The organism is Curtobacterium sp. SORGH_AS_0776, from assembly GCF_031453355.1.
Lineage (GTDB): Bacteria > Actinomycetota > Actinomycetes > Actinomycetales > Microbacteriaceae > Curtobacterium.
The window spans coordinates 796557-1020181 of record NZ_JAVIYU010000001.1 but is presented as its reverse complement, the minus strand read 5'-3'; the positions used below and the strand labels follow the sequence as shown (position 1 = coordinate 1020181).

Genomic DNA, 223625 nt, shown 5'->3' with positions numbered 1-223625 from the left:
CGGCGGCGAGCTCGTCGGTCTCCACCGCGGCGCCGATGACCTGTGCCGGGCTGCCGGACCCGCCCGGGAAGTGGTCCGCGAGCACGTCCTGACCGTCGCGCGCCTGCGAGCTCCCGATGACCAGGTCGCTCTGCGGGACGCCGTCGGCCTTGAGTCCGACGAGGCCGGTGCCCATCGCGAGGAGCCCGACGGTGCACACGATCCAGACGACCCGGGAGCGGCGCGCCACGAGCCGGCCCACCCGTGCCCAGAGCCCGCGGGCGTCGGGCCCGGTGAGGACGGGGTGCGCGCTGCCGTACTTCGGGCGGAGCGGCCAGAACGCCGCGCGCCGGAACGCCAGCAGGAGCGCGGGCAGCAGGGTGAGCGCGGCGAGGAGGCTGAACGCGATGCCGATGGCAGCGACGGGACCGAGTGCCTTGTTCGAGTTGAGGTCGGAGAGCAGCAGGCAGAGCACGCCGACGATCACGGTCCCGCCCGAGGCGAGGATCGGCTCGAGGCTTCCCCGCAGGGCGGCCTTCGTCGCGTCACACCCGGTGCGGTGGTCGCGCAGTGCCTCGCGGAAGCGTGCGGTGTAGAGGAGCGCGTAGTCGGTCGCGGCGCCGATGACGAGGATCGACAGGATCCCCTGCACTTGGCCGTTCACGGTCACGATGTCGGCCTTGGCAAGCCACCACACGACGAGGATCGACGCGCACAGGGCAAACGTCGCGGTACCGAGCACGAGGATCGGCAGGAGCGGCGAGCGGTAGACGATGATGAGGATCACGAAGACCGCGGCGAGCGCCACACCGAGCAGTAGCCCGTCGATGCCCGCGAAGGCCTCGGTGAGGTCGGCGGTGAAGCCCGCCGGACCCGTGACGTAGCCCTGCACCCCCGACGGCAGCGCGTCCTCGACGTCGGCGCGGACGGCCTCGACGGCGTCACCGGTGTCCGCGCTCTGGGTCAGCGTGGCGACGATCTCGACCGCGTCGCCGTCCTCGCTCGGGATCACCGGGCTGACGCCCTGCACGTCGTCGCGGTCCCCGAGCCGCTGGGCCAGGGTGGTCGCGGCGCGCTGGTCCGCAGCCGTCAGGCCGCCGTCGCGCTCGAGCACGATGATCGCCGGGGCGCCCGACGCCTGCCGGAACTCGGACGCGCGTTCCTGCACCTTGGTGGCGTCCGCCGATGCCGGCAGGAACGACGTCTGGTCGTTCGTGGACACCTCGGAGATCTTGCCGAAGAAGGGACCGCCGACGGAGGCGATCGCGAGCCAGACCACGATGACGAGCGCGGGGAGGACGATGCGGAGGAAGCGGGACACGTCGGTGAGCGTACTCCAATCGTCAGCATGCTGATTACTAGAGAGGTCGAAGGAACGGGATCCGTAGACTCGGGTCATGGACGACACCCCCGACGCATGGCCGCTGGGGCGCCTCCTCTCCGCCGCTGCCCGGGCGATCGAACGGGACTGGGACGAGCGTCTGCGTGCGATCGGCCTCCCGCACGCGGCGCTCATCGCGATCGACATCCTCGTGCGGACCGGCCCGACCGGCGCGGACACCCTGGCACGGACGGCACGCGTGCAGCCGCAGACGATGTCCCGCACGCTCGAGCGGATGGAGCGCGACGGGCTCGTCGAACGCTCGCCGCACCCGGACGACCGTCGACGTCGGATCGTCACGGTGACGGAGCACGGGCGCGAGGCGTGGGAGACCGCCCGGCACATCGAGCGTGACCTCCTGCCAGACGACCCGGCTCTGCGCGGGGCGCTCACGGTGTTGCTCGAGAAGCACCGTCCCCACTGATGACCTAGCGGTTGATATACCACATACGGTAGACTCGCGGAGTCGGTAGCACGACCGACCCGACCCGCAGGAGACCCGATGTCCGAGCGCCGAGCAGCCCGTCAGGCCGCCGAACGAGCCGAAGCAGCCGATGCGGCCGAACTGGCCGAGGCGGCAGCGCAGGCAGCATCGATCGCTGCCGCCGACGCCGGCACCGACGCCCCCGCACCGCGGGCACCCCGGAGCGGATCGAGCGCCCGCAGGCCCCCCAGCAGCGGCTCGAGCCGGAGCGGGAGCCGGGGCAGCAACGGCCGGAAGCGGCGCCGACGTCGCCGGAAGCGCCCGTTCCTCGTCGCCGTCCTCGGCACCGCCGGCTCGCTCGTCGCCGTCGCCACGGTGCTCGCCGTCGTCGCCGGCCTCTTCATCGCCGGCCTCGTCCGCAGCTACGACGCCGACGTCCTCGCCGACCCGTTCCCGACCGGCGCGCGCCCCGCTCCGGCCGCGGGCGCGCAGAACATCCTGCTCATCGGATCGGACTCCCGCCAGGGCGCCGACCCCGACGGCGACCGCGCTGCCGGTGGTCGGTCGGACACCCTGATGCTCGCCCACGTCCCGGCCGACAAGCGGGCCGTGTACCTCATGTCGATCATGCGCGACTCGTGGGTCGAGGTCCCCTGCCACGGCACCGCGAAGATCAACGCGGCGTACTCCTGGGGCGGGGTCCCGCTGACGGTGCAGACGGTCGAACGCCTGCTCGACGTGCGCATCGACCACGTCGCCGAGATCGACTTCGCCGGCTTCTCGGGCATGACCGACGCGCTCGGCGGGGTGACGGTGCAGTCACGGACGGCGTTTTCGGCCCGCGGGTACGAGTTCACCGCCGGCGCGAACCACCTCGACGGCGACGCGGCCCTGGCGTTCGTCCGCGAGCGGTACGCCTTCGCCGACGCCGACCACACCCGCGTCCGGAACCAGCAGGCGTTCATGCGCGGGATCGTCGACGGACTCCTCTCGCGCGACACCCTCACGAACCCCGGGCGCGTGCAGGACTTCCTCCGGGCGACGAGCGAGTACCTCTCGGTGGACGCCGGTCTGACCGTCCGCACGATGGTCGACCTCGGCTGGTCCCTGCGCGACGTCCGGCCGTCGGACCTGCGGACGTTCACGATGCCGACCGCGGGCGGCGGGACCTCGGCGGACGGACAGTCCTACGTCGCGGTGAACACCATCGCCGTGCAGTCGCTGTCCCAGGCGCTCCGGTCGAACGACGTCGCCGGGTGGCTGGCCGACAACCCGCAGTAGCCGGACACAGCAGGACGCCCGGTGACCACCTGGTCACCGGGCGTCCTGTCGATCGGAGGAACGATCAGGCGGGGAGCTGGAGCTCCTGGCCGGCGTAGATCAGGTTCGCGTCGTCGATGGTCGACGTGTTCGCGGCCCAGAGCTTGTTCCAGCCGCCGTTGATGTGCAGCTTCGTCGCGATGCTGTCGAGGGTCTCGCCCGACACGACCGTGTAGGTCTTGCCGCTCGTCTTGACGGCCGCGGGCTTGCTCGGGGCAGCCGGGGCCGCCTCGGTCGCGGGGGCCGGGGTCGACGGCGCGGCCTGCTGCGGGGCGGCCTGCTGCACCGGCGCCTGCTGCTGCGGGGCGGCCTGCTGGGTCGGGGCGGCGGGAGCCGGAGCGGCGGCCTGCGGGGCGGCGCCGGTCGTGCCGCTCAGCCCGAGCTGGGCGGAGCAGGCCGGCCATGCGCCCCAGCCCTGCGAGGCGAGGACGCGCTCGGCGACGGCGATCTGGGTCGCACGGCTCGCGGAGGCCGGGTTGCCCGTGCCGCCGTTCGCCTGCCAGGTGCCGAGGTTGAACTGGAGGCCGCCGTAGTAGCCGTTGCCGGTGTTGATCGCCCAGTTGCCGCCGGACTCGCACTGCGCGAGGGCGTCCCAGGTCGAGCCGGATGCTGCGTTCGCGGGCGCCGCCGCGAGGCCGACACCCGTCGCGGCGATGCCTGCGAAGGCGAGGCCACCGACGATGGTGCGGGTACGAGAAAGCTTCTTCATGGTTGATTGCTCCACCGGGACCACGGATCGAGAGCCGATCGCCACTGCCCGTCCCGACCGATCGCGGTCGTGTCGTGGGGTGCGCCGCCGGGGGCAGTGGTCTCGTGCCGGTGGCGCCTCGGTCGGCCACCATAGGAAACTCTTCACCGTTATCAAACCGAGACAAACGGTTCTACCCGTTGGTGCCATGCCTCCCGGGACGGAACCTGTACGCGTGGATCCCCATGGGCATGGTCATCGCGGCGGACCCGGGTACGTCACCTTGGCAATTCCCTGGCAATGACGGCCAGGAGGCACGTGGCGGCGCCGACCCGCGCCTCCCGTCCGCCGGTCGGTCACCCTCGGGACAGCAGCGTCACCGCTTCCAGGTGGCCCGTCTGCGGGAACATGTCGAGCACCCGCGCGCGCCGCAGGCGCAGCGACGGCATCCGCGCGAGGTCCTTCGCCAGGGTCACCGGGTTGCAGCTCGAGTAGACGACGTGCCGGACGTCCGACTCCTCGAGCCAGGTCGACAGCGTCTCGCCGATCCCGCGCCGCGGCGGGTTGACGACGACGAGCTCGGGGACCGTGTCGGGTCGGGCACGGAGTGCGTGCTCGGTCGCGTCGTCCGCGGCGAAGCGGACGCCCTCGAGGCCGGCCTCGCGCGCCGACTGCCCTGCCGACCGGACGGCCTCGCGGCTGGTCTCGATGCCCGTCACCGCGCGACCGGGGCGGGCCGCGTGCAGGGCGAAGCCGCCGACGCCACAGTAGAGGTCCCACATCGACGCCGGCGCCACCTCGTCGATCCACGCCGAGGCCTGGGCGTACAGCTCGGTGGCCACGTGCGTGTTCGTCTGGAAGAAGCTCTGCGGGCGGAGGTGCATCGTGACGTCACCGAGTCGCATCGAGAGCGTCTCCCGCTCGGTGAGCACGATCTCCCGCTCCCCCTCGGTGACGGCCTTGTGCTCCGGGAGCAGGTTCACGGTGACGACGACGGCGTTCGGCAGCACCCGGTGGAGCGCGTCGAGGTGCTGCCGGAGCCGCGCCAGCTGTCCCTCGGAGCGCAGGACGAACCGCACCATGAGCTCCCCGTCCGGCGACTCCGTCACGAGCACGAACTTCAGCTCGCCCCGGCGGGTGGCGACGTCGTAGGGGATGAGTCCGGCGTCCGCGATGAACCCGGCGAGGATCGGGAGCGCGTGCTGGATCCCGGGCGTGCAGATGCCGCAGTGCCGGAGGTCCACCCCGCGCTGCCGGTGGTCGAGGATGCCGACCGTCGGGTGCTGGACGGTCCCGCCGACGACCATCTTCGCCTTGTTGCGGTACGCGGACTCGGGGCTGGTGATCGCGGGCAGCCACTCGACCGAGCCCGGCCCCCCGGCTGCCTCGACCGCGTCGTGCAGGAGTTCGCGCGTCCGGAGTTCCTTGTCGAGGACCTGCTCGGCGTACGGCTGCCCCATGAGCGTGCACGAGCGGCACACCCCGCGGTCGAAGTAGTCGCACTGCATGGCCGAGTCAGGATACGGCAGCGGCCGCCGGTCGCGGTCAGCGCATCAGCCACTCCGCCCAGGCCGCACGGCAGACGCGGTCGGCTCGCGACGCCACGGCACGCGTCTCGTCGCGCTCCGCGGCGGAGGCCGACGAGATCGCGTCGCACCAGGACGACACCGAACCGTCGCCGAGGTAGCGGTCGTCCGGGTAGAGGTCGGCGATGCTCGAACCAGCGGGACCGACCGCGGGCGTCCCGACCTCGAGCGAGCGGATCGCGATGCCGGACTGGAAGAACCGCTTGTAGGGCACGACGACGGCGTCCGCGGTGGCCAGGAGCTCGTCGAGCCGGTCCTCGTCGACGAAGGCGTCCGTCACGGACCACCCGTCGACCTCGGGCCACCGTCGCCCGACGATCTCGAGGCGGTGCGAGTGTCCGATCTCCTGACCGATCCCGGCGAGCAACGCAAGGTCGCGGTCGGGCTTGAACTGCCCGAGGACCCGGACCACCGGACGGTCGCCAGGGGTGGACACCGTGACGGGGACCGGGCGCGGGGCGACAGGGTGCGGCAGCAGCTCGGGCTCGGTGCCCGGACAGTCGTCTCGCAGGGCGGTCGCGGCGGTCCTGCTGTGCACGATCAGGCGGACACCACGCGCGAGCGAACCGATCCGACGCGCGACGACGCCGTACCCGCGGGCTCGCACCAGCGGGTGGGGATCGTGCACGACGAGGGCCGCCTCGGCCCGTCGGCCGAGGACGACGCGCATGATCACGCGATCCAGGTGGCCGAGGACCGGCCACGTCACGATGACCCGGGCCCCACCACGACGGCCATCCCGGCGAGCGGCCCACAATGCGAGGAGGTACCGCCGTACCCAGTCGACACCCGAGCCTCCTGCGACGCTCGGCTCGTGCACGTCGGTGACCGACACCCGTGCTCCGGAGGCGCTGAGTGTCGCAGCCAGTCCGTGGGCGTAGTGGTGCAGCGCACCGCCGAGGGTGTTCACCACGATGACGTCGCGTGCACTCATGCGACGACTCCGATCGGACGGGTCGGCACGTCGGCGACGAGTCGTGCCTGCTGACCGTGCAACCAGGCGTCGGCAGCGAGTCGGCCGTCCCGCTCGGGCAGCGCAGCTCGCACCTGCTCTCGGTCCAGCGGGGCCCGCAGGGCGCTCGTGATCGCTCGCGCGAGTCGCCGGGTGAACGCCGGGGTCGTCGGCGGGACGACGCCGTGACCGTGGTCGCGCAGCCAGCCGGCGAGCCCGGTCTGGTCGGTGGTCACGATCGTCAGGCCAGCGGCGAGGGCTTCCTTGATCGGCAGACCGATCTGCTCCCGCCAGCGTCCGTCGGCGACCGAGGGAGCGACGAGGACCGCAGACGAGCGGACCACGGCGGCAGCGGCGGCGTGCGGGAGTCGTCCCGTCACTCGCCGCGTCGACGGGGACGAGGCGGCCCACTCGGCTGCCAGTGGCTCGAGTGGCCCTGGCCCGATCAGCACGATCGTCGCGCCGGGAACGGTGCGTTCGACGGCGGGCCAGGCATCCATCAGCTCCTGCACGCCCTTGCGCTGCTCCATCGCCCCGACGAACACGCATGTCAGCGGGGTCGGATCGACCGGGGCATCGTCGGGGCGGGGCAGTTCGAGTGTCGACGACTGTTCGATCGCCGCGGTGAACGGGAGGGACGCGTAGGTGGCACGTGCGTCGTCGCTCGCGAACGCGATGCGGTCGATGGTCAGTCGAGCAACGGCGCCGACGAGCAGACCCACGAGCCGGACGACGACGCCCGGCACCCGGCGACGCCCGCCCACGAGGGTCGCGAGGTCGTTGTTCTCCATCGCGTACGTGACCACCCGGTGCCGACGACGCCGGAGCACCCCCGCAGCGCGGAACCCGGCCGCGAGCAGCACGTGCTTCGGCCAGAACCGCATCCACAGCGGTTCCGGGACCTCGAGCGTGGTGGCCGTGGTGGTCAAGAACCGACGGAGCGCTCCCGTCATGGTCACTCGCTGGATGCCGGGAGCGAGGTCCGTCCCGGCGAGGTCGTAGTTCACGTCGAGGTAGAGGAGCTCTGCGGGTGTGCCGAGCAGGTGGCGCTCGATGTGGGCGGCCCGCAACTCGGGGACGATCCGCATGCTCCCCACCGATGCGCTCACGCCGCCACCGCCTGGCGGGTCGCGACGCCGGCCTGCTCGGCGAGGGCGTGCTCGTACGCGCCGCAGACCCCCGACCACGTGTACGCCGAGCGGGCCCGGTCACGCACGCCGCCCCGGAGCAGCTCCTGCTCGACGGGGTCGGCGAGCAGGTCGAGGACGGCATCGGCGATCGCGCCGGAGTCGGGCTGGACGAACCGGACGCCGGTGCCGGCGAGGACCTCGCGGTTGTAGACGGTGTCGCGGGCCACGGTGGGCGCCCCGCAGTGCATCGCCTGCACGAGGGCCGGGTTCGTCCCGCCGACGCTGTGCCCGTGGAAGTACGCACCGGCGTGCTGCCACAGCGCGAAGAGCCGGTCGTCGTCGGACACGTGGCCGAGCCAGGTCACACCCGGGTTCCGGTCGGCGAGGTCCTGCGCGGCCGTGTCGAGCTCCCCGCCGTAGCCCGTCGACCCGACGATGACGACCGGGTGGCGCTCGGCGATGCGCTCCGCGGCGACGAGGAACTCGGCCACCGTGTTCTCCGGCACGAACCGCGCCACCACGAGGGCGAACGGTCGCCCGGCGAGGTGCGCGTCGTCCGGGTGCAGCGGCAGGACGTCGGACTCCGTGCCGCCGTAGGGGATCATCACGCCGGAGCGGCCGAACTCGCGACGCCAGTAGTCCCCGATGGCGTCGGCGTCGAAGACGAGCCGGTCGGCGAACCGTGCGGTGGCCCGGGCGCCGGTCTTGAACACCGCCTTGGCGAGCCGCCCCCACTTCGCGCGCTCCCACTCGATGCCGTCGACGTTGACCACGGTGGGGATGCCGGCGAGCCGAAGGAGCGGGAGCCAGTACCCGTTCGCGCAGTTCATCACGAGCGCGACGTCCGGCCGTCGTCGGATCGTGTCGAGGACGGCGGTCAGGCCGTACGTGAGGGTCGAGAGCGACCGCGACTCGAGGCCACGGGTCGTGCGTCGGGTCACCCGGTGGTCGAGCGACGGATCGTCCACCCGTTCCTGTCCGGGACGGCCGTAGACCGTGACGTCCCAGCCGGCGTCGGCCAGGTGCGGTGCGATGTGCCGCACGGCCGTCTCGAACCCGCCGTAGTAGGACGGGTACCCGCGCGTCCCGATGATCGCCACACGCTTGGACATACCCGCTCCCTCGTTCACCTGGTGACTGCAATGATATTCTACATTGCAGTTCCGGGTGACGGAAGAGCAGGTTACTCGGCAGCGGCGTCCCGGGTCGTGGTCGCGATCCGGTAGATCGACGTCGTCGCGGCGAGGAACAGCGTCCTGCCGTCGTCGCCGCCGAAGCACAGGTTCGCGGTGACCTCGGGGACCGCGATCTCGCCGAGCCGGGTCCCGTCCGGGTCGAACACGACCACGCCCCGGTGCGACGAGGACCACACGTTGCCGTGCACGTCGACGCGGATGCCGTCCGGGGCGCCCTCGCCGGGCTCCAACCGTGCGAACACCCGACCGTTCTTGAGCAGGTCACCCCGGTCGCCCCGCCGGTCGTACGCGCGGATGACCGGGTCGTCGCCGGACGAGCTCGCGACGTAGAGCACCTGCTCGGTCGGGTCGAACGCCAACCCGTTCGGTTCGTCGAGGTCGGTGGCGACCGGCCGCAGGTCCGCACCGTCCGGGCCGCAGCGGAACACCCAGTGGTCGCCGTACTCCCGCTCGCCCGGGTGCCCCTCGCGCGGCTGGGTGATGCCGTACGCCGGGTCGGTGAACCACACGCTGCCGTCCCGCGCGACGACGACGTCGTTCGGGGGAGTTCAACCGGACGCCGTCCCACGCGTCCACGATCGGCGTGACGACCCCGTCCCGGTCGTGCTCGACCCGCCGGTTCCCGTGCGAGCACTGCACGACGCTGCCGTCGCGGTCGAGGGTGCGGCCGTTCGTGAACTCGACCCCCTCCGCGTACACCGACGTCTCGCCGGAGTCGGCGTGCCACTGCAGGATCCGGTCGCCCGGGATGTCCGACCACCGCAGGGTCCGGCTCGCGGGGATCCAGCACGGCCCCTCGGCCCAGGTGCTGCCCGTCGCGATGCGCTCGACGGCGCCGGGGTCGGGGACGAGATCGGTGAACGACATGTGCTCTCCTTCGAACACCTCGACCCTATTCGCCCGTGCGGTCGATGATCTCGGTCATCGCCCCGGCGGCTCCGTCCGCGTCTCCGTCGGCCACCGCGCGGGCGAGTCGGACGTGCAGGCCGACGTCGTGGAGACCCGGCCGGATCCCGGCCCGGTCGTCGAGTGCGCGCGCGACCACGCGGTGCAGTCGCCCGTACATCGCGTTCCCGGACAGCTCCAGCACCAGTCGGTGGACCTCGCGGTCTGCCTGGAGGAACGTGGCCGCGTCGTCCGGACCCGTGGCGGCGGCGAGGCGGTCGGCGGCGGCGAGCAGCGCCTCCAGGTCGGCACGGTGCGACGCGTCGGACGCGCGCCCGGCGGCTGCCGCGGCGGCTACCGGCTCGACCGCGCGGCGCAGCGCGCGCAACTCCCCGAGGACGACCCCACGCTCCGGACCGGCGAGCCGCCAGCCGATGACGCGCGGGTCGAGGACGTCCCACTCCGACGCGGGCAGGACCCGGAGCCCGACGCGACGACCGGCGCTGAGGAGGCCGAGGCCGACGAGGACGCGGACGGCCTCGCGGACGATGCTGCGGCTCGAGCCCGTGCGGGTGACGAACCCGTCGATGCTGTCGCGGTGCCCCGTCGGCAGCGATCCGTCGACGATCGCGGCGCCGAGCCCGTCGAGCACCCGGTCGAAGATCACCGCTGGGAGACCGGGCTGACCACGAGCTCGTCGACGCGCATGTGCGACGGGGCCTCGAGCACGAACGAGACCGAGCGGGCGATGTCCTCCGGCTGGAGCATGACCGCGCGTGCGGCCGCGTCCGGCACCGAGGGGCGCTGGTCGAGGAAGTCGGTGGCGACGTCGCCGGGGCACAGGTGGGTCGCTCGGACCCCGTGCTCGGCCTCCTGCTGGTTGAGCGTCCGGACGACGGAGCCGAGCGCGGTCTTCGACGCCGAGTAGGCGACCCCGGCCCCGGGTTGGAACGACCAGCCCGCGTACGAGGACACGACCACGACGATCCCGCCGGACTCGCGCAGCGCGGGCAGCGCAGCGTCGACGATCGTGACGACGGCGGTGAGGTTGGTGTCGACGATGGCGCGGAAGTCCGGCAGCGACTGATCGCCCCACCGACGCTTCGGGGTGTTGAGCCCGGCGGCGAGGACGAGTCCGTCGAGCCGCCCGTGCCGCGCGAGCAGGGTGTCGTGGGCGGCTGCGACGGCCTGCGGGTCGTTCGCGTCGAGGGGCAGCGTCTCCGCCGACCCGCCCTCGTCGCGGATCGCGGTCGCGACCGCAGCGAGCCGGTCCGCCCGGCGTCCGCTGAGCACCACCGTCCAGCCGTCGCGGGCGGCCGCACGAGCGCTCGCCGCTCCCATGCCGCTGCCGCCGCCGGTGATCCAGAGCACGCGTGCGTCGTTCATGGGGGAATAGTATGCCTATTGCTGCGACCGGACCACGGCCGCACCGACGACGGGAGCGACGATGCACCTCGACCTGACCGACCGCGTGGTCGTCGTGACCGGAGCCGCGCGCGGCATCGGTGCCACGATCGCCGCCCGGTTCCACGCGGAGGGGTGCCGGGTCGTCGCGCTCGACCTGGCGTTCGACGAGCCCGCTGCAGCGGACGCGCCCGCCGCCGGGGACGGGTCCGCCGCCGGGGACGGGTCCGCCGCCGGGTGGGAGGTCGCCGCCGGCGCCGCGCTGCCGTTCGACCGCGTGCGCTGCAACGTCGCCGACCCCGACTCCGTCCGCGCCGCCGTGGACGAGGTCGTCGCTCGGCACGGCACGATCGACGTGCTCGTGAACAACGCCGGGATCAACGTCGAGGGAGTCGTCGCCGACCTGCAGTGGGACGACTGGCGCCGCTGCATGGACGTGAACCTCGGCGGGACCTTCCTGATGAGCCAGGCCGTGGCGCCCGTGATGCAGGCCGCCGGGCGCGGCCGGATCATCAACGCGGCGTCGTTCGCGGCGATCGTGCCGAGTGTCGGGAGCGCTGCCTACGCGGCGTCGAAGTCGGCCGTCGTGGCGTTCACCCGCGTGCTCGCGTCGGAGCTCGGCCCGTGGGACATCACCGTGAACGCGTACGCCCCGGGGATGGTGCCGACGGCGATGAACGGCTTCGCGACGATGCCCGCCGAGGCCCAGGACCGTCTGCTCGACACCCTGTCGCTCCGTCGATGGGAGACGGCCGACGACGTGGCCGACCTGCTCGTGTTCGTGGCGAGCGACGCCGCCGGGTACGTCACGGGGACGCTGCTGGACGTCTCCGGCGGCAAGTTGGCGACCCAGATCCCGGCGCGGGCGCACGGGCGCTGAGTCCAGCGTCACCGGGATCGGTCAGCGCAGCATCCGCTCGAGCAACACCCGCAGCTCCCCCCGCTCCCCCACGGACAACCGGGTGGTCAGGGGCAGCAGCGACTCCCGGATCGCCGCCTCGAGCGATCGGGCGACGTCGAGCCCGGCATCGGTGATCACGACGTCCACCGCCCGGGCGTCCTCGGCGTTCGGCACCCGCCCGAGCAGCCCCTTGGCCGACGCGCGCGCCACCAGCCCGGTCATCGTCGACTTCTCGAGGCCGAGGTACTGCGCCAGGTCGCCGATCCGCATCCGCCGGTCCCGCAGGATCGCGAGCACCCGCAGCTGCGTCAGCGACAGCCCGGCGTCCGCCGCGATGCCGGTCAGGGCACCCATCGTCCGGAACGCGCTCTCGCCGAGGGCGTCGACGAGCCGCTCGTCCTCCGTCATCTCCTGCATGCCCTCAGCCTACTTGACTCACTTCGTGTTACGAACTACTTTGTTCGTAACACGAACCTTTTAGGAGGCAGTCATGCACGCAGCCGTCGTCACCGAGTTCGGCCGGACCCCGGTCTGGCAGGAGTTCACCGACCCCGTCCCCACCGCCGACGAGGTGGTCGTCGACGTCGTCGCCGCCGGACTCCACCCACGGGTGCGGTCCCAGGCCGACGGCTCGCACTACACCAGCGAGGGGGCGCTCCCCCTCGTCCCGGGTGTCGACGCGGTCGGGCGGTTCCCCGACGGGACGCTCCGCTACTTCGCCGTCGCGAGCGACACCCGCGGCACGATGGCCGAACGGGTCGCCGTGGACCCACGGGCGAGCGTCGTCCTGCCCGAGGGCGCCGACCCGGTGGCGGTCGCCGCCGGCGCGAACCCCGTGATGTCCTCGTGGGTCGCGCTCCGACGCCGCATCGACTTCGCGCCCGGCAGCCGTGTCCTCGTACTCGGCGCGACGGGCGCCTCCGGCTCCGCAGCGGTGCAGGTCGCGAAGCACCTCGGCGCCGAGCACGTCGTCGCGAGCGGACGGGACGCGACCCGACTCGGAGCGCTGCCGGCACTCGGCGCGGACGTCGTGGTCCCGCTCGACGACGTCGACGCGGTCGGTGCGGCAGCTGCGGACGTCGACGTCGTGATCGACTACGTGTGGGGCCACCCCACCGCGGACGTCATGCGCGCACTCGTCACGGCCCGGCAGGAGCGCGGACGCCGGCTCGACTGGGTGGCGATCGGCTCCACGGCGGGCCAGGAGGCGCGGATCCCCTCCGCAGCGCTCCGTGCGTCCGGCCTGACCATCGTCGGGAGCGGCCAGGGTTCCGTCGGTCGAGCGGCGTTCGTCGCGGAGCTCCCGGGGATCGTGGCGGCGATCGCCGACGGCACGATCCGGGTGGACGCGACGGCGGTGCGCATGGCGGAGGTCGAGGCGGCTTGGGCCGGACAGGTCGGTGCTTCGACGGGCAGAGTGGTGCTGGAAGCCTGATCCTCGATCGGCCTCCCTGTCCGCCCACTCAGGAACTCCACATCCCCCTCTCCGTAGGCTGTGAGGGCCCAGTGAGCCGGACTGCAGCCCGACCCCGAGGAGGTGCCCGATGGTCATCGTCCTCGTCGCGTTCGCGATCGTCGCCCTGATCGTCCCCGCCCTGACCCCCGTCCTCGGCCGCCGCGTCTTCTACGTGGCCGCCCTCGCACCGGCAGCAGCCGCGGTCCTGACCGTCGCGCAGACCGGTCCGGCGTTGCACGGCGCGGTCACGGAGCGGTTCGAGTGGGTGCCGCAGCTCGACCTCGCGATCGCCCTGCGGATGGACGCCCTCTCGTGGGTCCTCGCCCTCGTGGTGAGCGTGGTCGGCGCCCTCGTGCTCGTGTACTGCGCCACGTACTTCGGGCCGGACGAACCCGGACTCGGTCGGTTCGCCGGGGTCCTCACCGCCTTCGCCGGGTCGATGTACGGGCTCGTGGTCGCCGACGACGTCATCGTGCTGTTCGTCCTCTGGGAGGCGACGACGGTCTTCTCGTACCTGCTGATCGGCCACGATTCGGTGAAGCGTGCCAGTCGCGCGGCGGCGATGCAGGCGCTCGTGGTCACCACCGCCGGTGGTCTGGCGATGCTCGCCGGTCTCGTGGTGCTGTCGGTGACCGCCGGGACGACGTCGCTCTCCGGGATCGTCGCCGATCCCCCCTCGGGGACCGTCGTCTCGGTGTCGGTCGTGCTCGTCCTGCTCGGCGCGCTGACGAAGTCCGCCATCGTGCCGTTCCACTTCTGGCTCCCCGCCGCCATGGCTGCCCCGACCCCGGTCAGCGCGTACCTGCACGCCGCGGCGATGGTCAAGGCCGGCATCTACCTCGTCGCCCGGCTCGCCCCCGCGTTCGCGCTCCTCGGCGGGTGGCGCGAGACCATCACCGTGCTCGGGGTGCTCGGCATGCTCATCGGTGGGTACCGTGCGCTCCGGCAGACCGACATCAAGCTCCTGCTCGCCTACGGCACGGTCGCCCAGCTCGGGTTCCTCGTGCTCGCGGCCGGGTGGGGTGCGCCCGAGGTCGCCCTCGGCGGGGTGGCGCTGCTGGTGGCCCACGCGGCGTTCAAGTCGACCCTGTTCCTCGTCGTCGGGGCGATCGACCACGTCACGGGCACCCGCGACCTCGCCCGCCTGAGCGGCCTCGGACGCCGGATGCCCTGGCTGACGGTCGTGGCCGTCCTCGCACTGCTGTCGATGGCGGGCATCCCGCCGACGATCGGCTTCGTCGCGAAGGAGGCCGTGCTCACCGGCTTCATCGACTCCCTGCACGGCCCCGACGCCGGCTGGGCGTGGTTCGCGCTCATCGGAGTCACAATCGGCTCGGTGCTCACCGTGGCCTACTCGCTGCGCTTCCTGTGGGGCGCCTTCGCCCGGAAGCCCGGCGTGCCCGACACCGAACCGCACGGCCTGCACGGCCTCGGCGTCGTCCCGTCCGTCCTCGCGCTCACGGGTCTCGCGCTCGGCCTCGCGACGCCCCTCGTGGCGCACGGCATCGAGCCCGCCGCGCACGTCGCCGCCCTCCCCGGCGAGGTCCCGCACCTCGCGCTCTGGCACGGTCTCGAGCCGGCGCTCGGCCTCTCCGCGGTGACGCTCGTCGGCGGTCTCGCGCTGTTCGCCCTCCGCCGCCCGGTCGAGGCGCTCCAGCACCGCCTCGCGGGTTCCCCCAGCGCGTCGAGCATCTACCGCCACCTCATGCGCGGGCTCGACCGGGTGGCCACGGGCCTCACCGCCGGGGTCCAGCGCGGTTCGCTCCCCTACTACCTGACCGTCATCCTGTCGGTGTTCGTCGCCGGGGCGCTCGTCAACCTGGTCATCGGCGGACCGTGGGCGTTCCACGTCCGGTTCGCCGACTCGTGGGGACAGATCCCCGTCGTCCTCGTCATGTCGATCGCCGCGATCGCCGTCCTCACCGCCAAGACCCGGTTCGCCGCAGCGGTGCTGGTCGGTGTGACCGGGTACGGCATGTCCGTCCTGTTCGTGCTGCACGGGGCGGTCGACCTCGCCCTGACCCAGCTCGTGGTCGAGACGGTGACACTCATCGCGTTCGTGCTCGTGCTGCGCCGGCTCCCCCCGCGGATCGCCACCGCGAACCCATCACGCTTCCGGGTCGTGCGGGCGCTCTTCGCGGGCCTCGCCGGGCTGACCCTCGCGATCGTGGTCGTCGTCGCCGCATCGGCACGGACGGCCGAGCCGCTCTGGCCGGACCTGCCGGCGTTGACGAGCTCGTTCGGGCACGGCCTGAACGTCGTGAACGTGGCCCTCGTCGACCTCCGAGGCTGGGACACCCTCGGCGAGCTGACCGTCGTGGTCGCCGCCGCGACGGGCGTCGCGAGCCTGATCTTCGTGAACTCCCGCGAGGACACGCTCCCCCGCCTCCGCGACCTGCCGGCCCGGCTGACCGCCGACCGCGACGAGCGCACGGACGGCGAGCCCCGCGCCTGGCTGCCGACGAGCGCCGCGATCCCGACCGGCCGCTCGGCGCTGCTCGACGTCGTCGTCCGCCTGCTGTTCCACGGCCTGATCGTCCTGTCGGTCTACCTGCTCTTCGCCGGGCACAACGCGGCGGGCGGCGGGTTCGCCGGTGGTCTCGTCGCGGGCATCGCCCTGGCGGCCCGGTACCTCGCGGGTGGCCCGGCCGAGCTCGGCGCCGCGGCCCCGGTCCGGGCCGGTCGCCTGCTCGGGCTCGGCGTCGCCACGGCCGCGATCACCGCCCTCGTGCCGATGTTCTTCGGCAGGGAAGCCCTGTACTCCGAGTTCTTCGAGGCCACCGTCCCGGTGCTCGGCCACGTCGAGTTCGTCACCGCCACGTTCTTCGACATCGGCGTGTACCTCGTGGTCGTCGGCCTCGTGCTCGACGTCCTCCGCAGCCTCGGCGCCGAGGTCGACCGGCAGCGGCTCGAGGACGCCTCGACGCCCGTGCAGGACATGACCGAAGCCCCGACCCCGGAAGGGAGCGCCACGTGACCGTCACCCTCGTGCTCGTCATCGCGATGGCGGTGCTGTTCTCCTGCGGGGTCTACCTGCTCCTCGAACGCTCGCTGACCCGGATGCTGCTCGGCTTCCTCCTGCTCGGGAACGCCCTCAACCTGCTGCTCCTCGTGATGTCCGGTGCTGCCGGCAACCCGCCGATCGGCAAGACCTCCGAAGGCATCACGGACCCGCTCCCCCAGGCGTTCGCCCTGACCGCGATCGTCATCACCTTCGCCGTGAGCGCGTTCCTGTTGGCCCTCATCCACCGCTCGTGGAAGCTCTCCCGCGCCGACGAGGTCGAGGTCGACGAGGCCGACGTCGCGATCGGTCGGGAACGCGACGAACCCGCGGACGAAGACCCCGAGACCACCACCGACGCAGAACAGGAGGCGACCCGATGACCTGGCTCGTCCCGCTCCTCGTCCTCGTCCCGCTGCTCGGCGCCGCGGTCGCGCTCGGACTCCTCAACCACCAGAAGCTGCAGCGCGCGATCACCGTCGTGGTGCTCGTCGTCGCCCTGGCCGTCGCCGCGACCCTCATGGTGCTCGTCGACCAGCACGGCACGATCGTGGTGCAGGTCGGCGGGTGGGACGCGCCGTACGGCATCTCGCTCGTGGTCGACCGGCTGAGCGCGCTGCTCCTCACCGTGAGCGCGAGCGTGCTCCTCGTCGTCCTGCTCTTCTCGATCGGCCAGGGCCTCGCGGCCGACGACGGCGAGGCTCCGGTCACGATCTTCTACCCGACGTACCTCGTGCTCGCCGCCGGTGTGCTCGACTCTTTCATCGCCGGGGACCTCTTCAACCTGTACGTCGCGTTCGAGATGCTGCTGGTGGCGAGCTACGTGCTCATCACCCTCGGTGGCAGCGAACAGCGCGTGCGGGCGGGCACCACGTACATCGTGACGAGCCTCATCGCGTCGGCGATCTTCCTCGCGGCGATCGGCCTCGTGTACGGCGCCACCGGCACGGTCAACATCGCCCAGATCAGCGAGCGGATGGCCGCCCTGCCCGAGCACGTGCAGCTGCTCCTCCACACGATGCTGCTCATCGGGTTCGGCATCAAGGCCGCCGTCTTCCCGCTGGCGTTCTGGCTGCCGGACTCCTACCCGACCGCGCCGGCTCCGGTGACGGCGGTGTTCGCGGGCCTGCTGACGAAGGTCGGCATCTACGCGATCATCCGGCTCGAGACGATCATCTTCCCGAGGCCGCAACTCAACACCGTGCTCCTCGTCGTGGCGATCCTGACGATGGTGGTGGGTGTGCTCGGTGCGGTGTCGCAGACCGACGTGAAACGACTGCTGTCCTTCACGCTCATCAGCCACATCGGGTTCATGGTGATGGGCGTCGGCCTCGGTTCGGTCGCCGGGACGGCCGCCGCGGTGTTCTACACGGTCCACCACATCGTCGTGCAGACGACGCTCTTCCTGGTCTCCGGGCTGATGGAACGCGTCGGCGGGACGACCTCGACCCGATCGCTCGGCGGGCTGCTCAAGGCCGCCCCGCTGCTCGCCGCGCTCTACCTCGTGCCGGCGTTCAACCTCGGTGGCATCCCGCCGTTCTCCGGCTTCATCGGCAAGCTCGGCCTCTTCCGTGCCGCGGCGATCGACGGCTCGCCCCTCGCCTACGCGACGATCGCCGCCGGTGTCGTGACGAGCCTCCTGACCCTGTACGCGCTCATGCGCGTCTGGGACGCCGCGTTCTGGCGTCCGAAGCCCGCGGCCGAGGCGGCGGCCCCGCACGCGAGCACCGCAGAGCCGCACGCCCACCTGCGGTCGCCGGAACCGGCGCCGCTGACCGTGTCCGAGGACACGGGCAAGGCGTTCCACCCAGGAGGCTCGGTGACGGTCACCGACGCACCCCACGCGAGTCGCGCCTCCAGTCCGGAGACCGCACCCACGGCCACGCAGGACGGTGTCGGTGAGGCCCCCACGCGCGTGAAGCTGCCGCGCATGCTGGTCGGCGTGACGACCGTCGCCGTCCTCGGGTCGGTCGCCCTGACCGTCGTGGCCGGCCCGCTGTACGGCTACGCGACCCGCGCGGCGGAGTCGCTCGAGTCCCCGGACCGCTACGTCCAGGCCGTGCTCGGGGGGACGCGATGACCGCGGACAGCACCCGGCGGATCACCAACGCGCGGCGCATCGCCGTCGCGTGGCGCTACGACGTCCCGCTCGTCGCCGGGCTGACCGTGCTCTGGGCGCTGCTCTGGGGGTCGTGGACGCCGCTGACCCTGCTGTGCGGGATCGTCGTCGCGCTGCTCGTGACGCAGCTGCTCCCGCTGCCACCGGTGCCGCTCTCGGCCAGGTTCTCGATCCCGCACGCCGCCTGGTTCCTGCTGGTGTGGTCCGGGCTCGTGGTGCTCGCCTCGTTCCGGGTGGCCTGGGTCGCCCTCCGCCCACGCGGGGTCCGGCGGAGCTCGATCACGCTCGTCCAGCTCCACACGACATCCGAGATGACGTTCACCCTGGCGACGCTCGCGATCTCCCTCGTGCCGGGGTCCTACGTCGCCGACGTCGACCTGCGACGCCGCCGGCTGCTCCTGCACGTCCTCGACACCGAGCGGGTCGAACAGGTCGACGCGGCCCGACGCGAGGCCCTCGGCATCGAGACGCTCGTCATCCGGGCGCTCGGGTCGAAGCAGGACCTCTCCGAACTGTCCGAACCCCTGCCGGAGGTCACGCGATGAGCGCCGCAGTCGTCGTCATGGGGATCGCGATCGCCCTGGTGCTCGCGCTGCTCGGGGCCACCCTCGTGCTCGCCGTCCTCCGCATCGTGCGGGGCCCGACCATCCTCGACCGGATGATCGGCTCGGACATGGTGCTGACGACCGCGCTCGTGGTGATCGGTGCCGCGATGGTGATCCGGCGTGACCTGACCGCCGTGCCCGTCCTCGTGGTGATCGCCGCGACGAGCGTCTTCGCCACGATCGCCGTCGCCCGTGCGGTCACCCCGTCCTCCGATCCGTCCGACGAGGGGCTGACCGTGACCACGCCCGAGCACGCCGACGACCAGGAGCGTCCCCAGTGATCGACATCATCCAGGGGTTCATCGACGGCGCCGGGGTCCGCGCGTGGATCGCCGTCGGGCTGCTGCTCGTCGGGGCGGTGCTGTCGCTCGGCGCCGGCGTCGGGATCGTCCGGTTCCCCGACCCGCTCGTCCGGCTGCACGCGATGGCGAAGCCGCAGGTGCTCGGGCTGGCGTTCGCCCTCGCCGCGATCGTCGTCGCCGTGTGGACGTGGACGGCGCTGTGGGTCGTCCTGCCGATCATGGTGTTCCAGCTGTTCCTCGTGCCGGTGTCGACGCACATGATCGCCCGCGCGGGGCTGCGGGCGGACGACTACCGCCACGAGGACCTGCTGGTCGACGACACGGAGTCGTGACCAGGTGACGGACTGGAGGCGCGGTGCGGGCCCGCACCGTCCCTCCAGGCCGTCAGGCGGTCACGCGTGTGCGCGACGCGACAGCACGAGGTTCGCCGCCGCGGCGAGCACGACGACCGCCGCGGACGCGGCCGGCAGCAGCATCGCGGCGTCGGCCCCGTGCTGCTGGGCGACGTCGCCCGTGATCGCCGACGCGATGGACTGCCCCACGATCACGGCGGAACCGAGGATCGTCATGGTGGTGGCCGAGCGCCCGACGGGCGAGCGGTCGGAACCGAGGCTGTACTGCGCGACCAGGGTCGGACCGATCCCGATCCCCATCACCGCGAGCACGACCCCCACGGCGACGACGGAACCGGCCTGCGAGAACCAGACGGCACCGCCGAGCAGCACGACGCCGAACACGATCCACCGCCACCCGAGGGCGAACCCGCGCGGGAACGCCGCGGAGCCGAGGGCGAGCCCCGCGGAGCCGATGCCCATCAGGCCGTAGAGCAGCCCCGCCTGCGAGGGCTCGCCGTGGGTCTCCATGAAGGCGGTCAGCGCGGTGAGCGTCGAGCCGAAGAACAGGCCGACGCCGAGGATCCCGAGGACCACCACGACGAGCCGGGGCCGCAGGAGCTGACGGGCCGGGGCCTGCTCGAGCTCCTCGTGCCGGCCGACGACGAGCTTGCCGGTCGGGTGCAGCGCGAACGCCGTGACGAAGACGAACGTCAGCGCGGAGGCACCGGCGACGGCGACCCACGGGGCGATCGCACTCGCGAGGATCCCGACGAGGAACGGGCCGATGATGAACACGGTCTCGTCGGCCGCGGACTCGTACGCCATCGTGCCGCTGAGGACCTTGCCGCGACGTGCCGGGGCCATCCGCTGCCCGATGATCGCGACGAGTCGGGTCCGGGACATCGGGGCGACCTGGGGCGCCGAGGCCCCGATGCAGAACGCGAGCGCGAGCACGGCGACGTCCGGCGCGGTGCCGTCCACCACGAACGGGAACACCCCGAGCAGCGCGGCGTTCACCAGGCCGACGGGGACGAGCACGTTCCGCTGGCCGAAGCGATCCGCGGCGGCACCGACCAGCGGGCCGAAGACCGCGGCGCCGATGCCGACCGACGCGGAGTTGACGCCGCCGAGCGCCACGGACTCGCGCGCGGAGACGACGAGCGTCAGCACGCCGACGACCATCATCGCGAAGGGGAGCCGGGCGACGAACGCGACGGGGAAGTACCAGCGTCCGGCGTGGGCGACGAGCGAGCGGTCGTCGGTGGTCGCGGGCGCGGGCGCCGTGGAACTGGTGTGGAGCATGGAGGTGTGCCTTCTCGGTCCGGCCGGGGATCTCCTGGGGCGGACCCATCGGGTGCCGCCGTTGTCCGTCGGGGTGCCGACGGCCGGTAGATACACACTGCGTGTTGGTGGAGCGGCCCCAGGGTACCAGCGGTAACGGTTCGTCACCCGGGGCCCGGTGCCACGGGCGTCCTCCTATCGTGGCCGCCATGGAACAGCGACGCATGGGGCGGACGGGGGCTCCCGTCAGCGCGCTGACCCTGGGGAGCCGTGCCGTGTCGACGGTCGCCGAGCGGGACGTGGACGACGCCGTCCGACTCGTCCACGAGGCGCTCGGGCGCGGGGTCACCGCGGTGGACGTGTCCGACGCGGAGGGGGCGGGCCTCGCCGAGACCGTCCTCGGTGCCGCACTCGGCGACCGCCGCGACGACGTGTTCCTGGCGGTGCGGTTCGGGGACCCGGTCGACCGAGATCCGTCGCACCACGGCAACGGACGGCGGTGGATGTTCCGCGCGGTCGAACGGAGTCTCGAACGGCTCGGCACCGACGTCATCGACCTCTACCAGCCGGCGCACCCGGACCCGGCGACCTCGCTCGACGAGACCCTCGACGCGCTCGCCGACCTCGTCACGCAGGGCAAGATCCGCGCCTTCGGGATCCCGGGCTTCCCGGCCGAGGAGCTCGTCGAGGCGCAGTGGCTCCGGTCGGGCGGGAAGAGTGCCAGCGCGACGCACGCGCCGTACTCGATCCTCACCCGGACGGCGGAGCGGACGACCTTCCCGGTCGCCCGACGGTTCGGGCTCGGTGTGCTCGCGGCCGCGCCCCTCGCGGGTGGCTGGCTCGCGGGTGCGTACCGGAACGGCACCGTGCAGCCCCGGTCGCCGCGGGTGGTGGAGCAGCCGCACGCGTACGACATCGGCGCCCCGGCGAACCGGCGGAAGCTCGACGTCGCCGACCGCCTGGGGCACCTCGCGGACGAGTCCGGGCTCACCCTGCTCGAGCTCGCGGTGGGGTTCGCACTGACCCACCCGGACGTGTCGAGCGTGGTGATCGGTCCGCGGACGGTCTCGCACGTCGACGCGTACGCGCAGGCGGCCGAGGTGGTGCTCGACGACGAGGTGCTCGACGCGATCGACCAGGTCGTGCCGCCGGGGACGCACGTGCTGGAACGCGACACGGGGGTGGAGCTGCCCGGGCTCAGCCGGGAGCGGCTCCGCGGACGCGTCCTCACCCACTGACGCGAGGACCCCGTCAGCGGGAGGCGGTCAGCGGTACGCGACCGTGCTGACCGCGGCGTGCGCGATCATGACCGGCAGCGCCAGTGCGTGCGGGAGCCGAGCGGCGGCGCGCTCGAGCCGGCCGAGCACGCCGTCGAGGGCGAGCGGCTGGCGGGTGGCGCCGGTCGCGTCGGCGGTGCCGTTGGTCCGTGCGGGAGCGACCGGGCGGGCGGTCGTGGTGCGGGCGGTGCGGGGCTGCAGGATCGCGGTCATGGTCGGACCTCCGGGTCGGAGCCGCCCCTCGCGGCTCGTGGTACACAACATATTGGACAACAGTTCTCATGTCAACTGCTATGTCACGCGGTCTCGACGACTCCCGCGTCGTAGGATCTCGACCATGGTGGAGATCTCGCGTCCGAGCCCGACCGACCTCCTCACGATCGGCGAGGTCGTCGCCCGGACCGGGGTCGCGGCGTCGGCCCTGCACTTCTACGAGCGCAAGGGCCTCATCCACCCCGAGCGCACCGCCGGCGGCACCCGCCTCTACCCACGACACGTCGAGCGGCGCATCGCGATCATCCAGGTCGCCAAGCGGCTCGGGATCCCGCTCAGCGAGGTCGCGGAGCAGTTCGAGACGCTGCCGTCCGACCGCATGCCGTCGCTGCGGGACTGGAACCGCCTGAACGAGCGGTGGCGGGCACGACTCCGCGCCCGGCAGCTCGAACTGGAGCGCCTGCAGGAGGAGATGACGCAGTGCATCGGCTGCGGCTGCGTGTCGCTGAACGCCTGCCTCGTGATGAACCCGGGCGACGAGCTCGGTGCCGAGGGGCACGGAGCCCGGCGGTTGCTGCCGATCGAAGACGAGGTGCCGGACCGGACCGTCTGACGGCCAGGAGGGACGGTGCGGGCCCGACCCGCGCCTCCAGGCCGTCGACCGGTCGCGTCGCGGTCAGCGCGTCGCGTCGCGCAGGTGGCCGTCGATGCGCGTGAGCGTCGCGAACGTCGTCGCCACACCCTCGTCGTCGCCCCCGAGCGCCTGCCGGAGCATGCCGGCCCAGTGCGCGTGCAGCCGTTCGATGCTGCCCGCGGCGAGCTCGGTCGAGTACAGCTGCACGGTCCGGGCGTCGTCCGGGTCGGGCCGGCGCTCGACCATCCCCTTCGCCACGAGCGACCCGACCGCGACGCTGAGGTTGCTGCGCTTGAGGGCCGTCGCCTCGGCCACCGCGCTCGGCGTCGACCCGGGGTTCCGGTCGACCCAGCGCATCACGAGGGCCTCGGTGCCGGTGAGCGGCACGATGTCGAGCGACCTCGCACCGTGCGGGTCGATCTCGCGCGAGATCCGGAGCACGACGTCGGCGAGCTCGGCGAGGAGGTCGTCGGACGGCTCGGATCCCATGCCGTCACCCTACCGACGTCCCGCATCAGTTATGCTTTCATAATCATGACCACGGACACCGGCTCCATCCGCGCGCACGCCGCGACACCCACGACCCGACAGCAGGGCATCACCACCGGCCTGCTGCTCGTGCTCGGCCTGCTGAGCGCCGTCGCGCCCTTCGCGACCGACCTCTACCTGCCGGCCTTCCCGCAGATGACCACCGAACTGCAGGCGTCGGCGACGACCGTGCAGGTCACCCTCACCGCGTTCCTCGTCGGCGTGACCGCGGGACAGCTCGTCTTCGGGCCACTGTCCGACCGGTTCGGCCGGGTGCCGCCGCTCCTCGCCGGCGCCGCACTGTGCGTGCTCGCGAGCGCCGCGGCCGTGCTCGCGCCGAACGTCGGCGTGCTCGTCGTCGCCCGGCTGCTGCAGGGCCTCGGCGGTGCGGCCGGCATGGTGATCGGTCGCGCGGTGATCTCCGACCTCGCGACGGGCAAGCCGGCGGCGCGGGCGTTCTCGCTCATGATGATCGTCGGCGGGGTCGCCCCGGTGGTCGCGCCCCTGCTCGGTGGGCTCCTCACCGGGCCGATCGGCTGGCGCGGGCTCCTCACCATCGTGCTCGGCCTGTCGGTCCTCATGCTCGTGGCGGTGCTCGCCGTGGTCCGCGAGACGCACCTGCGTTCGCGCCGCGATGCCCTGCGCGCCGAGCGGCGGGCATCCGGCGCGACGGGCTCGCCGCTGCGGGCACTCCGCTCCCGGACGTTCGTCGGGTACACCGCGGTGTTCGGCTTCGCGTTCGCCGTGATGATGGCGTACATCTCCGCGTCGCCGTTCCTGTACCAGGACATGCTCGGGCTCGGCACGGTGGGCTACGGTCTCGCGTTCGGCTGCAACGCCCTCGCACTGATGGGCGTGAGCATCCTCTCGGCGAAGCTCACGGCGACGCGCTCGGTCACCGGGGTGCTCGCGCTCGGCATCGTCCTCGTGCTCGCCTCGACCGTCGCCTTCGCGCTGCTCGTCGTCACGTCCGCACCGGTGTTCTGGCTCGCCGTCCCGCTGTTCACCGCCGTGGGGTCGCTCGGCCTCGTGCTCGGCAACGCGACCGCACTCGCGCTCGGGGCGGTGCCGCAGGCTGCCGGGAGCGCCTCGGCGGTGCTGGGTGCCCTGCAGTTCGGGCTCGCGGCGCTCGTGTCGCCGCTCGTGAGCATCGGCGGCGAGGGCACGGCGGCGCCGCTCGCGGTCGTGATGCTCGCGGCCGCGGTGGTCGCCGTGGTGGCGCTGCTGGCCGCGCGCGGTCGGCGCGGCGTCAGCGCGTGATCTCGCGCTGCGCCGCAGGGCCCCGGGGTCGCAGGAACGGGATCTTCGGCATGAGCCAGTCGACCCAGACCACCCGCACGCCCGGCGCGACGGCGAGCGCCCACAGGATCGACGCGGCGGCGTCCGTCGGGTAGTGCACGGCGTCGATCGACACCGCGAAGAACACGACGACGATCGCCACGACCCCGAGCCCCAGCGCCAGGCGGTGCCACCTCGTGTCGCGGAGCAGCCAGATGAGCGCGATGACGAACGCGGTGATGTAGACCGTGTGCCCGCTCGGGTAGCCGGGGTCCGGCTGCACCGGGAACGGGTGCGGCAGCACGGCGACGTCCGGACGGGCCCGGTGCACGATCTCCTTGACGACGGCGGACGGCACCCACGTGATCGCGATCGTGCCCCCGAACGCCAGCGCCGGGCGGAGGTCGCGGGTCCGCCACCAGATCACCGCGACGACCACGACCGTGATCCCGATCGCCGGCGCGGGACTGATGACGTGGTAGACCGCCGTCGTGAACGCCCCGAGGGCGCCGGTGTGCAGCCCGTTGAGCGCCTTCGAGAGCCCGAGGTCGACCGTGCCGAGGGTGAACCCGACGATCGTGATGAGGACGACGGCGGCGACGGCGATCGCCACCGACGCGAGCGGGTAGCGGCTCCGGTCGAGGATCCCGTACTCGTCGGACGCTCGTCGGCGGGGGCGGAGATCGTGGTCGGACATCCGCCCATCGTCGCAGGTGCGGCGTCCGGGCGGCCCCGAGTTCGGTGTCGGACGATCAGAGGTCGCTCAGCGAACGGCGGGGATCAGCCGCCAGGACTAGACACGAATGCATGACAACCGTTGCCGAGAACATCGTCGCCACCCTCCGTCAGAACGACGTCGAACGGGTCTACGGTCTCCCCGGGGACTCCCTCAACGGCTTCACCGACGCGCTGCGCAAGGACGGCACGATCCGGTGGGAGCACGTCCGCCACGAGGAGGCGGCCGCGTTCGCCGCCTCCGCCGAGGCCGAGCTGACCGGGAACCTCGCCGTGTGTGCGGGCAGCTGCGGTCCCGGCAACCTGCACCTGATCAACGGCCTCTACGACGCGAACCGCTCCCGCGTGCCGGTCCTCGCGATCGCTGCGCACATCCCCACGGCGGAGATCGGTTCCGGCTACTTCCAGGAGACCCACCCGCAGGACCTCTTCCGCGAGTGCTCGGTCTACGTCGAGTACGTCGCCGACCCGTCCCAGATGCCGCGCCTGCTCGAGATCGCGATGCGCGCCGCGGTCGAGAAGCGCGGCGTCGCCGTGCTCGTCATCCCGGGCGACGTGCTCCTCGCCGAGGCCGTCGCGCCCCGCGTCACGACCATCGAGCGCGCCGAGCCGCGGATCATCCCCGCACAGGCCGAGCTGGAGCGCACCGCGCAGCTGCTCAACGGCGCCGACAAGGTCACCATCCTCGCCGGCGCCGGCGTCGCGGGCGCCCACGACGAGGTCATCGCCCTCGCCGAACGCCTGCAGGCCCCGATCGTGCACGCCCTGCGCGGCAAGGAGCACATCGAGTGGGACAACCCGTACGACGTCGGCATGACCGGGCTCCTCGGCTTCGCCTCCGGGTACCGCGCGATGGAGGACGCCGACGTGGTCCTCATGCTCGGCACCGACTTCCCGTACCAGCAGTTCTTCCCCGCGAAGGCGAAGCACGTGCAGGTCGACGTCCGCGGCGAACAACTCGGCAAGCGGCACCCGGTCGACATCGGCCTGGTGGGCACCGTCAAGGACACGGCGCTCGCCCTCATCCCGCTGCTCGACGGCTCCAAGCCCACGAAGCACCTGCAGGACGCACTGCAGCACTACCGGAAGAACCCGTGCGAAGCTCGACGACCTGGCCGTGCCGGCCGGCAAGCACAAGCCGCTGCACCCGCAGTACGTCGCGCGTGCGCTCGACCGGCTCGCCGACCAGGACGCCGTGTTCATCCCCGACGTCGGCTCCCCCGTCGTGTGGGCGTCGCGGTACCTCACCATGAACGGCGACCGGCGGCTGATCGGGTCGTTCGTGCACGGCACGATGGCGAACGCGGTGCCGCAGGCGATCGGTGCGCAGGCGGCGTTCCCCGACCGGCAGGTCATCGCCATGGCCGGCGACGGCGGCCTCGCGATGCTGCTCGGCGAGCTCATCACGATCGTGCAGAACAAGCTGCCCGTGAAGATCGTCGTGTTCGACAACTCGTCTCTGAACTTCGTCGAGCTCGAGATGAAGGCGGCCGGGTTCGTCACCTACGGCACCGAGCTGCAGAACCCCGACTTCGCGAAGGTCGCCGAGGCGATCGGCATCGCGGGCTTCCGGGTCGACGAGTCCGACCAGCTCGAGGACGCGCTCGCCGCCGCCCTCGCGCACGACGGCCCCGCGCTCGTGTCGGTGAAGGCCGACCGTCAGGAGCTCTCGATGCCGCCGGCGGTGACCCTCGAGCAGGCGAAGGGCTTCACGCTCTACGCGATCCGCACCGTGCTGTCCGGCCGCGGCGACGAGCTGCTCGACCTCGCGTCGACGAACTTCCGCCAGTTCATCTGATCGACGACGAGGGCGGCGCGGATCAGGACTCCGCGCCGCCCTCGGCGACGATGTCCGGCGCCGGGTCGAGCGAGGCGCGGACCACGGCGTCGAGCGCGGTGACGATCCGGTCGAGGTCGAGCGCGGGGCCGTCCCCGGCGATGTCCGGGGTGGCCGGGACGTGCACGAAGCCGGCGCGGAAGCCCTCGCGGTCGGCGAACGACATGAGCTCGTAGAACACCTGGTTGCAGGTGAACGTCCCCGCCGTGTTGGACACCGCAGCGGGGACCCCGGCCGCCCGGACGTCCCGGACGATCCGCTTGATCGGCAGTCCGCTGAACGCCGCCGGGGCGCCGAACGGGTCGATCGGCTCGTCCACCGGCTGCGCGCCCGCGTTGTCCGGGATCCGGGCGTCCATGACGTTGATCGCGACGCGCTCCGGTGTCACCGCGGCCCGTCCGGCAGCGAGCCCGGTCGCGATGACGACGGCGGGACGGTGCTTCGCGATCGCCGCCGCGAGCCGCGACCGTTCCTCGGCGAAGACCACCGGCAGCTGCTCGACGACGAGCGTCGCCGGTCCGTCCCACGTGGCCGCGAGCCGCTGCGCGGCTTCCCACGATGGGTTAACGGCGTCGCCGCCGAACGGTTCGAAAGCGGTCAGCAGGACGGTCGGTCCGGTCGCGTCAGCCACGTCCTCATCGTAGGGACCTGCGGGCCGGGAGGCGCGGTGCGGGCCCGACCCGTCCCTCCCGTCACGGCCGTCACCCCGCTGGCGCGGTGCGCCGGGACCGGCGGGTGGGGCCCACCTCCCGTTCGTCGGATGGTCACCATCCGAGCGGCGCACCGTCCTCCAGGAAGACACCCGTCGGACCGTCCGGGCCCGCGGCGGCCGCCGCGGCGACCGTCGCCGCACTGACCTCGACCGGACGGCCGTGCGGGTTTGGCACACCCCCGAACTCGGTCGCGGTGTACCCGGGCTCGACCGCGACGAAGTGGACCTCCGGCACGGCACGGGCGTACTGCACGGTGAGCATCGACACCGCCGCCTTGCTCGCGCCGTAGACGATCGCCTGGTACTGCGACGCCGGCTTCTCCGGGTCGTGGTTGGCCGCGAACGAACCGAGCGCGCTCGAGATGTTCACGACGATCGGGGCCGCCGAGGACCGCAGCAGCGGCAGCGCGGCCTCGGTGGTCCGGACGACGCTGACGGCGTTCGTGTCGAACACCTCGAGCGCCTCCGGTCCGTCCAGCCCGAGCTTGCCGATGCCGGCGTTGTTGACCAGCACGTCGAGCCCGCCGGCAGCGCCGATGGTCGCGAACGCCGCGGCGGCCGAGGCGTCGTCCGTGACGTCGAGCTGCACGGCACGGACCGCGTTCGGTCCCGTGCTGATCTCGTGGGCCACCGCGTGGCCGGTGTCGAGGTCGCGGGCGCCGATCCACACGGTGTGGCCGGCGGCGGCGAGCTGGCGGGCGGTCTCCTTGCCGAGGCCGCGTGTGGCCCCGGTGACGAATGTCGTTGTCATGGCCCCAGCGTCGCTCCGGCGAGCGCCCACGGGGAGCCGTCCCGCTGTCGTAGGACTGCTGGACCCAGGACAGCGGGCTCGACGCGTCGCAGACTGGAGCCGTGGAACACACCGAGTTCGGCCGCACCCTCCGTCGGCTGCGCGACCACGTCGCGCCGGACACCGTCGGCGTCGTCGCGGGGAGCCGCCGGCGCGCGGCCGGCCTCCGTCGCGAGGAGCTCGCCGCCCTCGCCGGGATCTCGGCCGACTACCTCACCCGGCTCGAACAGGGACGGGCGACCTCGCCGTCCGCCCAGGTGGTCGAGGCGCTGGCACGCTCGCTCCGGGTCGCGGACGCGGAGCGCGAGCTGCTGTTCCGGCTCGCCGGGCACGCCGCCCCGGGCGCCGACGTCGTGCCCTCGCGGATCCCGCCGAGCGTGCAGCGGCTGCTCGACCGGCTGTCGGACACCCCGGTCGCGGTGCTCGACGCCGCCGGCACCATCCTCACCGCGAACGGGCCGTACGACGCGCTGATGGGGCCGGTCGGTGCGCTCCGTGGGCACGAGCGGAACACCGCGTGGCGCCACCTCGTCGGTCCGGGCAGCCGGGCGGTGCACTCGGACGCCGAGCAGCGGGCGTTCGAGGCCTCGGTCGTCGCCGAGCTCCGGCTCACGGTCGCCCGGTACCCGCTCGACCGCGGGCTGCGGCAGCTCGTGCGGGACCTCCGTGCCGCGAGCGAGCGGTTCGTCGAGCTGTGGGACACCGGCGACACCGCACCGCCGCGGAGCTCCGGCCGGCGCAAGGTCGTGGAGCACCCGGCGGTGGGCCGGATCGCCCTCGACTGCGACACCCTGCGGATCGCGACCGATGACCTGACGGTGCTCGCGTACACCGCGGAGCCGGGCAGTGCCGATGCCGAGCGGCTGGCGCTGGCGGTCGTGCTCGGGACGCAGTCGCTCGTCGGGTGACCGACCCGTCCGGGAGTGCCGGCGATCGGTAGGGTGGCGCCATGAAGACGACCGTCCTGGTTGCCGTCCGCCTCGCGCTCGCGGCCGCGTCCGTCGCCGGGGTCGTCACCCAGGTCGTGCTGAGCGTGCGGGTGGACTTCAGCCTCGTGAGCGTCTTCAGCTACTTCACGATCCTCGGCAACCTCTACGCCAGCACCGTGTTCGTGATCGGCGCCGTCCGGCTCCTGCGGGGTGTCCCGTCGTCGCGCGGGTGGGAGGTCGCGCGCGGCGCCGCGGTCGTCTACCTGGCGTTCGTCGGCATCGTGTTCAACACGCTGCTGGCCGGTGCCGACCTCGGCGAGCTCCTGCCGTGGGTGAACATCGTGCACCACATGGTGATCCCGGCGGCCGTCGTGGTCGACTGGTTCGTGGACCGCCCGCGGCACCGGCAGCCGTTCACCATGGTCTGGGCGGCCGCGATCGTGCCCGCCGTCTACACCGCGTACACGCTGGTGCGCGGCGCGGTCGTCGGGTTCTACCCCTACCCGTTCTTCAACCCGGCCCGTGTCGGCGGGTACGGCGGCGTCGCGCTGTACTGCGCGGCGCTGCTCGTCGGCTTCCTGGTGATCGCCGTGCTCGTGCGCGCATCGGGCAACGCCATGGCCCGGCGGACGGCGGTCGTCGGGTCGCGCTGATCGGCACGCCCGACGACCACCCCGACGTCAGTCCTCGACGTCGAAGACCACGACGCGTTCGCTCGCGCCCTGGATGTACGCGGCGACGGGCTGGTGCTCCTCGTGCGGCAGGTACCCGGCGAGCGCCGCGCGGTCCCGGAACCGGACGACGAGCATCCAGTCGAAACCGCCCTCGAGCCCCTCGGTGCTGATGCTCTCGCCTGACCGCACGGACTCGACGCCGTCGATCCGCGGCAGGTGCTCGCGCGCGATGGCATCGGCCTGCGCCGACCGGTCGGCTGCCTCGCCGTCCCAGGCGACGAGGACCACGTGTGTCGTCCCGCTCATCGTGTCCTCCTAGAAGGCCGGGGTGCCACCGGCGATGGTGATCGTCGACCCGGACTGGTAGCTGGACTCGGGGCTGACGAGGTGCACGTACGCGGCAGCGAGTTCGGCGGGCTGACCGGGGCGGCCGAACGGCGACTGCTCGCCGAAGTGCGCCACGGTCTGGGCGTCGTCGGACCCCGGCTGGAGGGGCGTCCACACCGGTCCCGGAGCGACCGAGTTCACGCGGATGCCCTTCGGCGCGAGCTGCTGGGCGACGGCCTCGGTGAAGAGCTTGATCGCGCCCTTGGACACCGCGTAGTCGATCTTGTCCGGGGACGGCGTGCTCGCCTGGATCGACCCGGTGGTGACGATCGTGGATCCCGGCTCGAGGTGCGGAACGGCGGCCTTGGTCAGCCAGAAGAGCGAGTAGATGTTGGTCTTGAAGGTCGAGTCGAAGTGCTCGGTCGTGAGCGTGAGGATGTCGTCGTTGCTGTCCATCCGCCCGGCGACCATGACGAGGGTGTCGAGGCCACCGAACTCGTCGACGGCCTTCTGGACGAGTTCGGTGCAGTACTGCTCGTCGGAGATGTCGCCGGCGAAGAGCACCGCACGACGCCCTTCGCCCTCGAGCAGGTCGCGCACCTGTTCGGCGTCCTCCTGCTCGTCGGGCAGGTAGGAGAGGACGAGGTCGGCGCCCTCGCGGGAGAGTGCGATGGCGGCGGCGCGGCCGATGCCCGAGTCGGCGCCGGTGACGATGCCCCGGAAGCCCTTCAGGCGACCGAGCCCGACGTAGCTCTCCTCGCCGTGGTCGGGCTTCGGGTCCATCTTCCACGCGGCCCCCGGGAGCGACTGCTCCTGTTCCGGGTACGGCGGGGCGGGGTAGAGGGTCTTCGGATCGCGCTTGTCGTACTGGCTCATGCGCTCCACGATGCCCGGCGTCCCCTCCGCAACGGCTCAGGCCCCAGGCACGGCCAGCGCGCGGATGTGTGGGTCGCGAAGTACCTGCAAACCGACCGGGCACGTGCTCCGAATGCACTGTGGGCGTCATGAGCGCCCGGACCGGCGCACCGGCGTTCCGGCCCTCGTTGAGAGAGAGGTCGCATCATGACCAGCAACGCAGCAACGAACCGCACCGCCAATGGCTCCACCTGGACGCAGAAGGGCGCCCTGGTCTTCGGGATCGTCTTCCTCATCGTCGGCATCGCCGGGTTCATCCCCGGACTCACGATGGACATGGGCACGATGTCGGTGGCCGGCCACGGCTCGATGGCACTCCTGCTCGGCACGTTCCAGGTGTCCGTGCTCCACAACATCGTCCACCTGCTGTTCGGCGTCGTCGGGCTCCTCGCGGCCCGCAGCGCTCGCGGCGCCCGGCTCTACCTGCTCGTCGGCGGGATCGTCTACGCGGTCCTGTTCGTCTACGGACTGTTCACCGCCGGCATGGCCGACCCGGCGAACTTCGTGCCGCTCAACAGCGCCGACAACGTGCTGCACCTGGTGCTCGCCGTCGCGATGATCGTGCTCGGCCTGCTGCTCCCCCGCGTCGGCGCCCGTCGGGTCTGACCCGACCGTCGGCGGTCCTCCCGCCGACAGCACCCACGACCGGAGCCGGTCTGGGCCACGCGATCAGGTGGTCCAGGCCGGCTCCTCGTCGTTCCGGGAAGCGGTCGCCTCAGCGCGCGGGCGCGCTCCCGAGCACCAGGTCCCGCACCTGCGCAGCGGCACCGAGCGCCACGGCGTCGGACCCCAGCGACGACAGGGCCAACCGGATCGGCGCCCCGCTCACCGGGGGCTCCAGGGCGATGGCAGCGCTGATGGCCGGCTCGAGCAGGTCCCACGACCGCGCGATCCCGCCGCCGATGACGATGGTCGTCACGTCGAGGATCCCCGCCGTCAGCAGGGCAGCACGCGCCAGCCCCCAGCCGGCGGTCTCGAACACCGCGGCGGCGGCGGGGTCCCCGGCGCGTGCGGCGTCGGCGACCTCGCGGACGGTGACCCGGCGCCCGGTCCGTTCGGCGTAGCGGTCGGCGATGCCGCGCGCCCCGGCGATGGTCTCGAGGTGGCCGACCTGCCCGCAGGTGCACACCGCGTCGCCGAAGCCCGGGACGTGGCCGATCTCGCCCGCCGCACCTCGGGGCCCGGCGAACAGCGAGCCGCCGAGCACGAGCGCACCGCCGACCCCGGTCCCGAGCGTCATGCCGAGCACGTCCGGCTCCCCCGCCACGGCACCGGCGGCGACCTCGCCGAGCAGGAACGCGTTCACGTCGTTGTCGAGCGTCGCGGGGACGCCGAGGGCCGACGTGACCGCGTCCGTCACGCCGTAACCAGCCCAGCCGGTGAACGAGTTGCCCGTCACGAGCACCGTCCCCGTGCTCGCGTCGACGACGCCGGCAGCGCCCACCCCGACACCGGTCACGGAGGCGCCGTGCCGGTCGAGCAGGTCCGTCACGGCACCGAGGGCGGCCGTCACGATCGCGGCGCCACCCGCGTGGGCGGGCGTCGGCAGGTCGATGCGGTCGATCACCTCGAGCGCCGGGGTCGCGAGGACCACCTTCGTGTTCGTCCCGCCGACGTCGACGCCGGCGACGACCTCGCTCACGCGGTCACCGCCCCGAGGGTGGCGAGTCGCTCGACCCGGCGTTGCCGCTGCACCACCGGGTCGGGGACGGGCACGGCGGCGAGCAGCCGTCGGGTGTAGTCGGTGGTCGGGTGCATGAGGGTGGCACCCGTCGTGCCCTGCTCCTCGACGACGCCCTGGCGCATCACGACGACCCGCTCGGCGAACTGCTGCACGACGGCGAGGTCGTGCGAGACGAACAGGCACGCGAACCCGAGGTCGTCCTGCAGCTCGCGGAGGACCTCGAGCACCGTCTCCTGCACGCTGACGTCGAGCGCACTGGTCGGTTCGTCGGCCACGAGCAGCCGCGGGGAGAGCACGAGCGCCCGGGCGAGGGACACGCGCTGCCGCTGCCCACCGGAGAGCTCGCGGGGTGCGCGCGACGCCAGGGTCCGGGGCAGCCGGACGGCGTCGAGGACCTCGTCGATGCGCTTCCGACGGTCGGCGGAGGACATGCCGCGACGGTGCACGGCGAGCGGTTCGGCGATGCACTCGGCGACGGACATCCGGGCGTCGAGCGACGCCACCGGGTCCTGCAGCACGACGCCGATGCCCGACCGGAGCGCTCGGCGGTCGCGACCACGCGCCGTGCGCAGGTCGGAGCCGAACAGGTGCACACTGCCGGACGTCGGCTTGACGAGGCCGAGCGCGACCCGGGCCGCGGTGGACTTGCCGGAACCGGACTCGCCGACCAGGCCGACGGTCTCGCCGGCGTGCACGGCGATGTCGATGCCCTGCAGCGCGTGGACGGCGCGCGCCCCGCGCCCGAACGTCACCGAGACGTCCCGCAGGTCGACCACCGGGGCCGCGCCGCGCCTCCCGTCCGAACCGTCCGACACGTCTGCGACGGACGCGACGGACGCGACTGCCACGCCGGACGCACCGGACGCACCCGACGCGACGGCCGCACCGGCCTCGGCCACGGCCAGCCGCGGCACCGCCGCGAGCAACCGCTTCGTGTACTCGTGCTGCGGCCGGAGCAGGACGTCCTCGACGGAGCCCGTCTCGACGATCGACCCCTGCAACATGACCGCGACCCGGTCCGCGAAGTCCGCGACGACGCCCATGTTGTGGGTGACGAGCAGGACTCCCGTGCCGGTGTCCGCCGCCAGGCGACGCAGCAGCTCGAGGATCTCCGCCTGCACGGTGACGTCGAGGGCCGTCGTCGGCTCGTCGGCGATGAGGAGCTTCGGCGAGTTCGCGATCGCCATCGCGATGACCACGCGCTGCCGCTGGCCGCCGGACAGCTGGAACGGGAACGCCCTGGCGCGCTGCGCGGGCGAGGGGATGCCGACCCGGTCGAGCAGGTCGACGGCCCGTGCCGCGGCGTCCGCTGCCGAGACGTCGCCGTGGTTCCGGATGACCTCGGCGATCTGCGCCCCGACGCGGGTGAGGGGGTCGAGGGCGGTCGCGGGCTCCTGGAAGACCATCGAGACGGTGCTGCCGCGGAGCGACCGCAGGGCGGGCTCGGCGGCGCCGACGATCTCGTGGCCGTCGACGACCGCGCTGCCGGCGGCGGTGGCGTTGCCGGACAGCAGCCCCATCGCGGCGAGGGCGACGGTGGACTTGCCGGAACCGGACTCCCCGACGAGCGCGAGCGTCTCACCGGGTTCGACGTGCAGGGAGACCCCGCGGACGGCGTCGACCGTGCCGGACTCCGTGCTGAAGGAGACCCCGAGGTCGGTGGTGGTCAGGATGGACATCAACGGCCCCTCACGTCGAAGGCGTCCCGGAGCCCGTCGCCCACCGCGTTGAACGCGCAGACGACCAGGATCACGGCGAGACCCGGTGGCACGATGAGCCACCACCGCCCCGAGTAGGCGGCGGTGAGTCCTGCCGAGAGCATGCCACCCCAGTCCGTCGCGGGTGCCTGCACGCCCAGCCCGAGGTAGGAGACGTAGGCGACGAGGAGGATCGCGTCGGCGACCTGGAACGTGGCGGCGACGACGATCGTTGACACCGAGTTCGGCAGCAGGTGGCGGCCGATCGCGCGGGCGTGCGACCCGCCGATCGCGCGGAGGGTCAGCACGTAGTCGCGGTTCTTCAGCGTCAGCGTCTCGGCGCGGATGAGCCGGGAGGGCACGAGCCAGGACACGAAGCCGAGGATCACGATGAGTCCCCACACACCGGGCGTCGTGATCGCCGAGATGACGAGCAGGATGAAGAGCGCCGGGATCGCGATGCCGGCGTCGACCACGCGCATCATCACCGCGTCGACCCAGCCGCCGACGTACCCGGCGATCGAGCCCCAGAGGGTGCCGACGACCGTGGCGAGGACGCCGGCGGCGATGCCCACCATGAGCGACACCTTGCCGCCGAACATCAGCCGGCCGAGCACGTCGTGCCCGACGGCGTCGGTGCCGAGCAGGTGCGCGGTGCCGGGGGCGAGGTTCGCCTGGGAGAGCTGGGTGTGCGTCTGGTCGGTCGGGTACAGGAACGGGCCGACGAAGCAGAACAGCACGATGACGACGATGACGACGAGGCCGATCACCGCGAGGGTGTTGTGGCGGAAGCGGCGGACGGCGAGGCGCCAGCCGGTGGCGGCGACGACGACGGGCGCGCCGGGCGCTTCCGGTGCGATCTGGACGGCGCTCATGCTCGGCCTGCCTTCACTCGGGGGTCGATCAGGGACTGCGCGACGTCGGCGAGCAGTGTGCCCACCACGGTCGCGATCGAGATGACGAGGACGCACCCGAGCAGCGTCGGGTAGTCCGAGGTCTGCGCGGCGTTCCAGAAGAGGAGCCCCATGCCGGGGTAGTTGAACAGCTGCTCCGTGACGAGCGCCCCGCCGAACAGCACCGGCAGGTAGTACCCGAGCATCGCCACCACCGGGGTGAGCGAGTTCCGGAACACGTGCCGACGCAGGATCGCCGCGGTCGAGGCTCCGCCGGCGCGGGCGGTGCGGACGTAGTCCTCCTGCAGGTTCTCGAGCGTCGAGGCCCGCATGTACCGGCTGAAGACGGCGATCATGGCGAGGGCACCGGTGACGACGGGGAGCACGAGCCCGGCCGGGTCCTGGAAGACCTCGGCGAGGGTGTTCCCGCTCGGTGCCTGGGACGGCAGCCAGGGCAGCTGCTGGCTGAAGACGATGATGAGGACGAGCCCGAGGAAGAACGCCGGCGTCGAGTAGAAGACGAAGGCCAGGGCGGTGGCCGCGTAGTCGACCGCGCCGTTGCGCCGGACCGCCTGCCACATGCCGACCGGGATCGCGAGCACGATGCCGAGCACCGCGGACATCCCGGTGAGGACGAGGGTCTTCGGCAGCCGCTCCGTGATGAGCTGCGAGACCGGCTCGTTGAGCGTGTACGACGTGCCGAGGTCGCCGGCGAGGAGGCGGCCGAGGAACCGGAGGTACTGCACGGGCAGCGGCTGGTCGAGCCCCTGCGCCGTGTTGAACGCGGCGATCTGCGCGGGCGTCGCGGAGACGCCGAGCACGCCGCGGGCGGGGCCGCCCGGCAGGGCGTGCAGCAGGCAGAACACGACGATCGTGACGATGAGGATCACCGCGAGCGCCTGCAGGACGCGCCTGGTGAGGTAGATAGCTGTGGTCATGCGGCTTCCGTCGTCTGGATTGGTGCGGTGGGCCCCGGGAGGCGCGGTGCGGGTCGGACCCGCGCCGCGCCTCCAGGGGTGTCAGGTTGTTACTTCGACCACTTCCACTGGGCCGGGTGGAAGTTGGCGAGCGAGTCCTGGTCGAACCCGGTCAGCCCCTGCTTGACGACCGAGATCTGGTAGTCCGGGCTCGGCAGCCAGATCACCGGCAGGTCCTTCGCGACCGCGGCGCTGTAGTCCTGCACGGCGGTGGCGTCGGGCGACGTGGTCGTCGCGTCGATGAGCTTGTCCACGTCGGCGTTGGAGTACGAGCCGAAGTTCGCCGAACCACCGGTCTGGAAGAGCGACTCACCGGTCGGGTAGGCCGGGAAGTACCAGCTGCCCGCGGTGCCGAAGAAGGAGAGGTCCCAGTCGCAGCTGGCCTCGTCGCTCGTGCAGGTCGGGGTCTGCGACAGGACGCTCGACACCGGCGCGGTCTTGATCGTGAAGCCGATGCCGGTCTTCGCGAGCGAGGACTGGATCGCGCTCATCATGTTGTCGGTGACGGTCGAGCCGGACTGCGAGAGGACGTTCATGGTGAACTTCGTGCCCTGCTCCACGCCCTCGCCGCACTGGCTGTCGGACGTACCGGGGTCGGTGCAGACCATCGTGCCGCCCTGCTCCGCCCACCCGTGGGACTCGAGCAGCGCCTTGGCCTTCTTCGTGCTGAACGGGTACGGGTTGTCCTTCTGCGTGCTCGACACGTAGTCGGACTCCTGCGCCTGCGGGATCGGTCCGTAGGTCGAGGTGGCGGTGCCGTTGAAGACGACCTTGGAGAGCGAGGTCTGGTCGATCGACATCTGCACGGCCTGGCGGGCGTACAGCTGCTTGAAGACGGCGCCCATGTCCGGGTTGTTGAAGTTGTACGGCATGTACGTGATCGCCCAGCCGGTCCAGGGCTGCACGTCGTAGCCCTTCGACGTGAAGGACGACTTCTGGTCCATGTCGGTGGCGTTGATGTAGCCGTAGTCGACCTCGCCCGAGCGGACCGCGTTCACCTCGGCGTCCGTCGTGGTGAACGGCAGCAGGTTGACCGTCGTGATCGATGGCTTCTCGCCGCCGTCGTACTTCGTGTTCGCCGTCAGGGTGACCTTGCCCGCCGTGGTGAACGTCTTCACGCCGTAGGGCCCGGAGATGGTCTTCCACAGGTCGTCGCTGGCGTAGTCGGAGATCTTGCCGGCGGCGGCGTTGAGGTACTTCCACACCTGCTTCGCACCGGACGTGGTCTCGTCGGCGTCGGAGACCTTCGCGCTCGCACTCGTCTTGTCCCAGGCGTGCTGCGGCAGCGGGATGATGTGGCTCAGCTGGTTGGCGAGCATCCAGTCCGGGTTGTACGCCTTGTCGAACGTGATCGTGAAGTGCGTGTCGTCGTCGGCCGTGAAGGAGGTCCAGTTGTCCGGCGCCTTGCCCTTCGAGTAGGAGCCCCACTCGTCCTTGTTCGCCTTGATCAGGTTGAACCAGAACTCGACGTCCCGGCTCGTGATCGGCTTGCCGTCGGACCAGTGCCGGTCGCCGAGGGTGACCGTGACGCTCTTCGAGTCGCTCGCGAACGTCGCGTCCGTCGCGACCGAACCGGCCTTGTTCCACGCGATCTTGCCGGTGGAGCCGTCGTAGGCGACGAGCGGCTCGTACAGCGACTGCGCGATCGAGCCGTTGTTCGTGTTGAGGTGCGCTGCGGTGCCGATCGGGAGGATCCAGTTCGGCGTGAAGTTGGCCGGCAGTGCGTAGTTGATCGTGTCGGAGCTGCTGCTGGACGAGGCGTTGCCGCCCCCGGAGCAGCCGGCGAGCAACGCGCTCACGGCGATCGCGGCTCCGGTGAGGAGCGCCCAGCGACGGGGCTTGGTCATGTGTGTCTCCTGGTGCGTGGGAGGTTCGGGGTGTGGAGCACGCGTGCCGAGCGGCACGGGGACAGTCAATGTCCAAAGCCGTTGGAAAAACAAACATCTCCGTGTAAATAGTTCGTTTCTGCCGTTCGGGCGAAAGGGTGGACCGGTCGATCTGCCGGTTAGGCTCGCGGCAGTCGGTGGTCACCCGCCGTGTTCCGCCCGGATTGGAGAAAGTCGTGCCGGACCTCAGCGCCCGCGTCCTGGAGCTCGTCGCGTCCGGGCAGGCCTCCAGTCGGACGGAGATCGCCGCGCTGCTCGGCGCCGCCCCCTCGACCGTGTCCCACGTGGTCGCGCAACTCCTGTCGCACGGGCTGCTCGCCGAGGAGGGCACCGACGTCTCGACCGGCGGCCGCCCCCGCAAGGTGCTCCGCATCGGCGGCGTCGACGAGTACGCGGTCGCCGCGGACGTCGGCGGCGGGCACGCGCGCATCGGCATCGTCCTGCCAGGAGGCGCGCTCGAGTCGGTCGCGAACGTCCCGTTCGCGCTCTCCGACGGCCCGACCGCGGGACTCCAGCGGCTAGCCGCCCTGCTCGAGCGGCTCGCCGACGAGCGCGGTCGTGACGGGCTGCGGGGCGTCGGCCTCAGCCTCCCGGGCCCGGTCGACGTCGAGGCCGGCGTGGTCGACCTGCCGAGCCGGATGCCGGGGTGGAACGGCTTCCCGGTGGCGTCGTGGCTGACCGAGCGGTTCGGGTTGCCGGCGGTCGTCGACAACGACGCGAACTGCATGGCGGCGGGCGAGCAGACCGTGCAGGACCCGGGCCGGCGGCAGACCATCACGATCAAGGCCGGCTCGGCGATCGGGGCCGGGATCGTCATCGACGGTCGGCTGTACCGCGGGGCGACGGGCTCGGCCGGGGACATCACGCACGTCCGGATCGACGCCGCCGGGGACACCCCGTGCTCGTGCGGGAACACCGGGTGCCTCGAGACCGTCGCGTCCGGAGCCGCCCTGGTGCGGATCCTGTCGGACGCCGGGGTCGACGTCTCCTCGACCGCCGACGTGGTCCGCCTGGCCTCGGACGCCCACCCCGAGGCGACCCGGGCCGTGCGGCTCGCTGGCCGGTACCTCGGCGAGGTGCTCGCCGCGAACGTCAACTTCTTCAACCCGGACGCCGTGTACCTCGGCGGCATCCTCTCCACCCTCGACCCGTTCATCGCCGCCGTGCGGAGCCAGCTGTACGAGAGCTGCCACCCGCTCATGACGCAGCACCTCGTCATCGAGCCGGTCTCGCTCGGCGCGGACGCCGGGCTCGTCGGGGCGGGTCAGTTCGCCCTGCAGCGGGGGCTCGCCGCGTCGCTCGAGGAACTGTCCGCGCCCATCCCCCAGTCCACCACCAGGAACAGGAACGTCCGTGTCTGAGCCCGTGTCCACCGCACCCGCCACCCACCGTCCGGTCATCGCGATCGCCGGTCTCGCCATCGAGACCTCGACGTTCACGCCGACGCGCACCCACGCACCGGCGTTCCACCCGGACCGCGGGGACGAGGTCGTGGCCCGCTACGACTTCCTCGGGCCACTGTCGGCGCACGCCGACTTCCGCGGGGCGCTCATCGGGCACGCGCTGCCGGGCGGGATCGTGGACCGTGACTCGTACGAGTCGCTCGCGGCGGAGATCGTCTCGCGGCTGGCGGCGATCGTCGAGGCCGAGCACGTCGACGGGCTCTGGTACGACATCCACGGCGCGATGGTGGTCGAGGGCCTGGACGACGCCGAGTCCGACCTGCTCGGCCGCATCCGCACGGTGATCGGTCCCGACGTCATCGTGTCGGCGTCGATGGACCTGCACGGCAACGTCACGGCGGAGCTCGCGCACCAGGTGGACCTCGTCACCTGCTACCGGATGGCCCCGCACGAGGACGCCCTCGAGACGAAGGAGCGCGCCGTCCGGAACCTGGTCGACGTGCTGACCACCCGACCGGTCGGGCAGCAGCGCCCGCTGAAGGCCTGGGTGCCGATCCCCGTGCTCCTGCCCGGCGAGCAGACCTCGACGCGCCTCGAGCCCGCGGCGTCGCTGTACGCGCAGGTGCCGCTCGTCGAGCAGACCGAGGGCGTGCTCGACGCGGCGATCTGGGTCGGCTACGCCTGGGCGGACCAGCCCCGCGACCGCGCGGTCACCGTGGTCACGGGTTGGGACGCCGACGCCGTCGCCGCGGGTGCCGAACGACTCGCGCGGGCCTTCTGGGACGTGCGTGAGGACTTCGTGTTCGTCGCACCGACCGGCACGTTCGACGAGTGCCTCGCCGCTGCGCTCGCGCCGGGCGCCGCGAGGCCGTTCTTCGTGTCCGACTCCGGCGACAACCCGACCGCCGGCGGCTCGGGCGACATGACGTGGGGGCTCACGCAGGTGCTGGCGAACCCGGCCTTCGCGGAGCCCGACGGCCCGACGGTGATCTACGCGAGCGTCCCCGGCCCCGCGGCCGTCGCGGCGGCGGTGGAGGCCGGCGTCGGTGCGACGGTCACCGTGACGGCGGGGGCGTCGGTCGACGCCGTCCACGCCGGGCCGATCACGATGACCGGCCGCGTGCACGCGATCAAGCACGGCGACCGCGACGCCGAGACCGAGGTGGTGCTGCAGGTCGGCAGTGTGTTCGCGATCCTGACGACGCTCCGCAAGCCGTACCACCACGAACACGACTTCACCGACCTCGACCTCGCCCCGCGGGACGCCGACGTGGTGATCGTGAAGATCGGGTACCTCGAGCCGGAGCTCTTCGACATGGCTGCCGACTGGATGCTCGCGCTGACGCCGGGCGGGGTCGACCAGGACCTCGAGCGGCTCGGACACCACAGGATCGTCCGGCCGATGTTCCCCTACGATCGAGTGTTCCCGTCGGCGCCGGACCTCGGCGCCCGGATCATCCCGCCGTCGAACGAACCGCTCGGAGCCATCGCGTGACCACCGCCGCCCCCGTCGCCCTCGAGATCGCCGTCACCGCACCCGCCGGCGCGATCGTCGCACGGGACGGCGGCGCCGACCGTGTCGAGCTCTGCGTCGGGCTCGAGCTCGGTGGTCTCACGCCGTCCCAGGCACTCGTCGAGACGACCCACGAGACTGGCATCCCCGCGCACGCCCTCGTCCGCTGTCGTCCCGGCGGCTTCGTGCACACCCCCGACGAGGTCGAGCTCATGGTGCGGGAGGTCCGCACGGTCCTGCGCTCCGGGGCAGCGGGCGTCGTGGTCGGTGCCCTGCGTCCGGACGGCACGCTCGACGAGGACGCCCTCCGGCGCTTCGTCGACGCCGCACGCTCGGTCAGCGCGACCGCCGAGGTCACCCTGCACCGGGCGATCGACCACGCGGCCGACCCCGTCGCCGCCGCGGCCACCCTCGCCGACCTCGGGTTCACCCGGGTGCTGACCTCGGGGGCCGCGCCCACCGCGGTGGCCGGTGCCGCGACCATCACGCGCATGGTCGACGCCGCCGGGCCCGTGCAGGTCATGGCGGGCGCCGGTGTCACCCCGGCCGACGTCCCCGCCCTGGTCGCGACGGGGGCCGCCGCCGTGCACCTCTCGGCGAAGCGGCCCGCCGCCGACAGCGCCCACGCGGGCGTGCCGATGGGCGGCGCGGACGACGGTTCGGCGCACTTGGTCACCGACGCCGAGGTGGTCGCCGCCGCGCGCCGGGCCCTCGACGCCTGACCCGACCCGTCACGCGGGAATGGACCGCGCGGGCGCGTGCTTGACGCCCGCATGACCTCGTCAGCAACGCGCCATGGGTGGCTCAGCGTCGCATCCGTCGCACTCGGATCGTTCGTCCTCGTCCTGTCCGAGTTCCTCCCGATCGGCCTGCTGCCGGCCATCGCCGCCGACCTCGACGTCGGTGTCGGCACCGCGGGGCTCATGGTCGTCGCGACCGGCCTCGTCGGAGCGGTCGCCGCGCCGGTCGTCACCGTGTGGACATCGGCGCTCGATCGCCGGGTCGTCCTCGTCGGCCTGACGGTGCTGCTCGTCGCCGCGGACGCGCTCGCAGCGGTGGCGCCCTCGTTCTGGGTGCTGCTCGTGGCCCGGATGCTGCTCGGCGTCGGCATCGGCGGGTTCTGGGCGATCGGCGCCGGGATCGCCGGACGCCTCGTGCGCCCCGAGTCCGTGATCCGCGCCACGTCCCTCATCACCGCCGGCGTCTCGGTCGCGACCGTCGTCAGCCTGCCCCTCGGCGCACTCGTGTCGTCCCTCGCCACGTGGCGGCTGGCGTTCGTGATCGGCGGCGTGCTCGGGCTCGTCGCGCTCGGTCTGCAGCTCGCGATGCTCCCGCGGATCCCCGCCCAGCAGCGCGTCCGGTTCGGCACGCTCGGGTCGCTGCTCGGTGTGCGCAGGGCCCGGGTCGGCCTGATCGGTGCCGCGTTCCTCTTCACCGCGCAGTTCGCCGCCTACACCTACATCGCGCCGTACCTGCAGGACCTCGTCGGGGTCGGTGCGGACACCGTGACGATCGCGCTGCTGGTCTTCGGCATCGCGGGCATCGTCGGGAACTTCGTCGCCGGGTTCACGCTCGGCCGGAGCGTCCTCGGCACGATCGGCTCCGCGAAGTTCGTCCTCGCCGGCGCAGTCGTCCTGCTCCCGCTGCTCGCACACTCGGTCGTCGGGGTGTTCGTCCTGCTGGTCGTGTGGGGCCTCGTGTGGGGAGCACTGCCGCTCGGCATGCAGACCTGGATGTCCACGTCGTCGCCCGCGGGGTCGGAGACCGGGCTCGCACTGTTCGTGACGACGATCCAGCTGGCGATCGCGGCCGGGTCGGTGCTCGGCGGCGCCGCGGTGTCGTCGTTCGGGTTGGCCGTCGACTTCTGGCTCGCCGGCGGGGTCGCGGTCGTCGGGGCGATCGTGCTCGTGACGCTGGGTGCGCGCCGCTCGAGTGCTGCCCCGGCGCAGGTCGCCGCTCCCGCGGTCCCCGCTCCGGCAGGTGCCGCCGCTCCGGCGGAGACGACCGCGACCGGTTCCGTTGCCGTCGCCTGCCCCTGACGGTCCCGACGGACGGCGCCGCCACGGTCAGCCGAGCCGGACGACCCGGTCCGCTCCGGCGATGACCGTCGGGTCGTGCGTGGCGTGCACGACCACGACCCCGGACGCTGCCTCGTCGGCGAGCGCGCGGACCACGAGCCGACCCGACTCGGCGTCCACCCCGGCCGTGGGCTCGTCGACGAGGAGCACCCCCGCCCGCTGCGCGAGTCCGAGCGCGACGAGGGTCCGCTGACGCTGCCCACCGGACAGCTCGTCGAGCGGCCGGTCCGACAGGGACGCGATCCCCATCCGGTCGAGCTGCTCGTCGACCACGTCGCGGTCGGCACGCGCGAGCGGTCGCCACCACGGACGGCCGGACCACCGGCCCATGCGGACCGCGGCACGGACGGTGAGCGGGAGCGCGCTCGGCGGGACCGACTGGGTCACGTAGGCGACGCCGACGGAGGTGCGGCGCGTCACCGCCCCGGCATCCGGCGTCACGACCCCGGCGAGCGCGTCGAGCAGCGTCGACTTGCCGGAGCCGTTCGGCCCCGTCAGCGCGGTGACCGCACCGGCGGGGAAGGTCGCATCGACCCCGTCCAGGACGGTCCGGTCGCCGCGTCGCACGACGAGTCCGGCGACGTGGAGGGTGGAGGCGGCGGTCGTCGTGGGCACCTGAGGACACTATCAGTATCGATAGTCATTTTCATGTAGCGTCTCCGACCGTGACCTGGCTGACCGATCCCCTCTCCGTCGACTTCATGGTCCGCGCCCTCGTGGGCGGCGGACTGGCGGCGGTGCTCTGCGCGGTCGTCGGCACGTGGGTGCTCGTCCGCGGCATGGCCTTCCTCGGCGAAGCGCTGTCGCACGGCATGCTCCCCGGCGTCGCGATCGCCTCGCTGACCGGGTTCCCCGTCACGCTGGGCGCCGCCGCCAGCGCCACGGTGATGGTGCTCGGGGTCGGCGCACTCCGCCGTCGGGCCCGGCTCTCGTACGACACGTCGATCGGGCTCCTGTTCGTCGGCATGCTCGCTCTCGGGGTGATCATCGTCTCCTCCTCGAGGTCCTTCGCGACCGACGTCACCGCGATCCTGTTCGGTGACGTCCTCGCCGTCACCCGTGCGGACCTCACCGGCCTGACGATGGCCGTCGCGGTGGCGCTCGGGACCGCGGTGTTCTTCCACCGTCCGTTCACGGCAGCGGCGTTCGACGTCCGGAAGGCCGCGACCCTCGGCCTCCGCCCACGGGCCGCCGAGATCGTGCTGGTCGGGCTCGTCACGCTCGCGGTCGTCGCCTCGTACCGGGCGGTGGGCACGCTGCTCGTCGTCGGACTGCTCCTCGCCCCGGCAGCCGCCGCCCGTGCGTGGACCCGGCACGTCGGCTCGACGATGGTGCTCGCCGCCGGGATCGGCATCGCGGCCATCCTCGTCGGGCTGCTCGTCTCGTGGCACCTCGGCACCGCCGCGGGAGCGAGCATCGCCGCCGTCGCCGTCGCCGGGGTCGGCCTCTCGCGCACGGCCGCGTCGCTCAGCACCCGGGTCCGGGACCGGACCCCCGGGACGGAACCACCGACCGCACTACCAGCACCTCGAGAGGCAGCATGACCCACTCCACCCGGCGCGCTCCCACGCGCACCCTGCTCACGACGAGCCTCGTCGTCGGACTCACCGTCGCGACGGCGGGCTGCTCGTCGGGCACGGACCCCGGCGACCCCAGCGCGACCGCCCGGCCACACGGCTTCGTCGAGGGGGCGAGCGAATCCCGGGAACCGCAGCTGCGCCTCCTGGCCGTCTCCGGGACGGGCGAGACCGCACTGCACGACCTGCTCAGCAGCGAGTCGACCGCGCTCGACGACGTCGACGTGCCGACGCACTCCGCCACCGACGGCCGGTTCCTCGTGACGAGCTCCGACAGCCGCACCACGATCGTGGACGGTGGCGCCTGGACGGTCGACCACGGCGACCACACCCACTACTACGCGGCGGAGCCGCGGGTCGTCGGCACGCTGGCGGGGGGCGGTCCGGTCGAGGTGCACTCCTCCGAGACGACCACGACGATCACCTGGCCGGAGCGGGACGAGGCGGTCGTGCTCGACCGGGCCGCGCTCGGCCAGGGGACCGTCGAGGAACGGACCCGGATCGATGCACGGGTCCTGCTCCCCGGCGGAGACCGCCTCGTCGCCGCGACCGACGACGTCGTCCGGGTGCTCGACGCCGACGGCTCGCCGACCGGCACCGACGCGGCGTGCACCGACCCGGCCGGAGGCATCGTCACCCGGGCCGGCTCGGTCGTCGGCTGTTCCGACGGCGCGGTGGTCGTGGACGACGACGGCGCGACGGCGGTGCCGTTACCCGACGGCGCCGAACGGCCGACCTCGTTCGCCGCCCGCGCCGGACGACCGACGGTCGCGGGGCTGGCCGGTGACGCCGGCTTCTGGCTGCTCGACAGCCGCGAACACTCGTGGCGCCTGGTGCCGACCGAGCGCCCGCTCCGCGCCGTCGCCGCGGTCGACGACGCCGACGAGCACGTGGTCGGCGTCGACGACACCGGGCGGGTGGTGGTGCACACGCTCGCCACCGGAGCGATCGTCGCGACCGACCCACTCGTCGCCGGCGACGCCCCGCCCCTGCTGCAGCTCGACGCGAACCGCGCCTACCTGGCCGACCGCGGGACGGGGACCGTGCACGAGATCGACTTCGCCGACGGCGCGCGGGTCGCCCGGGCCATCGACCTCGGCGTGGCCCCGGTCGCGTTCGCGGAGGTCGGACTGTGACGCGGGCACGCACACGGGCCGTCGTCGTCACGGTCCTCGCCGTCGTGGGTGTCGCGTTCGGCGCGAGCGGGTGCACCGCTGCTCCCGGGCAGGACCGGCCACTCGTCGCCGTCACCACGAACATCCTCGGCGACGTCGTCTCGGAGGTCGTCGGCGACGCGGCCGAGGTGATGGTGCTCATGCCCGCCGGGGCGGACCCGCACTCGTTCGAGGTCTCCGCGCAGGAGGCCGCGCGACTCCGCACCGCCGACCTCGTGGTGGAGAACGGGCTGGGCCTCGAGGAGGGCGTGGCCCGGCACGTCCGGGCCGCGGCCGACGACGGCGTCCCGGTCTTCACAGCCGGCGACGCGATCGACGCCCTGGAGTGGACGACCGAGGACGACAGCGGCCCGGACCCGCACCTCTGGACCGACCCCGCACGGATGGTCGACGTCGTCGAGGCACTCGACGACGACCTCCGCGACGTGGGCGTCCGGGCGACGGGCACCGCGGACTACCTCGACGCCCTGCACGTGCTCGACGGGGAGATGGAGCAGGCCTTCGGCGCGCTCGAACCCGGGCAGCGCGCCCTGGTGACGAACCACCACGTGTTCGGGTACCTCGCCGACCGGTACGACTTCCGGGTGGTGGGAGCCGTCATCCCGAGCGGGACGACGCTCGCCTCGCCCAGCGCGGCTGACCTGCGGGACCTCGCCGAGGCGATCGAGGGCGCGGGCGTCCCGACCGTCTTCGCCGATGCGTCCCAGCCCGCACGCCTGGCGCAGGTGCTGGCCGACGAGGTCGACGTCCACGTCGAGATCCGCTCCCTCGCCACCGAGTCGCTCACGGCCGACGGACCCGCGTCCACCTACCTCGGGATGATGCGGTCGAACACCGAGGCGATCGTCGACGGACTGTCGGTTCGTAATTGAGAATGAGAATCAGTACAGTAACAATTATGACGACCAGATCACTCCGCAGCGCGGCCCTTCCCGTCGCCCTGCTCAGCGCGGCCGCCCTTGCCCTCACCGGCTGCGCCGCCGACACCTCCCCCTCCGAGCCGACGAGCACCGCGACCGCGCGCGCCGACGGCACCCGGATCACGCTCACGTACGACGGCGGCCTCCTCGTGCTCGACGACGACCTGCGCGTCCTGACCGACGACGCCGTCGACGGGTTCACCCGCGTCAACCCGGCAGGTGACGGACGGCACGTCCTCGTCACGGTGCCGAGCGGCTTCCGGGTGCTCGACACCGCGGCCGATCCGGCCCTCACCGACGCGGTCTTCCCCGCCGACACCGGGGGCCACGCGGTCGTCCACGGCGACCGGACGGCGCTCTTCGCGGACGGCACCGGCCAGGTGACGACGTTCGACAACACCGAACTCGACGGCGCCGAACTGCCCGACACCGAGACGACCGAGTCCGAGGCCGCGCACCACGGCGTCGCGATCGTGCTGGAGGACGGCACGCTGCTCACCACCATCGGTGACGAGGAGTCCCGCAGCGGGGTCCGTGCGCTGGATGCGGACGGGAAGGAGACCACCCGCTCCGAGGAGTGCCCGAACGTGCACGGCGAGGGCGCGGTCCAGGGCGACGTCGCGGTCTTCGGGTGCGCCGACGGGGCACTCGTGTACGACGACGGCGCGTTCACGAAGCTCGACGCCCCGACCGAGTACGGCCGGACCGGCAACCTGTTCACGACCGACACGTCCTCGATCGCGCTCGGCGACTACAACGACGACCCGGACAGCGAGGGGTACCTCCTCCACCAGATCGCCCTGATCGACGCGGCATCCGGTTCCTACCGGGTCGCCGACGTGCCGGAGGGCGTCGGCTACACGTTCCGGGACCTCGCTCGTGGCCCCGAGGACGAGGCCGTCGTCCTCGGGGACGACGGCGCGCTGCACACCTTCGACACGACGTCCGGTGAGCTGCTCGGCTCCTTCCCGGTGATCGACGCGTGGGAGGGACCGGCCGAGTGGCAGGACGCTCACCCGGCGCTGAAGGTCGCCGGCGACGTCGCGTACGTCACCGACCCTGCCGAGCGGCGGGTCCACGCGGTCGACCTCACGACCGGCGAGACCATCGCCTCGAGCGACGTGCTGCCCGGCGTGCCCAACGAGATGGCGATCGCGTAACGACACGGACCCGACGGACGGACAGGCGGACGGGAGGGACGGTGCCGGCTGGCACCGCGCCTCCCGTCCGTCGGCGTCTCAGCGACCGGCCGCCGCGTGGTTCGCGACCTGGGTCGCCGACAGGACGGAGCCGTAGACCGCCGCGTACCGCATCGACCCCGTGAAGGCGAAGTTCGACGGCTGCCCGGGCCACCCGGACACGGTGTCGTACCCGACCCGGAAGTACCCGGTGAAGTTCTCCGGCGTCGTGAAGGCCGCGTTCGACGCGACGAGGGCACCGTCCGCGTAGAGCCGCATGCCGGTGCCGGCGGACATCGTCGCCACCACGTGGTGCCACGCGCCGTCCGTGTACGCCTTCGGGGACGTCACCACCTGGGTCGTCCCGTTGTAGGTGCCGAAGACGAGCTGCCCGGCGGTGTTGAGGTAGACCTGGCGGTCGTGCTGCCCGGATGCGGCGACCTGGTTGCTGCCGAACCCGACGAGCATGCCGCCGGCGACCGTCGTGCGGAACCAGACCTCCTCGCTGAAGGTGGTCGGGTTCGCGTACGACCGGGGCGTCGAGACGAAGCTCGTCGAACCGTTCAGCGCGTACGAGCTCCCGGCGTCACGCGGGCAGGCGTTCGGGCTCGGCGTGGTCGCCGTCATCGAGCCCTGGTAGGTGCCGTTCAGGCCCTTGCCCGACCAGTCCGTGGCGGTCGTCGAACCGGAGGCCTCGCCGAGACGGTAGGCGAAGAGGGCGGTCGAGGTGTCGGCACCGACCGCTGCGGCGCAGGTGAAGTAGGGCGCGGTCGCGGCGCTGTTGCCGGTGTTCGCGACCACGGCGCTGAAGGCGGACCGCGTCGGTGCGAACGCGTTGGCGAGGCCGACGACGGCGACGGCGAGGACCAGGGCGAGGGCGACGACGCGACCGTCACGGAGGCGGCGGAGTCTCACGAGGGACGCACCGCCTCGACCCGACCGACAGCCAGGCAGAGCACGAGCGGGACGAGGCAGGCGACGACGAGGAGTCCCCACCCGACCGGCCCGAGGTCGATGTTCGAGGTGAGCTGGTAGTGCCCGTTCCTCGTGAGCTCGCGGATGACCATGTGCCCGACCTGCCCGTCGACGAGGTGGACGCTCTCGGCACCACGGGCCTCGACCCGGACCGGGAACATGCCGGAGGACACGATGGTGGCCTCGACGCCTCCGCGGGTGGCCGAGTTCGTGATGGTCGTGACGTTGACGAACGGCTTGAGGATGAAGGCCGCGTACGACAGCGTGAGTGCACCGCCGGCGATGCGGAGGCAGGTGCGGGTGACCCGGTCGGTGAACACGCTCGTGAGCGTCCAGATCACCAACGTGCCGATGAGCAGGAGCGGCGCCGCCCGGAACAGCCACCCGAGGTTCGGGACGAGGAGCACCGGGGAACCGATGACGTTCTCCTGCGTGAGCGTCCACGGGTCGGTCGCGCCGTTGATGTCACCGCGGGTGTGCAGTCCGGCGGCATCGACGTCGATGATGCGGTGGGTGTAGACGACGCCCGGGTTGGCCGCGGTCTCGAAGGAGACGATGTCGCCGACGCGCAGGGTGGCGACGTCCACGGGCAGGTCGAGGACGAGCGTGCCGACCGGCGCGGCCTCGCCCATCGACGGCGTCTCGACGACGAACCACCGCCCGCCGGCGGACAGGAACAGCAGGGCGGCGGTGAGGAGGACGGCGGCGACCGCGGCGACCGTCCAGGCGAGGACCGTCTCGAAGCGGGTGGCGGTGTGGCCGCCGAGGAGCGGACGGTCGAGCGTGCCGCTGAGCGGGATGGCGGCGGTCTGGCTCATCTGCGGCTCCGGTCGTGTGCGGCTGGGAGGGGCGGGGGCGGGACGGGGTGGGGTGATGGGTGGCGACGCTCGACCGGAGGGGGGTCGGTCGAGCGTCGCCGGTCGGGGTGGCTAGGCCGTGAAGGTCCAGGTCATCGGCACGGAGGCGGCGAGGCCCTGGTAGGTGTTGCCGGCCGAGGAGTCGAGCGTGACGGCGAAGCTGAACGGCACGGATGCACCGGCGGCGGGTGCGGCGGGCATCGTGAACGCCGACGCGGCCGCGCCCTTGAAGCTGGCGAGCGTGCCGCTGAACACCGTGGTCGAGCCGGAGGAGATGACGAGGTTCATCTTCGCGCAGAGGTCGGTCGCGGTGCCGTTCACCGACCCGTTGGCCGACTGGGTGCACGTGGCACCCGGGGTCAAGGTGAACGTCGAGGCGTTCGCGGTGCCGGTGTTCTTGATCGAGATCGCGGTCGTGACGGTGTTGCCGGGCGTCATCGTGGTGCTGCCGCCGAACTTGTTGATCGTCGAGCACGTGGCGGAGTTCGTCGAGACCGAGCCGCCGTCGGTGCTCGTGCACGTGACGGTGCCGCCCGCGTTCTGCTCCTGCATCGTGAGCGTGCCGCTGGCTGCGGTGTTGCTGCTGTTGGTGATGCTCGCGGCGAACCCGGAGAGGGTGCCGGTGAGCGAGAGGGAGAGCAGCACGGCGGCGAAGATGCCCGCGAGGAGTGCGACGGGGGCGAATCGGATCCGCTTCAGGGCGGAGCTGCGGAGCTTGTCGGACACGGGAACCTCTTCGGTCGGGCGTTCAGGGAAGTGGAGGAGCAATCGGCTCGGGCTCGTTTGCTTCGATCATCAAGATAGTCAGTCATTCATCAAATTGACCACTCGTATACTGACCCCAGTGCGAGGGACGCCAACGCACCCGACCCGAAGCGAGGAACCCGTGACCCCTGCGCCGCCGACCGACCCGACCGACGCGGCCGACCTCATCGCGGCGTTCGACGCGGTCGTGCGCGCGAACGCGAGCCTCGTCGGACAGCTCAGCGCGCGGGCCGGCGTGCACGAGAACGCCCTGCGCGCCCTGGTGCTCGTGAGCGACACCGGCTACTCCACCCCCACCGAGGTGGCCGGGTACCTCGGGCTGACCTCGGGCGCCGTGACGAACATGATCGACCGCATGACGGCCGCCGACCTGCTCGAGCGCGCTCCGAACCCCAACGACCGGCGCGGATCGCTGCTGCGGCTCCTGCCGGAGGGCGAGCGGGTCGTGCGGGAACACCGCCAGCGGTACGCCGAGGTGCTCGCCGAGGTCGACCGGACGCACGGCGGAGCACTGCTCGGCGTGCTCGCGGACCTGGCGACCGGGCTCTACCAGCGAGCCGGAGACGTGCTGGGCTGATCACCCGGCGAACCCCGGCACGCCCGGACACCCGCGGCGCTCAGCGCCAGGTCCGCGCCACGACCCACCCCGTGCCGTCCGGCGCGACGTCGACGACCACCACGTCGTCGCCGTCGTCGGCACTCACCTGGAACCGCCAGCCCACCGTGTGCTCCGGCGCGTGCGTCACCGCCGACGGCAGGTACTCCGCCGTCGCCGTCAGACGCGTCGGGGTGTCGGAGACCCGCCACCGCCGTTCGCGCCAGACCATCCGGACCGGCACACCGCGGTCCCACCACAGCGTGGCGACCTCCTGCGTGAGCATCATCTCGCCCTCCTCGTTCGAACGTGTGTTCGAATGGTAGACGACCCGACCGACGTCCGCGCGGCGTACTGTCCGGTGCATGCCCGCTCTCATCGACACGTTCACCATGTCCAACGGCCTGCACATCCCGAAGATCGGGTTCGGTACCTGGCAGATCCCGTCCGGCGCCGACGCCTACGACGCCACCAAGGCCGCGCTCGACGCCGGCTACCGCCACATCGACACCGCACTGGCGTACGGCAACGAGGCCAGCGTCGGCGAGGCGGTCCGCGACAGCGGCATCCCGCGCGACGAGCTCTTCATCACCACGAAGCTCCCGGCCGAGGTCAAGACCGCGTCCGGCGCGCGCGAGGCCTTCGACGAGTCCAGCCGCAACCTCGGCCTCGGTCACGTGGACCTGTACCTCGTGCACGCCCCGTGGCCCTGGAGCGACATGGGGTCGGACCACCGGGACGGCAACGTCGAGGTGTGGAAGGTCCTCGAGGAGGTCTACGACGCCGGCCGGACGAAGAGCATCGGCGTCTCGAACTTCGCCGTCGCCGACCTCGAGGACCTGCTCGGCCGCACCGACGTCGTCCCGCACGCCAACCAGATCCGCTGGTTCATCGGCAACACGCAGGACGAGACGACGACCTTCGACCGCGAGCACGACATCCTCACCGAGGGGTACTCCCCGCTCGCCACCGGTGGGCTCCTCGACAACGAGCAGATCGCCGAGATCGCGGCGAAGTACGACAAGAGCGTCGCCCAGGTCGCGATCCGCTACCTGCTCGAGAAGGACGTCCTGCCGCTGCCGAAGTCGACCACGCCGTCGCGCATCGCCGCGAACGCCGACGTGGACTTCGTGCTGTCGGCCGAGGACGTCGCGACGCTCGACGCGCTCGAGGACACCACCGCCTGAGGCATCAGCGAACCCAGGGCCCCCACCCCGGGTCGTGACCGGGCCAGACCTCGACGCCGGGCAGCCCGGTGAGGTCGGCCAGCCGGTCGACGGACCGCTGGGCGTCGGGTTCGTCACCGGCCACACCGACCCACCCGCACGGCGTCCGCTCGGTCAGGTTCCGCTCGAGGTCGGCCGCGTCGCACGCGAGCACCACCGAGCGGTCCGGCAGGTCGATCCGGACCGACTGGTGGCCCGGGGTGTGCCCGCGGGTGTCGAGCACGGTGAGCCCCGGGGCCAGGTCGGCATCCCCGTCGACCAGCAGCACGGCGACGTCGGCGGCGAGCACGTCGTCGACCACGACGGTCTCCCGCCGCCCGATCCCACTCCGCAGCCAGTCCCACTCGCGGCGCTGCAGTACGACGGGTGTCCCCGGTGCGACGAGCCGGAGACCACCGGTGTGGTCGAGGTGCACGTGCGAGATGACGCACGCCGCCAGCGTCTCCCACGCGAGTCCGGCGACGGCGACGCCCTCGGCCAGTGCGTCACCCGGTGGCACGACGGCGGTGTAGCTCTCGTGGTCGTAGTGGGCGGCGCGCTGCTCGGGATCCCGGACGCGGCCGAGGTCGAAGCCGCCGTCGACGAGCACCCAGCCCTCGTCGAACACCACCGCGACGGCCGTCACCGGCTCGAGGAGGAACCGGGCCGGGTCGCCCCCGCGCAACGAGATCGACTCGGGGATGGGCTCCCACCCGAGCACGAGGGGGACGAGCCGACGCGGACGCCCCGAGATCGCGATCTCGTCCGGCTCCAGGTCGCGGACCGATCGGACCATGCTTGCTCCTCGCCTCGCATTGGATACAATTCAGTAGAAACCGAATCCATTGTGCCGTAGTTCCGGGAGGAACCCATGACCGACGCGATCGACATCAACATCCCGATCCACACCGAGATGCTGCACTGGGGGCGTCGGCCGACCTTCGAGATGGTCGAGGAGATCGCGGACGGGTACCCCTCGGACGTCTCCCGGTGGCTGATCGGCGCCCACACCGGCACGCACGTCGATGCCCCGTCCCACTTCGTCCCGGGGGCGACCACGGTCGACGAGATCGCGATGGACAGTGTGGTCGGGCCGGTCCGCGTCCTCGATCTGCGCCACGTCGCCGAGGAGATCACGGCCGAGGACCTGGCCGCCGCCGGAGCCGCCGGAGCCGAACGCGTGCTCTTCCGCACACGGAACTCCACCGACGCGCTGACACGGAACGTGCGCTCCGAGACGTGGGTCGGCCTCGGACCCACCGGAGCCGCGTGGCTCGTCGAGCACGGGGTGCGGTTCGCGGGCATCGACTACATGACGATGGAAGCACCGGCCCACACGGAGGCGTGGCCGACGCACGTCGCACTGTGCGGGGCGGGCGTCGTGATCCTCGAGAACGCCGACCTGTCCGCCGTCGAGCCGGGCGACTACCTCATGGTCTGCCAGCCGGTGCCGTTCGCCGGACGCGAGGCAGCACCGGCCCCGACCGTCCTGCTCCCCCTCGTCGCGGCGGTCGGCTCGTGAGTGCCCCGGCGGTGCACGTCGTCCTGGTCCACGGTGCCGGCGGGTCGCCGTCGGCGTGGTCCTCCGTCGCACCGCTCCTGCGCGCCCGCGGGATCGCGTACACGCTCGCCGACAACGCCATGACGTCGCTCCGGGACGACGCGGCATCGGTGCGTGCACTGGTCGACGCGGTCGACGGTCCGGTGCTGCTCGTCGGGCACTCGTACGGCGGCGCGGTCATCACGAACGCCGGCACGCACGAGCGGGTCGTCGGTCTCGTCTACGTCGCGGCGTTCGCCCCCGACACCGGTGAGTCGGTCTCCGCGATCGTCGAACGGTACGAGCCCGCACTCGTGTCGCGCTACACGCACCGGGGCCCGGACGGCGAGTGGATCACCCGGGACGACGAGGAGTCCCGCGCGGCGCTCGCCTGGGACGTGCCCGACGACGTCCTGCGCGCCGCGCGGTACGAGCGCCGCGTGACCGCGGACGCCGCGTTCCAGCAGCCGACCGGCGAGCCCGCGTGGGCGACCCGGCCGAGCTGGTACCTGGTGGCGACGAGCGACCGGCACCTGTTGCCGGAGATCCAGCGCGACTTCGTCACGCGCATGGACGCCGACGCCGACGAGGTCGACACCAGCCACGCCGTGGCCCACGCGGCTCCGGAGCGGGTCGTCGCGGTCATCGAGCGCGCCGTCGCCGCGGTCGCCTGAACGGCGGGTGGTGACCACGGTCAGGAGGCCGTGGTCACCAGGCCGTCGAGGTCCTTCACCACGCGTCCGGACTGCAGGACCGCGCGCACGCTGGCAGCGTCGGCGAGCGCACCGACGTCGGTCAGCGGGTCGACGCGCGTGACGACCAGATCGCCCTCCTTGCCGGGCTCGACGGAGCCGAGCCGCGCCTCCAGTCCGAGGAGGCGCGCCCCCTGGAGGGTGCCGGCCGTGACGGCGGCGAGCGGGGAGAGTCCGACCTGCACGAGTCGTGCGAGCTCCGCGAGGTTCCGGCCGTGCGGGTGGACACCGGCGTCGGTACCGAGCGCGACGGGGACCCCGGCCGCGAGGGCGCGGCGGACACTGTCGAGCCCGCGCTCGTGGAGCGCGGCGCGGTGGCGGAGTCGCTCCTCGGAGGCGGTGGCCGGGTCGAGTTCGCGGAGCAGCGTGCTGAGGGTGGGGACCAGCACCGTCCCACGCTCGACCATGAGGGCGATGGTCTCGTCGCTGAGGGCGTACCCGTGCTCGATGCTCGACGCCCCACCGAGCACGGCCGCGCGGGCCGCGGCGTCGGTCAGGGCGTGCGCCGTGACCGGGCGTCCGCCGCGTTCGCGGACGAGCCGGACGACCAGACGGACCTGCTCCTCGGTGATGCCGACGTCGTCGGGGTCGTCGGTGGGTGACCCGACCCCGCCGGAGGTGGAGACCTTGATCGCGTCGGCACCCGTGCGGAGCAGCGCGCGGACGGTGCGGACGATGTCGTCGTCGGTGTCGACCACCCCGGGCTCGGGCATCCCCGACCGGACCGCCCACGCCGGGAGCGAGCCGTTCGGTCGGACGGGATCGGCGTGCCCACCGGTGGGCGAGAGCATCGCGATCGCGAGGTGCAGCCGCGGACCGGTCACGGTGCCGCGCGCGACGGCGTTCCGGTAGCCGGGGGTGAGGCCGTCGAGGTCGCGCGCCGTGGTGACGCCCGCGTCCAGCGTGGAGCGGAGCACCTCGGCGACCTCGAGCACGTCCTCCTCGGGGAACCGGCCCCGCTGCTCCTCCGGGGCGGTCGGCACCATGCTGAGGTGCACGTGCGTGTCGACGAAGCCGGGCAGCAGCCAGGTGCCCGTGAGGTCGGCGACGGGGATCCCGGCTGCCGGGGGACGTCGTGGGCCGGCGTACGTGACGACGCCGTCGCGCAGCTCGACCTCGGCGTCGGCGCGCGGCGGTGCGCCGGTGCCGTCGACGAGGGTCGCTCCGACCAGTCGGAGCACACCGGGGGCGTGCGGGGTCGTCGGGAGTCGTGCCGCCACTGACGGGCCCTTCCGTGTCGGTCAGCCGGTCAGGCTGAAGCGGGCGGAGCCGGGGTCCGCGTCGAGCAGCCGGCGCGTGTACCAGTGCTGCGGGTCGGCGTAGATCTGCTCCACGGGGCCGGACTCGACCACCTCGCCCTGGTAGAGGACCACGACCTCGTCGCTGACGCGCTGCACGACGGCGAGGTTGTGCGAGATGAACACCATCGTCAGGCCGAGCGACTCCTTGATGTCGGCGAGCAGTTCGAGGATCTGGACCTGCACCGACACGTCGAGCGCCGAGGTGATCTCGTCGGCGATGACGAGGTGCGGGTCGATGACGAGCCCACGGGCGATCGCGATCCGCTGCCGCTGCCCACCGGAGAACTCGTGCGGGTACCGGTGCATCATGTCCGGTGAGAGGCCGACGCGCTCGAGCCAGCCGCCGATGCGCTCCTCGTGGGTCGCCACGCGCGGGCGGATCGGGTCGATCGCTTCGGCGAGTGTCTGCGCCACGGTGCGTCGCGGGGACAGCGACGAGTACGGGTCCTGCGGGATCATCTGGATGCGGCGCCGGGCGGCGTGCAGGGCGGACCGGTGTGCCGAGCCGAGGTCGACGCCGTCGACCGTCACGCTCCCGGCCGCCGGCTTCACCGTGCCCACGAGCACCTTGGCGAGCGTGGACTTGCCGGAGCCGGACTCGCCGACGATGCCCACGGTGCGGCCGCGCTCGAGACGGAGGTCGACCCCGTGCAGGACGGTCGTCGAACCGAACGCCACGTCGAGCGCGCGGACGTCGATCATCGGGTCGGTGTCGGTCACGCGTGCGCCTCCGTCTGCTCCGAGGGGACCGTCACGACCGGCGTGGCCGCGAGCAGCTGCTTCGTGTAGGGGTGCTCGACCGTGTCCGGGGACAGGCCGGCCACGTCGTCGATGCGTTCGACGATCGTGCCGTTCCGCATCACGAGCACGCGGTCGCACAGCGCGCGGACGACGCCGAGGTCGTGCGAGATGAAGAGCACGGCGGTGCCGGACTCCTCGTTCATGCGCTTCAGCACGGTGAGCACCTCGCGCTGCACGGTCACGTCGAGTGCCGTGGTCGGCTCGTCGGCGATGAGCAGGTCCGGTTTCGTGCTCATCGCGGACGCGATCATCGCGCGCTGCTTCATCCCGCCGGACAGCTGGTGCGGGTACTGCCGCAGGCGGCCTTCGGGGTCGGTCAGCTTGACGGCCCGGAACCCCTGGGTGAGCAGGCGCATCGCGTCGCGGCGGCTGTGGCGCAGGCGCATCCGGAGCACGTCGGAGAGCTGGATGCCGAGGACCATCGCCGGGTTCAGGGCGGTTCCGGGGTCCTGGTAGACCAGGCCGATCCGCGCCGCGAGTTCGCGGTCCGGCACGCGGCCGAGCAGGTCGGTCCCGCCGAGCTCGAGCCGGCGGGCGGACGCCTCGAGCCCCTCGCCGAGGAGCTTGGCGACGACGGAGGCGGTGAGGGACTTGCCCGAACCGGACTCGCCGACGATCCCGAGCACCTCGCCGCGACGGATCGTGAACGAGACGTCGTCCACGAGGGGGCGTCCGCTCGCGCCGTGCAGCACGGTGATGCCGTCGGCGACCAGGACCGCGTCCTCCTCGACGGCGAGCGTCGGGGCCCCTGACGCACGGGTCGTCCGGGCGCGGGTCGTGTTCGAGCGGGGGTTCGCGGCCGCGGCGAGGCCGTCGCCGACGAGCAGGGCGGCGAGCGACGCGAAGGTCAGGGCGACCGCGGGGCCGACGATGACGACGGGGTTCACCACGATGCGGTCGAGGCCGTCGTTGAGCAGGGTGCCCCAGTCGAACGCGGGGGTCTGCGCGCCGAGGCCGATGAAGGACAGGCCGGAGATCTCGACGAGTGCACCGGAGAACGCGCCGGCGATGAGGATGAGCGTCGGTTCGGCCATGTTCGGCAGCACGTGCCGGACGGCGACCCGGTGCGCAGGGACGCCCATCAGCCGGGCCGTCGTGACGTACTCGCTGGTGGAGATCTTCGCGGCGAGGTTCGCGGTCAGTCGGGCGAACCCGGCGATGTTCGCGACGGCGATGGCGACCACCACCTGGACCATGCCCTGCCCGAGGATCGCGGCCACGATGATCGCGACGAGCATCGTCGGGTAGCTGACGGCGAACTCGATGGCACGGAGGCCGAACTCGCGGAGCCGACGCGGCGCGAGCCACACGCCGATGCCGAGCGCGATGCCGACGACGGCCGACAGCGCGGTGGCCGCGAGCGCCATGAGCACGGTCGCGCGGGTGGCGACGAGCGTGCGGGCGAGCATGTCGCGGCCGAGGGTGTCCGTGCCGAGCGGGTGCGCGGCGGTCGACCCGAGTCCCGCGGTGCCGCCGATCCCCGTCGCCTGCGCACCGAGCACGAACGGAGCGACGACGGCGACGACGAGGATCAGGGCGAACATCGCGAGTCCGACGACGAGGCCCGCGTTCCAGGCGAAGGCACGGGGTCGCGCGGGCCGATCGACGGTGGCGGCTCGGACTGCGGTGATGGTGTCAGCCACGCTTCTCTCCGAGGGTGCGCGGGTCGATGAGACCCAGGATGATGTCGATGACGAGGGTGATCACGAGGGAGATCAGGCCGATCACGAAGACCGCGGCGCGGATCACCGGGTAGTCCTTGTCGACCGCGATCGCCTGGACGATCACGCCGCCGAGCCCGGGCCAGGCGAACACCGCCTCGGTGATGAGTGCGGAGCCGAGCAGGGCGGTCAGGATGATGCCGGAGAGCGTCAGAGCCGTGGTGAGCAGGTTCGGCAGCATGTGCTTCGCGTAGATCGACAGCGCCGGGAGCCGCCAGCCGCGCGCGGTGCGCATGTAGTCCTGTTCGAGGATGACCGCGGTCTCCCGACGGACGATGCGGGCGACGGAGCAGGTGCCGCCGACGGTGAGCGAGGCGATGGGCAGCACGGCGGCGGCCCCGAAGTCGTACGCCGGCGAGTACGCCGGCGGGAGCACGTGCAGCAGGACCGCGAAGACGACGACGAACCCGGTGGCGAGCACGTAGGTCGGGATCGAGGAGATGAGTCCGGTGACCGCGGTGAACGTCACGTCGAGCCAGCGGTGGCGGTCGCCGCGGGTCAGCACGCCGACGGTCATCCCGAGCGCGAGCCCGAGGACGAGCAGGAGCAGGACGGCCACGATCGTGATGGTGAGCGTGTACGGCACCGCGGTCATGACGATGTCCATGGCGGGTGCGCGGTACTTGTACGAGTCCCCGAAGTCGCCCTGCACGACCCCGGCGACGTAGTGCCAGAGCTGGACCGGGAGCGGCTGGTCGAGGCCGAGCTGGTGCCGGACGAGCTCGACCTGCGCGAGGGACGCCGTGGGGCCGGCGATGGCCGTGGCCGGGTCGCCGGGGATGAGCTGCACGATGAGGAACGTCACGAGGACGAGCAGCGCGAGGTTGACGACGAGGCCGACCGCGCGGCGGAGCAGGAACCGGCGCCAGGCGCCCCCGAGGCCGGCGGCTCGGGGAGCCGTGGCGGCGGGGGCGCCCTGCGGGTCCGGGGTGCCCGGACCGGGCACGGGGGGATGGTCGACGGTGGTGGTGCTCATCGCGGGTCCTCCAGGTGCTCCGGTCCGGGCGGTGGTGGGGTGGTGCTGGGTGGTGTCGCGTCAGTCGGTCACGAGACGATCCGCATGGCGGACGGGTCCCAGTAGCCCGAGAAGACGTGCGTCTCGAAGCCCTTGCGGGCGACGTAGCGGTGCGTGTCGGTGATGAGCGGGGTCATGTCGACGCGCTCGAGGATCGACTTCTGCGCCGTGGCGAAGTCCGCGCACTGCTGGTCCTCGTCGGTCGTCGCCATCGCGGCCTCGTAGGCCTTGAGTCCCTCGGGGTTGTCGCTCGAGGACACGTTGGTGCCGCCCTCGGGGTAGGTCGGGCCGAGGTACCGGGCGATGGAGAGGTTGATCAGGCCGACCTGGGCGTCCTCGGCCGCGACCGCGACGTCCCAGGTGTCCGGCTTCGTGCGCATCTGCGTCGTCCAGTCGGCGGGGTCCGGCGCGGAGACCTTCACGGTCGCCCCGGCGTTCCGCAGCGACTCCGCGAGGAAGTCCGCCGCGGGGTCCCAGTTCGACATGATGAGCAGGCGGATGGTCTTGCCCGTGAGCTCCTTCGCCGCTGCCTTCGGGTCGTACGACTGCACCATGGAGGAGCCGTCGACGGCGCACCGGTAGCTCGCGGCGTTGACGGTGGTCTGGGCGACCCCGAGCCCGTCGAGACCGGCGTTGTTGAAGCCCTTGGTGTCGATCGCCTGGGCGACCGCCGCACGCAGTGCCTGGTCGCCGGCGAACACCGAGCCGGAGCCCTCGGCCTCGTTGAAGACGAGGTTGTACGCCGAGCTGGCGAACTTCACGGTCGAGTAGTCGCCGCCGGTGAAGCGCTCGGCGTTCGAGTCGTAGAAGCGCGCGACGTCGACGCCACCGGACTGCAGCAGGTTCGCGCTCGTGTTCGAGTCGCCCTGCACGGTCATGTTGATCGTCTTGGCGGGCTTGCCGGTGACGGTCTTCCAGTCCGGCCAGGCGTCGTAGTCCGAACGGAGGGAGTACTGCACGCTCTTGCCCGCGGAGGACTTGGTCAGGGTGTACGGCCCCGACCACGCGCCCTTCACGGTTCCGGCGGCGAGTCCCTTCGGGTCGGCGATGCCGGCCGGGCAGATGACGCCGGTCCCCGGACGGGTGAGCCCGCCGAGCAACTGCGAGTACGGCGAACTGAGGGAGATCGTGAGCGTGCCGGCGGAGTCGTCGGGCGTGAAGGTCGGTTCACCGGAGCCGAAGGCCTGGTTCTTCCACGTCTGCGCACCGGAGTCGTCGAGGCCCACGAGGTACTCGAAGGACTTCGCGACGACGCTCGGTGTGATCTCGGTGCCGTCGGAGCACGTCGCCCCGTCCCGGATGGTGAACTCGTACTTCGAGGCCGACTCGGCGTCCCACTTGGTCGCGAGGCCACCGATGTACCCGCCGTCGTCGCCCTCGCCCTGTCGGAGCAGGGTGTCGAAGCCGAGCCGGGCGACTTCGACGTCCGAGCTGGCCGAGGCCTTCGCCGGGTCGAACGTCGCCGGGGCGTACCAGAGCTCCGCGTTGATCGTGCTGGTCGTCGAGCCGCTGCTGCCGCCGTCGGCGGAGCCGGACGTGCTGCACGCGCTCAGGGAGAGCCCGACGGCGGTCGCCACCGCGACGCCGACGAGGATGCGCTTCCTCACCATGGTGCTGTCCTCCAATGGGATTCGGGGTGATGCCAGGGAGTCAGTCCCAGGGTCGGGTCCAACTTGGATCCAATCTAGGACAATCCGCATCCAACTATGTTTCGTGTGGATTACATCTGATCCGCGCTGAAGACGGTCCGCCCTCCCACGACCGTCCGTTGCACACGTGCTCGGGCGAACTCGTCGGCGGTGCAGTCGCCCGGGTCGACGTCGAGGAGCACCCAGTCGGCCAGGGCTCCGGCGCGCAGGACACCGCGCCGATCGTCCGCGAAGGCGGCGTGCGCCGCACCTCGGGTGTAGGCCGCGACGGCTTCGAGCACCGAGGTGGCCTGGTGCGGGCCGAGGGGCTCGTCGATCCCGCGCATCCGACGGGCAGCGGCCACCGGGACGACCTCGCGCGGGTCGAACGGGAAGTACGGTGCGTCCGAGCCCATCGCGACGACCGCCCCGGCGTCGAGCCACGTGCGCATCGGGTTCACCTCGTCCACCCGGTCACCGAGCCGTCGGCGGAGGCCGGCCGCGTTCTTCCAGGCGATCGAGGGCTGCAGCGACGCGACCACGCCCAGGCGAGCTGCCCGTGCCGCGCTCGCCGGGCTCGGTTCGAGGTAGGCGTGGATGAGCTGGCACCGCAGGGGTGCGACGGGTCGGCCGGTGCGCCCCTCGGCCGTCTCGAGGCCGTCGAGGACCTCGGCGACCGCTCGACTGCCGACCGCGTGGACGCCGAGCCCCCACCCCGCTTCGACGCACCAGGTGGCGAGCCGAGCGAATTCCTCGGCCGAGATGCGCTGCACGCCGTGGTCGCCCCCCGCCCACGGACGCTCGAGCAGGGCCTGACCCTTCATGCCCTCGCCGTCGTAGTAGACCTTGATCGGGCCGAGCCGCAGCATGTCGTCGCCGTCCCCGGTGACGCCGTCGATCGAGCCGAGGACGGCGAGCGCCGCGTCGACGTCGGGAACGGCGGGCGTTCCGAGTTCCGGGTAGGGCATCGCGACGACGCGCATGGTGAGCAGCCCACGACGGTGCGCCTCGCGGTACCCGGCGAGCTCGGGGAGCGTGACCGCGGGGTCGACGACCCCGGTGAACCCCATGGCATGGAGGAGCGGTTGGACCCGACGGATCGCGGCGAGCCGGTCCTCGATCGTGGGTGGAGCGTCACCGAGCCAGTCCGGGGCGTCCGGGTCCGCATCGCCGTCGGCGAGCATCACGGCCGAGAACGCCTCGGCGTCCGCCTCGTCGTCGAGCAGCTGCAGCGCCTTGAGACCGGCCCGTTGTGCGTGAGCGTGCGCGTCGGTGAACCCCGGCAGCACCGTGCCCTCGACGTGGTCCTCCGCGACGGCGCCGATCGCCGCCGCGGCAGCCGCCAACACCTCGGCCAGGGTCCCGACCGCACGGATCCGATCACCGTCGACGAGCATCGCCTCGGCCGTCGGCACGGCGGGGTCCATGGTCCGGATGTGCCCGACGACGACCCGGGCAGTGCCGGACGGTGTGCCGTGCCGATCAGGCACGCGCCGGCTCCCGCTCGTCGAGCCACGACCGCACGTCGTCCGCGGTCACGAGCGCGTCACGTTGCAGGTACGCGATCGCCTCGAGCGCCGCGTCGTGCGCACGCTCGCTCGACCCGGCGACGCAGTCGGTGAGCACCCGCACCGCGTAGTCGTGCTGGTGGGCGTCGGCCGCGGTGTAGTGGATGCACACGTCGGTGAGACCACCGACGAGCAGCACGGTGCCGGCGCGGTAGGCCTTGAGCACGATCTCGAGCTCCGTCCCGAAGAACGCCGAGTACCGACGCTTGCGGATGACGAACTCCTCCGGTCGGGGGTCGATCCACGAGGCGAGCTCCGTCTGCTCGTCACCCTCGATGCAGTGCGGGCCCTCGGCCCCGTCGAGTTCGCGGCCGATGTCGACGAGGTCCGGCTTGTGGACCTCCTGGATGAAGACGACCGGCACCCCGGCGGACCGGCAGTGCTCGATGAGGTCGCGGACGCGGGGCGCGCGTTCCGCGCGACCGCTCATGACGGGGATGCCTGGTGTGGGCATCGTCGAAGCGGCTCCGCCCTGGATGTCGACGACGATCAGGACGGGGTTGCCGGAGACGGCGAGCATGCGGTGGTTCCTTCCACGACGGATCGTGCACTCGGGTGGGGACCGGTGCGCGCCGTCGCCGCCAGTCTCCGACGGCTTCCGACACCGCACGGGTCGTGGGTGTTACAGCGGCGTTAAACCTCAGGTGTCGCGGAGTTCGACGTCGCTCGCGGAGTCCGACACGCTCCGTGCCGCTCGGCGCCGTCGGAACGGCAGCAGTTCCGCGACGCCGACCGGGCCGAACCCGTCGCCGACCGCGACCCACACCCGCGCGTCCGGGGCGTGGTCGCCGAGCAGCTCGGCGCAGACCCCGCACGGCTCGATGAGGTGCAGCGTCCCGCTCGGTCGACGCAGGACGCCGACGACGGACTCGACCGCAGCGCCGGCGACGACCGCTGCGCTCAGGGCCGCGGACTCCGCGCACACGGAGGCCCTGCCCGCCGACGCCTCGACGTGCAGACCCGTGACGACGGTGCCGTCCACCAGGCGGAGTGCCGCGGCGACCTCGTGGACGCCGGCGCGGTACCGGCGCTCGAGCACGTCGGTCGCGACGGCGAGCAGCGAACGGTCGGCCGCGTCCATGCCGGGAGGCGGCCCGTCCAGGACCGGACGGTCCGACGACGCCGGTGCGCGCCCGTCGCTCACGACCAGCCCAGGATCCGCGCCATGTTGCCGCCCTCGACGAGCGCCCGGTCGGCCTCGTCCGGGATCGCCTTCGCGATCTTCATGCGTTCGAGGTCGAAGTCGCTGCCCGGCCACTCGGACCCGAGCAGGATCTTCTCCGCGCCCAGCCGGGCGTAGGCGCGCTTGACGTCGGACATCAGCGTCGCCGAGGTCTCGAGGTAGACGTGCGGGTTCCGCTCGGCGACGATGATCGCCTCGGGCACGTTCCACACCGCGCCCATGTGGGCGATGATCGTCGGCACCGTCGGGAAGCCCTTTGCGATCTCCTCGATCGCGAACGGCGCACAGAACGCGTCGTCGAGGGCGTTGATGAGCACGGGCAGTCCCAGCTCAGCACACACCTCGAACAGCGGGTCGAGCAGGCCGTGGTCCGCCACGTGGTACCCGTGCAGACTCGGGTGCAGCTTCAGGCCGACCAGTCCGCCGTCGGCGAAGTGACGGATCTCGTCGGTCGCGTTCTCCCACTGCGGCATCACCTGCCCGAAGCCGAACAGCCGGTCCGGGTGCGCGGCGACGAGGTCCATCAGGAAGTCGTTCTCGATCCCCTGGGCGAGCGAGCACACCATCGCGCGGTCGACACCGGCTGCGTCCATGCGGTCGAGGATCCGGTTCGCGTCGAACGGCGTGTACGCGGGCGGCTCCTCGCCCGGTCGGACGCCACTGAGGTAGTCGCTGCGGCCACGGCGGTCCTGCGTGGTGTTGTAGGCGTCGATGATCATCGTGGGCGTCTCCTCGTCGGCTGCTCGCGGGGACGATCCGCCCCACATGTCATCCGATACTGCCAGAATTGGATCCAATTTGGTAGCGCCTGGTCGGTCCAGGAGGCGCGGCCCGCCTTGTCCGCGTCCGTCACGGGACCGGGTGGCTCAGTGGACGGCGGCCATCGCCCCCATCGCGAGCACCCCGACGAGCGACGCGATCCGGCGCACCGACTCCACGCGAGCGGCGCGGCGCCGTCCGACGCCCCACGCGACGGCGCCGACGTGCACCGCGACCGCGACCGCGATCGGCAGCAGCAGTGCCCCACCGTGGTGGTGGCCGCCGGCGTCATCGGCGTGCACGGTGCCCAGGAGCACGAACACCGCGCCGAGCAGCATGCCGAGCGCGTGCAGGTGGTCTCCCTGCGGGCGGCTCGGGCGGCGGACGCGGTCGACCAGCGCGGTCACCATCGCGCAGCCGCCGAGCACGACCGCCCAGAACGGCGCCGGCACGAGGCCCAGGGCCGGCAGGTGGACGTCCGCCATCGCGGCGAGCATCACGACCTCGCCGACGAGCGCCGACCACCCCACGCGCCGGTGCCCGGCGGCGCCCAGCACGAGGGCCACGAGCGACCCACTGAGGGTCACGGCGATCAGCACGGTCATGATTGGATCCAATCATGGGTGAGTCGGATCCGGCAACGGGATCCAACACCTGGCAGGATTGGATCCGCAGCGGGGGCTCGCTGCGATGACGCACCGAGGAGACCACTTCCGTGACCACCACCGACGGCAACGCACTCGTCGACGACCTCGCCGCCCGGATCCGCGCGAAGATCATGTCCGGCGAGATCCCGATCGGCGCCCCGCTGCGCCAGGCCGACCTCGCGGCACAGTTCGGGATCAGCCGCACCCCGGTACGCGAGGCCCTGCGGCAGCTGCAGACCGGCGGGCTCATCGAGGTCGTGCCGAACCGCGGCGCCATCGTGCGCGTGCCCGTGCCGTGGGAGGTCCGCGAGGCCTACGAGGTCCGCGCCGAGCTCGAGTCCCTCGCCGCCCGTCGCGCCGTCGACCGCCTCGACGACGCCACCATCACGCAGCTGCGGTCGGTGAACCAGGCGATGTACGAGCGCTCGCTCGCCGCGGCCGAGGGGGAGCAGCCGAAGCAGCGCGAGGGCGTCGACAACGACCAGTTCCACGGGCTCATCTACCAGGCGTCCGGCAACACCCGACTGACCCGCATGCTCGTCGAGATCAACGACGCGTTCCCGCGCAACGTCTCGGCACTCGTGCTGCGCGAGAACTCCCGGCACCGCGAGGAGAACTTCCGCGAGCACGAGGAACTCATCGAGGCCTTCGTCGCCGGTGACCACGAGCGTGCGGCCGGGCTCATGCGCGACCACGTGCTCCGGGCCGGCGAGCACCTCGCCCACTGGTACGAGCGCCGCTCGTCCACCGTCTTCACCGGCTGAGTCGAGCACCCGGCCGAGCCCGAGAGGCGGGGTCGACCCGCGCCTCCCGGCCTCCCGCCTCGTCTACCGGGTCGGAGCCCGCCGGATCCAGCCGGTGGCCTCCTCGATCGCGCGCGTCACCGCGAGCAGCTGCGCCTCGCGGCCGTACCGCCCGACGACCTGCACGCCCACCGGCAGCCCCTCCGGCGTGAACCCGGCGGAGGTCACCACGACGGGGTGCGCGGTCAGCGTGAGCCGGTTCGCGAGCATCTGCCACGTGAAGTAGCGCTCGAAGCGGTGCCCGTCGACCTCGTCGACCCACTCGACGTCGGCGGGCGGCGCGACGACCGGTGTCGCCGGCAGGACCAGCACGTCGTACCGGTCGAGGACCGCGGCCGTGTCCCGGTACAGGCGCGTCCGCCGCTCGTACGCGTCGGCCAGCTGCGTCGCGGTCGTGGCGCGCCCCTGTTCGACGTTGCGGACGTAGTCCGGTCGGAACCCCTTCGCTCCGGCGTAGACGGCGTGCCGACCGCCGAGGAAGAACTCGAACGTCTCGATGGTCTCCCAGGCCTCGTCGGCGCCGGCGAAGTCGGGCTCGGACGCCTCGACCACCGCCCCGAGGCCCGTGAGCTGCTCGGCGAACGCACGGTGCACGGCTCGGACCGACGGGTCGATCGGCAGGCCGCCGGCGTCGTCGCTCCACGCGACCCGGAGTCCGTCGACCTCGACCGGACGCACCGGGTGCCGGGTCATCGCGGACATCGGCCAGACCGACTGCTCGACCGCCAGGGCGTCCATGAATCGCGCTGCGTCCGCCGAGTCGCGCGCCATCGGCCCGGTGACCCCGTGCGGCGTCCAGGCGTTGCCGGTCCGGCCGCTCGGCACACGACCGGGGCTCGGCCGGACACCGACGACGTTGCAGAACGCGGCCGGGTAGCGCAGGCTCCCGCCGCTGTCGGAGCCGTCGGCGATCGGCAGCATCCGTCCGGCCAGGGCCGCCGCGGCCCCACCGCTCGATCCACCGGCGTGCCGCGAGGTGTCCCAGGGGTTCACGGTCGTGCCGAACACCGGGTTGAAGGTGAGGACGCCCTGCCCCATCTCCGGCGTGTTCGTCTTCCCGATGATGATCGCGCCGGCATCGCGCAGGAGCGTCGCGAGGACGCTGTCGTGCTCGGCCGGACGCGCGTCGGCGAAGGCCGCCGAACCGTTCGTGGTCGGCAGGCCGGCGACGTCCATCAGGTCCTTCACCGCGGTGGGCAGACCGTGCAGGAGCGGGAGGGGTTCGCCGGCGGCGCGGGCCTCGGCGGTGCGGCGGTCGGCGGCCTCCGCGGCGGCGAGCGAGACCGAGTCTGGCTGCTGGGAGACGACTGCCCGGAGGCGCGGGTTACGCTCCTCGATCCGGTCCAGGTGGGCGCGCATCACCTCCACCGCCGACACCTCGCGGGTGGCGACGGCGTCGGCCAGGCGGACGGCGGACCAGTCGGCGAGGTGCTCCGGGGTGTGCTCGGGCGCGGGCATCAGCGGCCGCCCTCGTGGTCGTGCTGCTGCTCGGCGTGGACGTGCCCGTCGTGTGCCGAGTGCACGTCGTGGTCGTGCCCGGCGTGGTCGTGGCCGGCCCCCGGCGCGCAGTGGTCGGTCGCCGACGGCGGGACGTCGAGCGAGGGGTTCCGGTCGAAGAAGCCGTCCGGTTCGAGCCGGAAGCCGATCCGGTCGACGGGCATGATCGGCCACTGCTCGGGCCGCGGGAAGTGGTGCACGCCGAGGACGGGCCACAGCACGAGCCGCTCGTTCTCGAGCGACCGGTCCGCCTGCTGCCAGACGTGCACCCCGTCGTCACCGAGCTCGCCCTGGTTCGGGTACTCGCCGGCGATGAAGCGCTCCTCGGGGTCGAACGCGCTCGCCCACAGGTGCTTCGCGACGAACGGCGCCTTGCGCTCCACGATGCTGCCGGGCCGGACGTGCAGCTGGGCCGTGTTCTGGACGGCCAGTCGGTAGGCCGTGCTCTCGCCGTACCGGTTCTGCGCCGACTCGCTCTCGATGCGCCAGTGCAGCGCGCGCGCCGGGTCGGTCATCCGGGCGCCGTCGGCCTCGGAACCGATCGGCGTCTCGACCGCGATGCAGGCGTTGCCGTAGGGGTTCAGGGCCTCGTCGGGCTCGGGCTCGGCGTGCACTTCGACCAACCGGTTCAACGGCCCGTCGACGGCGGTGTCGAGGCGGACGGCGAAGTAGTGCTGGTGGGTCGGTGCCTGGACGTTCGGCGCCACCATCCGGCCGTACCGCGGCGTCTCCCCGTCGGCGATGCCGGACACCGACATGATCCCGGTGAGCTTCACCTCGAGCTCGATCGAGCCGTCCTGGTAGAGCGACCAGTAGAAGCCGTAGTCGTAGTTCGCCACGGTCGCGAAGCTCGAGATCACGAGTCGACGGCTGCGCCGGACCTCGGCACTGCCGGTGCGGGTGTTGACGTGCTTCCAGAGGATCGAGTCGTCCTCCTCGTGCAGGCAGATGCCGTTGACGATGGTCTGCGGCTCGCCGTGGCCGTCCAGGAAGTCGACGTCGAAGTACCGGATCTCCCCGAGGCAGTCGCAGCCGAGCTCGAGGCTCGCCGTGAGCGGGCCGGCGCCGTACTCGCCCCAGTCGAAGAAGTTCTTCCGGTACGCGGTCGGGTCGCTGTCCAGGTACGGCACGTACATCTCGTTGACGGCCGCGCGGTGCAGCACCGGTCGCTCGACGTCGCCGTCGCGGTAGGACAGGTCGTGCAGCACGAGCCCCTCGCGGTGCGAGAAGCCGACTCGGAACGTCCAGTTCTGCCAGCGGACCTCGTGTCCGTCGATCGTGAAGCCGGGACCGTCCGGCTGGACGATGTCGAGCGCCGACACCTCGCGGTCCGGCCCCCAGGTGCCGGAGGTGTAGACGCCGGTCTCGCTCGCCATCGGGACGACGCCGTGGTCCTCGATGCGGATGACCTCGAGCGTGTCCAGGTCGAGGATCGGGACGAGCCCCGCGACCGGCCGGGCGTAGCCGTTGTCCTCGGGGAACTCGCGGTACCAGACGGTGCCCCAACTGAGACGGCGGTCGGCGAGGTCCTCCGGGACGAAGCCGGTGATCGACTCCGGGTCGACCCAGACGAGCGAGGTGTCGGTGATGCCGCGCTTGGCCAGCGCCTCGATGATGAGCGGCGACTTCCGAGCGGCCTGCGCGATGAGCCGGGCCTCGTCGCTCGAGACACCCGGGCGGCGGTGGTCGACGTCGGTCCACAGCTCGACGATCGCCGGCGAGTCCGGGCCCGCGGTCCAGCCGCGCACCTCCCAGGCGGCGTGGGCGTCCGGGTCCATCACGACCATGCGGACCGGCCGGGCACCGCCGGCCACGGTCCCCCGGGCCTTCTCCTCGTCGAGGGCGATCCCCCAGAAGCGCGGTCGTGCACCGATCCGACCGGAACCGCGGACCGCGGCGACGAAGGAGGCGATCTCGGCGGAGGTGAGCGGATCGAGGACGTGGGCGGTGCTGCTCATGGGCTTCCTTCTCGGGTGGATCGGGGATCAGTTGGCGTGCAGGACGACGGCGCGACCGTCCGCGCGGGGATCGCTCGCGGCGTCGAGGTGGCCGTCGGCGTGCAGTCGGACGGTCTGGACGTGCCCGGCCTCGTCGACCGGGCCGGCGGTCCGTGCGACGGGCAGGCCGAGCACTCCCGCGGCGGCGATCGCGTCGTCGGTCCCCGGTTCGGCGACGAGCGTCATCTCCTCGTGGCCGAGATCGCGCGCACCGACCACGAAGCGCGGGCGGCCGAGCACGGCCACGGGGTCGCTGTCGGCGTCGACGAGGTCGCTGGCGACCTGGGCGAGGATCCACGGCTGGGCGCTGCCGCCCTGGCACCCGAGGGCGACGACGAGACCGTCGGTCTCGGCGATGACCGGCAGCAGTGTGTGCGGCGGGCGCAGACCGGGACCGACGTGGCCCGGGTGCGCGGGGTCCGTGCTGAAGGCGGAGCCGCGGTTGTGCAGGACGACCCCGGTACCGGGGTCGAGGATGCCCGACCCGAACAGCTGGTAGACGCTCTGGATGAGGGTGACCACGGTGCCGTCGGTGTCCGCCGCGGTCACCGCGACCGTGTCGCCGAGTGCACGTCCGGCCCGGGGCAGGGTGCCCGCGCGGCCGGTGTCGCGCGGATCCGTCATCGCGGCGACGTCGATCGGACCGCCACGGGGGTCGCCCAGCTCGGCCTGCCGGACGAGCGCGGCGCGGTGCACGGCGTCGACGAGCTCGGCCGTGCGGTCAGCGGCTCCCGCCGCGTCGGCGAGCGCCTCCGGCAGGATGCCGAGCAGCACGACGCCCTGCGTGGGCGGCGGCGCCACCCACCATCGGACGCCGGCGACGTCGGCCTGCTCCGGCTCGGCGAGCTCGGCCTCGTGCGCGGCGAAGTCTGCCTCGGTGTGCGCGCCGCCCAGTTCCCGGAGCCGTGCCGTGATCGACGCGGCGATCCGACCGCGGTACATCGCGCCCGGGTCCGCAGCCAGTTCGGTGAGCGTCGCGGCGAGCGCGGGCTGCACGAGCCGGTCGCCCGTGCCGAGCAGCCCGCCGGCGCCGTCGCCGAAGACGTCGGTCATGCCGGCGTCGGCGCGGATCTCGTGCTCGCGGAGCGCGACGGCACGGGCGAGGCCGGCGGAGACCGGTGCCCCCTCGGCCGCGAGTCCGGCGGCTCGGAGCAGCGCCGGACGGAGGCCCAGCCGGCCGCCGAGCGCGTCGATCGCCTGCCAGCCGGCTACGACGCCGGGCACGGTGACGGTCTGCGCGCCCTGCCGCGGCATCCGCTCCTGCTGCGCGAGCGCGGCGACGTCGATCCCGCTCGGAGCGGCGCCGGCGGAGACCACGGCGGTCACGCCGTGTCCGGGCCGACGGACGAGGGCCACGAGGTCACCGCCGATGCTGCACTGGTGCGGGTACACGACGGTCAGCGCTGCGGCGGCTGCGAGCGCGGCGTCGATCGCGTCGCCGCCGGCCGCGACCGCTTCGGCCGCGGCGTCGAGCGCGGCGGGGTGCGGTGCGGCGACGGCGACCCGACGGGACCCGGGTGCGGTGGGCTCGGTCATGCGGTGGTCACCATCCGTGCGGGGCTGAGGAAGTCGAGATCAGGACGGTCGACGCCCTGGACCAGGTCGGCGACGGCCTCGCCGATCGCCGGCCCGAACTTGAACCCGTGCCCGGAGCAGGCGGCGGCCACGAGGACCTCGGGCTCGTTCGGCAGCGCCCCGACGACGAAGCGCTTGTCCGGCGTCATCGTGTACAGGCAGGCGATCGCCTCGCCGCCCGCGGTGTCGATCCCGGGGACGAACCGTTCGAAGAGCTCGGCCAGGTGGGCGGCCTGCGCCTCGGTCGGCGGTGCGACGGGCACGTCGGGGTCCCAGACCGGGCCGGCGTCGATCCCGATCTTGGCGCCCGACCCGGCGGCCTCGGGCAGGCCGAAGACGAGTCCCTCCGGCAGGTCGACGGAGAAGCACCCGAGTGCGGGCGGTTGCGCGATCGCCTGACCGGTCGGGACGGTGAGGGTGACGATGCGCCAGACCTCGAAGAACGCGGCAGCCTCCGGCACGAGCTGCGACGCCCAGGCGCCGCCGGCCAGGACGAGGCGGCGAGCGTGGATGCTGCCGCGGTCGGTGCGGACCGTGACGACGCCGTCGTCGACCCGCCGGTCGAGCACGGTCTCGCCGAAGCGCAGGTCGGCTCCGGCCGCAGCGGCCGCCGACTGCGCGAAGGCGAGCGCACGTGCGGCCTCGAGGACGCCGGCGTCGGGGTCGTGGACCGCCCCGTACGTCTCGGGGGGACGCAGTGAGGGCGCGAGCGTCCGCCACGCCTCGCGATCGACCGGGAGGCTCGCCCCGCCCTGCATCGTCGGCTCGCCCCGGTGGGCGTACAGTCCGCCGGTCGGGTGCAGGAAGGGCGCACCGGCTGCGGTCCCCCACCGTTCCCACCCGCGGTACGCACGGTCGACCAGGTCGTTCCAGACCGGGCTCGGGTAGGCGCGGCGGATCATCCGCGTCGCGCCGTGCGACGAGCCCCTGGTGTGCCCCGGGGCGAACCGCTCCACCGCGACGACGTCGAGGCCACGGCGGGCGAGTTCGTGTGTCGCCGCGGACCCGTGGATCCCGAGACCGAGGACGACGACGTCGTGCACCGCGGTCATGCCCGGGCCTCGGCCACGACGTCGGCGATGCCGTCGAGCAGGACCCGGACGTCCTCGTCGTCGTTGTACACGTGCGGCGACACCCGGACGACACTGGGCAGTCCGCGGGCTCCGAGGTCCCACTGCGCGTGGCTGGCTGGAACCGAGATCGAGTCGATCCGGCGGTGGCGCAGTCGCGCGGAGACCTCCTTCGAGGCGACCCCGTCGACCGTGAAGGTGACGATCGCGGAGGGTGACGCGACCGGGTCGGCGACGCGCACGCCGTCGAGACCGTCGAGGGCGTCCCGGATCCGGGAGCCGAGGCCGACGAGGTGCGCCTCGGTCGCCGCGGGTCCACGCTCGAGCGCCTCGCGCAGCGCCACCCCGAGGCCGAGCCGCGCGGCGACGGAGCACTCCCACGTCTCGAGCTGCCTGGCGGTCCCGTCCATCGTCCACTCATCTTCGCCCGTCCAGACCGCACCGCGGACATCCGGCGCCCACGCACCGACGCCCTCGAGCGTGCCGCGACGCAGGTACGCCATGCCCGTCCCGCGCGGACCACGGAGGAACTTCCGGCCGGTCGTGACGAGTGCGTCGCAGTCGACGGCCCGGACGTCGATGTCGATCTGGCCCACGGACTGCGTGGCGTCGACGACCGTGAGGGCCCCGTGCCGACGGGCGACGGCCGCGATCTCGGCGACCGGTTCGACGAGCCCGGACGATGTCGGGACGTGCACGGCGCTCACCACGACCCGACCGGTGGCCCCGGCGACGGCACCCTCGAGCGCCTCGAGGTCCATCGCACCGCTGGCGTCGCTCGGCACGACCACCAGCCGGACGTCGTCGTGCCGCTGCATGGCGAGCAGCCGGAGCGCCTGGCTCACGTAGCTCGACCGTGGCGCGACGACGGTGTCGCCGGCACCGAGCCGGAGCGCGTCGAAGACGCCGCGGAGGCCGCTCGTCGCGCTGTCGAACAGGGCGATCTCGTCCGCCTCGGCGCCGAGCAGCGCGGCGGCCGACGTGTACACCGCTGCGACGTCGTCGGCGACCTCGTTGGCTGCTTCGTACCCACCGACCCGCTGTTCGCGACGCAGGTGGGCGACCACGGCCTCCAGGACACCGTCGCTGACCAGGCCGGCGCCGGCCGCGTTGAAGTAGTGGCGTCCCGCGGTGCCGGCCGTGCGTGACCGCTCGGCGGCCACGTCGATCACCGCCGTTGCCGGGTCGGCGCGTGTGCCGTCCTCCAGACCGATCGTCATGTGGCGGGTCCTCCCTCGTGCGCGTCACCCCCGGACGCTGAATGGATCCCATCATAAACAGGTTGTATCCATTCACGCCACCGCCGGATACTGTTGCCGCATGGAGCACTCCGCTGAAGCCCGCGCCCAGGAACTCGGACTCGTCATCCCGGACTACGCGAACCCGCCCTACGGTGGCCGCTACGGCAGTTCGCTCCGCGCGTTCCACCGCACCGGTGACCTGCTGGAACTGAGCGGCATGACGCCGGAGTCGCGGGACGGCACGATGCTGCACCCGGGCGCCGTGGGCGTCGACATCACGCTCGAGCAGGCGCAGGAGGCCGCCCGGTACACGGCGGTGAACGCCCTCGGCATGATCCGGTACGCACTCGGCTCGCTGGACGAGGTCGCCGCACTCTCCCGAGGGCTGTGCTTCGTCCTCTGCCCGCCCGGCTTCGAACAGCTGAACCAGGTGTCGAACGCGGCGAGCGACCTGCTCTTCGACGTGTTCGGGCCGGACGTCGGTCGGATGGGCCGGGCGTCCATCGGCGCGACGGCCCTGTCGCGGAGCGCCTGCTTCGAGCTGTGGCTCAGCCTGGAGTGCCGCCCGCGCCGAGCCGGGGCGTGAGACCGCTCGCCGAGACCGGCGTCCGGGGAACGGCCTTCTGGCTCCTCGTCCTGGCCTCGACCGCCGGGTACGTCGTGAACGGCGCGAGCACCCCGGTCGTCCCGCGCCTGGCGACGGACCAGCTCGGCGCCGACCCGGCACTCGGCGGACTCCTCGTCTCGCTCGCGGGCTTCGTCGCGATCGGGGCCATGCCCGTGGCCGGCGTCCTGAGCGACCGGCTCGGAGCACGTCGTGTGCTGCTCGGCGCCGGGCTGCTGGCGGCGGTCGGGCTCGGGGTCGTGCTCGTCGCACTGAGCCTCCCGGCGCTCGCGGTCAGCCGCGTCGTGTTCGGTGCGGGCAACGCCGCGACCGCCACGGCCCTGACCGCCTGGGTCGTCGCCGAGATCCCCGTGACGCAGCGGAGCCGCGCACTCGGCCTGTTCGGGCTCGCCGTCTGGATCGGCCTCGCGCTGGGGCCGGTCGTCGGCGAGAACCTGTACCAGTCCGCGGGGCACCGCACCGTGTGGATCGTCGCGATCGGCGCACAGCTCGGCGGGCTCGCCGTGGCGCTGCTCGCCCGCGGCGGGTCGGCGCCGGTCCCCCCGCTGGCGCACCGCAGCTCGACCCGGCCGACGGGGAGCGGCCTCGCACCGGTGCTGCGCGCGGTGGTGCGCCCCGGCGTCGCCGGACTCGTCGCATGGGCCGCCGAGGGCTTCATGATCGCGTTCCTCATCCAGCACCTCGTCGGACAGGGCGTCGGCGCGCAGGGGCTGACCGGCGCCGCGAACGTCTTCACCGTCTTCGCGGCGAGCGTCGTCGGCGTGCGACTGCTCCTCGGCGGCCTGCCGGACCGGATTGGACCCGTCCGCACGGCGAGGGGCGCCCTGGTCGTCCTCGCCGCCGGACTCGTCGTCCTCGCCCTCGCGCGCGACTTCCCGACGGCCGCCGCGGGGGCCGTGCTGGTCGGCGCCGGCTACTCACCGCTGTTCCCGACGCTCACGATCCTGGCCACTCGAGCACTCGACGACCGGAGCCGTGCGACCGGTGTGGGCGTGTTCTCGGCCGTCACGAGCGCCGGCTACGCCCTGGGGTCGCTCGCGGGCGGGGTCCTGGTGTCCGCCGTGGGTTCCGGCTGGGCCCTGGTGGTGCTCGCCCTGTTGCAGCTCACCGCCGTGCCCGCGCTCGGCTGGCACGACGGTGGCCGCGGCCCGGGTCGCGACCCCGGGCGTGGGCTCAGAGCGCGATGACGACGCTCTTCGACTCGCAGAACGCCCGCAGCGCCTCCTCGCCGAGGTCCCGGCCGAGACCCGACTCCCCGACGCCGCCGAAGGACAGCGCCGGGTCGAACAGGTTGTAGGTGTTCACCCACACCGTCCCGGCGTGCAGGCGCTGGCCCATCCGGTGCGCTCGCGCGAGGTCGCGTGTCCAGACGCCGGCCGCGAGTCCGTACGTCTGGTCGTTCGCGATGGCGATCGCCTCGTCCTCGTCGTCGAACGGGATGACCCCGACGACGGGCCCGAAGATCTCCTCGCGCGCGATGGTCATCGTGTTCGAGACACCGGTGAAGAGCGTCGGTTCGACGTAGTACCCGGGGCGCTCGGGGACGCCGCCGCCGACCGCGACCGTCGCGCCCTCGGCCTTGCCCTGCTCGATGTACCCGAGGACCTGCTGCCGCTGTTCCTCGGACACGAGCGGTCCGACGGTGATCCCGCCGTCGAGGCCGTCGCCGACCGGGACCTTCCGGACGGCGGCGACGAGACGCTCGGTGACCGCGTCGAGCACCGATCGCTGGACGAGCAGCCGACTGCCGGCGGTGCACATCTGGCCGGAGTGACCGAACGACGCACGCATCGCGGTGACGACGACCGCGTCGAGGTCGGCGTCCTCGAAGACGATGTTCGGGCTCTTGCCGCCGAGCTCGAGCGTCAGTCGCTTGAAGTCCGCGCTCGCGGCGGTCATCACCTTGCGACCGACCTCGGTGCTGCCGGTGAACGAGACCTTGTCGACGCCCGGGTGCGCGGTGAGCGCCGCGCCGACGCGGCCGTCACCGGTCAGGACGTTGACGACACCGGCGGGGACACCGGCTTCCTCGCAGATCGCCGCGACGCGGAGCATCGTGAGCGGCGTCTGCTCGGCGGGCTTCACGACGACCGTGCACCCGGCGGCGAGCGCGGGTGCGAGCTTGAACGCCCCGGTCATGATCGGGAAGTTCCAGGGCAGGATGAGCGCCGCGACGCCGACTGGCTCGAGGGTCGTGTAGACGTGGTGCTGCCCACCGTCGACCGGGACGACGGTGCCGGTCAGGCGCGACGGCGCACCCGCGTAGTAGCGGAAGACCCGGGCCGAGGTCGCGGTGTCCGCACGGGACCGCTCGATCGGCTTGCCGTTGTCGCGGGTCTCGAGTACGGCGAGCTCCTCGAGCCGCTCCTCGATGAGGTCGGCGACGCGACCCAGGATCCGGCTGCGGTCGTGCGGGCTCATGCCGCTCCACCGGCGATCCTCGTGCGCCCGGCGGGCGGCGGCGACGGCGGCGTCGATCTCGACGGGGCCGGCCTGCGGCACCCGGGTGAGCAGGGCCTCCGTCGCCGGGTCGAGGACGTCGAGCAGCTCGGCGCCGTCCGGTGCGGTCCAGGTCCCGTCGACGAGGAACGGCTCGAGCGGGGCCAGGGGAGCGAGCGTGTCTCGCATGGTGGGTCCTAACGGTGGTGGGTTCAGGGGCGGTCGAGCAACCGGGCTGGCTCGTCCACCGTGATGCGGGTGAGGACGTCGTCCGGCACCCCGAGCGCGCGGAGCCCCGGGACGACGCGGGCGGTGAGGTGGTCGAGGCCGTGTCCCCCGTGACGGCGGAGCTGCCCCTTGGTCCAGGTCGCGTGCCCGAACACCCACCGGGTCTCCGGCGCCGATCCGCGCAGGGCCAGGAAGGCGTCCAGGCGCTGGGGGTCGCTGGCGTTCCGGATCCGGCCGACGTGCGATCCCTCGTTGCCGAAGCAGAGCTCGAGGACGGCGCCGGCCTGCCCGAGGTCCCGCAGGTACGGCAGGTCGAGGAACTCGTCGACCGTCGAGAAGACGACGCGGCTCGGGTCGACACCCTCGGCGACCACGTGTGCGAGCACCTCGAGCCCGTTCCGGGCGTCGGCCGCCAGCCGGACGACGACGGCTGCACCGGTGGTCACGGCGGCCCGGGCCGCTGCCGTCAGGCTCCGGCGTTCCTCGGTGCCCTCGGCGGTGGCGAACGCCGACGTGGTGCCCATCAGTCCGAGGATGCCGGCGCGGTAGTGGGTTCCCGGGACGGCGTCGGTGAGCGCACGCTCGAACAGCCCCTGTCGCCCGTCGGTGTCGAGTTCGGTGAACCAGTCCGGCACCAGGCGCGGCAGGTAGGCGCCGTAGCCCGCGACGACGTCGACGCCGCTCGCCAGCGCGAGTTCGGGTAGCCGGGCGTGGTCCGGCCCGAAGCCGAGCGAGCTGAGGTCGACCCCCAGTCCGAGCCCGCCGGCACCCGCGATCCGCAGCTCGTCGGCGAGCAGGTCGATGTCGTCGAGGCGCAGGTTGTCGGCCAGCGCCAGCTGACTCCACCGCAGGGCCGCGGCGAGGTCCGCCGTGACGGCGAGGCTCGGTTCGAGCTGCTCGACCCCCGGCCGCTGCAGCGCGCTCGCGTCGGTGAGCAGGTGCTCGTGCATCGACACCGGGCCCGTCCCGGACGACTCGACGGGACCGAGGACGGTCTGGATCACGACGTGCCTTTCACCGTGGCGGACTTGACGGATCCAATCTACATCGGTTTGGATCCCTCTTGTCCACAGGTGTCGCCCACGAGGCGCACCGACCTCGAACGTTTACACGCGGGCGACTTCCGACACGTGCCCGAAACAGCCGGGCAACGGCGATGACACAGCCCGGCACGACACTGGTCGCACTACCTGTCACCCGACAGGTACTCCGCGAAAGGCCTGCAGCCATGCGCTCTCCCGAAGCACCGCTCCACACGCCCCGCGCCACGTCCAGTGCCGACGCCCAGGGCCTCGCCCGGCTCGGCTACGAGCAGGAGCTCCACCGCGGGGTCGGCTCGTTCTCCTCCTTCGCCGCCGGCTTCTCGTTCGTCTCCATCCTCACCACGGTCTTCCAGCTCTTCGGGCTCGGGTTCGGTCTCGGCGGCGCCGCCTTCTTCTGGGCCTGGCCGCTGGTGTTCGGGGGCCAGCTGCTCGTCGCGCTGAACTTCGCCCAGCTCGCCGCCCGCTGGCCGATCTCCGGCGCGATCTTCCAGTGGTCGAGCAGGCTCGCCGGTCCCCGGTTCGGCTGGTTCACCGGCTGGACGATGATCATCGGCCAGATCCTCACCGTCGCCGTCGCGGCGATCGCCGTCCAGGCGGTCCTGCCGGCGATCTGGGACGGCTTCCAGGTCGTCGGCGGCCCCGGCGCCGATCCGTCCGTCGCCTCGGCGACGGGTGCGGCCAACGCGGTGGTCCTCGGGCTCGTGATGCTCACCGTGACCACGGTCGTCAACATCGTGAGCGTCCGGTTCATGGCCCGCGTGACGAGCTTCGGCGTGCTCGTGGAGATCGTCGGTGTCGTCGTCCTGATCGCGGCCCTGTTCCTCCTGCCGCACCGGAGCCCCGCGGTGGTGTTCTCGACCGAGGGGTCGACGAGCACCGAGCCGTACGTGTGGGCGTTCCTCGCCTCGTCGCTCATGGCCGCCTACGTGATGGTCGGCTTCGACTCGGCGGGCGAGCTCGCCGAGGAGACGCACAACCCGCGGCGGACGACCCCGAAGACGATCGTCCGCGCGCTCACCGTGTCCGGACTCGGCGGCGGGCTGCTCATCATCGGCGCGCTCATCGCCGCACCGAGCCTGACCGACGGCAAGCTCGCGACGCAGGGGCTCGCCTGGGTGATCACGTCCACCCTCGGCGACGTCTTCGGCCGGCTCCTCCTCTGCACGGTCGCGGTCGCGGTGTTCGCCTGCACGCTCGCGGTGCAGACGGCCGGTGCCCGCATGGTCTACTCGATGGCCCGCGAGAAGGCGCTGCCCTTCCACCGCACGCTCGCCCGCGTCTCGCCCCGCACGGGCACCCCGATCGCGGCCTCGGTCGTCGTCGGTGTCGGTGCGGGACTCGCCCTCGCCGTCAACATCGGCCAGTCCGCGATCTTCACCGCCCTCTCCAGCCTCTGCATCGCGATGCTCTACCTGGCGTACCTCGGGGTCACGGGCCCGCTGCTCGTCCAGCGCATCCGGCTCCGACGCACCGGGCTGCCCGGCGGCGTCGACGAGGCCGGGGCGCCGCTCTTCACGCTCGGTCGGTGGGGGATCCCGCTGAACACCCTCGCCGTCGCGTTCCAGATCGGCATGGCGGTCAACCTGATCTGGCCCCGCCCGGAGATCTACGACCTCACCGGTGACTCGTGGTGGCTGCAGTACAGCGCGCTGCTGTTCATCGGCGCCGTGCTGCTCGTCGGCTGGGCGTGGTCGTCGTGGCGGCACCGCGCACACGGGCCGATCACGTTGGCCGAGGTGCCGCACACCGCACCCACCCCCGTCGACGCCTGAGCGAGGGGGCGGGCCGGCCGGGACCGGCCCGCTCCCGCACACCAGCACCCGCACCGCCCGCACCACCGGAAGGAACCACCGTGCGTGACCTGCACCAGACCGACAGCGTGACCGCCTCACGCTCGGACGCCCGCGCCCAGGGCGGCACGACGTCCGACTGGATGCCGTACCTCCCCGCCTCGTCGGCCCCGTTCGCACCAGAGGGCGTGGACCCGGCCGACCTCGTCTGGGCCGAGACGGTCGCCCCGGGCGGGTACACCCACAAGGTCCTCGCCCGCGGGTCCCGGCTCCGGTTCGACGACCCGACCGGCGACGCGTGCGCGAACCTGCTGGTGTTCAACGCCCTGGAGCCGTGGGAGCGCCTGAACGTGGCCGACACCCAAAAGATCCCGTGGCAGGCGTACCTCGGCCAGGGCTCGCCCCTGCTCAGCGGCGACGGCCGTGTTCTGGCGACCGTGGTCGAGGACACCTCCGGCCACCACGACGCCTTCTGCGGCACCTCCACCGACGCGTGGAACGAGCGCAAGTACGGCGGAGCGGCACCCGAGGGACCGACGCCGAGCGGGCGGTCGCTCCTCGCGAAGGCTGCGGCGAAGCACGGGCTGTCGAAGCGGGACCTGCCCCCGAGCATCTCGTTCTTCCAGGGCGTCCACGTCGAGGCCGACGGCTCGCTGACGCCGACGGGCAGTGCCGGGCCCGGTCACCACGTCACGCTGGTCGCCGAGCTGCCCCTGCTCGTCCTCGTGGCGAACGTCGCCCACCCGGTCGACCCCCGACCCGAGTACACGGTCGGCCCCCTGCGCGTGCACGCCTGGCGCGGCACGCCGACCGCCCACACCGACCCCCGGGCGACCGCGGCCCCGGAGCTGTACCGGGCGCACCTGAACTCGATCGACTACGCGGAAGCGCGAGGCCTGTGATGACCGGAACCCTGACCACGACCGTGCCGATGGGCGCTGTCCACGGCCCCGACGTCCCGCTCGACTGGAGTGAGTCCCTCGTCCCCGGGACCGTGGTCCGCGACGACCGTGTCGCGCCGCTCGCGCCGTGGTCCGCCGTCGTGCGCGCCGGCGAGGTGCTCACGATCGTCGACGTCGGCGGCAACCAGAGCGCCGACTGCCTGGTCTACGACGCGCACGACCCCGACGAGCGCTACAGCGTGCCGGACACCCTGGCGGCACAGGGCAACGCCTACGTCCGGACCGGCACCGTGCTCATGTCGAACGAGGGCCGTCCCCTGATGACGGTCGTCGCGAACGAGATCGACCGGCAGGACACCATCGGCGGCGCGTGCTCGAAGGAGTCCAACACGCTCCGCTACGGCCACCACACGCAGTACCAGCACGGCTGCCGCGAGAACTTCCTCGCCGAGGCCGGCCGACACGGACTGGGGGCTCGGGACATCGTGTCGAACCTCAACTGGTTCATGAACGTCCCCGTCGAGGAGGACGGCGCGCTCGGCATCGTCGACGGCATGAGCGCCCCCGGCAAGCGCGTCGCGATCCGGGCCGAGCGGGACGTCCTCGTGATCGTCTCCAACTGCCCGCAGATGAACAACCCCTGCAACGACTTCTCCTGCACGCCTCTCCGGATGATCGTGGTCCAGCCGTGAACGCCGCGCTCTCCACCGACACCGTCCTCGTCGCCAACCGCGGTGAGATCGCCCGCCGCGTGATCCGCTCCGCGAAGGCGCTCGGGATGCGCACCGTCGCCGTGTACTCGGACGCCGACCGCGCCGCCCCGCACGTCCGCGAGGCCGACGTCGCCGTCCGGCTCGGCCCGGCACCGGCCCGCGAGTCCTACCTCGACATCGACGCCGTGGTGCGCGCGGCGATCGACTCCGGCGCCGGTCTCGTGCACCCCGGGTACGGCTTCCTGTCCGAGAACACCGCGTTCGCCGCGGCGTGCGAGGCCGCCGGGATCCGCTTCGTCGGCCCGACGGCCGAGCAGATCGTGCAGTTCGGCGCGAAGCACACCGCGCGCGAGCTCGCCGCTGCCGCCGGCGTGCCGATGCTCGCGGGCACCGGTCTCCTCGCGGACGTCGACGAGGCCGTCGCCGAGGCGGATCGCATCGGCCTGCCGGTCATGCTCAAGGCCACCGGCGGTGGCGGCGGGATCGGCATGCAGGCGTGCGCGACCCTGGACGAGGTCCGACAGGCGTACGCGAGCGTCGAGCGCACCGCTTCCGCCGCGTTCGGGTCCGCCGGCATCTTCCTCGAGCGGCTGGTCCGGCCGGCGCGGCACGTCGAGGTCCAGCTCTTCGGCGACGGCGAGGGCCGCGTCGCCGTGATCGGCGACCGCGACTGCTCGCTCCAGCGCCGCAACCAGAAGGTCATCGAGGAGGCTCCGGCCCCGGCGCTCCCCCAGCAGGTCCGGGAGGCGCTGCACGCGTCCGCCCGTCGGCTCGCCGAGAGCGTCGGGTACCGCAGCGCCGGCACGGTCGAGTTCGTCTACGACCCGGTCCGCGAGGAGGCGTCGTTCCTCGAGGTGAACACCCGGCTCCAGGTGGAGCACCCGGTGACCGAGGAGGTCTTCGGCGTCGACCTCGTCGAGCTCATGCTCCGCCTGGCCCGCGACGGCGCTGCCGGCATCGACCCCGAGGTGTTCACGCGCGCGTGGACCCCGATCGGCCACGCCGTCGAGGCCCGCGTCTACGCCGAGGACCCGGCCAAGGGGTCGCTCCCGTCGAGCGGCCTCGTCACCCAGGCGGTGTTCCCCGAGCGCGACGGCGTCCGCATCGACGGCTGGGTCGAGACCGGCTCCGAGGTCTCCGCGTTCTACGACCCCATGCTCGCGAAGGTCATCGCCACCGGGGAGACCCGTGACGACGCCCTCGACCTGCTCCGGGACGCCCTCGCCGACACCCGTGTCGACGGCATCGTCACGAACGCCGGGCTGCTCCGTTCCCTGACCGACGACCTCGAGCTCCGCACCGCCACGCACTCCACGTCGACGCTCGACGAGACCGACGACCCGGACCCGCGGATCGACGTCGTCGTGCCCGGCACGATGACGATGATCCAGGACCTGCCCGGTCGGGTCGGCTACTGGCAGGTCGGTGTGCCGCCGAGCGGTCCGTTCGACGGCGCCTCCTTCGCCGAGGCCAACCGTGCGGTGGGCAACCCGGACGGCGCCCCCGCCCTGGAGATCACCGCGACCGGTCCGACGCTGCGGTTCTCCACCGCGGCCGTCGTGGCCCTCACGGGCGCCCCGGTGCCGGTGACCCTGGACGGGGAGCCGGTGCAGCTCTGGGAGCCCGTCGAGGTCGGTGCCGGCCAGACCCTCGCGATCGGTGCTGCTCCCGGCCCAGGGCTCCGGAGCTACCTGGCCGTCCGCGGCGGCTTCGACGTCCCGACCTACCTCGGTTCCGCCGCGACGTTCACGCTCGGCGGGTTCGGCGGCCACGCCGGCCGGGCCCTGCTCGCCGGCGACGTGCTCCGTCCCGGGTCCCCGGACTCGGACGCCCCGCACCCGGCCTTCCCGGTCGGCACCCGGCTCGGCCTGGTCGGCGGCCCGACCCCGACCGAGCGACGCACCGCGCTCACCGACGCGTGGGAGATCGCCGTCACCGAGGGACCGCACGCGGCGCCGGACTTCTTCACGCGCGCCGACCTCGACGTCTTCTACGCCACCGACTACGCCGTGCACCACAACTCCGCACGCACCGGCGTCCGGCTCATCGGCCCCCGACCGGGCTGGGCGCGGACCGACGGCGGCGAGGCGGGCCTGCACCCGTCGAACATCCACGACACCCCGTACGCGGTCGGGGCGATCGACTTCACCGGCGACACCCCGATCATCCTCGGACCGGACGGCCCCTCCCTCGGCGGCTTCGTCTGCCCCGCGGTGGTCGCCAGCGGCGACCTGTGGAAGCTGGGCCAGCTCCGACCGGGCGACACGGTCCGGTTCGTGCCCGTCCGCGAAGCCGACGCCGCCGCGCTCGAGGCGAACCGCGCCTCCCGGACCGTCCCCCGCACCGGCGGCGACGGCGACGACGGGGTGATCGCGCGCCTGGACGCGACCGGCGCCCGACCGGGTGTCGCGTACCGACGCGACGGCGACGACAACGTCCTCGTCGAGTACGGCGACATGACCCTCGACATCGCGCTGCGGATGCGCGTGCACGCCCTCATGACGAAGCTGCAGGAGGAGGCGCCACGCGGCATCCTCGACATCACCCCCGGTATCCGCTCGCTGCAGGTGCACACCGACGCGAGCGTGCTGAAGGCGAGCACGATGGCGGGTCTCCTGCGCGAGCTCGAGGACGAGATCCCGCCGACGGACCAGCTCGTCGTGCCGTCGCGCACCGTCAAGCTGCCGCTGTCGTGGGACGACCCGGCCACCCGGCTCGCGATCGAGCGGTACATGGCCGGCGTGCGGAACGACGCCCCGTGGACGCCGTGGAACATCGAGTTCATCCGGCGGATCAACGGGCTCGACAGCGTGGACGACGTGTTCCGCACGGTCTTCGACGCGAGCTACCTCGTGCTCGGGCTGGGCGACGTGTACCTCGGTGCGCCGGTCGCCACGCCGCTCGACCCCCGGCACCGGCTCGTCACGACGAAGTACAACCCCGCCCGCACCTGGACGGCGGAGAACTCCGTCGGCATCGGCGGCGCGTACCTCTGCATCTACGGCATGGAGGGGCCCGGCGGCTACCAGTTCGTCGGCCGCACCGTGCAGATCTGGAACCGGTTCCGCCGCGGCGGCCTGTTCCAGGAGGACCCGTGGGCGCTGCGCTTCTTCGACCGCATCGAGTGGTACCCGGTCGGGGCGGAGGAGCTGCTCGAGCTGCGCGCCGAGACCGACGCCGGCCGCGGGGACTTCGAGACCGTGGACGGCGAGTTCTCGATCGCCTCGTACAAGCGGTTCCTCGGTGAGAACGCCACCTCGATCGCGGACTTCCGCGCGCAGCAGGCCCGGGCGTTCGACGAGGAGAAGGAACGGTGGCGGGCCTCGGGTGAGTTCGACGTCCGCGACGAACCCGCCGTGGTGCTGCCGGACGAGGTGGTCCTGCCCGCCGGTGCCACGGCGGTGACCGCACCGTTCACCTCGACCGTGTGGCAGGTGGACGTCCGACCGGGCGACCGTGTGGACGAGGGTCAGCGGCTGCTGGCCGTGGAGGCGATGAAGATGGAGTCGATGGTGCACGCACCCGTGGAAGGACACGTGTTGGAGGTCTACATCAAGCCGGGCGACCAGGTCGCCCCGGGGCAGGTCCTGGCAGCGATCGGAGCACCGGCGTGAGCGGGGGCAGCACCGCGGCGGACCGTGTGCACGCAGCCTTCGACCGGATCGACGCCGTCGACCGTCCCGAGGTCTGGATCACCCTGCGCGACCGAGCCGCCGTCGTGGCCGAAGCCCAGGCCGTCGACCCGGCCCTGCCGCTCGCCGGGATGCTCGTCGCCGTCAAGGACAACATCGACGTCGCCGGACTCCCGACCACGGCCGCGTCCCGCTCCTACGCGTACACGCCGACGGCCGACGCCACCGCGGTCGCTCGTCTCCGGGCCGCGGGCGCTGTCGTCGTCGGCAAGACGAACCTCGACCAGTTCGCCACCGGGCTGGTCGGCACCCGGTCACCCTTCGGTGCCGTCCGGAACGCCTGGGACCCCACCCGGATCTCCGGAGGCTCCTCGAGCGGCAGCGCGACCGCCGTCGCCCTCGGCATCGTCGACTTCGCGCTCGGTACCGACACCGCGGGCTCCGGCCGGGTGCCGGCAGCCCTGAACCACCTCGTCGGCGTGAAGCCCACGAAGGGTCTCGTCCCGAACACCGGCGTCGTCCCGGCCTGCCGGTCGCAGGACTGCGTCACCGTCTTCGCCCGGTCGCTCGACACCGCCCGGACCGCCACCGAGCTCATGGCCGGCCCGGACGGCACCGACCCGCTCGCCCGACCGGACGCAGCGCTCGTGGACGGGTCGCTCGTCGTCCTCCCCGCCGTGCCGCGGATCGCGGTCCCGCTGCCGTCGCAGCTCGAGGGGCTCGCGCCCGGCTGGGCGGATGCGTTCGGCCAGGCCGTCGACCGGTTCCGCGCCCTCGGGCACGAGGTCGTCGAGGTCGACATCGCACCGCTGCTCGACGCCGCTGCGCTGCTCTACGAGGGCGCGTTCGTGGCCGAGCGGTACGCAGCGGTCGGCGCCCACATCGAGGCGAACCGCGACCGGATCGGCGACGACCTCGACCCGACGGTCGCCAGGATCGTGCTCGGCGGCGCGGCCCCCACCGCCGCGGAGCTCTTCGCCGACCAGGAGCGACTCGACGCGTTCGGCGCTGCCGGTCGAGCCGCCCTCGACGGCACCACCGCGCTGCTCACCCCCACCACGACCTGGCACCCCACCCTCGACGAGGTCGCCGCGGACCCGATCGGCGCGAACAGCCGGATGGGGCGGTACACGAACTTCGCGAACCTGCTCGACATGGCGTCGCTCGCGGTCCCGGCCGGCTTCGTGGACGGGCTGCCGTTCGGCGTCATGCTGACCGGCCCCGCGTTCACCGACCGCCGCCTCGCGGCACTCGCTGCGGCCTTCGCCGCACCGACGGTCGACCTCGTGGTCGTCGGCGCACACCTGCGGGACCAGCCGCTGAACGGGCAGCTCGTCGCCGCGGGCGGGACGTTCGTCCGGGAGGCGCGCACCGCCTCCGACTACCGGCTGTACGCCCTCGACACCGTGCCGCCCAAGCCCGGACTGGTCCGGACGCGCTCGGTCGCCCCCTCCGCCGGAGCGGCGGCGCCGGACGGCGCCGGGATCGCCGGCGAGGTCTGGCGGCTCCCGGCGGCGGGCTTCGGGACCTTCGTCGCCGCGCTGCCCGCACCGATGGCGATCGGCACCGTGACGCTCGACGACGGCACGGACGTCACCGGGTTCACGGTCGAGGCCGTCGCCGTCGAGGGCGCCGAGGACATCACGCACCACGGCGGCTGGCGGACGTACCGGGAGCACGCGGCCCGGGAGCGCGTGTGACGGCCGGCTGCGAGGATGGGGCCATGTCCTCCGACGACCGGCCCGCCCGACTCGGCAGACCGCGGGTCGTCCCGGACACCGCGTCCGGGCTGAGCCCCCGCGACCAGATACTCGACGCCGCGGCGGCCCTGTTCGTCGAGAACGGCTTCAGCGCCACCTCGACCCGGGCGATCGCCGAACGGGTCGGCATCCGGCAGGCCTCGCTGTACTACCACTTCGCCGGCAAGGACGAGGTGCTCGTCGAGCTCCTCACGACCTCGGTCCGCCCGAGCCTCGACGTGGTGCGCGGCCTCGAGGAACGCGTGCCCGGATCCGTCTCCGCCGCGGGCGCACTCGCGGCCCTGGTCCTCATCGACATCGACACCCTCGCGCGGACGCCGCACAACATCGGCACGCTCTACCTCCTGCCGGAGGTGCAGGGCGAGCGGTACGAGGGCTTCCGGGCCGACCGGCAGGAGTTGCAGGACACCTACGGCCGACTCGGGGCCCTGGCCGCGACCGAGGACGTCCGGGGCACGGTCGCGCCGGAGCTCCTCGGCGGCATCCTCATCCAGCTCGCCGAGACCGTCATCCAGCTGCGCCGCACCGGCGAGGTGGACGACCACGACCGCGAGGCGATCACCGGCACCTGCCTCCGCGCGTGCGGGCTCGGCCCCGACGCCGTCGCCGCCGCCCGACGCGAAGCCGACGCCCTGCTCGCCGCAGCGGCCGTCTGACGCGACCCACACACGACGCGACCCACACACGACCCGACAGGACACCCCATGACCGACCACGCCCACGCGCCCGTCCGGACCACCGCCCTCCGCCCGCTCGCCGACGTCGTGCTCCCCCGCACCGCCCTGGTCAGCACCGCCCTCGTCGTCGGCGGCGCACTGCTGACCGCCGGTGCCGCCCAGGTGTCCGTCCCGCTCTGGCCGGTGCCGATCACGGGGCAGACGCTGGCCGTCCTGCTCGTCGGCAGCGCGCTCGGCGCTCGCCGCGGAGCACTGTCGATGCTCGTCTACGCGCTGCTCGGCGTCGTGGGGCTGCCGGTCTTCGCCGACGGGACCGGCGGAGCCGACGTCCTGGTCGGCCCGACGGGCGGCTACGTCGTCGGGTTCGTCGCCGCCGCGGCGCTCGTCGGGTGGGTCGCGGAGCGGTTCGGCGACCGCCGGTTCACCGCGGCGTTGCTCTCCTTCGTGCTCGGCACGGTCGTCACGTTTGCCGCCGGGATGGCCTGGCTCGCCGTGTCGCTCGGGCTCGACCTGCAGCGCACGCTCGAGTACGGGCTGTACCCGTTCGTCGTCGGCGGCCTCGCGAAGGCCCTGGTCGGAGCCGGGGTCACGTCCCTCGGCTGGACGGCCGCTCTCCGGCGTCGCGCGACCAGGGGCACGATGGGCTGAGCGCGGGAACAGTCGGCGGGTGTTGCCGGTTGCACCGGGTGATGCCGCAGCCAGCGGCAACGACGACCTCAGGAGGCCACCATGACCACCACCGAAACCGCCATCCTCGCCGGCGGGTGTTTCTGGGGAGCGCAGCAGCTCCTCCGTCGCCGTCCCGGTGTGATCAGCACGCGCGTCGGCTACTCCGGCGGCGACACCCCGAACGCCACCTACCGGAACCACGGCGACCACGCCGAGTCGGTCGAGATCGTCTTCGACCCGTCGCAGATCTCCTACCGTGACCTGCTCGAGTTCTTCTTCCAGATCCACGACCCGTCGACGAAGGACCGCCAGGGCAACGACGTCGGCCGCAGCTACCGCTCCGCGGTGTTCTACACGAACGACGAGCAGCGCGAGGTCGCCCTCGACACGATCGCCGACGTCGACGCGTCCGGCATCTGGCCGGGCAAGGTCGTCACCGAGGTCGAGCCCGCCGGCGACTTCTGGGAGGCCGAGGAGGAGCACCAGGACTACCTCGAGAAGCACCCGCACGGTTACACGTGCCACTTCGTGCGCCCGGGCTGGACGCTCCCGCGCCGCGACGAGGCCGTCAGCGCGAGCTAGCGCGTCCTGATCGGACCCGGCGGGTCAGCGCGACCCGCCGAGCAGTTCCAACCAGTCCCCGGGCAGGCGATCCGCCGGCCCGGGGACTGCCTGTTCCACGGGGTGACTCGTCGGCGCCGCGAGCTCCACGCCCTCGAACGTCGAGTGGTCGCGGTAGTCGTACGACCACGTCTCGCCGGGCTCGTAGCTCTGGATGACCGCGTGCCCGGTCTCCTCCCAGTGCCGGGTGGCGTGGGTGTCCAGCGAGTCGTCGCAGCAGCCGACGTGGCCGCACGCGGCGCACCGGCGCAGGTGCACCCACCAGGACCCGGTGGCGTCGCACTCGACGCACCCGGGTCCGCTCGGTGCGACGTCGGGGTGGATCATCTCGGCGTGGTCCGTCATGGGACCATCCTGGCCCGGACGCAGCCTCCCGGCCAGCGCGCCGCCCGGACGCAGCCTCCCGGCCAGCGCGCCGCCCGGACTCAGCCGCGCGGCACCAGCGCGTCGATGGCCGCGAGCTCCTCGCCGGTCAGAGGCGCACCCTCGAGGGCGTCGAGCGTCCCGTCGAGCTGCCGGACGCTCGACGCCCCGACGAGCGCGGACGTGACCGCCGGTTGCCGGAGCACCCACGTGATGGCGAGCTGCGCGAGCGTCTGCCCACGGGACACGGCGATGTCGTTCAGAGCCCGCGCGGTCGTCAGGTACTCGTCGTCGATCCGGTCCGCGCCGAACCAGCGTCCCTCCGCCGCCCGCGACCCGACCGGCACCGAGCCGTCGAGGTAGCGGTCCGTCAGCAGGCCACCGGCCAGCGGCGAGAACACGATCGCGCCGGTCCCCAGACGGAGCAGCTCGTCGAAGAGCCCGTCCTCGGGGACCCGGTCGAACATGTTGTAGCGCGGCTGGTGGATGAGCAGGTGGATGTCCTCGGCGGCGAGCGCCTCGGCCGCGGCGGCCGTCTGCGCCGGGTCGTAGTTCGAGATCCCGGCGTAGAGCGCCTTGCCCGAGCGGACCGCGGTCACGAGGGCGCTGACGGTCTCCTCGATCGGGGTCTCGGGGTCCGGCCGGTGCGAGTAGAAGACGTCGACGTACTCGAGCCCGAGGCGTCCGAGCGACTGGTCGAGCGAGGCGAGCATGGACTTGCGCGAGCCCCAGTTGCCGTACGGACCGGGCCACATGTCGTAGCCGGCCTTCGTCGACACCACGATCTCGTCGCGGAACGGCCCGAGGTCCGACTCGAGGATGCGACCGAACTGCTCCTCGGCGGCTCCGGGCGGCGGGCCGTAGTTGTTCGCGAGGTCGAAGTGGGTGATCCCGCGGTCGAACGCGTGCAGCACGATGTCGCGCTGCGTCGTGAGCGCTCGGTCGGCGCCGAAGTTGTTCCACAGCCCGAGGGAGATGCCGGGCAGGAGCAGGCCGCTCCTCCCGACGCGCTGGTACGGGAGTCGCTCGTAGCGGTCGTCGGCGGGGCGGTGGACGTCAGGCATCGTTGCTCGATCCGGTTCGTGAGGGGGTGGCGGTGGCGGGGTCCGGTGTCGACGCTAGCGGACCGCACCAGCCGGTTCCGGCGCACCGCGCCAGCGGGGTGACGGCCGTGCCTGGAGGGACGGTGCGGGCCCGACCCGCGCCTCCAGTCCGTCTCGTGGTGCGTCCACCGCCGGACGCGCGCGACGGGCGCGGTGCAGGACCGCTACGCCGTGCCGGCGTCGCGGGAGACCTCGTCGTGCGACTCGTCCTCGCGGCGCATCCGCAGCAGGCTCGCCCCGGTCGCCACACCCATCGCCACGACGATGACCAGCAACGACACCCCGGTGCCGATCTCCGGCGCCCACTCGACGTGCTCCCCACCGTTGATGAACGGCAGCTCGTTGCCGTGCAGTGCGTGCAGCACGAGCTTCACGCCGATGAACGCGAGGATCGCCGCGATCCCGTACTTGAGGTAGACCAACCGCTCGAGCAACCCGCCGAGCAGGAAGTACAGCTGCCGCAGGCCCATCAGGGCGAAGACGTTCGCGGTGAACACGATGAACGCGCTCTCGGTGATGCCGAAGATCGCCGGGATCGAGTCGAGCGCGAACAGCAGGTCGGTCGTCCCGATCGCGATGAGGACCACCAGCAGCGGCGTGAAGTGCCGTGCGCCGTCTTGCACGATGCGGAACTTCATGCCGTCGTAGGTGTCGGTGATGCGGATCCGACGCCGGAGCAGCCGCACGATGAGGCTGTCCTTGTCATCGTCGTCGTCCTCGCCACGGAGCTGCTGGATCGCCGTCCACACCAGCCACGCCCCGAAGAGGTAGAAGATCCACGAGAAGTCTTCGATCAGGCGGGCGCCGAGCAGGATGAAGACGCCGCGCAGGACCAGCGCGATGATGATGCCGAGCATGAGCACCTCCTGCTGGATCGCCTTCGGCACGGAGAACCGCGCCATGAGGATCACGAACACGAAGAGGTTGTCGATGCTCAGGCTGTACTCGGTCAGCCAGCCCGCGAGGAACTGCCCGGCCGGCTCCCCGCCTGCGAAGACGAACATCGCGACGGCGAACAGCAGCGCGAGGCCGACGTAGAGGCCCACCCACAGGCCGGACTCCTTGAGTGTCGGCACGTGCGGACGCCGCGCGACGACGAGGAGGTCGGCCAGCAGGATCGCGACGATGGCGATCAGGGAGCCGACTTCGAACACGGCCGGGAGCTCGAGCATCCGGGGCCTTCCTGGTTGGGGGCGTCGGGGACGTCCAAGCTTGCCACGCGCGCGGGCCGGCCCCGCACTCGACGGCGCGGTTCGTGACCGCCTCGACCCGGCGGGGTCAGCCCACGGGGTCCGTCTGCACGACCGGCGCACCGTCGACGAACGTCAGTTCCGTCGCCGCGATGCACCACGTGTGTCCGTCGTCCGGGTTGCCCTGGAAGAACAGGTACTCGCGCCCGTCCTCGTCGCGGAAGAAGCCCGGGTGGCCGGACTCGGAGCGGTTCCACGCCCCCTCCGGCCCCGCCGGCACGAGCGGCTCGTCGGAGCCGCGCGTCCACGTCCGGCCGTCCGGGCTCGTCGCCCACCCGATCTGCTGCGGCTCATTGTTGTACGCGCCCGCGTAGAACACCGTGAACGTCTCGCCGTCCCACCGCAGCGCCGGCGCCTCGATGCAGTCCTGCTCCCAGGGCAGCTCCGGGGCCAGCGCCGGCCCGTCGACGGACAGCTGCTCCCAGTCGGCGCGGCCGTACGCGCTCCCCAGCGGCGCTCGTGCCGTCCCGAGCAGCTGCGTCGTCATCGTCGGGTCACGCGTCACCCACCCGAGCAGCAGCCAGTCGCCCGCGACCACCAGGTCCGCGTCGATCGCTCGGCCGCAGGTCCACTCCCCCGTCGGGCGGAACACCGGGTTCTCCGGGTTCGGCGTGAAGGTCAGGCCGTCGTCGCTGACGGCGTGGCAGATCGAGTCCTCGCGGCCCCGGCCGTAGGTCTGGAAGAACAGGTGGACGCGTCCGTCGATCACCACAGCGCCGGGCGCTGCCGCACCGCTGCGGTCGTACTCCCCGAACGACGGCAGCTCGGCCACGGTCCGCCACGTGACGAGGTCGTCGCTCTCGGCGATGCCGACCGACCACCCCTCGGGCTCGTCGTCCCTCGCGGGCGGGAGGGAGCAGTACAGCAGGTACCGATCGCCGAACCGGATGACGGAGGGGTCCTTCGCGTAGGGGCGGCCGCGGCGGGACGTGTCGCCCCAGGGGGCGCCGAGGAGGCGCACGGTCTGCGGCGCTGCGACGGGGTCGGGTGCGGATGTCGGCATGGCTCCACTCTGCGCCCCGCCGGGGCGCGCGGACCAGCGTGACCGCTTGTCGGACTGGAGGCGCGGCTGGCGTCCGGTGCCGCGCCTCCAGTCCGGTGGTCCGACCGTCCCGTCGTGTCGCTCGCGCGCCTCGCACTGGGGCTCGTGGACGAGGCAGGCTGTCTGCCTGGATGGGTCCATGGGGACCGACCACACGACCGGCGCCGGCGCGTCCGCGCAGCGCGAGTACGACCGCCGCAGGGCGCGCGACGAGGCGACGATCCGCTCGACGTGGGGCGAGGGGCGGATCGGTACGATCGCCGTCGCACTCTCGAGCGAGCGGCAGAGCACCGCCGCGTGGAGGTCCGGCGCCGTCGGTGAGGCTGAGGTCGGACGGAGACTCGACGCCATCGCGTCCGACCACGTCGTGGTGCTCCACGACCGGCGCATCCCCGGCTCCCGCGCGAACATCGACCACATCGTCGTCACCCGGGCCGGCGTCTGGATCGTCGACGCCAAGCACTACCGAGGCAAGCGGCCGCGGCTGGTGGTCGAGGGCGGACTGTTCCGTCCGCGCGTCGAGAAGCTCGTCGTCGGCGGCGACCGGACGAAGCTCGTGGACGGTGTCCTCCGCCAGGCGACGCTCGTCAGGGAGCTCGTCGACCCGGTGCCCGTGCACGGCGCGCTTTGCTTCGTCGGGGCGGACTGGCCGCTCGTGGGCGGGTCGTTCACCGTCCGCGGTGTCGACGTCTGCTGGCCGGGGAAGCTCGCGAAGCGGCTCGCTGCGCTCGACGGGGAGGTGGACGTGGCTGCGGTCGCGGCAGCGGTGGGGCGGCGTTTCCGGCCGGCGTGAGGCCCGACGGCCGCGGGTCAGTGCTCGCGCAGGAACGGGTCGAGGACGCGCCACGTCGCGTCGGGGTTCTCCAGGTGGGGCAGGTGCCCCGCTTCCGGCACCTCGGCGAACGTCGCCCCCGGGACGGCCGCTGCGACTCGACGACCGTACGCAGGCGTGACGACCCGGTCGCTCTCCCCGAACACGATGAGTGTGGGCACCGCGACGGAGGCGAGCCGCTCCATGAGGGTCGGGTCACTCATCGTCCGCCCGGCGACCGCGATCATCGTCGCGCCGTTCGACTGCTGCACCGCCCGCTGCTGGTCCGTGAGCGCGGTCGGGTCGACGAAGCCGCGGTCCGGGTCGTGCCAGGCGACCTCGGCGAGACCCCGAGCATCGAGCGCGAAGAAGTCGGCGATCGGCTCGCCCTCGACGACGGCGCCGACACCGTCGACGTCGACCACCGCGCCGACCACACCCGCGTACCGGTCATCGGCGGCAGCCTGGACGGCCATCTCGAGGGCGATCCACCCACCGATCGACGAACCGATCAGCACGACGTCGCGTTCGCCGTCGACGAGGAGCCGTTCGAGGTACGCGGCGGCGAGTGCAGCCACCGAGTCGATGTCCGCGGGCCGGCTCGTCCCGTCCCAGCCGGGGTGCGTCGGTGCGAGGACGTGGTGCGTCGTGGCGAGGTGCTCGACGAGCGGCGCGACCGTCCGCGGGCCGCCGCCGCCGTGCAGCACCAGCGCCGTCCGTGAACCGGGCACGCCGGCCTCGGTCACCTGCAGGTCAGTGGGGAGTGTGGGGATCATGAGCACGCCTTTCTCAACATGTTTATTTACTGGTGTTGATACGGTAGCACTGTGACGACGGACCTGGAAGCCCTCGGGCAGGCGATCAAGCGGGCGCAGTACCGGAACCACCGGACGATGGACGTAGCGCTCCGGCCGGTCGGCGTGACCCTGGTGCAGTGGGACGCGCTGCGGGCGATCGACCGGATGCCCCACGCCTCCGGGCACGACCTCGCCGTTGCGACGTTCCAGAGCGACCAGGCGTTCGGGACCCTCGCGACCCGGCTCGTCGAGCGGGGGTTGATCGTGCGAACAGCCGGCCACGGGCGACGGATCGAGCACGCGCTGACCGACGAGGGCCGGGAGCGCCTGCAGTCCGGTCGACGCGTCGCCGAGGAGGTGCTGTCGGAGCTCTTCGCACCGCTCGACGAACCGGGTCGCGGCGCCTTGGCCGTGCTGCTCGGAACACTGCTGCGGGAGCAGTGAGGATCGCGGATCGACCCGCTTGTAGACGACTGGTCTAATAGCGTGTACGCTCGAGCCATGGCCACCACGGAGATCGACACCAGGCAGCACATCCTGGACACCGCCCAGACCCTCATGGCGCGCAAGGGGTACACCGCGGTGGGCCTGACGGAAGTCCTGTCCGAGGCCGATGTCCCGAAGGGGTCGTTCTACTACTACTTCTCCTCGAAGGAAGCCTTCGGCGAGGCGCTCATGAAGAGCTACTTCACCGACTACCTCGCGACGATGGACCGCATCGCGAGCGACACGTCCAAGACGGGTGCGGAACAGCTGGACGAGTACTGGCAGCGCTTCACCGACCTGCAGTCGTTCGACGACTTCCAGGGGAAGTGCCTGGTCGTGAAGCTCGCCGCCGAGGTGTCCGACCTGTCCGAGCCCATGCGACTCCAGCTGGTCGACGGCACCACCGGCATCATCGACCACCTCGAGCGGATGATCACCACCGGCGAGCGCGACGGCTCCGTCACCCTCGACGACGACGCGCGGTCGCTCGCGCAGGAGCTCTACGAGATCTGGCTCGGCGCCAGCATCATGGCGAAGGTCCAGCGCGCAGCCCAGCCACTCCAGCGGGCCCTCGACAGCACGAAGGTCCGACTGCACCTCTGACCCACCGGGCTCCGGCCCGGTCCTCTTTCCATCATCACTAGACGACTGGTCTACTAGCAAGGAGTACATCATGGCCGAAGACATCTTCTACCTCGACGCGACCGAACTGGCCGCTCGCATCAAGGCAGGTCAGCTGACCTCAGTGCAGGTCGTGCAGGCGTACCTGGACCGCATCGCGGCGGTCGACCCGAAGATCAACGCGATCGTCACCCTCAACGACGACGCTCTCGCCGAGGCCGCTGCCGCCGACGCGGCGCTCGCTGCCGGCGAGGAGGTCGGCCCGCTGCACGGTGTGTCGTTCACGGTGAAGGACTCGATCGACACCGACGGGATCCTCACCCAGCGCGGCTCCCCCATCTTCACGGGGCGGACCCCCGACGAGGACGCGGTGGCGGTCGCCCGGATGAAGGCAGCCGGCGGCATCGTGCTCGCCAAGACCAACCTGCCCGAGTTCTCGTACTCGACCGAGAGCGTCAACCTGCTCTCCGGCCGGACGAACAACCCGTACAACCTCGACCGCACCTCCGGCGGCTCAAGCGGTGGCGAGTCCGCAGCGATCGCCGCCGGTCTCAGCCCGATCGGCCTCGGCACCGACCTCGCGATCTCGGTCCGCGGCCCGGCGTCCCACACCGGCATCGCCGCCATCAAGCCCACCCACGGCCGCATCCCGATGACCGGTGTCTGGCCGCGCGTCCCCCGACGCGACTGGCACGTCGGCCCCATGGCCCGCACCGTCCGCGACCTCGAGCTCGGCTACCGGATCATGCGCGGCCCCGACGGTCAGGACGGCTTCGCCGTCACCCCGAACACGGTCGACACCGGCAAGCCGGACGCCGCCCCCTCGGACCTCCGCGTGGCGTGGTTCACCGACTCCGGCCTCGGGCCGGTCGACCCGCAGGTCGCCGACACCGTCCGCCAGGCAGCCGAAGCGCTCACCGCCGCCGGCGTCCTCGTCGAGGAGATCGACATCCCGACCCTGCACCACGACAACCCGCTCGCGCTGTTCAACAAGCAGCACGTCATGGAGCTCAAGCCCGCGATGGCCGAAGCCACCAAGGGTCACGAAGACCTCCGGTTCACGATGTCGAAGACCATGCTCGCCACCCCCGACACCTCCGTCGAGGACTACGTCGCGGCCGAGCAGGGCTTCGAGCGCATCCGTGACGCCTACGCCGAGGTCTTCACGCGGTTCGACGCCGTCCTGCTGCCGGTCCTGCCGATCCCGGCGCACGAGCACGACAAGACCGAGTTCGTCATCGACGGGCAGACAGTCGATGCCACCCACATCCAGACCTTCACGGTCCAGTTCAACATCACCGGGATGCCCGCCCTGTCGATGCGCTTCGGCACGAGCACGGACGGCCTGCCGATCGGCGTCCAGATCGCCGGCCCGTGGCACGCCGAGTCCACCGTGTTCAACGTCGCGGCGTTGCTCGAGTCAGTCAGCCCCGTCCGCGACCAGCACCCCGAGATCTGAGGAGCAGGAACGATGACCGTGACAACCGCCCCGGCGGCCCCGGCCGTCCCGGCCGTCCCAGCCGGGGAGTACGTCAACCGCTCCCTGGTCGTCTCCGGAGTCGGTACCTTCACCGGCGTCCCCGCCACCGCCCGAGGCACCTACGTCAGCGGCACGACCTCGCGCGCCCGGACCGGGCAGTACGTCCAGGCGTCGCCGCGTCGGGTGCATCGGCAGACCCTGATGCTCACCAACCATTAACGGGGAGCCGCGCCAGCCAGTCCAGGAGGCGGGCGCGGCGCTTCGTGATGCCGATGGCTACCAGGAAAGAAGAAAACCCCCGCGTCGACGGGGGTTTTCTGTGGCGGTACCGGTGGGATTTGAACCCATCGCCGCGCATCCGCACGGACGAGACCGATGGTCGAATCGCTGCGTCTGCGGGACTTCCGCTGGCTGATCGAGCCGAGCTGAGCCACCTTGAGACAGATGGCGATGCGCCAAATCGCACCACAGGCGGACCTCGACGACGCCCAGAGCGATCGCGACAGGCGTGGTGTCCAAACCGGCTCTTGGTTGGACCCGAAGAACTGCTCGTCCGACCGCGCCGAACCGAATGTCAAGCGCTAATTATGTACCTCGTGTCAGGATGCGGCCTGTCCCTGCTCAGAAACAACCAACTGCCTGTACGGCTCGACAAGATCGTCTTGCTTTCGACTAAGCCGCTCAGCCAGCGCGACCAAGAAGTTGAGATATCGGCTCACGTCGGCCGGCGTCGGCTTCCGGTCGACATCGCCATGCGCGATGTCATTCCTGCATTTAACAGCGTCCCGCAGGGAAAAACGAATGTTTGCCGTTTTTGTACGACCATTGTCGTCGTCGGAGTAATCAAGATCACCGTCGCAGACCGCACCGCGCTGGCCCATCAAATGAAACAGCCCATCTATTGTCTCCGCGTGGGCGTTGGTGACCTCGCGCTTCAACGTTGCCGGTTTCAACGTTCCCGGTGCCGGTTTGGCTTGAGGATTCCATAAAGCCGTTACATCGCTCAGCTTTTTAAGTAGGGCCCCGCGTTGCTCAGCATCGTTAGATTCGATGATTGCTTGGAGTCGCGGCAGAGTGTGCACCTCCCTCACGCCTACGGGGATTTGGTGCGCGAACAATTCGCCAGTACTCAATACATCGATGAAGTCTTCCGCCAAATTGCCTACGAAGGCTTCAAAATGGCTCACCAATAGCACGACGCTGGATCGACATAAGGCATTCACCGCCTCATCGTCAGTTCGACCGTCAGTAAGTGCGGCTAGTGTCCTAACTTCTGCGACTCCCGCAGCAAAGCTGCCGAGCGGCCCCGCATCCATGGCCATTCTTCAAGCCCGAGCAAGGTGACTCGGAAGACTGACCGTCACACCGAGAGCCACCAACCCATCAGAGACAGCGTTGACGCGACTAACCATCCGGGTCCTGTCAGCCGTGGCACGTCCAATCGATGCTCGGAAGTCGTCGTTGTCGCTCAGGCTCTCGACGAATTGGCGGACTTCTCCCGCCTTGGCCCGCACCTGATCGCGGTCTGCGAAAGCAATGGGGACCATTACGGCATCAAAAAACGCCTTGTTCACCGGCGTTTTGGATCCAGCCAGCCTGAATGGCGAATCTCCCAAAACCTCAGAGACCGTTCGACATACGTCTTCGAATCGATCCACTTCTGCCCGCGATAGCGTCGACGTTTGGTTGCTTCGCATATACTCGTTCAGAAACTGCCGGAGAGGCGGCTTGTAGCTCTCACCCGTGACGAGCGCGAGGTATCGGAGGATGATCTCTTCGTAATCCATCCGCTTGTTCCCGTGCACACCCATGAGCGGGGTGAAGTACGGCTCCTTGGCCAGGGTCTTCAGTGCGTCATTGAGGGAACCCCTATACACCGAGTTTCGCAACTCCTGGGCAGTGAGAGATGCCGCCCCCGTATTGAGGCGCTCAAACACATCAAACTTGATGTCAGGGTGACTATCCTCGGTGATGACAATACACCGAATTGTTCGTCCCTCGAGACGTCGCTGATCACGGGGCGCCAGTTCGGCAAAGACCTTCCCCTCGAGCTCCGTTAGGACCGAGAGCCCTGTGAGAGTCACGTCCCCATCAAGGAATTGCTTGATGGTGCTCAGGCGCTGCAACCCATCAATTACTTCGAATACGCCATTAGAGTCTTCTGCAAAATAGCAGACAGGAATTGGCACGTTGAGGAGTAAGGACTCAATCAGGCGGGACGCTTTCCCGAGGTCCCACACATACTTGCGCTGGTACTCAATCGTGAGACTGATACGGCCCGCTTTGATGTCATCGCTGATCGCCCGCACACCGAGGTCGTAGGGCTGCGTAACGAGGCGCCTCTCCTCTGTGCTCAAGTTCAGGGCTTCTGCCTGCTCGGCGGTGGAATTCAGATCAGGATCATCGTCAATCTCGTCCACTTCGTCGGGCTCCGCCGCGCGGGCTGTTGCTTCAGTCAAGGGATCTCCTTCGTTAGCTGCAACCTACGAGAGTTCCTCACCCATCCGCAACCGTAGGGTTGCCGACTCATACCGCCGTAGCCGTCTCAGGACACTGAGGTCGTGGAGATGTCCCAGCGCCACGGTCGCGGCCAGCTGCACACCTGTGGTTATATGGCCCCCCTCGCGCTGATCTAGAGCTTGAGTGGCGCATCGCAGTGGCGAGGCCGTTAGGGAAGACTGACGTGACAGCTTGCGCTTCGCTGCGCACACTCGAGGAACGGGCGAGTGAACCTCGGACACCGGGTCGGACGCACTCTGGCTGACCCCGCTGGTCAGGATGAGGCAGCCACGGTGCGGAGTCGTGCGCTCACGAGAGCCCACCAGAGATGCATCAAGGCGGCTCCTCAAAAAGAGAAAACCCCCGCGTGAACGGGGGTTTTCAGTGGCGGTACCGGTGGGATTTGAACCCACGGTGGAGTTGCCCCCACACATGTTTTCGAGACATGATCCTTCGGCCGCTCGGACACGGTACCGGGAAAGAGTTTACACGATCCAGGAGGCGCCACGCACCACCGCGCGTCGGCTCCCCCTCCACAAGTGTCCGGTCCCAAATGCCCGTCCACGGCCCAGTTGGGACGGATCGCGTCCCGAAGAAGTCCGCGTAACGTCCACCGCATGAGATCTCGCACGCTCATCGCACTGCTGTCGTCGGTCGTCGGCGGCCTCACCGTCCTCGGGGGCGCTGCCTTCGGCGCCCGGGCAGGCGTCCGTGGCCAGCGCGCCGCCGCCCGTCGGGTCGGCGAGCTGCTGCCCGTGCACGCCGACTGGTGGCGCGAGCGCCTGCAGCACGAGGGGCAGATCACGTACCTCGCGATCGGTGACTCGGCAGCGCAGGGCGTCGGTGCGAGCGAGCCCCACCGGGGTTACGTGGGACTGCTCGCCCGCCGGATCCGGCACCGCTCCCGGTCGTCGGTCCGCGTCGTGAACCTCAGCGTGTCCGGCTCGACGACGTGGGGCGCGCGGAAGGACCAGCTGCCGAAGCTCCGCAACTACACACCCGACATCTGCACCGTGTCGATCGGCGCGAACGACATCGCCGACTTCCACCCCGACAAGTTCGAGCGGAACATCCGCGACATCTACGGCGCAGTGCCGTCGCACGCAATCGTCGCCGAGCTGCCGTGCATGTTCGTCCCCGACCGTGAGCGCAAGGTCGCCGTGGCGAACGAGATCGTGCACCGGGTGGCGGAGGAGTTCGGTCTCACGGTCGCGCCGCTACACACGATCACGAAGCGGGTCGGTCTGCGCCGGACGTTCTTCAACAGCTACGGCGACCTGTTCCACCCGAACGACCGTGGGTACGAGATCTGGGCGAGCGCGTTCGAACCCGCGGTCGACGCCCGGGTCGACGTCGTCGCGGCGATCCGGCACTACCTGTCCGCCCGCGAAGCCGAGGACCTCGGCGCCGGCGCCGCTGCGGTGGCGACCGCGCGAGCCGAGCAGGACACCGAGGGTGCCGAGGCTCTCGACCACGCCGAACGTCCCGGTCGCATCGACCGCCTCCGGCAGCGCATGACCGGATCGGTCACCCTGCCCGACGCCGGACCCGACACGCACCCCGACGGTCCGGACGACCGCGCGGGTGATGTCGGCGGCACCGCCTAGCCTGGCGATCATGGCGCGCGCTCAGTCCCTCTACCGCTGCACCGAGTGCGGCTGGACCAGCATCAAGTGGGTCGGCCGCTGCGGTGAGTGCCAGTCCTGGGGCACGGTCGAGGACTCCACCGCGGCCACCGCCAGCGTCCGGGGCACCACCTCGGTGGCGGTCACGGGCAACCGAGTGGCCCGCCCCATCACCGAATCCCGCGGAACCACCGTCCAGCGCTGGCAGACCGGCATCGGCGAGTTCGACCGCGTCCTCGGCGGCGGAGTCGTCCCGGGTGCGGCGGTCCTGCTGTCCGGCGAGCCCGGCGTCGGCAAGTCCACGCTCCTGCTCGAGGTCGCTTCACGAGCGGCAGCGACGGGCAAGCGCGTCCTCTACGTCAGCGCCGAGGAATCCGTCGACCAGGTCCGGCTCCGCGCCGAACGCACCGGGGCGATGCACGACGACCTCTACCTGGCGAGCGAGGTCGACCTCGGCGTCATCCTCGGCCAGATCGACCAGGTCAAGCCGGACCTCCTCATCGCCGACTCGGTGCAGACCATCTCGTCGAGCTCGATCGACGGCATCGCCGGTGGTACGTCCCAGGTGCGTGAGGTCGCCTCCACGCTGATCCGCGTCGCGAAGGACCGGGCTCTCCCGGTCCTCATCGTCGGGCACGTGACGAAGGACGGCACGATCGCCGGACCCCGACTGCTCGAACACCTCGTCGACGTCGTGTGCCACTTCGAGGGCGATCGGCAGACCGCACTCCGGTTCGTCCGCGCGCTCAAGAACCGCTTCGGCCCCACGGACGAGGTCGGCTGCTTCGACATGGCCGGCGACGGCATCCACGAGGTCCCCGACCCCAGTGGCCTGTTCATGTCGAAGAACGGCGCGCCGGTGTCCGGCACGTGCGTGACCGTCGCGCTCGAGGGACGCCGAGCGCTCCCGGTCGAGGTGCAGGCGCTCGTCGTCCCGAGCTCGGCGCCGCAGCCGCGCCGGGTCGTGAACGGCGTCGACTCGTCCCGCGTGGCGATGCTGCTCGCCGTGCTCGAACGTCGCGCCGGCCTGAAGCTGTCGGATGCCGACGTCTACGTCTCCACGGTGGGCGGCATGAAGCTCACCGAGCCCGGCGCCGACCTCGCGATCGCGCTGGCCCTGGCGAGTGCCGCCCGCGACCGCCCGTACCCGCACACGTTGGCGGCCGTCGGCGAGATCAGCCTCGCGGGCGAGATCCGCCCGACCACCGGCACGAAACAGCGCGCGAGCGAAGCCGCACGCCTCGGGTTCACGACCGTGCTCGGCGCGGACGCCCAGCACCTCCGCGAAGCACTGCGGGTCGCGTTCTCCCTGGCCGCGAACGAGCGGGAGCGCGAACTCGATCGAGCGTTCTGACCGATCACGGCAGCACCGATCACGGCAGAGCCGGCGGTACGACACGCCGCGGAACGACGCACACGCAAGTGCGAGTCAGGCTCGGAGCGCCGCCAGCAGGTCCTCGGGCGTCGCCTGCATCGTGTGCGGGCCCGCGATGTCGAAGAAGACACCCTCGAGCGAGTCCAGATGCGCCGCGATGAACTCCTCGAGTCGCGGCCCGTCGTAGACCATCACCTGCCGGACCTTCTCGTCCGGCACCATCGCCGTGTACGCGTCTGCCGACGAGAACAGCAGCAGGATGCGCTTGTCCGAGCCCTCACGCCCGAACACCCGCACCTGCATGTCCTTCTTGCCGGTGACGAGCCGGGGGACGATCACGATGTCGTTGCGGAGCGCGAAGGCCACCGCCGCGACGTCCTGCTTCTCGAGCGCCGCCTCGAGCTGTTCGCTCCGGAAACGCTGTTCCTTGTCTGCCATCGGGACCCAGTCCACCAGATTCATGGACGTTCGGCGACTTCGGCTCTTCCCTTGTGGCCACAAGACTGTAGATTGGTACCAACCGCTTCGGCGGGAGTCCATCGTTCTTCCGGTGCACAGCACCTCGAGCGCCATCGGTCACTGGCCTTCCCCGGCCGCCTGGCCCCGAACCCGTTCTACCGGCCCCATGCCCGCAGGACGCATCGATCTGACGACATCCGTCGGTGGATCGGCGGTAGCGAATACCGCATCGCAAGGCAGTCGACTGCAGATGTCGACTGGCAAGAAAGTAAGGAACGCCATCATGGCATCGACCGGCACCGTCAAGTGGTTCAACAACGAAAAGGGCTTCGGCTTCATCGCCCCGGACGACGGCTCCGCTGACGTCTTCGCTCACTTCTCCGCGATCGCTGGCAACGGCTACAAGTCGCTCGAGGAGAACCAGAAGGTGGAGTTCGACATCACCGAGGGTCGCAAGGGCCCGCAGGCGGAGAACATCTCCGTCATCGGCTGATCTCCTCCAGCCCGAACGGGCCCGTCGTCCTCGTGACGACGGGCCCGTTCCCATTTCACGACACGGTTACAGCGCCGAGGACCGTGGCCTCAAAAGGCCTCCCCCTGACAAGCGAACACCCCCGCGACAAGCGAAAACCCCCGGAGATCCGGGGGTTGACGCCGATCGGGCATTCCCAATCCACTTGCCCTCATCGTAGCCGGTGAGCACCGCCGGATTACCCGAGGATGAACTGCACCGACGCCTTCGACTCGATGTTCCCCACCGCCACCTCCAGGTGGTAGCTCGCACCCCCACCGGTGACCGACGGCCGAGACGAGTCACACGTCGACGTCGACGAGCGCGTCCGGTCCCAGGCGATCGCCGGCGTGGTCAGGGTCTGCCCGGCCTTGATCGTGACGTCCTGGTTGGTCCCACCGGTCTGGCAGTCCTTCGACGACCAGTACTGCTCCTCGCCGGACGAGATCGTGAGGACCTGCTGGGACGACCCGAGGTCCATGTGGCACGAGTTCGACCCGGTGTTCTTGATCGACATCGCGATCTTCGGGTCCTCGGTGGGGCCGTACGAGGTCTTGTCGACGACGGGCGTGAGCTCGATCTGTTCCTTCACACACGTCGACCCGTCCTTGGCCGACGCCGAAGCCGACGCCGAAGCCGAGGCCGAGGCCGACCCCGAGGGCGAAGCGGCTGCAGAGGGAGTGGCACGCGGCGACGACGACGGCCCGGCAGACGATGCGGAGGCGGAAGCGGGAGAAGAACCCGGGTCAGCAGACGCCCCACCCCGCCCGACCACGATCAGCACGACGACGACCACGATGAGCAGCAGCACCCCGATGACCATCGCACGACGGCGCCAGTAGACGCCCGGCTTCTCGGGCCCGACGGGGTGACGGAACGACGACATGCGCACAGGGTAGACAACGGCGCGAGCCCGACGAGGGAACCCCGCCGGAGGGCAGGCGAAAGCGTCAGAGGATCTTCAGCATGCGGGTGTTGCCGAGCGTGTTCGGCTTCACCCGTGCGAGGTCGAGGAACTCCGCGACCCCTTCGTCCGACGACCGGACGAGTTCGGCGTACACCTCGGGCGAGACGACGCTCTCGCCGATCTCGAGGTACCCGTGCTTCGTGAAGAAGTCGACCTCGAACGTGAGGCAGAAGATGCGGGCGACGCCGAGTTCGCGGGCGTCGTGCTCCAGTGCCTCGAGCATGCGGTGGCCGACACGCTTGTGGATCCAGTCGGCGTCGAGGGCGAGCGTGCGCACCTCGGCGATGTCGTCCCAGAACACGGCGAGCGCGCCGCACCCGATCGGGACGCCGTCGGGGCCCTCGGCGATCCGGAACTGCTGGATCGAACCGTAGAGCGCGACGTTCTCCTTGCCGAGCAGGATCCGCCGGTCGACGTAGGGCGAGATGAGCCGCTGGATGTGCGGGACGTCCGACGCCAGGGCCGGGCGCACCAGGATGCCGTGCTCGTCCCGTTCGTGGAACGCGTGCTTCCCGTGCTCAGTCATCTCCCTCACACTAGTGCGCCCCGGGGGACACGCCCCTGTACGGCGCCCAGCCGTGGCCGCCTACCGTCCGGGTCATGCCTCAGATCATCGAAACCGTCGACGTCAACGTCCCCGTCGCAGCTGCCTACGGCCAGTGGACCCGCTTCGAGGAGTTCCCCGAGTTCCTCGACGAGGTCGAGAAGATCGTCCAGGTCGACGACAAGACCACCGACTGGACTGTGAAGGTCGCCGGCCAGGAGCGCGAGTTCCGTGCCCTCATCACCGAGCAGCACCCCGATGAGCGGGTCGCGTGGACGGTCAAGGACGGCGAGACCGACCACGCCGGCGTCGTCACCTTCCACAAGCTGTCCGACGACGAGACCCGCGTCACCGCGCAGATCGACTGGGAGCCCTCCGGCTTCCTCGAGAAGCTCGGTGCAGCGGTCGGCGTCGGCGGTCACGCGATCAAGAAGGACCTGCAGAACTACAAGGAGCGCGTCGAGTCGGCGCCCACCGACACCGGGTGGCGGGGCGACGTGCAGGCCTGATCAGGCCGACGCACGAGATCGCGACCACGGTCGGGACGGGAGGGACGGTGCCAGCTGGCACCGTCCCTCCCGTCCGTCGTCGGCTCGCGTCCACTGCACGGTGCGACCCGCCGCTTCGGCATCCCCCCACGAAATGCCGACCTGACGAACGGGCACGCGCCTGGCAGAGTGGGTGTCGCTGGCCGACGCGCTGGTTCAGTTTTACCATGTCTGAGACAGATGTACAGGGCGGGGAGACATGATCGAGTACACCGACGACGACGCACACCGACGCGAGCTCTCACGCAAGCTGCAGCTCCTGATGGACGTCGTCGAGGCCAACTCGGGGCAGCGCCCCTCCTACAAGGAGATCGTGGCGGAGATCGAGGCGCAGGGCGCCTCGATGAGCCGACCGCGGTGGGGCTACATGCTCGGGGGCAACGGACCGGCCGTCCGTGACCAGCGTCTGCTCGTCGCGCTTGCCGGCTACTTCGGTGTGCCGTCCGAGTACCTCACCGACGCCGCGGGCAACACGGACGTCCCGGAGCGGGTGCAGGCGCAGCTCGAACTCGTCCTCGAGCTCCGCAAGCGCGAGGTCGTTGCGTTCGCCACCCGGCGGCTCGGGGAGTTCGCCTCCGCGGCCGAGATCCGCGACTTCACCGAGCACGTCCGGCGGCTCGACGACTCCGGGGCGATGCCGTGAGCGCGTTCGCCGACCGGATCGGTGCCCGCCGCCAGCAGGCCGAGGCCCGGCGCAGCGTGCAGCGGCTCGGACTCCCCCGGCGACTGACCCTGCCGGAGCTGCTCGTCCGTGCCGAGTCCGCCCTCGGCAAGCCGATCCGGCTCCGCACGACCGCACTGCCCGGTGACCTCTCCGCCCGGCTCATCCAGCGCGCCGACCACGCCCTGCTCGAGACGCGCCCCGACCTGTCCGAACGCTCCCGGGTGGCCTGCGTGCTGCACGAGCTCGCGCACGTGTTCCTCGCCGACCCCGGTTGCGACCACGAGGCGTACACGGGGCTGCTCACCGGGCGGACGGCGTTCACCCGGTCGCTCGACACCCCGCACGAGCAGGCGGTCGAGCTCGTCGCCGACCAGCTCGCCCTGCGGATCGGGCTGCTCGACCCCGACACCGCGCCGCGCGGGATCTTCCGGTGACGCTGCACGTCTGGGGATCGCTCCCGGTCTGGCTGATCCTGGCCGTCCTCGTCGTCCGGCTCTGGCTCGTCCGGACCCAGTCGGCGAGCGTCACCTGGCTCATGGTCTGCTGCGCGTTCGTCGCCGTCGGGCTGAGCATCAACCAGCCCGACGTCGTGACATTCCTCGGCGGGCTGACCCGCACGCCGAACGTCGCCGACCTGCTCGGCCGCTGCCTGATGGTGTGCGGCCTGTTCGCCCTCGCGCAGTCGGTCGAGGCGGCCGCCCGGTCCGCGCGGCTGCTCCGACCGAGCCGGCTCGTCGGCGTCGCACTGGTGCTCGTCGCCCTCGTCGTGCTGTTCGTGCTGATCGACGCCCCCGTGCCCACCTCGCAGTTCATGGTCGAGTACGGCGCCCAGCTGCCCACGGCGCTCTACTCAGCGGTCGAGATGACGTACATCGCCGTCGTGATCGCCCGGTCCGCACTGGCGGTCCTCCGTGGCTTCCGCGAGGGCGACGGCCTCGGGCGCATGTACTGGCTGTTCGTCGTCGGCGCCGCGGCGATGGTCCTGCTCGCGGCCATCGCGGTGGCACTCGACGCCGTGCATGTGCTCGGCCTGGACGCTGCGGTCCGGGTGCTCGGGACCGTCTACGCGCCGGTCTTCCTCACCTCGATGGTCCTGCTCGCCGTGGGTGCCGCCGGCGGGGTGCTGCCCGACGCCGCCCGCGAGTTCCGCGACTGGCGGGCCTCACGGGTCCGCTTCCGGACACTGGAGCCCGAGCTGCGGCGACTCGAGGGCGCGTCCGGCAACCGAGGGCTGTACTTCACGATCGCCTGGCAGCGTCGCCAGTGGCGGAGCCGACTGCACCGGCTGTCCGTCGAGATCGAGGACCGCGCGCGCGAGGCCGGGCAGGACGTCCCGGCCGCCGCGCCACTCACCACCGCACGACTGGAGGAGACCACATGACCGGTGGACGCATCGCCGCACTCGGGACCGCAGCGGGTGCCGTCGGGACGCTCGGGCTGGGTGCGTTCGTCGCACGTCGGCTGCTCTTCCCCACGCCGTACTCGGCGACCGCGACCGTGCGGGGCGCCACCCCGACCGAGGCCGAGTTCGTGGCCACCCGCGACACCCGCCTGCCCGGGACGTACCGGCTCACCCGTGACGGCCAGGACGTCCGCGTGCAGGACGTGCTCGACGTCGACGGGGACACGGTCCGGCGGCGCACGGACGGTACGGCAGCCGTCGGCGAGTGGGGCTGGGACGCGCTGCTGTACGACGGCCTCGCGGACGTCCCCGGCGACGAACCGACCGACGTCCTCGGTGACGAGCCCACGCACGTCGTCCACGTGCACGGGCAGTCGCTCGGGCCGCGGCAGGTCCTCCGGGGCATCCCGGTCTGGCGTGCCCTCGGCGCGACGTCCGAGGTCGTCGACACGACCGACCTCCCGCTCCGCTCGCTCGACCCCGGCGCGGTCGACCGCATCGTGACGGCGGTCCGGGCAGCCCGGGGCCGCGGGGCCACCCGGGTCGTGCTGCAGGGCTGGTCGGCGGGGGCGCTCGCGTGCTCGGTCGCCGCCTCCCGGGTCGAGGTCGACGGCCTCGTCGGGATCTCGCCGCTGCTCAGCGTGCCCTCGGCGCTCCGCGGTGCGGTGTCCGGCGCCCACCTCCCCGCGTTCGTCGGCACGGTCGCGGCACGGATCGCGACCACCGCCGTGCTGTCACGGCTGGCCGGCGCCGCTGCTCCCGTCGGGACGACCGCGTGGCAGGCGTCGGCGACCCCGACCCTGCTCGTGCACTCGGCGGCCGACGCCCTCGTCGCCGAGGCCGACGTCGCCGCGCAGACCGCGCGTCCGGGGACCCGGGCGGTCGCGTTCCGGACCGCGCCGCACACGCTCGAGTGGAACGAGGACCCGGAACGCTGGGAGCGGGCCGTCCGGGACTTCGCGGCCACCCTCTGACGCGAGACGCGAGACGCGAGACGCGCGCCCCGGCGACGTGCAACGGCCCCGGTCTGCGAACAGACCGGGGCCGGCGCGTCTCGACCTGTTGGGGGGAACCGGTCGAGCGCTGCGTGCGAGGTGTTGGGGGGAACCCCTCGCGCGCAGTCCCCACCGTACCCCCGGACGGGGGCCCGTGGTACCGCGACGCGCGAACCGTCCCGGGTCTGGGTCGGGCGACATCGCGCCGCGCGGAGCGTCCGGCGCATGGACGATCAACCCGAACCCGAAGCCCACGAGCGTCACCGCTCAGTGGCAGACCGGGGCGACGAGTCACTCGGACGTCCCTTCGACCAGACCAACGGCCTGGCGGACGGACTGAGCGGCGACTCGGACGGCACGGCCGAGAGCGAGCAGCCCGGCGCGCACGAGCGACACGAGAAGCGCGAGAAGCACCGCGGGCGCGACCACCAGGGGTGACCGCACCCACGACGTGACGGGAGGCGCGGTGCCAGCTGGCACCGCGCCTCCCGTCATGTCCGTGACCGGGTCCTAGGACTCGATCTCGCCCTGCGGCGTGTCCGTCGCCTCGACGGCGGCCGCGCCGGCGAGGACTTCCTCGCGACCCGGCTGACGCCCGGTCTCGAACTGGAACTCGCCACCGGTGAAGTCGACCTTCACGTGGTCGCCGGCCGTGAGCTCACCCTGCAGGATGTGCTCGGACAGCTGGTCCTCGACCTCGTGCTGCATCGCGCGGCGGAGCGGGCGGGCACCGAGTGCCGGGTCGAACCCGACCTTGATGAGCTGCTCCTTGGCGGCGAGCGTGAGCTCCACCGTCATGTCGCGGTCGAGCAGACGGTCCGCCAGGCGCTTCACGAAGAGGTCCACGATCTGCAGCAGCTCGGGCTGCGAGAGCTGCGGGAACACGATCGTGTCGTCGACGCGGTTGAGGAACTCGGGCTTGAAGTGCTTCTTGAGCTCCTCGTTCACCTTCGAGCGCATGCGGTCGTAGCCGACACCGGAGTCACCCTCGACCTGGAAGCCCACCGGGCCACCCGCGATGCCCTGCGAACCGAGGTTCGTGGTCATGATGATGACGGTGTTCTTGAAGTCGACCACGCGGCCCTGACCATCGGTCAGACGACCCTCTTCGAGGACCTGCAGCAGCGAGTTGAAGATGTCCGGGTGGGCCTTCTCGATCTCGTCGAAGAGGACCACGGAGAACGGCTTGCGGCGCACCTTCTCGGTGAGCTGGCCACCTTCCTCGAACCCGACGAACCCGGGAGGGGCACCGAAGAGTCGCGAGACGGTGTGCTTCTCGCCGAACTCCGACATGTCGAGGGAGATCAGTGCACCCTCGTCGTCGAAGAGGAACTCGGCGAGCGCCTTGGCGAGCTCGGTCTTCCCGACGCCCGTGGGGCCGGCGAAGATGAACGAGCCGGAGGGACGGTTCGGGTCCTTCAGTCCGGCGCGGGTGCGGCGGATGGTCTTGGAGAGGGCCGAGATGGCCTCTTCCTGACCGATGACGCGCTCGTGCAGTGCCTTCTCCATGAAGACGAGCCGCGAGGTCTCCTCTTCGGTGAGCTTGAACACCGGGATGCCCGTGGCCTGCGCCAGGACCTCGGCGATGATGCCCTCGTCGACGGTGCCGGACGCGGCGACGTCACCCGCTCGCCACTGCTTCTCGAGGCGGAGACGCTCGCCGAGGAGCTTCTTCTCCTCGTCACGGAGCGAAGCGGCCTTCTCGAAGTCCTGCTCCTCGATCGCGGCTTCCTTCTGCCCGCGGACCGCCGAGATCTTCTCGTCGAACTCGCGGAGCTCCGGCGGCGCCGACAGGATCGACAGGCGGAGACGTGCACCGGCCTCGTCGATCAGGTCGATCGCCTTGTCCGGCAGGAAGCGGTCTTGCACGTAGCGGTCCGCGAGGTTCGCCGCGGCGACGATCGCGCCGTCGGTGATGGACACCTTGTGGAACGCTTCGTACTTGTCGCGGAGGCCCTTGAGGATGTTGATCGCGTGGGGCAGCGACGGCTCGTTGACCTGCACCGGCTGGAAGCGACGCTCGAGTGCGGCGTCCTTCTCGAAGTGCTTGCGGTACTCGTCGAGCGTGGTGGCACCGATGGTCTGGAGCTCACCGCGTGCGAGCAGCGGCTTGAGGATGGAAGCGGCGTCGATCGCGCCCTCGGCAGCCCCGGCACCCACGAGGGTGTGGATCTCGTCGATGAAGACGATGATGTCGCCGCGGGTGCGGATCTCCTTCGTGACCTTCTTGAGGCGCTCCTCGAAGTCACCGCGGTAACGGGACCCGGCGATGAGCGACCCGAGGTCGAGCGAGTAGAGCTGCTTGTCCTTCAGCGTCTCGGGCACGTCGCCCTTGACGATCGCCTGGGCGAGGCCCTCGACGACGGCGGTCTTGCCCACGCCGGGCTCACCGATCAGGACGGGGTTGTTCTTGGAGCGGCGGGAGAGGATCTGCATGACCCGCTCCATCTCCTTCTCGCGGCCGATGACCGGGTCGAGCTTGCCGTCGCGCGCCGCCTGGGTGAGGTTCCGACCGAACTGGTCGAGGACCTGCGAACCCTGCTGGGCGTTCTGCTGCTGCTCGCCGCCGACGGCGACCGCTTCCTTGCCCTGGTAGCCGGACAGGAGCTGGATGACCTGCTGACGGACGCGGTTGAGGTCCGCGCCGAGCTTGACGAGCACCTGGGCGGCGACGCCCTCGCCCTCGCGGATGAGGCCGAGGAGGATGTGCTCGGTGCCGATGTAGTTGTGGCCGAGCTGCAGCGCCTCGCGCAGGGACAGCTCGAGCACCTTCTTGGCGCGCGGCGTGAACGGGATGTGCCCGGTCGGCTGCTGCTGGCCCTGCCCGATGATGTCCTGGACCTGCTCGCGGACGGCATCGAGCGAGATGCCGAGCGACTCCAGCGCCTTGGCGGCGACGCCCTCGCCCTCGTGGATGAGGCCGAGGAGGATGTGCTCGGTGCCGATGTAGTTGTGGTTGAGCATCTTCGCTTCTTCTTGAGCGAGGACGACAACACGACGGGCTCGGTCGGTGAATCTCTCGAACATGTGCTCTCCCTTGCCGGGCTCGTGGAAGTCCGGTGACGTACATCGAGAGTAACCAGCGCACCCCGGGTGGTCTGCCCCTGTTCGCCGTGGGCGTGACCTCGTTGCGTCCGGTGAACAGGGGACGGTCGGGAGGCGCGGTGCGGGTCCGCCCAGGAGCCTGCGCCCGGTGGTGCTCACGGGGGTCGCGCGGCGGGTCGCGCCGGGTGTCGGGTCGGCGCGGGCCGCGGGCCGCGGGTCGGCGCGGGGCGGGTGCGGGGTGCGTCAGGCGCGTCGTGCGGCGCGACGCAGGGCGCGGCGGAAGCGGCGCGGGTCGACACCGAGACCGTCGAGGACGTCGTGCGCGGCCCCCGTGAACGGGTCGTCGATGCCGTCGAGCACTGCGAGCAGCACGTGGTGCGGTCGGACGCGTTCCGCCGGGCCGGCGAGCTGTGCGGCGCGTGCCAGCACCCGCGCCGCGGCCGGCGTGCACGTGACCCGGTCGGGCGAGACCGGCCCGGGTGCCCCGGCGCCGACGAAGGCACTGCTGGCGGTGCGGACGCGGTCCGGCGTGACGCCGTGCGCGTCGAGGACGTCGAGGAAGCGGGGCATCCCGCTGCAGAGCGTGACCGCGGCGACGAGGAGGTGTTCGGCGTCGAGGAAGCCGAACCCGGTCTCCAGTGACTCCTGTTCCGCGAGGAGCACGATCTCGCGTCCGTGCCGAAGTGTGGGCAGGGCGACGGAGAGCGTGGCGATCTGCATACATGCAGAATATCTCATGTGTGAGCGGTCCGCCAGAGGAGATCCCGGGCGCGATCGGTACGATCGCGACCATGGAGCAGCCCGTCGTCGGACTCGTCGTCCACCCGACCAAGAACGTGCAGGAGTCCGTCGCGACCCTGCAGCGCTGGAACGCCTCCGGCCGCGGACGCCTCGTCGCCCGCCGCGCCGACGTCCAGCGCATCGGCGGCGGGGTCGACGTGATCGGGGACGAGGACTTCACGGAGGAGGTCGACCTCGTCGTCGCACTCGGCGGGGACGGCACGATGCTCGGGGCCATGCGGCTCGTGGCGAAGCGTCCGGTGCCGGTGCTCGGGGTCAACTACGGCAACGTGGGCTTCCTCGTCGAGATCGAGCCGCCGGAGCTCGAGGTCGCGCTCGAGCGGCTGTCCGCCGGCGACTACCAGCTCGAACCGCACCACGCACTCGAGGCCCGGCTGTTCTGGAGCGGAGCCCGCACCGACTACCTCGCGTTCAACGACCTCACGATCGTGCGACGCCCCGGCGCCGGCCAGGTGTCCGCGGACCTCAGCGTCGGCGGGCTCGGGTACGGCTACTACCGGGCGGACGCCATCGTCGCCGCGACCCCGGCCGGGTCCACCGCGTACAACTACGCCGCCGGTGGCCCCGTCCTCTCCCCCGCACTGTCCGGCTCCGTCGTGACCCCGGTCGCGCCGATGGCCGGGATCGACCGTGCCGTGGTCCTCGCCGCTCGCGAGCGCTACCGGTTCGACATCGCCGAGGGCACCCGCAGCGCAGCGCTCGAGGTCGACGGACTCGTGGTCGGCGAGGTCGCCACCGGTGCGCAGATCGACGTGCGGCTGCGGAAGGACGCCGGCAGCGTGGTCCGCCTCGACGCCGAGCGCCACGGGCGGACCGGACGCGTGAAGCTCAGCCTGCTCGACCTGCCCGTGCGACCGGACCAGCTCATCGAGCTCATCCCCCAGGACCTCCGCCAGAAGCTCGGGCGCGAGGTCGAGGAGTAGCGGGCCGGGCCCTGCCCGACCCCGGGAACGTGAATGGCCCGCTCACGCCGAAGCGCGAGCGGGCCGTCCCATCACCCCACCGGATCGTCTTCCCACAGAACGACCCGGTTCCCCGTGCCGACACTCACGCGCCGGCCGAAGTCCGCTGACCTAGTCGGTCAGGTACAGCTGCATGTCCTGCGAGACCGCCTTGGCGAAGAGCCGCAGCTTGGCACGGGACTCCACACGGCTGACCGCCTGGCGGGTCGTGTGGACGACCTTCGAGATCTCGTCGAGCGTCATCGGCTTGTCGTCGTCGAGGCCGTAGCGCATGCGGATCACGTTCGCCTCGTCGCTCGGCAGTTCGGCGACGATCGAGCGGATGTCGCGGTGGAGCAGCGTCGTCTCGGTCAGCTCGTTCGGGGACGCGGCGTCCTCGTCCTCGATGAAGTCGCCGAGCTCGCTGTCGTCCGAGTCGCCGACGACCGTGTGGATCGACACCGGCTCGTGCGAGCGGCCCTTGAGGTCGACGAGCTCGTCGACGCTCATGCTCAGCTCGGCCGCGACCTCGTCCGGCATCGGCGCGCGGCCGAGGTCGACGGTGAGGTCGCGCTCGGTGCGGGAGATCTTGTTGATCAGCTCGACCGTGTGGACCGGGATGCGGATCGTGCGGGCCTTGTCGGCGAGACCGCGGGAGATCGCCTGACGGATCCACCAGGTGGCGTACGTCGAGAACTTGTAGCCCTGCGTGAAGTCGAACTTCTCGACCGCGCGGACCAGGCCGAGGTTGCCTTCCTGGATGACGTCCATGAAGGGCAGGCCGCGCTGCGAGTAGCGCTTGGCGATGCTCACGACGAGGCGGAGGTTCGAGGTGATCATGCGCTCCTTGGCGCGCTCACCGTCACGGACGAGCCAGCGCAGTTCACGCTGCAGGGTCTTCGCGAGGCCCTTCTCGGTGGCGAGCTTCTCCCCGGCGAAGAGGCCGACCTCGATGCGGCGGGCGATCTCGGCTTCTTCCTCGGCGGTGAGGAGCGAGAGGCGGCCGATGTGGCGGAGGTAGTCACCCACCTGGTCGACCGAGGCGCCGCGGACACCCGCGAGCTGCTCGTCGGCCTCGACCTCGGTGTCGAGCGTGGTGGTCTCGACCGCGGTGACCGGAGCCTTCGCTGCGGTCGTCTTCTTGGTGCGACGTGCGGTGGTGCCGGTGGTCGTCGTCTTGGGTGCTGCGGTTGCGATCGTCATGATGACTCCCTGCGTTCGACGGGTGATGACCTCGTTGGGGGTGTCACGAGTAAAGCGTTCCGGAGGTGTACCCCACAAACCGATCGGATCGATTCTCAGGCTTCTCCGTGCTTCACCATGGATACCGTCCCCCGAGGGGTACAGCCTGTCGTCAGTCTGGTCCCCCGCATGGTCGAGAATCAAGGGGATTTCGCCGTGTTTCCGGCGTTGCATCGATGTTTCTTGCTCGTTTCCGATCCTGTACCCCGGGCCGCCGCGTCCAGTGGACACAAAAAAGGGGTACGGCGGTCCGGATCGTGGCGATCCGGTCGTCGTACCCCGAAAACCGAACGGGCGGGGGTCACCAGGAGGGCTCGAGCCACCCCTCGCGACGCTTCGAGACCTCGAGGTCGGCGTCTCGGTCGAACTCGTCGTACTCGCTCTCGATGTCGCCGACGAGGCTGCGGCCGGTGAAGACGCCCCCGCGGTTCGCGAGGACACCACCGGAGATGATCTGCGTGATGGACATGCGGACGATGCTCACCCCGGCAGACGACGTCGGGGTGAACGGCCGGTGACGGTGTCCGGACGCTCAGACGTCGATGTCGTCGTCGTCGCCCTCACCGTCGGGCCACACGGTGTCGTCGCGAGCGGGATCCGCGACCGCCGGGTGCCCGAAGGCGTCATCGGGATCGAGGTCGGCGAGGTCGGGGTCGGGCTCGGGGTCCCTGCCGTCCGGGGTCGCGCGCATGCACGCCAGGGTCGCACCGCGCGGTGAACACCAGGTGACGTCGGCCGCGGGCGGCCTGTTGATCGGGAGCGGGTTACTCCGCAGAGGCAGGCGCCGGTGCCGGCACGCCGTGCTCACGCTCGAAGCGGGCACGCTCCTCGGCCTCGACCTTGGCGTACGCGGCACGCTCGGTGCGGTCGGCCCGCATGATGGCACGCATCACGAACCAGAAGATGAGGCCGACCACGACGGTCGGCGTCAGGGCGAAGATGATCCCGGTCACGACTCCATGCGGCACCCGAGCATCCTAACCCCCGGCACGGCGCCGCCAGCTGGGTCCTACTTCACCAACGGGAACAGGATCGTCTCGCGGATGCCCAGGCCCGTGATGGCCATGAGGAGCCGGTCGATGCCCATGCCCATGCCGCCCGACGGCGGCATCGCGTGCTCGAGTGCCCGCAGGAACTCCTCGTCGACGCGCATGGCCTCGAGGTCGCCGCCCGCAGCGAGCTTCGCCTGCTCGACGAACCGCTCCCGCTGCACGACCGGGTCGACGAGCTCGGAGTACGCCGTCGCCAGCTCGAAGCCACGGACGTAGAGGTCCCACTTCTCGACGATGCCCGGGCGGCTGCGGTGCTCGCGGGTCAGCGGCGAGGTGTCGACCGGGAAGTTCATCACGAACGTCGGACGGTCGAGCGAGTCGATGACGAAGTGCTCCCAGAGCTCCTCGACGTACTTGCCGTGCGTGGCGTGCGCGACCTCGACGCCCTCGGCATCGGCGAGCGCCCGCAGCTCGGACAACGGCGTCTCCGGGGTGATCTCGCGACCGGCCGCCTCGGACAGCGACCCGTACATGTCGATGCGCGGCCACTCGCCGCCGAGGTCGTACGTCGTACCGTCCGCCCAGGTGACCTCGAGCGAGCCACCGGTCACGGCACGCGCGGCGTTCTGCACGAGCTCCTGCGTCAGGTCGGCCATCTGCTCGTAGTCGCCGTACGCCTGGTAGGCCTCGAGCATCGCGAACTCGGGCGAGTGCGTCGAGTCGGCGCCCTCGTTGCGGAAGTTCCGGTTCACCTCGAACACCCGGTCGATGCCGCCGACGACGGCGCGCTTGAGGAAGAGCTCCGGCGCGATGCGGAGGTACAGCTCGGTGTCGAACGCGTTCGAGTGCGTGACGAAGGGCCGCGCCGAGGCACCGCCGTGCTGGGTCTGCAGCATCGGGGTCTCGACCTCGAGGTAGTCGTGACCAGCGAAGGTCTGCCGGAGCGACGACATCACGGCGGCACGGGCGCGGACGGTGGCCCGGGCCTCCTCGCGCACGATGAGGTCGAGGTAACGCTGGCGGACCCGCGTCTCCTCGTTGAGTTCGTTGTGCAGGTTCGGCAGCGGCAGGATCGCCTTGGCCGCGATCTGCCAGTCGTCGACCATGATCGACAGCTCGCCCCGCCGCGAGGAGATCACCCGTCCGTGCACGAACACGTGGTCCCCGAGGTCGACGAACTCCTTCCAGCGCGCGAGCGACTCCTCGCCCACTTCAGCGAGGGACACCATCGCCTGGATGCGGGAGCCGTCGCCGGACTGCAGGGACGCGAAGCAGAGCTTGCCGGTGTTGCGCGAGAACACGATGCGGCCGGCGATCCCGACGACGTCCTGGGTCTCCTCGCCGGTCTCGAGGTGCGCGTACTGTGCACGGACCGCGGGGATGGTGGTGGTGACCGGCAGGCCCGCGGGGTATGCCTCGATCCCCGACTCGAGGAGCTTCGCCCGCTTGTCGAGCCGGACCTGTCGCTGCTCGCTGGTCTCCGCCGCGGCGATCTCGGCGGCGGAGGGCTCGGTGGCGGGTGCGGTCTCGTCGGTCATGCTGGTGCGGCTCCGATGGTCGTGGGGGTCCCCGAAATCGTACAGCGCGGCCGGACTAGAGCGTCGCCTGCCCGTCGGCCGCCGCGAGCGCGTTGTCGACGGCCGTGCGGACCAGTGCGCCGAGGACCCGGCCCGGGTACTCGACCCCGATGCCGGACAGCGTGCCGGCGGACTGGTCGACGATCGCGGTCGAGAAGCTCACCGCGGCGCGGACGGCGTCGGCGTAGGCGGGGCGGTCCTGCTCGGTGACGACGAACGGCTCCGCACCCATCTCGACGACGAGCGCCTGGGCGATGGGGAGCACGGGCGACGGTGCGGTCACGGCGCAGTACGCGTCACGGAGCCGAACGAGGTCGACGCTGGTGCCCGTGAACGCCATCGCGGGGTGGATCGCGAGCGGGATCGCCCCCGCGGCCATCGCCGGTGCGAGGATGCCCACGCCGTGGTCCGGGCTGGTGTGCACGACGAGCTGCCCCGGCTGCCAGATCCCTGCGTCCGCGAGTCCCTGCACGAGGTCGGCCAGCTGGTCGTCCGGCACGGCGAGGAGCACGAGTTCGCTGCGCTCGACGAGGTCCGGGGTCTCGAGGACGGGTGCGCCGGGGAGCATCGCCTCGGCGCGGTCGCGTCCGGCCTCGGACACGGCCGTCACACCGACGACGGCGTGCTCGGCGTTCGCGAGCGCTGCTCCGAGGACGGGTCCGACCCGTCCGGCACCGAGGACGCCGACTCCCAGCCGCCCCGCCCTCACCGCGCGGCTCCCGGCGGCGGGGTGTCGCCCCAGGGCGATCCAGGAGGCACGGTGCCGGTCGGCCGCACCGGCTCGGCGCCGCCGGGTGCGCGCTCTGGCGACGACTGCTCGCGGTCCACCGCGTCCACTCGTCGTCCTGGTGACCACTCCGGGGCCGCGGCCGGCGCGACGGGGGCGAGCCGCGCCTCCCGTTCGCGCCACCGGTGGGAGGTGTCGGCCGCAGCCGCCTCGACCGCGCGGGCCGAGGTGTCCGACCACAGCTGCTGCGCGTCCCGCGCGTCCAGCGCACCGATGCTCGCGGAGACCGGGCCCTGCACGGTCTGCACGTGCACCGACGCGAGCCGCAGTGCACGCTCGAGCGGCCCCTGCGAGACCTTGACGCTCTGCACGCGCGGCAGCGGCACGATGACCAGCGAGCGCCAGACGGCACCGAGCCGGAGCAGGACGGCGCCCGGGACGAAGCGGTAGCCGTTGCGGCGGAACGCGAACGGGCGGAGCCAGGCGCCCCGGCGCGGGGAGTGCACGAACCCGCCGCGGTCGCCCGTGGTGGTGAGGCTGTCGTCGACGACGTCGACGGCCTCGGCCGAGCCCTCGCGGAGCTGCTCCTGCGAGGCGGCGGGACCGGCGACGGCGGTGCCGACGAGGCCGGGGAGGATGATGTCGAGGACCTCGCGGACGTCGCGCGCGGTACCGACCGGCAGGACGATCGACGAGACCTGCTGGTTGTTCGAGGCCCCGTTGCCGGCATTCGTCGCTCGGTTGATCCGGACGTCCCACCAGCCGAACGGCCGCCAGAGCAACGGCTGCGCGACGCTCACGGCGTGGATGCGGCCGGGCGGCAGGGTCTCGTTCGAGGTGGACACGAGCCCGAAGCCGATCCGGATGCCGTCGCGGGTCTCGGCGATCGTGTACTGCAGCGAGCGGGAGAACTTCCGGACGTAGTAGCCGCCGGCGCCGATCACCGCGGGGAACAGGCCGAAGAGGATCCCGTACTCGCCGGTGAGCGCCACGCTGACGATCATCGCGGCGACCGCGGCGAGGATGAACACCGTCGTGCCGGAGAGCAGCATCGACGCGACGAGCCGGCCGGGGTGCACCTTCACGATGCGCGTCGCGCGGACCGCGGCGGGGTCGAGCTCCGGCGAGAAGATCTCGTCGACACGGTCCTGCAGCACGCCGTTCGACGCCCGGGCCGGGTCGTGCTGCCGCTCGTCGTCCTTCGCCCCGGAGGCGAGCACGAGGATGCGCTGCCGCAGGTCGTCCGCAGCCGTGACCCCGAGGTAGGCGAGCTGCACGTTCGCGTCGTTGCCGGCCTGGGCGATCTCGAGCTTGGCGGTGCCGAAGATCCGCGGGATGAGCGGCCGCGAGATGTTGATGCCCTGGATGCGGTCCAGCCGGGCCTTGCGGTTCGTCCGGAAGAGCACGCCCGAGCGGACCTCGACGATCTCGCCGGTCACCCGGAACTCGTGCATACGCCAGGAGAGGGTGAACAACGCAAGGAGTACCAGCAACAGCACAGCCACGCCGAGCAGCACCCAGCCGACGACGCCGTGCTCGTAGACGTACCGCACGGGGTCGCCGTCGTCCTGCGGGCCACCGCCGGGGATGAAGAACTCGACGAGCTGGTCCCGCAGGCTGTTCAGCACGTAGCCGAGGATCACGATGAGGAAGATGCCGCCCTTGAGCAGCGGCGTCAGCGGGTGCATGCGGTGCCACTCGCCGTCGGTCAGCGGTGCGGCAGCGGCGGCGTTGCCCCGGTGCGGCGGAGCGGGCGGCGGCGGGCCGGGTCGGAAGGTCATGCGGCCCTCCTAGAGCCCGGCGCGGCGGGACTCGGCGAGCTCGACGAGCCGGTCGCGCAGCTCATCGGCGTCGGCGAAGGGGATGCCGGGGATCCGGACGTTGGTCGACGCGGCCGCCGTGACGAACTTCAGCTCGCTCATGCCGAGCACCCGGTCGAGCGGCCCGCGGTTGACGTCGACGAGCTGCATGCGGCCGTACGGGACGGCGGTGAACCGCTGCCACATCAGGCCGCGCCGGAGGACGAGGTCGTCGTCACGGAGGGCGTACCCGATCGCCCGCACGCGTCGCGGCGTCAGGATCGCCGTCACGAGGGTGACGATCGCGACCGCGATGCCGATCAGCGTCCAGACGGTCCCGGCCGTGCCGGAGAACCCGCCGCTGACGACGCCGATGATGACGCAGCCGGCCGTCACCACGAGCCCGATCACGATCGTCGTGACGAGCTCGGTCCAGACGAGCTTGGGCGACACCCGGGTCCAGGTGGTGCCGGTCAGTCCCAGACCGGGCTCGTCGAGTCGTTCACGCGGCATCGCGGGCCTCCTGCGGTCGGGTCGTGCTGGGTGCACCGGGTCGGTGCGCGTGCGTCGTGCCGCTCCGGTGTCGGTGCGCCGGGGTCGTGCCGCCCCGGTGTCGGTGCGCCGGCGTCGTGCCGCCCCGGTGTCAGTGCGCCTGCGTCGTGCCGCCCCGGGGGAGGTCGTCGTCGTCATCGTCCCCAGGAGGAGCGATGCACATGCGTTCGGCGACGAGTGCGCACACCGTCAACACGAGTCCACCCCCGACCGCCACGGCGTTCGGCAGGACCGAGCCTAGCGAAGGGAAGGCCGAGCGGGTCAGGAGGTACACGAGCAGGCCCGCGCCGAACCCGCCGAACAGTGAGCCCGCGATGCTCGACGCCTTCGCGAGCACCACGACGCGGATCGCGTAGAGCGGGTCGACGGGGTGCGACCGGGACGCGCCGTCGCGAGCGTGCCGACGGACCGGCCGAGCCATCAGGACGACGGCGATGCCGATGAAGGCGAGGGTGACGCCGAGGGGTGTCGCGAGGAACAGCGTCGGCGCCTGCCGCGACGCCAGGACGGCGTCGAGGGCGAAGCCGGCGACCGCCGCGACGACGGCGACGCTGAGCAGGGTGGAGGCGCGGGTGGGCTTCACGAATCGCTCGTCTCTGGCCTGGAGGCACGGGTCGGCTCGTCGAAGAGGCGCGGCTCGTCGACGCGCTCCGTGTCGTCCCCCACCCGCTCGAGCAGGTCGGCGACCGGCCCGACACCCGGCAGGACGGCGTCCGGGTCGGCCTCGTGCCACGGCGCGAGCACGAACGCCCGCTCGCCGGCTCGCGGGTGCGGCACGGTCAGGGTCACGGTGTCGAGGGACAGGTCGTCGTACGCCACGAGGTCGAGGTCGAGCGTCCGGTCGCCCCAGCGGACCTCGCGCGTGCGGCCGTGGGTGTCCTCGATGCCGTGCAGGGCGTCGAGGAGTTCCTGCGGCTCGAGGTCGGTGTCGACGACCACGACGGCGTTCCGGTACCGGGGCTTCGTCGTGTCCGGGCCGTCGAGCGTGACGGCGACCGACTCGACCTCGCGGCTGGAGGCCACCGGACGCACCCCCGGGAGGGCGACGATCGCGGCGGCGGCGTCGCGCAGGGTGCTCCCCCGGTCGCCGAGGTTGGCGCCGAGGGCGACGACCGCCCGGCTCACTCTTCTTCCTCGACGTCGGACCCGGCGGCACGGACGCCGCCACGGGTCCGGCGGATCGTGATCGACACGTCGGTGAACGGCACCGTGATGGGCGCCTGCGGCTTGTGCACCGTGACCTCGGTCGCCAGGGCCGCACGGTGCGTCAGCACGGCGGCGGCGATGCGCTCGGCGAGGGTCTCGATGAGGTCGACCGGGTCGCGCTCGATCTCGGCGACGACCTGCTCGGCGAGCACTCCGTAGTGCACGGTCTCGTCGAGGTCGTCGGAGCCGGACGCGGCGCGGGCGTCGACCTCGACGACGACGTCGACCACGAAGTCCTGGCCGTCGGCGCGCTCGTGGTCGAAGACCCCGTGGTGGCCGCGTGCGCGGACCCCGGTCAGTCGGATGGTGTCCCTCACGATCGAGCTGCCCTCCAGGCGTCCCAGACGTCGAGCACGGCACGGGTCGGTGCCGGGTCGTGCACGCGCACACCCCACGCCCCGCGCTCGGCGGAGAGCAGGCTGATGGCGGCGGTGGCGAGGTCGCGCTCCTTCGGGGCGGCGCCGGCAGCGCTGCCGACCCCGTCGAGGAAGCGCTTGCGTGAGGCGGCGACGAGCACCGGCAGGCCGATCGACGCGAACCGCTCGTAGCCCGCCAGGATCTCCCAGTTCTGCACGCCCTGCTTGGCGAAGCCGAGGCCCGGGTCGATGACGACCTGTTCCTGGCGCACCCCGAGGACGATGAGCTCGGCGACGCGGAGTTCGACCTCGCGCCGGACCTCGTCGACGGCGTGCACGTACTCGGCGTTGCGGTACATCCGGTCGCTGTGCCCACGCCAGTGCATGACGACGAACCCGGCACCCGTGTCACGGACGACGCGCGCCATGTCGTCGTCGGCCAACCCACCGGAGACGTCGTTCACGATGGCGGCGCCGAGGTCCACCGAACGCTCGGCGGTCGAGGCGTTCATCGTGTCGACGCTCACCGTGATGCCCTCGGCCACGAGCTGCTGCACGACCGGGAGCACCCGCTGCTGCTCGACCTCGACGGGGACGCGCTCCGACCCCGGCCGGGTCGACTCCCCACCGACGTCGACGATGTCGGCCCCGGCGGCGACGAGTTCCCGGGCGTGCTGCACCGCGGCGTCGTACGCCTGGTGCAGCCCGCCGTCGCTGAAGGAGTCCGGCGTGACGTTGAGGATCCCCATCACCCGGGTCCGGTCGTCGGTCGGCGCACCGCGATCGCGGTCGCGCCGCCGACCGGTCACGATCTCCGGCACCGGTGCTGGTGCCCGGAGGTCGATCGCGACCGTCGGCGGCTCGGCTGCTGCGGCCCGCGCCTGGCTCACCTCGGCGAGCCGACGCGAGCGCCTCGTCGGCAGGTCCGTCATGCCGGCCTACGCGGGGGCGATACCCGGGTTGCCGAAGGGACGGCGACGGGGCTTCGACGACTCGGGGTCGGACTGCTCGGACGCGGTCGAGGCGGCCTTGCCCGGCACCTCGATGGCGGGCAGGTTGCTCACCGGGCGCTTGTCGCTGGAGAGCCACTGCGGCCGCTCCGGCAGCTTGCGGACGTCCTTGAAGATCTCGACCAGCTCCGGGGCGTCGAGCGTCTCCTTCTCGAGGAGCTCGCCGGCCAGACGGTCGAGGATGTCGCGGTTGTCGTTGAGCACCTGGTAGGCCTCGTCGTGCGCGGCCTCGAGCAGGGCACGGGTCTCGGCGTCGACCGTCTCGGCGATGTTCTCCGAGTAGTCGCGGCTGGTCCCGCCGCTCATGTCGCGGCCGACGAACGGCTCGCTCGACCCGGAGCCGAGCTTGACGGACCCGACGGCACGGCTCATGCCGTACTCGGTGACCATCTTGCGCGCGGTGCCGGTGGCCTTCTCGATGTCGTTCGACGCACCCGTGGTCGGGTCGTGGAAGACGATCTCCTCGGCGACGCGGCCGCCCATGGCGTAGGTGAGCTGGTCGAGCAGTTCGTTGCGGGTGACGGAGTACTTGTCCTCGAGCGGGAGCACCATCGTGTAGCCGAGGGCACGGCCGCGCGGGAGGATCGTGATCTTCGTCACCGGGTCGGTGTGGCGCATGGCAGCGGCCGCAAGGGCGTGACCGCCCTCGTGGTAGGCCGTGATGAGGCGTTCCTGGTCGGACATGATGCGCGTGCGGCGCTGCGGTCCGGCCATGACGCGGTCGACGGCTTCGTCGAGGGCGCGGTTGTCGATGAGCTGCGCGTTCGAGCGGGCGGTCAGGAGCGCGGCCTCGTTCAGGACGTTCGCCAGGTCGGCGCCGGTGAAGCCCGGCGTCTTGCGGGCGAGGAGCTCGAGGTCGACGCTCGCGGCGAGCGGCTTGCCCTTCGCGTGCACCTCGAGGATCTGCTGACGGCCGGCGAGGCCCGGGGCGTCGACGCCGATCTGGCGGTCGAAGCGACCGGGGCGGAGGAGCGCCGGGTCGAGGACGTCGGGACGGTTCGTCGCCGCGATGAGGATCACGTTGGTCTTGCCGTCGAAGCCGTCCATCTCGACGAGGAGCTGGTTCAGCGTCTGCTCGCGCTCGTCGTTGCCGCCGCCGATGCCGGCGCCACGGTGACGACCCACGGCGTCGATCTCGTCGATGAAGACGATGGCGGGCGAGTTCTGCTTCGCCTGCTCGAAGAGGTCGCGGACACGGCTCGCACCGACACCGACGAACATCTCGACGAAGTCCGAACCGGAGATCGAGTAGAACGGCACGCCCGCCTCACCGGCGACGGCTCGGGCGAGCAGCGTCTTGCCGGTACCGGGAGGGCCGTACAGCAGCACGCCCTTCGGGATCTTGGCGCCGACGGCCTGGAACTTCGCCGGCTCCTTGAGGAACTCCTTGATCTCCTGGAGCTCCTCGATCGCCTCGTCGGCGCCCGCGACGTCGGCGAAGCTGACCTGCGGGTTCTCCTTGTTGTTCATCTTCGCCCGGGACTTGCCGAACTGCATGACCTTCGAGCCGCCGCCCTGGGCGTTGGCGAGGAGGAACCAGAACAGGGCACCGATGATGAGGAACGGCAGGAGGATGCCGAGCAGCGAGAGGAACCAGTTCGACTGCTGGACGGTGTCGTTGTAGCCCTTCGGCAGGTTCGCGTCGTTGACGGCCTGGATGACCTCTTCACCGCGCGGCGTCGAGTAGTAGAACTGCTCGTGCGCGTTGCCGTCCTTCAGGGTGAGGTCGACGCGCTGCTCGGTGGAGTTCACCACCACGGAGGAGACCTTGCCGTCGGAGAGCTGCTGGAGGCCCTTCTGCGTGTCGATCTGCTGCGTGCCGGACTGGCTGATGACAGCCCATCCGATCCAGATCCCCACGATCGCGATCAGCACGTAGATGTACGGCCCGCGAAGGATGCGCTTGAAGTCCATGTGATCCGGGCAGAGCGCCCGACACCTTTCTCTGCCGAAGTTGCGTGCTGATCAGCATACGGCTGCGATTCTGTGGCGAGAATGGGTGTCCTCTGCGGGCGAACTCCACCCGCCGCCAGGATCAGCTGTAGACGTGCGGTGCGAGCACCCCGACCCCGCGCAGGTTGCGGTAGCGCTCGTCGTAGTCCAGGCCGTAGCCGACCACGAACGCGTCCGGGATGTCGAAACCGACGTACTTCACGTCGACCTCGACCTTGGCCGCCTCAGGCTTGCGCAGCAGTGCGACGATCTCGACGCTCGCGGCCCCGCGGGACTCGAGGTTCTGCTTGAGCCACGACAGCGTCAGACCGGAGTCGATGATGTCCTCGACGATGAGGACGTCCCGCCCGTGCAGGTCGGTGTCGAGGTCCTTGAGGATGCGGACCACGCCGGACGACTTCGTGCCGGAGCCGTACGACGACACCGCCATCCAGTCCATGCGCGCCTGCATCTTGAGGTGGCGCGAGAAGTCCGCCATCACCATGACGGCACCCTTGAGGACACCGACGAGCAGTGGGTCGCGCCCCGCGTAGTCGGCGTCGACCACCGCGGCGAGCTCGGCGAGCTTGTCGTCGATCTGCTCGGGGGTGAAGAGGACTTCGGACAGGTCTGCCTGGACGTCGGAGAGTTCCACCACTCCAGCCTAACCGGCGGTGAAGGCCAGACGGTCGCCCGATCGCGACGCCTGCACGCCCGGCAGGTCGATCGGCCCCTGCCCGCTCCAGTCGGTGACGAGGCGGCACACCTCGAGCGTCTGCACGCGGGACAGCGTCACGCCGAACTCGCTCTCCACCGCCAGCCGCACGAGCCGCTGCCGGAGGGCCGGCGGGTTGGCCGCGAGCTCCCGCACGGACAGCGAGATGCCGGCCTCCGAGTGCTCGGCGAGGTCCTCGGCCATCTCCTCGGCGAAGTGGTCGAGCGCGGCAGAGTCCTCGCGGAGCTGGTCGGCGGTGCGGGCGAGGGCCTCGGGCACACCGGCGCCGAGTTCGCGTTCGAGCGCGGGAAGGAGCACGTTCCGGACGCGGACGCGCGCGAAGGCCGGGTCCGCGTTCTGCGGGTCGTCCCACGGGGCGAGTCCGGCGGCGGCGCACGCCTGCCGCGTCGTGTGTCGACGGACGCCGAGGAGCGGCCGCCCGTAGGCCGGCCCGGCATGGCGCCGCGTCAGCGGCGCGATGCCGGACAGCGAGTCCGGCCCGCTCCCGCGGGCGAGGCCGAGCAGCACGGACTCCGCCTGGTCGTCCAGCGTGTGTCCGAACAGCACGAGGGGTGACCCGACGTCGGACGCGACGATCGCGATCGACGCGTGCCGCGCCTCCCGAGCCGCCGCTTCGGGACCGCCCGCGGAACCCACGTCGACACGACGGACGGTCACCGGTGCGAGTCCCAGCTCGGACGCCTGCCTGGAGGCGCGGCTCGCCACCGCCTCGGAGCCCGCCTGGAGTGCGTGGTCGACGACCACCGCCCCGGCTCGCAGGTCCTGCTTGGGCGCCTCGAACGCGGTGGCCGCGGCGAGCGCGAGCGAGTCCGGTCCGCCGCTCAGCGCGACGAGCACGAGGTCTCCGGGGCGCACCGTGCCCTCGTCGAGCGCTCGCGCGAGCAAGGAGCGCACCGCGCGACGGGTGTCGGCGACCGCAGGGTCGAGCCGGGGACGCGGAGTGTTCACCCGGTAACGTTAGCCGCGCTTTCTTCCCGCACATCAGACCAGGAGCGCAACATGGCCGCGTACGACGTCGTCGTCGAGATCCCCAAGGGCAGCCGCAACAAGTACGAGGTGGACCACGAGACCGGTCGCGTGTACCTCGACCGCGTGCTGTTCACCTCGTTCGTGTACCCGACCGACTACGGGTTCTTCGAGAAGACCCTGGCCGACGACGGTGACCCCGTGGACGCGCTGCTGCTCCTCGAGTACCCGACGTTCCCCGGTGTGGGCGTCAAGGTCCGCCCGGTGGGCGTCTTCAAGATGAGCGACGAGGCCGGCAACGACGCGAAGGTCCTCGTGGTCCCCGCGAAGGACCCGCGCTGGGCGCACATCCAGGACATCTCGGACGTCGACGAGCAGACGAAGGCCGAGATCGCGCACTTCTTCGAGCGCTACAAGGACCTCGAGCCGAACAAGTGGGTCAAGGCCGAGGGTTGGGGCGACGCCGCCGAGGCCGAGGCGATCGTCACGGCCGGCCAGGCCGCGTACGTGCCCGCCGGTCACTGACGCTCCCGGTCCCGTTCCGGCTCGACCGGGACTGCACCGCCTGACGACGAGTGCGCACGATCCCTCGTGCGCACTCGTCGTTCATGCGTGCGGCTAGAGCGAACCGCTCGGCCGTGCGACGTAGGGCAGCAGCTGGCCCGGGGTCCAGATCGCCCGCTCGAGCACGCCGCGCTGCGGGTTCGCCGCCTCGACCATCATGCCGTTGCCGGTGTAGATCGAGTCGTGATACGCCTCGTTGACGGTGCCGTTGTACGAGTAGAAGAGGATGTCGCCGGGCTGCCGCTGCGACATCGGCACGAGGCGCCCGATCGACTTGAAGTAGTTGTACTGCCAGACGACGTTGTGCCCACCGGTGGCGATGCCCTGCGAGCTGTAGGCCATCATCACGAGGCCGGAGCAGTCCCACGTGTTCGGGCCGGCACCGCCGAACTGGTACGCGTCGCCGATCTGTGCCCGGGCGTAGGCGATCGCGCCGGCTGCCTTCGAGGGCGTGCTCGGTGCGGTCGGGGTCGTCGGGGTGGTGGGCGTGCTCGGCTTCGACGGGGTGGTCGGAGTGGTCGGGTTGCTCGGCTTCGACGGTGTGGTCGGGGCGCTGGGCTTGGTGCCGCCGGAGCTGCTGCCGCCGGTGGTGCCGCCGCCGGTGCTCGGCTGGGTGCTCGTGGTGCCGCCGCCGGTGCCCGGCTGGGTGCTCGTGCCGCCGCCCGTGCTCGGCGTGCTGCTCGCGGCGCCCCCACCCGAGCCCGTGCCGGTGCCCGCGGCCGCGGTCGCCCCGGAGCCACCGGTGTTCGACGCGAGCTGCGCCTCCGCCCGCTTCGCCTGCTGCGCCGTCCAGTAGGCGGCTTCGGTGGCGACGCTCGTGCCCTTGAGGTACGCGAGCTGCTGCAGCACCTCGTCCTGCTGGTCCTGCTCACGCTGCACGCGGGCCTGCGCCGACGCCGCGGTGTCGTTCGCCTCGGCGAGGGCGGCCTTCGTCGCGTCCGTCGCCTTCGCGAGGGCCTTCGTCGCGGCGGACTGCTGCGCGGCGATCGCGTCGACGGTGTTCTGGTCCGCCTGGGCCTGGGCGAGGACGGTCGCGGAGCGCTCGGACAGGTGCGACATCGTGCCGACCCGGTAGAGCAGGTCCTTCGAGTCCCGCGAGTCGATGAGCATCGCCGCGGACAGGTCCCCGCCGCCGGTGCGCGACAGCTCGACCACGAGGCCGGCGACCTGCTGCGCGGAGGCGTCCGCCGTCCGTTCCGCCCGCTTGGACTGCGCGCTGAGGTCGTCCAGGGTCGCCTGCGCGTCCTGCTGCTGCGACGCCGCGAGGGCGTACGTCTGACCGGCCTGGAGCTCGGCGACCTGTGCGCTGTCGGCAGCGTCCTGCAGGGTCTGCAGCCGGGTGCTCAGCTCGTCGACGGTGGACTGGGCTTCGGCGGTGTCCGCCTTCGCCGCTCGCACGTCGTCCCAGCTCGGGGCGGACGGTGCCGCCTGGGCCGGGCCGGCGACCACGATGGAGAGACCGATCCCGAGGACGGCCACCACCGCGATCCCACAGGACAGGGTGCGAGCGGAGTGCTTCACGGCGTTCAGGGCCTTTCGGGCGCGCACACGGTCATACCGAGATCCCCCGCGCTGCCATGAAGGGGACCGGGTCGACGGCGGAACCGTTCACCCGGGTCTCGAAGTGGAGGTGGCAACCCGTCGACCACCCGGTCGAACCGACCTTGGCGATCTGCTGCCCGGCGGTGACGTGCTGGCCGACCGACACGAGCGTGCCGCCGTCGACGATGTGCCCGTACGCGGTCGAGATGCCGCCGCCGTTGTCGAGCACGACCTCGTTGCCGTAGCCGCCGCCGTTCGCCGCGAACGTCACCGTGCCGGACGCCGCCGCGTAGATCGGGGCGTAGCAGGCGGGAGCGAGGTCGACGCCGGCGTGCAGGGCGTAGTTCTTCGTGTACGGGTCGAGTCGGTAGCCGAACGGGCTCGTCTGGTACCCGCCGGTCGGGCGGACCCAGCCGGACGAGTTCGGCGAACCGCCACCGGTCCCGCCCTGGCTCGTCGCCGCGGCCTTCGCTGCCGCTGCCGCGATGCGGGCCAGCCGGGCCTTCTCCACCTGGACGCCCTTGTTGTAGCGCGCCTCGACGTTCTGCTCGCTCGTGGTCAGCAGGGTGAGCTGCGCCTCGAGTCGCTCCTTGTTGTCCGCCTGGGCGTCCACGGAGGACTGCGCCTGGTCAGCGGCGGCCTGTGCGGCCTGCATCTTCTGCTGTGCCTGGTCTGCGAGGTCGCCGAGGGCCTCCTTGGCGCGGTCCGCCTTGTCGGCGAGGCCCTGGGCCACACCGCGGTCCTGCGACGCCTGCGCGTAGATGCCGTCGGCCTGTTCGCTGAGCTTGGACATCGCACCGAGCTCGTACAGCAGGTCACCCGACTTCGTGGGGTGCGTGAGGATGTCGGTCGTGACGTCGTTCGCGCTCGCCCGCCCGAGCTGTGCCGCGAGCTGACCGGCCTGCGCCTCGGACGCGGTCGCGGTCTTCTCGGCGTCGTCCGCCTGGGACTGCAGCTTCTTCTGGGTCAGCGTCGCGTCGTCGTACTTCGTCTGCGCGGTCTGGTACGCCGTCCCGGCGGCCTCGGCGGACTTCTGCGCCGCGGAGGCCTTCGCCGTGAGGTCGGCGATGAGCCCCTTGATCTGGGTCACCTTCGCCTGTTGGGCCGACTTCGACGCCTTGGCCTTCTCGACGTCCGACCAGCTCGGGTACGACGCCGCACTGGCCGAGGTCACCGGGGCGAGGGCCGCGAGGGTGCCGGCGGTGAGCGCGACGGCGACCGCGGCGGCGATGAAGCGGCGGCGGGGACGGGGGCGGAGTGAGAGCGATGGTGAGGTCGACATACATCTCGATTTCGTAACAGCGCGGCAAGGCTCACGCACGTAACACTGTTAACAAGCGCAACAGTAACAACAGGTGTCGCACCCGCACACCCCCTCGCACGAGGGGCACGGGACCGACGACGATGGTCGCATCGGAACATCGACAGCACGAATCGGGGCCTGGTGCCCCACGGTGAGTGAAGCCCTGCGCTCGGGCGGCGACACCGCGACACGCCGGGGATTCCGCGGTGGAGCGGCTCGATTTGTGAATCCCGGGAGGCATCCGTATGCTTGTCCATCGGTAGCGCGAAGCACCGCTTGCGGCCCTATCGTTTAGTGGCCTAGGACACCGCCCTTTCACGGCGGCAGCACGGGTTCGAATCCCGTTGGGGTCACTCCTCGCAGAGTGAGCAAGCAAGCAGAGCACTACCGAACAACACAACACAACATGGCCCTGTAGCGCAGTTGGTTAGCGTGCCGCCCTGTCACGGCGGAGGTCGCGGGTTCAAGTCCCGTCAGGGTCGCCACGGCTGGATAGCTCAGTTGGTAGAGCGTTCGACTGAAAATCGAAAGGTCCACGGATCGATGCCGTGTCCAGCCACGGTGAAAGGCCCCCTACTCCGGTAGGGGGCCTTTTTGCGTTGGTCGTGACGCGACCACGTCCAGGAGGCGCGGTGCGGGTCGGACCCGCACCGCGCCTCCCGAGCTGGGCACCTACGCCTCGCGCGTCTTCGGGCTGCTCTCCTCGGTCTTCGCCGGGTCGCGTTCGACCACCGAGCCGAGAGCGTCGTCGATGCGGGACAGCAGCTCCGCGGGGATCGTCACCCCGGCAGCGCCGGCGTTGTCGTGCACCTGCTCCGGACGCGAGGCGCCGATGATGGCGGACGCCACGTTCTGGTTCTGCAGCACCCAGGCGACCGCGAGCTGCGCCATCGACAGGTCCAGCTCGTCGGCGATCGGCTTGAGCTCCTGCACGGCGGACAGCACCTCGTCGCGCATGAACCGCTCGATCATCTTCGCGCCGCCCTTGTCGTCGGTGGCGCGGGAGCCCTCCGGCAGCGGCTGACCGGGCTGGTACTTCCCCGTCAGCACACCCTGCGCGATCGGGGACCAGACGATCTGCGAGATGCCGAGCTCCTCGGACGTCGGGACGACCTCGCCCTCGATGACCCGCCAGAGCGCCGAGTACTGCGGCTGGTTCGAGATGAGCTGGACGCCGAGGTCGTCGGCGATCTCGTGTCCCGCGCGGAGCTGCTCCGCCGTCCACTCGCTCACGCCGATGTAAAGCGCCTTGCCCTGCCGGACGACGTCGGCGAACGCCATCATCGTCTCTTCGAGCGGCGTCTCGTAGTCGAAGCGGTGTGCCTGGTAGAGGTCGACGTAGTCGGTCTGCAGCCGCTCGAGCGAACCGTTGATCGACTCGAGGATGTGCTTGCGGCTCAGGCCGGTGTCGTTGTGCCCCTTGGGTCCGGTCGGCCCGAACACCTTCGTCGCGATCTCGAGGGACTGGCGGCGCTCCCCCTTCAGTGCCTCGCCGAGGACGGTCTCGGCACCGGTGTTGGCGTAGACGTCGGCGGTGTCGAACGTCGAGATGCCGACGTCGAGCGCTGCCCGGACGCAGGCGATCGCCGCGTCGTTCTCGACCTGGGAGGCGTGGGTGAGCCAGTTGCCGTAGGTGATCTCGGAGACCTTGAGGCCCGAGTTGCCGAGGTAGCGGTACTCCATGTGCGTGTCACTCCTGTCGTGGCCGCGTCGGTGCGGCTCCGTCGGCGACGGTAGTCCTCGGGACCTCCGTGCGAGCCGGTGACTGTACGCTGATGTTTCAGGAGCGGCGGGGAAAGACGAAACCCCGGCGATGTGGCCTGGGCCAGGGATCGTTCCGGGGTATTCGTGGACAACGGTAGCAGGCGGCGCACGCGGCGCTGTGGGCGGCGGACACCACCTCGCTCCGAGCCGTGCTCCGCGCCCGTCCCGACGGGTAGGTGCAGGATCGGAAGGGTTGCGGTGCAGTGGTGCACCGCCGGGAGCGAAGGAGCGTCCATGTCGGGAGCCAGCGTGCTGTTCATCGGCGGCAGTGGGGTGATCAGTGCCTCCTGTGTCCGCGAAGCCGTCGAGCAGGGGTTCGACGTCACCGTGCTCAACCGGGGGACCACCGGGGGCAGGCCGATCCCGGAGGGTGTGACGCGCCTCCAGGCCGACGTGTCGGACCGGAGCGCCCTGGCGGAGGTGGTCGGCGACCGCCACTGGGACGTCGTCGTGAACTGGATCGCCTTCACGCCGGACCAGGTGCAGGCCGACGTCGACTTCTTCGCCGGGCGGACCAGGCAGTACGTGTTCATCAGTTCGGCCTCGGCGTACCAGACCCCGGCGACGCACCTGCCGATCACGGAGTCGACGCCCCTGAAGAACCCGTACTGGCAGTACTCGCGGGACAAGATCGCGTGCGAGGAGCTGCTCATGGCGGCGTACCGGGAGCAGGACTTCCCGGTGACGATCATCCGGCCGTCGCACACCTACGACGAGACGAAGCTCCCGTTGACGGGCGGCTGGACCGCGGTCGCACGGATGCGTGCCGGCAAACCGATCATCATCACGGGCGACGGCAGCTCGCTGTGGACGATCACGCACAGCCGGGACTTCGCAGTCGGGTTCACGGGGCTGCTGGACCGGGCCGAGGCGATCGGCGAGGCGTTCACGATCACGAGCGACGAGGCGCCGACCTGGAACCAGATCGCGCACGAGATCGCAGCGGCAGCAGGCGTCGAAGACCTGAAGATCGTGCACGTGCCGGCGGATGCGATCAACGCCGTGGACCCGGAGTGGGGTGCGGCGCTCCTCGGCGACAAGGCGAACAGTTCGGTCTTCGACAACAGCAAGGTGCGGTCGCTCGTGCCGTGGTACCGGCCGCGGACGCCCTACCGGCAGGGCGTGCGCGAGGTCATCGCCTGGTACGAGGCGAACCCCGACGCGCAGGTCGTCGACGAGCGGCTCGACGCCCTGATGGACGAGCTGGCGGCGCGCTGGGCGGTGTGACGGGCGGGGAGCTGCGGTGCGGCGCCGCCGTGCTTCGTGAGCAGAAATGGTCGGGTGCCCTGGGGCGACCCGACCATTTCTGCTCACGAAGCGAGCGCGGGGCTCAGGACCGCGCGCGCAACACCTCGGCGAGGGCGCCGATCGCCAGGCGCACCTCGTCGTCGGTCACGACGAGCGGCGGCGCGAAGCGGATCGTCGACCCGTGCGTGTCCTTCACGAGCACCCCGCGGTCGGCGAGGTCCTGCGCGATCTGCTTGCCCGTGCCGAGCGCGGGGTCGATGTCGATGCCCGCCCAGAGTCCGGCGACCCGGTGCGAGACGACCCCGGAGCCGACCAGGTCGTCGAGCAGCCCGCGCAGCAGCGGTTCGCCCTCGAGCGCCCGCTGCTGGAACGTGCCCTCGTCGAGCATCGCCACGACCTCGGAGCCGACGGCCGCCGCGAGCGGGTTCCCGCCGAAGGTCGACCCGTGCTCGCCCGGACGCAGGACGCCCAGCACGTCACGCCGACCGACCACGGCGGACACGGGGACGATCCCGCCGCCGAGCGCCTTGCCGAGCGTGATGAGGTCCGGGCGGACCCCGACGCGCTGCACGGCGAGGGTGTGGCCGGTGCGACCGAGCCCGGACTGGATCTCGTCGGCGACGAACAGCGCGCCGAACTCGTCGCAGATCGCCCGGACGTCCGGCAGGTAGGACGGAGGCGGGATGACGACCCCGCCCTCGCCCTGGATCGGCTCGAGCAGCACCGCGACGACAGTGTCGTCCATCGCCTCGCGCAGGGCATCGGCATCGCCGTACGGCACGGTGCGGAAACCGGGCGTGAACGGCCCGAAGTCGTCGTGCGCCGACGGGTCGTCCGAGAACGAGATGATCGTCGTGGTGCGGCCGTGGAAGTTCCCCGAGGCGACGATGATCGTGGCGCGCTCAGCGGGGACGCCCTTGACGCGGTAGCCCCAGGCACGGGAGACCTTGATCGCGGACTCCACCGCCTCGGCACCGGTGTTCATCGGCAGGACCATGTCGGTCTCGGTCAACGCGGCGAGCGCCGAGGCGAACGGTCCGAGCTGGTCGTTCACGAACGCGCGCGAGGTCAGCGTGACCCGGTCGAGCTGCGCCCGCGCGGCGTCGAGCAGCCGGGGGTTGCCGTGACCGAAGTTCACAGCGGAGTAGGCGGCGAGGCCGTCCAGGTAGCGCTTGCCGTCGACGTCCGTGACCCACGCGCCGTCGCCCGATGCGATGACGACGGGCAGCGGGCTGTAGTTGTGGGCGAGGGAGCGTTCCTCGACGGCGAGCGCCGCAGCGGTCCGCGAACCGAGCGACGAGGCCGTCATCGCGCGACCGAGGTGCCGGTGCCGACGGGGTGCAGGTCGAGCGTGCAGCACTTCACGCCGCCGCCGCCGAGCAGGAGCTCGGACAGGTCGACGCCGATCGGGTTGTAGCCCTTCTCGCGGAGCTGCGACGCGAACGTGGTGGCGCGCGAGGCGATCACGACGTTGTACCCGTCGGAGTAGGAGTTCAGGCCGAGGATCGCGGCGTCCTCCTCGGTGGCGATGATCGCGTCCGGGAAGCGCTCGCGCAGGATCGCCAGCGACGGCTCGTCGAAGGCGCTCTCGAGGTACGCGATGTTCGAGGTGCCGTCCGCGGCGGGCTCCGGGTCGAGGACCGCGATCGCCGTGTCGAGGTGGTAGAAGTTCGGGTTGATGAGCTTCAGGGTGACGACCTCGCGGCCGTAGATCTTCGCGAGCTCCTCGTGCGAGGTGCTGTCCGAGCGGAAGCCGGTGCCGGCGAAGATGGTGTTCCCGATGAGCAGGAAGTCGCCCTCGCCCTCGTTCGTCTCCTCGGGCTCGGCGACGGTCAGGCCCGCGCTGCGGAACCAGTCCATGTACGCCGGACCCTCGGGCTGACGCTCGGGGTACTGGAACTTCGCGCCGTACGCGACGCCGTCGAGCACGAACCCGCCGTTGGCCGCGTAAACCATGTCCGGCAGGCCCTCGATCGGCTCGATGTACGAGATGTCGAAGCCGAGCTGCTCGTAGACGTCCACGAGGGACTGCCACTGCTCGACGGCCTTCGACGTGTCGGTCGGGTCCTCGGGGTGCATCCACGGGTTGATCCGGTAGCTGACCGTGTAGTGCGTCGGCTTGCACATCAGGATCGTCCGCTTTGTGGCGGTACGGGCCGGTGCATCGGTGGTCGAGGGTGCGGTGTTCGACATCAGTCCTCCTGGAGGGACCGGGGCCCGAGCCTGCCAGGAACCACCACTGAAGAAGAGCTCCGGTGAGATGCAGGCTCACTCACCGCAGCGGACCAGGTCGACGCCGCGTCGATCCTCGCACACACCGTCCAGCACGTGCAGTCCCCCACACTGCGGGTCAGTGACACCCGTTCGGGTGACGCACGTTTCGTGCGCCGAACCCACCGGACGTGCAAGAAGTCCGCGTACCATGGGTGCAATGGATTCGCTCGACCACCGCATCCTGGATCAACTCCGGGAGAACGCCCGCGCCGGCTACGGCGACATCGGGTCGGTGGTCGGACTCTCGGCCTCCGCCGTGAAGCGTCGCGTCGACCGGCTGGTGGGCGACGGCGTGATCCAGGGCTTCACGATCAAGGTCGACCCCGCCGTCGAGGACCGCGGCACCGAGGCCTGGGTGGAGCTCTACTGCCGCGGCACGGTCTCCCCCGACGAGCTCCGCACCCTGCTCGACAGCGTGCCGGAGGTCATCGACGCCGGCACCGTCACGGGCAGCGCCGACGCCGTCGTGCACATGCGCTCGAAGGACCTCTCCGCGCTCGAGGAAGCCCTCGACAAGGTCCGCCTCGCACCCCAGGTGGACCACACGCGGTCCGCGATCGTGCTCTCCAAGCTGGTCAGTCGCGAGACCGCGTAACGTCCCGCACATGGGATTGATGGCGGCCAGGAGGCGCGGATCGCCTCCCACGGGTTCGCGCACCGCCCGCCGGCTGGTCACCGCTGCGAGCGTCGCCTACGTCGCGAACTGCGCCTGGGGCACCGCGGTCGCCGTGCGGCTCATCCGGACGAGGAAGCTGCGCGTCGTCCACCACGGCCTGTTCGTCGTGACCGCCACGCTGACCGGTGTCGCGGCGACCACCCCGGTCTGGACGCGAAGCCGATCGGCGCTCTTCCTGCTCCCGGCGCTCGTGCCGCTCGCGGTCGCACCACGCACGAACCCGCGCTCCGGAGCACACTGGCAAGTCGCGGTCGCCGCGGCGCCGTCCTACCTGGGGGCGTTGCTCGCGGGCCGCCGAGCAGAGAGGTGAGCAGTGGAGCTCTTCGAGGCGATCAGACACCGGCGGACCACCAACGGACCGTTCCTCCCCGACCCCGTGTCGCCCGAGCACCAGCGGCTGCTCATGGAGCTGGCCGGCCGGGCACCGTCGCAGCTCAACAGCCAGCCGTGGCGGTTCGTCCTCGTCGAGGAGCGCGACACGATCGACCGCGTCGCCGAGATCAGCGGCTCGTCGATGACCCGGACCATGGCCGAGGGGACGTTCTTCGAGCGGTACAAGCCGTACTTCCGGTTCTCCCAGGCCGAGATGAACGAGCGGCGCGACGGCATGCTGTTCGACAAGCTCCCCGGCCCGCTCAAGCCCTTCACGAAGCAGGTGTTCACGAAGCGCGGTCAGCTGCTCATGAACACACTGCGGGTGCCGCACACCCTCGGTGAGGAGAACCGGAAGCTCGTCGCCGGGTCGCCGCTGCTGCTCGGCGTGCTGCTCGACCGGCACGAGTACCGGAAGGAGGAGCTCTCCGGCTTCTACTCGGTGTTCAGCATGGGTGCGGCGATGGAGAACATCTGGCTCGCCACCACCGAGCTCGGCCTCGGCATCCAGTTCGTGTCCTTCCCGATGGAGACCCCCGGCGCGTGGGAGCAGATCGAGGGACTGCTCCACGTCCCCGAGTCGCTCGAGCTGATGGCCGTCTACCGGATCGGCTACCTGCCGCCCGAGCGCCGGCGTCCCGCGATCGACTGGACGTCGAGCGAGCGGAAGCGGCCGTCGCAGTACGTGTTCCGCGGGACCTGCGACACCCCGCAGCAGGGGTGGGACGACGCGCCCGTGGCGGGGCACATCGCCCCGGAGGCGACCACCTCGTGACCGCGGCCGTGCCCGCCGGGGGCGAACCGCGCCTCCAGGCCGTCGCTCCCGGACTGACCGGACGCCCCTGGATCTCGCAGGACTGGCTCGATGTCGTCTTCGTACACTGGCGCGTCGACGTCTCGGCGGTTGCGCCGCTGCTCCCCGCAGGCACCCGGCCGGACACCCTCGATGCGGACGGCACCGACGACGGGGCGACCACGTGGGTCGGCCTCATCGCGTTCCGGTTCGAGGACACCCGGTTCCCGCCGATCTCGACGGGGAGGATCGGGGACTTCGTCGAGGTGAACGTCCGCGTCTACACGATCGACGACGAAGGGCGGCACGGTGTGGTGTTCCTGTCGCTCGACGCCGGCAAGCTCCTGCCGACGATCGGCGCGCGCGTCGCGACCGGTCTGCCGTACTGGTGGGCCGATGCCGAGACGCGGAACGGCGACGGCCGCGTCGGCTACGCCATGCGACGACACGGGACGCACCTGCGGTCCCTCGTCGAAGTGCGGGTCGGTGCGGAGGTGACCGAGCCGACGGCCCTCGAGACCTTCCTGACCGCGCGGTGGGGCATGCACGTGCACCGAGCCGGCCGGACCCGGTTCTGGCCGAACGAGCACGAGCCGTGGCCGCTCCACCGGGCCTCGGTCGTGTCGCTCCGGGACGACCTGATCGGTGCCGCGGGGCTGCCGTTCGCACTGGCCGAGCTCGAACCGGACTCGGTGCTCTACTCGCCCGGCGTCACGACGCGGTTCGGTCTCGGGCGCTGAGCGGGTCGTCGCTCGGCGGTTCCTGACCGCGGACGCCCGGCTCCGTGCCGTCGAGGTCGGCGTCGGTGGCCTTCGATGCAGCGCGCCAGTGCAGCACCGCGAGGATGACGGTGAGCGGGACGATCACGACGCTCCACCCGACCCACCGCGACGAGTACGTCTCGTCGACGGCCGGGACCGTCAACGCCACGACCGCGAACACGGTCGAGGCCACCGCGACACCGGCGATCGCCACGGAACGGCCCCGCAGCTCGAACCGCGTCGGCTCGGACTGTCGTGCGGACCGGAGGCCGATCTCGACGGCCCCCAGCGCGAACAGGAGGGCCTGCGCCCCCACCGCGAGCGCGAACGCCGCCAGGCAGACCCCGGCGGCGCCCCACACGGTGACGCGCGTGCGGTGCAGGCGCCACGCGGCTGCACGACTCGGGTACCAGTACGCCCGCCGTCCGACGGCTGCGAGCACCACCGCGCCGGCCAGCACGACCACGCTGACGAGGATCGCCACGGGCAGCGCCGCGCGCTGCAGCCAGATGCCGATGGCCAGGACGACCAGCACACCGGCCACCTGTGCCGCCGGAGGACCCCACCACTGTTCAGGGAGGATCGGCGTCCGTCGGACCCAGCGCGGCTCCGGCTCCTGCTCCGCGTCCGGCCCGGGCTCCGCGGGGTCGACTCGGATGTCCACCCGCCCATCATGCTCGGTCCTCGGCGACAGTGCTGGCTGGGAGGACCGGGTGACCGGGTCGGTACGGTGCGCTTCGTGACTGCTGCACCTCGTGACGTCCGCCGCCGTGCCGGCTGGCTCCCCGCCGACCAGGCCCACCTCGAGTCCTGGTTGCGGGGCCGCCGCGAGCGCCTCGACCAGCGCGATCCCGACCAGGTGCTGCACCCGTCGGTCGCCGCGTTCCGGGACGTCGTCGAGGGCGACCCCGTGCTCCGGCTCGAGGCGCACGAGATGATCGCGCAAGTCCCGTCGTCGCGGGACTACGCCGAACGCCACCTCGAGAGCTTCGACGAGCTGCTCCTGCTCATGGACGAGGTCGTCCGCAGTGCGCCCGAGTACGGCGAGCAGATGGTGATGACCCCGCTCGACGGGATCCTCGACTGGACCAAGGCAACCCCGGCGGGGTTCTCGTTCTACCGGGACCCGCGGGTCAACGCCGCACTGCGCGACGTCCTCGACGCCTGGTGCACGTTCCTGTCGGCCGAGCAGTCCCTCGAGGTGATCGTCGACGAGCCGGGCGGCTGGCGGAGCGATGCAGCTCGACGTGCGGTGGGCATGGACCAGTTCGAGCACGACCCGGACGACGAGCACTGGGGCTTCACCTCGTGGAACGACTTCTTCACGAGACGGTTCCGGGAGGGCGAGCGGCCGGTCGCGTCGCCGGACGACGACGCGGTGGTGGTCAGCCCGTGCGAGGCCACGCCGTACCGGATCGCCCGGGGCGTCCGACGCCGCGACGACTTCTGGGTGAAGGCCGAGCCGTACTCGCTCGACGAGCTCCTCGCCGGGGACGAGTCGGTCGACGGATTCGTGGACGGCACCGTGTTCCAGGCCTTCCTGAGCGCCCTGGAGTACCACCGCTGGCACAGCCCGGTGGCCGGGACGATCGCTCGCGCCTGGGTGCAGCCCGGGACCTACTACTCGGAGGCCGACTCGCAGGGGACCGAGGCCTGGGAGCCGACGGTCTCGCAGGGGTACCTGGCGCACGTCGCCACGCGTGCCGTGGTCGTCATCGACGCCGACGATCCGGCGATCGGCCAGGTGGCCGTCGTCTTCGTGGGCATGTCCGACGTGTCCTCGTGCGTCATCGGGGACGGCATCACCACCGGCACGCACGTGGGCAAGGGCGACGAACTCGGGTACTTCCAGTTCGGCGGGTCCTCGGTGTGCGTGTTGTTCGGCCCGGACGTCGTCGAGGCGTTCGCACTCGGAGCGATCCCCCAGGCCCCGGACGAACGCCCCTCGGTGCTGCGGGTCGGCTCGCACCTCGCGACGGCCCGTCGGGGGACAACTGCTGGGTGAGCGGCTCGAGCGCCTGCGTACAACTGGGCGCATGACTCGAGTGGCAGTGGTGACCGGTGGTTCCGCAGGACTGGGACGGGCGACGGTGCGGGAGCTCGCCGCACGGGGGTGGGACGTCGCCGTGCTCGCGCGGGGGCGGGACGGGGTCGAGGCCGCGGTCGCCGAGGTCGAGGCGGCCGGACGACGAGGGCTGGCGCTGGTCGCGGACGTGTCCGACCGGGAGGCCGTCGAGGCAGCCGCCGACCGTGTCGAACAGGAGCTCGGGCCGATCGACCTCTGGGTCAACGGCGTGATGGTCGGCGTGTTCGGACGGTTCATGGACACCGCACCCGAGGACTTCGAGCGCGCACTGCACGTGACCTACCTCGGCTTCGTGAACGGCACCCGGGCAGCGCTGTCCCGGATGGTCCCGCGCGACCGCGGGCAGGTCGTCCAGGTCGGTTCGGCCCTCGGCTTCCGGGGCATCCCGCTGCAGGCCGCGTACTGCGGGGCGAAGCACGCGATCGTCGGGTTCACCGAGTCGGTCGTCTCCGAGCTCCTCGAGCAGGGCAGCAAGGTGCAGGTCTCCCGCGTCGACATGCCCGCGCTCAACACCATCCAGTTCCAGTGGGTGAAGTCGAAGCTGCCGCACCAGCCCCAGCCGGTCGCACCGATCTACCAGCCGGAGGTCGGCGCACGGGCGATCGCCGCCGTGGCCGAGCGGCCCCGTCGCCGCACCTGGGTCGGGGAGTCGACGGTCTACACGATCCTCGGCAACCGGATCAGCGGGCGGTTCGCCGACTGGTACGCCGCGAAGACGCTGGTGTCCGGGCAGCAGGACCCCGAGAAGGACGGGTCGGCGATCGGCGTGAACCTCTACGAACCGGTTCCAGGGGACCACGGGGCGCACGGGGTGTTCGACGACACCGCGCACGCCTGGTCGCCGCAGACCTGGTGGGTGGAACACCGCCGGCTCGGGAACGGGCTCGTCGGCGCGGTGCTGGCCGGTGCGGCGGGAGCCGTGGCGCTGGCGGCGGGACGACGACGATGACGTCGGGCTCCGGTGTCGAGGCCGTCCGGGCCGCCGTGGGGATCGGGCACGCGGTCCGGGCCGCACGGGGCGGTGGGCAGCCGGTGCTGGACGTCGTGCTCGCGGCGCGGCAGCTCGCCCAGGCGGGGCTGGTCGGTCGCGCCCGGACTCCCGACGCACACACGCTCAGCGCGGTCGTGGACACCCTCCACGGCCTGACGATGGTGCCGCTGGCCGTCGCGGACCGGCGGCGGCGCCGGTTCGCCCTCGGCCAGCTCGGGATCTCCCTGGTGTTGGTGATCGCCGAGTGTGCGGCCGTCGGCAGCAGACGACGTGCTGTCGGAGGTGCTCGGTAGCGTCCCGGGCATGAGCACGACCTACTCCGTCGCGTCCTCGCTGGACGGGTTCGTCGCCGCGCCCGGCGACGACCTCGACTGGCTGCTGCAGTTCGGCTTCGAGCCGTTCCAGGAACACCACGACCGCTTCTTCGCGGGCGTCGGTGCCCTCGTGATGGGTTCGACCACGTACGAGTGGCTGCTCGCCCACGACGACACCTGGGCGTACCCGGACCTGCCGACCTGGGTGTTCACCACGCGCGAGCTGCCCGTGCCGGACGGCGCCGAGGTGCACTTCGTCTCGGGATCGGTCGCGGACCACCAGTCGGTCCTCGAGCGGGCGGCGGGCGAACGCGACGTGTGGGTCGTCGGCGGCGGCCTCCTCGCGGCGCAGTACCAGCAGGCCGGGCTGCTCGACGAGCTCCGGGTCACGGTGATGCCGATCGCGCTCGGCGCCGGTGCGCCCCTGCTGCCGGTGGCCGCGCCCACGCCGGTGTACGAACTGGTCGGCACGACGCCGTTCGTGGGCGGCGCGGTCGAACTGCACTACCGGTCGACACCGGCGGCCGGTGACACGGACCCGCACTCCGTCGGCCAGGATGCGCGCACCGACGCCTGACGCCCACCAGCCGCGGCGTAGCGTCCGTGCCATGAGCGACAACGAACAGACCGAGCCCGTCATGGACGGCGCCACCGAGGCGACGAACCACGAGAAGCTGCACGGCCTCATCGAGCAGGTCGACCACGACCACGCCGGCGAGGGCGCCGGAGCGATGGCCGACCACCTCCGTGACCGGATGGACGAGACCGGCGTCGCGGACGAGGAAGCCGGAGACACCGAGGACTGAGCCCCGCCGGACGCCACCGCGCGCGTCCGCGGACGGTCCCCGTCGGTCAGGCGACGTCCGCGCGGAAGGTGCGCAGCGCCTCCAGGTCGTCCGCGTCGAGACCGGCACGCTCGACGAACCGGTCGACGTCGAACGCGGCGAGGGCCGCGCGGAACGCCCCTTCGACCGTGGTGCCGTGCTCGGCGCACAGCGCCTCGATCTTCGCCTCGTTCGAGGGGACGCCGATCGAGGCGAGCAGCGCCGGGGCGTTGTCGACCGTGACGAGGTGGTCGGCGACGATCGCCTCGGGTTCGACGCCGGCGAGGGACAGCAGGACGAGCGCGATGATCCCGGTGCGGTCGCGTCCGCCCGCGCAGTGGAAGAGGACACCGCCCGGTTCGGCTCGGGCGATCGCACGCAGGACGGAGCCGGTGCGCTCCGGCAACTCGGCGAGGTGCGGGCCGTAGTACAGGGGTGTACCGACGAGCCCGGTCTCCCAGTACGCCTGCCAGAACGCGGGAGCCGCGTCGAGTCCGTCGTGGTCGATCACGACGGTCGTCACCCAGTCCGGACGGGTACCGGTGTCCTTCTCGGTCTCCCACGGCGCGCGCAGGTCGACCACCGTGCGGACCCCCGCGTCGCGCAGCGCCTGCCAGCCGGCGGGGCTCACGCGGTCGACGTTCTCGGACCGGAAGACCTGCCCGGACGGGGTCGCCCCGCCGTCCCGCAGCGGGAGCCCGCCCAGGTCGCGGGCGTTGAAGAGCCCCTCGGCGTGCAGGGTGCGGTCGACGTCAGACATGCAGCTCCGCGAGGTCGGGGTCGAGGTCACCGAAACGGTGCGCCGTGATCGACACGGTCTGTTCGCGCAGGAACGGGAGCATCTCGATGATCCCGGCCTCGACCACGGGGGCGTCGTGGATGGCGACGTCGACGCTGGCGCCCAGGGCTTCCTCGAGCGCGAGGGGGTCACCGCCCACGAGCCGGATCCGGGCGCCGGGTCCGCCGAACGCTGTGTGCGCCGGGCGGTCCTGCCCCTGGGCGAGCACGGCGTCGAGCGCGTCCTGCTCGACCTCGTCGCCGGAGGACCAGTCCGGCCGGAACAGGTCACCGGAGGCGGCACGGCGGAGGAACTCGTCGTCCGACTCGACCAGGTGGTCGACGACGTGCAGCGGCGATCGGCTCGACGCGAGCAGCTGCGTGAGCGGTCCGGGGAGCGGCCGAGCCGTGCTCACGAGCAGGTCGGCCCGGGCGGCGGTCGCGGCGGCGAGCACGCGCACGAGGTCGCCGGACGAGGCGCCCTCGGCCTGCCGGACGATGACGGACTGCGGCCGCCAGCGCAGCACGTTCCGCTCGACGACGAGCCCGGCCGGGTCGTGCGCCACGCCGAACTCGGACTCGCGTGCGCGGACGTCGCTCAGTGCACCGGCGCGCACCTGGTCGAACTCCTCGAACGACAGGCCGCTGCGGGCCGCCTCGATCACGGCGGTGACCCGCGGCGGCAGGCCGTGCAGCTGGATGCTCTTGTGCACGGTCCGGGGCGTGGGCTCCCACCGACCGAGCGTCGCGACGGACATCGAGCCGCCGGGCTTCGTCCCGGTGCCGACCGACGAGCGCTTCCACCCGCCGAACGGCTGCCGGTGGACGATCGCGCCCGTGGTGCCGCGGTTGACGGACAGGTTGCCCGCGCGGACCCCGGCGATCCAGTCGGCGACCTCGTCGGTGTCGAGAGAGTGGAGGCCGGCGGCGAGACCGTGGTCGGTGCCGTTCTGGATCGCGATCGCCTGGTCGAGGGTGTCGGCGCGCATGATCCCGAGGACCGGGGCGAGGTACTCGGTCTGGTGGAAGTCGCTGCCGGGCCGGACACCGTCGCGGATCCCCGGCGACCACAGCCGGCCGGAGTCGTCGAGCGGGACCGGCTGCACCAGCCAGGACTCCCCCGGGCCGAGCTCGGTGAGCCCGGCGCGCACCGTGCCCTCGGGCTCGGCGATCAGCGGCCCCACCTGCGCCGTCGGGTCGTCCGGCCAGGCGACACGCAGGGTGCGGGTGGCGTCGACGAGCTGTCGGCGGAAGCGCTCGCTCTCGCCGACCGCCCCCACGAGGATCACCAGCGAGGCCGCGGAGCACTGCTGCCCGGCGCGACCGAACGCCGACCGGACGATGTCCTGCACGGCGAGGTCGAGGTCCGCGCTGGGAGTGACGACGATCGCGTTCTTGCCGCTCGTCGCACCGGTGAGCGGCAGACCTGCACGCCACCAGCGGAAGGAACGTGCGGTGTCGGCCGAGCCCGTGAGGACGATCCGGTCGACCGAGGGGTGCGCGATGAGGTCGCGGCCGAGCTGGTCCTCGTCGAGGTCGACGAGCTGGAGCAGGGAGTGCGGGACCCCGGCGTCCCAGAGCACGTCGGCGAGCACCGCCCCGGAGCGCTTCGCCTGGGGCGCGGGCTTCAGGACTACCCCGCTGCCCGCGGCGAGGGCGGCGAACACGCCCTCGGCCGGGTTCGCGACGGGCGACGTCCACGTCGGCGCCACGATCGTGAGGCGCGGCGGCACGTACCGGGCACCGTCGCCGTCGAGCACGGCCAACCGCCGGGCGCTGTCGGCGGCGTGGTGGGCGGAGTCGATCGCGGCGCTCACGTCGGAGTCGGCCTCGCTGAAGGTCGTGCCCGTCTCCGCCGCCGACACCTCGATGAGGTCGGCACGCCGCGTCTCGAGCTCGTGCGCGATGAGGTCGAGGAGCTCGGCACGGTCGGACGGGTCCTGCCGTCCCCAGTTCACCCCGGCCTGCGCCGTCCGGGCGACGATTCGCTCGAGCTTCGACCGGTCGGCGACCTTCGACCCGCGGATCGTCTGCGCACCGAGCTGCGAGCGCGGCACCCGCCGGAGCACGTCGAGCGCCCACTCGCGGTTCGCGGCGGTCGACGGGTCGGTGTCGGGTGCGTTCGTGAAGGCGTCGCGGTGCACGGGGTCGCCGATCGGGGCACGGCGGTCCTGCGTCCGGTTCGTGGCCGGCACCCGACCGGGAGCGTCGAGGGCCGCGACCGCCGCGAGCCACCGGCCGCGTTCACGCTCGAAGACGCTCTCGTCCTGACCGATGTCGCCCGCCGCGGCGACGAAGCCGTCCGGACTGGCGCTCTCCTGCAGCCGCCGGGCGAGGTACGGGATCGCGGCGTCGAACTGGTCGGGGTGCACGACCGGGGTGGAGACGACCACCCGTCCGACGTCGGCACGGACGGCGTCGGCGGACGCGGACGCCATCCCGAGCAGCACCGCGACGTGCACGCCGTCGGTGACGCCGCGGCGCTGGGCGAGGGTCCACGCCGTCGCGAGGGTGAAGAGGTTGTGGCTCGCGACCCCGATCCGGACCGCGTCGATGCGCTCCGGCGTGAGGGCGGCGTCGAGCAGCCGGAGGTGGGCGGTGTCGGTCTCCTGCTTCGACCCCCACGTGGCGAGGGGCCACCCGTGCAGGATCGCGTCGACCCGTTCCGTCGCGAGCGAGGCGCCCTTGACGAGTCGGACGGTGATCGGCGCGCCGCCACGGGCACGCCGCTGCTGCGCCCAGGCGGTCAGGGAATCGAGTGCGCCGGCGGCGTCGGGCAGGTACGCCTGCAGCACCACACCGGCGTCCAGCCCGAGGAACTCGTCGCGGTCGAGGAGCGTCCGGAACGCAGCGAGCGTGACGTCGAGGTCGCGGTGGTCCCCGGCGTCGAGCGTGACGGACTTCGGGGTCGGGGACGACGCGGCGAGCCGGTACAGGGGGACGAGCCGGTCCACCACCCGTTCGACGGTCTGGTCGAACGCCCACGCGGACATCTGCGGCACGACCGACCGCACGCCGATCGACACGTGGTCGACGTCGTCACGCGCCAGCAGGTCCATCGTCGCCTGCAGCCGTCGGTCGCTCTCCGCGCTGCCGAGCACGGCTTCGCCGAGCAGGTCCACGTCGACGACCACACCCGGGCCGCCGACCTTCGCGAGCGCGGGCCCGAGCTTCGCGTCGGTGGCGTCGACCACCAGGTGCCCGGTCATCCGCCGCAGGATCTTCCGCGCCGTGGGCACCACGGCCCACGGAGCCATCGTCGCGAACCCGCCGCCGAGCGTCACCGCGCCGCGCAGGGACCAGGACAGGAAGTCCGGGACGTCGCGGCTGACCTGCTCGAGGTTGCGGGCCACGACGCGTGGGTCCTCGGGGCGGATCACCTTGTCGACGAGACCGCGCGTGAAGTCCAGCCCCCGGTCGTCCCGCAGGGCCTCGGCGAGGCGGACCGCCCCCGCGTCGGGCTTCGTCCCCGCGGACGCCGCCAGCCACCGCCGCACGAGGGCGACGGCGTCGTCGGTGCAGTCCTGCAGTCGGGCGCTCGGCATGCACCGATCGTATGCTGCGCCACCGACCGCACCTCGGAGCGAGCCGTGCGCCACCGGCGAGTCATCCGAGCGGATGATCATGCCGTCGAAGCGTCCGGAGGTCGATACGCTGACGCCATGTCGAACGAGGGCGCCGAGGGCCACGACTGGGCGACGTGGGACGCCTACCACGACGTCTGGCGACGCCTCGACCGAGCGCTCGACCAGGCCGTGCAGCACGGCGCAGGCATCTCGATCCCCGAGTTCGAGATCCTCATCGGACTGCACCGCGAGCCGGACCACCGGTTGCGGGTCCGCGACATCGCGGCCGGGATCGGCTGGGAGAAGTCACGCGTCAGCCACCAGGTCACGCGCATGGTGGCGCGGGGCCTCGTCGAGCGCGCGGACTGCCCCACCGACGGACGGGGCAGCTGGGTGGAGATGACCCCGGACGGTCGCCGCGCGGTGCTCGCCGGCATCCGTGCGCACACCGGTGCGCTCGAGGACCTGTTCTGGAGGCCCGTGGGGACCGACGCGGACACGCTGCGGTCCGTCAGTGCTCGCGTCGAGGCCGCGATCGGCCCCGACGAACCGGATCCGGACAGCGCCGACTGAGACGACGAGCACTGAGACGACGAGCACCGAGACGACGACACCCCCGCCCCGGGACGGCCGGGACGGGGGTGCGACGTGCGGGGGGTGTTACTTGATCTTGGCGGTGATGGTGGCGGTGCCGACGAGGAGGCCGGACTTCACGGCGTCGGTCTTGAAGGTGCTGTTGAGCAGCTTCGCGGCGTCACCCGAGACGTGCACCGTGGTGCCGGTCAGGATCGCGTTGTCACCCTCGAGCTGCAGCGGCTTGAGCGTGCCACCGTGCAGCGAGAACAGGTACGCGTTGTTCACCGCGACCTTGCCGTTGACCAGCACGTCACCGTAGAGCTTGGACGAGCCCGGGTTCACGACGAAGTTCTCCAGCGTGACCGTCGTCGAACCGGCGGTGAGGGTCAGGCCCGAGTCGTCGTGGTTCAGCAGACCCTGCACGTACGGACGGTAGTCACCGTCCGGGGACCAGTACGTGACCGAACCGGACGTGATCGGGAACGACACGGACCCGTCGGCGAGCTTGGCGTCACCGGAGACACCCGGGGTCAGCTTCAGCGCGGTGAGGGCGTCGGTGAAGCCGGAGTCGAGCTTCACGGCGGTGTCGCCACCGAGGACCTCGGGCACCGATGCGACGGGGCCGGGGATCTTCGACGAGGACGACGACACGGTGTGCACCGACGGGGTCGAGGCCTGCGCCGAGGTGATGCCGAACGCGGCACCACCCAGCACGAGCGCACCCGTCGTGGCGAGCGTGATGGAGGTCTTCAGGGACTTGCGCATGGTGATCGTTCCTTTGCTGTAGTCGCGCTCGGCGCGGGCTGCTGTGTGCGCGCCGAACACACCCTGGTGCAGGGTGGAGAACCAGCGATCTGCGGCTGGTGAGCGCCTCCGGGGTGTTCCCCGGTCGATGTCAGTGATTCGGCACCCTCGCCCAGCCGGATTGGTCCGGATCGGGATCCGTCAGAGATCGACGTCCGCGAGCACCCCGATCGTCGCCGCGGAGCCGCACCTGCACGCTGGCGATGTCGTCGCGCTGCACGTCGGTCGAGGCGGACAGCCCCCGGGCGTCCTCACCCGCGGCCGACCACGACGCCACGGTCTGCACGGACCCGTCGTCGCGCACGACCACGAGGTCGTACATCACGGACCCGTCGGCGGCCCAGGACTTCCCGCCGTAGGAGCAGCCCCAGTCGAAGCGGGTGCCCCACGGTTCGCCGCTGACGGACAGGTCGACGTCGAGGCCGCGCTCCCCCACGAGCGCGTACCGGTCGGCCGACGCCGTGGCCGGGCCGGCCTGGACGGACGGGTCCACCCGTGCGGTGCCGACCGCGAGTCCGCCGAGGACCGCGGCGACCACCGCGGCGGCGGCCGTGGCCGCGACCCAGATCCGGCGGCGACGACGGCGGTGTCGAACGCGGTGCGCGACCGAGGCGAGCGTGCTCTCGGAGCCGGTGTCGCGCCTCCCATCCGGGTCCGCGATCTCGACCGCCTGGTCGGCCGGGAGCTTGGACAGCAGGCCCGGGAGACCGACCAGCTCGGCGACGGCTGCCGCACAGCGGTCGCACGTCTCGAGGTGCCGCTCGTACTCGAGCCGCTCGTGCGGCGGCAGGGAACCGAGCACGTAGGCGGCGTCCCACTCGGCGTAGCGGTCGTCGCTCATCGCGTCACTCCTCGTTCCTGCAGTGCGAGCCGGAGGGCCCGCAGCCCGTAGTGCAGCCGCGACTTCGCGGTGCCCTCGGGGATGTCGTGTCGTCGGGCGATCTCGGGGACCGTGTGCCCGAGCCAGTAGGCGTCCACCACCACCCGACGGTGGTCGGGGCTGAGGGAGGCGAGGGCGTCCGCGACGACGATGCGGTCGAGGACGGCATCGGTGCGGTCCGCCTCGACCCGGTCGACGGGGGACTCGGTGCCGTGCTCACGGCGGTTCCGCGCGGACCGGGCATCGTCGACGACGAGGTTCCGGGCGACGGTGAAGAGCCACGCTCGAGCGCTGTCCGGAGCGCGTTCGAGCACGGCCGGCCGCTGCCACGCGCGGACCATCGTCTCCTGCACGACGTCCTCGACCGTGTGGCCGTCCCGCGTCAGGTGCCGGACGTACCGGGTGAGTGCGTCGCCGTGCTCCCGGTAGAGCGTCGCGAGCAGCTCGTCGGCGGATCGGCCCGTGGCCATCACTTCGCCAGGTCGAGGGAGAACTCGACGGACCCCTTCGGGTCCACCGTGACGAAGCCGAGGGACGGTGCTTCGACGCCGTAGTCCTCGAAGGTGATCGGGATGCTGCCGGCGACCTGCACGGTGCCGTCCTTCGCGACGGCGACCTGGGCGTCGGCGGTGACGGGCTGCTCGACGCCGTGCAGGTCCATCGTGCCGGTGAGCGTGACGTCCTGCGTCGAGCCGTCGAGCGCCCCGGACACGTCGACGGGCTTCGTCAGCGTGAACGTCGCCGTGGGGTGCTGGTCCGTCTGGAGCGCGGTGTCGCGGAAGTAGGCGTCACGGGCGGACTCGGGCGTGCTGATCTTGGCGACCTCGACAGTGACCGTCGCCTTCGTGAGGGAGCCGCCGCTGACCTCGGCGCTGCCCTCGACGTCCTTCGTGCGTCCGACCACGTTCACATCCTGCCCCTGGAGCTTCTCGTGCACGCGGTAGCCCGCGAACGAGTCGCCGGTGCTGGTCCAGCTGCCGTCGGCCTCGGCGGCGGTGAGGGTGCCGGAGCCGCCGGACGGCGCGGCGCTGACGGAAGGGGCCGCGGCGGCCTGCCCGTTGACGGTGTTCGCGTAGATGGCCGGTCCGGCGATGGCTGCGGCCGCGCCGACGACCACGACGCCGGAGGCGATGCCGATGATGACCTTGGTGCGTGTGCGGAGTCCCATGCCCTGACGACGAGACAGCGTGCCGGATCGTTCACCGGCGTTCGGCATGATGGGACGGTGGACATCGTCATCGCCGGCTGCGGCGACCTCGGGATCGAGACCGGCCTGCGCTTCGCCGCCCGCCGGGCACCGCGTGGTCGGACTCCGGCGGCGGGGCGAGCTGGTCCCGGCCCCGCTCACCGGGCGGAGCGTCGACCTGCGCCGGTCGGCCCCGGAGATCCCTGCGAGCACGGCGGTGGTGGTCGTGGCCGTCGCCGCGGGGAGCCGCGAGGTGGACGAGTACCGCGCGACGTACGTCGACGGGCTGCGGAACGTCCTGGACGGCATCGACGCGTCCGGAGCGAGCCCGCGCCTGGTCGTCGTGTCCTCGACCGCGGTCTACGACGTCGACGACGGCGGCACGGTCACCGAGGACACCCCCGCGGACGGCGGTTCCCCCACCGCGGACGTCCTGCTGGAGGCCGAGGCGCTGCTCCGCGAGCGAGCCCCGGGGGCGGTGCTCGCTCGGCTGTCCGGTGTGTACGGTCCCGGGCGGGAGCGCCTCATCGACCAGGTCCGGGGCGGAGGGGCTCGGTCGGCTCCGGCCGCCGGGTCGTCCCCGCACACGAACCGGATCCACCGGGACGATGCGGCCGCGGCCTTGGTGCACCTCGCGACGCTGGACGACCCCGCACCGACGTACCTCGGGACCGACGACGAACCGGCTCGGCTCGACGACGTGTACGCGTTCCTCGCCGCCGAGCTCGGGGTCGCGGTGCCGCCGAGGACCGAGGCCGGCGCCGGCGCCGCCGGCCGGCAGGGTGCCGGTGACAAGCGCCTGTCGAACGCCCTGCTCCGCTCGACGGGCTGGGCACCGCGGTACCCGACGTTCCGCGAGGGCTACCGCGCCGTGCTCGCCGGCGTCGGCACCCGGCACCCCTGAGCCGCCCCGCTCGGTACGATCCGGACGTGCACGAACTCGCCGTCCGGCCCCACGCCACCCCCACGCTCGTCGTCGCCGTGGCGATCCTGTCCATGTCCGGGACGGCGTTGGCGTTGCTCTGGTCGGTCATGTGGGTGCCGGTGCTCGTCACGGGGACGGGGGCGTCGCTCTTCCTGTGGCCCCTCGTGCTGGCGTTGTCGCTCCTCCCGTGGGGCGGGGTCGTCGTGGCGCTGGTGCTCGGTGTCGTCGCGCGCCGGCGTGCGGAGACCCGCGGGTCGACCGCCGTGGTCGTCACGAGCGCTGTGCTGTCGGGGCTCGCGCCGATCGCGCTGTGGTTCGGCGTGCCGTTCTCGGCGGTGGCCTGACCCGCGGAGCGGCCGGGCGCCGGCGCGGCGCGGCGCTCCGCACAACCAAAGGCACGTTGCACCACGCGGATGCACGGCTCGGGCGCACTTCGGTTGTGCGAACACCTCCGGCGCCAGCGGCGCCAGAGGCGCCAGCGGCCGCCGCGCCCCCGCGGCTCAGTGGTACCGGTGGTCCTGGATCGTCAGGCGCGGCCCGAACGACGGCTTCCGGAAGCCCGACCCGCCGATGAGCCGCACGACCCGCTCCCGGTGCCCCCGCCACGGCTCCAGCAGCTCGAGCATCCCGTCGTCGTCCACCGGTCCCCCGGTCAACGCCCACCCGACGAGCGCCGGCACGTGGAAGTCCCCCACGCTCGGGGAGTCCGGATCGCCGTGGGCGCGCTGCGCGGTCTCCGCCGCCGTCCACTTCCCGATGCCGGGGACCGACTGCAGCCGCGCGGACACGAGGGCCCCGCCGCGGCCGAGCGTCAGCGTCCGTTCGAGCGCCGGAGCCACCCGGACCGCCCGCATCACCGTCGCCGATCGACCGGGCTCGATGCCGGCGCGGTGCCACTCCCAGCTCGGGATCGCACCCCACCCGGCAGCGGTCGGCGGCACGAACATGTCCGACGGGGCTGGTCCGGGCGCCGGTGTGCCGTACCGCCGCAGCAGGTACCGCCAGGCGCGCCAGGCCTGCCGGGAGGTGACCTTCTGCTCCATGATCGCGGGCACCAGGGCCGCCATCACGGTGTTGGTTCGGAGCAGGCGGAGGCCCGGTTGCCGGTGCCGGGCGTCGACGAGGAACGGGTGCCGGGACACGTCCAGGTCCGACCAGTCGTCACCCCGGCCGAGCAGTTCGGGAGCGTGCGACACCGCCCACTCGGCGCCGTCGCCCCACGCCGAGACCGCGATCGCGTCGGGACCGGCACGGCGCACGAGCACCGAGGCCGGGCCGTCCGGTGTGCGGAGCGCGAGCCACGTGTCGGAGCCGACCACGCGGAAGGCGGGGTCGCCGGAGCCGCGCTGCAGGGGCCGGAGCGTCGCGCGGACGTCCACCGCGCCTCCTGGCCGGTAGACGGTGTCGACCCGCGACGCGGCCTCGCCGACCCGCGACGCGGCCTCGTCGACCCGCGCCGCAGACCCACCGACCCGCGCCGCGGCGCCCTCGACGCCACCAGCGGCGGAGGACGGAACGGCGAGGGACACACGCAGGATGGTAATGCGGAACCACCGTCAGTCATGATGGGCGTGTCCCACTGCACCCCGACGACGGAGTTCCCCATGCGCATCGGCATCCTCACCTCCGGAGGCGACTGCCCCGGCCTGAACGCGGTCATCCGCGCCATCGTGCTGAAGGGCATCGCGATCTACGGACACGACTTCGTCGGCTTCCGCGACGGGTGGCGCGGCGTGGTCGACGGCGACATCGTCCCGCTCGGCCGCAAGGACATCCAAGGCATCGCCAAGCAGGGCGGCACGATCCTCGGCACGAGCCGGACGAACCCCTTCGAGGGCCCGAACGGCGGGGTCGAGAACATCGAGCGCACTCTCGAGCGGCACGGCATCGACGCCATCGTCGCGATCGGCGGCGAGGGCACGCTGGCCGCCGCGAAGCGCCTCACGGACGCCGGACTGAAGATCGTCGGTGTCCCGAAGACCGTCGACAACGACCTCGGCGCGACCGACTACACGTTCGGCTTCGACACCGCCGTCGCGATCGCGACCGAGGCGATGGACCGCCTGCGCACCACGGGCGAGTCCCACTCGCGCTGCATGGTCGCCGAGGTCATGGGCCGGCACGTCGGCTGGATCGCCCTGCACTCCGGCATGGCCGCGGGTGCCCACGCGATCCTCATCCCAGAGCAGAAGACGAGCATGGAGCAGATCGCCGCGTGGGTCCGGGCGGCCTACGACCGTGGTCGGGCGCCGCTGGTCGTCGTCGCCGAGGGGTTCGTGCCCGACCACGAGGACAACGCGCACACCGAGCGCGGCCTCGACGCGTTCGGGCGTCCGCGGCTCGGCGGGATCGGCGAGCGACTCGCACCGCTCATCGAGGAGATGACGGGCATCGAGACGCGTGCCACCACGCTCGGCCACATCCAGCGCGGCGGCACCCCGACGGCGTACGACCGGGTCCTCTCGACGCGGCTCGGCCTGGCGGCCATCGACTCGGTGGTCGAGGAGCGCTGGGGCCGCATGGTGGCGCTCCGGGGCACCGACATCGAGCACGTCTCGTTCGAGGAGGCGCTCGGCGAGCTGAAGACCGTGCCGCAGGCCCGGTACGACGAGGCCGCCATCATGTTCGGCTGACACGCGTCCGCAGGTCGGCCGGTCGTGGTCCTGGAGACGCGGGTAGCGTCCGACGCGTGACCCGCGCAGTCCTCGTCTCCAGTTCCGCCCCGCCCACCGTCACCGAGGTCGACGTCGCCGACCCGACCGAGGGCGAGGTGCTCGTCGACGTCACGTACTCGAGCGTCAACTACAAGGACGGCCTGGCGCTCGCCCGGAATCCCGGCGTCGCGCGGGTCGACCCGCTCGTGCCCGGCATCGACGTCGTCGGCACCGTCTCGGCCCTCGGACCGGGCGTGCACGACGTCGCGATCGGCGACCGGGTCGTCGAGAACGGCGCCGGGCTCGGCGAGACCCGGCACGGCGGCTGGGCGGAGCACGCGGTGGTGCCGTCGGGGTCGCTCGTCGTGCTGCCCGGTTCGATCGACGACTCCTTCGCGGCCGCGATCGGGACCGCCGGGTTCACCGCGATGCTCAGCGTGCTCGCACTCGAACGGTTCGTCGAGCCGGGCAGCGGTCCCGTCCTCGTGACGGGTGCGTCCGGCGGCGTCGGCACGGTCGCGATCGCGCTGCTCGCCGCCCGCGGGTACGAGGTCACGGCCTCGACCGGACGCGCCGCGAACGAGGCCTCGCTCCGGGCACTCGGCGCGACCGACGTCATCGACCGCGCGACCCTGTCCGAGCTCGGCCGGCCGATGCAGCGGGCGCACTGGGCGGGCGCGGTGGACAGCGTCGGGGGCGCGACCCTGGCGAACGTCCTCGCGGCGACCCGGTGGGGCGGGGCCGTGACGGCGTGCGGCCTGGCGCAGGACTCCGCGCTCCCGACCTCGGTGATGCCCTTCATCCTGCGGGCGGTGTCGCTGCTCGGCATCAACTCCGTCGACGCCCCGCTGCCCCTTCGTCAGCAGGCGTGGCAGCGGCTCGCGACCGATCTCGACCCGGCGCTCCTGGCGGGCGTGACGCGGGTCGCCGGGCTCGAGGAGGCCATCGCCGTCGGACCCGAGGTCGTCGCCGGAAACGTGCACGGGCGCACGGTCGTCGCGGTCGATCGCTGAATACTAAGATTTCACAAGCGTTTGCATATTGACACGTTAGGATTTGAGTACAGAACACCTGAGCCCGTGAGGAGTCCGGCATGCCGGTACCCAAGTCCACCGTCGAGAACTCGCCGCGGAAGCTCCTGCGCGACGTCGTGCTCGAGAAGATGCTCGCCGCGATCCAGGACGGCACGCTCCAGGCGGGCGAGCGCCTCAACGACGACGAGCTCGTGCAGTGGCTCGGGGTCAGTCGCACCCCCATCCGTGAGGCGATCGCCAAGCTCGTCGACTACGGCCTGGTCGAGATGGAGGCGAACCGGTACACCCGCGTCGCCACCCCGACCGGCAAGCAGGCCGCCGACACCACCCAGGTCCTCGGCGGGTTCGTCGAACTCGCTGCGCGCTGGGGCGTGCCGAAGCTCGACGCCTCCGCAGCCAAGGCGCTGACCGAGCACCTCGAAGCCGTGCGCTCGTACTCCGAGCAGCAGGACAAGCGCATGGACGCCGAGCTCGAGACGGTCATCTCTCTGCTCGTCGACGCCGCCGACAACGAGCTGCTCGACAAGTTCGCCGAGTCGCTCCTGCCCCGCGCACGGTTCCTCTCGCTCGCCCAGGGTGCGTGGCAGTTCTGGGACTACAAGCACTCGGTCGACCCGCTGCGTGCGGCCATCGCGAAGCGTGACGGCGACGCCGCCGCGGCCGCGATCCGGGCGCTGACCGCGACCGCCGAGCAGCAGGCGGACGAGCTCCGCGCCGCCGGGACCGCCGCCGCCGGCTGACCCGTCCAGCGATCCCCGGCCGCCTGGGCCACGATGGACCCGTGAGCAGCATCGACGACGTCCTCATCCGAGCGGCCGGGGTCCGCGTGACCCGGTCCGGCCGGGACCTCCTGCACGACATCGACCTGACCGTCCGGCGCGGGGAGCACTGGGCGCTCCTCGGGCCGAACGGTGCCGGGAAGTCGACGCTGCTCGCGGTCCTCGGCGCCACCGGGCACCCGACGGCCGGCACCGTCGAACTGCTCGGCCCGGCGACTCGGGCGCGTCGACGTCCGGGAGCTCCGCGAGCACATCGGGCACGTCGACCCCCGCCACCGGATGCTCTCGCCGCTGACCGTCCTCGAGACCGTGCTCACCGGGCTCACCGGCACGACCGACCTCATGATGCGATGGGAGCCGACGTCGGCGCAGGTGGCCACCGCCGAGCAGCACATCGCCGACGTCGGGCTGACGGCGCGTCGGGACGCCCGCTGGCCGGTCCTGTCGCAGGGCGAACGCGGACGGACGCTCATCGCCCGGGCGCTCATGTCCGAGCCGCAGCTGCTCCTGCTCGACGAACCGGCGACCGGGCTCGACGTCGCCGCGCGCGAACACCTGCTCGAGACCGTCGACGCCCTGCGCCACCGGCACCCCGAGCTCGGGAGCGTGATGGTGACGCACCACCTCGAGGACCTGCCCGCGTCGACCTCGCACGCGATGCTGCTGCGCGACGGCGTCGCGGTCGCCCAGGGCACCTCGGACGAGGTCATCACGTCGTCGGCGGTCTCGCACGCCTTCGACTTCCCGCTCGCGATCCTCCGGGCCGAGGGGCGCTGGGCCGCTCGCCGCGCGTCCTGAGCCGCGGCGCCCGAGCCGCAACCGCGCAGCCCGACGACGACTGCGCGCGCTGCACCACGAGCACTCGTCGCTGCGCTGCGCACGTCGCGCCGCACGTCCCCGGGGGCGGCGGACGGGAGGCGCGGGTCGGGCCCGACCCGCGCCTGACGTCACGCAGGTGGTGGCGTCACGCCGTGGCGCGCGCGGCCGCCTTCGCCGCGGCCGGCAGTGCGTCGAGCACCCGTCCGACGGCCCGGTCGTCGTGCGCCGCCGTGACGAACCACGCCTCGAAGACGCTCGGGGGCAGGGTCACCCCCGCGTCGAGCATGGCGTGGAAGAACGGCGCGTACCGGAACGCCTCCTGCGCTCGGACGTCGTCGTAGTTCCGCGGGGCGGTCTCGGTGAAGGCGAACGAGAAGAGGTTGCCGGCGTGCTGGACGGTGTGGGCGACGCCCTCGGCGGACAGTGCGTCGCTCGTCGCCGTCGCGATGGTCGCCGCGGTCCGGTCGAGGTGGGCGTAGACCTCGGGCGTCGCGGCCCGCAGCGTGGCGATGCCCGCGGCGACCGCGAGCGGGTTCCCCGACAGCGTGCCCGCCTGGTAGACGGGGCCGAGCGGGGCGAGGTAGTCCATGACCTCGCGCCGACCACCGAGTGCTGCGAGGGGCATGCCGCCGCCGATGACCTTGCCGAACGTGACGAGGTCGGGCTTCCACCCGGCGCCGTCCGGCACGACCTTCGACGCCTCGAGGCCCCACCACCCGGCAGAACCCACCCGGAAGCCGGTCAGGACCTCGTCGACGATGAGCAGCGCGCCGTGCGCCTGCACGATCTGCGCCAGGGCCCGGTTGAACCCACGCTCGGGGGCGAGGACGCCCATGTTCGCGGCCGCTGCCTCGACGATCACGCCGGCGATGCGCTCGGAGTGCTCGTCGAACGCGCGGCGGACGGCGTCGAGGTCGTTGTAGGGCAGCACCAGGGTCTGCGCGGCGGTCTCGGCGGTGATGCCGGCACTGCCGGGGAGCGCGAGCGTGGCCACACCCGAACCGGCCTCGGCCAGCAGGGAGTCCGAGTGGCCGTGGTAGTGCCCGGCGAACTTCACGAGCAGGTCGCGGCCGGTGTACCCGCGGGCGAGCCGGATCGCGGTCATCGTCGCCTCGGTGCCCGTTGACACCATGCGGAGCTTCTCGATCGGGCCGTCGCCGTCCACCGACACCCGCTGCTTCACGAGCTCGGCGAGCTCGGTCTCCCCCGGGGTGGACGCCCCGAAGCTCAGCCCTCGCGCCGCCGCCTGCTGCACGGCCTCGACCGTGGCAGGGTGGGCGTGCCCGAGGATCGCGGGCCCCCACGAGGCGACGAGGTCGACGTACTCCCGCCCCTCGGCGTCGGTGACGTAGGCGCCCGTCGCGCTCGTCAGGAAGCGGGGCGTCCCGCCGACGGAGCCGTACGCCCGGACCGGCGAGTTGACCCCGCCGGGGATGCTGTTCTTCGCACGGCCGAAGAGCTGGTCGTTCGTGGTCATTCTGGGGCCTTCCCGGTCGAGGCGATGCCGTCCACGGCACTGGTGCTGCCGGAGGTGCGGAGGCCCGCCTCCTCGTTGAGCTTGCGAGCGATGTCGACCGCGAAGTAGGTGAGGATCGCGTCGGCGCCGGCGCGCTTGATGCCGACGAGCGCCTCCATCGCCGCGGCGTCGCGGTCGATCCAGCCGTTCTGCGCGGCTGCGGTGATCATCGCGTACTCGCCGGAGATCTGGTACGCCCAGACCGGCACCGGCGAGGTGCGTGCGGTCTCGGCCAGCACGTCGAGGTAGCTCATCGCCGGCTTCACCATGACGATGTCGGCACCCTCGGCGATGTCCTGCTCGACCTCGCGGAGGCCCTGCCGACCGTTCGCGGCGTCGATCTGGTACGTGCGACGGTCGCCCACGAGCGAGGAGTCGACGGCCTCGCGGAAGGGTCCGTAGAACGCGCTCGCGTACTTGGCCGCGTACGCCAGCAGCGCCGTACCGCTGTGCCCGGCCGCGTCCAGCGCGTCCCGTGCGGCGGCGATCTGGCCGTCCATCATGCCGCTCATGCAGACGAGCTCGGCACCGGCCTCGGCCTGCACGACCGCCATGTCGCGGTACCGCTCGAGCGTGGCGTCGTTGTCGACCGAGCCGTCCGCGGCCAGGACGCCGCAGTGCCCGTGGTCGGTGAACTCGTCGAGGCACAGGTCCGACTGCACGACGAGGGCGTCGCCGACCTCGTCGCGCGCGACGCGGATCGCGACGTTGAGGATGCCGTCCGGGTCGGTCGCGCCGGATCCCTGCGCGTCCTTCGACGTCGGCACGCCGAACAGGTTCACGCCGCCGATCCCGACCGACGCCGCCTCGTGCAGGGCACGGCGGAACGAGTCGAGCGAGTGCTGCTGGACCCCGGGCATGCTCGTGATGTCGATCGCCTCGGTCGCCCCCTCGCGGATGAACATCGGCAGCACGAGCTCGGCGGGGTGGAGCCGGGTCTCGGCGACGAGTCGACGCATCGCGCCGGTCGCGCGGAGTCGTCGGGGGCGGACCTGGGGGAAACGGCCGGTCACTTCGGTGCCTTCCTGTTCGGGGCGGTGGGGTTCAGGGACTCGACGACGGCGTCGAGCAGGGCTTCTGCGGATCGGGTCCGGGCGACCACGTGCACGGGCAGGCCGGCGGCGCGGGCTTCGGCAGCGGTCCCGGGTCCGATGCACGCGACCACGGTGCGGGGGTCGAGCGGGGTCATCCGCCGGGCGATCTCGCGAGCGACGCTACCGCTCGTCACGAGCACGGCGGCGGGCGGGGAGTCGAGGACGACCGGCTCGTCGCCGGTCCCCACGGTACGGTACGCGACCACGTCGTCCACGTCGATCCCGCGGGCGCGCAGGGTGTCGACGACGGTCGGGGCAGCGAGGTCCGAGCGTGGGAAGAGGACGGTGCCGGAGGTGTCCGGCATCGCGTGCGCGAGCGCGGCGCCCGAGGATTCGGACGGCACCAGGTCGACGACCCAGCCCGCAGCACGCGCGGCACGGGCGGTCGGCTCGCCGACCGCCGCCACCCGCAGGTCGGACGGGAGGCGCGCCACCCGTTCCGCGACCACGCGCACGGCCGTCGCACTGGTCACCACCATCCACGCGTACCCGGCGCCGTCGGTGCCGCCGGTGCCGCCGGTGCGGGCGGTGCTGTCGGTGCGGGCGGTGCCGTCGGTCGCGGGTCCCGAGTGGGCACGATCCGGCCCGGTCGACGCGGCCAGGCGGCCGGTTCCGCCCGCTCGCCGACCGGCCGACGGCGCGTCCTGCCCGCTCGCCGACGGCGGACCGGACCCGACCGGCGGAGGTGCGTCGTGCCTCCTGGACCCGCCGGACGCGATCAACCGGTCGACCGCAGCCTCGAGGGCGGACCGATCCGTGGGTGCCGCGTCCGCGATCAGCGGGACGACGAGCGGGTCGAGCCCACGCTCGCGAGCGGCCGCGGCGACCCGGTCACCCCACGCCCCGCCGCGCGGGACCAGGACGACCGGCTGTCGTGCCGCGTCCGCGGTGCTGACGTCGGGGTGCGTGGCGACCGCCTACTCCGCCGGAGTCGCGAGGTCCGCCAGGTCGGCCGCACCATTCTCGAGCAGTTCGGCGGCGACCCGGCCACCGAGCTCGAGCGCCTCGGTCAGGCGGTCCTGTGCGCAGCCGTCGAGCACGGCGGCGTGTGATGCGGTGCGGTACTCGGAGCCGTCGGGCCGGTAGACCGTCGCGGAGACGAGGAGCATCTCGGCGTCGACGATCGCGGTGGCACCGATCGGGGCGGAGCACCCGGCCTCGAGCTTCGCGAGGACCTCGCGCTCGGCGGACACGGTCAGGCGAGTCGGCGCGTGCTCGATCTTCCGCAGGGCGGCGAGGAGGTTCCGGTCCGTCTCGTCGGCGCGGGTCTCGATCGCGAGCGCTCCCTGCCCGGGGGCACTCGGCCAGAAGCCGAGGTCGAGCAGTTCGGTCGCCGCGTCGAGCCGGTCGATGCGCGTCAGGCCGGCGGCCGCGAGGACCACCGCGTCGAGGTCGTCGTCCACGCGTCCGAGGCGGGTGTCGATGTTGCCGCGGATGTCCACCACGTCGAGGTCGGGACGCTTGGCCCTGAGCTGCGCGACGCGGCGGGGCGAACCGGTACCGACCTTCGCGCCCTCGGGCAGGGTCTCGATGGTCGCGGCGTTCCGGGCGACGAGGACGTCTCGGGCGTCGGCACGCTTCGGCACCGCGGCGATCGTCAGCCCCGGGTACGGCGCGGTCGGGAGGTCCTTGAGGGAGTGCACGAGGACGTCGACCTCGCCCGCGACGAGTGCTTCGCGGAGCGCGCTGGCGAACACGCCCGTGCCGCCGAGGCTCGCGAGGGAGGCGCGGTTCGTGTCGCCCTCGCTCGTGACCGTGACGAGCTCGACCGGTCGACCGGACGCCGTCGCCAAGCGGTCGGCGACGTCCTGCGACTGGGCGACCGCGAGCCGGCTGGCACGGGTGCCGAGCCGGATCGGGGCCGGGCCGTCTGGGCTGCCGGTCGGCGCGGACGCGTCGGTCACGGGGCGAGCCCGGCCGCTGCGGGCTTGAACCCGGCGCGCACGTTCTCGCAGCACCCCGGACGGCAGACGTCGTACCAGGGACCGAGGTCGGTCAGGTGCGGGCGCTCGCTCGTCGGGGTGCCGTTGACACGCTCGAGGACGAGGTCCACCAGACCGGAGACGTAGGCCGGGTCGACACCCGGGGTCTGCGTGCGCACCGACCAGAAGCCGAGCTCCTGAGCGGTCTCGGTGGCCTCTTCGTCGAGGTCCCACATGACCTCCATGTGGTCGCTCACGAAGCCGAGCGGGACGATGAGCACGGCGCGGGTCGGGCCGCCCTTGAGCTCCTCGTTCATGTAGTCGTTGATGTCGGGCTCGAGCCACGGCTGCGTCGGGGGGCCCGAGCGCGACTGGTACACGAGCTTCCACGGCGGCGTGCTGGTGCCGCGGAGCGACGCGTGCTCGGGCTGCTCGAGCAGCTCCGCCCACGCCTGGTCGAGGACGACCTGCGCGACGGCGAGGTGCTGGGCCTCGTACGCGCCGTGCTCGTCGAAGCCCCGGTAGTCCGGGCCGGACTTGGCGGCGTCGGTCGACGGGATCGAGTGCGTCGAGAACAGCACGTGCAGCTCGGTCGCGACGTCGAGGCCGTCGTTCTCGGCGATCGCACGCGCCATGCCGTCACGGACGCCGTCCACGAACGGGCGGACGAAGCCCGGGTGGTCGAAGAACTGCCGGACCTTGTCGATCTGGATGGTGTCGATCAGACCGGTCTCGGACAGCACGCGGGCGTAGTCCTCGCGGTACTGGCGGCAGCTCGAGAACGACGAGTAGGCGCTCGTGGCGATCGCGATGAGCTTGTTGTAGCCCTTGTCGGCCGCCTCGGTGAAGGCCTCTTCGAGGTAGGGCTCCCAGTTGCGGTTGCCCCAGAGGACCGGCATGTCGATGCCGCGCGAGGCCAGCTCGGCCTCGAGCGCGGCCTTGAGCGCACGGTTCTGCGCGTTGATCGGGCTGACGCCGCCGAAGTGCCGGTAGTGGTGGGCGACCTCTTCGAGGCGTTCGTCCGGGATGCCGCGGCCCCGGGTCACGTTGCGCAGGAACGGGATGACGTCGTCCTGGCCCTCGGGTCCGCCGAAGCCGGCGAGCAGGATCGCGTCGTACGCGACCGGGACCTCGACGTGCTCGGGACCGTCGGCGGCCGCGGGGGTCGCGGCGAGGACGGCCTGACCGTTCGTGATCATGCTGGTGTCGGTCACGAGAGCACCTCCGGCAGCTCGGTGGTCGTCACACGACGACCGGTGAAGAAGGGCACCTCTTCCCGCACGTGCATGCGGGCTTCGGTGTAGCGCAGGTCGCGCATGAGGTCGACGAGGTCGACGAGGTCCGGGCTCTCGAGCGGCAGGATCCACTCGTAGTCGCTCAGCGCGAAGGTGGCGATCGTGTTCGTCAGCACGCGGCGGTACTTCGCGCCGGCGATGCCGTGGTCGCGGAGCATCTTCGAGCGCTCCTCTTCCGGCAGGAGGTACCACTCGTAGGACCGGACGAACGGGTAGACCGTGATCCAGGCCTCTGGCTCCTTGCCGCGCAGGAAGGCGGGGGTGTGGCGCTTGTTGAACTCGGCTTCGCGGTGCATCGCCATGGCGTGCCACACCGGCTCGGCGTCCTGGAAGAGTGCCGTGCGGCGGATCTCGCGGAGCACCGCCTGGATCGCCTGCGCGTCGTCGCCGTGCAGCCAGACCATCACGTCGGCGTCGGCGCGGAAGCCGGACACGTCGTAGAAGCCGCGGATCGTCACGCCGCGCTCGGCAGCGGCGGCGATGACGGCGTCGAGCTCGGCCACCGCGTCGTCGCCGACGGCGTGGATCGGGCCGAGCGGACGGCGGAAGACGGCCCACAGGGCGTAGGCCGTCAGCATGTTGGGGTCGATGCCGTCGGGGGAGGTCTCGTGTGCGTCGTGCGTGGGCACGGTGGAACTCATGTGTCCATTGTCCTATCGGTCACAAAGGTGACGCCGCTCCCCTTTCGACGGCGAGCGCTACCGCCGTCGGAGCACCGCTACGACGATACCCCCGACCACTGCCACGCCCGCTGCGAGCCCGGCCAGGTACGGCACCGGCTTCTTGTCGATCCCGCGCTTGACCTTCGACGCGGCGATGCCGATCTGCTTCGGGACGTTGAGCTTGTCCTCGATCGCGTCGAGGGTGTCGAACAGCTGGGCGCGGGTCGACGCGACGCGGTCGGCCAGGTCGTCGTGCTGATCGGTCACGTGGGTCCTCCGGGGTGTGGGGTGGTGGACGGGGCGGTCGTCGCTAGAAGCGGCCGCCGACGTCGGGCTTGCGGGTGCCGTACTGGGTCGGCGGGGTCGGCTTCTTGCCGAGGCCCTTCACCGCGTTGACGTCGTTCTTCACGCTGTCGATGGTGCGCTTCGGCGTGATCGGGAGCCCCTTCTTCAGGCGCTTCCAGCCGAGCAGGCCGAGGATGCCGGCGACGATGAGCATCACGACGGCGATCACGAGTGCTGCGAGCCAGGCGGGCATCACGGTCGCGAGCCCCATGACGGCGGCGGTCAGCAGCACGCCGATCGCGTAGAGGACGATGACGAGCGCGCCCACGAGCAGACCCGCGGCGAGGCCGAAGATCTTCGCCTTCGTCAGCATCTCGGCCTTGAGCAGGTTCAGCTCACCCGTCACCAGCTCCTTGACGAGCTTGGGGACGTCGCCGACCAGGCCGAACAGCGAACGCGGCTTGCGGTCGCGGGTGTCTGTCATGAGGCCTGGCTGTCCTTCTTCTGCCCGACCTTGCGGACGACCTTCTTCGTCTGCTCACCGACGAACTCGGCGACGTCGGGGGTCTTGTCGGCGATGAATTCCTCGGCGACGTGGACGCCCTTCTGGACGCCGTTGCTGTTCCAGATCTTGCCGCTGACGGTCTTGATCTGCTCGTACCGCGCCCGTCCGGCTCGCGATCCCAGGACGTACCCGAGAGCGGCGCCGGCGACGAACAGGAGCTTGCCTCGCATGTGCGATTCCTCCGTTGGGTCAGTGTGCGTGGTCATGCGCCGATCGGAATACGTCCGGCGTTCCTGCAACAGTAGCCCTCTCCCAGGGTGCGGTCCGCTCAGGAATCCAGGATGTGCTCAGCGGCGGTCCGTGCGGCCGCGACGATGCCGGCCAGCCCTCGGCCCGTCGACGCCTCGCCGATCCCGACGACCCCGTCGGCGAGCCCCGCGGCGGTCGTGTCCGGACCGTGCCACCGGACACGTGCGGCACCGACCACGGCGGACGGCGCGATCGGCACGCCGAGCAGGGCGGAGGCGTCCTGAGCGGCGCGGGTACCGATCGCGTCGTACGGGTCGACCGGGAGGCTCCTCCCGGTCTCGACCGCGTCGACGGCGGCTCCAGGGGTGGTCGCCGCGACCCCCGTGTCCGTCGTCGCGTAGCTCAGCCGCAGGACGTGCCGGCCCCCGGCCGCCTCGGCCAGCCACGGCCACTTCACCGTCGCGTGCGTGATCGCCTTCGCCCGGACCCCGGGTGCGTCCGGGTGCACGAGCATCCCGGTCCCGCGCGGCGCCGCGTCGAGTTCGTGCTGGTCGACCACGAGCGTCACGAGCTCGATGCCCGTGCGCACGGGGCCGGCCGCGCGGGCGGGGTCCGCCGTCGACGCGAGGACGTGCTCGGCCACCAGTCGCTCGGTCTCGCCGTCGTCGGTGCGGACCTCGACGGCGTGCTCCTCGATCGCGGTGGCCCGGGTGTGCAGGCGGACGTCGACCCGGTAGGTCTCCATGTCGGCCACGAGCTCGTCGACGAGCCGCACGGTGCCGCCGCGGATGCCCTGCACGGCGGACCCGGCCGTCGCACGGGCCCGGAGTGCGAGGACCGCACGGGCGAGGGAGCCCTCGCGCAGCAGCGCCGCCCGGAGCCCGGGAGCCACCCGGTCCGGGTCGAGGTCGTCCGGGTGCGTCGAGTGCACGCCGGCCACGATCGGGACCACCAGGTCGTCGAGGACCTGCTCGCCCATCCGCTTGCGGACCAGCTCGCCGAGCGACGGCGCCTTCGACCCGACGAGGGACGGCAGCAGGGAGTCCATCTGCGCCCGGAGCGCCGACTTCTGCCCGACGACCGCGAGGACGTCGGCCGCCATCGGGCTCCCCGGGATCCCGAGCAGGCCGGTCTGCGGGATCGGCGCCGTCCGGCCGTCCCGGGTCATCAGCCACGCGCCACGAGGGTCCGGTGTCGTGACCTCGTTGCCGAGGCCGAGTTCGATCGCCAGCCGGCCGACGGCGTCGTTGCGGGTCGCGAACGAGTCCGCCGCCATGTCGAGGTCGAGTCCCGCGACGGTGTGCCGACGGACCATGCCGCCGAGCACGCCGGAGCCCTCGACGAGGACGACGTGCGCGCCGCCCTTCGCCAGGTCCCGCGCCGCGACGAGTCCGGCGACCCCGCCGCCGACCACGACGACGTCGGTCACGCCCGCACTCCGGTCGCCGCGGCCGTCCCGTCCCCGAGCTCGTGGACGAGGGACACGATGCGGGTGAGCACGGTCGGGTCGGTCTCCGGCGGCACACCGTGCCCGAGGTTGACGACGTGCGCCCGGGCCGCACCACCGCGGCGGACGACGTCGCGCACGTGGGCCTCGAGCACCTCCCACGGGGCGGAGAGCATCGCCGGGTCGATGTTGCCCTGCACGGTGACCCCGGTGCCGACCCGGCGCACGGCCTCGTCGAGCGGCAGCCGCCAGTCGACGCCGACCGCGTCGACGCCGACCCGGTCCGTACCGAAGGTCGTCATGTCGCGCAGGACCTCGCCGCTGCCGACGCCGAAGTGGATGCGCGGGACGCCGAGGTCGGCGACGTGGGCCAGGGCGTCGGCCGAGTGCGGTGCGACGCGGGTGACGTAGTCCTCGCGGGAGAGCGAGCCCACCCACGAGTCGAACAGCTGTGCGGCGGAGGCCCCGGCGAGCACCTGGGCCCGGAGGAACGCCCCCGACACCCCGGCGGCCCAGGCGAGCAGGCGCGACCAGGTCTCCGGGTCCGAGTGCATGAGCGTCCGGGCGCGGATGTGGTCCTTCGACGGTCCGCCCTCGACCAGGTAGGCCGCGAGCGTGAAGGGCGCCCCGGCGAACCCGATGAGCGGGGTGTCGCCGAGCTGTTCGACCGTGCGCGCCACGGCGTCGGTGATCGGGGCGAGGGCAGTCGCGTCGAGCTGTCCCAGTGCGTCGACGTCGGCCGGGGTGCGGATCGGGGACGCCAGCACCGGCCCGCGCCCGGGGACGATCTCGACGTCGACGCCCGCGAGCTTGATCGGCACGACGATGTCGCTGAAGAAGATGCCGGCGTCGACCCCGTGCCGTCGGACCGGCTGCAGCGTGATCTCCGACGCCATGGCCGGGTCGAGGCAGGCGTCGAGCATGGCCGTTCCGACGCGCAGTTCGCGGTACTCCGGCAGGGACCGGCCGGCCTGGCGCATGAACCACACCGGCAGGGTCTCGGGCCGGTCACCGCGCAGCGCCCGGACGAGGGGCGATCCCGACGTCCGCCCGGAGACGAGCGGGTGCGAGGCGGGGAGGGCGGTCGTGGATGCGTCGGTCACCGCACGATTCTCCCATCGGCGAACGGGACGTATCCCGAGCACGCACGATCCGAGCAGGAGCCCGGCGCAACGCGAGTTACCATGGAAGACGTGCTCATCTGTCTCACGGCGTCGCATCGCAACGCCAGCTTCGATCTCCTGGAGCGACTGAGCATCGGCGCACCGACCGCCGCGAGCCGTCTCGTCACGGACTCCGACGTGCTGGACGGGGCCGTCGTCCTCGCCACGTGCAACCGCTTCGAGGCCTACCTCGACATCGCCGGCGACGACCGCGACTCCGCCGTGTCGGCCACCGTCGACGCCGTCGCCACCGCGAGCGACCTCGACCCCGCCGAGGTCCTCCGGTCCGTCAACGTGCTCGGCGGCAAGGACGTCGTGCAGCACCTCTTCGCCGTCTCGAGCGGCCTCGAGTCCGTCGTGGTCGGTGAGACCGAGATCTCCGGGCAGGTCCGCCGCTCGCTCGAGGACGCCCGCTCGAACGGCACCACCACCTCGGACCTCGAGCGGCTCTTCCAGGAAGCCGCGCACACCTCCCGCGGCGTCAAGACCCGCACCCGCATCGGCGCCGCCGGCCGGTCGCTCGTGCGGCTCGGCCTCGAGCTCGCGTCCTCCCGCGTGACCGACTGGGGCCGGACCCGGGTGCTCCTGATCGGCACCGGCAGCTACGCCGCGACGACCATCGCCGCCCTGCGCGACCGCGGCGCCGTCACCATCCAGGTCTTCTCCCCCTCCGGCCGGGCGCCGTGGTTCGCCGCGAAGCACGACCTCGTCGCCGCGCACGACCTCCGCCAGGCCATCGGTTCGAGCGACGTCGTGATCACCTGCACCTCGAGCGAGGTCCCGGTCGTCGAACCGGCCGACCTCGACGACGGCGTCCGGCGCATCGTCATCGACCTCGGACTCCCCCGCAACGTGGACCCCGACGCGGCCGCCGTCGACGGCGTCGAGCTGCTCGACCTCGAGACCATCAGCATCCACGCCCCGATCGCCGAGCTGAACGCCGAGTCCGAGGCCCGCGCGATGGTCGAGGACGCCGTGTCCCGCTTCCGCGCCCAGGCCCTCGAGCAGTCGACGACGCCCGCGCTCGTGGCCTTCCGCAAGCACGTCTTCGACATCCTCGACGACGAGATCGACCGCGCGAAGCGTCGTGCGGACGGCGACGACGCCTCGGCCGAGCAGACCGAGCGCGCCCTGCGGCACCTCGTCGGCGTCCTGCTCCACCGTCCCTCGGTGCGCGCTCGCGAACTCGGTCGCGCCGGTCGCGGCGAGGAGTTCGTCGGGGCGCTCGACGCCCTCTTCGGTGTCCGTCCCGCGCCGGAGGCGGAGCTGCCGTCGCCGGTCGTGCCGCTCGCGGAGCGCACCGCGCCCGAGCGGATCGAGCGCGACCGCACCGACGAGGCGGACGCGAGCTGAGCCTCCAGGGCCACCCCGCGACCCTGCGTGTCAGTGCGCTGCTGCTGGTGCGCGACCGCCGCGTGCTCATGGTGCGCGCGCGGATGCGCGACGTTCTCTACCTCCCCGGGGGCAAGGCGGAGCCGCACGAGAGCGACGTCGAGGCCGTCGTCCGCGAAGCCTTCGAGGAGACCGGCCTGCGGCTGACCGCCGACGACGTCGAGCCGTTCGGCACCGTCACCGAGCCGGCACACGGGCAGGCCCCGGGCACGATGGTCGCGATGGCGCTGTTCCTGGCACGCCCAGGAGGCGCGCTCGACTCCGCCACGCCGGTCGCCTCGGCAGAGGTGGACGAGGTCGAGTGGGTCACCTCCGCGGACGCGGACCGGTGCCCGCCGGCGGGCGTCGAGACGCTCCGCCGCCTCGTGGCGGCGGAGCTGGTCGACTAGGTCAGACCTGGTCGCGGTCGGTGTAGTGCCCGACCTCGCCGTCCGGGGTGGGCTCGGCCTCGCCGGGGATGTCCGACTCGACGTACTCGCCCTCGCCGTCGCCGCCCTCGGGACGGGTCTCGCCGGGGATGTCGCTCGAGACGAACTCGCCCGCGGGCTCGTTCGACGCCACGGGGGGCTCGCCCGGGATCTCGCTGTCCGTGAAGGAGCCGGCACGGGGCTCGACGCCGTCCGACCTGCCCTCGTCGCCGCGTGCCTGTTCATGCTTGCCTGCCATGTCGACCTCCGTTGCTCGTGCGCTGGCGCGTGCCCTGGAGTGTCCTCGGGGCGGCTGGGCGCCACCCGAGTCGTGTACCCCGGGGCGGTGGTTGCGTTGGCTCATGCAACGTCGCGCTGGTTCCCCACTGCTCGTCGCCGTCGGCATCGTCGCCGTCGGTCTGCTCGCCGGCTGCTCGTCGGGCGGCGCCACGACCCCGTCGGCCACGACGACGGAGACCGTCACGGCGACACCGACGTCGGCACCGACGCCGTCGTCCGCGTCGTCCGGCTCGGCGTCGTCGCCGAGCGCGTCGGGCGGATCGTCCGGTGGTTCCTCGGGTGGTTCCTCGGGTGCAGGGTCCTCGGGCGCTGGGTCCTCGGCGTGCGCGACGTCCTCGCTCGCCGGGAGCATCGAGGCCGGCAGCGGTGGCGCTGCCGGGAGCACGTACGTCCACCTCGTCGTGCGGAACACCGGGTCGTCGACCTGCACGCTGCAGGGGTGGCCAGGGGTGTCGTTCGTCGGCGACACGAACGGCACGCAGATCGGCAACGCGGCGACGCTCGACCGGGCGGCACCCCACCCGACCGTCACGCTGGCGTCCGGGCAGGAGGCAGTGGCGCCGCTCAAGGTCACGAACTCGGAGGACTACCCGGAGTCGACGTGCGACCCCACGTCGCCCGACGGCTTCCGGGTGTACCCGCCCGGGTCGAAGGAGTCCCTGTTCGTCCCGTACACCGCGTTCGCCGCGTGCCGGTCGGAGGACGTGACGGAGCTCGACGTGCAGGCCTTCGTCCCCGCGGGGCAGGCCGCCGACTGACGTCTGCCACGATGGGACCGTGGTGGTGATCGCGGAGGAACGACCGGCCGGGGACGAACTCCTGGCGCTGTACCGCGACGTCGGGTGGACGGCGTACACGCGGGACCCGGAGACCCTCGTCGCCGCGGTCCTCGGGTCGCACCTCGTGCTGACCGCCCGGGACGCGACGGGCTCGCTCGTCGGGCTGGTCCGGACCGTGTCCGACGGCGTGACGATCGTGTACGTGCAGGACGTCCTCGTCGCACCCGAGCACCACCGGGCAGGCATCGGCGGGGCCCTGCTCGACGGCCTCCTCGAGCGGTACGCACACGTGCGCCAGACCGTGCTGACGACCGATGCCGAACCGGGGCAGCGGGCGTTCTACGAGTCGCGGGGCTTCGTCGAGGTGCACGACGTCGCGTCGGCACCGCTCCGCTCGTTCGTCCTGCTCCGCTGACCGGAGTCGCTCAGGACTCGGGGTCGTCCATGAACGCGCGGACCTCCTGCGCGCACCGGCAGGCCGCTGCGAACCGGGCAGCCCACACCAGGGCGTCGTCGCGCGTCGGGACGTCGAGGATGCAGAAACCCCCGATGAAGGTGTCCTTGCCGGGGCGGACGGCCGGGTCGTGCACGGTGCCGTCGGTGTCGACCAGGGCGCCGGTGTCGGGTGGGAGGAGTCCCCCGCCGAACACCCACACGCCGGCGGCCTTCGCGTCGCGCAGCACCGCGTGCGTCACGTCGGAGACGGCCTGGAGATCGGCCACGGGGAACACCATCGTGCCCTCGTCGAAGGAGATCAGGTACTCGGTCACGAGCGTGAGGGTACGCTCAGCGGGCCGCGGGCTCGTGCACCGTCTCGAGCACCTCGGTGCCCATCGTCCGCAGGGCGTCGATGACCGCCAGCCGCCGCTGCAGCGAGTCGTCGTCGAACGTCACCGTGACGGCGTAGCTCACCGACGACCCGGGCCCGCGCAGGATGCCGGCCTCGGCCCGCACGCCCGTGCTCGACCCGGTCGCCGAGACGACCTGCAACCCGTGGTCCAGTGCCCGGTGCGCGAGCGGGTCCAGCCCGAACGACCCCGCGACGAGGCTGAGGTCGGACGCGAGGGACAGCCATCCGAGCACCCGGTTCGACACGGCCTCGTCGACGACCTCGCCGAGTGCCAGGCCCCGCATGAGCCAGGCGAGCTCGCCCGTCGGCGCGACCGAGGCGTCCGGAGCGTCGTCCGGCCCGCGACGGTCCCGCACCCGGTCGATGAGGGCAGTCCGTTCGATCCCGAGCGACTCGGCGCGCTCGCGGACGGCGTCGATCCCGACGGTCGAGAGCAGCGCGTTCATCGCCCAGGCGTCCGCACCGGCACCGACGAGGGTCGCCAGGTCGGACACCTGCATGGTCGGCTCCTGCAGGAACTGCCAGAGCCCGGCACCGGTCGCGGTGTCGCGCGCCATGCGCTGGAGCCGGTCGCCGTGCAGCCCGCCGTCCTCGAGCCGCGCCGCGACCTCGACGAGGAGCAGCACGCGGCCGAGGCTCGCCACCGGTTGGACGAGTGTGTCGTCCACGGCCAGCAGGGCCTTGCCCGTCGAGGTGTCGATCACCGAGGCGCTGACGGAGGCGCCGTCCCGGGCGATGGCGCCGAGCGCCTGCAGCGTCGCGGCGAACCGGTCGTCGGCACCACCGCGGTGCCGCCCGCGAGCACGCCCGTCGGCCCCGCCGGCATGCTGCCGTCGCCGCGACCGGCGAGCCGCTCCCGGCTCCGACGACGGAGCCGCGTCCGGCTCGGCCATCACCAGATCGAGACGCGCTCGGCCGGGTCGAGGTACATCGCGTCCCGCTCGGTCACGCCGAAGGTGTCGTAGTAGACGTCGATGTTGCGGACCACCTGGTTGCAGCGGAACTCGGTCGGCGAGTGCGGGTCGATGCTCAGGAGACGGGCGGCTTCCTCCGGACGGATCGCCATCCGCCAGGCCTGCGCCCAGCTGAGGAAGAAGCGCTCGGCACCGGTGAGGCCGTCGACCACCGGCGGCTCCTGCCCGTCGAGGGACAGCAGGTACGCCTTCCACGCGATCGAGAGCCCGCCGAGGTCGCCGATGTTCTCGCCGATCGTCAGGGCACCGTTGACGTGGCCGTCCGGGACCTCGGTCGGGACGAGCGCGTCGTACTGCGCGATGAGGGCCTTCGTGCGCTCCTCGAACGCGGTGCGGTCCGCCTCGGTCCACCAGTTCTCGAGTCGGCCGTCGCCGTCGTACTGGGAGCCCTGGTCGTCGAAGCCGTGCCCGATCTCGTGCCCGATGACGGCACCGATCGCGCCGTAGTTCGCGGCGGCGTCACGCTCGGCCTCGAAGAACGGGAACTGCAGGATCGCCGCCGGGAACACGATCTCGTTGAACCCGGGGTTGTAGTACGCGTTGATCGTCTGCGGGGTCATGAACCACTCGTCGCGGTCGATCGGCTTGCCGATCTTGCCGAGCTCGCGGTCGACCTGGAAGCTCGCGACGGCGCGGACGTTGCCGATGAGGTCGTCGGCGGACACCGGCAGCGCGGAGTAGTCCCGCCACTTGACCGGGTACCCGATCTTCGGCGTGAACTTGTCGAGCTTGTCGAGGGCCCGAGCACGCGTCTCGTCGGTCATCCAGTCGAGGGCGGTGATGCTCTGCCGGTAGGCCTCGACCAGGTTCGCGACGAGGTCGTCCATCGTCGCCTTCGAGGTCTCGTCGAAGTGCTCCTGCACGTAGATGCGGCCGACCGCCTCGCCCATGGCCCCCTCGACCAGCGAGACCCCGCGCTTCCAGCGCTCGCGCTGCTTGGGCGCACCGGTGAGCGCGGTGCCGTAGAACGAGAAGTTCGTCGCCGAGAAGGCGCTCGTCAGGTAGGCCGCGGAGGCGCGGATCACCTGCCAGCGCAGCCAGTCCTTCCAGACGTCCAACGGCTGGTCGCGGAGCAGCTCCGCCAGACCGGTCACGAACGACGGTTCGCGGACGACGACGGTCTCGAAGGCGCCGGCCGGTGCGTCGATCGCTTCCCACCAGAGGCGGAGGTCGATGCCGTCGGCGAGCGCCGCGACCTCGGCCCACGGCAGCTTGTTGTAGGTCTTCTGGCTGTCGCGGGTGGTGACGTTGTCCCAGTGCTTCGACGCCAGTGCGGTCTCGAGTGCGATGACGTGCTCGGTGCGGTCGCCGCCGTCCTCGAACCCGGCGAGCGGGAACATCGCGGCGACGAACTCGCGGTACTTCGTGCGGATGTCGGCGAAGCGGTCCTCGCGGTAGTACGACTCGTCGGGCAGCCCGAGGCCGGACTGCTCGAGGAAGACCACGTAGGACTCCGGGTCGCCCGGGTCGTTGTCGACGAAGAGCTGCAGGAAGCTCGGCAGGCCGAGGCGCTCGAAGCGTCCGACCATGCGGATGACGTCGTCGACCGAGTCGACGGCGGCGATCTCGGCGAGCAGCGGCTCGATCGGCGCGGTGCCCAGGGCCTCGAGCCGGTCCTCGTCGGTGAAGGAGGTGAAGAGGTCGCCGACCTTGCGGTCCTCGGTGCCGGGCGCTGCCTGCTGGGAGCGCTCGATGATGTCCCGCACGGCGATCTCGGCGGCCTCGGCCAACACCGTGAACGAGCCGTACCGTGCCTTGTCGTCGGGGATCGGCGTCGATGCGATCCACGAGCCGTTCACGTGGCGGTACAGGTCGTCCTGCGGGCGGACCGTGGCGTCCAGCTCGTCGGTGTGGATCCCGGAGGTGCTTGCGACGTCGGTCATGCGGTCAACGATAGCCACCGTCGCCCTGATCGAGCAGGACGGGTGCCGTCACCTGTGGACGGCTGCCGGTACGGTCGTCGCATGGGACTTCCGTGGAAGCTGCACGGGGACGGCGCGACCGTCTCCGCGACGACGATCGTCGCGCCGGACGAGCGCCTCACCTGGGGCCGGACGATCGGCCTCGGCGTGCAGCACGTCGTGGCGATGTTCGGCGCGACCTTCCTCGTGCCGCTGCTCACCGGCTTCCCGCCGGCGACGACGCTGCTCTTCAGCGGCATCGGCACGATCCTGTTCCTGCTCATCACCGGCAACCGGCTGCCGAGCTACCTCGGGTCGTCCTTCGCGTTCATCGCCCCGATCGCCGCCGCGACGAAGATCGGCGGCATCCCGCTGGCGCTGTCGGGGATCATCGTCGTCGGGGTGCTCCTCGCGGCCGTCGGCGCCGTGGTGCACCTGGCCGGCGCCGGGTGGATCGACCGCCTCATGCCGCCGGTGGTCTCCGGCGCGATCGTGGCCCTCATCGGCTTCAACCTCGCTCCGGCCGCCCGCGACAACTTCACGAAGGCCCCGGTCGTCGCGGTGATCACCCTCGCCGCGATCATCCTCGTGACCGTGCTCTTCAAGGGGCTCATCGGGCGCCTGTCGATCGTCATCGGCGTGGTCGTCGGGTACGTGGCGGCACTGATCGCCGGCGAGGTCTCGTTCGACGCCGTCGACAAGGCCGCCTGGATCGGCCTGCCCGAGTTCACCGCGCCCGCGTTCGACCCGTCGCAGCTCGCGATCTACCTGGCGTTCGTGCCGGTCGTCCTCGCGCTCATCGCCGAGAACGTCGGCCACGTGAAGGGCGTCGGACAGCTCACCGGTCGTGACCTCACCCCGCTCACCGGGCGAGCACTCTTCGCCGACGGCATCTCCACCGTCCTCGCGGGCGTCGGCGGTGGCTCGGCGACGACCACCTACGGCGAGAACATCGGCGTGATGGCCGCCACCCGGGTCTTCTCGACCGCGGCGTACTGGGTGGCCTCGATCGTGGCCGTCCTGCTCGGCCTCTCCCCGAAGGTGGGCGCCGTCATCTCGTCCGTCCCGCCGGGGGTCCTCGGCGGAGCGACCACCGCGCTCTACGGGCTCATCGGCGTCATCGGCATCCGGATCTGGGTCGAGAACCGTGTCGACTTCGCGAAGCCGAAGAACCAGCTGACCGCGGGCATCGCACTCATCATCGGCATCGCCGACTTCACGTTCTCGTTCGGTCAGGCGAGCTTCGGCGGGATCATCCTCGGCACGGTCGCGGCGATCGTGGTCTACCACGTGATGGACCTGGTCGGCCGCGCCCGCGGGACCGACGAGGCGACGCCCGAGGTGCCGGAAGCGGCCCACGCCGCCACCGGCGGGGTCCCCGCCGAACCGCGCGCTGACTGACGCGGGTACCCGCCGGACGGGAGGCGCGGGTCGGCGCCGACCCGCGCCTCCCGTCCGACCCGTCACCGGTCCGGGCGTGCGCGCACCACGCGTGGTCCGCTTCGCCGCCAGAATGGGTCGGTGCCCGGACCGACGCGACCCGCAGTGACCACCGAGCGGCGCGCGGTCGACCGCGACATCGTCCGCCTCGCGGTGCCGGCGCTCGGTGCGCTCGTCGTCGAGCCGCTGTTCCTGCTGACCGACACCGCGCTCGTCGGGCACCTCGGTGCGACGCCCCTCGCTGCCGTCGGCCTCGCCGGCGCCGTCCTGCAGACCGTCACGGGGCTGCTCGTCTTCCTCGCGTACTCGACGACCCCGGCCGTGGCCCGCGCGCTCGGCGGCGGGGACCGACGCGGAGCCGTGCACGCCGGCATCGACGGGATGTGGCTCGCGCTCGTGCTGGGCGTGGTCCTCGCGCTCGTGGGCTGGCCGCTCGCCGGACCGCTGGTCGACCTGTTCGGTGCGTCGGCCGACGTGTCGGCGGCGGCGACCGCCTACCTGACGGTGTCGCTCATCGGGCTGCCCGGGATCCTGGTCGTCACGGCCTCGACCGGGCTGCTCCGTGGGCTGCAGGACACGAGGACACCGCTCGTCGTCGCCACCGTCGGGTTCGTCGCGAACGGGCTGCTCAACGCCGTCCTCATCTACGGCGCCGGCTGGGGTGTCGAGGGGTCGGCCGCCGGCACCGTCATCGTGCAGTGGGCGATGGCGATCGTCTACGTCCGGATCGCGGTCCGTGCGGCGCGTGCGTCGGGGGCTCCACTGCGCCCGGGCGCCTCGGGCGTCGCGCGGGCGCTCCGGTCCGGTGCCTGGCTGTTCCTGCGGACGGCCTCGCTGCGCGTGGCGATGCTCGCGACGGTCGGCGCCGCCGCGGGGCTCGGGACGACCGGGCTCGCGACCACCCAGGTCGGGTTGACCGTGTTCTCCACCCTGGCGTTCGCGCTCGACGCCCTGGCGATCGCCGGGCAGGCGCTCGTCGGACACGGGCTCGGGGCGCGGGACCCGGCGCGGGTGCGGCTGGTGACGCGGCGGCTCGTCCTGCTCGGGATCGCCGGCGGTGTGCTGCTCGGGGTGCTGACCCTCGCCGTGAGCGGGGTGCTCGGGCCGGTGTTCTCCGACTCGTCCGCCGTGCGTGGCGCGCTGCCCGTCGTCCTCGTGCTCATCGCCGTGGGGATGCCGGTCGCGGGCTACGTGTTCGTGCTCGACGGGGTGCTGATCGGCGCCGGGGACGCGCGGTACCTGGCCATCGCGGGCGGGGTGAACCTCGTCGTGTACCTGCCCCTGCTCTGGTGGGCGGGTGGGACCCTCGCGGGGCTGTGGGCCGCGTTCGCGCTCGGGTACATCGGGGTGCGGGCGGTGACGCTCGGGGTGCGGGCGCACCGGCGTGGGTGGGTCGAACAGGCGTTGGCGCGGTGAGCGTGCGTCCTGCTGCCGCTCCGGCCGCGGCCTCGTCCGTCGCGTCGTCCGCCGCGCTCGCCACCGTCGGCATCGGGGTGCAGGGCGTCGCGAAGCTGCTCGTGACCGTCGTCGTCGGTCGGGTGTTCGGTACCGAGACCCTCGGGCAGACCACCGCGCTCCTGTCGCTCTCGGTCTTCGTCGCCCTGCTCTGGCCGAACGCCGCGGGCAACACGGCCTCGCGGTACCTGGCGATCGCGCTGCGCGGACGACGCTCCGACGCCGCGGTGAATCGGCTGCTCGGGCTGTCCATGCTCGTCTCGACCCTGGTGCTCGCCGCCGTCACCGTGCCGATCGCCCTCGCGTGGGGCAACGGCCCGGGCACGGTGCTCGGCGGTGTCGCGGTCGTCGTCGGCTACGGGCTGTACTGCTACACCCGCGGAGCGCAGCTCGGCTACGGCCGTGCTCCGAAGGTCGCGCTGTGGGACGGCGTGACGAGCGTGCTCGCGCTCGGGCTGCTCGTGCTCGCCTGCGTCGCCCGGCTCGAACCGTTCGTGCTGCTGCCGCTCGCGATCGGGTACACCGTCTTCGCCGTCGCCTGCTGGCCGCGGGGCAACGGGTTCGGGCCTGCTGCTCGCGAACCCGTCGGCGGGGTGCTCGGGTTCGCGGCGTGGAACGTGCTCGCGGTGGTGACCTCGAACGGGTTGCTCCAGCTGACGATGATCTCGGCGCAGGTCACCGTCTCCGCCCACGACGCCGGCGTCTACGCGGCCGCGTTCACCCTGGCGACCCCCGCGTCGATGCTCGGGCAGGCGCTGGGGCAGGTGCTCGTGCCGGCGTTCGCCCACCGAACGGACGGCGGGTCCCTGCGGTCACGCGGGGCCGTCCTGTTGGTGGTCGGCTTCGCTGCCGGCACCGCCGTGGTGTTCGGCCTCGTGGCGCTGCTCGCCGGGTGGTTCCTGCCGATCGTCTACCCGGCCGAGGGCGCTGCGGCCGTGGCCGACCTGCGGTACCTGATGGTCGGGGTGTGGGTGTTCACCGTCGGGCTCGTGCCGGCGGCGTTGTTGCTCGCGGCGGGGCGGTCGCGGCAGGTGGCGCTGGCGTCCGTGGCCGGGTTCGTCGTCGGAGCGGTGCTCATGGCCGCGCTCGGGCCGGTCGCGGGGGTGGCCGGGGGGACGACCGGGTTCCTCGTGGGGAGCGCGGTGAACCTCGTGGCGGTGGTGGGGCTCGGGGTGCGTCGAGGGAGCCCGTAACCCGCAGTCGGCGACTCGTACCGTGGGACGATGGACCTCGAGCGAATCTGGCCGCTGTTCGGATTGCGGCTCACCACTCCGCGGCTGGAGCTCCGGCCGCTGCGCGATGACGACCTCCCGGGCCTCGTCGACGCAGCCCTGTCCGGCGTGCACGATCCCGCTCGCATGCCGTTCGGTGTCCCGTGGACGGACGCCGAACCGGACGCCCTGGCTCGTTCACTCGCGCAGTACCACTGGAAGCTCCGGTCGGGGGTGACCAGCACCGCGTGGGGCGTGAGCTTCACGGTGCTCCACGACGGCACACCCATCGGCGTGCAAGAGCTCCACGGCCGTCGCTTCGCGGCGCGGAAGACCGTCGAGAGCGGTTCTTGGCTCGCGCGGCCCCATCAGGGCCTCGGATTCGGCACGGAGATGCGGGCTGCGCTCCTGCTGTTCGCGTTCGACCATCTCGCTGCCGAATGGGCGGAGTCGAGCGCGGCGGCGTGGAACCACCCGTCGCTGCAGGTCTCGGAGAAGCTCGGCTACCTGACGAACGGTGTGACTCGTGCGCAGACGCGCGACGATGAAGTCGTGGACGAGGTCCGGGTCCGGCTGAACCGGGACGACTTCGTCCGCCCGCACTGGACGCTGCGGACTGCGGGGACTTCAGCAGCGATCGAACTGCTGCGGTAGCCGTCCGTTAGGACGACGGAGGTACGGCCGCCGAACCGGAGGTCCACTCGCGGGCGAGTGCCGACATGATCACCTCGTCGTGGAAACGGCCGTCGTGGAAGGTGGCGTCGCGGCGCACTCCCTCCTCCTGGTAGCCGAGCTTGCCGTACACCGCTCGCGCCCGGTCGTTGAACGTGTGGACCCGGATCTCGATGCGGTTCAACCCCATCTCGCGGAACCCGTACGCCGTCAGGAGACGGACCGCGTCGGTCCCGTACCCGCGTCCGACGTGCTCACTGCCGATCATGACGGCCAACGTCGCAGCTCGGACCGGGAGCGTCGCGCCGAAGAGCGTCACGTGCCCGACGAGCTCGCCCGAGGTGCGGTCGACGACGCTGAACCCCACCTCTCCGCTGTCTTCGCTCCTGCTCCAGCCCCGGAACACGTCGACGACCGTCTCTTCCGGTCTCGGGCGAACGATGAGCTGCTGCAACACGGCCCACTCCGGCTCACGCCACCAGCGGACCAAGTCGGGGAGATCTGCGTCGTCGAGCGCGCGGAACCGGACCCGTTCCCCTTCGAGCAGCGTGTGTCCGTAGCGTTGCGCGTCGGCGGCCCCGGTCCACGTCATGCAGCGACTCTCTCACGAGCACCTCGCGATCCGGTCAGCTGTCGGGACGCTCGTCGTGTGGACGAGTGCCCGACGGTCGCTCGAAGGGATGGTCGGCACCCACCGAGCAGTCGCACCGTACGAACATCCGCTCGGCGGTCCGGGTCAGGACGAACACCTCCACGTGCTCGACCACGTCCTCTCCACGTCGATCCATGCGCCACGCTCCTGCCCTCGAACCGGCGTCACGGTGGCCTTCCCCACCCGAAGGGAAAGGCCACCGCTCCCGCACCGGCGCACTGCACCGGCGGGATCGACGGTAGGCAGCCCGGTCAGCCGACGCCATCCACTGGACGCGGTGTCACCGTCGATGAACGCGGAACCGCGCACGAGCGACCGGATCCTGCCCGGTAGAGTCGCGCCATGACCGGGGCGCCAGCGGAGATGTTCGCATCGCACCCGGTCGCAGCCAGCACGACCGCGGACGAGGCCGCAGCGGTGCTCAGCGAGGTCTTCCTCCCGATGGACATCGCCCCCACGGACGGATCTCCCGACGTCCGCATGCACCTCAACGCGCTCACGCTCGGACGGATCACGTTCGGGTACATGCACTTCCGCGAGGCCGTCCAGATCCGCACGACGGAGCCGGTCGACTACCACCTCGACATCCCGGTGCGTTCGCGGATGACCGCGCGCGCAGCCGGGAGCGCACCGGTGCGCGGCACCGCACAGACCGCCGGGGTGTTCATGCCCGGCCGACCGGTCGATCTCGACTGCGGCGACTGGTTCGCGCAGGTCTCGGTCATGATCCCCCGCCGCGACCTGCAGACCGAGCTCGAGCTGTTGCTGGACGCGCCGGTGTCCGAACCCGTCGAGTTCGACGCTGCCTTCGACCTCGAGACCACGGGCGGACGAGCCGTGTCGCAGGCACTCCGACTCGTGGACGAGGGATCACGGCAAGCGCGAGGTCCGCTCACGCATCCGCTCGCGGTCCGCAGCCTCGAGCAGGTGTTCCTCCACAGCCTGCTGCTCGGACAGCCGCACAACCACTCGGCAGCGCTCGACTCGCCGCGAGGCGGAGCCGGTTCGCGATCCGTGTCGCGAGCCGTCGAGCTGCTCCGCGACGACCCTGCGCGGCCGTGGACGGTGGCCGACCTGGCGTCCGCCGTGTTCACGAGCGTCCGGAGCCTCCAGGAAGGCTTCCGCCGAGCGCTGGACACCACGCCGACGGCCTACCTCCGGCGCCTCCGGCTGGAACGGGCACGCGAAGACCTCCTCGCCGTCGGACCCCAGCGCGTCTCCGTGAGCGAGGTCGCGGCTCGCTGGGGGTTCCTCCACGTCAGCCGGTTCGCTGCGGCGTACGCCCAGCGGTTCGGCGAGTTGCCGTCGGAGACGCTGCGGCGCACGTAGCGACGCTGAGTCACGGTGCCGGCCGGCAGCTCGATGTCCGGGCGCGAGCACGTGCCCGCGCTCCGACCTGCAACCGGCCTACGAGCCGGCGGTCTCGATCATCGCGAGCACGTGTGGGGCGCTCCAGCGCAGGAGCGCCTCGGACGGTGGCGCTCCGAGGTCCTCGCCCCAGATCGTGACGGCCGCCCCCGACATCGGACCCGCCAGACGTGCGCCCGAGTCCCCGTCCCAGGCCCGGAGCGACCAGTGCTCGCGGAGATCGGCGACGGTGTACTCACTGTCGGCCGGATCGAGGTCCCTCGGCACCTCGTACAGGTAGTACGAGTCGTAGTTCAGCAGGTCGATACCGGCCGCGTACAGGTCGTTCGCACCCGCCCGTCGCTCGCGGCGCTCGCGGCGTTCCGTCGCGTCCTCGGTGTCGCCGTCGAAGCTCCAGTAGGTGACGTGGATACGCGGATCCAGTCGCCCGATCGCAGCCCGGTCGATCCCGTCGTTCCACGCCCACACCGCACGGTTGCCGACGGCCGCCGCCATCGTGTTCAACCATCGGACGCGTTCGTCGGCGGTGACGTCGTCGCCCCACTCGTCGCCGCCGATGTGGACGGTGCGGCTCGACGGGAAGGTCCGCGTGACCTCCTGCAGGAGTCGTGCGGCCAGCGCGGAGCTGCCGGGCGCCGATGTGTCGAGTTCGCTCTCGCCCGAACGGATCTGGTCCACCCACTTCTTGCCGTGTCCGGCCTCGAGGAGGGCGAACGCCGCAGCCATGTGACCGGGGGTGTCGATCTCGGGAACGATCGCGATGCCTCGCTGCGCGGCGTACCGGGAGATCTCTCGCGCTTGTGCCGCGCTGAGGAACGGCCGACCGGTGATCCGACTCGTGTAGATGCCGTCCCGGAGATCGGCGTTCGCGAGGGTCTGGCCGAGGACCTCGCTCTCGATGCCGACGTTCTGGTCGTCGGTGAGGTGGAGGTGCAGGAAGCGACCACCGTGATCCGCGAGGAGCGCGATGTACCGCTTGATCAACGCCACCGGGTAGTAGGCGCGAGCGACGTCGAGCATCACGCCGGTGTCGGGACGAGCTCGGGTCGCGCGGGCGGTGGTGACGGTCGTGGCCGAGGTGCCGCACTTCGACAGGGAGAACGCTCCCGTGCACGCGAGGACCACGTACCTCCCGGCCGGCGCACGAGGAGGCGCGGTGTGCGTCGCGTGGATCGTCGCGCTCGCACCGGCAGCGAGTGACTGCACCGAGACGTGTCCGAGCGTGTACCGCTTGCTCCCGGCCGTCAGCGAGAGCCACGCGTCGGCTGCCGGCTTGCGCGCCACCGAGGTGTTCTTGACCGTCAGCGTCGTGCGCACCGTGGTGCGTGTCGACGTGGTGGTGCTGCTCGCGGTGACCTTGGTGACCACCAGCCGGGGAGCTCCGGACGTGACGGCCGCCCGGACCGCGGGTGCATCGGGTACGGCAGGCACAGCCGATCCGCCGAGCGCATCGCCGATCAGGACTGCCGAAGACATCGCGAGGACCAGACCGACGGCGACGTTCCGCGTCACGAGCCGGGAACCGCGGTCGCGCATCCCGCGCGTCACCGTCCACCGGACGCCGTGGAACGCAGCCCGTCGATGACCAGGTCGAGCAGGTGCGGCACCCGATCTGCGGCCGACGCCCCGAGCCGCCAGAGGAACGCGACGAGCGCCAGGAGGTCCGCCGGCTCGACGTCGGGTCGGAGTACCCCGTCCCGAGCGCCGGCCTGCAGCAGCGCGCCGATCGCACTGCTGATCTCGTCGTACTGCTCGTCGTGCAGCTGCTGCCGGGTCGCCGCGTCGAGCACGTCCGCCAATGCGTGCTTCTGGTACCCGAAGGCGGCGAGCTCGTCGAGCCACGAGCGGAGCGCGCCGTCCTGCGATGGTCGGGCGGCCAGCTCCCGCGCCGAGGCGACCAGTCCCAGGAAGTCGGCGCGGTAGACCTCGGCGAGCAGCGCCTCCCGGGTGGGGAAGTGCCGGTAGAGCGTCCCCTGGCCGACCCCTGCGAGTCTGGCCAGCGACTGCATCGTCGTGGCGGCGTCGGAGCGCAGCGCGTCGCGCGCAACGTCGACGAGGCGAGCGCGGTTGCGCTCGGCGTCGGCGCGACGGGGCGATTGCGAAACGGACATGTGTCCGCTAGCCTCCTCGATGAATCGGACGGGTGTCCGTTTCAGACTACAGGAGGCATGCACATGGACGGCATCGCAGGGAAGGTCGTCGCGATCACGGGCGCGTCGAGCGGGATCGGCGAGGCGACGGCGCTGCACCTCGCGGCGCGCGGCGCGAAGGTCGTCCTGGCCGCGCGTCGCGCGGAGCGGCTGACGTCCATCGTCGCGCAGATCACGGGCGCGGGTGGCGAAGCGATCGCGGTCGAGACCGACGTGCGCAGCCGGGAGGCGCTGCACGCGTTGGTCGCGTCGGCGCGGTCGCACTTCGGTCGCCTCGACGTGCTGCACCAGAACGCTGGCAGCATGGCCGTCTCGCCGTTCGACGCCCTCGACGTCGACGGCTGGCAGCAGATGGTCGACGTGAACCTGGTCGGCGTGCTCAACGGGATCGCTGCGGCCCTCCCGGTGTTCCGCGAGCAGGAGTCGGGGCACTTCGTGCACACGGCGTCGACCTCGGCGCACCGCATCGTCCCCGCACAGGGGGTCTACGCGGCGACGAAGACGGCGGTGCGGGTGCTCAGCGAGGCGCTTCGGCAGGAGGCCGGTCCGGGGCTGCGAGTGACCGTCGTCTCGCCGGGGTTCACCGCGACCGAGGGGGTCACCAAGACCGACGACCCCGAGCAGCGCGCGGCGCTCGAGGCTCGTCGTGACGCGATCGCGATGCCCGCCGACGCCGTCGCGGCCGCGGTGGCGTACGCGATCGCGCAGCCGGCCGGGGTGGACGTCGGCGAGGTCGTCGTCCGACCGACGGCGCAGGACTGACGCGTCCCCTCAGCGGCTCCGACCACGTGCCCGCCGGAGGGCGGACAGTCCGGCGATGCCCAGGACGAGGCCCACGACGCCGCACAGCATCCCTCCGAGGTACACCGCCGCGGCACCGAAGTTCACGCCCCCGCCGATCGGACTGAGGATCACCCAGACCGACCCGGCGGCCGTCGCGACGAAGCCGATCCCGAGGACGATGACCCCAGTCATCACGAGTCTCCGGCCGTCAGTCACGGTCGGCTTCACGGGCTGCTTCGCGGGCTGCACGCTTGGCAGCGCGTCGTGCTCGCGCCTCGGCGTCCTGTTGCTCCTGGAGCGGGCTCTTCTGCATCGACCCCCGCGCTGCGAGCACGATCATCACGACGACCAGCACGAGCACGACCGGGACCAGGAAGGTCAAGAACACGCAGCGCCCCCATCGATCACGAGGCCCGTGGTCGAACCCCTCGACAGGAGCGTAGTCCGGCCGGGAACACCGACACACCGTTGTCGCGCAGCCGTCCGAGGGTGGGTACATGACCGACAACGACACGCACGACGTCCAGGCCCGCACCGCCCTCGACCAGTGGCTGGTGATGTGGAACTCCGACGGGGAACTCGCCCGACAGCTCTGCGCGGACGACTTCCGCATCCGGTTCGCCGTGACCGAGCCCGACGGATCCACCCCGGCCGACGACATCCGGAGCGCCGACGACTTCGCCGAGTACCTCGACTGGTGGCGCGGGCAGCACCCCGACGCGGTCTTCACCAGCATCGGTGACGCACTCGACGGCGACCACGGGCGGCTGATCTGGGACATGGAGGCCGGCGACGTCCACGTGGGCGGCGTCGACGTCTTCGACTTCGACGACGCGGGACGCGTACGGCGGGTCTGGTCGGCGGGTGGCCAGCGGAGCATGCGGAGCTGAGCCGCCCGGTCGACACCGGCATCTGTGAGGATCGGACCATGAAGCGAGCCGAGCGGCACTACGCTCTCGTCGACCTGCTCCGCGGGGTGCGACGGCCGTGGTCCGCCGCTCGGCTCGCCGCCCACTTCGAGGTGTCGCCACGGACGATCGAGCGCGACGTGGCCGCGCTCCAGGCCGCCGGGGTGCCGCTCTACGCGGACCACGGTGCCGCGGGCGGGTACTCGATCCTGCGCGAGTACTCGCTCCCGCCGCTCAACCCCACCGCGGCCGAGTCCCTCGCCGTGCTGGCCGGGCTCGGCCTGCTGGAGTCGTCGCCGTACCAGGCGGCGGCGCTCCGCGCGTCGGCGAAGATCCACGCGGTCATGCTCGACGAGCACCGCGCGCCGGTGCTCGAGACGCTCGGCATGATCCGCGTGATCGACGCCGTCGCGCCGTCGGACACGGAGCCCGTCCCGCTCGGGATGCTGTCGGACGCCATCGCGGCCCGCCGCGTCGTGCGGCTCCGGTACCTCGGCGAGGACGCCGACGGCCAGCCGGACCGGGCCACCAGCACCGTGCGGGAGGTCGAGACGATGGGCCTGCTCCGAGCCGGCGACTCGTGGCTGCTGGCGGGGTGGTGTCGGCTCCGCGATGCGGTCCGCGGCTTCCGCATCGAACGGATCACCGAGCTCGAGATCCTCGACGAGGTGGCTCCGCCCCGCAACCCGTCCGTCTGGGAGGACGACCTCGCCCGCTGGCCCACCCGACGGCTCGGGTGACGCCGGCCCGTGCGGGTGCACCGACCCGACGCCGGCCGCCGGGCACCTACGCCTGCGGCGGCCCCGTCGTGTCACCGATGCGGAGCTCCGATCGGAACGCCGCCGGCTGGGGCTCAGCCCCTTCGAGCATCGCCAGGGCAGCACGGGCCGCCGCCTGCCCCTTCTGCACGAACGGCTGCACGAGCGTGGTCAGCTGCCGGATGCGCGTGCGGTGGAACAGGCTGTCGTCCACGGTGATGCCGTCGAACCCGACGACGCTGACGTCCTCGGGCACACGGAGTCCGGCGTCGAGGGCGGCCGAGATCACCCCGACGGCGAGGACGTCGCTCTGCGCGATGACCGCGGTCGGCCGGGGTCCGTCGACCGCGAAGAGCGCGGTGCCGGCGATCCGGCCTTCCTCGACAGAGCTGCCGGCAGCCTCGATCGCGACCGAGTCGGGGTAGACCCCACGGACCCCGCGCAGGCGTTCGAGGGACGTGAAGGCGATACCGGCGGCCTCGCGCTCGGCGTCGATCGGCCCGCGGCGGCGCGCACCGTCGAGCGGCAGCGACACGATGGTGACCGCCTCGTGCCCGAGGTCGCGCAGGAATGCTGCCGCGCGGCGGGAGGCCTCGCGGTTGTCGAGCTGGATCGGCACCGCACCCTCGATGTCGTCCGCCTCGATCGCGACGACGGGGATCTGCCGGCGCCGGAGCACGGCGACCGCGGGGTCGATCCGCACGTTGCACCCGACGAGGACAACGGCGTCCATGGGGGCGTCGACGAGGGGGACGGCACCCTGTTCGTCGTCGAGGGGGCTGCGGACGAGCAGCAGCGAGGCACCGGCGGCACCGGCCACCTCGGCGATGCCGTCGAGCGTCAGGACGTTCACCGGGTCGCGGAAGGCATCGCTCAGCCGTTCGTCCATGACGACGCCGATGACGCCGGAGCGACCGCGGCGCAGCGAACGGGCACGCGGATCGGGCCCGCCGTAGCCGAGCTCGGCGGCGGCGGCCAGCACACGGGCCTTGGCGTCCTCGGAGACCGGGCCGCTGCCGCTGAACGCGAGCGAGGCCGTCGAGGGCGCGACCCCGGCAGCGCGGGCCACCGCGGTGAGGGTCGGACGTCGGGGGCGGACCGGGACGGGACCGGGCGGGACCGCACCGGCGCGCGGGGCATCGGCGGCGTCCTCGCGGTGGTGCTCCGTCCGCGACGCGCCGGGTCCTGTTGCCGGTTCGTCCATCGCCCGTTAGCGTAGCCGGAAACAGCGGTCGAATCGATTCGACCGAGCCGCGACACGCAGCACAGCAGCGAAGCACGATGGGACCAGCCATGACGACGACGTCCGCCCGCACCACACCCTCGACACGGGCCTGGATCACCGCGGTGTTCGTCGTGTTCACCCTGTCCGGCCTCGACATCGCGACCTGGCTCGGTCGGATCCCGAGCGTCCGCGACTCCCTCGGAGCGAGCACCTTCGAGATGGGCCTGCTCGTGCTCGGCATGGCGGTCGGCTCGATCGGCGGCCTGACCTTCGCCGGGCACATCGTCGCGAAGCTCGGGGCTCGCCGGGGCGTCCAGGTGGCCGCAGCGTGCCTGGCCCTCGGGATGGTCTTCGCCGGGCTGGCGGTGAGCCTCGGGTGGGGCTTCGCCGCCATCTGGATCGCGCTCATCGCGTTCGGGTTCGGCAACGGCCTGTGCGACGTGTCGATGAACGTGTCCGGCGCCGCGGCGGAGAAGGCCGGCGGCCGCACGATCATGCCGCTGTTCCACGCCGCGTTCAGCCTCGGCACGCTCGCCGGTGCCGGCCTCGGAGCCCTCGCCGAGGCGCTCGAGGTCCCGGTCGCGTGGCACTTCATCGTCCTCGTCGTCGTCACGAGTGCCGCGATGCTCGTCGCCGTCACTCGCTTCCAGGACGAGCACCGCTTCGAGGAGCACGTCGCCACCGACACCAGCCCGGTGCCGACGCCGGTCAGCCGCTGGCAGGTCTGGGCCCAGCCGTCGACCCTGCTCATCGGCGTGATCGTGCTCGGCATGGCCCTGGCCGAGGGCTCGGCGAACGACTGGCTGCCACTGGCCATGATCGACGGGCACGGCCTCGACAACGCCGCGGGCGCCGCCGTCCTCACGGTGTTCCTCGCCGCCATGACCGTCGGCCGAGTGGCCGGCAGTCCGCTCATCGACCGGTTCGGGCGGGTGCCGATCCTCCGCATCAGCGCAGCCGTCGCGGTCGTCGGCCTCGGCATGCTCATCTTCATCGACAACGTGCCGCTCGCGATCGTCGGGGTCGTGCTCTGGGGTCTCGGGGCGAGCCTCGGCTTCCCGATGGGCATGTCCGCCGCGGCCGACGACCCCCGGACCGCCGCTGCCCGGGTCAGCGCCGTGGCGACGATCGGGTACGTGGCGTTCCTCGCGGGACCGCCGCTCATCGGGTTCCTCGGCGAGCACGTGGGGCTGCTCGGTGCGCTCCTGGTGGTCTTCGTGTTCATCATCGCGGCGGGACTCGCGTCGGGCGCTGCCCGCGAGCGCGGCGCCGCCGCCCGGCCGACCAGCCGTGGCGGCGACGTGGACGGCGGGGACGAGCCGCGCCTCCAGGCCCAGCGCGCCGACGCGGCCACGAGCGCCGGCAGCACCACGGGTGGTCGCGACGCCGGTTAGGCTCTCCGGGTGCGTCTCGTCATCGCCCGCTGCTCCGTCGACTACGCGGGCCGGCTCTCAGCCCACCTGCCGCTCGCGACCCGTCTGCTCATGCTGAAGGCCGACGGTTCGCTGCTCGTCCACTCCGACGGCGGCAGCTACAAGCCGCTCAACTGGATGAGCCCGCCGTGCTCGATCGAGATCACCGAGCCGGACGAGGAGCAGTCGAGCGCCGGCATCACGCAGGTGTGGACGGTCACGCAGAAGAAGACGCAGGACAAGCTCATCGTCTCCCTGTACGAGGTCGTCTCCGACGAGTCCCACGACCTCGGCGTCGACCCGGGCCTCGTGAAGGACGGCGTCGAGGCGCACCTGCAGCAGCTCCTCGCGGAGCAGATCGAGCTCCTCGGCGACGGCCACACGCTGGTCCGCCGCGAGTACATGACCGCGATCGGCCCGGTGGACATCCTCGCCCGCGACGAGGCCGGGGCGAGCGTCGCCGTCGAGATGAAGCGGAACGCCAACATCGACGCGGTCGAGCAGCTCACCCGGTACCTCGAGCTCATGAACCGCGATCCGCTGCTGCGGCCGGTGCAGGGTGTGCTCGCCGCGCAGACGGTGGCGCCGCAGGCACGGACCCTCGCCGAGGACCGGCGGGATCCGCGTCCTCGTGCTCGACTACGACGCGATGCGGGGCATCGAGGGCGGCCACACCCGCCTCTTCTGAGCGGTCGGACTGGAGGCGCGGCTCGCGTCCGCCGGTGCCGTCGCGCCCGCCGGGCGGTCGCCACCAGGGCCCCGGCTAGGCTGAGTGGGACATGACCAGCCCGTTCTCCGCCATCCTCTTCGACCTCGACGGCACCATCAGCGATTCCGCGCCGGGCATCCTCGAGAGCCTCACCCACACGTTCCGGAAGGTCGGGGTCCCCGTGCCGGACCACGCGACGCTGCTGTCGTTCGTGGGCCCGCCGATCATGGACACCTTCACGACGGCGATGGGCATGGACGCCGAACAGGCCGAGCACACGCTGTCCGTGTACCGCGAGCACTACTTGTCGCACGGTGCCCTCGACTCGGCGATGTTCCCCGGGATCGACGTCGTCCTGCGCACCCTGCACGACGCCGGGCTGCCGATCTCGACCGCGACGAGCAAGCCCGAGACCCCGGCGACGTACATCCTCGAGCACTACGGCCTCACCGGCGACATCGACATCATCACGGGCGCCAGCGACGACGAGGTCCGCTCGTCGAAGGCCGACGTGGTCGAGGAAGCCCTGCGCCGCCTCGACGCCCGCGGGTTCGACACGAGCCGTCCGGTGCTGATCGGGGACCGCCTGCACGACGTCCAGGGGGCGGCCGTGCACGGTGTCCCGACGATCTTCGCCGAGTGGGGCTACGGCTCCCCCGCCGAGGCCGAGGGCACCATCGCGCAGGCTGCGACCCCGCTCGACCTGCTCCCGATCCTGCTGCCGTCCTCGTGACGACCGGGGCTGGCGGCCGGACCGCGGCGGGACTGCGCGGTGCCGCCTGGCTGCTGCCGGCCGCCATCGTCCTCATCGCGCTGAACTTCCGCGGGCCGATCGTCGCGACGGCCCCGGTCATCGGCGACGTCCGCGTGGACCTCGGCCTGACCGCGACGGTCGCCGGGCTGCTGACGACGATCCCGGTCCTCTGCTTCGCGCTCGCGACGCCGCTCGCCAGCTGGGTGATCGCGAAGGCCGACCCCGAGCGCGCGGTGTCGCTCTCCCTCGTCATCGTGCTGGTCGGCACCGTCGTCCGCTCGATGCCGTCGTCCGCGGCGCTGCTCGTCGGCACCGCCGTGATCGGCATCGGCATCACGATCGGCAACGTGGTGATCCCCGTCGTGATCCGGCGGGACACCTCGCCCGAGCGGGTCGGCCTGGTCACCGGTGTGTACACGTCCGCGCTCAACGTCGGGTCGATGATCACCTCGCTCGGCACCGCGCCGATCGCCGCGAGCTGGGGCTGGCCGGTCGCGATCGCGGTCTGGGCGGTGTTCGCCGTGGTGGCCGGTCTCGCCTGGACCTACGCGGTCGGTGCCCGGGCCGCGTGGCGCCGCCCGACGGCGTCCGAGCCCGTCGTCGAGACCGGGCCGATCGACCAGGTGCTCGGCACGGGTGCGATCCGGACGGTCGACGGCGGTGCGGGGTCCGCGCAGGTGCGCCCCGCTCGTCGGCTCATCACCTGGGGGCTGACCCTCGCGTTCGGCGGCCAGGCGTTCTCGTACTACGCCCTCACCGCGTGGATCCCGACGCTGCTGCACGACGAGATCGGCTTCTCGAAGGCGTCCTCCGGGGCGAGCTCGTCGGTGTTCCAGATCCTCGCGGTCGTCGGGGCGCTCGGTGTCCCGGTGCTCGCGGCGAAGTGGCGTCCGCGCGCGATCATCGCCCTCGTGGCGTTCCTCTGGCTCGCGATGCCGCTCGGACTGCTGTTCGCCCCGCAGCTCTGGCTGCTCTGGTCCGTCCTCGGCGGTGCGGCGCAGGGCGGCGGCATCACGGTGATCTTCATCGTGATCGTCCGGATCGTGTCGAGCGACGCCGACGCGCGGCGGATGTCCGCGTTCGTGCAGGGTGGCGGGTACCTGCTCGGTTCCGCGGGGCCGCTCGTCGCCGGTTCGTTGCACGGGATCACCGGCGACTGGACGGCACCGTTGCTCGTCGTGCTCGTCGCCGTGCTGACGCTCGGGATCGTGGGGACGTTCGCGGCCCGACGGGTGGCCTGAGACAAGGTTCCGGCTCCACCGGGGATCCGCTGGTGCGGCCCGGTCGCACCCGCACGTCGTCTCAGCGCCGCGCGTGACTTCGGGGCGAGCTGGCGGCACCGTCCCGGTCCACCGTCATCCCGGGCGGCCAAGGTCCGGAGTGTGGACACTCGACGACCCGCACGGTGGCGGGACCAGCCGCTCGCGGCACGCTGCGCCCTGCTCCTGATCGCGGCGGGCATGACCGTGCTGCTCGGGTGGAACCTGGCCCGCGGCGGTGACTCCGGGTTCTACGAGGCGTCCGCCCGGTCGATGTCCGAGTCGTGGCCGGCGCTCTTCTCCGGCGCGTTCGACCCCTCGGCGACGGTGACCCTCGACAAGCTCAGCGGGTTCGCCGTTCCCCAGGCGCTCAGCATCCGGCTGTTCGGCGACTCCACCGCCGCACTCGCACTCCCCCAGGTCGTCGAGGGTCTGGTCACGCTGTGGGCCTGCTCGCTCGTCGGACTCCGGTGGGCCGGGGTCGGGACGGGGCTCGTCGCCGCGGGTGCAGCGGCGACGACGCCGATCTTCGTGTCGATGTTCGCCCACCCGATGGAGGACGGCATGGTCACGGCGGCCCTGGCGGTCGCCCTGCTCTGCTGGCAGCGGGCGGCGATCACGGGCCGGTGGTGGCCGCTCGTCGCCGCCGGGCTCGCGGTCGGCGTCGGGTTCCAGGCGAAGATGCTGCAGTCGTGGTTCGTGCTGCCCGCGCTGGTGCTCGGGACCCTCGTCGCCACGGCCGGCCGGGACGGCACCCGGCTCGGCACCGGCGCCCGCATCGGTCGCGCGGTGGTCCTCGGTGCGGTGTCGGTCGCGGCGTCGCTCGCGTGGGTGGTCGGGCTGGCCCTCACCCCGGCGGGCGCCCGACCGTGGATCGACGGCTCGACCGACGACAGCCCGTTCGCGATGGTGTTCGGCTACAACGGCATCGACCGGTTCCTGCCGGGAGCGGTGCCCGGCTCCGTCAGCACGACCGAGGGTCCCGCCGCCCGGCCGGCACGCCTCGGCGGTCCGGGCGGTGTGACGAAGCTCATCGAGCCGCACCTGGCGTCGCAGGTGGCCTGGCTCCTCCCCGCAGCCGTGTTCGCCGTCGTGCTCGCGGTCGTGCTGCTCCTCGTCCGCCGGTCCGGCACACGGGTCGGCAGCGTCTTCGGTCGGGCGTTCGACACCCGTGCCGGTTCGGCCACGCTGCTCGTGGTCACCGTCTGGCTCCTGACCGCGGCCGTCGTGCTCTCGGTGGCGAAGGTGCCGCACACCGCGTACGTCGCCGCGGTCGGTGTGCAGCTCGCCGTCCTCGCAGCCCTGGGGTGGCGCGGCGCCGTCGGCCTGGTCCGGGCGCAGTCGGCGTGGCTCCGGGTGGTGCCGGTGCTCCTGGCGACCGCGCAGCTCGCGTGGTGGGCGTTCCTGGCCCGAGGTGCCGCGATGCCGGCGGTCCTCGCGACGCCGGCCCTCGTCGTCGGTGTCGCGGCCGTGCTCGCGACGGTGGTCGCGTTCCTGTGGCGACCACGCTGGGAGGGGACGCGCGGGCCGGGCCGGCACCGCGCCTCCCGGGCCGCGATCGCCCTCGCAGCCGGACTCGCACTCGTCGCCGGCCCCGCGGCCTTCTCGCTGCAGGCGCTCGACGCCGCACGCGACGGGAGCGGGAGCGACGCCTCGGTCGGCTCGTGGATCCCGCGCTGGCGGGTTCCGGACGGTCGGGCCGAGGCCTTCCGGGTCTCCCGGCCGGACTGGTGGGGCGGTTCCTCGGCGCCGTACCCGGTCGTGTTCCGGCACCTCGTCCGGACGGCGCGGCGCCTCGACGGGTACCGCGACACGGTGCCGCTCTTCCTCACCGACACGTGGCGCATCTCGTCGCCCGTGATCGACGCGACCGGGCTGCCGGTGCTGACCGACGGCGGGTTCTCGGGGACGGTGCCGGTGTTCACGGCACGGCAAGTGCGGCAGCGGATCGCCGGCGGGCTCCGGGTGCTCGTGGTGCAGGCCGGGGCGCCCCGGACCGATCCGGTGCTGCGGGCGGCGCTGGCGGGTGGATGTCGGGCGGTCGCCGACGTCGACCCGGGGGCACGGGTGCCGGCGCACCCGTGGGCGGTGACGGGCATCGGGTGGACGGTGTGGCGGTGCGGGCTGCCGGGCGCGTCCGTGGACCGGCTGGGCGGGCCGGCGGGGCCGCGGTCGGGGTCGCGGTCGGCAGCGGTGGCGCGGTCGGGGTCGTGGGCGGGGTCGCGGTCGGCGGTGGCGCAGTCGGGGACGCGCTCGGCGGAGTCGCGGGCGGGGTCGAACCACGGATACGACATCGAACCACGCCGATCACGTGGTTCGGTGTCGGAATCGTGGTTCGACACCCGACCCGCCGCCGCTGCCGGCCGCGTCAGCCGGCGAGCAGCACCTCGCGCAACGACATCGGCCGGCGCCCCGTGACCCGCTCGACATCGCCCGACACCCGTGCGAGTGCCCCCTCGGCGATCGCCGTGTAGGTGCTCACCCATGCGTCCGCCTGCCACGGCTCCGGGTTCCACTGTGCGCGCGAGGCGTACGCCTCCTCGAGCGTCTCCGGGTGGTACGTGACCTCGCGCCCGCGCACCTCGGACACGGTGGCAGCCGCCTCGTGCAGGGTGATCGCCGCGGGCCCCGTCAGCTCGTACGTCCGGTCGAGGTGCGCCGCCGGGTTCCGCAGGACCTCGGTCGCGACCCGGGCGACGTCGGCTCGCGCGACCGCTGCCATGGCCCCGTCGCCCGCCGGTCCCCGGATCACGCCGTCCTCGCCGACGAGGTCCTCGACGAAGTCCAGGTAGAAGGAGTCCCGGAGGAACGTGTGCGCCATCGAGGTCGCCCGGATCGCCTCTTCCGTCGCCCAGTGGTCGCGACCGAGCGTGAAGGTCGCGTCTGCCGCCGCGCCCACGAACGACGTGTAGACCACGTGCCGGACGCCGGCCGTCGCGGCAGCGGAGACGAACGTGCGGTGCTGGGCGAGACGGTCCACCGCCTCGGCGCCGGAGACCATGAGCAGCAGGTCGATGCCCTCGAGCGCCGCGCGGCTCGCCTCGGCGTCACCGAACGACGCGACCGCGACCTCGGCTCCGGGGAGATCCGGCGCCCGGGAGGCGTCCCGCACGATCATCCGGAACGGCACACCGCCGTCCGCCAGGGCGCGCGCCACGGCGCCGCCGATCTTGCCGGTCGCGCCGGTGAGTGCGATGGTCATGGTCGCTCCTGTCGTGGTCGTCGCTGGGGTCTCGTGGTCACGTCCGCACGGTCCTGGAGGCGCGGATCACCGTGGGTGCGACCCGCACCGCGTTCACACCGTCGACCTCGACCGCCCAGGTGCGGGCCGCCTCGTGGTCGCGGCCGTGCCGCATGTGCCGGCCCACCAGACGATCGACGCGCACGGTGTCGTCCACAGCGCAGAACCACGTCTCGGTGAAGAGGTCGGCGAGCGCTGCCCAGGGACCGCTGTCGTCGAGCAGGTAATTCCCCTCGGACACCACGAGCCGGGTGCGCTGCGGGACGGCGATGCTGCCCGCGACGGGTTCGTCGACGCGCCGGTCGAAGTCGGGTGCCCACACCACGGCCTCGTCGCCTGCGACCAGCCGACGGACGAGCGCGACGTAGCCATCACCGTCGAAGGTGTCGATCGCGCCCTTGCGGTCGTGGCGGCCGAGGGCGTCCAGTGCCGTGTTCGCCAGGTGGAACCCGTCCATCGGGACCTGCACGGCAGTGCCGGCACCGAGCGCTGCGTCCACCCCCGCGACGATCCGGCGTGCGAGCGTCGACTTGCCGGCACCGGGAGCACCGGCGATGCCGAGCACGGTGCGCTGCCCGTCCGTGGCGAGCCGGATCGCGCGGTCGACCGCGTCGTCGACGGACATCTCGGGCGGGAGCACGGCTTCATCCTGGCAGAGCGCGCCGACACCGGTCCCGGGTGGTTCACTTGCCGCATGGTCGATGCGACGAAGGCGTTCAGCGGGTTCTCGGTGCGTGACGTGCCCGAGGCGAAGGCGTTCTACGAGGACGTCCTGGGGGTCGAGGTCACCGAGGACCACGGCATGCTCTTCCTGCAGCTCGGCGACGGACACGGTGTGCTCGTCTACCCCAAGGGTCCCGCGCACGAGCCGGCGTCCTTCACGGTGCTGAACTTCCCGGTGCCGTCGGTCGACGACGCCGTGGACGAGCTCGCGGCGAAGGGTGTGGCCTTCCTGCACTACGAGGGGATGACCGACGAGAAGGGCGTGAACCGCAAGGGCGGCCCGCTCATCGCGTGGTTCACCGACCCCTCGGGCAACGTGCTGAGCGTCCTCGAGCAGTAGCGGGAGTCGCGCGACATTCTGTATGCAGAAAGCTCGCGCCCTCGTGCGTGGCTGTCCTACGCTCGCTCTCCCGACGAAGGAGAGAGCCGTGGAGATCCGGATCGTCAATCGCGACGAACTGCGTGCTGAGCGCGCGGAGTTGTACCGCAAGTGGAACCTGGACGAACGCGAGTTCGCCCCCGTCGAGGCGTGGCGCGACCTCGACGAAGACGAGTACTGCGCTCGTGAGGCCCTCGCTGACATCTCGTTCGTGTTGGGCGACCGATGATCGCCGAGTTCGTCGACGCTGCGACGCTGCAGATCGATCGTGCTCAGGTACTGCTCGACGCGGTCCTGCCGGACCACGGCGCCGAGCTGAGCGTCATCCACGAAGTACCGAGCAACTCGATCATGCTCGGAACCGGCGATGAACGCGGTGCCGCCGCGATGCTCCACGCGGGGGGCGAGCACGTCGCCCGGCTCCGGATCTTCTTCAGGTACCGCTGGCACCCGCATCATGCCGTGCTGGCAGTGGAGGAGAGCCGGTTCACGCTCTTCCTCACGACCGACCGGCAGCCGCTCGTCCGCTTCGAGTTCCAGGACGCCCTGACCAACACGCCCCCGTCGCACTGGCACCTCCATGCCGAACGTGGGTCGTTCAGCGCTCTCCTGTCGCGCACCGGCGACCGCGGGGCCGGGCGTCGTGATCCGGCACGGCTCTCGTCGCTGCACTTCCCGCTCGGCGACCCCCACTTCCGGCCGAGCCTCGCGGACGTCGTCGAGTTCGTGGTGACGGAGTGCGGCGTCGACGCTCGTCCGGGCTGGGAGCGCGCCGTGCATGAGTACCGGAAGCACTGGCGGCGAGACGAAGCCGCTGCGACCGCTCGGCAGTTCTCGGCCGAGACGGCAGCTGCTCTCCGGTCGCTCGGGTGGCAGGTGCGCCCACCCGTGCCGAACCACGTGCCGGCGCCGTTCGTGAGTCTGCTCGCGAGCTGACGAACGGGCGGTCAGCGGGGCAGGACGCCGGCCCAGCCGAGGGCGATCGGCACGACGAGCCCGTGCCGACGGAGCGGCAGGTCCGCGATCGGGATCCACGCGGCCTCGTCGGTCCGACCCGTCCTCCTCGGAACGCAGCGCTCCGCCGGTGATCGACGCCCGGAAGACCACCTGCACGGCCTTCATCGCCCGGCCGTTCGCGTGGATGCGGCGCTCGGCCGGCACGATGTGGTGCCGCACACCGAGCAGTTCCCCGACGGACGCCTCGTACCCGGTCTCCTCCCGGATCTCGCGGACGACGGCCTGCTCGACGCTCTCGTCGAACTCGACCCCGCCGCCCGGGAGCGTCCACGTCCCCGCCTCGGGGATCCGGAGCTTGGCGAGGAGCACCCGGTCACCGTCGGTGATCACGCCGTAGGCGGCGAGCCGCGTGTCGTAGTCCGTGTACTCCATCAGCCGACCATGCCAGGTGCGTGCGTCGACGTCGGCGAGCCGCGCCGCGCCTCCAGGACCGACGCGTCGGGCCGGACGACCGCAACCGGTCGTCGTCACCGCTCAGACGGTCGCGGCGGCAGACGCCCAGCCGACCCGCATCCGTGCGACCGCGCGGTCGAACCCGGCGAGGGGATCGGCGTCGTCGCGCAGGAGCGACTGCAGCTGCAGCCCCTCGTAGAGCGCGACGAGCTGCTCGGCGGCGTGCCGGGGCGAGGTCCCGCGCGGCTCCCGTCCGGCGACGACGTCCCGCACGAGGGCGAGCGTCACGTCCTCGAACGAGCGGGTGTACTGCCCGCGGAACCAGCCGGCCGCGGGGTGGTCGGGGCTCGAGGCGGCACTGAGCAACGCGACCCGGAGCCGGACCAGTGCGGGGTCGTCCCGGCCGACCTCGAGTCGCGCGCGGAGGTACGCGACCGCGCCCGAGCGCTCGGCGACGACCCACAGCGCACGACGGCTGCCGTTGTTCCACCGGTCCACGACGGCGACCACGAGGAGCTCCCACAGCGGGTAGACGCGTCGGACCTCGGCTTCGGGGACCTCGGCGTGGGCGGCGACCTCGGCGGGACCGACCGTGTGGAAGTCCGACGCGCGGTACGCCTCGATGGCGCCCGTGACGATGCTGGGCGCGCAGGTCGGCGTCGGACTCGGGCATGCCGTCGATTCTCCGGGGGACCCGGCGGCCCCGCGAGTCGCCAGTTCAGGGGTGGTACCAGGCGCACCGCGCCGGCCCCGCCGGAGGGGCAGGTACCAGGCGAACGCGCCAGCCCAGCCAGAGGGGCAGGTACCCGGCGCCCCGTCAGCCCCGCTCGAACGTCAGCGTCTCGTCGTCCGCCGCGGTGACTCGACCGGTCCGCGCGAACTCCGCCCAGATCGCCCGGAAGGCCCGCCCGCGCCGCTCGACCTCGGGCCAGTCCCGCTGCGGCACGAAGCGCGAGCCGGCCCAGGCCTCGCGACCGCCGAGCAGCAGCGGCAGGTCGCTCATGTGCACGGCCCCGGTCGGCTGCACGGTCACGCCGCGGTGCAGCCGGTACGAGGTCGCCCGACCACCGGCGGCCCGGTGCCGTGCGGCGAACCGACGGACGTCCCGCCCGTAGATGACCTCGGACAGCGGGCGCACGAGCAGCCAGCGCAGCAGCGGTCGCACGGCTCGCACCCGGGCGAGTGATCGCAGCCCGGGGATCAGCGGCACGTACATCGCGGTCTCGTCCGCACCGGAGCCGATCAGGACGTCGACGTCCGGAGCCGCGTCGCGCCAGGCCTGCCCGGTGTCACGCTCGGCGGGGAGCGGCGCGAAGCCGTACTGGGTGCCGTAGGGCATGCCTCCGGGCAACCCGAAGGGTGCGGCGGCGCGGCTGCCGAGGGCCTGGCGATCGAGCACCTCGTCGAGCGGGGTGTCCGGGAGCACGGCTCCGACGGCCCGGACCATCGCCCGGTTCATCCGCGCCCGACCCCGCGACAGCCCGAGCGGTGCACTCTGGACGATCACCCGCCGGAAGAGGCCGGCTGCTCCGTCGCTGATCATGAGGTGGGCCGCGGCGTCGCCCCCGGCGGACTGACCCGCCACGGTGACGAGGTCCGGGTCGCCGCCGAAGGCCGCGATGTTCGCCTGCACCCACCGCAGCGCCTCGACGAGGTCGAGCAGCCCGAGGTTCGCCGGGACGGTCTCCCCGTCGCCGAGGAACCCGAGCACGCCGAGCCGGAACGTCACCGGGACGAACACGACCCGCTGCTCCGTGACGAGGTCGCGCGCGTCGTAGATCGGCAGGTCACCGCCGCCGATGACGTAGGAGCCGCCGTGGATCCAGACGATGACGGGCAGCCGCTCGTCCGGCCGGGCGTCGGCGGGCACCGTGATCGACAGCCGCTGGCAGTGCTCGTCGACGACGAGGCCCTCCACCGGGTGGAGCAGCTGGTCGACGAAGGTCGCCTGCGGCTGCGGCGCCACGGGCGACGGGGTGGTCGCCGGGAACGGCTCGGCGAACGCGTGGACCGGCTCCGGGACGGCGAAGCGCTCGGCGCGGGCGTAGGGGATGCCGAGGGCCCGGACGACACTTCCGTCCGCGACGCCGGTGATGCGTCCGGCAGGTGGGTCCCAGGTCAGCGAGGCGGCGTCGAGCATCCGTCCACGCTAGCCAGCGTGACCAGTGGACGGCCTGGAGGCGCGGTGCGGGCCCGCACCGCGCCTCCCGTCCCGCAGTCCCTCCGTCAGTCGCGGCGCACGACAGGCCGCAACGAGCCGGACGCGGCGAACGCCGCGACGAACAGCACCGCCACCAGCCAGAGCGCGCTCAATGCGCCGACGTGCTCCGCGATCGCACCGATGACGGGCGGCCCCGCGAAGTTCGCGAAGTACCCGATCGAGGCGACCACGCTGACACGGGCCGCCGGGTTCGGGCCGCTCTGCGCCGCCGCCGACATCCCGAGCGGGAAGCCCATGGAGACGCCGACCGCCCAGAGCACGACGCCCACGAGGGTGAGCCACCAGCTCCCGCCGACGATGAAGAGCACGGCGCCGACGATGCCGAGCGCGGTCGTCCACCGCACGGTCCGCACTCGACCGAGCCGGTCCACGACGGGTCCGGCGAAGACACGGGTGGCCGCTTCGGAGACGGCGAACACCGTGAAGAACAGCGCACCGACGGCCGCGGTCTGCCCGTGCCCGTCGGTGGTGGCGAGGGCGAGCCAGTTGTTCGCCGAGCCCTCACCGAGTTCGACGCCGAGCATGACCACCCCGATGAGGAGCAGTCGGACGTCCGCCCACCCTCGTGCCCACTGCCGGAGTCGCTGCCGGGGTGTGAGCGTCGTGTCGTGTTCCTCGGCACGGGTGCCGTCCGGGATGCCCCGCATCGCGAGCACACCGACCACGAGGATGACGACGGCCTCACCGAGGAGCTGCCCCGACGGGGTGATGCCGAGCCACGCGCAGAGGGCGGCGATCCCGGCGCCGAGGGCCGCGCCTCCCGACCAGGCCGCGTGCATCAGCGGGAGCAGCGTACGACCGGCGAGCGCCTCGATCGCCGTGCCCTCGACGTTCGCCATCACGTCCAGCGAGCCGATGCCCGCGCCGGCGACCACGAACCCGGCCGCTGCCAGCGGGACGGAGTGGAGCGCGGCCGCCGTCCCGATGACGGCGATCGCGACGGGGACCAGCACGACCACCGCGGTGAGCGCCCGGCGCCCGCCGAGTCGGCGCAGCAGCGGGGCCGCGCTGAGCAGGCCGCCGATGGACCCGATCGTGACCCCGCCGAGCATGAGCCCGATGGTCCCGACGTCCACACCGAGCTCGAGCCGGAGCTCGGGCAGCCGCGGACCCCACGCAGCGAGGCTCACCCCACCGATCGCGAAGGCGATGACGATGGCGTTCCGCCACCCGGCGAGCTGTCTGCGGTCCTCGTCGACCCCGAGCTGGTGCATCCGGCTATCGAACCCGCTTGATGGGGATCACCACAAGGGCGCCGAGGAGTGCGACGACACCCGCGGCCCAGCACATGAGGACGTAGTTGTCGGCGTGCGAGCTGCCGATGGACAGGAAGAAGAGCGAGATCGCCGGCGCGAGTGACTGGGGCAGCGCGTTCGCGATGTTGATGACGCCGAGGTCCTTGCCGGGACGGTCGGCGTTCGGGAGCACGTCGACGACGAGTGCGGTGTCGATCGCGGAGTAGATCCCGTAGGCGAAGCCCATGATGACCTCGGCGACGTAGAAGCCGTTCACGGTCTCGGCGTGCGCGAGGACGACGAGGCCCACCGCGAAGAGGGCCGTCGAGCCGCCGACGAACACCTTGCGGCGACCCAGCTTGTCGGACGCCCACCCCGAGAGCGCCGCGCTGACCAGGAGCGCGATCGTGTAGAGCAGCACGCCGAACGCGACGGCCTCGGTGGCCTGCTTCGCGTCCTCGATGCCGATGTGCTCCTGCATGTAGAGCAGCCGGTACGTCGTGAACATGAACGTCGCGAGGATGATCAGGAAGCGCGACCACCACGCGAACGCGAAGTCCGGGTTCTTGATCGGGTTCGTCCAGAACGAGGAGATGAGGTTGAGGAACGTGAACTTCTTGAGCGTGTACGTCGGCAGCTCGTCCCGGGCGACGACCGCGTAGACGGCGACCAGGATGATCGCCAGGATGCCGGGCGCGATGAACAGCACGGGCAGGTTCGCGACGAAGAACACCGACAGGTAGGTGCCGGCGAGCACGGCGAGGTTCTGCGCGAGCGCGATGATGCTCGACGACCGGCCGCGCTGGAGCTGCGGGACGTTGTCGGCGAAGCTCGCCAGCAGGGTGGCGAGGGTCGCGTTGGCGGCGAGCTGGGCGAGCAGCCACGCGAGCGTCAGGTTGAGCACGTCGGGTGCGTAGGCGATCCAGGCGAGTGCGATCGCGAAGACGACGACACCGCTCATGAGCCACGGACGACGCCGGCCCCAGCGGGTGCGCGTGCGGTCGGACAGCGCGCCGGCGAGCGGGTTCATGATGAGCGCGCCGAACGCCCCGATCGGCAGGACGGAGCCGATGACGTTCGCGGCGTCGTCCCCGACCAGGGCCTGCGCCTTGAGCTGCATGCTCACGTAGACCGGTGCCATGAGGGCGACGAAGAGGCCGAACTGTCCGAGGAACAGCGCGATCTGGTAGCCGATGCCCACCCGCATCGTGCTGACCGGCTGCGTGATGCCCTCTTCGGGGTTCAGCAGTGCCGGGCTGCCGGGTTCGGGTGTGCTCATGACGCCTCCTTGAGTCGATGCTTCGCCGTCCAAAACCGTCTTGCGCACGGTTTTGACTGGCTGAGCATACATCGACAGGTGTCGTTCATGCAGCGGTGTGCGTCACGGAGCGCAGCAAAAACTACACACCGGGTGGTTTTTGGGGTAGCGTCGTCATCGATCTCGCCGTGGAGCATCGCTCCTCGACGGACTGCGACACCCGGTGCTGCGACACCCGGTGCCGCGACACCCAGTCAGGACCGAAGGAGCCTCACGCAATGCCCACCACCTCTGTGCAGCTGTACTCGCTGCGCGACGCCATCGCGGAAGACCTCGACAAGGCGATCGCCCGTGTCGCCGAGATCGGGTACGAGAACGTCGAGCCCTACGCGTTCGTCGAGCGTGCCGCGGACCTCGAGCGTGCCTTCGCCGCCACCGGCCTCACGGCCCCGTCCGGCCACGTCGCCGTGATCGACTCCGAGGACACCGCCCCGATCTGGGACGCGGCCGAGCGCCTCGGCATCCAGATCGTCATCGACCCGTTCATCCCGACCGACCGCTGGCAGACCGCCGACGACGTCGCGAAGATCGCCGAGCGCGTCAACGTCCTCACCGCCGAGGCAGCCTCGCGCGGCCTCAAGTTCGGCTACCACAACCACCAGTGGGAGTTCACGAACAAGGTCGACGGCCGCACGGTCTACGACCACTTCGTCTCGCAGATCAGCCCGGAGACGGTGCTCGAGCTCGACACCTTCTGGGCGACCGTCGGTGGCGCCGACGCCCCCGCCGTCCTGAAGTCGCTCGGCGACCGCGTCGTCGCGATCCACGTCAAGGACGGGAAGGTCGACGGCGACATCCTCACCGCGCTGCCGTCGTCCGAGAGCGCACTCGTCGTTCCGGAGGCGCTGCAGCGTGCCTTCGAGAACCAGACCCCCGCCGGTCAGGGCGACGTCGACGTCCCGGCCATCCTCGCCGCGGCACCGCAGGCCATCCGCGTCGTCGAGTTCGACGCGTACTCCGGCGACGTCTTCGAGGGCATCACCGAGTCCCTCGCCTGGCTGAAGGACAACGACAAGTGACCCGTGTCGGGATCGGCATCATCGGTGCCGGCAACATCTCCACGCAGTACCTGGAGAACCTGACCAAGTTCGCCGACGTCGAGGTCCGGTTCGTCGCCGACGTGCTGCTCGACCGCGCAGCGGCCCAGGCAGCGGAGTACGGGGTCGGCGCGTCCGGCTCGGTCGAGGAGCTCCTCGCCCGCGACGACATCAGCATCGTGATCAACCTGACGATCCCGGCGGCCCACGCCGAGGTCGACCAGCAGATCATCGACGCCGGCAAGCACGTGTGGAGCGAGAAGCCGATCGCGACCGACCACGAATCGGCCGCCGCGGTGCTCGCCTCCGCTGCGTCGAAGGGGCTCCGGGTCGCGACCGCGCCGGACACCGTGCTCGGCGCGGGCATCCAGACGGCGCTCCGTGCCATCGCCCGCGGCGACATCGGCGAGCCGCTGACCGCGACGACGCTGTTCCACGTGCCCGGACCCGAGGCATGGCACCCGAACCCGGACTTCCTGTTCGCCGAGGGCGCCGGTCCCCTGTTCGACATGGGCCCGTACTACGTGACGACCCTCGTGCACGCGTTCGGCACCGCCAGCCGCGTGCAGGCCGTGTCCTCGAAGTCGCTCGACCGTCGCACGATCGCGTCCGGCCCCCGCGCCGGCGAGACGTTCCCGGTCGAGGTCCCCACGCACCACGCCGCCCTTATCGAGTTCGCCGGCGGGCAGTCCGCCCAGTCGACGTTCTCGTTCCAGCACGCGCTGCCGCGCATGGGCTTCGTCGAGATCAACGGCACGCTCGGCACGATCTCGCTGCCGGACCCGAACACGTTCGAGGGCTCGTCGCAGCTCTGGCGCTACGGCCAGGAGGAGCCCGAGACCCTCGAGGCGATCGGCTCCACCTGGGGCCGTGGCACCGGGGTCGTCGAGCTCGCCCGCGCCATCGCCGAGGACCGTCCCGAGCGTGCCTCGGGTGCGGTCGCGCTGCACGTCCTCGACGTGCTGCTCGGCATCCGCGACGCGGCGGCGTCGGGTTCCGCGGTCGACATCACGTCGACGGTGGGCCGTGTCCCGCCGCTGCCGGAGGACTTCGATCCGTCGGCTGCGGTGCTCACCGCGTAGGTCCTGCGCTCCGCAGGACGGCCGGCTCCGACAGGAGCCGGCCGTCCTGCGTACGGGCGGCCAGGAGGCGCGGCGCGGCTCCGGTGCGTCGGCTACGGCCGTGCGGTCGCGAGCCACTCGAAGAACGCCCGGTCCGTCCAGCCGGAAATCGGCAAAGATAGGTCATTCGCGCCGGCGTCGCATCAGGTTCTGGAATACCCCACCCAAAAAGATCAAGCCGCTGAGAACTGAAACGATTCCGAGCGCTCGCGAGCAAGAAAGTCGAGGCCCTCACGGGACAAAGCTGCCTACGACACTGTCGAAAACGGAGGACGCGGGGCCGAACCTATGCGGGGCGACTTGACGCGCCACGCTTCCAGTCGTCAAACGTTGAGATTATCTCTCGCTTCATCCGACCGTCCGGGGTTCTGTCGTCTGGGGTGGAGTAGCCTAGCGCGAGCGCTATTATCGCCTTTTTCCGACGACCCGCCTGAAGGTAGATTAGTTTTGCGCCATCCTCAATGCCGACGGCATTGCGATAGTTTACCCGCTTCTGAGAAAAGAAGCCTGTGATGATCATCTCTGTCGGGAAGAAGGTCACTTTGAGTGACAATATTCGCCACCAAAGAGCAGCAGATACGCCTACGAGCAACATCGCTCGGATGTCGAAGAAGCTCACGACGGCAGCGAACAGTAATAAGGAACCAAAAATTATCGAGATGGCAATTCGCACTTTCAGCGAGAAGCCAATTTTTACCGGCTTCACTTGTTTTTTCGACTAGATGCCGCTGCGTACACGATCGCTGCAACGATAATAGGGACCATGACCCATGGTAGCCATGGTAGCCATGGCAACACTGATGCGCCCATCGATTACTCTTCCCTTTGTTAGCTAACTGCGGCGCTTTGCGCCATCTCAATCCCGCCGTAAATACCTGAGGCTACGGTGCTCGCTGTCCTCCCGACGTTGAGCACAGCCGGGCTTGCGACAATACCGAACCCCAGCGATGCCGTACCGAGGACGGCTGCCCCAGCTACCTCGCTTGCCGACCCACCGTTCTCCGCAATTGACCAGGCATTCGCGACCGAACTCAAGCCGCCGAGGATGAGACCAGCCGGACCCCCGACCCCCGACCCCGGTGGCGGTTGCCGCAAGACCGCCAATCGCGAGTGCCGTACTTGCGATGCCCAGCGCGTCCCCGAACGTGCTTCGACCGGTTGGGTCGCTGCTGTTGATAGGGTCGTCGCCGGCATACGCGTATCGGTTGGCGTTGGTGGGGCTGAGGGGTGCGTCGAGGGTGTCGCGCTGGATCCACCCGCCGGTGACGCTGTTCTGCCACCGGTACCCGAACTTGGTGAGCCCGTTGTCGGTGCTGGACGAGCGGAGCCCGGCCTTGAACCCGTACGGGTTCTGCTGCCACTGAGCGCTCGAGCCGCCGTTGACGGTCTCCGCCCCGTAAGGGTCGTAGGAAACCGTGTAAGCAGTGTTGCCGGTGTCGGCGATCGCTGCCGCCGGGTTCCCGATGCCGTCGATGACCCACATGCTCGTGACACCGTCGGTGGTTTGCAGGTCCATCGGCTGCCCAGTCGTCGGGTCGCTGATCACCGACGCCCTCCCGGTGCCAGCGACGGTGCGACTGGTGACCACGGGCACGCCGAGCTGATCGCTGGAACCATAGGTGTAGTCGTACTCCGCTCCCCCATCCGTGGACTGCGACAGGAGCTTGTTCATGTCGGCGCCGGCGTACTCGTACCGGGTGGTGACACCGTTCTTCGTCGACGTGGTCAGCTGCTGCGCGTCGTTGTAGGTGAACGTCTCGCCCGGGGCTGCGGTGAGGTTTCCGACCCCGTCGTACGCGTACCCGGTCGAGGTGATCTGCCCGATGACGTTGTACGTCGACGTCTGCGAGCTCGTGGCGTCACCGGTCTGCTTCGCGGTGAGCCGGTTCCCGCCGCGTCGTACGTGTACGCCCACGTGACATTCGTTGCGCCGCCGGCCTGCGTTGCCTTGGTGAGGCGGCTGTTCGAGTCGTACGTGTACGCCGTCGTCTGCCCGGTGGTGTTGTACTTGACCCACTGGATCTTGTCGGTGTCGTTTGAGCTCTTCACTACGGAGCAGTCGCCACCGACGGCGATGCCGGTGATGTAACAGTACGAGTCGTCGACGACGGCGGTGGTCTTGTCGCTGCCCTGCCATGCCATGCCTGGATCCGGGCGATCTCGTTCGACGCACCGTGGGTGATGTGCTGGTGTGCCTGCCACGATCTCGGACGAGGCCGAGAGCGAGTACCCCCCCCCCCGATCTCCGGCAAGGGGTGGGTTTCCCTTTCTCGACGCCACCAACTCGGAGGAACAGTCTACTAACGGGACTCGCGATTTCTTTCAGGAGACCACGTCCAAAGCCATCCAACCAAGAGTCCGACGAAAATATTCGAAACGCCAATGACAGCAACAGCCGCAGACGATGGTTGGCCAATTGCGATGATAAGAAAAACCGCGAGCCAAAGGGGTAGAATGATAGCACCCAAAATGCGTGACACTCGCCGCAGTCTGAAGTTATCCACGTTAAGCCTGCCCTGTCAGCTGCAAGAGTGAGTTAGTAATGAAGCCGCCTACGAAGCCCGAAATGAGTCCTGTGGCGAACCCGATGCCACACGCGGGGATTGCACCAGGTCCAGCGGTGGTTAGGCCTCCGACGACCCCTCCCGCAATACATCCGCCAACACCCGAGCCAATTCCAGAGGCTGCACCAGTTACGGTGGCTTCCCAGAGATCGTACTGACCAGTCGGGTCCGATCCGTTGATAGGATCCCCGCCCACGAAAGCAAACCTATTCGCGTTCGCGGGACTCAGCGGCAGGTCGAGCGTGTCGCGCTCGATCCACCCCCCGGTTGTAGCGGACTGCCAGCGGTACCCGAATTTCGTCAATCCGGTGTCGCTGTTGCTGGAGCGGAGGCCGGTCTTGTACCCGTAGGGGTTCTGCTGCCACTGCACGCTGGTATTGCCCTTGGCGACCGTCTCAGTGCCGTAGGCGTCGTAGGAGACCTGGTAGGCGATCTTGCCGGTGTCCGCAATCGACGTGGTCGGGTTCCCGATGCCGTCGAGCACGTAGAGGCTGGTGACGTTGTCGCTGGTGCGGAGATCCAACGGCTGCGCGGTGACCGGGTCCGTCAGCACCGAAGCGGTGCCGGTGCCGATCTGCTCGCGGGTGGCGATCACGGGGACGCCGTTCTGGTCGGTGGTGCCATACGTGTAACCGTATTCCGCTCCGCCGTCGGTGGACTGCCGGAGCAGCTTGTTCATGTCCGCGCCTGCGTACTCGTAGCTGGTTGTCGTCCCGTTCTTCGTGGACGAGGTCAGCTGCTGCGCCCCGTTGTACGTGTACGTCTCACCCGGCGCTGCGGTGAGGTTGCCGGTCCCGTCGTACCTGTACCCGGCCGTGGTGATCTGCGCGGCGGCGTTGTAGGTCAGTTTCTGGTCACTAATGACGGCATCGGTGGCGGCGTTGGTCGCCTTGGCCTCCGTGCGGTTACCAGCGGCGTCGTACGTGTATGTCCAGTTCGTTGGGTTGGTGCCGCCGGACTGTGTGACACCGCTGAGGTGCTTGCTCGAGGTGCCATCGGTGTTCTTGTACGCGTAGTTGGTCACCTGCCCGGTGATGTTGTCCTTCGCCCATTGCAGCTTCGTGCGGTCGTTCGCCGTCGAGACTGTGCAGGTTGGAGCGATGGTGGACGCAATGTAGCAGTAGTCGGTGTCGACCACGAGCTGGGGGTCCTCGTCGGCGGCCCAGGCCTGCACCTTGGTGACCTTGCCGGACTTGTCGTAGGTCAGCTTCTGGTGCGCGCTCCACGACGTCGGATCCTGGGTGGGGTCAGCATTCGGTGTGGCGTTCAGCCACGTGTCGGTGCGGCGGCCGTTCTTGTCCGTCCAGTACAGCTGCCGCGCCTCACCGGAGCTCGTCGGGTACGTCGTCGCGGTCAGCACCTCGGACGCGTCGTACGTGTGCGAGAGAGTGCCCGTGGAGTCCGTCATCTGCGCCGTGTTCCCGGCCAGGTCGTACCCGTAGGACACGGTCCCACCGCCCGCGGTGTTCACCGTGGCGACCAGGCGGTTGCGCTGGTCGTACGTGTTGCTGATCGTGCCCGTGGCGGAGTTCTGAGTGGTCTGGTTGCCGTTGCCGTCGTAGACGTTGGTCACCGTCTCCGTCCCGTCGCTGAACGCCGTGGACGTGTTCCGGTCGTCGGCGTCGTACCCATACGTAGTCGTGTTCCCACGACCGTCGGTCTCGGTCGCAACACGGCCGAACGCGTCGTACGTGTAGGTCTTCACGCCAAGGCTCGTGCCAGTGGGTGGGGTGATCTTCGACAGCTGCTTGTTGCCGTCGTAGGAGTACGTGGTCGAGTTCGATCCGTTCCCCGGTGCCGTCGCACTCTTCACCGTGCCGTCGTCGTTGTACGACACCTTCGCCTGAACGCTCGAGTCCGACCCGGACTGCGATGACGTCTGGTTGCCGACACCGTCGTAGCCCATCGTCGTGCTGTTGCCGGCGCTGTCAGTGACCTTGGACGGCAGGTACGCCGTCGCAGACCCGGACCCGTACTCCGCAGAGCTCGAGGAACCGGAGCCGGTGGTGGACTTCGTCAGCGACTGGCTGCTGTTCTTGCCGTACTCATTCGACGTCGTCCCCGTCCCACTGTCGCCGGCCGCGCCGATCGTCGACTTCGCGACGCCGTTGTTCGCCGAGTTGTACGTCTTGGACCGTTCGCGGCCCCGCCGCGTCGACAGCCTTCGTAACGAGGTCCCCGGCGTTGAGCGTGTACGTGGTGTGGTCCGCGGTCGCGACGGGCTGCGACTGGTTCGAGCGGGGGTCGGCGACCTGCGTGGTGTCACCGTCCGTGTACGCGAACCGGGTCACCGCGGTCCCCGGGGACCCGGCGGTGGTGTTCGCCTGCGACACCTTCGTGACCCGCTTGGTGGAGTCGTACGTGAACGAGGTCACCCCGCCGGTCGGTGCGGTGATCGAGGTGAGGTCCCCGCTCGTGTACCCGAACGTGGTCGTCGCTCCGGTCGCGTCCGTGTACGTCGTGATGTCACCCGCGGCGTTCTTCGTCCACGAAACACTCCGCGACGACGAGCCGGAGGTCTGCGTGAACGTCGTCTTCCCGTTCGCGTACGACACGTTCGCCGTCTTCGCGCCATCGGTGCCGGCAGTGGAGACCAGGGTGCCGAGCGAGAACTTGTCCGCCGCCACGTTGAAGCTGACCTGGTTGCCGTTGCGGTCGTTGACCGACTTGGGCTGGCCGCCGAGGGTGAAGTGGATGACCTGGTTCGTCGTCCACGACGTCAGCGTGTACTCCCGCGTGTCCGCGTTCGCGACCCGCGCCAACGTCATCTGCAGGCCTGGCGGGGACGTGAACGCACCAGCGGATCCGGTGGGCTTGAACTGCCACGCCGTCCCGACCGCGTCCGTGTAGACCACACCGGCAGCGTTCGCCGACAGGTCCCCGGCACCCGCGAGGGCGTACTGCCACCGGTTCGCTTCCATCGTGTTGCTGTTCGCCGTCGTCGTCGACCGCGAGTTGTACGCAGCACCGATCGTCGTGCTCTGCGTCACACCCGGCAGCGTCAGCGCACTGGTGGTGACCAGCAGGTTGCCGGTGCCGACGTCGACGCTTGCGTTGGTCTGGTCCGAGATCGGGAACGGCAACGTCGTCGCGGACGTCCGTTGCCCGGTGACGTTCGTCGACACGGGTCCGCCCGGCAGCCAGTTGTAGGTGCCCTGCAGGTCGAGCACGAAGTCCGTGGTCCCCGAGGAAACGTTCTGGATCCGCACCTTCCCGTTCGACCCCACGGGCAGGATCGCCGTCGTCGTCCGGATCGACGACGTCGGCGCGTACCCGATGACCGCCCCGGTGGGCTCGGAGGAACCGTCCGCCCATGCCTTCGCGTACCCGCCGGTCGTGCCCGAGTGGATCGCCGTGACCGTCACCGCGACCGCCGACAGGCCACCCTCGACCGTCCCGATCCCAGCAACTCCCGCGACCTGCACCGCGACCGACGCATTTGCCCCGACGCTCGAGGACGTGCGGGTGTCGACGATGCGGCCCGTTCCCGGAGTGAACCCGCCACCCGGATTGCTGGGAACGAAGTACCCCTGCACGTCGACCTGGATCTGCACCGTTCCACCGTCGGGAGCGTTGTCGATCGTGATCTTCCCATCGGAGCCGACAGCGACCTGCGCGCTCATCGCCGTGGTCAGCTTCGTCGACGGGTAGTTCAACGACCCTGTGCTCTTGGGTCCATCGGACGGCGACGGACGCACCCACCCGGCCCCACCGCCGGTGTTCTGCACCACGACACTGACCGCCACCGCGGCTGCGTTCGTCGGAACGCCACCCTTGCCGGTGACCTGGAACGTGATGCTGTCCCCACCCGACAGGGCACCCTGCCGCACGTTCGTGCCGTCCGCCGTGTTCGCGATCCGGGTCCCGGACAGCGGAACGAACCCGCCAGCGCCGACACCGTTCGCCGTGGACGTGTAGTAGCCGGTCACGTCCAGGATCACCCGCGACTGCGCAGTCGTCGTGTCGATCCGGATGGATCCGTCGTCCCCGACCGCGAGCAACGACGTGTTCGACGTGTTCCCCGCCACTCCGCTGCCGTAGATCATCAGCAGCGTCGGCCCGTCGCTCGACTCCGCTCGACCCTTCAGCTGCCCGGTGCCGTTCGCGTCCGCGACCGTCGCCAGCACACTGATCGCGCCGACACCGTCAGCGGGGATCCCCTTCACCCCGGCTACCGGCACCGTCGTCGACGACCCGGCAGGCGTGGCGCCGTCGAAGATCCTGGCGTTGGTCGGCAACGGCACGAACTGCCCACCCGTACCCGTCGCGACCGCCTGCGCCGGAGCAGGTGGCGAGACCACCGCCAACAACGACCCCAGCAGCGCCACCAACGTGACGACGGCCAGCACGACCCAACGAGAACGAACAGACAACGGCGACGTCGCGAACACGCGCAGAACCCCTCAACAGGTCACCACCAGCAAATCCGCCCCCATGACGGCACTGTGCAACCACACAGAACGCTACGGAGCATCCCTCACCACTGCTCCCCCACTACAGGGGGTAGAAAGTTCCGCGCCCGAACCGATACGGCTCCGGCCCTACCGGATGACGAGGTCGTCGAGCCGTGCACGAGTGTCGGTGATCCGGACACCGCTCCTCGTGGCGGACCCGTTGAAGCTGTCCACGCTGGAGTACACGGCGGGACCGTCGACGTAGACCTTGATCTTCGCGCCGTCGGCCCGGACCCGCACGGTCGAGCCCGGCTTGACCTCGCGGCTCAGGGCCTTGCCGATCTGGATGAACCGCCCGTTGACCCGCTTGTAGACCTTCGCGTTGCCCTTGCCCGACCCGTGGACGTCGAGCACGAAGTAGTCCTTGGCGCTGCTCAGTCGCCACACCGGCCCCGCACCCTTCGAGGAGATCGCCGTCATGGTGAGGCTGATGTCGACCGCAGCCTTCTTCGTGTCGACGGTGGCCGCGGATTCACGAACGGCCCCGCTGCTGGCTCGGTAGGCACGGCCACCAGAGATGCCGTACTTCACTCCGCCGACCGTGGAGTAGGACCGGCCGTGCAGGTCCTTGCCGAGTCCGGTGATCATGTCGGGCCGGTTGAACGAGTCGTAGCGAACCGCCGGCGCCGGCGTCAGGACGTTCTGCCCCTCACGGAATCGCACACCGCTCAGTGCTGAGGTGATCGCCTCGGTGATGTGCGCCTGCCCGACGTCGTTCGGGTGCTGCCCGTCGGGCCCGATCATCGTCGCCTTGTTCCATCCGGTGAAGGCATCGGCGATGATGACCGATCCGTCCTTCGGGTACGCCGCGACGACACTGCGGAGGTAGCGGTTGTACCGGACGACGTCAGCGTCGGTCGGGGGTGACGGGTACCACGCGTAGCCCTTCGTCGTCGAGGGCGTGTCGAGCACGATGACGATCGTGGGTGGGAACGGCCCGGTTCCCCGCACCCAGTCGATGAAGCCCCGGACGTTCGCCTTGAACGTGGCCTCGGGCACGTGGCGGCCGACGTCGTTCTGGTTCCCGAGGTACGAGACGACCCCGTAGTCGCCGCGGTTCCACGTCGAGCGCGCGCGGTCGAGGATCTGCGCCGTCGAGGCCCCGCTGATGGTCTCGTTCGACCAGAGCGTCGGATCCGCGCCGAGGCTCGTCCGGACCATGGACGGGTACATCCGGCTCGGCACCGAATCGGAACCGAGTTGCACCTGTCCGAACGAGTGACCGTACGCGGCGTACCGCACACCACGCAGCGCGTCGTTGCCGGGCGACGGAGCGGCCTGCACACCGCTCGGTAGGAGCGCACCGATGACCGCGAGGACGGCAGTGGCCGCCGTGATCACGGCAGAGCGATGGCCACGGGTCGTGCGCATGTTCGTCCCCCTCCGGACGCCCCATGCGCCGCGACAGATGCGGGCGCATCGATCGCACCCCCACCCACGCTAGGGCAGAAGCAAGCTCACCTTCTGCTCCCCGTTCGCGTGACACGCAGAGGAACGGGGCAACGCACCGCCTAGAGATGACGACCGGACCGGACCGTTCGGTCGGGCGAGCGCTACCGGTCGCGGGCTGCGAGCCACTCGCGGAACGTCGGGCCTACCACCTCGACGTCGTCCGCGGGCAGGAGCGCTCCGTCCCGGAACGCCCGGCCCGTGCGGCCCGGGATCGGCATCGGAACGGGCACCACGCCGGGGTGCGGCAACGCCGTCGTCATCGCCCACAGGGACGTCGTCTCGGGCCCGGCGACCTCCACGACCGGCGCGGACCGCCGGCCCGTCGCGACCTCGGCCACCACCGTCGCTACCGCTTCGAGCGACACCGGAGCGATGGTCATCCGCGGCACGAGCGCGATCGGCCCGACGCGCAACCGCTCGAGGTTCTGCGCGGCGAACTCGAACCACTGGGCCGAACGGACGATCGTGGCGCCCCGGCCCGCCGCTCCCGCTGCCCGCTCCTGTGCGGTCTTGCCGGCGAAGTACCCGTAGCCCTGCACCTCGGACCTGGTGCAGTTGAGGATGGACAGCAGCACGTGTCGCGCCCCGGTCCGTTCCGCCGCCGCGCCGACCACCGCCGTCGAGCGCGTGAAGAAGTCCGTCGCACGCCGCCGACTCGTCGTGAACCGTCCGGTCGCCTCGACGATGACCTGCGGCCGGACCGACGCCAGCCGATCGACCGCGTCGTCCGCGAGTACGTCGAACCCCGAGGACCGGGACAACCTCGTGACCGAGCAGCCGTGTGCCCCCAGCGCTGCCTCGATCGCGACTCCGGAGATCCCGCCTCCGACCACTGCAACCCGCATCCTGCCCCCTTCGGCTCTACATCCGTAGAGAACACTACGATGGTAGAGGCGAGAGGGGAAGAGCATGGGGCGACGCGAGGACCTGGCGGACGCGGGAGTACGGCTCACTGCTCGCGGTGGGGTCCGAGCCCTGACGCACCGGGCAGTCGACACCGAGGCCGGAGTGCCTGCCGGATCGACGTCGTACTACGCGTCGACGCGGCGCGAACTGACCGCGCTCGTCGTCGCGCGCATCACGGAGCAGCTGTCGACGGAACTGGGCGCGTTGCGTCTCCCCGAGCCGCTCGACGACGCGACGGTCGTCGAGGTCGCCGCCACGTTCCTCCAGGGCCTCGCAGAGCGGGCGGAGGCGCAAGCCGCTCGCCTGGCCCTCCTCCTGGAGCTCCGGGACGACGAAGCGCTCCGCGCACCCCTCACCGGCGCCGACCCGGTGCGCGCCGCGCTGCTGGCCACGGCGGAGGACCTGCTCGACCGCATCGGCGTCGACCACCCCCGGCGATCCGCGGTCGACCTCGTCGGACTCGTCGATGCACTGGTCCTCTACCGCGTTGCGGGGGTCGCGCCCGTGGACGACCGAGCGGTGCTCGGCGCGTACGTCGCAGGGCTCCCGCGCAACTGAACGCCCCCTCACCGACTCGCACCTGCACCGGGGGATCGGCGGGTCCACCCCCTGCCAGGATGAGCGCGTGGGGAGACGTCGGCTCGTGCTCGGAGGGGTGGTCGCCGCCGTGCTCGTGGCGGCCGGCACGGTGACCGTGGTGTCGGTGACGCACGCGCAGACCGTGGCGGTGCGGCTCCCGCCCGCGAGCGCGTCCTCCGAACAGGTCCTCCGCGTCTACCTCCGGGCCGCGAAGGCACACGACTGTGCTGTCACCGAGGCCCTCACCGACGACAGCGGCGGTCCGGACGCGGCCTGGTGCGGCGGACGCACCCCGTCCTCGTGGTTCGACGACCACCCCGACCTGCTCGGCTACCGGCACATCGGGGCGGTCTCGCGACTGAGCGCGAAGGAGACGGGCCGATCCGCGGAGGAGTGCATCCCGGTCGACGTCGCCGAGACGAACATGACGGGCGCCGAACCCGGCGACCTCCCCGGGTGGCAGTTCTGCTTCCGCCACACGCCGGCCGGCTGGCGCCTGGCCGACGAGGGCTACGGCTGACCCGATGCCGTCGCCGGTTCCCGCGAGCCTCAGTCGGGGCGGACCGGTCCCGCCGCGAGATCGCCCACCACGGTCGTCCACGGTCGCGCGGTCCACGACGTCACGAGTCCCCCGGTCACGTACGGGTCCGTCGCCGCGAACGCCCGCGCACGCCCGAGCGCGTCGTCGCCGACGAAGACGATCAGCGCGGTGAACGGTTCGGCGCCCTCGCCGACCGCACCGCCGAGGAGCAGCTCGCCGCGCTCCGCCGCAGCCCAGGCCGCCCGGAGGTGCTGCTGGCGGAACGCGTCTCGGCGCTCGAGGTAGTCGTCGACGTAGGTGTACTCGAGTACGGCGTGCATGGTCCCGCTCCGATCCGGTCGTGCGCGGGACCCACGGCCCCGCTGACACGAGTGTGGCAGGACCGGCGGGTCCGGTCAGCCCGCCGGCGGCACGATCTGCTCGAGCAACCGCAGCACCCGCTCGCCGTCGACCGCGTCGGGGTCGAGCAGCCACTGCACCTGCAGTCCGTCCGACGCCGCGATGCTCAGGGACGCCAGGTCGACGGGGTCCAGGTCGGCCCGGATCCGCCCGGACGCCTGGTCCGCCTCGATCAACGCCGCCAGGTCCGCCCGCAGCCGGGTGAACCGCTCCCGCATGAACTCCCGCGTGGCCGGGTGCCCCTCCTGCACGGCATCGGCCGCCAGGGTCGTGTACAGCTGCACCAGCCCCGGGACCGCGCGATTCCGCGAGGCGCTCTCCCGCATGTCCCCGATCGCGGACTTCATCCGGTCCGGTGCTCCCTGCTCGCGGACCTCGTGCTCGCGGTAGACCGCGAGCAGCAGCTCGTCGCGGCTCGGGAAGTAGTGCCGCAGCGCCGCGTGGGTGATCCCGAGGGCGTCGGCAACGGATCGCAGCGACGACGCGTCGACACCCTGCTCGGCGACCATGCGGATCGTCTCGTCGAGGATCTGCGTCCGTCGTTCGGCACCCTTGCGGTAACCGCGTCGTGGCAGGGCCGCGTCGTCGTCGGCAGGGTGCGTCATGCGCCCAACTTACCGCTGGAAGGTTTTTTCCGGGAGGCGCGGGTCGGCGCCGCCACGGACCGTGCGCTTCAGGAGTCGTACGGCTCCGCGTCGCCGTCCGGGTCGACCGTGTACTCGTCGACGGGAGCGGGCGCGCCACCGACGAGGGCCTCGGTGATCTGGACGAGGCAGCGGGCGAGGACGTCGTTCTCCTCAGAAGACAGGTGGTCCATCACCTCGACCACGGCTTCGTGGAAGCGCGCGTAGGACGCGTCGATCTTCTTCGCCGCCTGCACCGTGGGCTCGAGCACCTGTGCCCGACGGTCGGTGGGGTGCGGCGCGCGGACGAGGTCGCCCTTCTCGACGAGCCCGTCGACGATCTTCGTCACCGACGCGTTCGACACGTTGAGCATGACGGCGAGGTCCTTCGGGCCCATGGCCCGGCCGTCCCGGTGCGCCTGGAGCATGTACCGGACGGCGAGGAACTCGTTCTTGGTGAGACCGCTCTCCGACCGCGCCTGTTCGAGCTGCTGTTCCTCGGCGTGCTGCAGGCGGAGGAGCGCGTCCACGGCACCCTTCGCGGCACGCGACCGGGGTTCCCGGGCGTAGAGGTGCATGTGCTCGCGGCGGACGACGGTCAACGGCATCTGGTCGGGTGTGCTCTCTGCCTGGTGCGGATCGGGGGTGCGGGGCCTACGCCGCCGGGACCGAGAAGAAGTCGGCGTAGGACGGTTCGGAGCGACCGGACAAGAGCGACGGGTCCTGGATGCGGCGCTCGACGTAGGCGTCGATGATCGCGGGGTCGGTCAGACCGACGCGCGTGTGGGTGCCGCCGAGCCGTGCCTGTCGCGGCATCCCGGTGTACGTGCTGTGCATTGCGATACCGCCCCTCGTCGTCGTTGCTGTCCCCGTCGGACGCCCAAAGTCTTTCACAACGTGAACGATCAGCAAAACGAACAATTCGGGTTCTGTACGGTTCACGCACTGAACAGTCAGTCCCATCGAACTACATGGCTGTCATTCGCTCGGGAGTCGCGTGCCGTTCAGCGGTTCCGGACGAGGGCGGCAGCGCCCGCCGGGAACCACTGGCCTGCTGGCGGACCGCCGTTGCACGTTCCGTCGCTCTCGCCGGGCAGCTTGACCCACAGCAGCGCGTCGAGCCCGGTGCCGTCGTGCACGACCGCCGGGTCGTGCCCGAGTCCCGCACTCGCGGCGTTGCACCACTCTCCAGTGGCTCCCCGGCCGTTGCGGGACACGTCGATGACGTAGTGACCGCCGGTCCGGGCGCGGAGCTGCTCGGCGTAGGCCCGTTCGCCCGAGGTCGGGTAGTGGTTGGACACGTTGAGCGAGAAGCCGCGCGCGTCGGCGACCCCGGCGTCGCGGAGCAACGCCGCCATGGTCGCCGGGGCGACCCACGCCTCGTGGCCGGCGTCGATGTACACGGCGGCGCCGGCGGCCGCGAGCTGGTGCACGGCCGTCCGGATGAGCCGCAGCCGCACGGTCGGGTCGGCTCCCCGGCAGGAGACGGACTGCGCGAGCGCGTCCGGTTCGACGATCACCGCGGCCCGGTGCCCCTCGAGGGTGTCAGCGAGGACGCGGTTCCAGCTGCCGTACGCGCTGGGCGTCAGTCCGCCGGACGAGTAGCTCCCGCAGTCGCGCCCGGGGATCGCGTAGGTGACGAACACCGGGGTGGCTCCCTGCGCCCGGGCGGCGGCGAGGTGGCGGTCGACGGTCGTCCGGAGCGAGGAGGGCGACAGCCAGTCGCCGAGCCAGACGCTCGAGGGCCGTGCTGCGATGGTCCCGGCGATCGATGCGTCAGCCGCGCGGCCGGCAGCGGCGAGCGCGGACGCCTGTCGTGACGCGGTCGTGTCGGCGGGGCGAGCGATGCCACCGGGGAAGACGTCGGACCCCTGCGCTCCGGCCGACCGGGCCGACCCGAGCGCGAGGACTCCGCTGGCGACGACGACGGCCGTGGCGATCGCGACTGTGCGGAGGTGGGTGCGGAGGTGCTGCATGGTGCGACCTCGTTTCCTGATCTGGTCGGCGAGCGTGGTGAGTGCTGCCAGTCGAGGCTCCCTCCTGCTCGGCAGCCCGCGTCACCGTTTCACAGGCAGAACTCGGGTTCACAACATCGCGACGGCCATCACGGCGACGGCGATCCCCATCGCGAGCGTCTCGACGAGGCCGAGTGCTGGAGCCCGGTGCCGCACGCCGTCACGCACCATCCGGGCCGTCAGGACCAGATGGCCGACGGCGAGTCCGACCAGCACGACGTGCCACGTGGCACCGACGACCCCGACGTGCTGGTGCACCCCGACCGCCACGACGCCGTGCGCCACGTCGTCCCCCATCCCGCCGACCCCCAGCGCTCCCATCGCGAGCAGACCGAGCGACGCGTGCAGTCGCCCGTACCGGCCGTGCGCCGACCCGGCCCGGCCCGCCCGGGCCGAACCGTCCCTCCCGGCACGCCCCGACTGGAAGCGGTGCACGGCGGCCACCGTGACGGCGAGCAGCGCGAGGACCACGAACCAGACCACGCCGGGCAGGACCCGTGGCCCGACGACCCCGTCCAGCATCGCCGCGACCATCACGACGGCGGCGACCACGTCGACCGCACGGCCGGGGCGCCACGCCCCGACCGTGCAGCACGCCCCTGCCGACGCCGGCACGATCGCGGCGAGGCCGAGCACGTCGGTCACGTCAGTGCCCGTGGTCGTGCGCCACGGCGTCGTGCGCTGCTCCGGCCCCGCCCGATGTGTGGTGCGAGCAGTGCGACGCGGTCGCGCCGATCGAGGCCGGTACGTTCAACGCCGGGTTCCGCGGGAAGAACCCGTACGGCTTGAGCGTGAACTTGGCGTAGTCGACCGGCATCACGGGCCAGTCCTCGGGCCGTGGGAAGTGCGTCGGTCCGAACGTGTGCCAGAGCACGATGTCCTCGCCGTCGAGCGACCGGTCGCCCTCGACGTACCGGGCCACCCCGTCCCCGCCGGGGTTCTGGTGCACGAAGTCCCCCGCGGCGAAGCGCTCTGCCGGGTCGTACTGCGTGACGTAGAGGTGCTTGCGCGCGAACTCGGCGCGCGACGCGACCGAGGACGAGTCGTCGGCGAGCAGCACCGGGGCGTCCTGCGGGTACAGCACGTACCCGGTGGGACGGTCGAGGTGGTTGCGCTCCTCGGTGTTCGAGACGAACCAGGTGCGCGCCTTCGACGCGTCGGCGAGCCGGCCGGACGACGACTCCGACGCGATCCGGGTGACGGATTTCGTGAAGGCGTTCCCGTGCTCGTTGCCCGGCCCGACCGGCACGCGCACCGCGTCGACCTCGTCCACGGCGTTCGACAGCCCGTCGACCATCATGTCCAGCCGCGCCGAGAACAGGTGCTGGTGGTACGGGGCACCGAGGCCCGGCGCCACCTCGGACGCGTACGGGTAGTCGTCCCCGCCGTCCGCACGCCCCGGGTAGGAGCTGGTGAAGAGCACGCCGGTGAGCTTCGCTTCGCACTCGATCGTGCCGTCCAGGTAGAGGTACCAGTAGAAGCCGTAGTCGTAGTTCCCGACGGTGGTGAAGAACGAGATCACGAGGCGGCGGGACCGGCGGACCTCCTGCGAGCCGGTGTAGATGTCGCCGTGCTTCCAGAGCGTGCCGAAGTCCTCCTCGTGCATGCAGATGCCGTTCCGGATCGCCTGCGGGTTCCCCAGTTCGTCGGCCAGCACCGCGTCGAAGTACCTGATCTCACCGACGCAGTCGCAGCCGAGCTCGAGCGAGTTCGTGAACCGGCCGAACAGGTACTCGCCGGTGTCGAAGTAGTTCTGCCAGAACCGCACGGGCGAGGGGTCGCCGTACGGCACGAGCATCTCGTCGATCGACGCCCGGTACACGATCGGGCGCAGCCGCTCGCCGTCCTGCCACGACAGCTGGCGGAGGACGAGCCCCTCGCGGGCGTCGAAGCCGACCTGGAACCGCCAGTTCGCCCACTCGACGAACTCGCCGTCGACGCGGAAGGAGGGGCCCTCGGGCTGGGTGATGACGATCGGCTTGAGGTCGAGCGGTTCGCCCTGCACCGCGGGGTCGTCGAAGTTGCCCGAGGTCGTCGGAACGGGCATGTCCGCGACGTCCACGATCCGCGTGACGGCACGGTTCGCCGCGTCGACGTAGGCGGACAGCCCGTCCACGGGGTGCGCCCACACGTGGTCGGCCGGGTGGTCCTGCTTGAAGGCGAGGACGCGCAGGATCCGGCGTCCCTCCTCCTCCGGGTAGTCGTAGTACCCGGCCGACAGCGGGACGCACTTGACCTCGTCCACGGAGAGACCCCGCTTCGCGAGGGCCGCGACCCAGCGTTCGTCCGCACCGGCGATCTCGCCGACGGCGTCGAACTCCTCGATGAGGACGGGCAGCTGGCCGCGTGAACCGTCGAGCACGTCGGTCCGCAGGACGCTGCCCGTGGTGATCGACACGACACTGTCGGTGGAGCGCCCGGTCGCCATGTCGAGGAGCATCACGCGCGCCGTGCGGTCGGGCATCGGACCGTCGCCCGCCTGCCACGCCAGGACCTCCTGCTTGTGCGGCTCCTCGAGGCCGACGTAGGCGAAGCGCGTGGTGTCGGTCCAGTCCGGCTGCGCGGTGACGAGGTCTCGGACGGCGGTGAACTCGTCGGGGGTCAGGCTGCCGAGCGGGTGGGTCGTCACGGTCTCGGGGGTCGGGTCGGTGATCGTCATGTGCGTCGTGCTCCTTGCGCGTTGCGTCGTGCGTGGGGTCGGGTAGAGGCCTGGAGGCGCGGGTCGGGTCCGTGCGGTCAGCTCTCGGTGGCGAGGCGGTCGAGCATCTGCTCGTAGCGCACGCGGCTGCGGCGGCGCAGCACCACCGCCTGCACCACGCCGACGGCGGGGACCACCACGACGAGGCCGGTGAGGACGGTGCTCACGACGCCGAAGACACTCGCGCCGGAGGCGTCCACGTCACCCACGAGCGTCGGGAAGTTCACCCAGATGAGCACGGCCGAGGCGATGAGTCCGACGAAGCCGAGGCTCGGGGCGACCACCGTGTTCCAGACGCGACGATCCGCCCGGTTGCGCCGGAAGTAGACGATGACGGCGAGGCTCGTCGCGGCCATGAGGATCGCCACGCCGAGGGTGGCGACACCCGCGAACCAGCTGAACACCTGCAGCACCGGGTCGAGGCCGAGCACCGCGAACAGGACCATGAGCACGGCTGCGGTGACGGTCTGCACGATGCTCGACGTGTGCGGGGAGGCGTGCTTGCGGTGCACGTCCCCGAGGCGTCCCGGGAGCAGCGACGCGTTCGCCATCGAGTGCTGGTACCGGGTGATGACGTTGTGGAAGGAGAGGACACAGGCGAACATGCTCGTGAGCAGCAGCACGTTGAGCACGGCCTCGCCAGCGGTGCCGATGTACCGCGCTGCGGTGGTGAGGATGAGCGAACCCGGGTCCTTCGCGGCCTCGGCCAGGACGCCGTCGGGGCCCCAGGCCATGACGAGCCCCCACGACGCCAGCGTGTAGAACACCCCGATGCCGATCACCGCGGTGTAGGTCGCCCGCGGGATGGTGCGCTCCGGGTCCTTCGCCTCGTCGCGGAAGATCGCCGTCGCCTCGAACCCGATGAACGCCGCGATCGCGAACATCAGGCCCACGCCGGGCGACCCGGACAGCACCTGCGTGGGCTCGAAGGGTGCGAGTGAGAGCCCCGCGGCCCCACCACGGAACACGACGGCGGCGACGAGCACGAGCACGATGCCGACCTCGCCGACGAGCAGGACCCCGAGGACCTTGCTCGACAGGTCGATGTGCCGGTAGCCGAGGAGCCCGACGAGCGCCACGACGACGAGCGACCAGACGTACCAGGGGACGTCCGGGCCGCCGAGGCCGCTGACCGTCACCGCCAGCAGGTACCCGATGTACCCGTGCACGCTGACCTGGATCGTCGTGTAGGTCAGCAGCGCCAGGGTCGCGGCACCGGCACCGGCCGGGCGCCCGAGCCCGTGGCCGACGAACGTGAAGAAGGCCCCCGGCCGCGGCACGTGCCGGGTCATCGCGGCCAGGCCGACCGAGAACAGCAGCAGGACGACGGCGGAGATCGCGTAGAGCGACGGGAAGCCCACACCGTTGCCGAGGAGCATGCCGAGCGGGGCTGCTCCACCGACGACGGTGAGCGGAGCGGCGGCCGCGACGACCATGAACACGATCGCGGTGACGCCGAGCGAGCCGCGCATCGTCCGTTGCGGCGCGGGGACGGCTCCGAGTGACGCGGGGTCCTTCGTGATGCTGGACATCGTGACCTTCCGGTTCGGGTGGGGAGGGGTGCCGGGTGGCGTGGGACCACGGTCCCGCGCCGTGGTTGCAGCGCTGTTCCGCCCGCGTGAAACCCGCTCGCACCCGAATGGGACGCCCGTGGGCGCGGTGTCTCGTTTGCGTGAGACACCGACGAAACACGGTCGGCACACCGGGGCAACGCCGCCGCCGTACGGTGGCCGCATGACCGCGCTCGACCGTGCCATCGCCGACCCGCCACGGGTGCCCGGCGTCGGCACACGTTCACCCGTCGACGGCCTCTCCCGCCGCAGTGTCGGGCCCGCCGACGTCCTCGCGCAGTCGGTGTCCGCGGTCGCCCCGTCCGCCGCGGCGACCACGATCCCGGTGCTGGTCGCGACGGTCGCCGGCCAGGGCGCCACATGGTCGCTGCTCGCCGCGATGGCGCTGTCGTTCCTCGTCGGCCGCACGGTCAACCAGTTCGTCCGACGCGTCGCCGGCACCGGGTCGCTCTACACCTACGTCTCGCTCGGCCTCGGGCCGGTCGCCGGGGTGGTCGCCGGGGCCGCACTGCTGCTCGGGTACGGGTTCATCGCGATGTTCTCACTCACCGGCAGCGGCTACTACCTCGACTACCTGCTGTCCCGGTTCGTCCCGTCGGCGGGTGGGAGCGCCCTCGTCACCGTCGTCGTCGTCATCGCGACGGGCGCGGCCGTGTTCGCCGTGATCGCCCTCGGCGTCCGGGTCTCGACGCGGTTGACGCTGCTCGTCGAGACGCTGTCGGTCGCGGTCATCGTGGTGCTGATCGTGGCGCTCGTCGTGCGCCTGCACCCGGTGGATGCGTCCGCCGTGGCACTCGGTCCGACGACGCCGGCACCGTTCGCCGTCGGGACCGCCCTCGCCGTCACCGCGTTCGTCGGCTTCGAGAGCGCCTCCGTCCTCGGCGTGGAGGCACGTCGCCCCTTCGCCACCATCCCGCGCGCGATCTCGTGGACCGTCCTCGTCGCCGGAGCCCTCTACCTCGCCAGTGCGGCGGCCCAGCAGCTGGGGTTCGCCGCGATGGGTGCCGACCTGGCCGACAGCGCCTCGCCCGTGAACCAGCTCGCGAACGCCTCCGGCGTCCAGTGGATCGGGTGGGTCCTCGACCTCGGGATCGCGGCGTCGTTCGCCGCCTGCGCGATCGCCTCGACCACGGCGCTCGTTCGCGTCCTGTTCGCGATGGGGCGCGAAGGGGTGCTCCCGCGCGTGCTGGGCCGGGCGTCACCACGCTTCCGGACACCGTTCGTCGCAGGCGTCCTCGCGTGCACGCTGCTCACCGCGCTCCCGGTGGCCGGCCTCGCGAGCGGGATCCCGACCTGGTCCCTGATGGAGGCCGAGCTCGTCGTGGCCGCGCTCGGGTACCTGGCCGCCTACGCCCTGACGTGCTTCGCCGCCCCGGTGTTCCTCCGCCGGATCGGCGAGCTGACCACGGGTGCCGCGATCGTCGCGACCGCCACCGGTGTCCTGCTGACCGCCGTCCTCCTCACCTACCTCGGGGTCGAGGCCGCATCCGTGCACCGTCCGGCCGTCGTCCTCGCCGTCGGCACGGTCGTCGCGGTCGTCGTCGTGTTCCTCGTGGTGACCCGCAGACGGCCGTGGCGGCGGGCCGGGAGCCGCGCCGTGTACGACGTGCCCGTCGAGGCGGACCTGCTCCGCGCCTCCCGGCCCACCGCCGGACCCGGCCACGGGACGGGGGTGCGGTGAGCGAACCCGGTCTGCGCGCACGGCAGCCGAAGGCGGTCCAGAACGCCCTCGCGGTGCTCGAGGCCGTCGCGCACGCGGGGCCGGGCATCACCGCGCAACAACTCTCCGACGTCCTCGGCATGCCGCGGGCGACGACCTACCGGCTCATCACGCTGCTCGTCGAGGACGAGTACCTCGTCCGCCTGCCCGACCTGCGCGGGTTCGCCCTCGGGCACAAGGTGGCCGAGCTGGCCGGGGTCACCGCGCAGTCGGCACCCACGCCGCTCCCCCGGGCCGTGCGGTCGGTGCTCGCCGACGTGCGCTCGGCCGTCCGGGCCGGCGTGCACCTCGCCCGCTACGACCACTCCGGCATCCGGGACCTCGACGTGGACCCGGACTTCCCGCTCCTGGACGAGGCGGCGCTCCGCGCGCGACCCGGCGCGAGTGCGATGGGACGGTTGCACGCCGCGGGCGGCCGAGAGCCCGTGCACCAGACCGGGGCGTTCGCGAAGGGGTTCGGGTGCCTGGCGCTGCCCGTGCTCGGGGAGGGCGGGCAGCTCGTGGCGGGGTTGACCCTGTCGGCGCCCTCTGCCCGCATCGAGGCGCCGGGCGAGGCGCTGGCGCTGCTGCGGGGCGCGGTCGGACGGCTCGAGCCGCTGCTCGGCTGACCGCGCGGATCCGCGGCTCCGAGCGGATTCCGAGCGTTCTTTTGGCACTCGCCAGGCTTGAGTGCTAAAACATGTCGCAGTTGAGTCGAGGGGACTCAACAGCAGACACGAAGGAGTTGACACCGATGACGATGAACTTCGATCCGTTCCGCGAGCTGGACCGTCTCGCCGGCTCCCTCCTCGGCACCGCGGGCCCCCGCTCGATGCCGATGGACCTCTACCGCACTGGTGACCACTACGTCCTCGACGTCGACCTGCCCGGCATCGACCCGGGTTCCGTCGACATCGACGTGGACGGCTCGGTCCTGACCATCCGCGCCGAGCGCACCCTCGGCGCTCCCGAGGGCTCGCAGTGGCTCACCCGAGAGCGCCAGCCGGGTACGTACGTCCGTCAGCTGACGCTCGGCGACGGCCTCGACGCCGAGCGCATCACGGCCGGCTACGACAACGGCGTCCTGAGCGTCACGATCCCCGTGAAGGAGTCGGCGAAGCCGCGCAAGATCGCCGTCACGACGGGTGGCGGACGCGAGCAGCTCGCCGTCGGCAGCGGGGAGTAGGAGCGGCAGCCCTGTTCGACCTCGTCAACGCCCTGGTCGCGATCGCCGCCGTGACGGTCGCGCTCGCGCTGTCCAGTCTCGACCGACGGACCGCGGTCCTGCTCGGGGCGACGGGCGGCCTCGCGGGGAACTTCCTGACGTGGCTGGCCGCCCCGTCGCTCTGGGACCGGTGGGCCGTGGTGCCGTGGGTCGCCGCCGTCGCGGGCACCGTCCTGCTCATCGCGGGGTGGAGCGCCGTCCGGGCGTACTCGGGCCTGTTCGAGCCGCCGCGTGCGGACGAGACCGACACCGGCGCGCTCCTGACGGTCGGCGGGAGCGGCCGCAGCAGCTGATCGAACCGACGACGCCTCGGGCTCGGTGCACGACGTGTGCCGAACCCGAGGCGTTCCGGGCGTAGCGTGACGGCGTGGACCTCGAACTGCAGAACCGTGTCGCCCTCGTCGTCGGAGGG

227 protein-coding genes, 4 tRNA genes and 6 pseudogenes (2 of these 237 cut by a window edge) are annotated in these 223625 nt (G+C 71.7%); 106 read left to right on the top strand and 131 right to left on the bottom strand.

Features of this window, described 5'->3' with window-relative positions; all coding sequences use genetic code 11:
• Positions 1-1300: the 5' portion of an efflux RND transporter permease subunit gene (locus tag QE359_RS05165; protein WP_309778031.1), read on the bottom strand. It extends 827 nt beyond the left edge of the window; only the first 1300 of its 2127 coding nucleotides appear in the window; its start codon is at positions 1298-1300; its stop codon lies beyond the left edge, outside the window.
• A gap of 76 nt (positions 1301-1376) precedes the next feature.
• Between QE359_RS05165 and QE359_RS05160 the strand changes: the two genes are divergently transcribed.
• Together QE359_RS05160 and QE359_RS05155 are read left to right on the top strand one after the other, a co-directional pair.
• Positions 1377-1784 carry a MarR family transcriptional regulator gene (locus QE359_RS05160; protein ID WP_309778029.1) on the top strand — a complete coding sequence of 136 codons (408 nt, stop codon included), beginning with the start codon at positions 1377-1379 and terminating at the stop codon, positions 1782-1784.
• Between the two features lie 78 nt (positions 1785-1862).
• Complete coding sequence (locus QE359_RS05155; RefSeq protein ID WP_309778028.1) at positions 1863-3065, top strand: LCP family protein; 1203 nt, start codon at positions 1863-1865, stop codon at positions 3063-3065.
• Between the two features lie 64 nt (positions 3066-3129).
• Here the strand turns inward: QE359_RS05155 and QE359_RS05150 are convergent, their stop codons facing one another.
• From QE359_RS05150 to QE359_RS05110, 9 genes and pseudogenes are all read right to left on the bottom strand, one after another.
• Complete coding sequence (locus QE359_RS05150) at positions 3130-3813, bottom strand: transglycosylase family protein (protein ID WP_309778027.1); 684 nt, start codon at positions 3811-3813, stop codon at positions 3130-3132.
• A 335-nt stretch (positions 3814-4148) separates the two neighbouring features.
• Positions 4149-5300: a 23S rRNA (uracil(747)-C(5))-methyltransferase RlmC gene (gene rlmC / locus QE359_RS05145; RefSeq protein WP_309778025.1), complete on the bottom strand. Its 1152-nt coding sequence runs from the start codon at positions 5298-5300 to the stop codon at positions 4149-4151.
• A 37-nt stretch (positions 5301-5337) separates the two neighbouring features.
• Positions 5338-6312, bottom strand: a complete 975-nt coding sequence (locus QE359_RS05140; RefSeq protein WP_309778024.1) for a hypothetical protein — start codon at positions 6310-6312, stop codon at positions 5338-5340.
• Positions 6309-7439, bottom strand: a complete 1131-nt coding sequence (locus tag QE359_RS05135; RefSeq protein WP_309778022.1) for a glycosyltransferase — start codon at positions 7437-7439, stop codon at positions 6309-6311. The genes QE359_RS05140 and QE359_RS05135 overlap by 4 nt, the downstream gene beginning before the upstream one ends.
• Complete coding sequence (locus QE359_RS05130) at positions 7436-8572, bottom strand: glycosyltransferase (protein ID WP_309778021.1); 1137 nt, start codon at positions 8570-8572, stop codon at positions 7436-7438. Before QE359_RS05130 ends, QE359_RS05135 begins: the two co-directional genes overlap by 4 nt.
• Before the next feature lie 71 nt (positions 8573-8643).
• The gene (locus QE359_RS05125; protein WP_309778018.1) at positions 8644-9165 is read right to left on the bottom strand and encodes an SMP-30/gluconolactonase/LRE family protein; all 522 of its coding nucleotides are present in this window, start codon (positions 9163-9165) and stop codon (positions 8644-8646) included.
• Positions 9166-9268: 103 nt separating this feature from the next.
• Positions 9269-9523 (bottom strand): annotated as a pseudogene (locus QE359_RS05120) (SMP-30/gluconolactonase/LRE family protein); the annotation flags it as partial.
• Positions 9524-9548: 25 nt separating this feature from the next.
• On the bottom strand, positions 9549-10208 hold the full coding sequence (locus QE359_RS05115; RefSeq protein WP_070417252.1) for a FadR/GntR family transcriptional regulator: 660 nt from the start codon (positions 10206-10208) through the stop codon (positions 9549-9551).
• Complete coding sequence (locus QE359_RS05110) at positions 10205-10927, bottom strand: SDR family NAD(P)-dependent oxidoreductase (RefSeq protein WP_309778017.1); 723 nt, start codon at positions 10925-10927, stop codon at positions 10205-10207. The genes QE359_RS05115 and QE359_RS05110 overlap by 4 nt, the downstream gene beginning before the upstream one ends.
• A gap of 61 nt (positions 10928-10988) precedes the next feature.
• Between QE359_RS05110 and QE359_RS05105 the strand changes: the two genes are divergently transcribed.
• Complete coding sequence (locus QE359_RS05105; RefSeq protein ID WP_309778016.1) at positions 10989-11825, top strand: SDR family NAD(P)-dependent oxidoreductase; 837 nt, start codon at positions 10989-10991, stop codon at positions 11823-11825.
• 21 nt (positions 11826-11846) lie between these two features.
• On the opposite strand, the gene QE359_RS05100 is transcribed toward QE359_RS05105, so the two are convergent.
• Positions 11847-12263 (bottom strand): MarR family winged helix-turn-helix transcriptional regulator, encoded by a 417-nt coding sequence (locus QE359_RS05100; protein WP_071296432.1) that lies wholly within the window; start codon positions 12261-12263, stop codon positions 11847-11849.
• Positions 12264-12336: 73 nt separating this feature from the next.
• Between QE359_RS05100 and QE359_RS05095 the strand changes: the two genes are divergently transcribed.
• The 7 genes from QE359_RS05095 (at position 12337) to mnhG (ending at position 19661) form a co-directional block, all read left to right on the top strand.
• Positions 12337-13281, top strand: coding sequence for a zinc-binding alcohol dehydrogenase family protein (locus tag QE359_RS05095; RefSeq protein ID WP_309778013.1), 945 nt, complete (start codon positions 12337-12339; stop codon positions 13279-13281).
• Positions 13282-13390: 109 nt separating this feature from the next.
• Positions 13391-16279 carry a Na+/H+ antiporter subunit A gene (locus tag QE359_RS05090; RefSeq protein ID WP_309778012.1) on the top strand — a complete coding sequence of 963 codons (2889 nt, stop codon included), beginning with the start codon at positions 13391-13393 and terminating at the stop codon, positions 16277-16279.
• Complete coding sequence (locus QE359_RS05085; RefSeq protein WP_071303302.1) at positions 16276-16686, top strand: Na(+)/H(+) antiporter subunit C; 411 nt, start codon at positions 16276-16278, stop codon at positions 16684-16686. Before QE359_RS05090 ends, QE359_RS05085 begins: the two co-directional genes overlap by 4 nt.
• Positions 16683-18383: a Na+/H+ antiporter subunit D gene (locus QE359_RS05080; protein ID WP_309778009.1), complete on the top strand. Its 1701-nt coding sequence runs from the start codon at positions 16683-16685 to the stop codon at positions 18381-18383. Before QE359_RS05085 ends, QE359_RS05080 begins: the two co-directional genes overlap by 4 nt.
• Positions 18380-18967: a Na+/H+ antiporter subunit E gene (locus tag QE359_RS05075; RefSeq protein ID WP_309778007.1), complete on the top strand. Its 588-nt coding sequence runs from the start codon at positions 18380-18382 to the stop codon at positions 18965-18967. The genes QE359_RS05080 and QE359_RS05075 overlap by 4 nt, the downstream gene beginning before the upstream one ends.
• Positions 18964-19308 carry a hypothetical protein gene (locus tag QE359_RS05070; RefSeq protein ID WP_070417260.1) on the top strand — a complete coding sequence of 115 codons (345 nt, stop codon included), beginning with the start codon at positions 18964-18966 and terminating at the stop codon, positions 19306-19308. Before QE359_RS05075 ends, QE359_RS05070 begins: the two co-directional genes overlap by 4 nt.
• Positions 19305-19661, top strand: coding sequence for a monovalent cation/H(+) antiporter subunit G (gene mnhG, locus QE359_RS05065; RefSeq protein WP_070417261.1), 357 nt, complete (start codon positions 19305-19307; stop codon positions 19659-19661). Before QE359_RS05070 ends, mnhG begins: the two co-directional genes overlap by 4 nt.
• A 60-nt stretch (positions 19662-19721) precedes the next feature.
• On the opposite strand, the gene QE359_RS05060 is transcribed toward mnhG, so the two are convergent.
• Positions 19722-20966, bottom strand: coding sequence for an MFS transporter (locus QE359_RS05060; RefSeq protein WP_309778004.1), 1245 nt, complete (start codon positions 20964-20966; stop codon positions 19722-19724).
• A 188-nt stretch (positions 20967-21154) separates the two neighbouring features.
• Between QE359_RS05060 and QE359_RS05055 the strand changes: the two genes are divergently transcribed.
• Positions 21155-22183: an aldo/keto reductase gene (locus QE359_RS05055; RefSeq protein ID WP_309778003.1), complete on the top strand. Its 1029-nt coding sequence runs from the start codon at positions 21155-21157 to the stop codon at positions 22181-22183.
• 27 nt (positions 22184-22210) lie between these two features.
• Here QE359_RS05055 and QE359_RS05050 read toward each other — a convergent pair whose 3' ends face one another.
• Positions 22211-22435 carry a hypothetical protein gene (locus QE359_RS05050; RefSeq protein ID WP_309778001.1) on the bottom strand — a complete coding sequence of 75 codons (225 nt, stop codon included), beginning with the start codon at positions 22433-22435 and terminating at the stop codon, positions 22211-22213.
• A 124-nt stretch (positions 22436-22559) separates the two neighbouring features.
• Here QE359_RS05050 and soxR point away from each other — a divergent pair, with 124 nt between their 5' ends.
• Positions 22560-23048, top strand: coding sequence for a redox-sensitive transcriptional activator SoxR (gene soxR / locus QE359_RS05045; RefSeq protein ID WP_309778000.1), 489 nt, complete (start codon positions 22560-22562; stop codon positions 23046-23048).
• Positions 23049-23111: 63 nt separating this feature from the next.
• On the opposite strand, the gene QE359_RS05040 is transcribed toward soxR, so the two are convergent.
• Positions 23112-23558: a MarR family winged helix-turn-helix transcriptional regulator gene (locus QE359_RS05040; protein WP_309777998.1), complete on the bottom strand. Its 447-nt coding sequence runs from the start codon at positions 23556-23558 to the stop codon at positions 23112-23114.
• 45 nt (positions 23559-23603) lie between these two features.
• On the opposite strand from QE359_RS05040, the gene QE359_RS05035 reads away from it, so the two are divergent.
• Positions 23604-24857 (top strand): multidrug effflux MFS transporter, encoded by a 1254-nt coding sequence (locus QE359_RS05035; protein ID WP_309777996.1) that lies wholly within the window; start codon positions 23604-23606, stop codon positions 24855-24857.
• On the opposite strand, the gene QE359_RS05030 is transcribed toward QE359_RS05035, so the two are convergent.
• Positions 24847-25572, bottom strand: coding sequence for a phosphatase PAP2 family protein (locus QE359_RS05030; RefSeq protein ID WP_309777994.1), 726 nt, complete (start codon positions 25570-25572; stop codon positions 24847-24849). The two genes, QE359_RS05035 and QE359_RS05030, sit on opposite strands and share 11 nt — an antisense overlap.
• 110 nt (positions 25573-25682) lie before the next feature.
• Here QE359_RS05030 and poxB point away from each other — a divergent pair.
• Positions 25683-27408, top strand: a pseudogene (gene poxB / locus QE359_RS05025) (ubiquinone-dependent pyruvate dehydrogenase).
• 22 nt (positions 27409-27430) lie between these two features.
• Here the strand turns inward: poxB and pcp are convergent.
• A complete protein-coding gene (pcp, locus tag QE359_RS05020; RefSeq protein WP_309777992.1) occupies positions 27431-28078 on the bottom strand; it encodes a pyroglutamyl-peptidase I in 648 nt (215 codons plus the stop codon).
• Between the two features lie 133 nt (positions 28079-28211).
• A complete protein-coding gene (locus QE359_RS05015) occupies positions 28212-28910 on the bottom strand; it encodes an SDR family NAD(P)-dependent oxidoreductase (protein WP_309777991.1) in 699 nt (232 codons plus the stop codon).
• Between the two features lie 101 nt (positions 28911-29011).
• On the opposite strand from QE359_RS05015, the gene QE359_RS05010 reads away from it, so the two are divergent.
• Both QE359_RS05010 and QE359_RS05005 read left to right on the top strand, forming a co-directional pair.
• Positions 29012-29857 carry a helix-turn-helix transcriptional regulator gene (locus tag QE359_RS05010; RefSeq protein WP_309777989.1) on the top strand — a complete coding sequence of 282 codons (846 nt, stop codon included), beginning with the start codon at positions 29012-29014 and terminating at the stop codon, positions 29855-29857.
• Between the two features lie 41 nt (positions 29858-29898).
• A complete protein-coding gene (locus QE359_RS05005) occupies positions 29899-30531 on the top strand; it encodes a Pr6Pr family membrane protein (RefSeq protein WP_309777988.1) in 633 nt (210 codons plus the stop codon).
• Between the two features lie 27 nt (positions 30532-30558).
• Here the strand turns inward: QE359_RS05005 and QE359_RS05000 are convergent, their stop codons facing one another.
• Both QE359_RS05000 and QE359_RS04995 read right to left on the bottom strand, forming a co-directional pair.
• On the bottom strand, positions 30559-30858 hold the full coding sequence (locus QE359_RS05000; RefSeq protein WP_309777986.1) for a Dabb family protein: 300 nt from the start codon (positions 30856-30858) through the stop codon (positions 30559-30561).
• A gap of 9 nt (positions 30859-30867) precedes the next feature.
• Positions 30868-31755, bottom strand: a complete 888-nt coding sequence (locus tag QE359_RS04995) for an SDR family oxidoreductase (RefSeq protein ID WP_309777985.1) — start codon at positions 31753-31755, stop codon at positions 30868-30870.
• Positions 31756-31941: 186 nt separating this feature from the next.
• On the opposite strand from QE359_RS04995, the gene QE359_RS04990 reads away from it, so the two are divergent.
• Positions 31942-32400 (top strand): DUF4383 domain-containing protein, encoded by a 459-nt coding sequence (locus QE359_RS04990; RefSeq protein ID WP_071296449.1) that lies wholly within the window; start codon positions 31942-31944, stop codon positions 32398-32400.
• Between the two features lie 109 nt (positions 32401-32509).
• On the opposite strand, the gene QE359_RS04985 is transcribed toward QE359_RS04990, so the two are convergent.
• The 5 genes from QE359_RS04985 to QE359_RS04965 form a co-directional block, all read right to left on the bottom strand.
• The gene (locus tag QE359_RS04985; RefSeq protein ID WP_309777982.1) at positions 32510-33436 is read right to left on the bottom strand and encodes an ROK family protein; all 927 of its coding nucleotides are present in this window, start codon (positions 33434-33436) and stop codon (positions 32510-32512) included.
• On the bottom strand, positions 33433-35157 hold the full coding sequence (locus QE359_RS04980; RefSeq protein WP_309777981.1) for an ABC transporter ATP-binding protein: 1725 nt from the start codon (positions 35155-35157) through the stop codon (positions 33433-33435). The genes QE359_RS04985 and QE359_RS04980 overlap by 4 nt, the downstream gene beginning before the upstream one ends.
• Positions 35157-36050, bottom strand: coding sequence for an ABC transporter permease (locus tag QE359_RS04975; RefSeq protein WP_309777979.1), 894 nt, complete (start codon positions 36048-36050; stop codon positions 35157-35159). Before QE359_RS04975 ends, QE359_RS04980 begins: the two co-directional genes overlap by 1 nt.
• Positions 36047-37006 carry an ABC transporter permease gene (locus QE359_RS04970; protein ID WP_309777977.1) on the bottom strand — a complete coding sequence of 320 codons (960 nt, stop codon included), beginning with the start codon at positions 37004-37006 and terminating at the stop codon, positions 36047-36049. The genes QE359_RS04975 and QE359_RS04970 overlap by 4 nt, the downstream gene beginning before the upstream one ends.
• Positions 37007-37095: 89 nt before the next feature.
• The gene (locus QE359_RS04965; protein ID WP_309777975.1) at positions 37096-38892 is read right to left on the bottom strand and encodes a peptide ABC transporter substrate-binding protein; all 1797 of its coding nucleotides are present in this window, start codon (positions 38890-38892) and stop codon (positions 37096-37098) included.
• Between the two features lie 215 nt (positions 38893-39107).
• On the opposite strand from QE359_RS04965, the gene QE359_RS04960 reads away from it, so the two are divergent.
• From QE359_RS04960 to QE359_RS04945, 4 genes are read left to right on the top strand one after another with little or no spacing between them, the layout of a single operon-like run.
• Positions 39108-40292, top strand: a complete 1185-nt coding sequence (locus QE359_RS04960; RefSeq protein ID WP_083295119.1) for an ROK family protein — start codon at positions 39108-39110, stop codon at positions 40290-40292.
• Positions 40285-41829, top strand: a complete 1545-nt coding sequence (locus QE359_RS04955) for a M81 family metallopeptidase (protein ID WP_309777972.1) — start codon at positions 40285-40287, stop codon at positions 41827-41829. The genes QE359_RS04960 and QE359_RS04955 overlap by 8 nt, the downstream gene beginning before the upstream one ends.
• Positions 41826-42569 (top strand): copper homeostasis protein CutC, encoded by a 744-nt coding sequence (locus QE359_RS04950; RefSeq protein ID WP_309777971.1) that lies wholly within the window; start codon positions 41826-41828, stop codon positions 42567-42569. Before QE359_RS04955 ends, QE359_RS04950 begins: the two co-directional genes overlap by 4 nt.
• A gap of 51 nt (positions 42570-42620) precedes the next feature.
• Entirely contained in the window at positions 42621-43886 is a 1266-nt protein-coding gene (locus tag QE359_RS04945) for an MFS transporter (RefSeq protein ID WP_309777969.1), read from the top strand.
• 27 nt (positions 43887-43913) lie between these two features.
• On the opposite strand, the gene aztA is transcribed toward QE359_RS04945, so the two are convergent.
• Positions 43914-44540, bottom strand: a complete 627-nt coding sequence (gene aztA, locus QE359_RS04940; protein ID WP_309777967.1) for a zinc ABC transporter ATP-binding protein AztA — start codon at positions 44538-44540, stop codon at positions 43914-43916.
• Between the two features lie 50 nt (positions 44541-44590).
• On the opposite strand from aztA, the gene aztB reads away from it, so the two are divergent.
• From aztB to QE359_RS04920, 4 genes are read left to right on the top strand one after another with little or no spacing between them, the layout of a single operon-like run.
• A complete protein-coding gene (gene aztB / locus QE359_RS04935; RefSeq protein WP_309777966.1) occupies positions 44591-45469 on the top strand; it encodes a zinc ABC transporter permease AztB in 879 nt (292 codons plus the stop codon).
• Positions 45466-46638, top strand: a complete 1173-nt coding sequence (locus QE359_RS04930; protein WP_309777965.1) for an ABC transporter — start codon at positions 45466-45468, stop codon at positions 46636-46638. The genes aztB and QE359_RS04930 overlap by 4 nt, the downstream gene beginning before the upstream one ends.
• Complete coding sequence (locus QE359_RS04925; RefSeq protein ID WP_309777964.1) at positions 46635-47549, top strand: metal ABC transporter substrate-binding protein; 915 nt, start codon at positions 46635-46637, stop codon at positions 47547-47549. The genes QE359_RS04930 and QE359_RS04925 overlap by 4 nt, the downstream gene beginning before the upstream one ends.
• A 26-nt stretch (positions 47550-47575) precedes the next feature.
• The gene (locus QE359_RS04920) at positions 47576-48757 is read left to right on the top strand and encodes a hypothetical protein (RefSeq protein WP_309777963.1); all 1182 of its coding nucleotides are present in this window, start codon (positions 47576-47578) and stop codon (positions 48755-48757) included.
• A gap of 78 nt (positions 48758-48835) precedes the next feature.
• Here QE359_RS04920 and QE359_RS04915 read toward each other — a convergent pair whose 3' ends face one another.
• The 3 genes from QE359_RS04915 to QE359_RS04905 form a co-directional block, all read right to left on the bottom strand.
• Positions 48836-49690 carry a LamG domain-containing protein gene (locus QE359_RS04915; RefSeq protein ID WP_309777962.1) on the bottom strand — a complete coding sequence of 285 codons (855 nt, stop codon included), beginning with the start codon at positions 49688-49690 and terminating at the stop codon, positions 48836-48838.
• Positions 49687-50568: a S26 family signal peptidase gene (locus QE359_RS04910; RefSeq protein ID WP_309777961.1), complete on the bottom strand. Its 882-nt coding sequence runs from the start codon at positions 50566-50568 to the stop codon at positions 49687-49689. Before QE359_RS04910 ends, QE359_RS04915 begins: the two co-directional genes overlap by 4 nt.
• Positions 50569-50679: 111 nt before the next feature.
• Positions 50680-51333, bottom strand: a complete 654-nt coding sequence (locus QE359_RS04905) for a hypothetical protein (protein WP_309777959.1) — start codon at positions 51331-51333, stop codon at positions 50680-50682.
• A gap of 160 nt (positions 51334-51493) precedes the next feature.
• Between QE359_RS04905 and QE359_RS04900 the strand changes: the two genes are divergently transcribed.
• Entirely contained in the window at positions 51494-51949 is a 456-nt protein-coding gene (locus QE359_RS04900) for a MarR family winged helix-turn-helix transcriptional regulator (protein WP_309777957.1), read from the top strand.
• 40 nt (positions 51950-51989) lie between these two features.
• Here the strand turns inward: QE359_RS04900 and QE359_RS04895 are convergent, their stop codons facing one another.
• The gene (locus QE359_RS04895) at positions 51990-52256 is read right to left on the bottom strand and encodes a hypothetical protein (RefSeq protein ID WP_309777955.1); all 267 of its coding nucleotides are present in this window, start codon (positions 52254-52256) and stop codon (positions 51990-51992) included.
• Positions 52257-52332: 76 nt separating this feature from the next.
• Here QE359_RS04895 and QE359_RS04890 point away from each other — a divergent pair, with 76 nt between their 5' ends.
• Positions 52333-53154, top strand: a complete 822-nt coding sequence (locus QE359_RS04890) for an aldo/keto reductase (RefSeq protein ID WP_309777954.1) — start codon at positions 52333-52335, stop codon at positions 53152-53154.
• Positions 53155-53158: 4 nt separating this feature from the next.
• On the opposite strand, the gene QE359_RS04885 is transcribed toward QE359_RS04890, so the two are convergent.
• Positions 53159-53968: an N-acyl homoserine lactonase family protein gene (locus QE359_RS04885; RefSeq protein WP_309777952.1), complete on the bottom strand. Its 810-nt coding sequence runs from the start codon at positions 53966-53968 to the stop codon at positions 53159-53161.
• 75 nt (positions 53969-54043) lie between these two features.
• Between QE359_RS04885 and QE359_RS04880 the strand changes: the two genes are divergently transcribed.
• Together QE359_RS04880 and QE359_RS04875 are read left to right on the top strand one after the other, a co-directional pair.
• A complete protein-coding gene (locus tag QE359_RS04880; protein ID WP_309777951.1) occupies positions 54044-54694 on the top strand; it encodes a cyclase family protein in 651 nt (216 codons plus the stop codon).
• Positions 54691-55386: an alpha/beta hydrolase gene (locus tag QE359_RS04875; protein ID WP_309777950.1), complete on the top strand. Its 696-nt coding sequence runs from the start codon at positions 54691-54693 to the stop codon at positions 55384-55386. Before QE359_RS04880 ends, QE359_RS04875 begins: the two co-directional genes overlap by 4 nt.
• Positions 55387-55406: 20 nt before the next feature.
• Here the strand turns inward: QE359_RS04875 and QE359_RS04870 are convergent, their stop codons facing one another.
• From QE359_RS04870 to QE359_RS04825, 10 genes are all read right to left on the bottom strand, one after another.
• Positions 55407-56684, bottom strand: coding sequence for an amidohydrolase family protein (locus tag QE359_RS04870; RefSeq protein WP_309777948.1), 1278 nt, complete (start codon positions 56682-56684; stop codon positions 55407-55409).
• 21 nt (positions 56685-56705) lie between these two features.
• Entirely contained in the window at positions 56706-57485 is a 780-nt protein-coding gene (locus tag QE359_RS04865) for an ATP-binding cassette domain-containing protein (RefSeq protein ID WP_309777946.1), read from the bottom strand.
• Positions 57482-59209 carry a dipeptide/oligopeptide/nickel ABC transporter permease/ATP-binding protein gene (locus QE359_RS04860; protein ID WP_309777944.1) on the bottom strand — a complete coding sequence of 576 codons (1728 nt, stop codon included), beginning with the start codon at positions 59207-59209 and terminating at the stop codon, positions 57482-57484. Before QE359_RS04860 ends, QE359_RS04865 begins: the two co-directional genes overlap by 4 nt.
• Positions 59202-60263 carry an ABC transporter permease gene (locus QE359_RS04855; protein ID WP_309777943.1) on the bottom strand — a complete coding sequence of 354 codons (1062 nt, stop codon included), beginning with the start codon at positions 60261-60263 and terminating at the stop codon, positions 59202-59204. Before QE359_RS04855 ends, QE359_RS04860 begins: the two co-directional genes overlap by 8 nt.
• A gap of 68 nt (positions 60264-60331) precedes the next feature.
• Positions 60332-61912, bottom strand: a complete 1581-nt coding sequence (locus QE359_RS04850; RefSeq protein WP_309777942.1) for an ABC transporter substrate-binding protein — start codon at positions 61910-61912, stop codon at positions 60332-60334.
• A gap of 110 nt (positions 61913-62022) precedes the next feature.
• Complete coding sequence (locus QE359_RS04845; RefSeq protein ID WP_309777941.1) at positions 62023-63420, bottom strand: amidohydrolase family protein; 1398 nt, start codon at positions 63418-63420, stop codon at positions 62023-62025.
• Positions 63413-64018, bottom strand: coding sequence for a cysteine hydrolase family protein (locus QE359_RS04840; protein ID WP_092387987.1), 606 nt, complete (start codon positions 64016-64018; stop codon positions 63413-63415). The genes QE359_RS04845 and QE359_RS04840 overlap by 8 nt, the downstream gene beginning before the upstream one ends.
• 120 nt (positions 64019-64138) lie before the next feature.
• Positions 64139-64642, bottom strand: a complete 504-nt coding sequence (locus QE359_RS04835) for a hypothetical protein (protein WP_309777938.1) — start codon at positions 64640-64642, stop codon at positions 64139-64141.
• Positions 64639-65400: an amidohydrolase family protein gene (locus QE359_RS04830; protein WP_309777936.1), complete on the bottom strand. Its 762-nt coding sequence runs from the start codon at positions 65398-65400 to the stop codon at positions 64639-64641. Before QE359_RS04830 ends, QE359_RS04835 begins: the two co-directional genes overlap by 4 nt.
• Before the next feature lie 147 nt (positions 65401-65547).
• On the bottom strand, positions 65548-66045 hold the full coding sequence (locus tag QE359_RS04825; protein ID WP_309777934.1) for a hypothetical protein: 498 nt from the start codon (positions 66043-66045) through the stop codon (positions 65548-65550).
• A 110-nt stretch (positions 66046-66155) separates the two neighbouring features.
• Between QE359_RS04825 and QE359_RS04820 the strand changes: the two genes are divergently transcribed.
• Complete coding sequence (locus QE359_RS04820) at positions 66156-66851, top strand: GntR family transcriptional regulator (RefSeq protein ID WP_309777933.1); 696 nt, start codon at positions 66156-66158, stop codon at positions 66849-66851.
• 63 nt (positions 66852-66914) lie between these two features.
• Here QE359_RS04820 and QE359_RS04815 read toward each other — a convergent pair whose 3' ends face one another.
• From QE359_RS04815 to QE359_RS04795, 5 genes are read right to left on the bottom strand one after another with little or no spacing between them, the layout of a single operon-like run.
• Positions 66915-68348 carry an amidase family protein gene (locus tag QE359_RS04815; RefSeq protein ID WP_309777931.1) on the bottom strand — a complete coding sequence of 478 codons (1434 nt, stop codon included), beginning with the start codon at positions 68346-68348 and terminating at the stop codon, positions 66915-66917.
• Positions 68348-70345, bottom strand: coding sequence for a primary-amine oxidase (locus QE359_RS04810; protein ID WP_309777930.1), 1998 nt, complete (start codon positions 70343-70345; stop codon positions 68348-68350). The genes QE359_RS04815 and QE359_RS04810 overlap by 1 nt, the downstream gene beginning before the upstream one ends.
• 27 nt (positions 70346-70372) lie before the next feature.
• Complete coding sequence (locus QE359_RS04805; RefSeq protein WP_309777928.1) at positions 70373-71920, bottom strand: gamma-glutamyltransferase; 1548 nt, start codon at positions 71918-71920, stop codon at positions 70373-70375.
• The gene (locus tag QE359_RS04800) at positions 71917-73011 is read right to left on the bottom strand and encodes an FAD-dependent oxidoreductase (RefSeq protein ID WP_309777926.1); all 1095 of its coding nucleotides are present in this window, start codon (positions 73009-73011) and stop codon (positions 71917-71919) included. The genes QE359_RS04805 and QE359_RS04800 overlap by 4 nt, the downstream gene beginning before the upstream one ends.
• Entirely contained in the window at positions 73008-74249 is a 1242-nt protein-coding gene (locus QE359_RS04795; RefSeq protein WP_309777922.1) for an aminotransferase class V-fold PLP-dependent enzyme, read from the bottom strand. Before QE359_RS04795 ends, QE359_RS04800 begins: the two co-directional genes overlap by 4 nt.
• 100 nt (positions 74250-74349) lie before the next feature.
• On the opposite strand from QE359_RS04795, the gene QE359_RS04790 reads away from it, so the two are divergent.
• Together QE359_RS04790 and QE359_RS04785 are read left to right on the top strand one after the other, a co-directional pair.
• Positions 74350-74856, top strand: a complete 507-nt coding sequence (locus tag QE359_RS04790) for a RidA family protein (protein ID WP_309777920.1) — start codon at positions 74350-74352, stop codon at positions 74854-74856.
• Positions 74853-76082, top strand: coding sequence for an MFS transporter (locus tag QE359_RS04785; RefSeq protein WP_309777918.1), 1230 nt, complete (start codon positions 74853-74855; stop codon positions 76080-76082). Before QE359_RS04790 ends, QE359_RS04785 begins: the two co-directional genes overlap by 4 nt.
• Here QE359_RS04785 and QE359_RS04780 read toward each other — a convergent pair.
• Together QE359_RS04780 and QE359_RS04775 are read right to left on the bottom strand one after the other, a co-directional pair.
• Positions 76069-77523, bottom strand: a complete 1455-nt coding sequence (locus tag QE359_RS04780) for an aldehyde dehydrogenase family protein (RefSeq protein ID WP_309777916.1) — start codon at positions 77521-77523, stop codon at positions 76069-76071. The genes QE359_RS04785 and QE359_RS04780 overlap by 14 nt on opposite strands.
• 23 nt (positions 77524-77546) lie before the next feature.
• Positions 77547-78566 (bottom strand): hypothetical protein, encoded by a 1020-nt coding sequence (locus QE359_RS04775; protein ID WP_309777914.1) that lies wholly within the window; start codon positions 78564-78566, stop codon positions 77547-77549.
• Positions 78567-78790: 224 nt separating this feature from the next.
• Here QE359_RS04775 and QE359_RS04770 point away from each other — a divergent pair, with 224 nt between their 5' ends.
• From QE359_RS04770 to msrA, 8 genes are all read left to right on the top strand, one after another.
• A complete protein-coding gene (locus QE359_RS04770) occupies positions 78791-80377 on the top strand; it encodes an amino acid permease (RefSeq protein ID WP_309777913.1) in 1587 nt (528 codons plus the stop codon).
• A gap of 80 nt (positions 80378-80457) precedes the next feature.
• A complete protein-coding gene (locus QE359_RS04765) occupies positions 80458-81297 on the top strand; it encodes an urea amidolyase associated protein UAAP1 (RefSeq protein ID WP_309777912.1) in 840 nt (279 codons plus the stop codon).
• Between the two features lie 29 nt (positions 81298-81326).
• On the top strand, positions 81327-81989 hold the full coding sequence (locus QE359_RS04760) for an urea amidolyase associated protein UAAP2 (RefSeq protein ID WP_396127750.1): 663 nt from the start codon (positions 81327-81329) through the stop codon (positions 81987-81989).
• Complete coding sequence (gene uca, locus QE359_RS04755) at positions 81986-85624, top strand: urea carboxylase (RefSeq protein WP_309777907.1); 3639 nt, start codon at positions 81986-81988, stop codon at positions 85622-85624. The genes QE359_RS04760 and uca overlap by 4 nt, the downstream gene beginning before the upstream one ends.
• On the top strand, positions 85621-87342 hold the full coding sequence (gene atzF, locus QE359_RS04750) for an allophanate hydrolase (protein WP_309777906.1): 1722 nt from the start codon (positions 85621-85623) through the stop codon (positions 87340-87342). Before uca ends, atzF begins: the two co-directional genes overlap by 4 nt.
• 23 nt (positions 87343-87365) lie before the next feature.
• Positions 87366-88058, top strand: coding sequence for a helix-turn-helix domain-containing protein (locus tag QE359_RS04745; RefSeq protein WP_309777904.1), 693 nt, complete (start codon positions 87366-87368; stop codon positions 88056-88058).
• Between the two features lie 48 nt (positions 88059-88106).
• Positions 88107-88727, top strand: coding sequence for a biotin transporter BioY (locus QE359_RS04740; RefSeq protein WP_309777902.1), 621 nt, complete (start codon positions 88107-88109; stop codon positions 88725-88727).
• Positions 88728-88808: 81 nt separating this feature from the next.
• Entirely contained in the window at positions 88809-89330 is a 522-nt protein-coding gene (gene msrA / locus QE359_RS04735) for a peptide-methionine (S)-S-oxide reductase MsrA (RefSeq protein ID WP_092387936.1), read from the top strand.
• 24 nt (positions 89331-89354) lie between these two features.
• On the opposite strand, the gene QE359_RS04730 is transcribed toward msrA, so the two are convergent.
• From QE359_RS04730 to QE359_RS04715, 4 genes are all read right to left on the bottom strand, one after another.
• Positions 89355-89714 carry a UBP-type zinc finger domain-containing protein gene (locus tag QE359_RS04730; protein WP_071303276.1) on the bottom strand — a complete coding sequence of 120 codons (360 nt, stop codon included), beginning with the start codon at positions 89712-89714 and terminating at the stop codon, positions 89355-89357.
• Positions 89715-89794: 80 nt separating this feature from the next.
• Positions 89795-90796, bottom strand: coding sequence for an aldo/keto reductase (locus QE359_RS04725; protein ID WP_309777900.1), 1002 nt, complete (start codon positions 90794-90796; stop codon positions 89795-89797).
• A gap of 203 nt (positions 90797-90999) precedes the next feature.
• Positions 91000-92007, bottom strand: coding sequence for a TerC/Alx family metal homeostasis membrane protein (locus QE359_RS04720; RefSeq protein WP_071296470.1), 1008 nt, complete (start codon positions 92005-92007; stop codon positions 91000-91002).
• A gap of 106 nt (positions 92008-92113) precedes the next feature.
• The gene (locus QE359_RS04715) at positions 92114-93088 is read right to left on the bottom strand and encodes a family 43 glycosylhydrolase (protein WP_309777897.1); all 975 of its coding nucleotides are present in this window, start codon (positions 93086-93088) and stop codon (positions 92114-92116) included.
• A gap of 178 nt (positions 93089-93266) precedes the next feature.
• Here QE359_RS04715 and QE359_RS04710 point away from each other — a divergent pair, with 178 nt between their 5' ends.
• Entirely contained in the window at positions 93267-93920 is a 654-nt protein-coding gene (locus QE359_RS04710; protein WP_309777896.1) for a nuclease-related domain-containing protein, read from the top strand.
• Between the two features lie 17 nt (positions 93921-93937).
• Here the strand turns inward: QE359_RS04710 and QE359_RS04705 are convergent, their stop codons facing one another.
• Positions 93938-94714 carry an alpha/beta hydrolase gene (locus QE359_RS04705; protein WP_309777895.1) on the bottom strand — a complete coding sequence of 259 codons (777 nt, stop codon included), beginning with the start codon at positions 94712-94714 and terminating at the stop codon, positions 93938-93940.
• Positions 94715-94765: 51 nt separating this feature from the next.
• Between QE359_RS04705 and QE359_RS04700 the strand changes: the two genes are divergently transcribed.
• The 4 genes from QE359_RS04700 to QE359_RS04685 all read left to right on the top strand — a co-directional run bounded on the left by QE359_RS04700 (position 94766) and on the right by QE359_RS04685 (position 97541).
• Positions 94766-95179 (top strand): MarR family transcriptional regulator, encoded by a 414-nt coding sequence (locus tag QE359_RS04700; RefSeq protein WP_309777893.1) that lies wholly within the window; start codon positions 94766-94768, stop codon positions 95177-95179.
• A 57-nt stretch (positions 95180-95236) separates the two neighbouring features.
• Positions 95237-95824, top strand: a complete 588-nt coding sequence (locus QE359_RS04695) for a TetR/AcrR family transcriptional regulator (RefSeq protein WP_309777891.1) — start codon at positions 95237-95239, stop codon at positions 95822-95824.
• Between the two features lie 70 nt (positions 95825-95894).
• Positions 95895-97301: an amidase gene (locus QE359_RS04690; protein WP_309777890.1), complete on the top strand. Its 1407-nt coding sequence runs from the start codon at positions 95895-95897 to the stop codon at positions 97299-97301.
• Positions 97302-97313: 12 nt separating this feature from the next.
• The gene (locus tag QE359_RS04685) at positions 97314-97541 is read left to right on the top strand and encodes a hypothetical protein (RefSeq protein WP_309777889.1); all 228 of its coding nucleotides are present in this window, start codon (positions 97314-97316) and stop codon (positions 97539-97541) included.
• A gap of 380 nt (positions 97542-97921) precedes the next feature.
• On the opposite strand, the gene QE359_RS04680 is transcribed toward QE359_RS04685, so the two are convergent.
• From QE359_RS04680 to QE359_RS04670, 3 genes are all read right to left on the bottom strand, one after another.
• Entirely contained in the window at positions 97922-98638 is a 717-nt protein-coding gene (locus tag QE359_RS04680) for an MAE_28990/MAE_18760 family HEPN-like nuclease (RefSeq protein WP_309777888.1), read from the bottom strand.
• 9 nt (positions 98639-98647) lie between these two features.
• Positions 98648-99781, bottom strand: a complete 1134-nt coding sequence (locus QE359_RS04675) for a DUF262 domain-containing protein (protein ID WP_309777886.1) — start codon at positions 99779-99781, stop codon at positions 98648-98650.
• Between the two features lie 425 nt (positions 99782-100206).
• Positions 100207-100296, bottom strand: a tRNA-Ser gene (locus QE359_RS04670).
• Between the two features lie 142 nt (positions 100297-100438).
• On the opposite strand from QE359_RS04670, the gene QE359_RS04665 reads away from it, so the two are divergent.
• Entirely contained in the window at positions 100439-101428 is a 990-nt protein-coding gene (locus QE359_RS04665) for an SGNH/GDSL hydrolase family protein (protein WP_309777884.1), read from the top strand.
• A 10-nt stretch (positions 101429-101438) separates the two neighbouring features.
• Positions 101439-102800, top strand: coding sequence for a DNA repair protein RadA (gene radA, locus QE359_RS04660; RefSeq protein ID WP_070419292.1), 1362 nt, complete (start codon positions 101439-101441; stop codon positions 102798-102800).
• A 75-nt stretch (positions 102801-102875) separates the two neighbouring features.
• Here radA and QE359_RS04655 read toward each other — a convergent pair whose 3' ends face one another.
• Complete coding sequence (locus tag QE359_RS04655; protein ID WP_071296496.1) at positions 102876-103259, bottom strand: SseB family protein; 384 nt, start codon at positions 103257-103259, stop codon at positions 102876-102878.
• A 304-nt stretch (positions 103260-103563) separates the two neighbouring features.
• Here QE359_RS04655 and QE359_RS04650 point away from each other — a divergent pair, with 304 nt between their 5' ends.
• Positions 103564-103773 carry a cold-shock protein gene (locus tag QE359_RS04650; RefSeq protein ID WP_022907629.1) on the top strand — a complete coding sequence of 70 codons (210 nt, stop codon included), beginning with the start codon at positions 103564-103566 and terminating at the stop codon, positions 103771-103773.
• 217 nt (positions 103774-103990) lie between these two features.
• Here QE359_RS04650 and QE359_RS04645 read toward each other — a convergent pair whose 3' ends face one another.
• Together QE359_RS04645 and QE359_RS04640 are read right to left on the bottom strand one after the other, a co-directional pair.
• A complete protein-coding gene (locus tag QE359_RS04645; protein WP_309777883.1) occupies positions 103991-104677 on the bottom strand; it encodes a hypothetical protein in 687 nt (228 codons plus the stop codon).
• Between the two features lie 64 nt (positions 104678-104741).
• On the bottom strand, positions 104742-105284 hold the full coding sequence (locus tag QE359_RS04640) for an amino-acid N-acetyltransferase (RefSeq protein WP_070417309.1): 543 nt from the start codon (positions 105282-105284) through the stop codon (positions 104742-104744).
• Positions 105285-105358: 74 nt separating this feature from the next.
• On the opposite strand from QE359_RS04640, the gene QE359_RS04635 reads away from it, so the two are divergent.
• The 6 genes from QE359_RS04635 (at position 105359) to QE359_RS04610 (ending at position 109349) form a co-directional block, all read left to right on the top strand.
• A complete protein-coding gene (locus QE359_RS04635; protein WP_070417310.1) occupies positions 105359-105811 on the top strand; it encodes an SRPBCC family protein in 453 nt (150 codons plus the stop codon).
• A 238-nt stretch (positions 105812-106049) separates the two neighbouring features.
• Complete coding sequence (locus QE359_RS04630) at positions 106050-106493, top strand: hypothetical protein (RefSeq protein WP_309777880.1); 444 nt, start codon at positions 106050-106052, stop codon at positions 106491-106493.
• A complete protein-coding gene (locus QE359_RS04625) occupies positions 106490-106948 on the top strand; it encodes a hypothetical protein (protein ID WP_070417312.1) in 459 nt (152 codons plus the stop codon). Before QE359_RS04630 ends, QE359_RS04625 begins: the two co-directional genes overlap by 4 nt.
• Positions 106945-107895 carry a hypothetical protein gene (locus tag QE359_RS04620; protein WP_309777878.1) on the top strand — a complete coding sequence of 317 codons (951 nt, stop codon included), beginning with the start codon at positions 106945-106947 and terminating at the stop codon, positions 107893-107895. Before QE359_RS04625 ends, QE359_RS04620 begins: the two co-directional genes overlap by 4 nt.
• On the top strand, positions 107892-108890 hold the full coding sequence (locus QE359_RS04615) for a hypothetical protein (protein ID WP_309777877.1): 999 nt from the start codon (positions 107892-107894) through the stop codon (positions 108888-108890). Before QE359_RS04620 ends, QE359_RS04615 begins: the two co-directional genes overlap by 4 nt.
• A 246-nt stretch (positions 108891-109136) precedes the next feature.
• The gene (locus QE359_RS04610; RefSeq protein ID WP_309777875.1) at positions 109137-109349 is read left to right on the top strand and encodes a hypothetical protein; all 213 of its coding nucleotides are present in this window, start codon (positions 109137-109139) and stop codon (positions 109347-109349) included.
• A gap of 72 nt (positions 109350-109421) precedes the next feature.
• On the opposite strand, the gene QE359_RS04605 is transcribed toward QE359_RS04610, so the two are convergent.
• Both QE359_RS04605 and QE359_RS04600 read right to left on the bottom strand, forming a co-directional pair.
• Positions 109422-111938, bottom strand: coding sequence for an ATP-dependent Clp protease ATP-binding subunit (locus tag QE359_RS04605; protein ID WP_070417315.1), 2517 nt, complete (start codon positions 111936-111938; stop codon positions 109422-109424).
• 261 nt (positions 111939-112199) lie between these two features.
• Entirely contained in the window at positions 112200-112676 is a 477-nt protein-coding gene (locus QE359_RS04600; RefSeq protein WP_070417316.1) for a Clp protease N-terminal domain-containing protein, read from the bottom strand.
• Between the two features lie 71 nt (positions 112677-112747).
• Here QE359_RS04600 and QE359_RS04595 point away from each other — a divergent pair, with 71 nt between their 5' ends.
• Positions 112748-113680, top strand: coding sequence for an NAD(+)/NADH kinase (locus QE359_RS04595; RefSeq protein WP_070417317.1), 933 nt, complete (start codon positions 112748-112750; stop codon positions 113678-113680).
• 150 nt (positions 113681-113830) lie between these two features.
• Here the strand turns inward: QE359_RS04595 and QE359_RS04590 are convergent, their stop codons facing one another.
• From QE359_RS04590 to tilS, 15 genes are all read right to left on the bottom strand, one after another.
• Positions 113831-114901: a sigma-70 family RNA polymerase sigma factor gene (locus tag QE359_RS04590; RefSeq protein ID WP_309777874.1), complete on the bottom strand. Its 1071-nt coding sequence runs from the start codon at positions 114899-114901 to the stop codon at positions 113831-113833.
• 340 nt (positions 114902-115241) lie between these two features.
• On the bottom strand, positions 115242-115409 hold the full coding sequence (locus QE359_RS04585; protein ID WP_156794796.1) for a hypothetical protein: 168 nt from the start codon (positions 115407-115409) through the stop codon (positions 115242-115244).
• Positions 115410-115472: 63 nt separating this feature from the next.
• A complete protein-coding gene (locus QE359_RS04580) occupies positions 115473-115631 on the bottom strand; it encodes a hypothetical protein (RefSeq protein WP_309777872.1) in 159 nt (52 codons plus the stop codon).
• A 73-nt stretch (positions 115632-115704) separates the two neighbouring features.
• On the bottom strand, positions 115705-115908 hold the full coding sequence (locus QE359_RS04575; RefSeq protein ID WP_031262806.1) for a hypothetical protein: 204 nt from the start codon (positions 115906-115908) through the stop codon (positions 115705-115707).
• A gap of 41 nt (positions 115909-115949) precedes the next feature.
• Positions 115950-117470 carry a lysine--tRNA ligase gene (gene lysS, locus QE359_RS04570; RefSeq protein WP_070417320.1) on the bottom strand — a complete coding sequence of 507 codons (1521 nt, stop codon included), beginning with the start codon at positions 117468-117470 and terminating at the stop codon, positions 115950-115952.
• A gap of 55 nt (positions 117471-117525) precedes the next feature.
• Positions 117526-118218, bottom strand: a complete 693-nt coding sequence (locus QE359_RS04565; RefSeq protein ID WP_258027730.1) for a Rossmann-like and DUF2520 domain-containing protein — start codon at positions 118216-118218, stop codon at positions 117526-117528.
• Complete coding sequence (locus tag QE359_RS04560; protein ID WP_309777869.1) at positions 118215-120017, bottom strand: PH domain-containing protein; 1803 nt, start codon at positions 120015-120017, stop codon at positions 118215-118217. Before QE359_RS04560 ends, QE359_RS04565 begins: the two co-directional genes overlap by 4 nt.
• Before the next feature lie 9 nt (positions 120018-120026).
• On the bottom strand, positions 120027-120548 hold the full coding sequence (locus tag QE359_RS04555) for a PH domain-containing protein (protein ID WP_070417322.1): 522 nt from the start codon (positions 120546-120548) through the stop codon (positions 120027-120029).
• A gap of 130 nt (positions 120549-120678) precedes the next feature.
• Positions 120679-121170, bottom strand: a complete 492-nt coding sequence (locus tag QE359_RS04550) for a DUF3180 domain-containing protein (protein ID WP_070417323.1) — start codon at positions 121168-121170, stop codon at positions 120679-120681.
• On the bottom strand, positions 121167-121712 hold the full coding sequence (gene folK, locus QE359_RS04545) for a 2-amino-4-hydroxy-6-hydroxymethyldihydropteridine diphosphokinase (protein WP_309777868.1): 546 nt from the start codon (positions 121710-121712) through the stop codon (positions 121167-121169). The genes QE359_RS04550 and folK overlap by 4 nt, the downstream gene beginning before the upstream one ends.
• Positions 121709-122110, bottom strand: a complete 402-nt coding sequence (folB, locus tag QE359_RS04540) for a dihydroneopterin aldolase (RefSeq protein WP_309777866.1) — start codon at positions 122108-122110, stop codon at positions 121709-121711. The genes folK and folB overlap by 4 nt, the downstream gene beginning before the upstream one ends.
• The gene (gene folP, locus QE359_RS04535; protein WP_309777864.1) at positions 122107-123081 is read right to left on the bottom strand and encodes a dihydropteroate synthase; all 975 of its coding nucleotides are present in this window, start codon (positions 123079-123081) and stop codon (positions 122107-122109) included. Before folP ends, folB begins: the two co-directional genes overlap by 4 nt.
• 6 nt (positions 123082-123087) lie before the next feature.
• Positions 123088-125073 carry an ATP-dependent zinc metalloprotease FtsH gene (gene ftsH, locus QE359_RS04530; protein ID WP_309777862.1) on the bottom strand — a complete coding sequence of 662 codons (1986 nt, stop codon included), beginning with the start codon at positions 125071-125073 and terminating at the stop codon, positions 123088-123090.
• Positions 125074-125194: 121 nt separating this feature from the next.
• Positions 125195-125746 carry a hypoxanthine phosphoribosyltransferase gene (hpt, locus tag QE359_RS04525; protein ID WP_070417327.1) on the bottom strand — a complete coding sequence of 184 codons (552 nt, stop codon included), beginning with the start codon at positions 125744-125746 and terminating at the stop codon, positions 125195-125197.
• 9 nt (positions 125747-125755) lie between these two features.
• A complete protein-coding gene (gene tilS / locus QE359_RS04520) occupies positions 125756-126775 on the bottom strand; it encodes a tRNA lysidine(34) synthetase TilS (RefSeq protein ID WP_309777860.1) in 1020 nt (339 codons plus the stop codon).
• A 51-nt stretch (positions 126776-126826) separates the two neighbouring features.
• Here tilS and QE359_RS04515 point away from each other — a divergent pair, with 51 nt between their 5' ends.
• Complete coding sequence (locus QE359_RS04515; RefSeq protein ID WP_070417329.1) at positions 126827-127318, top strand: inorganic diphosphatase; 492 nt, start codon at positions 126827-126829, stop codon at positions 127316-127318.
• A gap of 93 nt (positions 127319-127411) precedes the next feature.
• Here QE359_RS04515 and QE359_RS04510 read toward each other — a convergent pair whose 3' ends face one another.
• Positions 127412-128836, bottom strand: a complete 1425-nt coding sequence (locus QE359_RS04510) for an NlpC/P60 family protein (protein WP_309777856.1) — start codon at positions 128834-128836, stop codon at positions 127412-127414.
• Positions 128837-128909: 73 nt separating this feature from the next.
• The gene (locus QE359_RS04505; RefSeq protein WP_309777854.1) at positions 128910-130181 is read right to left on the bottom strand and encodes a M23 family metallopeptidase; all 1272 of its coding nucleotides are present in this window, start codon (positions 130179-130181) and stop codon (positions 128910-128912) included.
• Between the two features lie 301 nt (positions 130182-130482).
• Here QE359_RS04505 and QE359_RS04500 point away from each other — a divergent pair.
• The 3 genes from QE359_RS04500 (at position 130483) to QE359_RS04490 (ending at position 130761) form a co-directional block, all read left to right on the top strand.
• Positions 130483-130555, top strand: a tRNA-Glu gene (locus QE359_RS04500).
• Positions 130556-130610: 55 nt separating this feature from the next.
• Positions 130611-130687: transfer RNA gene (locus QE359_RS04495), tRNA-Asp, on the top strand.
• Between the two features lies 1 nt (position 130688).
• Positions 130689-130761, top strand: a tRNA-Phe gene (locus QE359_RS04490).
• 113 nt (positions 130762-130874) lie between these two features.
• Here QE359_RS04490 and QE359_RS04485 read toward each other — a convergent pair.
• On the bottom strand, positions 130875-131885 hold the full coding sequence (locus tag QE359_RS04485; RefSeq protein ID WP_071296510.1) for an aldo/keto reductase family protein: 1011 nt from the start codon (positions 131883-131885) through the stop codon (positions 130875-130877).
• A 315-nt stretch (positions 131886-132200) separates the two neighbouring features.
• Here QE359_RS04485 and QE359_RS04480 point away from each other — a divergent pair, with 315 nt between their 5' ends.
• Entirely contained in the window at positions 132201-133193 is a 993-nt protein-coding gene (locus QE359_RS04480; protein WP_309777852.1) for an SDR family oxidoreductase, read from the top strand.
• 103 nt (positions 133194-133296) lie between these two features.
• Here the strand turns inward: QE359_RS04480 and rocD are convergent, their stop codons facing one another.
• Both rocD and ddaH read right to left on the bottom strand, forming a co-directional pair.
• On the bottom strand, positions 133297-134523 hold the full coding sequence (rocD, locus tag QE359_RS04475; RefSeq protein ID WP_309777850.1) for an ornithine--oxo-acid transaminase: 1227 nt from the start codon (positions 134521-134523) through the stop codon (positions 133297-133299).
• Positions 134520-135407, bottom strand: coding sequence for a dimethylargininase (ddaH, locus tag QE359_RS04470; RefSeq protein WP_309777849.1), 888 nt, complete (start codon positions 135405-135407; stop codon positions 134520-134522). Before ddaH ends, rocD begins: the two co-directional genes overlap by 4 nt.
• Positions 135408-135645: 238 nt before the next feature.
• On the opposite strand from ddaH, the gene QE359_RS04465 reads away from it, so the two are divergent.
• Genes QE359_RS04465 through QE359_RS04450 form a run of 4 tightly spaced genes read left to right on the top strand, consistent with a single transcriptional unit; the run spans position 135646 to position 138069 of the window.
• A complete protein-coding gene (locus QE359_RS04465; protein ID WP_070417337.1) occupies positions 135646-136083 on the top strand; it encodes an Lrp/AsnC family transcriptional regulator in 438 nt (145 codons plus the stop codon).
• Positions 136084-136093: 10 nt separating this feature from the next.
• Entirely contained in the window at positions 136094-136474 is a 381-nt protein-coding gene (locus QE359_RS04460) for a hypothetical protein (protein ID WP_309777847.1), read from the top strand.
• A 3-nt stretch (positions 136475-136477) separates the two neighbouring features.
• Positions 136478-137311, top strand: coding sequence for a nitroreductase family protein (locus QE359_RS04455; protein ID WP_309777845.1), 834 nt, complete (start codon positions 136478-136480; stop codon positions 137309-137311).
• The gene (locus QE359_RS04450; protein WP_309777843.1) at positions 137308-138069 is read left to right on the top strand and encodes a DUF2071 domain-containing protein; all 762 of its coding nucleotides are present in this window, start codon (positions 137308-137310) and stop codon (positions 138067-138069) included. Before QE359_RS04455 ends, QE359_RS04450 begins: the two co-directional genes overlap by 4 nt.
• On the opposite strand, the gene QE359_RS04445 is transcribed toward QE359_RS04450, so the two are convergent.
• The gene (locus QE359_RS04445; RefSeq protein ID WP_309777842.1) at positions 138041-138754 is read right to left on the bottom strand and encodes a hypothetical protein; all 714 of its coding nucleotides are present in this window, start codon (positions 138752-138754) and stop codon (positions 138041-138043) included. The two genes, QE359_RS04450 and QE359_RS04445, sit on opposite strands and share 29 nt — an antisense overlap.
• A gap of 75 nt (positions 138755-138829) precedes the next feature.
• Between QE359_RS04445 and QE359_RS04440 the strand changes: the two genes are divergently transcribed.
• The 5 genes from QE359_RS04440 to QE359_RS04420 are packed head-to-tail and all read left to right on the top strand — an operon-like array spanning position 138830 to position 142287.
• The gene (locus tag QE359_RS04440) at positions 138830-140095 is read left to right on the top strand and encodes a phosphatidylserine decarboxylase family protein (protein ID WP_309777840.1); all 1266 of its coding nucleotides are present in this window, start codon (positions 138830-138832) and stop codon (positions 140093-140095) included.
• A gap of 31 nt (positions 140096-140126) precedes the next feature.
• A complete protein-coding gene (locus tag QE359_RS04435; protein WP_309777838.1) occupies positions 140127-141125 on the top strand; it encodes an SDR family oxidoreductase in 999 nt (332 codons plus the stop codon).
• A complete protein-coding gene (locus QE359_RS04430) occupies positions 141122-141460 on the top strand; it encodes a hypothetical protein (RefSeq protein WP_309777837.1) in 339 nt (112 codons plus the stop codon). The genes QE359_RS04435 and QE359_RS04430 overlap by 4 nt, the downstream gene beginning before the upstream one ends.
• Before the next feature lie 10 nt (positions 141461-141470).
• Complete coding sequence (locus tag QE359_RS04425; RefSeq protein WP_309777836.1) at positions 141471-142058, top strand: dihydrofolate reductase family protein; 588 nt, start codon at positions 141471-141473, stop codon at positions 142056-142058.
• Positions 142059-142089: 31 nt separating this feature from the next.
• Positions 142090-142287, top strand: coding sequence for a hypothetical protein (locus QE359_RS04420; protein ID WP_309777835.1), 198 nt, complete (start codon positions 142090-142092; stop codon positions 142285-142287).
• A 46-nt stretch (positions 142288-142333) separates the two neighbouring features.
• Here QE359_RS04420 and QE359_RS04415 read toward each other — a convergent pair whose 3' ends face one another.
• Positions 142334-143065: a tyrosine-protein phosphatase gene (locus QE359_RS04415; protein WP_309777834.1), complete on the bottom strand. Its 732-nt coding sequence runs from the start codon at positions 143063-143065 to the stop codon at positions 142334-142336.
• Complete coding sequence (locus tag QE359_RS04410) at positions 143058-146627, bottom strand: bifunctional proline dehydrogenase/L-glutamate gamma-semialdehyde dehydrogenase (protein WP_309777832.1); 3570 nt, start codon at positions 146625-146627, stop codon at positions 143058-143060. Before QE359_RS04410 ends, QE359_RS04415 begins: the two co-directional genes overlap by 8 nt.
• A gap of 117 nt (positions 146628-146744) precedes the next feature.
• On the opposite strand from QE359_RS04410, the gene QE359_RS04405 reads away from it, so the two are divergent.
• A complete protein-coding gene (locus QE359_RS04405; RefSeq protein ID WP_309777831.1) occupies positions 146745-147221 on the top strand; it encodes a MarR family winged helix-turn-helix transcriptional regulator in 477 nt (158 codons plus the stop codon).
• A gap of 87 nt (positions 147222-147308) precedes the next feature.
• On the opposite strand, the gene QE359_RS04400 is transcribed toward QE359_RS04405, so the two are convergent.
• From QE359_RS04400 to QE359_RS04385, 4 genes are all read right to left on the bottom strand, one after another.
• On the bottom strand, positions 147309-147989 hold the full coding sequence (locus QE359_RS04400; protein WP_309777829.1) for a hypothetical protein: 681 nt from the start codon (positions 147987-147989) through the stop codon (positions 147309-147311).
• Between the two features lie 130 nt (positions 147990-148119).
• Positions 148120-148869 (bottom strand): zf-HC2 domain-containing protein, encoded by a 750-nt coding sequence (locus tag QE359_RS04395; RefSeq protein ID WP_309777828.1) that lies wholly within the window; start codon positions 148867-148869, stop codon positions 148120-148122.
• Positions 148866-149378: a sigma-70 family RNA polymerase sigma factor gene (locus QE359_RS04390; RefSeq protein ID WP_071294337.1), complete on the bottom strand. Its 513-nt coding sequence runs from the start codon at positions 149376-149378 to the stop codon at positions 148866-148868. Before QE359_RS04390 ends, QE359_RS04395 begins: the two co-directional genes overlap by 4 nt.
• The gene (locus tag QE359_RS04385) at positions 149378-150124 is read right to left on the bottom strand and encodes a YceI family protein (protein WP_309777825.1); all 747 of its coding nucleotides are present in this window, start codon (positions 150122-150124) and stop codon (positions 149378-149380) included. Before QE359_RS04385 ends, QE359_RS04390 begins: the two co-directional genes overlap by 1 nt.
• 85 nt (positions 150125-150209) lie before the next feature.
• Between QE359_RS04385 and QE359_RS04380 the strand changes: the two genes are divergently transcribed.
• Both QE359_RS04380 and QE359_RS04375 read left to right on the top strand, forming a co-directional pair.
• Positions 150210-150998: an SDR family NAD(P)-dependent oxidoreductase gene (locus QE359_RS04380; RefSeq protein ID WP_309777822.1), complete on the top strand. Its 789-nt coding sequence runs from the start codon at positions 150210-150212 to the stop codon at positions 150996-150998.
• A gap of 26 nt (positions 150999-151024) precedes the next feature.
• Positions 151025-151363 (top strand): hypothetical protein, encoded by a 339-nt coding sequence (locus QE359_RS04375; RefSeq protein ID WP_309777821.1) that lies wholly within the window; start codon positions 151025-151027, stop codon positions 151361-151363.
• Positions 151364-151519: 156 nt separating this feature from the next.
• Here QE359_RS04375 and QE359_RS04370 read toward each other — a convergent pair whose 3' ends face one another.
• Complete coding sequence (locus tag QE359_RS04370) at positions 151520-152548, bottom strand: DNA-3-methyladenine glycosylase 2 family protein (RefSeq protein ID WP_309777820.1); 1029 nt, start codon at positions 152546-152548, stop codon at positions 151520-151522.
• A 75-nt stretch (positions 152549-152623) separates the two neighbouring features.
• Here QE359_RS04370 and QE359_RS04365 point away from each other — a divergent pair, with 75 nt between their 5' ends.
• The 5 genes and pseudogenes from QE359_RS04365 (at position 152624) to QE359_RS04345 (ending at position 156284) form a co-directional block, all read left to right on the top strand.
• Complete coding sequence (locus tag QE359_RS04365; RefSeq protein ID WP_070419301.1) at positions 152624-153652, top strand: 6-phosphofructokinase; 1029 nt, start codon at positions 152624-152626, stop codon at positions 153650-153652.
• A 56-nt stretch (positions 153653-153708) separates the two neighbouring features.
• Positions 153709-154686, top strand: a complete 978-nt coding sequence (locus QE359_RS04360; RefSeq protein WP_309777819.1) for an MDR family oxidoreductase — start codon at positions 153709-153711, stop codon at positions 154684-154686.
• Positions 154687-154766: 80 nt separating this feature from the next.
• Positions 154767-155447: a GntR family transcriptional regulator gene (locus tag QE359_RS04355; protein ID WP_070417351.1), complete on the top strand. Its 681-nt coding sequence runs from the start codon at positions 154767-154769 to the stop codon at positions 155445-155447.
• 41 nt (positions 155448-155488) lie between these two features.
• Positions 155489-155650, top strand: a pseudogene (locus tag QE359_RS04350) (ATP-binding cassette domain-containing protein); the annotation flags it as partial.
• Positions 155651-155765: 115 nt separating this feature from the next.
• Complete coding sequence (locus QE359_RS04345; RefSeq protein WP_309780400.1) at positions 155766-156284, top strand: ATP-binding cassette domain-containing protein; 519 nt, start codon at positions 155766-155768, stop codon at positions 156282-156284.
• A gap of 166 nt (positions 156285-156450) precedes the next feature.
• Here QE359_RS04345 and hemL read toward each other — a convergent pair whose 3' ends face one another.
• The 11 genes from hemL to hemE all read right to left on the bottom strand — a co-directional run bounded on the left by hemL (position 156451) and on the right by hemE (position 166383).
• On the bottom strand, positions 156451-157782 hold the full coding sequence (gene hemL, locus QE359_RS04340) for a glutamate-1-semialdehyde 2,1-aminomutase (RefSeq protein WP_309777818.1): 1332 nt from the start codon (positions 157780-157782) through the stop codon (positions 156451-156453).
• Complete coding sequence (gene hemB, locus QE359_RS04335; RefSeq protein ID WP_309780399.1) at positions 157779-158780, bottom strand: porphobilinogen synthase; 1002 nt, start codon at positions 158778-158780, stop codon at positions 157779-157781. The genes hemL and hemB overlap by 4 nt, the downstream gene beginning before the upstream one ends.
• A gap of 50 nt (positions 158781-158830) precedes the next feature.
• Positions 158831-159388: a uroporphyrinogen-III synthase gene (locus QE359_RS04330; protein WP_396127716.1), complete on the bottom strand. Its 558-nt coding sequence runs from the start codon at positions 159386-159388 to the stop codon at positions 158831-158833.
• 444 nt (positions 159389-159832) lie between these two features.
• Positions 159833-160819: a hydroxymethylbilane synthase gene (gene hemC / locus QE359_RS04325; protein WP_309777814.1), complete on the bottom strand. Its 987-nt coding sequence runs from the start codon at positions 160817-160819 to the stop codon at positions 159833-159835.
• Positions 160816-162051: a ferrochelatase gene (locus QE359_RS04320; protein ID WP_374930692.1), complete on the bottom strand. Its 1236-nt coding sequence runs from the start codon at positions 162049-162051 to the stop codon at positions 160816-160818. Before QE359_RS04320 ends, hemC begins: the two co-directional genes overlap by 4 nt.
• A complete protein-coding gene (hemQ, locus tag QE359_RS04315; protein ID WP_309777812.1) occupies positions 162048-162773 on the bottom strand; it encodes a hydrogen peroxide-dependent heme synthase in 726 nt (241 codons plus the stop codon). Before hemQ ends, QE359_RS04320 begins: the two co-directional genes overlap by 4 nt.
• A 57-nt stretch (positions 162774-162830) precedes the next feature.
• Positions 162831-163061 (bottom strand): hypothetical protein, encoded by a 231-nt coding sequence (locus QE359_RS04310; RefSeq protein ID WP_309777810.1) that lies wholly within the window; start codon positions 163059-163061, stop codon positions 162831-162833.
• Between the two features lie 43 nt (positions 163062-163104).
• Positions 163105-163563, bottom strand: a complete 459-nt coding sequence (locus tag QE359_RS04305) for a phage holin family protein (RefSeq protein WP_071294325.1) — start codon at positions 163561-163563, stop codon at positions 163105-163107.
• On the bottom strand, positions 163560-163814 hold the full coding sequence (locus QE359_RS04300; protein ID WP_070417359.1) for a hypothetical protein: 255 nt from the start codon (positions 163812-163814) through the stop codon (positions 163560-163562). Before QE359_RS04300 ends, QE359_RS04305 begins: the two co-directional genes overlap by 4 nt.
• A gap of 98 nt (positions 163815-163912) precedes the next feature.
• A complete protein-coding gene (locus QE359_RS04295; RefSeq protein ID WP_309777809.1) occupies positions 163913-165262 on the bottom strand; it encodes an FAD-dependent oxidoreductase in 1350 nt (449 codons plus the stop codon).
• Positions 165259-166383, bottom strand: coding sequence for a uroporphyrinogen decarboxylase (hemE, locus tag QE359_RS04290; protein WP_071294323.1), 1125 nt, complete (start codon positions 166381-166383; stop codon positions 165259-165261). The genes QE359_RS04295 and hemE overlap by 4 nt, the downstream gene beginning before the upstream one ends.
• A 90-nt stretch (positions 166384-166473) precedes the next feature.
• On the opposite strand from hemE, the gene QE359_RS04285 reads away from it, so the two are divergent.
• Both QE359_RS04285 and QE359_RS04280 read left to right on the top strand, forming a co-directional pair.
• Positions 166474-167796: a glutamyl-tRNA reductase gene (locus QE359_RS04285; protein ID WP_309777807.1), complete on the top strand. Its 1323-nt coding sequence runs from the start codon at positions 166474-166476 to the stop codon at positions 167794-167796.
• A complete protein-coding gene (locus QE359_RS04280) occupies positions 167793-168224 on the top strand; it encodes an NUDIX domain-containing protein (RefSeq protein ID WP_309780398.1) in 432 nt (143 codons plus the stop codon). Before QE359_RS04285 ends, QE359_RS04280 begins: the two co-directional genes overlap by 4 nt.
• Before the next feature lies 1 nt (position 168225).
• Here the strand turns inward: QE359_RS04280 and QE359_RS04275 are convergent, their stop codons facing one another.
• Entirely contained in the window at positions 168226-168501 is a 276-nt protein-coding gene (locus QE359_RS04275) for a hypothetical protein (RefSeq protein WP_071294322.1), read from the bottom strand.
• Positions 168502-168604: 103 nt separating this feature from the next.
• Between QE359_RS04275 and QE359_RS04270 the strand changes: the two genes are divergently transcribed.
• Positions 168605-169300 carry a DUF4232 domain-containing protein gene (locus QE359_RS04270; protein ID WP_309777806.1) on the top strand — a complete coding sequence of 232 codons (696 nt, stop codon included), beginning with the start codon at positions 168605-168607 and terminating at the stop codon, positions 169298-169300.
• 19 nt (positions 169301-169319) lie between these two features.
• Positions 169320-169736 carry a GNAT family N-acetyltransferase gene (locus QE359_RS04265; RefSeq protein WP_309777804.1) on the top strand — a complete coding sequence of 139 codons (417 nt, stop codon included), beginning with the start codon at positions 169320-169322 and terminating at the stop codon, positions 169734-169736.
• A 10-nt stretch (positions 169737-169746) separates the two neighbouring features.
• On the opposite strand, the gene QE359_RS04260 is transcribed toward QE359_RS04265, so the two are convergent.
• Genes QE359_RS04260 through QE359_RS04250 form a run of 3 tightly spaced genes read right to left on the bottom strand, consistent with a single transcriptional unit; the run spans position 169747 to position 173028 of the window.
• Positions 169747-170091 carry a hypothetical protein gene (locus tag QE359_RS04260; protein ID WP_309777802.1) on the bottom strand — a complete coding sequence of 115 codons (345 nt, stop codon included), beginning with the start codon at positions 170089-170091 and terminating at the stop codon, positions 169747-169749.
• A 16-nt stretch (positions 170092-170107) separates the two neighbouring features.
• Positions 170108-171064, bottom strand: coding sequence for a serine hydrolase (locus tag QE359_RS04255; RefSeq protein WP_071294319.1), 957 nt, complete (start codon positions 171062-171064; stop codon positions 170108-170110).
• Entirely contained in the window at positions 171064-173028 is a 1965-nt protein-coding gene (locus tag QE359_RS04250; RefSeq protein WP_309777800.1) for a M13-type metalloendopeptidase, read from the bottom strand. The genes QE359_RS04255 and QE359_RS04250 overlap by 1 nt, the downstream gene beginning before the upstream one ends.
• A gap of 81 nt (positions 173029-173109) precedes the next feature.
• On the opposite strand from QE359_RS04250, the gene QE359_RS04245 reads away from it, so the two are divergent.
• The 4 genes from QE359_RS04245 to QE359_RS04230 all read left to right on the top strand — a co-directional run bounded on the left by QE359_RS04245 (position 173110) and on the right by QE359_RS04230 (position 177806).
• Positions 173110-174447: a solute carrier family 23 protein gene (locus tag QE359_RS04245; RefSeq protein ID WP_309777799.1), complete on the top strand. Its 1338-nt coding sequence runs from the start codon at positions 173110-173112 to the stop codon at positions 174445-174447.
• A gap of 144 nt (positions 174448-174591) precedes the next feature.
• A complete protein-coding gene (locus QE359_RS04240) occupies positions 174592-175902 on the top strand; it encodes an MATE family efflux transporter (protein ID WP_309777798.1) in 1311 nt (436 codons plus the stop codon).
• Positions 175899-177134, top strand: coding sequence for a hypothetical protein (locus tag QE359_RS04235; RefSeq protein WP_309777797.1), 1236 nt, complete (start codon positions 175899-175901; stop codon positions 177132-177134). The genes QE359_RS04240 and QE359_RS04235 overlap by 4 nt, the downstream gene beginning before the upstream one ends.
• 30 nt (positions 177135-177164) lie before the next feature.
• Positions 177165-177806: a GNAT family N-acetyltransferase gene (locus QE359_RS04230; protein WP_309777795.1), complete on the top strand. Its 642-nt coding sequence runs from the start codon at positions 177165-177167 to the stop codon at positions 177804-177806.
• A gap of 7 nt (positions 177807-177813) precedes the next feature.
• Here the strand turns inward: QE359_RS04230 and QE359_RS04225 are convergent, their stop codons facing one another.
• A complete protein-coding gene (locus QE359_RS04225; protein ID WP_309777793.1) occupies positions 177814-178416 on the bottom strand; it encodes a GNAT family protein in 603 nt (200 codons plus the stop codon).
• Between the two features lie 402 nt (positions 178417-178818).
• Here QE359_RS04225 and QE359_RS04220 point away from each other — a divergent pair, with 402 nt between their 5' ends.
• Positions 178819-179805, top strand: a complete 987-nt coding sequence (locus tag QE359_RS04220) for an AraC family transcriptional regulator (RefSeq protein ID WP_309777791.1) — start codon at positions 178819-178821, stop codon at positions 179803-179805.
• A gap of 78 nt (positions 179806-179883) precedes the next feature.
• On the opposite strand, the gene QE359_RS04215 is transcribed toward QE359_RS04220, so the two are convergent.
• The gene (locus QE359_RS04215; RefSeq protein ID WP_309777790.1) at positions 179884-181380 is read right to left on the bottom strand and encodes a family 20 glycosylhydrolase; all 1497 of its coding nucleotides are present in this window, start codon (positions 181378-181380) and stop codon (positions 179884-179886) included.
• 8 nt (positions 181381-181388) lie between these two features.
• Positions 181389-181955 (bottom strand): TetR/AcrR family transcriptional regulator, encoded by a 567-nt coding sequence (locus QE359_RS04210; RefSeq protein ID WP_309777789.1) that lies wholly within the window; start codon positions 181953-181955, stop codon positions 181389-181391.
• Positions 181956-182018: 63 nt separating this feature from the next.
• On the opposite strand from QE359_RS04210, the gene QE359_RS04205 reads away from it, so the two are divergent.
• Entirely contained in the window at positions 182019-182756 is a 738-nt protein-coding gene (locus QE359_RS04205) for an SDR family oxidoreductase (protein ID WP_309777788.1), read from the top strand.
• A gap of 9 nt (positions 182757-182765) precedes the next feature.
• Here QE359_RS04205 and QE359_RS04200 read toward each other — a convergent pair whose 3' ends face one another.
• Entirely contained in the window at positions 182766-182969 is a 204-nt protein-coding gene (locus tag QE359_RS04200) for a hypothetical protein (RefSeq protein ID WP_309777786.1), read from the bottom strand.
• A 16-nt stretch (positions 182970-182985) separates the two neighbouring features.
• Entirely contained in the window at positions 182986-183165 is a 180-nt protein-coding gene (locus tag QE359_RS04195; RefSeq protein WP_071302226.1) for a hypothetical protein, read from the bottom strand.
• A gap of 109 nt (positions 183166-183274) precedes the next feature.
• Between QE359_RS04195 and QE359_RS04190 the strand changes: the two genes are divergently transcribed.
• Together QE359_RS04190 and QE359_RS04185 are read left to right on the top strand one after the other, a co-directional pair.
• Entirely contained in the window at positions 183275-183667 is a 393-nt protein-coding gene (locus QE359_RS04190; protein ID WP_309777784.1) for a nuclear transport factor 2 family protein, read from the top strand.
• 38 nt (positions 183668-183705) lie between these two features.
• Complete coding sequence (locus tag QE359_RS04185) at positions 183706-184425, top strand: WYL domain-containing protein (RefSeq protein ID WP_309777782.1); 720 nt, start codon at positions 183706-183708, stop codon at positions 184423-184425.
• Positions 184426-184471: 46 nt separating this feature from the next.
• Here the strand turns inward: QE359_RS04185 and QE359_RS04180 are convergent, their stop codons facing one another.
• The gene (locus QE359_RS04180) at positions 184472-185647 is read right to left on the bottom strand and encodes a LacI family DNA-binding transcriptional regulator (RefSeq protein ID WP_309777780.1); all 1176 of its coding nucleotides are present in this window, start codon (positions 185645-185647) and stop codon (positions 184472-184474) included.
• A gap of 89 nt (positions 185648-185736) precedes the next feature.
• Here QE359_RS04180 and QE359_RS04175 point away from each other — a divergent pair, with 89 nt between their 5' ends.
• The 5 genes and pseudogenes from QE359_RS04175 (at position 185737) to QE359_RS04155 (ending at position 192220) form a co-directional block, all read left to right on the top strand.
• Positions 185737-187062 (top strand): MFS transporter, encoded by a 1326-nt coding sequence (locus tag QE359_RS04175; protein WP_309777778.1) that lies wholly within the window; start codon positions 185737-185739, stop codon positions 187060-187062.
• 9 nt (positions 187063-187071) lie between these two features.
• A pseudogene (nucS, locus tag QE359_RS04170) lies at positions 187072-187768 on the top strand (endonuclease NucS).
• Positions 187769-187859: 91 nt separating this feature from the next.
• Complete coding sequence (locus QE359_RS04165) at positions 187860-188522, top strand: HAD hydrolase-like protein (RefSeq protein WP_309777777.1); 663 nt, start codon at positions 187860-187862, stop codon at positions 188520-188522.
• Positions 188519-189784: an MFS transporter gene (locus QE359_RS04160; protein WP_309777775.1), complete on the top strand. Its 1266-nt coding sequence runs from the start codon at positions 188519-188521 to the stop codon at positions 189782-189784. The genes QE359_RS04165 and QE359_RS04160 overlap by 4 nt, the downstream gene beginning before the upstream one ends.
• A gap of 141 nt (positions 189785-189925) precedes the next feature.
• A complete protein-coding gene (locus tag QE359_RS04155; RefSeq protein WP_309777774.1) occupies positions 189926-192220 on the top strand; it encodes a glycosyltransferase family 39 protein in 2295 nt (764 codons plus the stop codon).
• Here the strand turns inward: QE359_RS04155 and QE359_RS04150 are convergent.
• Together QE359_RS04150 and QE359_RS04145 are read right to left on the bottom strand one after the other, a co-directional pair.
• The gene (locus tag QE359_RS04150; protein WP_309777773.1) at positions 192171-193004 is read right to left on the bottom strand and encodes an SDR family oxidoreductase; all 834 of its coding nucleotides are present in this window, start codon (positions 193002-193004) and stop codon (positions 192171-192173) included. The two genes, QE359_RS04155 and QE359_RS04150, sit on opposite strands and share 50 nt — an antisense overlap.
• Positions 193005-193041: 37 nt before the next feature.
• Entirely contained in the window at positions 193042-193668 is a 627-nt protein-coding gene (locus tag QE359_RS04145; RefSeq protein ID WP_309780397.1) for a nucleoside/nucleotide kinase family protein, read from the bottom strand.
• A 69-nt stretch (positions 193669-193737) separates the two neighbouring features.
• Between QE359_RS04145 and QE359_RS04140 the strand changes: the two genes are divergently transcribed.
• The 3 genes from QE359_RS04140 (at position 193738) to QE359_RS04130 (ending at position 195081) form a co-directional block, all read left to right on the top strand.
• Positions 193738-194106 (top strand): VOC family protein, encoded by a 369-nt coding sequence (locus QE359_RS04140; RefSeq protein WP_309777772.1) that lies wholly within the window; start codon positions 193738-193740, stop codon positions 194104-194106.
• A gap of 88 nt (positions 194107-194194) precedes the next feature.
• Positions 194195-194374 carry a hypothetical protein gene (locus tag QE359_RS04135; RefSeq protein ID WP_070417386.1) on the top strand — a complete coding sequence of 60 codons (180 nt, stop codon included), beginning with the start codon at positions 194195-194197 and terminating at the stop codon, positions 194372-194374.
• Positions 194371-195081, top strand: coding sequence for a hypothetical protein (locus QE359_RS04130; protein WP_309777771.1), 711 nt, complete (start codon positions 194371-194373; stop codon positions 195079-195081). Before QE359_RS04135 ends, QE359_RS04130 begins: the two co-directional genes overlap by 4 nt.
• Positions 195082-195291: 210 nt before the next feature.
• Here the strand turns inward: QE359_RS04130 and QE359_RS04125 are convergent.
• The 5 genes and pseudogenes from QE359_RS04125 to QE359_RS04105 all read right to left on the bottom strand — a co-directional run.
• Positions 195292-195534: pseudogene (locus tag QE359_RS04125) on the bottom strand (NUDIX hydrolase); the annotation flags it as partial.
• A 102-nt stretch (positions 195535-195636) separates the two neighbouring features.
• Positions 195637-196065 (bottom strand): TetR family transcriptional regulator C-terminal domain-containing protein, encoded by a 429-nt coding sequence (locus QE359_RS04120; protein WP_309777770.1) that lies wholly within the window; start codon positions 196063-196065, stop codon positions 195637-195639.
• Positions 196066-196372: 307 nt separating this feature from the next.
• On the bottom strand, positions 196373-197695 hold the full coding sequence (locus QE359_RS04115) for a carboxylesterase family protein (RefSeq protein ID WP_309777768.1): 1323 nt from the start codon (positions 197693-197695) through the stop codon (positions 196373-196375).
• 86 nt (positions 197696-197781) lie between these two features.
• Complete coding sequence (locus QE359_RS04110; protein WP_309777767.1) at positions 197782-198990, bottom strand: MFS transporter; 1209 nt, start codon at positions 198988-198990, stop codon at positions 197782-197784.
• A 4-nt stretch (positions 198991-198994) separates the two neighbouring features.
• Entirely contained in the window at positions 198995-200290 is a 1296-nt protein-coding gene (locus QE359_RS04105) for an MFS transporter (protein WP_071294300.1), read from the bottom strand.
• A gap of 257 nt (positions 200291-200547) precedes the next feature.
• On the opposite strand from QE359_RS04105, the gene QE359_RS04100 reads away from it, so the two are divergent.
• Positions 200548-201348 carry a sugar phosphate isomerase/epimerase gene (locus tag QE359_RS04100; RefSeq protein WP_309777766.1) on the top strand — a complete coding sequence of 267 codons (801 nt, stop codon included), beginning with the start codon at positions 200548-200550 and terminating at the stop codon, positions 201346-201348.
• Positions 201345-202448 (top strand): Gfo/Idh/MocA family oxidoreductase, encoded by a 1104-nt coding sequence (locus QE359_RS04095; protein WP_309777765.1) that lies wholly within the window; start codon positions 201345-201347, stop codon positions 202446-202448. The genes QE359_RS04100 and QE359_RS04095 overlap by 4 nt, the downstream gene beginning before the upstream one ends.
• A 325-nt stretch (positions 202449-202773) precedes the next feature.
• Here the strand turns inward: QE359_RS04095 and QE359_RS04090 are convergent, their stop codons facing one another.
• From QE359_RS04090 to QE359_RS04065, 7 genes and pseudogenes are all read right to left on the bottom strand, one after another.
• Positions 202774-203193, bottom strand: coding sequence for a hypothetical protein (locus QE359_RS04090; protein ID WP_309777763.1), 420 nt, complete (start codon positions 203191-203193; stop codon positions 202774-202776).
• 150 nt (positions 203194-203343) lie between these two features.
• Complete coding sequence (locus QE359_RS04085; protein WP_309777762.1) at positions 203344-204402, bottom strand: RHS repeat-associated core domain-containing protein; 1059 nt, start codon at positions 204400-204402, stop codon at positions 203344-203346.
• 20 nt (positions 204403-204422) lie between these two features.
• A pseudogene (locus tag QE359_RS19045) lies at positions 204423-204629 on the bottom strand (hypothetical protein); the annotation flags it as partial.
• Positions 204630-204992: 363 nt separating this feature from the next.
• Positions 204993-206957, bottom strand: coding sequence for an RHS repeat-associated core domain-containing protein (locus tag QE359_RS04080; protein WP_309777760.1), 1965 nt, complete (start codon positions 206955-206957; stop codon positions 204993-204995).
• A gap of 139 nt (positions 206958-207096) precedes the next feature.
• Entirely contained in the window at positions 207097-209400 is a 2304-nt protein-coding gene (locus tag QE359_RS04075) for a hypothetical protein (protein WP_309777759.1), read from the bottom strand.
• Positions 209401-209592: 192 nt separating this feature from the next.
• The gene (locus QE359_RS04070; protein ID WP_309777757.1) at positions 209593-210876 is read right to left on the bottom strand and encodes an SGNH/GDSL hydrolase family protein; all 1284 of its coding nucleotides are present in this window, start codon (positions 210874-210876) and stop codon (positions 209593-209595) included.
• Positions 210877-211058: 182 nt separating this feature from the next.
• Positions 211059-211802 (bottom strand): hypothetical protein, encoded by a 744-nt coding sequence (locus QE359_RS04065; protein ID WP_309777755.1) that lies wholly within the window; start codon positions 211800-211802, stop codon positions 211059-211061.
• Positions 211803-211866: 64 nt separating this feature from the next.
• Here QE359_RS04065 and QE359_RS04060 point away from each other — a divergent pair, with 64 nt between their 5' ends.
• Positions 211867-212421 (top strand): hypothetical protein, encoded by a 555-nt coding sequence (locus QE359_RS04060; protein WP_309777753.1) that lies wholly within the window; start codon positions 211867-211869, stop codon positions 212419-212421.
• 67 nt (positions 212422-212488) lie between these two features.
• Entirely contained in the window at positions 212489-212962 is a 474-nt protein-coding gene (locus QE359_RS04055; protein ID WP_309777751.1) for a hypothetical protein, read from the top strand.
• Positions 212963-212991: 29 nt separating this feature from the next.
• Here the strand turns inward: QE359_RS04055 and QE359_RS04050 are convergent, their stop codons facing one another.
• The 8 genes from QE359_RS04050 to QE359_RS04015 form a co-directional block, all read right to left on the bottom strand.
• On the bottom strand, positions 212992-213303 hold the full coding sequence (locus QE359_RS04050) for a YciI-like protein (RefSeq protein WP_309777749.1): 312 nt from the start codon (positions 213301-213303) through the stop codon (positions 212992-212994).
• Between the two features lie 75 nt (positions 213304-213378).
• The gene (locus QE359_RS04045) at positions 213379-213987 is read right to left on the bottom strand and encodes a TetR/AcrR family transcriptional regulator (RefSeq protein WP_309777748.1); all 609 of its coding nucleotides are present in this window, start codon (positions 213985-213987) and stop codon (positions 213379-213381) included.
• 68 nt (positions 213988-214055) lie between these two features.
• Positions 214056-214613 (bottom strand): MarR family winged helix-turn-helix transcriptional regulator, encoded by a 558-nt coding sequence (locus QE359_RS04040; protein ID WP_070417400.1) that lies wholly within the window; start codon positions 214611-214613, stop codon positions 214056-214058.
• Between the two features lie 46 nt (positions 214614-214659).
• Positions 214660-214842 (bottom strand): hypothetical protein, encoded by a 183-nt coding sequence (locus tag QE359_RS04035; protein WP_070417401.1) that lies wholly within the window; start codon positions 214840-214842, stop codon positions 214660-214662.
• Positions 214843-215009: 167 nt separating this feature from the next.
• Positions 215010-215981: a glycoside hydrolase family 6 protein gene (locus QE359_RS04030; protein ID WP_309777744.1), complete on the bottom strand. Its 972-nt coding sequence runs from the start codon at positions 215979-215981 to the stop codon at positions 215010-215012.
• 108 nt (positions 215982-216089) lie between these two features.
• Positions 216090-216665, bottom strand: a complete 576-nt coding sequence (locus QE359_RS04025) for a hypothetical protein (RefSeq protein ID WP_309777742.1) — start codon at positions 216663-216665, stop codon at positions 216090-216092.
• 1 nt (position 216666) lies between these two features.
• Positions 216667-218679, bottom strand: a complete 2013-nt coding sequence (locus QE359_RS04020) for a primary-amine oxidase (protein WP_309777740.1) — start codon at positions 218677-218679, stop codon at positions 216667-216669.
• A 77-nt stretch (positions 218680-218756) separates the two neighbouring features.
• On the bottom strand, positions 218757-220250 hold the full coding sequence (locus QE359_RS04015; RefSeq protein WP_309777739.1) for an APC family permease: 1494 nt from the start codon (positions 220248-220250) through the stop codon (positions 218757-218759).
• Positions 220251-220452: 202 nt separating this feature from the next.
• Here QE359_RS04015 and QE359_RS04010 point away from each other — a divergent pair, with 202 nt between their 5' ends.
• The 5 genes from QE359_RS04010 to QE359_RS03990 all read left to right on the top strand — a co-directional run.
• The gene (locus tag QE359_RS04010; protein WP_309777738.1) at positions 220453-221970 is read left to right on the top strand and encodes an APC family permease; all 1518 of its coding nucleotides are present in this window, start codon (positions 220453-220455) and stop codon (positions 221968-221970) included.
• Complete coding sequence (locus QE359_RS04005) at positions 221967-222617, top strand: helix-turn-helix domain-containing protein (protein ID WP_309777736.1); 651 nt, start codon at positions 221967-221969, stop codon at positions 222615-222617. The genes QE359_RS04010 and QE359_RS04005 overlap by 4 nt, the downstream gene beginning before the upstream one ends.
• A 125-nt stretch (positions 222618-222742) precedes the next feature.
• Entirely contained in the window at positions 222743-223174 is a 432-nt protein-coding gene (locus tag QE359_RS04000; protein WP_071294275.1) for an Hsp20/alpha crystallin family protein, read from the top strand.
• A gap of 50 nt (positions 223175-223224) precedes the next feature.
• Positions 223225-223506, top strand: a complete 282-nt coding sequence (locus QE359_RS03995; protein WP_309777735.1) for a hypothetical protein — start codon at positions 223225-223227, stop codon at positions 223504-223506.
• A gap of 74 nt (positions 223507-223580) precedes the next feature.
• Positions 223581-223625: the 5' end (the start) of an SDR family oxidoreductase gene (locus QE359_RS03990; protein WP_309777733.1), read on the top strand. Its footprint extends 642 nt past the window's final position; 45 of the gene's 687 nt are visible here — the first part of the coding sequence; its start codon is at positions 223581-223583; its stop codon lies off the right edge, out of view.

What these genes read in the sequence shown, in the direction of transcription:
- QE359_RS04850 (WP_309777942.1), bottom strand. Translation starts at nt 61,912, where the DNA reads ATGGTGAGGAAGCGCATCCTCGTCGGCGTCGCGGTGGCGACCGCCGTC.
- QE359_RS05080 (WP_309778009.1), top strand. Translation starts at nt 16,683, where the DNA reads ATGACCTGGCTCGTCCCGCTCCTCGTCCTCGTCCCGCTGCTCGGCGCC.
- QE359_RS04430 (WP_309777837.1), top strand. Translation starts at nt 141,122, where the DNA reads ATGACGTCGGGCTCCGGTGTCGAGGCCGTCCGGGCCGCCGTGGGGATC.
- QE359_RS04050 (WP_309777749.1), bottom strand. Translation starts at nt 213,303, where the DNA reads ATGCACGCCGTACTCGAGTACACCTACGTCGACGACTACCTCGAGCGC.
- QE359_RS04410 (WP_309777832.1), bottom strand. Translation starts at nt 146,627, where the DNA reads ATGCCGAGCGCCCGACTGCAGGACTGCACCGACGACGCCGTCGCCCTC.
- QE359_RS04185 (WP_309777782.1), top strand. Translation starts at nt 183,706, where the DNA reads ATGAAGCGAGCCGAGCGGCACTACGCTCTCGTCGACCTGCTCCGCGGG.
- QE359_RS04995 (WP_309777985.1), bottom strand. Translation starts at nt 31,755, where the DNA reads ATGAGCCAGTACGACAAGCGCGATCCGAAGACCCTCTACCCCGCCCCG.
- QE359_RS04420 (WP_309777835.1), top strand. Translation starts at nt 142,090, where the DNA reads ATGAGCGACAACGAACAGACCGAGCCCGTCATGGACGGCGCCACCGAG.
- QE359_RS04980 (WP_309777981.1), bottom strand. Translation starts at nt 35,157, where the DNA reads ATGTCCATCCTGACCACCACCGACCTCGGGGTCTCCTTCAGCACGGAG.
- QE359_RS04920 (WP_309777963.1), top strand. Translation starts at nt 47,576, where the DNA reads ATGACGACCAGATCACTCCGCAGCGCGGCCCTTCCCGTCGCCCTGCTC.
- QE359_RS04390 (WP_071294337.1), bottom strand. Translation starts at nt 149,378, where the DNA reads ATGGCCACGGGCCGATCCGCCGACGAGCTGCTCGCGACGCTCTACCGG.
- QE359_RS04810 (WP_309777930.1), bottom strand. Translation starts at nt 70,345, where the DNA reads ATGAGCAGCACCGCCCACGTCCTCGATCCGCTCACCTCCGCCGAGATC.
- QE359_RS04000 (WP_071294275.1), top strand. Translation starts at nt 222,743, where the DNA reads ATGACGATGAACTTCGATCCGTTCCGCGAGCTGGACCGTCTCGCCGGC.
- QE359_RS04825 (WP_309777934.1), bottom strand. Translation starts at nt 66,045, where the DNA reads ATGACCGTGCTGATCGCCGTGACCCTCAGTGGGTCGCTCGTGGCCCTC.
- QE359_RS04650 (WP_022907629.1), top strand. Translation starts at nt 103,564, where the DNA reads ATGGCATCGACCGGCACCGTCAAGTGGTTCAACAACGAAAAGGGCTTC.
- QE359_RS04640 (WP_070417309.1), bottom strand. Translation starts at nt 105,284, where the DNA reads ATGACTGAGCACGGGAAGCACGCGTTCCACGAACGGGACGAGCACGGC.
- soxR (WP_309778000.1), top strand. Translation starts at nt 22,560, where the DNA reads ATGGTGGAGATCTCGCGTCCGAGCCCGACCGACCTCCTCACGATCGGC.
- QE359_RS04460 (WP_309777847.1), top strand. Translation starts at nt 136,094, where the DNA reads ATGGGATTGATGGCGGCCAGGAGGCGCGGATCGCCTCCCACGGGTTCG.
- QE359_RS04230 (WP_309777795.1), top strand. Translation starts at nt 177,165, where the DNA reads ATGGACCTCGAGCGAATCTGGCCGCTGTTCGGATTGCGGCTCACCACT.
- QE359_RS04165 (WP_309777777.1), top strand. Translation starts at nt 187,860, where the DNA reads ATGACCAGCCCGTTCTCCGCCATCCTCTTCGACCTCGACGGCACCATC.
- QE359_RS04015 (WP_309777739.1), bottom strand. Translation starts at nt 220,250, where the DNA reads ATGTCCAGCATCACGAAGGACCCCGCGTCACTCGGAGCCGTCCCCGCG.
- QE359_RS04930 (WP_309777965.1), top strand. Translation starts at nt 45,466, where the DNA reads ATGACCCACTCCACCCGGCGCGCTCCCACGCGCACCCTGCTCACGACG.
- QE359_RS04070 (WP_309777757.1), bottom strand. Translation starts at nt 210,876, where the DNA reads ATGCGCACGACCCGTGGCCATCGCTCTGCCGTGATCACGGCGGCCACT.
- QE359_RS04710 (WP_309777896.1), top strand. Translation starts at nt 93,267, where the DNA reads ATGGGGACCGACCACACGACCGGCGCCGGCGCGTCCGCGCAGCGCGAG.
- QE359_RS04205 (WP_309777788.1), top strand. Translation starts at nt 182,019, where the DNA reads ATGGACGGCATCGCAGGGAAGGTCGTCGCGATCACGGGCGCGTCGAGC.
- QE359_RS04725 (WP_309777900.1), bottom strand. Translation starts at nt 90,796, where the DNA reads ATGCCTGACGTCCACCGCCCCGCCGACGACCGCTACGAGCGACTCCCG.
- QE359_RS05100 (WP_071296432.1), bottom strand. Translation starts at nt 12,263, where the DNA reads ATGCAGGAGATGACGGAGGACGAGCGGCTCGTCGACGCCCTCGGCGAG.
- QE359_RS04250 (WP_309777800.1), bottom strand. Translation starts at nt 173,028, where the DNA reads ATGACCGACGTCGCAAGCACCTCCGGGATCCACACCGACGAGCTGGAC.
- QE359_RS04425 (WP_309777836.1), top strand. Translation starts at nt 141,471, where the DNA reads ATGAGCACGACCTACTCCGTCGCGTCCTCGCTGGACGGGTTCGTCGCC.
- QE359_RS04730 (WP_071303276.1), bottom strand. Translation starts at nt 89,714, where the DNA reads ATGACGGACCACGCCGAGATGATCCACCCCGACGTCGCACCGAGCGGA.
- QE359_RS04970 (WP_309777977.1), bottom strand. Translation starts at nt 37,006, where the DNA reads ATGACCACAGCTATCTACCTCACCAGGCGCGTCCTGCAGGCGCTCGCG.
- QE359_RS04020 (WP_309777740.1), bottom strand. Translation starts at nt 218,679, where the DNA reads ATGACGATCACCGACCCGACCCCCGAGACCGTGACGACCCACCCGCTC.
- QE359_RS04080 (WP_309777760.1), bottom strand. Translation starts at nt 206,957, where the DNA reads ATGGGCTACGACGGTGTCGGCAACCAGACGTCATCGCAGTCCGGGTCG.
- QE359_RS04830 (WP_309777936.1), bottom strand. Translation starts at nt 65,400, where the DNA reads ATGATCATCGACGCCTACAACACCACGCAGGACCGCCGTGGCCGCAGC.
- QE359_RS04045 (WP_309777748.1), bottom strand. Translation starts at nt 213,987, where the DNA reads ATGACGCACCCTGCCGACGACGACGCGGCCCTGCCACGACGCGGTTAC.
- QE359_RS04010 (WP_309777738.1), top strand. Translation starts at nt 220,453, where the DNA reads ATGACCGCGCTCGACCGTGCCATCGCCGACCCGCCACGGGTGCCCGGC.
- QE359_RS05015 (WP_309777991.1), bottom strand. Translation starts at nt 28,910, where the DNA reads ATGACAACGACATTCGTCACCGGGGCCACACGCGGCCTCGGCAAGGAG.
- QE359_RS04665 (WP_309777884.1), top strand. Translation starts at nt 100,439, where the DNA reads ATGAGATCTCGCACGCTCATCGCACTGCTGTCGTCGGTCGTCGGCGGC.
- QE359_RS05070 (WP_070417260.1), top strand. Translation starts at nt 18,964, where the DNA reads ATGAGCGCCGCAGTCGTCGTCATGGGGATCGCGATCGCCCTGGTGCTC.
- QE359_RS05110 (WP_309778017.1), bottom strand. Translation starts at nt 10,927, where the DNA reads ATGAACGACGCACGCGTGCTCTGGATCACCGGCGGCGGCAGCGGCATG.
- QE359_RS04480 (WP_309777852.1), top strand. Translation starts at nt 132,201, where the DNA reads ATGTCGGGAGCCAGCGTGCTGTTCATCGGCGGCAGTGGGGTGATCAGT.
- QE359_RS04990 (WP_071296449.1), top strand. Translation starts at nt 31,942, where the DNA reads ATGACCAGCAACGCAGCAACGAACCGCACCGCCAATGGCTCCACCTGG.
- QE359_RS04030 (WP_309777744.1), bottom strand. Translation starts at nt 215,981, where the DNA reads ATGCAGCACCTCCGCACCCACCTCCGCACAGTCGCGATCGCCACGGCC.
- QE359_RS05005 (WP_309777988.1), top strand. Translation starts at nt 29,899, where the DNA reads ATGAAGACGACCGTCCTGGTTGCCGTCCGCCTCGCGCTCGCGGCCGCG.
- QE359_RS04590 (WP_309777874.1), bottom strand. Translation starts at nt 114,901, where the DNA reads ATGACGATCGCAACCGCAGCACCCAAGACGACGACCACCGGCACCACC.
- QE359_RS04300 (WP_070417359.1), bottom strand. Translation starts at nt 163,814, where the DNA reads ATGCGAGGCAAGCTCCTGTTCGTCGCCGGCGCCGCTCTCGGGTACGTC.
- QE359_RS04215 (WP_309777790.1), bottom strand. Translation starts at nt 181,380, where the DNA reads ATGCGCGACCGCGGTTCCCGGCTCGTGACGCGGAACGTCGCCGTCGGT.
- QE359_RS04855 (WP_309777943.1), bottom strand. Translation starts at nt 60,263, where the DNA reads ATGAGCACCACCACCGTCGACCATCCCCCCGTGCCCGGTCCGGGCACC.
- QE359_RS05140 (WP_309778024.1), bottom strand. Translation starts at nt 6,312, where the DNA reads ATGAGTGCACGCGACGTCATCGTGGTGAACACCCTCGGCGGTGCGCTG.
- QE359_RS05150 (WP_309778027.1), bottom strand. Translation starts at nt 3,813, where the DNA reads ATGAAGAAGCTTTCTCGTACCCGCACCATCGTCGGTGGCCTCGCCTTC.
- QE359_RS04585 (WP_156794796.1), bottom strand. Translation starts at nt 115,409, where the DNA reads ATGTCCATCACGCAGATCATCTCCGGTGGTGTCCTCGCGAACCGCGGG.
- QE359_RS04965 (WP_309777975.1), bottom strand. Translation starts at nt 38,892, where the DNA reads ATGACCAAGCCCCGTCGCTGGGCGCTCCTCACCGGAGCCGCGATCGCC.
- hemB (WP_309780399.1), bottom strand. Translation starts at nt 158,780, where the DNA reads ATGCGTCGACTCGTCGCCGAGACCCGGCTCCACCCCGCCGAGCTCGTG.
- QE359_RS04975 (WP_309777979.1), bottom strand. Translation starts at nt 36,050, where the DNA reads ATGAGCGCCGTCCAGATCGCACCGGAAGCGCCCGGCGCGCCCGTCGTC.
- QE359_RS05060 (WP_309778004.1), bottom strand. Translation starts at nt 20,966, where the DNA reads ATGCTCCACACCAGTTCCACGGCGCCCGCGCCCGCGACCACCGACGAC.
- QE359_RS04645 (WP_309777883.1), bottom strand. Translation starts at nt 104,677, where the DNA reads ATGTCGTCGTTCCGTCACCCCGTCGGGCCCGAGAAGCCGGGCGTCTAC.
- QE359_RS04630 (WP_309777880.1), top strand. Translation starts at nt 106,050, where the DNA reads ATGATCGAGTACACCGACGACGACGCACACCGACGCGAGCTCTCACGC.
- ddaH (WP_309777849.1), bottom strand. Translation starts at nt 135,407, where the DNA reads ATGTCGAACACCGCACCCTCGACCACCGATGCACCGGCCCGTACCGCC.
- QE359_RS04680 (WP_309777888.1), bottom strand. Translation starts at nt 98,638, where the DNA reads ATGGATGCGGGGCCGCTCGGCAGCTTTGCTGCGGGAGTCGCAGAAGTT.
- QE359_RS04740 (WP_309777902.1), top strand. Translation starts at nt 88,107, where the DNA reads ATGACCGACCACGCCCACGCGCCCGTCCGGACCACCGCCCTCCGCCCG.
- QE359_RS04100 (WP_309777766.1), top strand. Translation starts at nt 200,548, where the DNA reads ATGCCCACCACCTCTGTGCAGCTGTACTCGCTGCGCGACGCCATCGCG.
- QE359_RS05055 (WP_309778003.1), top strand. Translation starts at nt 21,155, where the DNA reads ATGGAACAGCGACGCATGGGGCGGACGGGGGCTCCCGTCAGCGCGCTG.
- QE359_RS04780 (WP_309777916.1), bottom strand. Translation starts at nt 77,523, where the DNA reads ATGCGAGACACGCTCGCTCCCCTGGCCCCGCTCGAGCCGTTCCTCGTC.
- QE359_RS04190 (WP_309777784.1), top strand. Translation starts at nt 183,275, where the DNA reads ATGACCGACAACGACACGCACGACGTCCAGGCCCGCACCGCCCTCGAC.
- QE359_RS04595 (WP_070417317.1), top strand. Translation starts at nt 112,748, where the DNA reads ATGGAGCAGCCCGTCGTCGGACTCGTCGTCCACCCGACCAAGAACGTG.
- QE359_RS04580 (WP_309777872.1), bottom strand. Translation starts at nt 115,631, where the DNA reads ATGCGCGCGACCCCGGACGGCAGGGACCCCGAGCCCGACCCCGACCTC.
- QE359_RS04405 (WP_309777831.1), top strand. Translation starts at nt 146,745, where the DNA reads ATGTCGAACGAGGGCGCCGAGGGCCACGACTGGGCGACGTGGGACGCC.
- QE359_RS04345 (WP_309780400.1), top strand. Translation starts at nt 155,766, where the DNA reads ATGCTCTCGCCGCTGACCGTCCTCGAGACCGTGCTCACCGGGCTCACC.
- QE359_RS04760 (WP_396127750.1), top strand. Translation starts at nt 81,327, where the DNA reads ATGGGCGCTGTCCACGGCCCCGACGTCCCGCTCGACTGGAGTGAGTCC.
- rlmC (WP_309778025.1), bottom strand. Translation starts at nt 5,300, where the DNA reads ATGCAGTGCGACTACTTCGACCGCGGGGTGTGCCGCTCGTGCACGCTC.
- QE359_RS04270 (WP_309777806.1), top strand. Translation starts at nt 168,605, where the DNA reads ATGCAACGTCGCGCTGGTTCCCCACTGCTCGTCGCCGTCGGCATCGTC.
- QE359_RS04435 (WP_309777838.1), top strand. Translation starts at nt 140,127, where the DNA reads ATGACTCGAGTGGCAGTGGTGACCGGTGGTTCCGCAGGACTGGGACGG.
- QE359_RS04150 (WP_309777773.1), bottom strand. Translation starts at nt 193,004, where the DNA reads ATGACCATCGCACTCACCGGCGCGACCGGCAAGATCGGCGGCGCCGTG.
- QE359_RS04395 (WP_309777828.1), bottom strand. Translation starts at nt 148,869, where the DNA reads ATGAGCGACGACCGCTACGCCGAGTGGGACGCCGCCTACGTGCTCGGT.
- QE359_RS04105 (WP_071294300.1), bottom strand. Translation starts at nt 200,290, where the DNA reads ATGAGCACACCCGAACCCGGCAGCCCGGCACTGCTGAACCCCGAAGAG.
- QE359_RS04035 (WP_070417401.1), bottom strand. Translation starts at nt 214,842, where the DNA reads ATGCACAGCACGTACACCGGGATGCCGCGACAGGCACGGCTCGGCGGC.
- QE359_RS04715 (WP_309777897.1), bottom strand. Translation starts at nt 93,088, where the DNA reads ATGCCGACATCCGCACCCGACCCCGTCGCAGCGCCGCAGACCGTGCGC.
- QE359_RS04880 (WP_309777951.1), top strand. Translation starts at nt 54,044, where the DNA reads ATGACCGACGCGATCGACATCAACATCCCGATCCACACCGAGATGCTG.
- QE359_RS04600 (WP_070417316.1), bottom strand. Translation starts at nt 112,676, where the DNA reads ATGCAGATCGCCACGCTCTCCGTCGCCCTGCCCACACTTCGGCACGGA.
- QE359_RS04705 (WP_309777895.1), bottom strand. Translation starts at nt 94,714, where the DNA reads ATGATCCCCACACTCCCCACTGACCTGCAGGTGACCGAGGCCGGCGTG.
- QE359_RS04175 (WP_309777778.1), top strand. Translation starts at nt 185,737, where the DNA reads ATGACGACGACGTCCGCCCGCACCACACCCTCGACACGGGCCTGGATC.
- QE359_RS04885 (WP_309777952.1), bottom strand. Translation starts at nt 53,968, where the DNA reads ATGGTCCGATCGGTCCGCGACCTGGAGCCGGACGAGATCGCGATCTCG.
- QE359_RS04720 (WP_071296470.1), bottom strand. Translation starts at nt 92,007, where the DNA reads ATGCTCGAGCTCCCGGCCGTGTTCGAAGTCGGCTCCCTGATCGCCATC.
- QE359_RS04200 (WP_309777786.1), bottom strand. Translation starts at nt 182,969, where the DNA reads ATGACTGGGGTCATCGTCCTCGGGATCGGCTTCGTCGCGACGGCCGCC.
- QE359_RS04145 (WP_309780397.1), bottom strand. Translation starts at nt 193,668, where the DNA reads ATGTCCGTCGACGACGCGGTCGACCGCGCGATCCGGCTCGCCACGGAC.
- QE359_RS04795 (WP_309777922.1), bottom strand. Translation starts at nt 74,249, where the DNA reads ATGACGATCGGTCTGGAGGACGGCACACGCGCCGACCCGGCAACGGCG.
- QE359_RS05000 (WP_309777986.1), bottom strand. Translation starts at nt 30,858, where the DNA reads ATGAGCGGGACGACACACGTGGTCCTCGTCGCCTGGGACGGCGAGGCA.
- QE359_RS04140 (WP_309777772.1), top strand. Translation starts at nt 193,738, where the DNA reads ATGGTCGATGCGACGAAGGCGTTCAGCGGGTTCTCGGTGCGTGACGTG.
- QE359_RS05075 (WP_309778007.1), top strand. Translation starts at nt 18,380, where the DNA reads ATGACCGCGGACAGCACCCGGCGGATCACCAACGCGCGGCGCATCGCC.
- QE359_RS04790 (WP_309777920.1), top strand. Translation starts at nt 74,350, where the DNA reads ATGGAGCACTCCGCTGAAGCCCGCGCCCAGGAACTCGGACTCGTCATC.
- QE359_RS04065 (WP_309777755.1), bottom strand. Translation starts at nt 211,802, where the DNA reads ATGCGGGTTGCAGTGGTCGGAGGCGGGATCTCCGGAGTCGCGATCGAG.
- QE359_RS04110 (WP_309777767.1), bottom strand. Translation starts at nt 198,990, where the DNA reads ATGCACCAGCTCGGGGTCGACGAGGACCGCAGACAGCTCGCCGGGTGG.
- QE359_RS04355 (WP_070417351.1), top strand. Translation starts at nt 154,767, where the DNA reads ATGCCGGTACCCAAGTCCACCGTCGAGAACTCGCCGCGGAAGCTCCTG.
- QE359_RS04800 (WP_309777926.1), bottom strand. Translation starts at nt 73,011, where the DNA reads ATGACCGCGGTGCACGACGTCGTCGTCCTCGGTCTCGGGATCCACGGG.
- QE359_RS04415 (WP_309777834.1), bottom strand. Translation starts at nt 143,065, where the DNA reads ATGTCTGACGTCGACCGCACCCTGCACGCCGAGGGGCTCTTCAACGCC.
- QE359_RS04400 (WP_309777829.1), bottom strand. Translation starts at nt 147,989, where the DNA reads ATGCGCAAGTCCCTGAAGACCTCCATCACGCTCGCCACGACGGGTGCG.
- QE359_RS04180 (WP_309777780.1), bottom strand. Translation starts at nt 185,647, where the DNA reads ATGGACGAACCGGCAACAGGACCCGGCGCGTCGCGGACGGAGCACCAC.
- QE359_RS04515 (WP_070417329.1), top strand. Translation starts at nt 126,827, where the DNA reads ATGGCCGCGTACGACGTCGTCGTCGAGATCCCCAAGGGCAGCCGCAAC.
- hemL (WP_309777818.1), bottom strand. Translation starts at nt 157,782, where the DNA reads ATGACCACGAACGACCAGCTCTTCGGCCGTGCGAAGAACAGCATCCCC.
- QE359_RS04895 (WP_309777955.1), bottom strand. Translation starts at nt 52,256, where the DNA reads ATGATGCTCACGCAGGAGGTCGCCACGCTGTGGTGGGACCGCGGTGTG.
- QE359_RS04635 (WP_070417310.1), top strand. Translation starts at nt 105,359, where the DNA reads ATGCCTCAGATCATCGAAACCGTCGACGTCAACGTCCCCGTCGCAGCT.
- QE359_RS05155 (WP_309778028.1), top strand. Translation starts at nt 1,863, where the DNA reads ATGTCCGAGCGCCGAGCAGCCCGTCAGGCCGCCGAACGAGCCGAAGCA.
- lysS (WP_070417320.1), bottom strand. Translation starts at nt 117,470, where the DNA reads ATGACCGACGAGACCGCACCCGCCACCGAGCCCTCCGCCGCCGAGATC.
- QE359_RS04115 (WP_309777768.1), bottom strand. Translation starts at nt 197,695, where the DNA reads ATGCTCGACGCCGCCTCGCTGACCTGGGACCCACCTGCCGGACGCATC.
- QE359_RS04605 (WP_070417315.1), bottom strand. Translation starts at nt 111,938, where the DNA reads ATGTTCGAGAGATTCACCGACCGAGCCCGTCGTGTTGTCGTCCTCGCT.
- QE359_RS04770 (WP_309777913.1), top strand. Translation starts at nt 78,791, where the DNA reads ATGCGCTCTCCCGAAGCACCGCTCCACACGCCCCGCGCCACGTCCAGT.
- QE359_RS04305 (WP_071294325.1), bottom strand. Translation starts at nt 163,563, where the DNA reads ATGACAGACACCCGCGACCGCAAGCCGCGTTCGCTGTTCGGCCTGGTC.
- QE359_RS04255 (WP_071294319.1), bottom strand. Translation starts at nt 171,064, where the DNA reads ATGGCCGAGCCGGACGCGGCTCCGTCGTCGGAGCCGGGAGCGGCTCGC.
- QE359_RS04365 (WP_070419301.1), top strand. Translation starts at nt 152,624, where the DNA reads ATGCGCATCGGCATCCTCACCTCCGGAGGCGACTGCCCCGGCCTGAAC.
- QE359_RS05090 (WP_309778012.1), top strand. Translation starts at nt 13,391, where the DNA reads ATGGTCATCGTCCTCGTCGCGTTCGCGATCGTCGCCCTGATCGTCCCC.
- QE359_RS04655 (WP_071296496.1), bottom strand. Translation starts at nt 103,259, where the DNA reads ATGGCAGACAAGGAACAGCGTTTCCGGAGCGAACAGCTCGAGGCGGCG.
- QE359_RS05095 (WP_309778013.1), top strand. Translation starts at nt 12,337, where the DNA reads ATGCACGCAGCCGTCGTCACCGAGTTCGGCCGGACCCCGGTCTGGCAG.
- QE359_RS04815 (WP_309777931.1), bottom strand. Translation starts at nt 68,348, where the DNA reads ATGCCCGCGCCCGAGCACACCCCGGAGCACCTCGCCGACTGGTCCGCC.
- msrA (WP_092387936.1), top strand. Translation starts at nt 88,809, where the DNA reads ATGACCACCACCGAAACCGCCATCCTCGCCGGCGGGTGTTTCTGGGGA.
- QE359_RS04505 (WP_309777854.1), bottom strand. Translation starts at nt 130,181, where the DNA reads ATGTCGACCTCACCATCGCTCTCACTCCGCCCCCGTCCCCGCCGCCGC.
- QE359_RS04695 (WP_309777891.1), top strand. Translation starts at nt 95,237, where the DNA reads ATGGCCACCACGGAGATCGACACCAGGCAGCACATCCTGGACACCGCC.
- QE359_RS04210 (WP_309777789.1), bottom strand. Translation starts at nt 181,955, where the DNA reads ATGTCCGTTTCGCAATCGCCCCGTCGCGCCGACGCCGAGCGCAACCGC.
- QE359_RS04465 (WP_070417337.1), top strand. Translation starts at nt 135,646, where the DNA reads ATGGATTCGCTCGACCACCGCATCCTGGATCAACTCCGGGAGAACGCC.
- ftsH (WP_309777862.1), bottom strand. Translation starts at nt 125,073, where the DNA reads ATGGACTTCAAGCGCATCCTTCGCGGGCCGTACATCTACGTGCTGATC.
- QE359_RS04060 (WP_309777753.1), top strand. Translation starts at nt 211,867, where the DNA reads ATGGGGCGACGCGAGGACCTGGCGGACGCGGGAGTACGGCTCACTGCT.
- QE359_RS04745 (WP_309777904.1), top strand. Translation starts at nt 87,366, where the DNA reads ATGTCCTCCGACGACCGGCCCGCCCGACTCGGCAGACCGCGGGTCGTC.
- QE359_RS05105 (WP_309778016.1), top strand. Translation starts at nt 10,989, where the DNA reads ATGCACCTCGACCTGACCGACCGCGTGGTCGTCGTGACCGGAGCCGCG.
- QE359_RS05030 (WP_309777994.1), bottom strand. Translation starts at nt 25,572, where the DNA reads ATGTCCGACCACGATCTCCGCCCCCGCCGACGAGCGTCCGACGAGTAC.
- QE359_RS04805 (WP_309777928.1), bottom strand. Translation starts at nt 71,920, where the DNA reads ATGACCGAGCCCACCGCACCCGGGTCCCGTCGGGTCGCCGTCGCCGCA.
- QE359_RS04555 (WP_070417322.1), bottom strand. Translation starts at nt 120,548, where the DNA reads ATGCCGCGTGAACGACTCGACGAGCCCGGTCTGGGACTGACCGGCACC.
- hemQ (WP_309777812.1), bottom strand. Translation starts at nt 162,773, where the DNA reads ATGAGTTCCACCGTGCCCACGCACGACGCACACGAGACCTCCCCCGAC.
- QE359_RS05050 (WP_309778001.1), bottom strand. Translation starts at nt 22,435, where the DNA reads ATGACCGCGATCCTGCAGCCCCGCACCGCCCGCACCACGACCGCCCGC.
- QE359_RS04560 (WP_309777869.1), bottom strand. Translation starts at nt 120,017, where the DNA reads ATGACCTTCCGACCCGGCCCGCCGCCGCCCGCTCCGCCGCACCGGGGC.
- QE359_RS05160 (WP_309778029.1), top strand. Translation starts at nt 1,377, where the DNA reads ATGGACGACACCCCCGACGCATGGCCGCTGGGGCGCCTCCTCTCCGCC.
- QE359_RS04385 (WP_309777825.1), bottom strand. Translation starts at nt 150,124, where the DNA reads ATGCCGAACGCCGGTGAACGATCCGGCACGCTGTCTCGTCGTCAGGGC.
- QE359_RS04220 (WP_309777791.1), top strand. Translation starts at nt 178,819, where the DNA reads ATGACCGGGGCGCCAGCGGAGATGTTCGCATCGCACCCGGTCGCAGCC.
- QE359_RS04610 (WP_309777875.1), top strand. Translation starts at nt 109,137, where the DNA reads ATGGACGATCAACCCGAACCCGAAGCCCACGAGCGTCACCGCTCAGTG.
- QE359_RS04225 (WP_309777793.1), bottom strand. Translation starts at nt 178,416, where the DNA reads ATGACGTGGACCGGGGCCGCCGACGCGCAACGCTACGGACACACGCTG.
- rocD (WP_309777850.1), bottom strand. Translation starts at nt 134,523, where the DNA reads ATGACGGCCTCGTCGCTCGGTTCGCGGACCGCTGCGGCGCTCGCCGTC.
- QE359_RS05040 (WP_309777998.1), bottom strand. Translation starts at nt 23,558, where the DNA reads ATGGGATCCGAGCCGTCCGACGACCTCCTCGCCGAGCTCGCCGACGTC.
- QE359_RS04840 (WP_092387987.1), bottom strand. Translation starts at nt 64,018, where the DNA reads ATGCTCGCCGTCTCCGGCAACCCCGTCCTGATCGTCGTCGACATCCAG.
- QE359_RS04685 (WP_309777889.1), top strand. Translation starts at nt 97,314, where the DNA reads ATGACCGTGACAACCGCCCCGGCGGCCCCGGCCGTCCCGGCCGTCCCA.
- radA (WP_070419292.1), top strand. Translation starts at nt 101,439, where the DNA reads ATGGCGCGCGCTCAGTCCCTCTACCGCTGCACCGAGTGCGGCTGGACC.
- QE359_RS04245 (WP_309777799.1), top strand. Translation starts at nt 173,110, where the DNA reads ATGGGACTTCCGTGGAAGCTGCACGGGGACGGCGCGACCGTCTCCGCG.
- QE359_RS04910 (WP_309777961.1), bottom strand. Translation starts at nt 50,568, where the DNA reads ATGAGCCAGACCGCCGCCATCCCGCTCAGCGGCACGCTCGACCGTCCG.
- QE359_RS04945 (WP_309777969.1), top strand. Translation starts at nt 42,621, where the DNA reads ATGACCTCGTCAGCAACGCGCCATGGGTGGCTCAGCGTCGCATCCGTC.
- QE359_RS05035 (WP_309777996.1), top strand. Translation starts at nt 23,604, where the DNA reads ATGACCACGGACACCGGCTCCATCCGCGCGCACGCCGCGACACCCACG.
- QE359_RS04690 (WP_309777890.1), top strand. Translation starts at nt 95,895, where the DNA reads ATGGCCGAAGACATCTTCTACCTCGACGCGACCGAACTGGCCGCTCGC.
- QE359_RS04485 (WP_071296510.1), bottom strand. Translation starts at nt 131,885, where the DNA reads ATGGAGTACCGCTACCTCGGCAACTCGGGCCTCAAGGTCTCCGAGATC.
- QE359_RS04040 (WP_070417400.1), bottom strand. Translation starts at nt 214,613, where the DNA reads ATGCCGTTGACCGTCGTCCGCCGCGAGCACATGCACCTCTACGCCCGG.
- QE359_RS04890 (WP_309777954.1), top strand. Translation starts at nt 52,333, where the DNA reads ATGCCCGCTCTCATCGACACGTTCACCATGTCCAACGGCCTGCACATC.
- QE359_RS04130 (WP_309777771.1), top strand. Translation starts at nt 194,371, where the DNA reads ATGATCGCCGAGTTCGTCGACGCTGCGACGCTGCAGATCGATCGTGCT.
- QE359_RS04615 (WP_309777877.1), top strand. Translation starts at nt 107,892, where the DNA reads ATGACCGGTGGACGCATCGCCGCACTCGGGACCGCAGCGGGTGCCGTC.
- folP (WP_309777864.1), bottom strand. Translation starts at nt 123,081, where the DNA reads ATGACGGACCTGCCGACGAGGCGCTCGCGTCGGCTCGCCGAGGTGAGC.
- QE359_RS04275 (WP_071294322.1), bottom strand. Translation starts at nt 168,501, where the DNA reads ATGGCAGGCAAGCATGAACAGGCACGCGGCGACGAGGGCAGGTCGGAC.
- QE359_RS05130 (WP_309778021.1), bottom strand. Translation starts at nt 8,572, where the DNA reads ATGTCCAAGCGTGTGGCGATCATCGGGACGCGCGGGTACCCGTCCTAC.